The sequence below is a fragment of the Paenibacillus soyae genome (assembly GCF_024623455.1).
GTDB classification, from domain to species: domain Bacteria; phylum Bacillota; class Bacilli; order Paenibacillales; family Paenibacillaceae; genus Pristimantibacillus; species Pristimantibacillus soyae.
In genome coordinates this window covers 1-215,829 of the sequence record NZ_JANIPJ010000013.1, presented here as the reverse complement: position 1 = coordinate 215,829, position 215,829 = coordinate 1, and the positions used below count along the sequence as shown (strand labels likewise).

Annotated in this window: 206 protein-coding genes, 5 pseudogenes and 1 riboswitch; of the genes and pseudogenes, 56 read left to right on the top strand and 155 right to left on the bottom strand. The window is 54.4% G+C overall.

The genetic code is table 11. The features are described from left to right. Positions 1-374: 374 nt before the first annotated feature. Positions 375-1,541, top strand: a complete 1,167-nt coding sequence (locus tag NQZ67_RS18575; RefSeq protein WP_257448815.1) for an MFS transporter — start codon at positions 375-377, stop codon at positions 1,539-1,541. Between the two features lie 50 nt (positions 1,542-1,591). On the opposite strand, the gene NQZ67_RS18570 is transcribed toward NQZ67_RS18575, so the two are convergent. Both NQZ67_RS18570 and hisD read right to left on the bottom strand, forming a co-directional pair. Continuing rightward, positions 1,592-2,356 (bottom strand): SDR family oxidoreductase, encoded by a 765-nt coding sequence (locus NQZ67_RS18570; RefSeq protein WP_257448813.1) that lies wholly within the window; start codon positions 2,354-2,356, stop codon positions 1,592-1,594. Between the two features lie 89 nt (positions 2,357-2,445). Further along, positions 2,446-3,765 (bottom strand): histidinol dehydrogenase, encoded by a 1,320-nt coding sequence (gene hisD, locus NQZ67_RS18565; RefSeq protein WP_257448811.1) that lies wholly within the window; start codon positions 3,763-3,765, stop codon positions 2,446-2,448. A gap of 352 nt (positions 3,766-4,117) precedes the next feature. Here hisD and NQZ67_RS18560 point away from each other — a divergent pair, with 352 nt between their 5' ends. Next, entirely contained in the window at positions 4,118-5,230 is a 1,113-nt protein-coding gene (locus tag NQZ67_RS18560) for an ATP-binding protein (RefSeq protein ID WP_257448809.1), read from the top strand. 71 nt (positions 5,231-5,301) lie between these two features. Here NQZ67_RS18560 and NQZ67_RS18555 read toward each other — a convergent pair whose 3' ends face one another. The 7 genes and pseudogenes from NQZ67_RS18555 to NQZ67_RS18525 all read right to left on the bottom strand — a co-directional run bounded on the left by NQZ67_RS18555 (position 5,302) and on the right by NQZ67_RS18525 (position 9,244). After that, positions 5,302-5,850, bottom strand: a complete 549-nt coding sequence (locus NQZ67_RS18555) for an HAD-IIIA family hydrolase (protein ID WP_257448807.1) — start codon at positions 5,848-5,850, stop codon at positions 5,302-5,304. Positions 5,851-5,892: 42 nt separating this feature from the next. Continuing rightward, positions 5,893-6,300 (bottom strand): NUDIX hydrolase, encoded by a 408-nt coding sequence (locus tag NQZ67_RS18550; RefSeq protein WP_257448838.1) that lies wholly within the window; start codon positions 6,298-6,300, stop codon positions 5,893-5,895. Beyond that, a pseudogene (locus NQZ67_RS18545) lies at positions 6,300-6,623 on the bottom strand (MFS transporter); the annotation flags it as partial. The gene NQZ67_RS18550 and the pseudogene NQZ67_RS18545, both read right to left, overlap by 1 nt. 18 nt (positions 6,624-6,641) lie before the next feature. Further along, the gene (locus tag NQZ67_RS18540) at positions 6,642-7,076 is read right to left on the bottom strand and encodes a DoxX family protein (protein ID WP_257448804.1); all 435 of its coding nucleotides are present in this window, start codon (positions 7,074-7,076) and stop codon (positions 6,642-6,644) included. Between the two features lie 60 nt (positions 7,077-7,136). Beyond that, a complete protein-coding gene (locus tag NQZ67_RS18535) occupies positions 7,137-8,027 on the bottom strand; it encodes a Vgb family protein (RefSeq protein WP_257448803.1) in 891 nt (296 codons plus the stop codon). A gap of 34 nt (positions 8,028-8,061) precedes the next feature. Further along, positions 8,062-8,697 carry a streptogramin A O-acetyltransferase Vat(I) gene (gene vat(I), locus NQZ67_RS18530; protein ID WP_257448801.1) on the bottom strand — a complete coding sequence of 212 codons (636 nt, stop codon included), beginning with the start codon at positions 8,695-8,697 and terminating at the stop codon, positions 8,062-8,064. A gap of 43 nt (positions 8,698-8,740) precedes the next feature. After that, positions 8,741-9,244, bottom strand: coding sequence for a DUF6022 family protein (locus NQZ67_RS18525; protein WP_257448799.1), 504 nt, complete (start codon positions 9,242-9,244; stop codon positions 8,741-8,743). Positions 9,245-9,403: 159 nt separating this feature from the next. Between NQZ67_RS18525 and NQZ67_RS18520 the strand changes: the two genes are divergently transcribed. After that, the gene (locus NQZ67_RS18520; protein WP_257448836.1) at positions 9,404-10,105 is read left to right on the top strand and encodes a MerR family DNA-binding transcriptional regulator; all 702 of its coding nucleotides are present in this window, start codon (positions 9,404-9,406) and stop codon (positions 10,103-10,105) included. Between the two features lie 67 nt (positions 10,106-10,172). Here the strand turns inward: NQZ67_RS18520 and NQZ67_RS18515 are convergent, their stop codons facing one another. After that, positions 10,173-11,402: an MFS transporter gene (locus NQZ67_RS18515; protein ID WP_257448797.1), complete on the bottom strand. Its 1,230-nt coding sequence runs from the start codon at positions 11,400-11,402 to the stop codon at positions 10,173-10,175. Positions 11,403-11,735: 333 nt separating this feature from the next. Between NQZ67_RS18515 and NQZ67_RS18510 the strand changes: the two genes are divergently transcribed. Then, positions 11,736-12,599: a helix-turn-helix transcriptional regulator gene (locus NQZ67_RS18510; protein ID WP_257448795.1), complete on the top strand. Its 864-nt coding sequence runs from the start codon at positions 11,736-11,738 to the stop codon at positions 12,597-12,599. Positions 12,600-12,765: 166 nt separating this feature from the next. Here NQZ67_RS18510 and NQZ67_RS18505 read toward each other — a convergent pair whose 3' ends face one another. From NQZ67_RS18505 to NQZ67_RS18470, 8 genes are all read right to left on the bottom strand, one after another. Continuing rightward, positions 12,766-13,833 (bottom strand): sensor histidine kinase, encoded by a 1,068-nt coding sequence (locus tag NQZ67_RS18505; RefSeq protein ID WP_257448793.1) that lies wholly within the window; start codon positions 13,831-13,833, stop codon positions 12,766-12,768. After that, positions 13,830-14,525, bottom strand: a complete 696-nt coding sequence (locus NQZ67_RS18500; RefSeq protein WP_306812941.1) for a response regulator — start codon at positions 14,523-14,525, stop codon at positions 13,830-13,832. Before NQZ67_RS18500 ends, NQZ67_RS18505 begins: the two co-directional genes overlap by 4 nt. A gap of 56 nt (positions 14,526-14,581) precedes the next feature. Next, positions 14,582-15,355: an ABC transporter permease gene (locus tag NQZ67_RS18495; RefSeq protein WP_257448791.1), complete on the bottom strand. Its 774-nt coding sequence runs from the start codon at positions 15,353-15,355 to the stop codon at positions 14,582-14,584. Next, positions 15,348-16,142 carry an ABC transporter ATP-binding protein gene (locus NQZ67_RS18490; RefSeq protein WP_257448789.1) on the bottom strand — a complete coding sequence of 265 codons (795 nt, stop codon included), beginning with the start codon at positions 16,140-16,142 and terminating at the stop codon, positions 15,348-15,350. The genes NQZ67_RS18495 and NQZ67_RS18490 overlap by 8 nt, the downstream gene beginning before the upstream one ends. Before the next feature lie 312 nt (positions 16,143-16,454). Continuing rightward, a complete protein-coding gene (locus tag NQZ67_RS18485; protein ID WP_371825324.1) occupies positions 16,455-17,240 on the bottom strand; it encodes a lipid II flippase Amj family protein in 786 nt (261 codons plus the stop codon). A 102-nt stretch (positions 17,241-17,342) separates the two neighbouring features. After that, positions 17,343-18,110: a class I SAM-dependent methyltransferase gene (locus NQZ67_RS18480; RefSeq protein WP_257448787.1), complete on the bottom strand. Its 768-nt coding sequence runs from the start codon at positions 18,108-18,110 to the stop codon at positions 17,343-17,345. A gap of 19 nt (positions 18,111-18,129) precedes the next feature. Continuing rightward, on the bottom strand, positions 18,130-18,600 hold the full coding sequence (locus NQZ67_RS18475) for a DinB family protein (RefSeq protein ID WP_257448786.1): 471 nt from the start codon (positions 18,598-18,600) through the stop codon (positions 18,130-18,132). A gap of 34 nt (positions 18,601-18,634) precedes the next feature. Then, positions 18,635-19,102 carry an NUDIX hydrolase gene (locus tag NQZ67_RS18470; RefSeq protein WP_257448784.1) on the bottom strand — a complete coding sequence of 156 codons (468 nt, stop codon included), beginning with the start codon at positions 19,100-19,102 and terminating at the stop codon, positions 18,635-18,637. A 242-nt stretch (positions 19,103-19,344) separates the two neighbouring features. On the opposite strand from NQZ67_RS18470, the gene NQZ67_RS18465 reads away from it, so the two are divergent. The 4 genes from NQZ67_RS18465 (at position 19,345) to NQZ67_RS18450 (ending at position 21,980) form a co-directional block, all read left to right on the top strand. Further along, a complete protein-coding gene (locus tag NQZ67_RS18465; RefSeq protein ID WP_257448782.1) occupies positions 19,345-19,902 on the top strand; it encodes a GNAT family N-acetyltransferase in 558 nt (185 codons plus the stop codon). Positions 19,903-19,936: 34 nt separating this feature from the next. Further along, positions 19,937-20,623 (top strand): MBL fold metallo-hydrolase, encoded by a 687-nt coding sequence (locus tag NQZ67_RS18460; protein WP_257448780.1) that lies wholly within the window; start codon positions 19,937-19,939, stop codon positions 20,621-20,623. 250 nt (positions 20,624-20,873) lie between these two features. Then, positions 20,874-21,470, top strand: a complete 597-nt coding sequence (locus tag NQZ67_RS18455; RefSeq protein ID WP_257448777.1) for a TetR/AcrR family transcriptional regulator — start codon at positions 20,874-20,876, stop codon at positions 21,468-21,470. Positions 21,471-21,512: 42 nt separating this feature from the next. Then, positions 21,513-21,980 carry a DUF2269 family protein gene (locus NQZ67_RS18450; RefSeq protein WP_257448775.1) on the top strand — a complete coding sequence of 156 codons (468 nt, stop codon included), beginning with the start codon at positions 21,513-21,515 and terminating at the stop codon, positions 21,978-21,980. On the opposite strand, the gene NQZ67_RS18445 is transcribed toward NQZ67_RS18450, so the two are convergent. The 15 genes from NQZ67_RS18445 to NQZ67_RS18380 all read right to left on the bottom strand — a co-directional run bounded on the left by NQZ67_RS18445 (position 21,975) and on the right by NQZ67_RS18380 (position 32,033). Next, positions 21,975-22,553, bottom strand: a complete 579-nt coding sequence (locus NQZ67_RS18445; protein ID WP_257448773.1) for a histidine phosphatase family protein — start codon at positions 22,551-22,553, stop codon at positions 21,975-21,977. The genes NQZ67_RS18450 and NQZ67_RS18445 overlap by 6 nt on opposite strands. 273 nt (positions 22,554-22,826) lie before the next feature. Then, on the bottom strand, positions 22,827-23,186 hold the full coding sequence (locus NQZ67_RS18440) for a hypothetical protein (protein WP_257448771.1): 360 nt from the start codon (positions 23,184-23,186) through the stop codon (positions 22,827-22,829). Next, positions 23,174-23,713 (bottom strand): P-loop nucleotide/nucleoside kinase family protein, encoded by a 540-nt coding sequence (locus tag NQZ67_RS18435; protein ID WP_257448769.1) that lies wholly within the window; start codon positions 23,711-23,713, stop codon positions 23,174-23,176. The genes NQZ67_RS18440 and NQZ67_RS18435 overlap by 13 nt, the downstream gene beginning before the upstream one ends. Positions 23,714-23,732: 19 nt before the next feature. Beyond that, on the bottom strand, positions 23,733-24,035 hold the full coding sequence (locus NQZ67_RS18430) for a hypothetical protein (protein WP_257448767.1): 303 nt from the start codon (positions 24,033-24,035) through the stop codon (positions 23,733-23,735). A 222-nt stretch (positions 24,036-24,257) separates the two neighbouring features. Beyond that, positions 24,258-24,776: a hypothetical protein gene (locus NQZ67_RS18425; protein ID WP_257448765.1), complete on the bottom strand. Its 519-nt coding sequence runs from the start codon at positions 24,774-24,776 to the stop codon at positions 24,258-24,260. A gap of 175 nt (positions 24,777-24,951) precedes the next feature. Then, complete coding sequence (locus NQZ67_RS18420; RefSeq protein WP_257448764.1) at positions 24,952-25,806, bottom strand: chemotaxis protein; 855 nt, start codon at positions 25,804-25,806, stop codon at positions 24,952-24,954. Positions 25,807-25,952: 146 nt separating this feature from the next. Then, on the bottom strand, positions 25,953-26,642 hold the full coding sequence (locus NQZ67_RS18415; protein ID WP_257448762.1) for a nuclease-related domain-containing protein: 690 nt from the start codon (positions 26,640-26,642) through the stop codon (positions 25,953-25,955). A 121-nt stretch (positions 26,643-26,763) separates the two neighbouring features. Beyond that, positions 26,764-27,369 carry a hypothetical protein gene (locus tag NQZ67_RS18410; RefSeq protein ID WP_257448760.1) on the bottom strand — a complete coding sequence of 202 codons (606 nt, stop codon included), beginning with the start codon at positions 27,367-27,369 and terminating at the stop codon, positions 26,764-26,766. A gap of 37 nt (positions 27,370-27,406) precedes the next feature. Further along, positions 27,407-27,562 (bottom strand): DUF6756 family protein, encoded by a 156-nt coding sequence (locus NQZ67_RS30685; protein ID WP_371825323.1) that lies wholly within the window; start codon positions 27,560-27,562, stop codon positions 27,407-27,409. A 441-nt stretch (positions 27,563-28,003) separates the two neighbouring features. Further along, positions 28,004-28,456, bottom strand: coding sequence for a hypothetical protein (locus tag NQZ67_RS18405; protein WP_257448758.1), 453 nt, complete (start codon positions 28,454-28,456; stop codon positions 28,004-28,006). A 132-nt stretch (positions 28,457-28,588) separates the two neighbouring features. Next, positions 28,589-29,719, bottom strand: a complete 1,131-nt coding sequence (locus NQZ67_RS18400; protein ID WP_306812940.1) for a phosphotransferase enzyme family protein — start codon at positions 29,717-29,719, stop codon at positions 28,589-28,591. Between the two features lie 57 nt (positions 29,720-29,776). Next, a complete protein-coding gene (locus tag NQZ67_RS18395) occupies positions 29,777-30,256 on the bottom strand; it encodes a DMT family transporter (protein ID WP_257448754.1) in 480 nt (159 codons plus the stop codon). Position 30,257: 1 nt separating this feature from the next. Beyond that, positions 30,258-30,977, bottom strand: a complete 720-nt coding sequence (locus NQZ67_RS18390) for a Crp/Fnr family transcriptional regulator (protein ID WP_257448751.1) — start codon at positions 30,975-30,977, stop codon at positions 30,258-30,260. A gap of 21 nt (positions 30,978-30,998) precedes the next feature. Continuing rightward, positions 30,999-31,424: a DMT family transporter gene (locus tag NQZ67_RS18385; protein ID WP_257448750.1), complete on the bottom strand. Its 426-nt coding sequence runs from the start codon at positions 31,422-31,424 to the stop codon at positions 30,999-31,001. 141 nt (positions 31,425-31,565) lie between these two features. Next, positions 31,566-32,033: a hypothetical protein gene (locus tag NQZ67_RS18380; RefSeq protein ID WP_257448748.1), complete on the bottom strand. Its 468-nt coding sequence runs from the start codon at positions 32,031-32,033 to the stop codon at positions 31,566-31,568. A 292-nt stretch (positions 32,034-32,325) separates the two neighbouring features. Here NQZ67_RS18380 and NQZ67_RS18375 point away from each other — a divergent pair, with 292 nt between their 5' ends. Next, a complete protein-coding gene (locus tag NQZ67_RS18375) occupies positions 32,326-32,796 on the top strand; it encodes a DinB family protein (protein ID WP_257448745.1) in 471 nt (156 codons plus the stop codon). Positions 32,797-32,927: 131 nt separating this feature from the next. Here NQZ67_RS18375 and NQZ67_RS18370 read toward each other — a convergent pair whose 3' ends face one another. Both NQZ67_RS18370 and NQZ67_RS18365 read right to left on the bottom strand, forming a co-directional pair. Then, entirely contained in the window at positions 32,928-33,584 is a 657-nt protein-coding gene (locus tag NQZ67_RS18370) for a DUF2306 domain-containing protein (RefSeq protein ID WP_257448743.1), read from the bottom strand. A gap of 4 nt (positions 33,585-33,588) precedes the next feature. Then, positions 33,589-34,629, bottom strand: a complete 1,041-nt coding sequence (locus NQZ67_RS18365) for a DJ-1/PfpI family protein (protein ID WP_257448740.1) — start codon at positions 34,627-34,629, stop codon at positions 33,589-33,591. Positions 34,630-34,820: 191 nt separating this feature from the next. On the opposite strand from NQZ67_RS18365, the gene NQZ67_RS18360 reads away from it, so the two are divergent. Together NQZ67_RS18360 and NQZ67_RS18355 are read left to right on the top strand one after the other, a co-directional pair. Beyond that, positions 34,821-35,525, top strand: a complete 705-nt coding sequence (locus tag NQZ67_RS18360) for a response regulator transcription factor (protein ID WP_257448738.1) — start codon at positions 34,821-34,823, stop codon at positions 35,523-35,525. A 1-nt stretch (position 35,526) separates the two neighbouring features. Then, positions 35,527-36,600 (top strand): sensor histidine kinase, encoded by a 1,074-nt coding sequence (locus NQZ67_RS18355; protein WP_257448736.1) that lies wholly within the window; start codon positions 35,527-35,529, stop codon positions 36,598-36,600. Positions 36,601-36,663: 63 nt separating this feature from the next. On the opposite strand, the gene NQZ67_RS18350 is transcribed toward NQZ67_RS18355, so the two are convergent. Continuing rightward, the gene (locus NQZ67_RS18350) at positions 36,664-37,017 is read right to left on the bottom strand and encodes a VOC family protein (protein ID WP_257448735.1); all 354 of its coding nucleotides are present in this window, start codon (positions 37,015-37,017) and stop codon (positions 36,664-36,666) included. Then, the gene (locus NQZ67_RS18345; RefSeq protein WP_257448734.1) at positions 37,014-37,517 is read right to left on the bottom strand and encodes a GyrI-like domain-containing protein; all 504 of its coding nucleotides are present in this window, start codon (positions 37,515-37,517) and stop codon (positions 37,014-37,016) included. The genes NQZ67_RS18350 and NQZ67_RS18345 overlap by 4 nt, the downstream gene beginning before the upstream one ends. Positions 37,518-37,689: 172 nt before the next feature. On the opposite strand from NQZ67_RS18345, the gene NQZ67_RS18340 reads away from it, so the two are divergent. After that, entirely contained in the window at positions 37,690-38,457 is a 768-nt protein-coding gene (locus NQZ67_RS18340) for a GTP cyclohydrolase II (protein WP_257448733.1), read from the top strand. Positions 38,458-39,014: 557 nt separating this feature from the next. Here NQZ67_RS18340 and NQZ67_RS18335 read toward each other — a convergent pair. Both NQZ67_RS18335 and NQZ67_RS18330 read right to left on the bottom strand, forming a co-directional pair. Then, positions 39,015-39,206, bottom strand: a complete 192-nt coding sequence (locus NQZ67_RS18335; RefSeq protein ID WP_257448732.1) for a hypothetical protein — start codon at positions 39,204-39,206, stop codon at positions 39,015-39,017. Positions 39,207-39,329: 123 nt separating this feature from the next. Next, a riboswitch (cyclic di-GMP riboswitch) is annotated at positions 39,330-39,413 on the bottom strand. 81 nt (positions 39,414-39,494) lie between these two features. Then, positions 39,495-40,373: an AraC family transcriptional regulator gene (locus tag NQZ67_RS18330; protein ID WP_257448731.1), complete on the bottom strand. Its 879-nt coding sequence runs from the start codon at positions 40,371-40,373 to the stop codon at positions 39,495-39,497. Positions 40,374-40,501: 128 nt separating this feature from the next. Here NQZ67_RS18330 and NQZ67_RS18325 point away from each other — a divergent pair, with 128 nt between their 5' ends. Then, positions 40,502-41,638 (top strand): glycoside hydrolase family 88 protein, encoded by a 1,137-nt coding sequence (locus NQZ67_RS18325; RefSeq protein ID WP_257448730.1) that lies wholly within the window; start codon positions 40,502-40,504, stop codon positions 41,636-41,638. A gap of 78 nt (positions 41,639-41,716) precedes the next feature. On the opposite strand, the gene NQZ67_RS18320 is transcribed toward NQZ67_RS18325, so the two are convergent. Both NQZ67_RS18320 and NQZ67_RS30385 read right to left on the bottom strand, forming a co-directional pair. Continuing rightward, positions 41,717-43,207, bottom strand: a complete 1,491-nt coding sequence (locus tag NQZ67_RS18320) for a glycosyl hydrolase family 18 protein (protein ID WP_257448729.1) — start codon at positions 43,205-43,207, stop codon at positions 41,717-41,719. 189 nt (positions 43,208-43,396) lie between these two features. Then, positions 43,397-43,765, bottom strand: coding sequence for a CBO0543 family protein (locus NQZ67_RS30385; protein WP_306812939.1), 369 nt, complete (start codon positions 43,763-43,765; stop codon positions 43,397-43,399). 542 nt (positions 43,766-44,307) lie between these two features. On the opposite strand from NQZ67_RS30385, the gene NQZ67_RS18310 reads away from it, so the two are divergent. Next, positions 44,308-44,955, top strand: coding sequence for a GGDEF domain-containing protein (locus tag NQZ67_RS18310; protein ID WP_257448726.1), 648 nt, complete (start codon positions 44,308-44,310; stop codon positions 44,953-44,955). Positions 44,956-45,020: 65 nt separating this feature from the next. On the opposite strand, the gene NQZ67_RS18305 is transcribed toward NQZ67_RS18310, so the two are convergent. Beyond that, positions 45,021-46,229 (bottom strand): MFS transporter, encoded by a 1,209-nt coding sequence (locus NQZ67_RS18305; protein ID WP_257448830.1) that lies wholly within the window; start codon positions 46,227-46,229, stop codon positions 45,021-45,023. Between the two features lie 37 nt (positions 46,230-46,266). Further along, positions 46,267-47,310: an ROK family transcriptional regulator gene (locus tag NQZ67_RS18300; RefSeq protein ID WP_257448723.1), complete on the bottom strand. Its 1,044-nt coding sequence runs from the start codon at positions 47,308-47,310 to the stop codon at positions 46,267-46,269. Between the two features lie 156 nt (positions 47,311-47,466). On the opposite strand from NQZ67_RS18300, the gene NQZ67_RS18295 reads away from it, so the two are divergent. Beyond that, entirely contained in the window at positions 47,467-47,799 is a 333-nt protein-coding gene (locus tag NQZ67_RS18295; RefSeq protein ID WP_257448722.1) for an antibiotic biosynthesis monooxygenase family protein, read from the top strand. A 213-nt stretch (positions 47,800-48,012) separates the two neighbouring features. Here NQZ67_RS18295 and NQZ67_RS18290 read toward each other — a convergent pair whose 3' ends face one another. Then, entirely contained in the window at positions 48,013-48,381 is a 369-nt protein-coding gene (locus tag NQZ67_RS18290; protein ID WP_257448720.1) for a hypothetical protein, read from the bottom strand. A gap of 51 nt (positions 48,382-48,432) precedes the next feature. Further along, complete coding sequence (locus NQZ67_RS18285; RefSeq protein ID WP_257448718.1) at positions 48,433-48,639, bottom strand: hypothetical protein; 207 nt, start codon at positions 48,637-48,639, stop codon at positions 48,433-48,435. A 310-nt stretch (positions 48,640-48,949) separates the two neighbouring features. Here NQZ67_RS18285 and NQZ67_RS18280 point away from each other — a divergent pair, with 310 nt between their 5' ends. Further along, positions 48,950-50,269 (top strand): WG repeat-containing protein, encoded by a 1,320-nt coding sequence (locus NQZ67_RS18280; protein ID WP_257448716.1) that lies wholly within the window; start codon positions 48,950-48,952, stop codon positions 50,267-50,269. A gap of 1 nt (position 50,270) precedes the next feature. Beyond that, positions 50,271-50,753 (top strand): NUDIX hydrolase, encoded by a 483-nt coding sequence (locus NQZ67_RS18275; protein WP_257448714.1) that lies wholly within the window; start codon positions 50,271-50,273, stop codon positions 50,751-50,753. 9 nt (positions 50,754-50,762) lie between these two features. On the opposite strand, the gene NQZ67_RS18270 is transcribed toward NQZ67_RS18275, so the two are convergent. Beyond that, a complete protein-coding gene (locus NQZ67_RS18270; RefSeq protein WP_257448712.1) occupies positions 50,763-51,251 on the bottom strand; it encodes a DUF4830 domain-containing protein in 489 nt (162 codons plus the stop codon). Between the two features lie 111 nt (positions 51,252-51,362). On the opposite strand from NQZ67_RS18270, the gene NQZ67_RS18265 reads away from it, so the two are divergent. Next, positions 51,363-52,208 carry a hypothetical protein gene (locus NQZ67_RS18265; RefSeq protein ID WP_257448710.1) on the top strand — a complete coding sequence of 282 codons (846 nt, stop codon included), beginning with the start codon at positions 51,363-51,365 and terminating at the stop codon, positions 52,206-52,208. A 14-nt stretch (positions 52,209-52,222) separates the two neighbouring features. Here the strand turns inward: NQZ67_RS18265 and NQZ67_RS18260 are convergent, their stop codons facing one another. From NQZ67_RS18260 to NQZ67_RS18195, 14 genes and pseudogenes are all read right to left on the bottom strand, one after another. Beyond that, complete coding sequence (locus NQZ67_RS18260; protein ID WP_257448708.1) at positions 52,223-53,020, bottom strand: Cof-type HAD-IIB family hydrolase; 798 nt, start codon at positions 53,018-53,020, stop codon at positions 52,223-52,225. 272 nt (positions 53,021-53,292) lie between these two features. Further along, positions 53,293-53,916 carry a hypothetical protein gene (locus NQZ67_RS18255; RefSeq protein WP_257448706.1) on the bottom strand — a complete coding sequence of 208 codons (624 nt, stop codon included), beginning with the start codon at positions 53,914-53,916 and terminating at the stop codon, positions 53,293-53,295. Between the two features lie 14 nt (positions 53,917-53,930). Further along, on the bottom strand, positions 53,931-54,455 hold the full coding sequence (locus NQZ67_RS18250; protein WP_257448704.1) for a P-loop nucleotide/nucleoside kinase family protein: 525 nt from the start codon (positions 54,453-54,455) through the stop codon (positions 53,931-53,933). A 204-nt stretch (positions 54,456-54,659) separates the two neighbouring features. Next, complete coding sequence (locus tag NQZ67_RS18245; protein WP_257448702.1) at positions 54,660-55,547, bottom strand: putative RNA methyltransferase; 888 nt, start codon at positions 55,545-55,547, stop codon at positions 54,660-54,662. Between the two features lie 209 nt (positions 55,548-55,756). Next, on the bottom strand, positions 55,757-56,281 hold the full coding sequence (locus NQZ67_RS18240; protein ID WP_257448701.1) for a hypothetical protein: 525 nt from the start codon (positions 56,279-56,281) through the stop codon (positions 55,757-55,759). Between the two features lie 309 nt (positions 56,282-56,590). Next, positions 56,591-56,806, bottom strand: a pseudogene (locus tag NQZ67_RS18235) (zinc ribbon domain-containing protein). Positions 56,807-57,069: 263 nt separating this feature from the next. After that, positions 57,070-57,306 carry an SDR family NAD(P)-dependent oxidoreductase gene (locus tag NQZ67_RS18230; protein ID WP_257448699.1) on the bottom strand — a complete coding sequence of 79 codons (237 nt, stop codon included), beginning with the start codon at positions 57,304-57,306 and terminating at the stop codon, positions 57,070-57,072. 520 nt (positions 57,307-57,826) lie between these two features. Further along, positions 57,827-59,587 carry an ABC transporter ATP-binding protein gene (locus NQZ67_RS18225; protein WP_257448696.1) on the bottom strand — a complete coding sequence of 587 codons (1,761 nt, stop codon included), beginning with the start codon at positions 59,585-59,587 and terminating at the stop codon, positions 57,827-57,829. 169 nt (positions 59,588-59,756) lie between these two features. After that, positions 59,757-60,404 (bottom strand): response regulator transcription factor, encoded by a 648-nt coding sequence (locus NQZ67_RS18220; RefSeq protein ID WP_257448694.1) that lies wholly within the window; start codon positions 60,402-60,404, stop codon positions 59,757-59,759. 5 nt (positions 60,405-60,409) lie between these two features. Beyond that, positions 60,410-62,599, bottom strand: coding sequence for a sensor histidine kinase (locus tag NQZ67_RS18215; protein WP_257448692.1), 2,190 nt, complete (start codon positions 62,597-62,599; stop codon positions 60,410-60,412). A 155-nt stretch (positions 62,600-62,754) separates the two neighbouring features. Beyond that, the gene (locus tag NQZ67_RS18210) at positions 62,755-63,990 is read right to left on the bottom strand and encodes an MFS transporter (protein ID WP_257448691.1); all 1,236 of its coding nucleotides are present in this window, start codon (positions 63,988-63,990) and stop codon (positions 62,755-62,757) included. A gap of 46 nt (positions 63,991-64,036) precedes the next feature. After that, on the bottom strand, positions 64,037-64,864 hold the full coding sequence (locus NQZ67_RS18205) for a DUF8832 domain-containing protein (RefSeq protein ID WP_257448688.1): 828 nt from the start codon (positions 64,862-64,864) through the stop codon (positions 64,037-64,039). Then, positions 64,857-67,352 carry an ABC transporter permease gene (locus tag NQZ67_RS18200; protein WP_257448686.1) on the bottom strand — a complete coding sequence of 832 codons (2,496 nt, stop codon included), beginning with the start codon at positions 67,350-67,352 and terminating at the stop codon, positions 64,857-64,859. The genes NQZ67_RS18205 and NQZ67_RS18200 overlap by 8 nt, the downstream gene beginning before the upstream one ends. After that, the gene (locus tag NQZ67_RS18195; RefSeq protein WP_257448684.1) at positions 67,349-68,035 is read right to left on the bottom strand and encodes an ABC transporter ATP-binding protein; all 687 of its coding nucleotides are present in this window, start codon (positions 68,033-68,035) and stop codon (positions 67,349-67,351) included. Before NQZ67_RS18195 ends, NQZ67_RS18200 begins: the two co-directional genes overlap by 4 nt. A gap of 316 nt (positions 68,036-68,351) precedes the next feature. Between NQZ67_RS18195 and NQZ67_RS18190 the strand changes: the two are divergent. Both NQZ67_RS18190 and NQZ67_RS18185 read left to right on the top strand, forming a co-directional pair. Next, positions 68,352-68,453, top strand: a pseudogene (locus NQZ67_RS18190) (stalk domain-containing protein); the annotation flags it as partial. A gap of 17 nt (positions 68,454-68,470) precedes the next feature. Continuing rightward, positions 68,471-69,172 carry a P-loop NTPase family protein gene (locus NQZ67_RS18185; RefSeq protein ID WP_257448680.1) on the top strand — a complete coding sequence of 234 codons (702 nt, stop codon included), beginning with the start codon at positions 68,471-68,473 and terminating at the stop codon, positions 69,170-69,172. Positions 69,173-69,315: 143 nt separating this feature from the next. Here the strand turns inward: NQZ67_RS18185 and NQZ67_RS18180 are convergent, their stop codons facing one another. The 9 genes from NQZ67_RS18180 to NQZ67_RS18140 form a co-directional block, all read right to left on the bottom strand. Next, complete coding sequence (locus NQZ67_RS18180) at positions 69,316-70,131, bottom strand: alpha/beta fold hydrolase (RefSeq protein ID WP_257448679.1); 816 nt, start codon at positions 70,129-70,131, stop codon at positions 69,316-69,318. Positions 70,132-70,368: 237 nt separating this feature from the next. After that, positions 70,369-70,743: a VOC family protein gene (locus tag NQZ67_RS18175; RefSeq protein ID WP_257448677.1), complete on the bottom strand. Its 375-nt coding sequence runs from the start codon at positions 70,741-70,743 to the stop codon at positions 70,369-70,371. Positions 70,744-70,915: 172 nt separating this feature from the next. Further along, positions 70,916-71,422 (bottom strand): hypothetical protein, encoded by a 507-nt coding sequence (locus NQZ67_RS18170; RefSeq protein WP_257448675.1) that lies wholly within the window; start codon positions 71,420-71,422, stop codon positions 70,916-70,918. 545 nt (positions 71,423-71,967) lie between these two features. Continuing rightward, positions 71,968-72,294 (bottom strand): thioredoxin family protein, encoded by a 327-nt coding sequence (locus NQZ67_RS18165; protein ID WP_257448673.1) that lies wholly within the window; start codon positions 72,292-72,294, stop codon positions 71,968-71,970. Then, a complete protein-coding gene (locus NQZ67_RS18160) occupies positions 72,272-72,655 on the bottom strand; it encodes a MerR family transcriptional regulator (protein WP_257448671.1) in 384 nt (127 codons plus the stop codon). Before NQZ67_RS18160 ends, NQZ67_RS18165 begins: the two co-directional genes overlap by 23 nt. A gap of 102 nt (positions 72,656-72,757) precedes the next feature. After that, the gene (locus NQZ67_RS18155) at positions 72,758-73,912 is read right to left on the bottom strand and encodes a copper amine oxidase N-terminal domain-containing protein (RefSeq protein WP_257448669.1); all 1,155 of its coding nucleotides are present in this window, start codon (positions 73,910-73,912) and stop codon (positions 72,758-72,760) included. 80 nt (positions 73,913-73,992) lie between these two features. Further along, positions 73,993-74,796 (bottom strand): undecaprenyl-diphosphate phosphatase, encoded by an 804-nt coding sequence (locus NQZ67_RS18150; protein ID WP_257448667.1) that lies wholly within the window; start codon positions 74,794-74,796, stop codon positions 73,993-73,995. A 217-nt stretch (positions 74,797-75,013) separates the two neighbouring features. Beyond that, positions 75,014-77,143: an S-layer homology domain-containing protein gene (locus NQZ67_RS18145; RefSeq protein ID WP_257448665.1), complete on the bottom strand. Its 2,130-nt coding sequence runs from the start codon at positions 77,141-77,143 to the stop codon at positions 75,014-75,016. 200 nt (positions 77,144-77,343) lie between these two features. Beyond that, positions 77,344-78,108 (bottom strand): MerR family transcriptional regulator, encoded by a 765-nt coding sequence (locus NQZ67_RS18140; protein WP_257448663.1) that lies wholly within the window; start codon positions 78,106-78,108, stop codon positions 77,344-77,346. Positions 78,109-78,161: 53 nt separating this feature from the next. On the opposite strand from NQZ67_RS18140, the gene NQZ67_RS18135 reads away from it, so the two are divergent. After that, a complete protein-coding gene (locus NQZ67_RS18135) occupies positions 78,162-78,572 on the top strand; it encodes a VOC family protein (RefSeq protein ID WP_257448661.1) in 411 nt (136 codons plus the stop codon). 74 nt (positions 78,573-78,646) lie between these two features. Here the strand turns inward: NQZ67_RS18135 and NQZ67_RS18130 are convergent, their stop codons facing one another. After that, positions 78,647-79,225, bottom strand: coding sequence for a hypothetical protein (locus NQZ67_RS18130; protein WP_257448660.1), 579 nt, complete (start codon positions 79,223-79,225; stop codon positions 78,647-78,649). A gap of 201 nt (positions 79,226-79,426) precedes the next feature. On the opposite strand from NQZ67_RS18130, the gene NQZ67_RS18125 reads away from it, so the two are divergent. Next, complete coding sequence (locus NQZ67_RS18125) at positions 79,427-81,589, top strand: S8 family peptidase (protein WP_257448658.1); 2,163 nt, start codon at positions 79,427-79,429, stop codon at positions 81,587-81,589. 60 nt (positions 81,590-81,649) lie between these two features. On the opposite strand, the gene NQZ67_RS18120 is transcribed toward NQZ67_RS18125, so the two are convergent. After that, the gene (locus NQZ67_RS18120) at positions 81,650-82,420 is read right to left on the bottom strand and encodes a hypothetical protein (RefSeq protein WP_257448656.1); all 771 of its coding nucleotides are present in this window, start codon (positions 82,418-82,420) and stop codon (positions 81,650-81,652) included. A 124-nt stretch (positions 82,421-82,544) separates the two neighbouring features. Here NQZ67_RS18120 and NQZ67_RS18115 point away from each other — a divergent pair, with 124 nt between their 5' ends. Continuing rightward, a complete protein-coding gene (locus tag NQZ67_RS18115; protein WP_257448654.1) occupies positions 82,545-85,655 on the top strand; it encodes an ATP-binding protein in 3,111 nt (1,036 codons plus the stop codon). A 59-nt stretch (positions 85,656-85,714) separates the two neighbouring features. On the opposite strand, the gene NQZ67_RS18110 is transcribed toward NQZ67_RS18115, so the two are convergent. The 7 genes from NQZ67_RS18110 to NQZ67_RS18080 all read right to left on the bottom strand — a co-directional run bounded on the left by NQZ67_RS18110 (position 85,715) and on the right by NQZ67_RS18080 (position 92,647). Continuing rightward, positions 85,715-85,912: a cold-inducible protein YdjO-related protein gene (locus NQZ67_RS18110; protein ID WP_257448652.1), complete on the bottom strand. Its 198-nt coding sequence runs from the start codon at positions 85,910-85,912 to the stop codon at positions 85,715-85,717. Positions 85,913-86,008: 96 nt separating this feature from the next. Next, positions 86,009-86,437: a GreA/GreB family elongation factor gene (locus NQZ67_RS18105; RefSeq protein ID WP_257448650.1), complete on the bottom strand. Its 429-nt coding sequence runs from the start codon at positions 86,435-86,437 to the stop codon at positions 86,009-86,011. A 1-nt stretch (position 86,438) separates the two neighbouring features. Continuing rightward, entirely contained in the window at positions 86,439-86,627 is a 189-nt protein-coding gene (locus NQZ67_RS18100; RefSeq protein WP_257448648.1) for a sporulation protein Cse60, read from the bottom strand. Positions 86,628-86,916: 289 nt separating this feature from the next. Then, positions 86,917-88,974 carry an alpha-galactosidase gene (locus NQZ67_RS18095; RefSeq protein WP_257448647.1) on the bottom strand — a complete coding sequence of 686 codons (2,058 nt, stop codon included), beginning with the start codon at positions 88,972-88,974 and terminating at the stop codon, positions 86,917-86,919. A gap of 87 nt (positions 88,975-89,061) precedes the next feature. Further along, on the bottom strand, positions 89,062-90,693 hold the full coding sequence (locus tag NQZ67_RS18090) for an ABC transporter substrate-binding protein (protein WP_257448645.1): 1,632 nt from the start codon (positions 90,691-90,693) through the stop codon (positions 89,062-89,064). A 59-nt stretch (positions 90,694-90,752) separates the two neighbouring features. Further along, the gene (locus NQZ67_RS18085; RefSeq protein ID WP_257448643.1) at positions 90,753-91,640 is read right to left on the bottom strand and encodes a carbohydrate ABC transporter permease; all 888 of its coding nucleotides are present in this window, start codon (positions 91,638-91,640) and stop codon (positions 90,753-90,755) included. 23 nt (positions 91,641-91,663) lie between these two features. Then, on the bottom strand, positions 91,664-92,647 hold the full coding sequence (locus tag NQZ67_RS18080) for an ABC transporter permease (RefSeq protein ID WP_257448641.1): 984 nt from the start codon (positions 92,645-92,647) through the stop codon (positions 91,664-91,666). 396 nt (positions 92,648-93,043) lie between these two features. On the opposite strand from NQZ67_RS18080, the gene NQZ67_RS18075 reads away from it, so the two are divergent. From NQZ67_RS18075 to NQZ67_RS18050, 6 genes are all read left to right on the top strand, one after another. Next, positions 93,044-94,615, top strand: a complete 1,572-nt coding sequence (locus NQZ67_RS18075) for a response regulator (RefSeq protein WP_257448639.1) — start codon at positions 93,044-93,046, stop codon at positions 94,613-94,615. An 18-nt stretch (positions 94,616-94,633) separates the two neighbouring features. Beyond that, the gene (locus NQZ67_RS18070; protein ID WP_257448637.1) at positions 94,634-96,379 is read left to right on the top strand and encodes a sensor histidine kinase; all 1,746 of its coding nucleotides are present in this window, start codon (positions 94,634-94,636) and stop codon (positions 96,377-96,379) included. A gap of 479 nt (positions 96,380-96,858) precedes the next feature. Further along, a complete protein-coding gene (locus tag NQZ67_RS18065; protein WP_257448635.1) occupies positions 96,859-97,644 on the top strand; it encodes a class I SAM-dependent methyltransferase in 786 nt (261 codons plus the stop codon). A gap of 17 nt (positions 97,645-97,661) precedes the next feature. Then, the gene (locus NQZ67_RS18060) at positions 97,662-98,336 is read left to right on the top strand and encodes a Crp/Fnr family transcriptional regulator (RefSeq protein ID WP_257448633.1); all 675 of its coding nucleotides are present in this window, start codon (positions 97,662-97,664) and stop codon (positions 98,334-98,336) included. Between the two features lie 74 nt (positions 98,337-98,410). Beyond that, positions 98,411-98,620 (top strand): YgaP family membrane protein, encoded by a 210-nt coding sequence (locus tag NQZ67_RS18055; protein WP_257448631.1) that lies wholly within the window; start codon positions 98,411-98,413, stop codon positions 98,618-98,620. Beyond that, a complete protein-coding gene (locus tag NQZ67_RS18050) occupies positions 98,617-99,006 on the top strand; it encodes a carboxymuconolactone decarboxylase family protein (protein ID WP_257448629.1) in 390 nt (129 codons plus the stop codon). Before NQZ67_RS18055 ends, NQZ67_RS18050 begins: the two co-directional genes overlap by 4 nt. A gap of 61 nt (positions 99,007-99,067) precedes the next feature. Here NQZ67_RS18050 and NQZ67_RS18045 read toward each other — a convergent pair whose 3' ends face one another. From NQZ67_RS18045 to NQZ67_RS18030, 4 genes are all read right to left on the bottom strand, one after another. Beyond that, the gene (locus tag NQZ67_RS18045) at positions 99,068-99,886 is read right to left on the bottom strand and encodes an SDR family oxidoreductase (protein WP_257448627.1); all 819 of its coding nucleotides are present in this window, start codon (positions 99,884-99,886) and stop codon (positions 99,068-99,070) included. 35 nt (positions 99,887-99,921) lie between these two features. After that, positions 99,922-100,458: a PadR family transcriptional regulator gene (locus tag NQZ67_RS18040; RefSeq protein ID WP_257448625.1), complete on the bottom strand. Its 537-nt coding sequence runs from the start codon at positions 100,456-100,458 to the stop codon at positions 99,922-99,924. A 194-nt stretch (positions 100,459-100,652) separates the two neighbouring features. Further along, the gene (locus NQZ67_RS18035) at positions 100,653-103,694 is read right to left on the bottom strand and encodes a carbohydrate-binding protein (RefSeq protein WP_257448624.1); all 3,042 of its coding nucleotides are present in this window, start codon (positions 103,692-103,694) and stop codon (positions 100,653-100,655) included. A 243-nt stretch (positions 103,695-103,937) separates the two neighbouring features. Beyond that, positions 103,938-104,717, bottom strand: a complete 780-nt coding sequence (locus NQZ67_RS18030; protein WP_257448622.1) for a DUF695 domain-containing protein — start codon at positions 104,715-104,717, stop codon at positions 103,938-103,940. A gap of 171 nt (positions 104,718-104,888) precedes the next feature. On the opposite strand from NQZ67_RS18030, the gene flgB reads away from it, so the two are divergent. Next, positions 104,889-105,296: a flagellar basal body rod protein FlgB gene (gene flgB / locus NQZ67_RS18025; protein ID WP_257448620.1), complete on the top strand. Its 408-nt coding sequence runs from the start codon at positions 104,889-104,891 to the stop codon at positions 105,294-105,296. Positions 105,297-105,341: 45 nt separating this feature from the next. Here the strand turns inward: flgB and NQZ67_RS18020 are convergent, their stop codons facing one another. After that, positions 105,342-105,872: a CBO0543 family protein gene (locus tag NQZ67_RS18020; protein ID WP_257448618.1), complete on the bottom strand. Its 531-nt coding sequence runs from the start codon at positions 105,870-105,872 to the stop codon at positions 105,342-105,344. A 472-nt stretch (positions 105,873-106,344) separates the two neighbouring features. Between NQZ67_RS18020 and NQZ67_RS18015 the strand changes: the two genes are divergently transcribed. After that, a complete protein-coding gene (locus NQZ67_RS18015; protein WP_257448615.1) occupies positions 106,345-106,941 on the top strand; it encodes a DUF2238 domain-containing protein in 597 nt (198 codons plus the stop codon). A gap of 86 nt (positions 106,942-107,027) precedes the next feature. On the opposite strand, the gene NQZ67_RS18010 is transcribed toward NQZ67_RS18015, so the two are convergent. The 3 genes from NQZ67_RS18010 to NQZ67_RS18000 all read right to left on the bottom strand — a co-directional run bounded on the left by NQZ67_RS18010 (position 107,028) and on the right by NQZ67_RS18000 (position 114,739). Further along, positions 107,028-107,510, bottom strand: a complete 483-nt coding sequence (locus NQZ67_RS18010; RefSeq protein ID WP_257448613.1) for a DinB family protein — start codon at positions 107,508-107,510, stop codon at positions 107,028-107,030. A 40-nt stretch (positions 107,511-107,550) separates the two neighbouring features. Then, positions 107,551-113,499 carry an S-layer homology domain-containing protein gene (locus NQZ67_RS18005; RefSeq protein ID WP_257448611.1) on the bottom strand — a complete coding sequence of 1,983 codons (5,949 nt, stop codon included), beginning with the start codon at positions 113,497-113,499 and terminating at the stop codon, positions 107,551-107,553. Positions 113,500-113,725: 226 nt separating this feature from the next. Further along, on the bottom strand, positions 113,726-114,739 hold the full coding sequence (locus NQZ67_RS18000; protein ID WP_257448610.1) for a LacI family DNA-binding transcriptional regulator: 1,014 nt from the start codon (positions 114,737-114,739) through the stop codon (positions 113,726-113,728). Positions 114,740-114,991: 252 nt separating this feature from the next. On the opposite strand from NQZ67_RS18000, the gene NQZ67_RS17995 reads away from it, so the two are divergent. After that, entirely contained in the window at positions 114,992-115,684 is a 693-nt protein-coding gene (locus NQZ67_RS17995) for a metal-dependent hydrolase (protein WP_257448609.1), read from the top strand. A 109-nt stretch (positions 115,685-115,793) separates the two neighbouring features. Continuing rightward, positions 115,794-116,300, top strand: coding sequence for a hypothetical protein (locus NQZ67_RS17990; RefSeq protein WP_257448608.1), 507 nt, complete (start codon positions 115,794-115,796; stop codon positions 116,298-116,300). A gap of 70 nt (positions 116,301-116,370) precedes the next feature. Here the strand turns inward: NQZ67_RS17990 and NQZ67_RS17985 are convergent, their stop codons facing one another. From NQZ67_RS17985 to NQZ67_RS17940, 10 genes and pseudogenes are all read right to left on the bottom strand, one after another. Then, a complete protein-coding gene (locus NQZ67_RS17985; RefSeq protein WP_257448607.1) occupies positions 116,371-116,817 on the bottom strand; it encodes a DUF4871 domain-containing protein in 447 nt (148 codons plus the stop codon). Between the two features lie 39 nt (positions 116,818-116,856). Next, complete coding sequence (locus tag NQZ67_RS17980; protein WP_257448606.1) at positions 116,857-117,762, bottom strand: RCC1 domain-containing protein; 906 nt, start codon at positions 117,760-117,762, stop codon at positions 116,857-116,859. Between the two features lie 140 nt (positions 117,763-117,902). Then, entirely contained in the window at positions 117,903-118,190 is a 288-nt protein-coding gene (locus tag NQZ67_RS17975) for a hypothetical protein (protein ID WP_257448605.1), read from the bottom strand. A 250-nt stretch (positions 118,191-118,440) separates the two neighbouring features. After that, entirely contained in the window at positions 118,441-119,436 is a 996-nt protein-coding gene (locus tag NQZ67_RS17970; RefSeq protein ID WP_257448604.1) for a hypothetical protein, read from the bottom strand. Further along, positions 119,405-119,989, bottom strand: a complete 585-nt coding sequence (locus tag NQZ67_RS17965) for an RNA polymerase sigma factor (RefSeq protein WP_257448603.1) — start codon at positions 119,987-119,989, stop codon at positions 119,405-119,407. The genes NQZ67_RS17970 and NQZ67_RS17965 overlap by 32 nt, the downstream gene beginning before the upstream one ends. Before the next feature lie 150 nt (positions 119,990-120,139). Continuing rightward, entirely contained in the window at positions 120,140-121,369 is a 1,230-nt protein-coding gene (locus NQZ67_RS17960; RefSeq protein WP_257448828.1) for a serine hydrolase domain-containing protein, read from the bottom strand. A gap of 62 nt (positions 121,370-121,431) precedes the next feature. Beyond that, positions 121,432-122,070: pseudogene (locus NQZ67_RS17955) on the bottom strand (pentapeptide repeat-containing protein); the annotation flags it as partial. Positions 122,071-122,204: 134 nt separating this feature from the next. Further along, positions 122,205-122,870, bottom strand: coding sequence for a TetR/AcrR family transcriptional regulator (locus tag NQZ67_RS17950; RefSeq protein ID WP_257448602.1), 666 nt, complete (start codon positions 122,868-122,870; stop codon positions 122,205-122,207). A 95-nt stretch (positions 122,871-122,965) separates the two neighbouring features. Then, a complete protein-coding gene (locus NQZ67_RS17945; protein WP_257448600.1) occupies positions 122,966-123,388 on the bottom strand; it encodes a YkvA family protein in 423 nt (140 codons plus the stop codon). Between the two features lie 7 nt (positions 123,389-123,395). Continuing rightward, a complete protein-coding gene (locus NQZ67_RS17940; protein ID WP_257448826.1) occupies positions 123,396-124,292 on the bottom strand; it encodes a LysR family transcriptional regulator in 897 nt (298 codons plus the stop codon). Between the two features lie 132 nt (positions 124,293-124,424). On the opposite strand from NQZ67_RS17940, the pseudogene NQZ67_RS17935 reads away from it, so the two are divergent. Further along, positions 124,425-125,438, top strand: a pseudogene (locus tag NQZ67_RS17935) (alpha/beta fold hydrolase). Positions 125,439-125,500: 62 nt separating this feature from the next. Here NQZ67_RS17935 and NQZ67_RS17930 read toward each other — a convergent pair. The 5 genes from NQZ67_RS17930 to NQZ67_RS17910 all read right to left on the bottom strand — a co-directional run bounded on the left by NQZ67_RS17930 (position 125,501) and on the right by NQZ67_RS17910 (position 131,202). After that, complete coding sequence (locus NQZ67_RS17930) at positions 125,501-126,568, bottom strand: hypothetical protein (protein WP_257448598.1); 1,068 nt, start codon at positions 126,566-126,568, stop codon at positions 125,501-125,503. Further along, complete coding sequence (locus NQZ67_RS17925; RefSeq protein WP_257448596.1) at positions 126,565-127,575, bottom strand: hypothetical protein; 1,011 nt, start codon at positions 127,573-127,575, stop codon at positions 126,565-126,567. The genes NQZ67_RS17930 and NQZ67_RS17925 overlap by 4 nt, the downstream gene beginning before the upstream one ends. Before the next feature lie 17 nt (positions 127,576-127,592). Further along, positions 127,593-129,239 (bottom strand): RNA polymerase sigma factor, encoded by a 1,647-nt coding sequence (locus NQZ67_RS17920; protein WP_257448594.1) that lies wholly within the window; start codon positions 129,237-129,239, stop codon positions 127,593-127,595. A gap of 123 nt (positions 129,240-129,362) precedes the next feature. Continuing rightward, on the bottom strand, positions 129,363-130,673 hold the full coding sequence (locus tag NQZ67_RS17915; RefSeq protein WP_257448592.1) for a DUF4179 domain-containing protein: 1,311 nt from the start codon (positions 130,671-130,673) through the stop codon (positions 129,363-129,365). After that, complete coding sequence (locus tag NQZ67_RS17910) at positions 130,606-131,202, bottom strand: RNA polymerase sigma factor (RefSeq protein WP_257448590.1); 597 nt, start codon at positions 131,200-131,202, stop codon at positions 130,606-130,608. Before NQZ67_RS17910 ends, NQZ67_RS17915 begins: the two co-directional genes overlap by 68 nt. Before the next feature lie 204 nt (positions 131,203-131,406). Here NQZ67_RS17910 and NQZ67_RS17905 point away from each other — a divergent pair, with 204 nt between their 5' ends. Continuing rightward, positions 131,407-131,925, top strand: coding sequence for a ferritin-like domain-containing protein (locus NQZ67_RS17905; RefSeq protein WP_257448588.1), 519 nt, complete (start codon positions 131,407-131,409; stop codon positions 131,923-131,925). Positions 131,926-132,157: 232 nt separating this feature from the next. On the opposite strand, the gene NQZ67_RS17900 is transcribed toward NQZ67_RS17905, so the two are convergent. From NQZ67_RS17900 to NQZ67_RS17885, 4 genes are all read right to left on the bottom strand, one after another. Beyond that, a complete protein-coding gene (locus NQZ67_RS17900) occupies positions 132,158-132,436 on the bottom strand; it encodes a DUF1048 domain-containing protein (RefSeq protein ID WP_257448586.1) in 279 nt (92 codons plus the stop codon). 9 nt (positions 132,437-132,445) lie between these two features. After that, positions 132,446-132,793, bottom strand: coding sequence for a DUF1048 domain-containing protein (locus NQZ67_RS17895; RefSeq protein ID WP_257448584.1), 348 nt, complete (start codon positions 132,791-132,793; stop codon positions 132,446-132,448). Further along, a complete protein-coding gene (locus NQZ67_RS17890; protein WP_306812946.1) occupies positions 132,793-133,098 on the bottom strand; it encodes a PadR family transcriptional regulator in 306 nt (101 codons plus the stop codon). Before NQZ67_RS17890 ends, NQZ67_RS17895 begins: the two co-directional genes overlap by 1 nt. A 507-nt stretch (positions 133,099-133,605) precedes the next feature. Continuing rightward, on the bottom strand, positions 133,606-135,489 hold the full coding sequence (locus NQZ67_RS17885) for an OmpL47-type beta-barrel domain-containing protein (RefSeq protein WP_257448583.1): 1,884 nt from the start codon (positions 135,487-135,489) through the stop codon (positions 133,606-133,608). A 216-nt stretch (positions 135,490-135,705) separates the two neighbouring features. Here NQZ67_RS17885 and NQZ67_RS17880 point away from each other — a divergent pair, with 216 nt between their 5' ends. After that, complete coding sequence (locus tag NQZ67_RS17880) at positions 135,706-136,338, top strand: thioredoxin family protein (protein ID WP_257448580.1); 633 nt, start codon at positions 135,706-135,708, stop codon at positions 136,336-136,338. A 75-nt stretch (positions 136,339-136,413) separates the two neighbouring features. Beyond that, the gene (locus NQZ67_RS17875; protein WP_257448578.1) at positions 136,414-137,178 is read left to right on the top strand and encodes a hypothetical protein; all 765 of its coding nucleotides are present in this window, start codon (positions 136,414-136,416) and stop codon (positions 137,176-137,178) included. A 111-nt stretch (positions 137,179-137,289) separates the two neighbouring features. Here NQZ67_RS17875 and NQZ67_RS17870 read toward each other — a convergent pair whose 3' ends face one another. The 11 genes from NQZ67_RS17870 to NQZ67_RS17820 all read right to left on the bottom strand — a co-directional run bounded on the left by NQZ67_RS17870 (position 137,290) and on the right by NQZ67_RS17820 (position 150,937). Continuing rightward, positions 137,290-140,103, bottom strand: a complete 2,814-nt coding sequence (locus NQZ67_RS17870; protein WP_257448576.1) for a DUF8487 domain-containing protein — start codon at positions 140,101-140,103, stop codon at positions 137,290-137,292. A gap of 192 nt (positions 140,104-140,295) precedes the next feature. Further along, positions 140,296-140,895, bottom strand: a complete 600-nt coding sequence (locus tag NQZ67_RS17865; protein WP_257448574.1) for a short chain dehydrogenase — start codon at positions 140,893-140,895, stop codon at positions 140,296-140,298. An 18-nt stretch (positions 140,896-140,913) separates the two neighbouring features. Then, a complete protein-coding gene (locus tag NQZ67_RS17860) occupies positions 140,914-142,257 on the bottom strand; it encodes an MFS transporter (protein WP_257448572.1) in 1,344 nt (447 codons plus the stop codon). 135 nt (positions 142,258-142,392) lie between these two features. Then, complete coding sequence (locus tag NQZ67_RS17855) at positions 142,393-143,028, bottom strand: TetR/AcrR family transcriptional regulator (protein WP_257448570.1); 636 nt, start codon at positions 143,026-143,028, stop codon at positions 142,393-142,395. A gap of 83 nt (positions 143,029-143,111) precedes the next feature. Next, positions 143,112-143,348 carry a hypothetical protein gene (locus tag NQZ67_RS17850; protein ID WP_257448568.1) on the bottom strand — a complete coding sequence of 79 codons (237 nt, stop codon included), beginning with the start codon at positions 143,346-143,348 and terminating at the stop codon, positions 143,112-143,114. Positions 143,349-143,368: 20 nt separating this feature from the next. Beyond that, positions 143,369-144,139, bottom strand: coding sequence for a CPBP family glutamic-type intramembrane protease (locus tag NQZ67_RS17845; RefSeq protein WP_257448566.1), 771 nt, complete (start codon positions 144,137-144,139; stop codon positions 143,369-143,371). Between the two features lie 195 nt (positions 144,140-144,334). Continuing rightward, the gene (locus NQZ67_RS17840) at positions 144,335-144,694 is read right to left on the bottom strand and encodes an IDEAL domain-containing protein (RefSeq protein ID WP_257448564.1); all 360 of its coding nucleotides are present in this window, start codon (positions 144,692-144,694) and stop codon (positions 144,335-144,337) included. 223 nt (positions 144,695-144,917) lie between these two features. Further along, positions 144,918-146,762 (bottom strand): sensor domain-containing diguanylate cyclase, encoded by a 1,845-nt coding sequence (locus NQZ67_RS17835; protein ID WP_257448562.1) that lies wholly within the window; start codon positions 146,760-146,762, stop codon positions 144,918-144,920. Between the two features lie 801 nt (positions 146,763-147,563). Then, entirely contained in the window at positions 147,564-148,685 is a 1,122-nt protein-coding gene (locus NQZ67_RS17830) for a beta-propeller domain-containing protein (RefSeq protein ID WP_257448560.1), read from the bottom strand. A gap of 100 nt (positions 148,686-148,785) precedes the next feature. Further along, positions 148,786-150,252, bottom strand: coding sequence for a sensor histidine kinase (locus NQZ67_RS17825; RefSeq protein ID WP_257448559.1), 1,467 nt, complete (start codon positions 150,250-150,252; stop codon positions 148,786-148,788). After that, positions 150,242-150,937 (bottom strand): response regulator transcription factor, encoded by a 696-nt coding sequence (locus NQZ67_RS17820; RefSeq protein ID WP_257448557.1) that lies wholly within the window; start codon positions 150,935-150,937, stop codon positions 150,242-150,244. Before NQZ67_RS17820 ends, NQZ67_RS17825 begins: the two co-directional genes overlap by 11 nt. A 253-nt stretch (positions 150,938-151,190) precedes the next feature. Between NQZ67_RS17820 and NQZ67_RS17815 the strand changes: the two genes are divergently transcribed. After that, positions 151,191-151,655: a DinB family protein gene (locus NQZ67_RS17815; protein WP_257448555.1), complete on the top strand. Its 465-nt coding sequence runs from the start codon at positions 151,191-151,193 to the stop codon at positions 151,653-151,655. A 14-nt stretch (positions 151,656-151,669) separates the two neighbouring features. Here NQZ67_RS17815 and NQZ67_RS17810 read toward each other — a convergent pair whose 3' ends face one another. The 10 genes from NQZ67_RS17810 to NQZ67_RS17765 all read right to left on the bottom strand — a co-directional run bounded on the left by NQZ67_RS17810 (position 151,670) and on the right by NQZ67_RS17765 (position 164,825). Further along, positions 151,670-152,227: a CBO0543 family protein gene (locus tag NQZ67_RS17810; RefSeq protein WP_257448553.1), complete on the bottom strand. Its 558-nt coding sequence runs from the start codon at positions 152,225-152,227 to the stop codon at positions 151,670-151,672. A gap of 36 nt (positions 152,228-152,263) precedes the next feature. After that, positions 152,264-152,830 (bottom strand): CBO0543 family protein, encoded by a 567-nt coding sequence (locus NQZ67_RS17805; RefSeq protein WP_257448551.1) that lies wholly within the window; start codon positions 152,828-152,830, stop codon positions 152,264-152,266. Positions 152,831-152,993: 163 nt separating this feature from the next. After that, positions 152,994-156,257 (bottom strand): glycosyl hydrolase, encoded by a 3,264-nt coding sequence (locus tag NQZ67_RS17800; RefSeq protein WP_257448549.1) that lies wholly within the window; start codon positions 156,255-156,257, stop codon positions 152,994-152,996. Continuing rightward, complete coding sequence (locus NQZ67_RS17795) at positions 156,254-157,267, bottom strand: glycoside hydrolase family 130 protein (protein ID WP_257448822.1); 1,014 nt, start codon at positions 157,265-157,267, stop codon at positions 156,254-156,256. The genes NQZ67_RS17800 and NQZ67_RS17795 overlap by 4 nt, the downstream gene beginning before the upstream one ends. Before the next feature lie 20 nt (positions 157,268-157,287). Further along, positions 157,288-158,118, bottom strand: coding sequence for a carbohydrate ABC transporter permease (locus NQZ67_RS17790; RefSeq protein ID WP_257448547.1), 831 nt, complete (start codon positions 158,116-158,118; stop codon positions 157,288-157,290). 15 nt (positions 158,119-158,133) lie between these two features. After that, positions 158,134-159,030, bottom strand: a complete 897-nt coding sequence (locus NQZ67_RS17785; protein WP_257448545.1) for a carbohydrate ABC transporter permease — start codon at positions 159,028-159,030, stop codon at positions 158,134-158,136. A gap of 75 nt (positions 159,031-159,105) precedes the next feature. Further along, positions 159,106-160,521, bottom strand: coding sequence for an ABC transporter substrate-binding protein (locus NQZ67_RS17780; RefSeq protein ID WP_257448543.1), 1,416 nt, complete (start codon positions 160,519-160,521; stop codon positions 159,106-159,108). A gap of 155 nt (positions 160,522-160,676) precedes the next feature. Then, positions 160,677-162,296 carry a response regulator gene (locus tag NQZ67_RS17775; protein WP_257448541.1) on the bottom strand — a complete coding sequence of 540 codons (1,620 nt, stop codon included), beginning with the start codon at positions 162,294-162,296 and terminating at the stop codon, positions 160,677-160,679. After that, entirely contained in the window at positions 162,262-164,127 is a 1,866-nt protein-coding gene (locus NQZ67_RS17770; RefSeq protein WP_257448539.1) for a sensor histidine kinase, read from the bottom strand. The genes NQZ67_RS17775 and NQZ67_RS17770 overlap by 35 nt, the downstream gene beginning before the upstream one ends. Positions 164,128-164,237: 110 nt before the next feature. Next, complete coding sequence (locus tag NQZ67_RS17765; protein WP_257448536.1) at positions 164,238-164,825, bottom strand: TetR/AcrR family transcriptional regulator; 588 nt, start codon at positions 164,823-164,825, stop codon at positions 164,238-164,240. Between the two features lie 224 nt (positions 164,826-165,049). Between NQZ67_RS17765 and NQZ67_RS17760 the strand changes: the two genes are divergently transcribed. The 3 genes from NQZ67_RS17760 to NQZ67_RS17750 all read left to right on the top strand — a co-directional run bounded on the left by NQZ67_RS17760 (position 165,050) and on the right by NQZ67_RS17750 (position 169,851). After that, complete coding sequence (locus NQZ67_RS17760) at positions 165,050-166,549, top strand: DHA2 family efflux MFS transporter permease subunit (protein ID WP_257448534.1); 1,500 nt, start codon at positions 165,050-165,052, stop codon at positions 166,547-166,549. Positions 166,550-166,766: 217 nt separating this feature from the next. Further along, complete coding sequence (locus NQZ67_RS17755; RefSeq protein ID WP_257448532.1) at positions 166,767-167,384, top strand: TetR/AcrR family transcriptional regulator; 618 nt, start codon at positions 166,767-166,769, stop codon at positions 167,382-167,384. Positions 167,385-167,433: 49 nt separating this feature from the next. Beyond that, entirely contained in the window at positions 167,434-169,851 is a 2,418-nt protein-coding gene (locus NQZ67_RS17750) for an MMPL family transporter (protein WP_257448530.1), read from the top strand. A 156-nt stretch (positions 169,852-170,007) separates the two neighbouring features. Here NQZ67_RS17750 and NQZ67_RS17745 read toward each other — a convergent pair whose 3' ends face one another. Continuing rightward, on the bottom strand, positions 170,008-170,862 hold the full coding sequence (locus tag NQZ67_RS17745; protein WP_257448507.1) for a manganese catalase family protein: 855 nt from the start codon (positions 170,860-170,862) through the stop codon (positions 170,008-170,010). Positions 170,863-170,978: 116 nt separating this feature from the next. Between NQZ67_RS17745 and NQZ67_RS17740 the strand changes: the two genes are divergently transcribed. Continuing rightward, positions 170,979-171,413 (top strand): DUF2243 domain-containing protein, encoded by a 435-nt coding sequence (locus NQZ67_RS17740; protein ID WP_257448505.1) that lies wholly within the window; start codon positions 170,979-170,981, stop codon positions 171,411-171,413. Then, complete coding sequence (locus NQZ67_RS17735; protein ID WP_257448503.1) at positions 171,410-172,183, top strand: cytochrome c oxidase assembly protein; 774 nt, start codon at positions 171,410-171,412, stop codon at positions 172,181-172,183. Before NQZ67_RS17740 ends, NQZ67_RS17735 begins: the two co-directional genes overlap by 4 nt. Here NQZ67_RS17735 and NQZ67_RS17730 read toward each other — a convergent pair. Both NQZ67_RS17730 and NQZ67_RS17725 read right to left on the bottom strand, forming a co-directional pair. Further along, on the bottom strand, positions 172,128-172,733 hold the full coding sequence (locus NQZ67_RS17730; RefSeq protein WP_257448501.1) for a TetR/AcrR family transcriptional regulator: 606 nt from the start codon (positions 172,731-172,733) through the stop codon (positions 172,128-172,130). The genes NQZ67_RS17735 and NQZ67_RS17730 overlap by 56 nt on opposite strands. Before the next feature lie 19 nt (positions 172,734-172,752). Further along, positions 172,753-173,169 (bottom strand): VOC family protein, encoded by a 417-nt coding sequence (locus NQZ67_RS17725; protein ID WP_257448499.1) that lies wholly within the window; start codon positions 173,167-173,169, stop codon positions 172,753-172,755. Positions 173,170-173,351: 182 nt separating this feature from the next. Between NQZ67_RS17725 and NQZ67_RS17720 the strand changes: the two genes are divergently transcribed. Continuing rightward, a complete protein-coding gene (locus NQZ67_RS17720) occupies positions 173,352-175,178 on the top strand; it encodes a UbiD family decarboxylase (protein WP_257448497.1) in 1,827 nt (608 codons plus the stop codon). A gap of 75 nt (positions 175,179-175,253) precedes the next feature. Here the strand turns inward: NQZ67_RS17720 and NQZ67_RS17715 are convergent, their stop codons facing one another. The 3 genes from NQZ67_RS17715 to NQZ67_RS17705 form a co-directional block, all read right to left on the bottom strand. Further along, on the bottom strand, positions 175,254-176,144 hold the full coding sequence (locus NQZ67_RS17715; protein WP_257448496.1) for a class I SAM-dependent methyltransferase: 891 nt from the start codon (positions 176,142-176,144) through the stop codon (positions 175,254-175,256). Between the two features lie 51 nt (positions 176,145-176,195). After that, entirely contained in the window at positions 176,196-176,669 is a 474-nt protein-coding gene (locus NQZ67_RS17710; RefSeq protein ID WP_257448495.1) for an RrF2 family transcriptional regulator, read from the bottom strand. 169 nt (positions 176,670-176,838) lie between these two features. Further along, on the bottom strand, positions 176,839-178,464 hold the full coding sequence (locus NQZ67_RS17705) for a glycoside hydrolase family 9 protein (RefSeq protein ID WP_257448494.1): 1,626 nt from the start codon (positions 178,462-178,464) through the stop codon (positions 176,839-176,841). A 173-nt stretch (positions 178,465-178,637) separates the two neighbouring features. On the opposite strand from NQZ67_RS17705, the gene NQZ67_RS17700 reads away from it, so the two are divergent. Further along, positions 178,638-180,638, top strand: coding sequence for a methyl-accepting chemotaxis protein (locus NQZ67_RS17700; RefSeq protein ID WP_257448493.1), 2,001 nt, complete (start codon positions 178,638-178,640; stop codon positions 180,636-180,638). A 366-nt stretch (positions 180,639-181,004) separates the two neighbouring features. Here NQZ67_RS17700 and NQZ67_RS17695 read toward each other — a convergent pair whose 3' ends face one another. Together NQZ67_RS17695 and NQZ67_RS17690 are read right to left on the bottom strand one after the other, a co-directional pair. Next, entirely contained in the window at positions 181,005-181,697 is a 693-nt protein-coding gene (locus NQZ67_RS17695; protein WP_257448492.1) for a response regulator transcription factor, read from the bottom strand. A 13-nt stretch (positions 181,698-181,710) separates the two neighbouring features. Then, the gene (locus tag NQZ67_RS17690; protein WP_257448491.1) at positions 181,711-183,804 is read right to left on the bottom strand and encodes a sensor histidine kinase; all 2,094 of its coding nucleotides are present in this window, start codon (positions 183,802-183,804) and stop codon (positions 181,711-181,713) included. A 164-nt stretch (positions 183,805-183,968) separates the two neighbouring features. Between NQZ67_RS17690 and NQZ67_RS17685 the strand changes: the two genes are divergently transcribed. From NQZ67_RS17685 to NQZ67_RS17665, 5 genes are all read left to right on the top strand, one after another. Next, positions 183,969-185,807: a FecR family protein gene (locus NQZ67_RS17685; RefSeq protein ID WP_257448490.1), complete on the top strand. Its 1,839-nt coding sequence runs from the start codon at positions 183,969-183,971 to the stop codon at positions 185,805-185,807. Continuing rightward, on the top strand, positions 185,804-187,369 hold the full coding sequence (locus tag NQZ67_RS17680; RefSeq protein WP_442951243.1) for a stalk domain-containing protein: 1,566 nt from the start codon (positions 185,804-185,806) through the stop codon (positions 187,367-187,369). The genes NQZ67_RS17685 and NQZ67_RS17680 overlap by 4 nt, the downstream gene beginning before the upstream one ends. Before the next feature lie 22 nt (positions 187,370-187,391). Next, positions 187,392-189,377 (top strand): hypothetical protein, encoded by a 1,986-nt coding sequence (locus NQZ67_RS17675; protein WP_257448487.1) that lies wholly within the window; start codon positions 187,392-187,394, stop codon positions 189,375-189,377. 275 nt (positions 189,378-189,652) lie between these two features. After that, the gene (locus tag NQZ67_RS17670; protein ID WP_257448820.1) at positions 189,653-189,979 is read left to right on the top strand and encodes an ArsR/SmtB family transcription factor; all 327 of its coding nucleotides are present in this window, start codon (positions 189,653-189,655) and stop codon (positions 189,977-189,979) included. A 25-nt stretch (positions 189,980-190,004) separates the two neighbouring features. Beyond that, a complete protein-coding gene (locus NQZ67_RS17665; protein ID WP_257448485.1) occupies positions 190,005-190,514 on the top strand; it encodes an SRPBCC domain-containing protein in 510 nt (169 codons plus the stop codon). 107 nt (positions 190,515-190,621) lie between these two features. Here NQZ67_RS17665 and NQZ67_RS17660 read toward each other — a convergent pair whose 3' ends face one another. The 4 genes from NQZ67_RS17660 to NQZ67_RS17645 form a co-directional block, all read right to left on the bottom strand. After that, positions 190,622-191,083 carry a heme-degrading domain-containing protein gene (locus tag NQZ67_RS17660; protein WP_257448483.1) on the bottom strand — a complete coding sequence of 154 codons (462 nt, stop codon included), beginning with the start codon at positions 191,081-191,083 and terminating at the stop codon, positions 190,622-190,624. 157 nt (positions 191,084-191,240) lie between these two features. Beyond that, positions 191,241-191,747 carry a GNAT family N-acetyltransferase gene (locus tag NQZ67_RS17655; RefSeq protein WP_257448481.1) on the bottom strand — a complete coding sequence of 169 codons (507 nt, stop codon included), beginning with the start codon at positions 191,745-191,747 and terminating at the stop codon, positions 191,241-191,243. A 99-nt stretch (positions 191,748-191,846) separates the two neighbouring features. Beyond that, positions 191,847-192,098, bottom strand: a complete 252-nt coding sequence (locus NQZ67_RS30915) for a hypothetical protein (RefSeq protein ID WP_257448479.1) — start codon at positions 192,096-192,098, stop codon at positions 191,847-191,849. A 180-nt stretch (positions 192,099-192,278) separates the two neighbouring features. Continuing rightward, positions 192,279-192,482: a hypothetical protein gene (locus NQZ67_RS17645; RefSeq protein WP_257448477.1), complete on the bottom strand. Its 204-nt coding sequence runs from the start codon at positions 192,480-192,482 to the stop codon at positions 192,279-192,281. A 108-nt stretch (positions 192,483-192,590) separates the two neighbouring features. On the opposite strand from NQZ67_RS17645, the gene NQZ67_RS17640 reads away from it, so the two are divergent. Beyond that, entirely contained in the window at positions 192,591-192,983 is a 393-nt protein-coding gene (locus tag NQZ67_RS17640) for a MoaF-related domain-containing protein (RefSeq protein WP_257448475.1), read from the top strand. Positions 192,984-193,075: 92 nt separating this feature from the next. Here the strand turns inward: NQZ67_RS17640 and NQZ67_RS17635 are convergent, their stop codons facing one another. Then, positions 193,076-194,143, bottom strand: coding sequence for an LLM class flavin-dependent oxidoreductase (locus NQZ67_RS17635; RefSeq protein ID WP_257448473.1), 1,068 nt, complete (start codon positions 194,141-194,143; stop codon positions 193,076-193,078). An 82-nt stretch (positions 194,144-194,225) separates the two neighbouring features. Further along, positions 194,226-194,630, bottom strand: coding sequence for a DoxX family protein (locus NQZ67_RS17630; protein WP_257448471.1), 405 nt, complete (start codon positions 194,628-194,630; stop codon positions 194,226-194,228). Between the two features lie 301 nt (positions 194,631-194,931). Between NQZ67_RS17630 and NQZ67_RS17625 the strand changes: the two genes are divergently transcribed. Both NQZ67_RS17625 and NQZ67_RS30380 read left to right on the top strand, forming a co-directional pair. Continuing rightward, complete coding sequence (locus NQZ67_RS17625; protein WP_257448469.1) at positions 194,932-195,447, top strand: MerR family transcriptional regulator; 516 nt, start codon at positions 194,932-194,934, stop codon at positions 195,445-195,447. 4 nt (positions 195,448-195,451) lie between these two features. Continuing rightward, complete coding sequence (locus NQZ67_RS30380) at positions 195,452-196,366, top strand: SRPBCC domain-containing protein (RefSeq protein ID WP_306812938.1); 915 nt, start codon at positions 195,452-195,454, stop codon at positions 196,364-196,366. Between the two features lie 243 nt (positions 196,367-196,609). Here the strand turns inward: NQZ67_RS30380 and NQZ67_RS17610 are convergent, their stop codons facing one another. The 10 genes from NQZ67_RS17610 to NQZ67_RS17565 all read right to left on the bottom strand — a co-directional run bounded on the left by NQZ67_RS17610 (position 196,610) and on the right by NQZ67_RS17565 (position 206,182). Further along, positions 196,610-197,338: a nucleoside phosphorylase gene (locus tag NQZ67_RS17610; protein ID WP_257448467.1), complete on the bottom strand. Its 729-nt coding sequence runs from the start codon at positions 197,336-197,338 to the stop codon at positions 196,610-196,612. 1 nt (position 197,339) lies between these two features. Continuing rightward, positions 197,340-198,011, bottom strand: a complete 672-nt coding sequence (locus tag NQZ67_RS17605; protein WP_257448465.1) for a sulfite oxidase-like oxidoreductase — start codon at positions 198,009-198,011, stop codon at positions 197,340-197,342. A 51-nt stretch (positions 198,012-198,062) separates the two neighbouring features. Beyond that, complete coding sequence (locus NQZ67_RS17600) at positions 198,063-198,986, bottom strand: ABC transporter permease (RefSeq protein WP_257448464.1); 924 nt, start codon at positions 198,984-198,986, stop codon at positions 198,063-198,065. Beyond that, entirely contained in the window at positions 198,970-200,028 is a 1,059-nt protein-coding gene (locus NQZ67_RS17595; RefSeq protein WP_371825325.1) for an ABC transporter permease, read from the bottom strand. Before NQZ67_RS17595 ends, NQZ67_RS17600 begins: the two co-directional genes overlap by 17 nt. Before the next feature lies 1 nt (position 200,029). Further along, positions 200,030-201,529: an ABC transporter ATP-binding protein gene (locus NQZ67_RS17590; RefSeq protein WP_257448462.1), complete on the bottom strand. Its 1,500-nt coding sequence runs from the start codon at positions 201,527-201,529 to the stop codon at positions 200,030-200,032. Positions 201,530-201,585: 56 nt separating this feature from the next. Further along, on the bottom strand, positions 201,586-202,626 hold the full coding sequence (locus NQZ67_RS17585) for a BMP family lipoprotein (RefSeq protein ID WP_257448460.1): 1,041 nt from the start codon (positions 202,624-202,626) through the stop codon (positions 201,586-201,588). A 242-nt stretch (positions 202,627-202,868) separates the two neighbouring features. Next, positions 202,869-203,504 (bottom strand): cysteine hydrolase family protein, encoded by a 636-nt coding sequence (locus tag NQZ67_RS17580; protein WP_257448459.1) that lies wholly within the window; start codon positions 203,502-203,504, stop codon positions 202,869-202,871. Between the two features lie 5 nt (positions 203,505-203,509). Next, positions 203,510-204,307, bottom strand: coding sequence for an ABC transporter ATP-binding protein (locus NQZ67_RS17575; RefSeq protein WP_257448457.1), 798 nt, complete (start codon positions 204,305-204,307; stop codon positions 203,510-203,512). Position 204,308: 1 nt separating this feature from the next. Further along, positions 204,309-205,082, bottom strand: coding sequence for an ABC transporter permease (locus NQZ67_RS17570; RefSeq protein WP_257448455.1), 774 nt, complete (start codon positions 205,080-205,082; stop codon positions 204,309-204,311). A 26-nt stretch (positions 205,083-205,108) separates the two neighbouring features. Further along, complete coding sequence (locus tag NQZ67_RS17565) at positions 205,109-206,182, bottom strand: ABC transporter substrate-binding protein (RefSeq protein WP_257448453.1); 1,074 nt, start codon at positions 206,180-206,182, stop codon at positions 205,109-205,111. 271 nt (positions 206,183-206,453) lie between these two features. Between NQZ67_RS17565 and NQZ67_RS17560 the strand changes: the two genes are divergently transcribed. Beyond that, positions 206,454-208,145, top strand: a complete 1,692-nt coding sequence (locus NQZ67_RS17560; RefSeq protein WP_257448451.1) for a PucR family transcriptional regulator — start codon at positions 206,454-206,456, stop codon at positions 208,143-208,145. Here NQZ67_RS17560 and NQZ67_RS17555 read toward each other — a convergent pair. The 5 genes from NQZ67_RS17555 to NQZ67_RS17535 form a co-directional block, all read right to left on the bottom strand. After that, positions 208,132-209,160 (bottom strand): amidohydrolase family protein, encoded by a 1,029-nt coding sequence (locus tag NQZ67_RS17555; protein ID WP_257448449.1) that lies wholly within the window; start codon positions 209,158-209,160, stop codon positions 208,132-208,134. The genes NQZ67_RS17560 and NQZ67_RS17555 overlap by 14 nt on opposite strands. Further along, positions 209,157-210,215 (bottom strand): ring-opening amidohydrolase, encoded by a 1,059-nt coding sequence (locus tag NQZ67_RS17550; protein WP_257448447.1) that lies wholly within the window; start codon positions 210,213-210,215, stop codon positions 209,157-209,159. The genes NQZ67_RS17555 and NQZ67_RS17550 overlap by 4 nt, the downstream gene beginning before the upstream one ends. A gap of 115 nt (positions 210,216-210,330) precedes the next feature. After that, positions 210,331-211,221, bottom strand: a complete 891-nt coding sequence (locus NQZ67_RS17545; protein WP_257448445.1) for a fumarylacetoacetate hydrolase family protein — start codon at positions 211,219-211,221, stop codon at positions 210,331-210,333. Then, positions 211,218-212,486: an amidase gene (locus NQZ67_RS17540; protein WP_257448443.1), complete on the bottom strand. Its 1,269-nt coding sequence runs from the start codon at positions 212,484-212,486 to the stop codon at positions 211,218-211,220. The genes NQZ67_RS17545 and NQZ67_RS17540 overlap by 4 nt, the downstream gene beginning before the upstream one ends. A gap of 827 nt (positions 212,487-213,313) precedes the next feature. Next, positions 213,314-213,517 (bottom strand): hypothetical protein, encoded by a 204-nt coding sequence (locus NQZ67_RS17535; RefSeq protein WP_257448441.1) that lies wholly within the window; start codon positions 213,515-213,517, stop codon positions 213,314-213,316. A gap of 726 nt (positions 213,518-214,243) precedes the next feature. On the opposite strand from NQZ67_RS17535, the gene NQZ67_RS17530 reads away from it, so the two are divergent. Both NQZ67_RS17530 and NQZ67_RS17525 read left to right on the top strand, forming a co-directional pair. Beyond that, complete coding sequence (locus NQZ67_RS17530) at positions 214,244-214,924, top strand: sigma-70 family RNA polymerase sigma factor (protein ID WP_257448439.1); 681 nt, start codon at positions 214,244-214,246, stop codon at positions 214,922-214,924. Between the two features lie 75 nt (positions 214,925-214,999). Further along, positions 215,000-215,479, top strand: a complete 480-nt coding sequence (locus NQZ67_RS17525) for a hypothetical protein (protein ID WP_257448437.1) — start codon at positions 215,000-215,002, stop codon at positions 215,477-215,479. The last annotated feature ends 350 nt before the right edge of the window (positions 215,480-215,829 follow it).

The window sequence follows — 215,829 nt, the reverse complement described above, 5'->3', positions numbered from 1 at the left end:
AGAAATCTAACAAAAAAAGGTGGCAGGTGGCCAGGCGGGGGAGGAGGCCTCCTCCCCCGCCTGGCACCTCATTGATCCATCCCAGATGGATATTCTACAAGCTTACACAAACTTCTTGACGCTACCCGTAATGCTGAAGTTAATGAAAAATAACAGTAGAATCGCCGTTATTCCAAAACAACCGCATCATGAAGGGACGAACGATGCTCGTTTGATCTCGCAGCAAGTTTCGGCACGCACCCCCACCTTACTCACTTTTTGTTAGTTAGTCAAACGAAACGGATTAGGGCAAAGCATTTTGCGTTCTTACTTTTTGAAAGTAGCCCCTTTATAATTCGGTTAAACACATCCGAATGGAAGGGATTGAACGTATCATGAAACGATTTACCGTCTACTTGTTAATGGTCGCCGTCTTCTTAACCGCCACCTCCGAGCTGGTCGTAGCCGGCATATTGAGCGTTCTGGCCGAGGAGCTGCACGTATCCGTCGCGCTTGCCGGGCAGCTGATTACCGCTTATTCGCTCGCCTTCGCGACCGGGACCCCTGTCATCATCTCCTTGACGTCAAGAATGGGTCGCAAAAAGCTGCTGCTATTCGCTATGGCCGCCTTCCTGGTCGGCAACCTCGTCTCCTTCGTTAGCGACGCCTTCGCCTTGCTCATCGCGGCGCGAGTCATTCTCGGCATAAGCTCGGGCGTCCTCATGGTCGCCGCCTTCAGCACCGCATCCAAGCTGGTCTCGCCGGAGCGCATCGGAAGCGCGGTCGGCACCATCATTCTCGGCTTCAGCCTTGCGATGATTCTAGGCGTCCCGATCGGCATTAAGCTGACGGACTGGTTCGGCTGGCAAACGATCTTCCTCCTCCTCGCCATCGCCGGCCTTATCATTATCCTTCTGATGGCGCTTCTGCTGCCGGAGTCCGAAGGCGACGCGCCCGCGCCGTTCTCCAGACAATTGTCGGTCCTGGCCAACCCGGTCATTCTGTTCGCTCTCATCTATGTGTTATTCCGTGAAATCGGCAACTCCGTCATGTTCACTTACGTTACCGCCTTTATGGAAGAAATCCTTCAGCGCAGCGCTTCGGATATCGCGTTCATCATGCTCGCCTTCGGCATTGCCGGCGCGGTCGGCTCCCGATTGGGAGGCAGCGCGGCGGACCGATTCGGCAGCGAGAAGGTCATGCTGATCAGCATCATCGGCCATATCGTCGCGCTCGCCCTTCTTCCGCTCGCCATCCAGTCGCTGCCGCTTGCCATCGGCTTGTTATCGCTGTGGGTTATCTCCATGTTCATGAGCGGACCCGCTTCCCAAACCTTTTTTCTCAAAAAGTCGCCCGAGTCGGCCAACCTCATCATCAGCTTGAACACATCCATTACGCAGGTCGGCCTCGCGGCTGGAGCCGGGCTCGGAGGCATGGCGGTCACGATGAACGCGACGGTGCTGTACAATCCGTGGGTCGCAAGCGCGGCGCTGCTGCTCGCGGCGGCTGCCGCCCTCGTCTCGGTGCGCAGAAGCACGCATAAGCTCGCGGCCGCCGCTTAATGGGATTCGCACGCCTGGCACCGGCAACAAACTGCAGACTCCGACGTCTCCTACAAATGCGAGCCGCCGCTCGCGTCGATCAGCTGGCCGGTCACCCACCCGCTGTCCGGCGAAACGAGGAAGGCTGCCACATCCGCCACATCCTCCGGCCGGCCCCATCGGCCGAAAATCGAGTAGCCTGCGCCGAATTGATAGGAAGCCGGGTCCTGAAGCATGCCGGCATTCATGTCCGTGGCGACGAAGCCCGGCTGAATCGCGTTAATCGTAATGCCGCGCGCCCCCAACTGGCTCGCAAGCGACAACGTCAGCGCGTTGACGGCTCCTTTGCTCATGCTGTACGCCGGAATCGACGGCAGCGAAATTCGGGTAACGGCTGAGGATAAGTTAATAATGCGGCCTTCGTCCTTGAGTCGCGGGAGGGCTTGTTGGATGACGAAGAACGACGCTTTCGCATTGACGGACATGACGCGATCGAAGTCCTCCTCCGTTGTCTCCTCGATTGAAGCGACGTGCCCTATTCCCGCGTTGTTCACGAGAATATCGAAGCGCGCGTCGCCCGTGCGCAGCTTCAGCTCCTCGTCCAGCGTCTCGAAGAGCGCTTGCGCGTCATACGCGGACACGAGCTCCCCGCCGATCGCGAACGCGCTCCCGCCGCCGAGCTCGATCTCCGCAACGACCTCCTTTGCGAGGTCTTTATTTTGCCCATAATGGACGACGACCAGCGCGCCCTCCCGCGCCAGCCGCAGCGCGATCCCGCGGCCAATGCCTCGGCTTGCCCCGGTCACCAGCGCCGTTTTCCCCTTTAGCTTACTCATCGTTAATCCTCTCCTCCCACGTCATAACAGGTTCCTTTTTCCTGTTCGAAACTGTTATATCATGGGAGGCGTTTCGAGATGTTGCGCTCTCATTGCTCCCGTAGCTTCTTATCGGCCGCGCGCACATGGCACGGCAGCTGCTCGTAAGTCCCCAGCTCCCGGATGATCGGATAGAGCTCCGCCAGCGCTTCCCGCTCCAACCGCCCGATCGTCGATTGCTTCACCATGTCCCGCGAGGTCACCCCCGAGAATGCCTTGGCAAAATGGTTCGTAGGCAGCACCGCCGTAATGCCGATGCCATAATTGGCCGCCGAGAATGGGGTATATTCGCCGATCAATAGTTCACCCGCGTGGCGGATCCGCGACAGCGCCAGCTCTTCCTTCATCTTCGCGCACTTGATGAGGAGATGCTCCGGCGCAAACGCGTTGATCCAGTCGCAAGAGGCATTCCAATCCGGCGCAATAATAATGGCTCCCTTACCGTCAGGTCCGAATACCTGCCGCAGCACCGTTCTTCTCGGCTCCTCCGTCTCCTCAATACAGTCCCGCAGCATCGCTTCCACCTTCTCGGCCAACGCGGAAGACGGGGTCACCAGAATGGCCGAGGAATCCGGGCCGTGCTCCGCTTCGTTCAGCAAATCATACGCGGTTAGACGCGAATCGGCCGTTTCGTCCGCAAGAATGATGCTTTCCGTCGGCCCGATGCCGAGAACGCTCTTCTTGCCATAGGTCATGGCCATGCTCAGGGCAGCCGCGATCCCTCCAGGCCCGGGGCCGAAGATGCCGTCCACCTCGGGAACGGTTGACGTTCCTTGGGCAAAGGCCGCAATAATGGACACGCCATTGCCGACGACGAACTGGTCGGCACCCGCAAGCGTGGCCGCGGCCACCGTCCCTGGATCGCCTAAGCCATTCGCAAGCGGCGGCATGCCGACGATGATCCGCTTCACGCCGGCCGTCTTGGCTGCCGTGACGAGCATGATCGCCGTCGAGACAAGCGGCCCCTTCCTGGCCGGGACCCATATGCCGACCGCGTCCAGCGGGCTTACCTTCTCGCCAATGATCGTGCCCGGCCGTATTTCCTTCTCCCATGACGCCGGGAGCATCTCCCGGTTCACCTCCGCCACATGGCGAATGGCGCGCTCCACAGCGTCGCGCATGGCGGGTTTTAGCGAAGCCACACATTCCTTCGCGTAAGCTTCCGACAGCGCCAGCTCCTTCAGCTCGACTTGATCATGCTGAAGAGTCCGGCGCTTGATCGCCTCGTCTCCATCCGCCCCGACCTCGTCGAAAATCGCCAGAACGCCGCTTAGAACGGTCCGATCAAACAGCGTTTTGTGCGACTTGTACCTCTCCGCGAGCTCGCGCGCCTGTTCGGGAATACGGTAAATCAGCTGTCGGTTTTGCATGTGTACAACCTCCTCGGATATTTGTCGAGCAAACAAAAAGAGCCATGCCGGGATAAAAAAATACCCGCATGACTCTCGTGAAGCAAGTCCGCAGGTATAACGCCAATAAGCGCTTGTACCTACGGACATATCAATCCGTCGTACAAACGCTTAACTATGATGATGGCTATATAATCTTGTGTTATTGGCTGGGAAACGGTTCATATCCTTTACCCCCTGAACGGCTTGGACTTATTATAGGGGGCGTTGGCGTTAATGTAAAGAGTTTCCTTTTCTACACCTTTACTGCAAGTAGCTTCTATGTTATTATTTAATTACGTAATTACGTTATTTAATAAAAAGAGGTGTTTCTATGACGCGCAACTTGGAACATGAGCTGGACGAACTGAAGGTACAATTGGCGGAGTTGAGAGAGATGGTGGCATCGCTGGCCGGCGATACCAACGCCCGCGCCAAGCAAGGAAACCGGATAGTCGAGGCCGCAGGTGAGAGGCCGACCAGTCAGGGCGACTCGGGCGCCTTGTTTTTCTCCGGGCATTTGCAAGGCATGGACCGGCATTACAGATGGGAGCCTCAGGAGAGGTCGATCCCGCAATTGCTGAACCTGGACAGCGATAAAGTAGCCAAGATCTTATCCGCCCTCGGTCATAAACAGCGTATTGATATGCTGAAAACGATTCTGCAGGAGCCTATGGCGGGCACCGATCTGGTCTCGCGCCTGAACATGGGAACGACGGGCCAGCTGTACCATCATATCAAGGCGCTGCAAGGCGCCGATCTGCTAAGCCAAGAGGAGCGCGGGGGCAGCTATGCGCTGCCGGCTCATCGAACCTTGCCGTTCCTGCTCCTGTTAGCCGCGGCCTCCGAGCTGCTGGACACGAGCGATTTTCTAGAGCTGACGGAGGTTCGGAACGAGGCCGGCCATTACCTGGGGAGCGCCTCAGAATCCTATGATCCCCATCTGCTGCTTGCTTCCGTACTCGAGAATGCAATCGCAGAGCACAAAGCCGGCTTTTGCTCCAGCGTAATCGTCAGCTGCCACCAAGATGGCAGCGTCACGGTTGCCGACAATGGCAGAGGAATTCCGGTTCAGGCCATTGCCGGGTCCGATAAGCCTCGCGTCCAAGCCATTCTGACCGAGATGAGCCTAGGCGCCAGCGCATCCATTACGGCGCCGAGCGGCGATAAGGGAATTAGCATTCCGGTCGTCAATGCTTTGTCTCAGCAGCTCTCCGTCGAGGTGCGCCGGGATGGCAAGAGATTCCGTCAGGACTACAGGCATGGCATTCCTCAGACACCGCTCCAAACCGTCGGCATCACGAACGAAACGGGAACGAGCCTCACCTTCCTTCCCGATAAAGACATCTTCCGCGCGGCGCTTGATCCAAGCCGAATCGCCGAGCTCCTCGCGGGCATTTCGGAGCAATATCCACAGCTTTCGGCACAGCTTCTCAAGGATTCCTAACACGAAATAACCCTCGTATTCTTAAGGATACGAGGGTTGCTTTAATGACGCTGCTATGTACGGTCATATCGTCAAGGGGAAGCCGAAGCATCGAGCTTAACAAGCCATTGTGCCGCATCCAGCAAATCTTTGGCCACATAATCCGGCACCGCTTGATCATACCATTTGTCGCGATACGTCTCGAGAGAGGGCTTTCCCCAGCCGATCTCTACCAGTATTCGCTTGGCTCCTACCGCGGCCGCCGCCAGCATATCCGTCGAACCGACGTCGCCGATAACGACGCAGCGGCTTAAATCCAGCCCATGCTCTTCCGCGGCCCGGAGGAGCATGCCCGGACGGGGCTTATGGCACTCGCAGCCCTCCTCCGGCTCATGAGGACAAATATAAGCGGCGTCGAAGCCATAGCCTTCGAACTGCCGCGCGAACTCCTCCTCCGCCGCCCGGCCTTTCGCAATGTTATGCTGATTGGTTAACGCAATTAGCTTGATCCCATGGTCCTTGATCATTCGCAGCGCCTCCGAAGACCAAGGAAACAGCTCGAAATCGCGGGGATGTATGAACCGGCCGGTTCCCCCTATCGTACCGTCACGATCAATGAAAGCCGCTTGTATAGCTGGCATCGGCACTCCTCCATTGGCTAAAATTTTCCCGACCTATGTGATCTATCTGCAGACGCCTCTCGCTCCGCTTCGCCAATCCGCGAATACGTCCTCGTGCTGCTCCACGAACAGCGGCGGCATTCTGTCCGGCGGGAAGTACGCGAGCTCCAGCGTCTCGTTCCCGTCCCCCTGCAGCTCTCCCCCTACAACCTTGCATTCGAAGAAGAAGGACACCGTCTGCGCTTTATCGCCGTTCGGGTATTCGTCGAAATACTTCGTGTAGGCACCAATCAGGTCTTTCGTCTCCACGATCAGCCCCGTCTCCTCGAGCACCTCGCGAATGGCGGCTTCCGCAGCCGATTCCCCAAGCTCCATGGCCCCACCGGGCAAGCCCCATGCCTCCCGGTCCGCTCTCTTCTGCAGCAACACTTCCTTGTTTTCGTTGCAAATGACGGCCCCCGCAAAGTTCAGACCTGCGTGACGAACAGGATGACGAGCAGATCCGTCGCTTCGATGCCGAGATCGGCTCCATAGGCGGTGGACATCGTGATGATCGTCCCGACGCCGTCGATGTAGAAGAAATAAGCGAGTAAGAACAGGAATATAGCGCGGTGGTGTTTGATTTGTTTCAAAGTCTCGATGAGGCGTTTGAAGCTGTTCGCGACGATGCGAGGCTCGCGGTTCCTATAATGCTTCTGGCGCACGTTGCGCAGCATGGGCAGGGTGAAGACGCCCCACCAGAGGGCTGTCAGGAAAAACGCGATCTGGCTCGCCGCCGTAACGGAGATCGGCAAAAGGCTAAGAACAAAAACTTAACCCGCCAATAGGATTGCCCCAACAAAGATAACCTGCAGTGCGGTTCGGTGTAGTAATTTAGGTACGGGCCGCCCCCCGATCGTTAATCCTTCCCTAGCCGCTATCACATTAGCAGGGAACATGAATGCCAGAAGTAGAGCCAAGCCAATAGAAGCGGCTTTGGAGAGGGAGGGTATTAGGATGCAAACAGCCCCGGCAACTTCCAGACATCCAGTGACGGTTACGATGAAATCTGGTCTGGAAAATACCGGAGGAACCATACGGATCAAGTCAGGGCGTCTTGTTCCCCAATGTGCAGAAGCGGTAAGCAGCAGCATGACAGCTACCGCTCCCTGGAGCGAAGTTTGCCAGCCTTCGAAATAAGTCAAGCCGAGCTGGCCGAGACCCTTGAACAGCAAAAAAGATGCGACTAACGTATAAAAAGGCAACATTGGAATCCCTCCTTAACGGTTTCGTTCCAACACGGACAGCATTAGGCAGCTATTGAACGGCTATGGTGAGATGACGAGACGTCCAATTTGATTGCACTCATCCGCGAACCAAATATCGCCGCTTTCGCCAATCGCTATACCGTGGGGCTCTGCATGAGCGGTGGGGATCGGATATTCTGTAATCGTTCCTTGAACCGTAATTTGTCCGATCTTGTTCCCCTTCCACTCCGTGAACCAAAGGCTCCCATCATTGCCGGTAACGATAGCATGCGGCCTTGCGTTCGGTGTCGGTATTATAAATTCCTTAAATTCGCCGGAGGTTGTCATTCTACCGATTCTATTTCCCATAATTTGCACAAACCATAATGCCCCGTCAGGCCCACTCGCGATGCCAACAGGTCCTGCGTTCGGAGTTGGAATCGGAAACTCCGTTATTTCGCCTTCGGCGCTTATTCTGCCGATCGCGTTCCCCATGTTCTCCGTGAACCATAATGCTCCGTCAGGGCCAAGTACAATATGGGAAGGAAATGAATCCCGGCCAGGCAGCCCAAACTCGATCATCTCCCCCGACGCGGTTATCTTTCCGATTCTTCCGCCGTTCGTCTCTGTAAACCAAATCGCGCCTTCCCCATCTTCCGTTATGCCGTAAGGGGCTGAATTGGCGACAGGAAGCTCGTATTCCGTAAAGCAGCCGTCCGCCGACATTCTCCCGATCTTATTGGCATGATACTCTGTAAACCATAAGTCGCCGGTCCTGCTCGAGATGATCGACATCACTCCAGCCTTCTCTGTCGGTAACGAGAAAGAATGGATCTCGCCTACGTCATTAATTCGACCGATCCGATTGCCCCGGTGTTCCGTAAACCACATGGCGCCGTCTTTCCCCCTCGTTACTCCGTATGGCCCCGAATCATGCGTTTTGACGACATATTCATATACCATAACCCTCATGCAACATGCCTCCTTAACAAATGAAATGAAACCATTAAGAACGTTGTTTCATTCTTCTAAGAGTAACCATATCTCCGCTTACGATTGCGCCGATATACGGGCTGATGAGATCGATATCGAAATCCCACCATCTAATCTCCAATAACTCTTGAATGACTTCTTTCGGGTAACGTTGTTTGATCTCCCTGGCGGGATTTCCACCGACAACGGTATAAGGATCAACGTCCTTTACGACCACGGCCTCTGCGCTGATAATCGCACCGTCGCCGATCCGCACCCCCGGCATTATCGTGGCGCGTCTGCCGATCCAGACATCATTGCCGACAACCGTATCCCCTTTGATCGGCAACTGATCTAGGGAGGGGGTATGTCTCTCCCAACCGTTTCCGAAGATGTTAAAGGGATAAGTTGAGCCATCCATTCTATGGTTGCCGCCGTCCATCATGAATCTGACTTCCGGAGCAATGGAACAAAATTTGCCGATCACTAACTTTGTCCCGATCACTTCATAATGATATAACACTTGATCTTCAAACGATTCCCCGTTCAACGCGTCGTAATAAGTATAATCTCCAACTATGATATTTGATTTCGTGATCGTGTTTCGAATAAATTGCACATTTACGTTCCCAGGAATTGGATACTTCGAATTAGGGTTTGGACCTAGCATACGGGATCTTCCTTTCGTGAATTGGTTTCGTTGCATGTGTTTTCTAACTGTTCAGCCCATGCTCTTTAATTCTCCTGATTCCTTGAATAATCTCTTCCTTCGAAACTCCCCGAAGCGATAAAATTACGGGCGCCGAAGGAATGTCAAATTTCAGATGGGAGTGGGGAATCTCCGTCAGCAGCGTACCTAACGCATGACCTCGCTTGTCACGTACTACGTTCCAAAATACTCTGGATCGGTTATCCTCCGTTCCCCACTTTTCAATGGAATTTCGGAAAATCAAATGTTTGGCAATGACGAAATCGGTCTCCTCGAGTTCATTCTTTAAGTTAAACCCTGCATTTTCCAATTGCTCAAATATGGGCGGCATAAGCTGTTCCAAATACAGACCGTAGGCCGCATCTTCAATTTCCCAAAATGCTGCCGTCAAGTCCTTATGCATGAAATCGTATAAGGACTTCCACTCACACTCGATATAACGGTTGGCGGCATTACTCATTTCTTCAATCGTCATGTCCTTGCTGAAAATCGGAAACGGTTTACTCATAAACTTACTCCTCCTTATCAATACTCTATTTCGATTGTATAACATATAAGCCAATTGGAAGGTTTCAGGTAAACAAAGAAGGAAATTCGTGTTCTATCCAGAAAAAGCTTATAAGATACTTTAATTTTGGTCGTCTTAGGGGAGGGTCTTGAATTGACGATGCGTCCTACAAGAATGGCAAAAACAGTCATGATTAGTCCCAGCACCTTGCGAAATTACGAAGCGAAAGGCCTGATCCCTCCAGCGGAAAGATCGGCGAACGGTTATCGAATGTATACGGACCTGCATGCAGCTTACCTGGAATGTATTCAAGCCATGGCGCCGTCTTTCGGGATGGCGGTGACAACCGAAGTCCTTCATGATCTGCGGCATGACAAGCCTTACGACGCACTGTGGACCGTTAGGAAAATGGAAGTGGCATTATATGAGGAGAAAGTGAAATTAGAGCAAATAGTCGAGGATATTCGGCAACTCACGAACGAGAATAATTCGCCTAGTACCATGCAGCGTTTCGCCATCCACGAAGTTTCCGAGATGACGAAGATACCTAAATCGACGATCCGCTACTGGGAGCAAGCCGGATATGTTAAGGCGGACAGAGACCCTGAAAACCGTTATCGTTATTACAGCAGAGCTCATCTTGTAAAAATCAGGTTGATCCATGTGCTGCAAAACTCCGTTTATTCCGAGGACACCGTAAAAATTAAGCAATCATTCGCCGCTACCGAAGATACGGATCTACAAGGCATCATGAATCTGACGGAACATATTCGGTCTTACCTAGAGGAGTGTATCCAAACCCAAATGTGCGGGATCTCCTCTTTGTGGAAGTTAATTCAATTGTTAAAAACCCCGAATTAACTTCCACTCCGTGAGCTTCGCCCGCTCCCTTTACTGTCACAGACAATTATTGAAGTAAATTCAGTTGCTATTCCTCACTGATGTTTGCGCCTTGATGTTCTTTCTTCTTTGTTCCTGGCATCCAGCTAACTTTTGGTCCGGCCAGGCTGATGATGTAAACCGCCAAAAGCGCTATCAGCGTTACGGCCGAGCATAGAAACACAAAACCGTAACCGGACACTTGCGCAATAACGCCAAATGAGATGGAACCGAGCGCAATTCCGCTATCCATGCCGACTAGAAACGTGCTGTTCGCCGCTCCCCGCCGGTCCGGCGCAGCACGTTGAATCGTCAATGCCAGGATTGACGGTTGCACTGCTCCGAAGGATAAGCCATACAAGCAAGCCGCAATGATAAACATTGTTCCGCCGGAAGACAGCGACAAGACGATCAACGCAACAATGCCGATCGTTAAGCCGGGGAGAAGCACGGCAGCATGCCCTCTTGAATCAAACATTTTTCCAGCTGCGGGGCGCACCAGCATCGCCGCCGCATTGGAAAGTAAAAAAAAGATGCCGCCGTTCTCAATTCCGAGCTCCACACCGAACAAGCTTGCGAAAGAAAGGATACCCCCGTAACTAATCGTATAGAGCAGGATTAGCAGGGCCGGGAATAGCGACGTCCGCTCGAAGAGGACGTTAAGCGCACGATACTGCTCACTCGCTGAAAGCGACGTTCCCGACGCGGGCTTGCTTATACCGCCCGGCAGGAACAGGAACAAAGACAGGAGTGCAAGGAAGCACGCTGTTCCAAATAACACCGGCGCCCCATACTCATCGATCAACCACCCGCCGATGAACGGTGCGACAGCCATCCCCCCCATCCCGAATAGCATGAACGTACCAATCCCGGTTCCCTGGCGGTTAACAGGGACGAGATCGGACACAATCGTTGAGTAGGCAGCCGTCATCATCCCCCAACCGATGCCCAGCATCAGACTGACGCCCGCCATCCACCCCGTAGAGGCCGATACCGTGTACGCAGCGGCGGCCAACGCTAGAGCGGTCGAACCGGCAAACACGATCCGATTTCGGCGGAAGCGGTCGAGCGCATATCCGGTGAAAGGCCGGATGAGCACGGCTGCGATGGTGATAAGGCCAGTGATCCATCCGACGGCGGATTCGCTGCCGCCGTTGTCTATCATATAAACCGGCAATATCGGCAACAGCATTTGGAAGGCACAAAAGAGAAAAAGATTGCATACACAGATACGAAGATAGGCCCCAGACCAGTAGCTCTGTTTATGATAATTCTGCATACGACGGCACCGTCCGTTCACATTTAATGAAAAATACGAATGCGCTCTTCAAGAGGTTGAAACTGCTTGTATTCCGGAGAAGCCTGAAGACCGGGAATTGATCCGCCATGCTCATAAAAAAGTCCCTCCGTTTCTTTTACCTGCCTATATTCAGTATAATATTGGCAGCGGCGCATGAATGTCGATTGCCTGATCGCAATCGGTGTTTGGTTACAGCATCATCTTACCTTCTTTCGGAAGCGATAAGAAGAACTTCGTTTCTATCCATATACATGATACAAGTATTAGTAATTCTATAAGTAGGAGTATCAGCTTGGTGAGGAGTGGATGACCATGAACGACGATCAACGACGTATAGAACTCAGCCGGTTTCTGCGGACACGTCGGCAGAAGTTGACTCCGCAGAACGCTGGGCTGCAGCACGTCGAATATACCCGGCGGAGAACAAAAGGGCTGCGGCGGGAGGAAGTAGCGGCGCTAGCCGGCATTTCGTTGCCCTGGTATACTTCGCTCGAACAAGGCCGGGACATCAACGTCTCCGCTCAGGTGCTTGACAGTCTGGCGCGCGCGCTGAACCTGAGTTCCGATGAACGGGAGCATCTGTTTTTTCTCGCCTCCCCTCCGCGGCAAACGCCGAAGCCAAGTGTTAATTGTCCGGTTGTATCTTCATCGCTTCAGTTTTTACTGGATCAGATGCCGCAAGTTCCCGCCTATATCTCGGATGAGAAGATGCACGTATTGGCTTGGAATCGTCTTGCATCCGCAGTGTTCGGCTCGTTCGAGTCCACGGATTGGCGCGATCGCAACATGATCTGGCGCATGTTCATGCTGCCTTCGTACCGAACGCTTTTCATTGAATGGGAAAGTCTGGCAGGCTCGCTGCTGGGACATTTCCGCTCGCTCTACACGCGGCATATCGAAGACCCTTGGTACACGAGTTTCATTGCAGCACTAATGGAAGGCAGTCCCGAGTTCAAGGCTTGGTGGGACAGCTACGAAGTGCAGTGCACGAGCCAGCATCCGCGGGTCCTCTCACATCCCCTGGCTGGACTGCTCAATTTGGAAACACAACTGTTGCGTATAGAGGACAGTCACGACCAGTTTTTAAACGTCTTCATTCCCGATTCAAAAGACGGCTCGGTGCATCGCCTTGCCAAGCTCGCGGAGGAGATCAGGATCTTACCAAACATCACGTGAGAACAGGGATTAGCTGCCGCCTGCTTCACTTCAATCGGCCGGTATCTCGATGTGATGCATGAACCGCATGAATACGTTCCGAAAATGAAAACATCCACCCCCGATTGCCGGGGATGGATGTTTTTATACGATTGGGCTTTTCGCCGAGCTCTGCAGCCTCAGTGTCTCATTCCGTTCCGCGAACCGGCAGCGTCACATAAAACGCCGCTCCCTCCCCTGGTCGGCTCCGCAAGCCGATCTGTCCGCCGTGAGCCTCTACGATTTGCTTGCAAATGGCAAGCCCCAATCCGGCCCCCCCGAACGCACGCGAGCGCGATTTTTCCCCGCGGTAAAACCGATCGAATACAAATGGAATGTCGGCCTCGGGGACTCCCTTCCCATTGTCGCTGATCACTATGCGAATCCAGTTCCCTTCGTCTCGCGCTGTAATGGTCAGCATGGCGGGATGGCCGGCATACTTTTGGGCATTCTCGATGAAGTTCGCCAACACTTGCGCAAGGCGGTCGCGATCGACGCGAATGGTCTTCGCGGGGAAAGGCCGTTCGACGGTCAGCGTGATAGCGCCCTCTAGCAGTTCTGTCTCGAGTGGCGCGATGATCGCTTCGAGGCATTCCCGGCTGTCCGATTCCCGCATATCCATTGCAAGTTGTCCGGATTCTAATTGCGAGAATTGAAACAAATCTTCGATTAAGCGGTTAAGCTGGTCGGTTTTGTTGCGAATAACGGCAAGATACCGCGTGAATTTCTGCTCGTCTCTGGCTTTGCCGTCCTGCAAGCCCTCGACATAGCCTCGAATTGATGTAATCGGCGTTCGAAGGTCGTGCGATATATTCGCAATCAACTCATTGCGGGACTGCTCGTAGGCAGCTTGCCGCTCCAGTGATTCCTTTAATCGGATTCGCATAACGTCGAACGCCGAGCAGAAACGGCCCATCTCGTCATTCGAGCGTTTCCGGATGGGCACATCCAGATTGCCGTTCATAATTTGTTCCGCCGCGGCATTCAATTCCTTCAGTGGCAGCAGGATGCTCTTTGTCACGATTCTCGTTAACAGGTAGGCGCACAGAATGAATGCCGCCGCCAGGAAACCGATCACGAACAAGAAGTTTACGCCGGGAGCTCTCCCAAGAACCGCATGCCCCGCTTGAACGCCGGTTATGTTCAGCAAAATAGCGGGAACAAGGATGATCCCGCTTAGCGAAGCGACAAGCTTAGAGCGAATACCGAGCCTCATCGCGTACCACCGGCCAGCTTATAGCCGACTCCCCACACCGTTCTGATGATCATCGGATTCGCCGGATCGGCTTCGATCTTCTCCCGGATTTTCTTAATATGAACGGTTACGGTATTTAAATCCCCGCGCTCGTTGTACCCCCATACTTGCTGAAAAATTTGTTCGCGAGTCAGCACTTGATTCGGATGAAGAGCGAGACAGCGAAGCACCTCGAACTCCTTAGCCGAGAACGGGATCGGTTGATTCCGAACCGTCACTTCATAAGCATGGAGATGCAGCTCCAGATCTTGATGCCGAATGATTGCCGGCGTTTCCGGAGGAGACGAAAGCTGATGGACCCTCCTGAGCTGCGCTTTTACTCTTGCGATCATCTCGCCGGGACTAAAAGGCTTCACGACATAATCGTCCGCGCCGATCCCCAGCCCGATTATTTTATCGACATCGCTTTTCTTGGCGCTAAGCATAATGATCGGTATCGACGATTCCGCCCGGATCATGCGGCACACTTCCATGCCGTCAAGCTTGGGCAGCATGATATCCAAGATCACCAACTGCGGCCGGCATTCCCTGAATAGCGTTAAGGCTTCCCGTCCGTCAATGGCAAGAATGACCTCATAATGTTCTTCTTCCAGGTAGTCTTGCAGCAATTCCGCGATTTCCGGTTCATCTTCTACGATCATGATTTTATTCAACTACACAGCTCCCCCTCGCCTGCGTCGTCATAACTTCCATTCGTATCATCATAACACTAGGAGGTGAAGTTTTTCTTCTTCATGATCATTGCGCTGACGGAATAGCATGCCGCGACATAACCGGTTAGTACCGTAACGCTCTGGAACAAAGTATCTGTATTGGCCTGATAGACTTGTTCGTGAAAAAAATAGACGAGCTTCGCAAGCGAATAAGACTCAAGCGACCCGACTTCGCTCAAATATTGCGAAGCGGTCAGGATGGCTATCGATAACCCGATCGTTGCACTCACGTTCGTTGAGGATAGGGCAATGAAGACGACGAACATTCCGCAAGCCATATACGGCAGCAGCATGGAGACAGCCAGGCGAATCGTCAGCCAAATACCCTCCGTCTCCGAATACAGCTTCCCGGCATAGTGCGTCTGTTCCCCCCACCCGAATGCAAGCGTGCCGATCGCATATTCCGCAGCGATCGAGAAGCCAAGGAGTACCGTAATGAACACGAACATCGATACGATCTTGGCGTTTAGCCATTCGATCCGCAGCACCGGACGCAATAACGCGATTTTCACGGTGCCGGATTTCACTTCGCTCGTGATGAGGTCGGCCGCGAAGACAGGAATGAACACAATCATGAATTGACCCATGCTGTTAAGGAGCGCTAGCGGAAGCGACTGGCCGTTTGCCATTGTAATGACCGACTTCCACTCGCCGCCTGCGCTATAGATACGGACGGTAAGCCAGGCGTGGACGGCTAAGATCGCCATGAACAGATATACCATCTTGAATCGAAACGTCTTGTAAAGCTCGTTCCGGATCAGCCTAATCATTGCCCGCGCCTCCTTCCGTCATGTCGAAGTAAAATTGCTCGAGCGTCGTTGCCTTGCTGCGGATGGCATGCATCGGTTCCGAGGCTGCGATGGCTATAGGTTCCTCTCTCGAAGCGCGCAGCTGTCTGACGTCGCACTCCGCGATCAGCTTTCCGTTCCGGATAATGCCTGCCATCGTGCAGATTTGTTCGATATCACGTAGAAGGTGGCTTGAGATCAGGAATGAGATGCCATGCTCCGACGCAAGCTGTACGATCAGTTCCTTAATCTCCTTCATGCCCTGCGGATCCAGCCCGTTGGTCGGCTCGTCCAAAATAATGAGCTTCGGCCGATTCAGAAGCGCGCAGGCAATGCCAAGCCGTTGCTTCATGCCAAGCGAATAGGATCCAACCTTATCTCTTGTCCGCTCGGACAATCCGGCGATAGTCAGCACTTCCTCCACCCGATGACGCGTAACTCCCGGCAACAGGTTCGCCGTCAACTTGAGATTGTCATAGGCGGTAAGCTGTGCATAAAATGCCGGCGTCTCGACGATAGCTCCGACGAGCGAAATCGCGGCCTTGAACTGCGATTTCAAATCGTATCCGCATATACGGACCTCACCTGCATCCGGATGGACGAGGCCTGTAATCATGCGGATCGTCGTCGTCTTACCCGAACCGTTCTTGCCGAGGAATCCGTAAATCTCCCCTTCCTCGATTCGAAGATTCAGACGATCCACGACAGTTCTTGAACCAAGTTTTTTCGTCAATTCCCTTACTTCCAGTATGAATCGTTTGTTCTCCAACAGCCTTCCCTCCCCATTTGCGATTACCATGTCAATCAGAATAACCGCGGAAAATGAAAAGCCGTCTGTATAAAAATTAAAAAAGGATATGCAAACGATAAAAATCCGATTAACTATCGCGTTGTTGCAGGTACCGGCACTTACCGTTGGACCCGCGGGTCGGCATGACGCCGATATAGGCACCCATTATATCCGTGTTCGTCAATAACTGACGCTCGAGCGTTAAAAAAACCAGTCGGCTTATTCATTGTTTTTTCAACGATTGTCGGCAGCATAGCTCTCCCCATCCTTCCATTCTTGATCTTATGCCTCTCAAAGCGTCTCCACAAACCACTTAATCACATGCGCGGCGGGCACCAGCAACAGCTGGGCGAGCACGGTTCCGAGCAGCCGGGACACCATGAGCAGGCCGAACACTTTGTTCAGCACGCGGACGTCCTTCTCCCCCCGCAGCACCTTGTCCGTCAACAGCCCGATTTGGGGGTCGATTAACACGGTTAACAAAATCGTCGCCACGCCGTTAATAAGGCCGGACGCCTGCGAGGCCGCCGTCGAATGCCCCAGCGATAACGCCGACGCCAGAAGCGCGGCCAGGACGCCGATCGTGTAGATCGCGGTGACAACGCAGTTCAGAATGACAAGCCGCTTCGGAATGCCTCCGATTCGCAGCTTCGACAGCATCTCCAGTCTTGGAAAACGCAGGTGGGTCCGGGCATTCTTTAGCTTGCGAATGGACACCGAGTCGCGCACCATCTGCGGAAGCGAACCGGCAAGCTCCAAGTGCGCAATAATTCGGCTGAACAGAAACACGGCGGACGGCAATAACAAGATGGCGGTCAACGTCCCCATCGTCGACGCGCCGATAATGACCCGGAGTTGCTCCACGAGCGGATACCCGGAATGCTCTCTGGCATAGTCGATGATATTGCCCAGGAACAGAGCCTGTATCATGTTCGACGTCCGCGACACCAGCAGGATAATGCCTGACAGCGACAGCGCGACCGCCAGCTTCCCGAGCCTCACGCCTGCAAGACGGATGGCATACGTCAACGTCTCCGAGAGATGGATGACGAACGTCAACCACGCGATCAACAACACTTGCTGCGCCAGACCAATCCCTCCCCCTCATGAAAAAAAAGACCGCCGGCACAAGCTGCCGGCCGTCTCTAAAGCTGTTTATTTTTCTTCTGAAGCCATTGTTCAAGGAAACAACGGGGCCAGTCCCGCGTCCACCCAATCCGCGACCAGCGTATAGAACTCCGGCAGCCGGGGATTCGACTTGCACGGCAGCTCCTCGAACGTCCGGACGTACAGCCCTGCCTCGGCGACCGCGCCGATGATATCGCCGACCATCCAGCCTCGCACCCGTACCTTGTTCAACTCACCGCGCTCCTCCTCCGGAAGCAGCTTCGCGAAGGCGACTTCGCCTTCTTTCACACCCGCGTCGAAGTAATCGCCTTCCGGCTGCGACGCCCGGAAGAAAGGATGGAAGTCCGTCAGCAGCAGCCTGCCTCCCGCCTTCAAGCGGCGCCGCACAACGGCGAACACGTCGCGCAGATCGGCGAAGTAATGCAGCACGCCGAACTCCATCAGCACGAAGTCGAACTCGCCGAGCTCTTCCTCGTTCGGGATGCTCAGCACATCGGAGCAGATATACCGAATGTCGACGCCGGCAGCCTCGGCCGTCTGCAGAGCGTATCTCCGGTTCTCCTCTGAGATATCGACGACCGTCACATTCGCGCCTAGAAGCGCAAGCGATATCGCCTTGCGTCCGTGCGAGCCGAGCATATTCAGCACCCTTCGGCCGGTCGGATTCCCGGTATATTTGAGCCAGTAACGGAGGTGATGCGCGCCTGTTTCCTTCAACTGAACGGCCAGCTCCTCCGGATGACCGTAATAACTAACCCAAGCGTCGTATGCTTTCGTTTCCCATGCTGCCTTGTTTGCCCGCGACAATGGTTCCTGCAAGTCCGCTCCCTCCGTTCTATTAGCTTAGAAACGTATCGATCTGCTTCCGATGATGAGCATCATGCGGCACGAAATCCTCCAGGTACCTGCGAATCGTAAACGGGTGGCCGTCTCCGTCCGTGTGCACCTTCGAATACTCCTCTTCCGACAATCCGGATATCGCATCAATGATGGCGGCGCGAATTTGTATCAGATCCTCCGTCACCTCGCGCTTAGAGCGCGAAGAGGCGTAGACAGGTGCCCCTGCATTAAATTCGTCAAAGTCCAAATGCTTGAGGGTGAGGGGCTCGCCCTTCTTAATCTTCGCTATGCCCTCTTCGTAGAAATAACGGTCCCACAGCAGAATATGACTCAGAATGTGTTTGACCGTCCATTTTCCTTCGGCGATCGGCTCGTTCCATCGCTGCTCATCCAGCTCCTCGTTCAATCGTCGAGCGTAGGAAATCAGCGCTTCGAATTCCTCGATCAGCTGCGTAATCGTTTTGCTCATGCAGACCATGCTCCTTTACCCTAATTTGGCGAAATTACCGCGCTTCCAGCAAAGCCGCGATATGCCTGGCGTTCTCTCTAACCTTCCTCTGGATGAAAGGATCCGTCTTCTCGGGCAGCTCGCCCGGCTTGAAGAAGCGCGCATCTATTACTTCTACGCCATCCGGCCGTACCGTTCCTTCATAATCCGTGCAGGTATAGCCGATGACGACATTATAATATTCGTGTCCGTTCCTAAGCTTCGTGTGCAGCTCCTTGCCGGAGAACACCCCGTACAAATTCAGCTTGCGGATGCGAATGCCAAGCTCCTCTTCGACCTCGCGAATAGCGCATTCCTCCACCGACTCGCCGAGCTCCATCAGCCCCCCTGGCACGCCCCATGTCCCGTTGTTATGCTGCACCAGCAGGATTTCGCCTTGCGGATTCAGGATCAAAATGCTCGGTCTGACTAATATAATCGGCGAGTTGCCGATCATCTCGCGAATAGATTCGATATAACCCATATTGGCCTCCTAGTTGATTCATCCCATGTCATGCGAACTACTATCGACTAAACGGCTGCTACAGGGGCTTGGTTGCACCCTTTAAACCCAATTCGTGGAATATTTTTTTGTGCATTTGTACCTTAGCGCCTTATGACGCTATTATATAGGTGTAAAATCGTTCCAAAAACTGAAAGTTGCGATCAGCGTTTTTCATGTTTTGCATGAGGTTACCTAATCTGCTGAAGAAAGGGCGTTTCGTCATGCGCGACCATCCGATATATATTCGACCCATCGAAGAAGGCGACGCCCCGGCCTTGCTTGACTTGAAGCAGCGCAATCGCTCCTCCTTCCAGCCCTTCGAGCCGATTCGGGACGAGGCGCATTTCACGCTCGAAGGGCAGCAGAAAGAGATTGCCGGCTGTCTATCCGCCATGCGGCAGGATCAGTCCTATATCTATGCCATCTGTCTGGCAGCCGGGCATAAGCTGATCGGACGTATTGCATTAACCGGGATCTCGCGCGGTCCTTTCCAGAATGCCTACATGGGCTATTATATCGACCAGGCTTATCAAGGCCGGGGCTATGCAACGGCTGCGGCTGCTCTCTGCGCGAGACATGCGTTCTCGGAGCTTGGCTTGCATCGCGTGCAGGCGGCAGTCATGCCTTCAAACCCCGCGTCCGTTCGCGTGCTGGAGAAAGCGGGATTCCGGCGCGAAGGACTGGCCGAACGTTATTTGCGAATGAACGGCGTTTGGGAGGATCATGCACTCTACGCTATGACAAGCGAGGAACGGGTACTCGGAATGGACGGGCTATGATACACTTTGGAGAAATACGGCGAGGAGGATGAAGATGGCAGGAAACGGTGATGGCATTCAAGCTTTTCGATTGGACATGGACGCGAACGGGAATCCGTTCGTCGTGCATGCGGCCCTCTTATGGGACGAGCAAGAAGCGATCCTGGTCGATACAGGCATACCGGGGCAGCTCGACCTGATTCGCAAGAGATTGGCGGAGGAATCAATTCCTTTGGAACGACTGACGAAGATCATCATCACTCACCAAGACCGGGACCATATCGGCAGCCTGCCCGAGCTGCTCGGCGTATTGGGAGACCGCGTACAGGTGCTGGCTCACGAAACCGCGATTCCGTACATAACGGGTGAGGTTCCGCTGATCAAAAGCAAGGCGTTAGCCCCTTCGCTGCCCGTACCCGTTACTCCGCTGCAGGATGGAGACGTCCTTCCGTATGCAGGCGGGATCCGGGTCATCCATACGCCGGGCCATACGCCGGATCACATCTCGTTGTATCACGAGCCCAGCAAGACGCTGATCACGGGCGACGCGCTGACGTCGGGCGACGGCGTGCTGCAGTCGTTCGACCCGAAATTCACGGCGGACGCTTCGATGGCGATACAATCGGTCCGGAAGCTCCTCGAGCTCGATATCGAGCGCGTCATCGCTTACCACGGCGGCGTGTGCGTCGATCGAATCGCCGAACGGCTGCGGGAAATCGTAGACGCGGGCTCGGAGGGCTAACGCCTCCTTTCCGTCTGCCCCCGCGCATATTCGAAAAAAGAAGAAGCAATCGTCGGCCCGCTAGCCGTCCGATTGCTTCTTGCGGTTTATCGCCGCAGGCCGGGAGGTCCGGTTAAGATGATGCATTCCAATAGGAATGTGATGTCATTCCTCAAGCGAAAAAGTTAAAAATGTATACTTGAGCTATTTACAAACCGATGGTCGGTTTTTTTAATTGAGTTAAATACAGATCTGCCGCGGAGGAACAAACATGAAACAAGAAGAGCGCAGAGAGCATACGATTCGCCTGCTGCTGGAGACGACGGAGGGGCTTGTACGGGAAAAAGGCTGTCACGCCATCACCATGAAGGACATTATGGAGAGGTCCGGCTTGTCCAAAGGCGCGATCTTCCATTACGTGAAGAGCAAAGACGAGCTGTACGTGTGGCTGCTGCAAAAGCGGCTGGAGGAAACGAATCGACAGTTTCATCTGGAGGTGGCGAGCGGTCCGCCGACATTCGAAGGCCCCATGGGCAAAATCGAGGAAAGCATCCAATCCTTTGGCAATCCGCAGGACGTGACGAACAAGGTGCTTATGTACCTGCTGGGCAAGGAGGATGAGCCGATCATCGCGGAGGCTTTGCGGCAGTATGACGAACGATCGGTGTCTCTTTCCCGACAATGGATCGAGGTCGGCCAGCAGCATGGAGTTATTCCGCCATCGGTCGACGCGGCCAAAACGGCCGAGCTGTTCGTCATGCTGACCTTCGGTCTGCGGGTGCGCAGCAGTATCCCTCAAGGGGGAGGCGCAGTTTTCGGCGCGGAGGAACTGTCGTCGTTCATGGCGCGGATGCTGCAAAGTCGCTGAGAGGCTGCTTCTCCAAACAACAATTTAGAGAGGATGTTAAAAATGAACGGGTGGTTATGGCTTCATTTGTTAGGGGTTTTGCTTGCCGTAGGCAATATCGTAACGGCCGCTTTCTGGAAAGTGCAGGCGGATAGGTCCGGCCAGCCCGCCGTCGCCCATGCCGCGGCCAGGAACGTGATGCTCGCCGATTACGCGTTCACGATCCCCGGTCTTATCCTGATCGTCGTCTCGGGCAGCATGATGGCCGAGCGTGCGGGCATGTCGCTGACGGGACTTAACTGGCTGACGCTGTCGCTCGTGCTGTTCGCGATCAGCGGCATCATCTGGGGCATCTTTCTTATCCCGCTTCAGCGGCGGATGATCCGGCTAAGCGCGGAGTGCGTAGCCGAGGGTCGACTCTCGCAGGCTTACCGCGCCGCCTCGCGCTCCTGGGCGATCTACGGTACGATCGCAACGCTTCTGCCAATCGTTATTTTGTATCTGATGGTGATGCAGCCACATTTGCTATAGATGCTTCGTGCAATTGTATAATTCGCAAGTCCACTCGTTGTTAGAGTGCGAAAGGATGGTTAAAGCGGTATTTTCAATAGATGTCTTCTTGAACTGATGCGGCAAAAGATGTTGTAAAGATAAACCGATCAACGCCCCGTGGCTCACCATTAAAATGTTTTGATTCGCATGCTCGACAGTCAGTTTTTCCAGAAAACGTAGTCCGCGAACGGCGACGCTTTTGAAATCTTCCATGCCAAGATTTTGTTCGCGCCAATGCTCTCCCCAACGTGTGATGCGTTCTGTCTCGGTAGTCCCTTCGATGAGTCCGCAATCCATCTCTCTTATTCGTTCATCCGTGATTACGGCGGCTTCCAGCCTCAATGTCTCTCCTATTATTTCGGCTGTTTGCCGGGCCCTTGTCAGATTGCTGCAGTAAATGATGTCCCACTGCTCTTCCATCAGCCGTTTAGCCAGTGCAGCGGCTTGCTTCATTCCTTCCTCATTAAGAGGTATATCCGAAATGCCCTGCGCCTTACCCAGATTGTTCCACTCGGTTACGCCGTGCCTAATTAGCCCTACTTTGGTCGCCACATTTCTCCTCCTTCTAACAACTAAAGACCGCCGATCTTGCCGTGCCCACTAGCTTAACGGAAATGAGAGGCGCTATTTTGCGAAAAAACGGGGTTTTTGGAGGGCTAGCGGAACTGTGCGCCTTTATTCCATCGATTTTGTATAGAATCACGTTTAAAACGGGCAAATAACGTCGCTCAGTTCCATTAACATCGCAAGAACACTCGTTTTATTCGAAATAAGGCTCCTCATTTCCGTTAGGTCATCCGCCGTATAGACGCCAAGGTTCCTGCACTACAACTTGTAGTATCTCTTAATCGCTTCCATTCTCTCAGCCGGAGTTCTGTTATCCTGGATATGGGAGAGCTTATACTCCTGAAAAACGATCTTTTGCTCATCGGTCAGCTCTTCATACTTCTGCCCATTCCATGTCAACGTCCCGTTAAAAAATCCATGAATCGCCGTGTATCGTTCATAGCTCTCTATATTATCAATGGTATAATCGTCATTCCATACGAGACCGCCGACATGGAGTCCCTTCCATATTTCTTCAATCAGCAGGTGTTGGCTCTCGATATTCCCTGTCGGAGCATTCAAATTCGGAGATATTTGAATGGGCAGCTCTAACAGCTCCCTTATCGTTATGTATCCCATACCCACGTAATCTCCCCTTCATCCTTTGGCTCTTCGAATCCATTGAGGAACGTTGCTAACATCTCTTCGGTTATCGTAAAAGCGGCGTTCGCATCAAAACGTTGGCTGCGAATCTTGAGGCGCTTTCGCAACTCATCGGGATGCACTTTCAAGTAAATAAGCCGCCATTTCCCTCCGGCGTCTTCAATAAGCCGTTTATATTTGTCCCTCTCTGCCCGGCTCCAGAAGCTGGAGTCGACCACAACCTGCTTTTTATCTTTAATCAATTCTATAAGCTTTTCAAGTAATCTTTTATGAGCTTCATCCAGGTACTCCCGATACTTTTCAACCGGATAATCGATTCCGTATCGACCATAAGCAGACCATACTTCCTCATCAATGGAAAGACGTTCATAACCGTCCTTTTCCAGCTCTTGAGAGAAGGTGGTTTTTCCCGAACCCGCTATTCCGCACATTAATACGACCAGGGCAAAACCACGATCGCGCTCTCGGTCCATTACATCCTTCATACTCCTCTTCTCCGCCATTATCTATCCTCCAATCCGTTTAGTGGACAGTCCCCAAAAAAGATACAAAAAGCGTTTTTCTCTGGTGGTATTCAGGAGAATCGGAGGGAATCAAGCCGCACGCATACTCTATTTGAACATTTCGGCCAAACAAAACCTTTTCTGTGTACTGAACGCCGCAATCTTTGCAGTCGAGGCCGCAACCGTCCTGCACGTTCCTGTTCTCTTTTTCGAATGCAGCCGTTACTTTATCCCCTGCGAAGCTAACGGTGACCCAAGGAGAAATGGCAACAACAAAAACTATAACAATGAGCGCTATCACGCTGGCTACTATGTTTTTCACAATATCCCCTCCTACTTTGAGGATGACAACTCATTTTTTCCGCTTCAACCGCGAAAGCTCAATTTGTTGTGCCGCGCTTGTACCCACAACAAGGAACAATGCGATTACATAACCCACTTAACGATCAGAAGGCTCTCGCTATCTAAGCTATAAGGCGGGCCTGAAAGAAATACATAGGTAACCGTACTGCAAGTTATAGCACTTATATCTAGGCATACTTCATCAACTTTTCGAAAACGGTTTTGAACCTCCAGGATTCTCCATCATGAATTTTGCATTAACCTTATAATTTTCAAGGATATCGTATATCTCTTTCGATCTATTTGATTTAATGGTAACCAGTACCTTTTGGTAGGTGTTTAACATTACAAAAATTTCATGGGCATTATCAGCTGGCTCGAATTCAGTTATCGACACTCCATCTACTACTTTTGTATTTGCGGTAAACACTCCTCTATTTTCATCATCCAAATAAAGGTCCTCTACAGCATCAGGATAAATGGCATCCAATATGTCATTACTCAATGTTAATGGGTTATTCTTAATTTTTGGAGGTAATGCTAATGCACAACCATATATAAAAGACAAACCTACACAATAAACTAAAAACGTAGTTAGAAGACTGACTAACTCAATTCCGTAAAAAAGATAGCTTAAAATCGCTTCAATAGCAGTGGCTACAAAGGCCATTTTTATAAATAATAAGGAAAGCGAATTTATATCGATCTTTACCTTCTTCATTGTATCCCACCCGCCCATACAACCTTACTGATATACTTCGCAAATAAATTTTCCATCTTCCTAACTCCCCCTGATGTCAGTTATCTAATTTTATATCGTTTATTAGGAAGAAAATCATAATACGTAATGATAAAGCAGCTGTTAATCCCTTTGCCATTCGCGCGCCAAGGGTCGGTCACTGCGGGTTTAAGCTGCGGTACATCCGGGCCAGCGAATGACAGATTCGCTTTTGAATCGCCGACGATCGGAAGTATCCGCCATGCGAGCCGAGAGGCGTCCAGGCCATCAAACCGGGGTTGCGGACCTCGACATCCTCGGTGACGGCGTTGTTATAAGACTCGCTTAACCGTTTGAGCGGAAACGCGATGATATCGTCTTTGTCGTAGAAGTTGACCCACTCTCCGACGCGCTGTTGCCGGTATTTCGGGGCGGGTACGTCTACAGGCTTACCGAAATCGTCGAACCGGAGCGTCCATAACGCAATCGGGCTCCCCATCGTGAACAAATGAGAGAGCGTTTCTCCCTTCTCGAGCGGAGTGTTACCGCGCGCGATGATGGCCTGAATGCGGGGAGGGAGCTTCCGTTTCTGAAGATCATACAGATAGTTGCATGCAATGACCGATCCGAGACTATGGCCGATTAAGCATAACGGGGCGGTTGCTCCGGCGCGTCTTGCCAGACATTGGAGCTTTCTCGCCATGCGCTCGTGAATATCCGTATATATGAATTCTTGGGGACGCGGGTTATCCACGCGTGGAATAGGCTGGTAGGCAATCGCATCTCCGGCGAAGCTGACCATGAAACCGCGGGCGTCGAACCAATTGTCCCAACGGAGCTTATAGGGAGCCAGCTTACCTAGCAGCTTCTCTTCGATTCGCTCCGTAATATCCCCCCAATAGATTCCTTCCGTCACCAGCTCGATCTCGGGGCAAATCAAGGACAACCGCCTGGCCAGCGCCGCAGCCAGCTCTTCATGAAAGTCCGGCTTCTGTCTGCCGATTCCGTGGATAATTCCAACCGCAATCTTCATCGCGCTCCCCCCTCGACAGCATGCAATACGGTTTCCTTATAGCCTATGCCGGGATCGGGCGAACTCTTCTATTCGGGTTGACAAAAAAAACGAAAGAAAGAGCCATGTCGCAAGTAAGCAGGCTTACTCGCGATATGGCTCCTTCTTTAATCCTTATTTATTATAGCTATATGTTCCGATCTAAGAGCAGGATCCGTAATATTAGAGCTATGAATGATTTCGTATATATTTAGAACTTCAGCCTCGGTTAGCGCTGCCTTATCTGTAGTAGCCTTAATCCTATTTAGCTTACGATTAATGAACTCTGAAAGCTCTGAATCATAGATAACTAACTCATTGGATTCAATTTTCCTTAGCTCAGGATCTATACTAAAGCGGCATCGCATAGTAAATGAGATCATTGAGATATATAGGAGGTCAGGCATTTCAGATAGCAGAAGCTCAAGTGCTTTAATATGTCCAAAGTTTTGTTTTAAGGGATTAAACATATTGAATCTATTGTTTACTCTCCAATACTTGTCTGACCGGCCCCCTTTGATTTCGCCGTTGTAGTTCTTGGTTTCAATGACGAACAATCCGTACGGTGATACAACAATATGATCAATTTGAGAGTAACCAGTTCGTGATTTGGGGTTTTTGATCATTATGTCATTTAGGTATTTTGAATCCTTAGGAAGTTGATCTAATTGTATGTTTATTTTATACTCACCGAGTTCTCCAATCCTTGAAGAAGTGACTGTTCTCTTATTAGGCGCTTTCGGAGATAAGGATTTATTAGAAGTTTTTTTGGAGTCCTTTGAATTGGACTTGAACCACGATAATAGTTTCTTAAACATTATGTACAATTCACCTCTGCCTGCGTTTCTCTTTTTGCCAACATCTAATTACTATTTCGGAAAATGTGAGCACTTCTATTAGTTAGATATTCCCAACAAACTACGTTGGATATAGTGGATTTTACGCCCGGGTCGAAGGGATAAAGATATTCATTAACTTGTTTAAGGATAGGAACTGGTCCCGATTAATAAGTACGACTAATACTTCATTGCCTGTATCCACGAAAAAAAATCTTTTACTGCTGCCGCTCGCAGCAAGCAATTCAGAAAAGATCGTCAAGATTTCGAGGCTCATCCAATCGTCCTGCACGGGAAGAGGATAGCGATAGCTTGCATCGTTAGCCTTAAAAGCGATCCACGCCTCACCGGCACCAATGTCCACGTAATCCTGAATATCGCTAACGCTTATTGTCGGCTCAATCATAGCCGCAATCCGATTTAAAGCTTCTATGTAATCCCCATGACCCTCGATACATTCGCGATCGAAGCACCACACGTCGTTAGACGGATATAAATCATCGGTACATTCTAAGCTCTCTCTTTCCCTTCCCATACTCATTAGAAGATGAATGTAAGGGCGTTCTTCATAGTCCCTGATATCAAAATCCAATAACTCCTTGATTTCTAGATTCCCTTTGAGCGTAATGCCTACAGTCTCCAAATTTGCTAGCTGCTCTTCAATGGGAATACGAGCTCGTTTTTTCCGAGTCAAGAAACTGAATCTCATCTGACTATCAACTCCATATTTTCATCTACAAATCGCTTCATTTTATCGATGATTTCTTTTTCAAAAACCTTTCTTCAATATTGCCGAGTATGCTTCTCCATTGATCTTTCCTAACTTCGGAAAACTTATCATTGGTAATATGAAAGTCTCGACATAATTCATCAATTTCCAATCGAACTGATTTTAGATTCATCTTGAAAACCCTTTCAGTTATGTGCTGATTGAACAGCCATCTAATCAGGAAGCAAGGCTCGAAGTACGACTTTATCGTTTCTTTTTTCTTAAGTACAGCCAAATGCAAAATATGAAAAAAGAAAACGTGAATAGGAAGAGACTGATACTAAAATACTGATCTGCCATTGCCGCAGCTTTATTTTGTTCTAAAACCATTTCCGGGGTTGGATTCTGGTAAGGTATTAAAGGGGATTTAGTCACCCCAATAGTGAAAATGACTACTGAACTTATAGTTAAAATAATCCACAAGATTTTTTTTCATCAGCTACTCCCTTTTTCGCTATCGAAACCTCATTTCATTCTCACCCTAATAAATAAAATAACGACCAAACATAATGTTGATACCGAGGATCGTCATCGACCGACATGGATTCCTTTCAATAAAATTCCAAAGTAGACGTTAGTCCACTTTTATTTTCAATGCAAAGCTTGCGCTTCCGATCGGCTTCCACCAAGCGTTCACGACGTACACGTAGACACCCTTTTCGGATGGAACGAGAACACCTTTAAATTGCTTCAGATTTTCCTCTGAAACCACGTTTCCTTCAGCGTCGAGCCTTTGAAGCACCAAAGTTCCAGGCGCGAAGTCAAAAGTGACCGATAATTCCGCACCTGGCACGACCACGGTCGGCTCTTGGTTCTTCACGAGTTCAAGGGCCCCCGCCGCGTCGTAAATCGCGTCGGTCACGCGCGTCCCGAGTACCGTTGGGATTTCTTTTCCGCCGACTGTTACTTTCGGCTTTGGAATTTCGGGTTCCGCAGCGATCCTGTTCTCGCTTATATTTTTAAAGAAGGCAAACGCACCGGCGCTGACGACTATAACCGACAAAACTATAAAAAACCACTTTTTCATTGCTTTATCCTCCTGCTCATTCACACTTATTTAAACAGACGTGTTGCGAGAGGAAAAGTTATATATAATATCGAGATGTGATTGAAAAAGGCAGCCGGTCGGCTGCCTTCATGTCGTGTTTTGACTTTCCATCTATATATGGCGCGTCTCATACTCAAATGGTTCTTCACTCGAGTAAATTTCATCAAAGAACCCCACGTACGGAATATCGTCCTCCAGACATTTGATCAGGTAAGACAACTCCTCATCGCACTCCGGTTCTTCGCTGCTGTTCCGCATGCCTTCGAATTCAGACACGATATTTTCCATAAGTACTGCTTGTATGAATAAAGGCAATTGCTCTAGCAGCGCATCATCGACCCGCGTCTCGGATCTGTACCCCTCGAGGGCCGTTCTAAAATAATCCTCCATAAACGCCTTGCGTTTGCCCGCATCCGGCTCAGCCGCCACCCAGCCCGTACCGCTTCTCCAGAGATCGGCCAGGTCATACATATACCAACCGAAGCATGAATTGTCGAAATCATAGACCGTGATTTGCCCGGTGTCAAAATCGATTTTATAATTGCCGTCGTTGTAATCGAAATGAATCATGCCGAACGACTCGCGGCTCCTGTCCAAGCCCTCCAAGGTGTGAAGAAGCTCCGCCAGCCTCTCCTTAAGCAGGGACAAGGAGTCGGGTAATAGCTTTCCAATGTACTCGACGTTGAATCTATCCGTAAATTCGTACCGAGGATGAACAGGCTTGTAGTCCTTAGCCAACTGGTGGAGCTTGCCCAGAACTTTACCGCAGTTAAAATAATATTCGGTAAGGGGAGCCCCTTCTCGGTACTGATAGTGATTTTCCGCAAGCCCTTTTCCTTTTGCCTGAGTGAACAAGCAGATAAAATAGTTATGACTCTGATAAGAAATCTCTTCGATCAGATTTCCATTACGGGAGCTGATGACATTCGCGACGCTTCCGCCATGCTCGAACAAATATCGGACATACTCGAGCTCGCCCAAATAATCTTCCCGGCTTCTGTCATTCAAGAAGGCGATTCGAAGTATTTTGGCATCGGCTCCCTCTTTCTCGCAGGTATACACGACATGACGCCCTCCGTCATGCGCCTGAACCAGCCTGAACTCGCAGCCTTCCAAACCGTACAGCTCTGCTGCTGTTGCAAGCAGATGCGCATCAGCGACTTTTACGACCTCGTTATAAGTTATAGGATCCCCTCCAAATGCTTTAATTGTCCTGCCTACCCAAAATTTTACACCTAACATTTTGGAGCCGACAATGGAAACTTCAACTATAACAAAACGATACCGCTGAAAGGCGGCTTACCCCGCATCCTTCAAAGGCTTCCTCGCGCTCCTGAGCTTCACGGCTCCGCCCAGCTTGAACACAAGGATTCCGCCTACGATGATCAGCACGCCCGCCGCTTGATTGAACGTAAACGGAACCTTCTCGAGTCCCATCCACCCTTGCGTATCCCACCACAAAGCAAAGCCGATCTGAGAAATTAGGGCGATTGAGGTCGCGTAAGTAGGCCCCAGCAGCTTGGTGGCTTGGGTGATGCAGACGACGACGCCTACGCCGATCACGCCGCTGAACCAGAACCAGAGCTTCATATTCCCCAAGTTGAACAACTGCTCGCCTTCCATTAGCAGTCCCATTAGGAGCGAGGCGGCGAAGCCCATGCCAAGCACCAGGGTCGTTGTCGTCCAAGGGCTGGCTTTCTCATGCACCCGTTTGTTGAATATGTTCTGCAGCCCGACAAGAGCTCCGCCGAATGCCGCGAGCAATAATCCTTGCCACATGTTAATCCATCCTCTCCGGCTTCTGTTCGTAAATATTCTGATTCGCCCGTTCTCTTAATCCGTCCCTATCCAGCACGAGGATGTAGTCCCTTCTTCTCTCGATTAAACCATCGTCCGCGAACTTCCGAAGCACCCGGTTCAAGTGGCGGTAGCTGGTGCCGATCAGGTTGGCGGCATCCGTCAAGCCCTTGGTCGAGAGACGCCCCCGAAATCCCGCATCGTTCTCGTCGAAGGAGACCGACAGCAGGTAGCTCGCCAGACGCACCTCCACGGGATAGATGAGATTGAAGCTCATGAACTGCGATTTCAGGCTGAACTTCCGCGTGATGATGTCCAGCAGAAAACGAAGCAGCGGCGCATGGTCGCTGCCGTGCTCTTGGAGCGCCCGATATGGAACGCGGATCATCACGACCGGCGATACCGCCTCCACGGTGTTAATGATCTCGATGTCTTGGAAAAACTCCACGTCCCCGATTAATTCGAGAGGCGTCTTGAAGGAGACGACAAGCGTTCGGCCTTCCGCCGATGTATTGAATATTTTGATCTTCCCCTTGACCAAAATGTACAGATAACGAGCCTTCTCCCCCTGCATGCAGATCGGCTCTCCCTGCTCGAAATCGCATAACGCGAGATGCGGATGAAGCGAGGCAGGAAGGATGGACTCAAGCCGATGCAGCCGGATATAATGGCGGAGCTGCTCCGATACATACGTTTCGCTCATAGCGCGCTATCGCTTCCTTATCTAAGATTTGAGCACGATGACGCCCGCGATCATCATCGCGATGCCTATAAATTGCGGCAGCCCCATCTTCTGCTTGGCGATGCCGAACCATCCGCGGCTTTCGATGACGAACGTCATGGCCAGCTGCGCGATCAAGACGGCGGCTACCGTCAAGGTCAAGCCGACGCTTTGGATGGCGGTCACGTTGCTGTAAATAACCGCGGCCGCGAACGCGCCTCCGAATAAGTACAGCGGCTTCACCCGCTTCAGCTCTTTGAAGCTTCCGCCTCCTACGGCTAACGCGATAAGCAGCGCCGTTACAAACCCGGTAAACTGCGTAATCGTCGCCGCCTGCCAAGTGCCGATATCCGCGCTGATCCGGGCATTCGCCGCTCCTTGAAGCGCAATGAACCCGCCGCCCAGCACGGCGTAAATCCAGCCTTTCATAAGTTGTCTCTCCTTCGCTTTTCTGTCTCCTTTCATTTAATGCTATCCTTGCCCAATAGAAAAGGACATATGTCCTGAATGAACAAAAACAGGGAAACCCCGACTAATGGCTTTCCCTGGCTATTCGACGATATGTGATGGTTAATCCCGATTATTATCGATTTTTGATATCGGCTTGCTCCAGATGGTGTGCAGCTTACGCGATATCCAGCCGGCTTTGAAAATGAGAAACAAACTGATCGCTACATTTAATACATGCACGACCATATCCATCATAATACCGAATCCTCTTTCTTCATGAAACAGCCCCAGCTGCACCGCAAAGAAGTCTCGAATCGACCAAAGTATGCCCGAAAAATCCAATACAATCGAATAGATGCCTACCAACCCAATGCCAACTTGCAAGATCGCAACGGTGTTCACCTCGTATTGAAGCTCTTCGTTCGGAACCAGTATTCGGGTAAGCTTCCCTGTAAACATCCATAGCAGCACGCCAATCATCATATAAATGACGGAAGGACCGAAATCAGAAATGAGCCTCCTCGGGATGGAATCATAGAGATAAGGCTCCCCGATCCAGTTAAACACGTATTCAAGCACAATCCCCATCGATTTTAATGAACCAATGAAACATATAATGGCCAAAACCCTTATGCCTAAAAACGTGAGTCGAGATAAATTCAATTCTTTTCAGTCCCTTCCTCAGATAGGTCACTACGCTCATAGCCCTCATTTTACTACTATCCCCCATTAGATAAAACACAAAAAAGAAGAGCCCCTTAAGAGACTCCTCTATCGACTGCCTATTCCCGTCGAATGCAGAACGATTTGTTCCATGCCTTGATTAAGAACATACGTTCCTGTATGCTGTTGGTATATGGATTAGGAAAGGAAGCTTGCCATGAACGCCATTGAACTCGCGGTATTGAATTTTGAAGAAATCCGAAGAAGAAGTATTCTCGTGTGGGAGAGCATTCCGGCAGAGGGATTGGAGTGGAAGCCGGACGGCGAAGCGTTGAGCGTGAAAGAGATGATCCGGCATGTGCTGGACAGCGAGCATTACTACCATCTCGCCCTTCTCCAGAGAGGCAGCTTGAAAACGTACGAATCTCCGTTTGAAGAGCGTCCATTTACGACCGTGCGGGAGGAGCTGGCGTTCGCCAAGCCTTATCGCGAGCAATTCATGAATACTGTACGGTCTTTCACGGAATCGGAGCTGTCTACGATTCAAATCGACCGAAGCGATGTGGGCTACATACGCTCGCTTGGCGATATGCTCATGCGAATCGCCTACCACGAGTCCATCCATACGGGCCAGCTGCTGGATTATTTGCGAACTGCAGGAATAGGCAGACCGAAAGTGTGGGATTAATTGCGAAGCGAAGAGCCCAAAAAGACCAGTCCATAACCTTCGACTGGTCTTTTGGCGTTGAATTTTTGTATCATTCATTTCCCTCCTTTGCCATCTATGTTATCGCCAAAAGGAACGATCCGCTCGATATTTTATATACGAAATTTATTGGATTCAGCTCTATCTTGAGCGTTTCCCGCCCTGAATATCAATTCCGGAATGACCAATAACAGCGCGATCGCACCGTACACTCCAATCGTGTAGCCGCCGACATAGGTGAAGCCCAGCCATTCGTGAGTCACGTAGCTGATGAGATGAATCAGCATATTGGTGAAGCAGAACGCGTAGCTTCTGACCATCCAGCGGCGGTGCTTCTCCACGCGCTTCTTCAAGATGTGAATAAGCGCGGTCGACGTGGCGATCAGCCAGTATATATTGAGCAGATTGAAGCCCATACTGCTGACCTTCCCTCCGGTGGCGTAAGGCGCCATGTAGCCGGACGTCAGCACGACGATCAGAACGGACAACATGTAGACGTAGCCGTTCACGCGATGGAGCCTGCGGCGCTTCGCATAGGTGCACGAAGAGAAATTCACAAGCCCCGCCGCCATCGCAACGCAGGCGAATGCGACATGGATATACATGACCGTCAGCCAAATGCGGGGCTTCAGCTCTAGTTCAAGATCTGTTTTGTAGCTGAGGAAGGTCTCGGCGCCCGGGTCCAATATGTAATTATTGATTAACGCATACAAGATATAGAGGAATACGACGACTGCGCTCAGCGCGTAAAATGGAATTTTGCGAGTCATCCGGTCATACCTCCACTCGCCGCTTTCCGTCCAATGCCGATGCCGGCAGCACGCCTGCTTTGGCGGTCCCGGTCATCTGGTTGCCCGTTGCCGCGACATCGAATTTCAGGTTGAGCCGAATCGGCTTCGTAATCCGCTGCGACCAGCGCAGACGGCTGCCTGATGCGACCGGATCGATGAACATGCTCACTTCGTCTTCCATCGTGGCCTTGCCTTGAATGCGCCCGTTCACCGTGGCGATATCCAGCTTCACCGCAAGCTTCCCGATGGGGGTCGAAATAATCGTATCCCATATCCCATCGAATGGTGACTTGCCGCGTTCCATATCGCCATTCGCCGGCAGCTTTCGGATCGGCTCTGCATCAGCCTCCGCGCTCGTATCGCCTGCCTCCGTCGGACTCTTCGGCGTGAGACCGCTATTCCGCCAGACCGTCCCCCTTCGCTCATACTCGAACAATTGCTCGATGGCATGGGCGATCCGGGGTCCCAGCTCGCGCTCCACCAGATAAAGCGCGACATCAAGCCCCGACGTGACGCCGCCGCCCATGACGAGCCTGCCGTCTTCGACGACGCGCGCCGCAACGGGAACGGCGCCCATCGCGCCGAGGAAATCCATGCCGAGGCGATTCGTAACCGCAGGCCTGCCCTCCAGCCAGCCGCCCATGCCGAGCAGCACGGAGCCGCCGCAGACGGTGGCGATCACGACATCCGGCTCCTGCATCGCCGTTCCCAGCATGTCCGACAGCTCCGTGCCCATCGCGCACGCCAATATCGCTGGAATTGCATTAGGCCCGTCGCCCTCCAGCTCTCCGGCTGCCCCTGGCAGCAATATAATGCCCTTCCGTGAGGGAACCAGCCGGCCTCCCGCCGCTTCAATTTTCAACCCATTTATACCGCTCGGGACCGCTCTCGCCCCCTCCGCCGTCACGAGCTCCACCCGTACCTCTCCGCCCGTCATCATAGCAGCCGCGCAGAACACCTCGTATGGCGCAATCGCGTCCAGCAGATCGAACCCGTCGAACAGTACGATTTGTACGTTCAGCATGTTAATTTCCTCCTCGCATTCATTCGTCGATGCGTAGGTTACCAAGAGAAACTCACGAACGAAGCGCCATAAAAGTCACAAAATCATAAACAAACCATCACAACATGCGAGCGGACGGTTTGTTTCGGCGGAAGAGATGCTACACTTAGAGGAGATAATCGGCGATAGTTTCATGTAAAGGCGGGGTTTGTGTGAACGAAAAACCAACGATATTGGTCGTGGACGATGATCAGAGCATCGTGGAGTTATTAAAGGATTTCCTGGAGAACGACCAGTTCCAAGTGCTGACCGCCTACGACGCGGAGGAAGCGTGGGCGGCCTTCCGGCAGCACGCGGTGCACTGCCTCATCCTGGACATCATGATGCCGGGACAAAGCGGCTTCGACTTATGCCGCCGCATCCGGACGGAGAGCGACGTGCCGATTCTGTTCCTCAGCGCCCGCAGCGATGATGTGGACAAGATTCGCGGGCTGACGCTGGGCGGGGACGACTATATTGTCAAAACCGCCTCGCCCGGCGAAATTATTGCCCGGGTAAAAGCCGTTCTTCGGCGTACAGGCACGGGCTCAGGCTCAGGCTCGCAGCATGCGCGATCGAACCCCGTGCTGGACTTCGGCCGCCTCAAGCTCGATATCGCGACAAGAGAAGTATTCGTGGAAGGGCAGTGCATCTCGCTCACGCCGAAGGAGTACGACCTGCTGCGATTGTTCGCGGAGCATCCGAGACAGGTGTTCACGTACGACCAGCTGCTCGAGAAGTTCTGGGACGGTATCGGCGACCGGCATACGATTCGCGTCCATCTCAGCCGTCTGCGCGAGAAGATTGAACGGGATCCGGAGCAGCCCCACTATTTGACCAACGTATGGGGCGTTGGGTACCGGTTCGGAGGCGTTTAACATGAGGAAGCTTCGCGTACGTTCGTACTTTTTGCTAAGCTTGGCGCTTCTTCTGCTGCTTCCTTGGACCTTGTTTGTCCTAGCCTACTTCATCACAATGGGATCGCTTGATATCGGTAACGGCGAGCCCCGCTCGTATGTAGCCGCTCACATCGCCGCGATTGCGGGTCTCCTGCTCGCGTTCTTCATTATCGGCATGCGCATGCGGAAGCAGCTGCTCACGCCGCTCGAGAGGATGAGTCGGGCGACCCGGCAGATCGGTCAAGGCGACTGGGACGGCTTGCAGCTCCCTCCATCCGCGATCCGGGAGATCGGCGAAGTTCGCGACGGATTCGAAATGATGGTGAACGGACTGCAGGACGCCCACCGGAAGCAAGCGACGCTGGAGGAAGAGCGGCGATTCGTTATCGCGGCCGTCGCGCATGACCTGCGCACGCCGTTGTTCGCTCTGCGCGGTTATTTGGACGGGCTGGAGCAAGGGATTGCGCGGTCGCCGGAGCAAGTCGCCAAATATGTGGCCGTATGCAAGGAGAAGTCGGCCCAATTGGACCGGCTGGTAGAGGACCTCTTCACGTTTACGAGGATGGAATATGTAGAGACGGAGCTTTGTAAGGAGACAGCCGACTTTCTCGACATTGTGCAGCAGTCGGTCGACAGCCTGGAGCCTCAAGCCCGGCAGAAGCAAGTGTCCATCGTCGCCGACTTCCAGGCGGAGGAATGTGCGGTAATGGCCGATGCTCACCTAATGGAACGAGCGATCAGTAATTTGCTCGATAATGCGGTGCGGCACACGCCGGCCCATGGCCGAATCGTCGTGCATGTTCGCCGGGAGGCGGAGCGCGCTTCGTTCACGATCCAGGATTCCGGTCCAGGCTTCTCGCCGGAGGAGCTGGAGCGAATTTTCGAACCGCTGTATCGGGGCGAACAATCGAGGAATCGCGCGACGGGCGGTGCCGGTCTCGGACTGACCATCTCGCAGCGCATCATCCGCAAGCACGGGGGCAAGCTGTCCGCGGACAATGGCCCGAGCGGAGGCGCCGTCCTCTCGGGCTGGGTGCCAGCCGCGGGCCGATAAGCGGGGCGTTGACCGGCTTCACCGACCAATTGCCCCAGCCCGCCGCCCCACAGCGGGAGCTCCTTAAAACCAATGAACAAGCGACATCACATCCCCGTCCGGGTCCGTGACCAAGAACTCAGCATGGTCGGAATAGACAACCCGCTCCGAGACGGTGACCCCTTCCTCCTTCAAAGCTTGGTGCAGGTCCTTGCTGTCTTGAATATATAACGCGAAATTGGGCTTCGTCATCGGAGAAGGCTCGTTGGAGCGAAGGAGATGCAGGACATTGCGGCCATTCAGGTGAAGCTCCGCAAAGTCGTTGAAATCATGCGGCCCGAGCGTAAATCCCAGCTTCGAGCAGAACCACGCGCTGGACCGCTCCACGTCCCCGACATAGAGCATGATGCCATATGAACCCGTCAATCGCTGCGTCATTCCGGATCAACCTCCTTTTCCACTCTCTTCACCGGACAAAAAATCTGAATCTCGCTCCGCGCATCATCCGCTTCGAAGATCGTCTTCTCGTCGTAGCGTTCTATGTAATAGGCAACATCGTCATATGCGAATCCGTTCTCCTTGATCCACCTCGACGTATAATCGTACGCCTCCTCCGTCAAGTTGGAAGGCCCCGCGTAATGAGTCACCGTATACATGCGAGGCAATAGATGAAGATGAACCATGCCATGTGGCACGTTCCCGATCGGCTCCACTTCGAAGCAGCAGTAGAAGTCTACGCTGCCAGCGTTTCCTTTGTAGTTCGGCGGCGTAATGCCGTAGGTAACCTGAGGGTTTTTAATATTCATAATCTCATCCCGCCTGCTCAGCAGCTCGTCGAACGCGCGAGCGACGCTCTCTCCGAGATCGGACATCGCCGAGCTCGCCCTTACGCCGATATACGCGGTGATCGTGCCGGTTTGAACGATTTTCACTTCCACAGGTTACGCCTCCGCTTCCTGGATATCCAAATTGAGGAAATTATATTAATCATCTTATCGAATATATGTTCTGGTGTTAAGATGTAACTATTTACATAGAACCGGCAACTTGGTGTAAAATAAGGAATGAACTATGCCAACTATTTCTTATCCATATGAAGGAGATTTCGCCATGTCCGCAGTTAAAACTTTCGATCCTAAAGTCATATCGCTTCTGCATGAGAAAATAAAAATGATCCAAACGGAGAACGGCGCGATCTATCTGGTTGGTCCCATTAGGCTCCCGGTTAATTTGCACGGAGAGACCGTCACGTTCAACTGGTACTGCTGGCTGAACTGCAAGGAAGTGACGGAGGATTACGAACGAATCATCGCCAAGCTGTCCGCGTCTAATTTGGCGGAATTCCAGCAGTCCAGCGTTCTCGTCTACGGAGATTTCCAGGATGCCGATCAAGCCCTCATCCGATTCCACTCCATCTGCCATACCGGGGATATCTTCGGCAGCAAGCGGTGCGACTGCGGCTACCAGCTGAAGGAGTCCATGAAACAAATCGTGGACCATGGCCACGGGGCTCTGTTCTACTTGGCTAACCACGAAGGAAGGGGCATCGGGCTCTTCAGCAAAGCGATGGCTTACATCCTTCAGGAGAACGGATACGATACGGTGGACGCCAATCTGCAGCTCGGCTTCGTCGACGATTCGCGCGACTACAGCGACGCCATCAAGGTGCTTAAGGCGCTGCGGGACAAGCCTGTCAAGCTGATGACCAACAATCCGAGGAAAGTCGACGCCCTCGTGAAAGCCGGCCTGGATCTGGATGATCGCATCCAGCTTTGGGGAGACGTATCGGAATACAACGAAAAATATTTGAAAACGAAAATCGAGCGGTCCGGACATCTGGGCGAGAACAAAGGCGAGGGCTGCTGCAATAACGATTAACGACATCCATTAAAGCGAATAGTCCAAAAAGAAAGGTACAGCCTTCAAAATAAGGGCTGTACCTTCTTTCGTAATACCTTCTTGAGGGATGCGCAGCGCGGCTTTATCAGCCCAAAAGGAGGCCAGTCTGATACATTAGGGATCACACGTGTCGTTATTGATTCAAAATGCGACTAGTCTGATGCATTAGCGATCACGCGTATCGTTATTGATTCAGAATGCGACTAGTCTGATGTATTAGCGGTCACATGTGTCGTTATTGATTCAAAATGCGCCTAGTCTGATGCATTAGCGATCACATGTGTCGTTATTGCTTCAATATGCGACTAGTCTGTTGCATTAGCGATCACATGTGTCGTTATTGATTCAATATGCGACTAGTCTGTTGCATTAGCGATCACATGTGTCGTTATTGATTCAGAAGCGCCTAGTCTGATGCATTAGCGATCACGCGTATCGTTATTGATTCTAAAGCGCCCTCCAAAAGCCCCTTTTCCCAAGGAATAAAGCCTCTCCGTTCCGCAAATCCACCCTCCCCCCGCCAAGCCCCCGATCGTCTAGCTCCCTCTGTTGATGATGCCCTCCTTGATGAACTGCTGAATGGTCTGAACCGGAATGCCCGTCATGTAGTGGACGTCCATAATCGTCGGGCGTTTATGCGTGCGCAGATACTCCCTGACCTTCTCCACGTCCTCCTTCATCTCTTCCATGCATGCCGCGCAAAAAAACGACTTCCGTCCAACCATCATTCCCCCGCACCTCGTACAATTCGAAAGCTCCAATTCTATCTTCCTCCCCCGGTAGACCCGAAAGGCGCAACGCAAATAGAGCTTGTCCGCTCAATCGGCAAGCTCCAGCCATAGCTAGCATCTAACGGCAGCTGGCTGGCATAGTATGATACTTTAGCCCCTATAGCTTTGCGTCATTACCTTTCGGTAACTTTGCCTTTTCTATTGTGATGTGACCTTGGTACTAATTAACTTTCATTATACATGATCTTAAGACTAGGTACAGCATAACTTTCTGAAACCTCGCCGCTACCTTTCATAAGCCCTTCGAACCATGGAGCGGTAAGTCTGCGGCGTCACGCCCTTATGCTTCTTGAACAGCTGGCAGAAATAAGGCGTGCCGAGGCTCCCTACCTCGCGGGCAATGTCCCCGACCTGCTTATCCGTGCCCGCCAGCAGGGCGCAGGCCTCGCGAATGCGCAGCACCGCGATGTAATCGGTGATGGTCGTGCCCGCATACCGTTTGAACAAGTGGGAGACATGGTACGGGGACAAGTGGCAATCCTCGGCCATTCGCGCCAGGGAGAACGGTTCCTTGTAATGCGTTTCGATCCAATCCGCCATTTGCTCGATATGCCCCGACGCCTTCTCCGTCATGCCGGGCTCCGCGTCCTCCTCCAAGAACACGCCCCTCTGCAAATGACGCAGGATCGCAATCAGGCCCAGCGCCGCCTCCTCGTCCTGAGGGCGATTATCCCAGTGCGGGCGGGACTGCTCCATTTCATGAAACAGCTCGGGAAGTCTCCGGTCGGCCGAGAGGTCGAACACCTGACGGGTCAGAAGACCCTTCCATATCCTGCGAAGGAAGGCCTGCAGCTTCGGGAACGGCGCCATATACGCTTCCAGGTGGCGAGGATCGAAGGTCAGATTGGTCCGAATGTAAGTCCCGTCGGCCCGGGCCGGCACCTCCACCTGATGGAGCTGATACGGCTGGAAGAAGAACAGCATCCCCGGCTTCAGGGGATGCTTCCGGTTCTCCACCGTGACGGTTCCGGCGCCTTCGTACACGTACAGCAGCTCGCAGCCCTGGTGCGCGTGATACATCCTCCAGTCCGCGTCCCGATTCTCGGTCCGGTACGAGAGGAAGAACGGCCTCTCCCCCATATAGAGCGGCTCGATCCGGTTCATCGGGTCCTCTCTCCCTTCTTGGGCATAATCGCAATATAGCTATATATTATCACAAAAAAACGGAACCGCATCGGCGTTATAATGAATCCAAGCAAACAAAACGCCGATAAGTACAGGGAGGCTTTCTTATGACGATGTGGAAGCAAGCAATCGAGGACGCGCTGCGCGTTGTTCGGGCGGACATCGCCCGCTTCGGGGACCAATTCCCCCATGTCAGTAACGGTGACCGGGTCTATCAACTGAACAACAATACCGACTGGACCGAAGGCTTCTGGTCAGGCATGCTCTGGCTCAGCTACGAATATTCGGGAGACGAAGCGTTCCGCGAAGCGGCCGCCAAGACGGTCGGCAACTTCCGCCGCCGGCTCGAGAACCGGACCAACCTCGACCATCACGATATCGGCTTCCTCTATTCCCTCTCCGCCAAAGCGCAATGGATCATCGAGAAGGACGAGGCCGCGAAGAAGCTGACGCTCGAGGCTGCCGACGTGCTGCTGGAGAGATGGCGGGAGAAGACGCAAATCCTGCAAGCATGGGGACGGAAGGACGATCCCGAGAACGGCGGCCGCATTATTATCGACTGCATGATGAACCTGCCGCTGCTTCATTGGGCATACAAGCATACCGGCGACGAGAAATACCGCCAAATCGCCGCTACCCATTCCGATAAGAGCCGCCGCTTCCTTGTACGCGGAGACGACTCGTCCTACCACACCTTCTACTTCGATCAAGAAACGGGAGATTCGCTGCGCGGCGGCACGGCGCAAGGCTATCGCGACGGCTCGACTTGGACGCGCGGCCAGGCATGGGGCATTTACGGCTTCGCGCTCGCCTACCGCTACCTTGGTCAGCCGGAGTATCTGGAGACGGCCAAGCGGCTTGCGCGCTACTTCATCGAACGATTCCCGGAGGACGATGTCGTATATTGGGACTTCGACGCGCCTGTCACGCCGGAGACGAAACGAGACAGCTCGGCGTCGGCCATTGCCGCCGCAGGCATGCTCGAAATTCTTGGCTTCCTGAGCGCCGACGATCCGGACCGCGCCATGCTGCAAGATGCCGTGGAGCGCTCCATGACCTCGCTCGTTAAGAACTACTCGACGATCGGCGAAGAGGACGCGCAGGGCTTGCTGAAACGCGGCTCCTATTCGGTAAGAGGCGGAGCCGCGCCGGACGACTATGTAATCTGGGGCGATTATTTCTATCTGGAGACGCTTCTTCGGCTGGAGAAAGGCTTGACGGGCTACTGGTACGAGCGAGACTAGAGCGGAATACGGATATAAGCGCAAGCCAAAAAGCCGGCCCGCATCAGCACAAACGCTGATGCAGGCCGGCTTTATTTTTTAATCCTGCAATCCTTCGTACAACGCCTTCAGCAGCGCTCCGTCACTGGAATCATGCGTCAGCGACCAGACCATCGCGCCCGCGAGATTGTTCTCCTTCACGTAAGCGGCCTTATGGCCGATCGATTCCGGATCGTCGTAGCTGATGAAGCTCGAGCCGTTGTACAAGTATGGCACCTTGGATACGGGATGGAAGTACCGCGTATAACCTTTGCCCAAATATTTGGTAACGACATGCCCGTAAGTTACGGACGTGCCTCCTTTAAAGCTTTGATACAAGCCTTTGTTAGTATTTGCCGCTGCGTCGTATTTATACCCGTAGAACGGGACGCCCATCACGAGCTTCTCCGCGGGCACACCCGCTTTCAGGTAGCCTTGCATGGAATCGTCCACGCTGGTCTCATAGGCGAAGACGCTGTTCGGATCGCGGTACAACGGCGCGTTGAAGCCCGTCTTGCTATCCCATGTGCCATGAAGATCGTAGCTCATGACATTGATGAAATCGGCGTACTGCTGCAGCTTGGACAGCTCCACGTTGCTGCGGTAGAAGCCGCCGCTGGCACCGGCCAGGCTTAGCAGATAGCTCTTGCCGTCTTTCGCGCCCTGCTCGTCCAGCTTCTCGCGCAGCTTCTGCATGAGCAGCGTGAAGTTTTGTTTGTCTGCAGCCCGTTTGACATTCCCATACATGCCGCCGGATACCGGGTACTCCCAGTCGATGTCGATGCCGTCGAAGCCATATTTTGTGAGGAATGAAACCGCGCTATCCGCAAATGCCGATCTCGAGGCGTCCGTTAACGCCGCGTCGGAAAATTTGCCGGACCAGGACCAGCCGCCGACGGAAATAAACGTCTTGAGATGCGGATAACGCTGCTTCAGCTTCCTCAGCTGATTGAAATTGCCGTGATAAGGATCAGCGGACGAATCGCCGGGAAACCATTTCTCCACGTCCGCATGCACATCGCCGATTTCAATCTTCAGATCCTGGCCAATGTTGGCGAAAGCATAGTTAATATGCGTCAATTTCGAGCCGTCTATTTCGGAAATTTGATGACCGCTGTACGTCGACCAGCCGGTATAATAGCCGATGACCGCTTTGACCTGCGCTTTCTCCTCCGTTACCACATCGACGGCGCCGCCGAATGGCGACAAATTTCCCGCCGCGTCCGCCGCTCTTACTTTGAAGCTGTATTCCGTTTCCGGCTTCAAGCCGGTTACCTTATAGGAAGTCCCGACGGAGGTGCCTACCTTCGTCGATTCGTTATAGATGTCGTAACGACTTACACCTCGATCATCCTTAGCCGCCTTCCACGACAGGGATACGTACGTGTCCGCTGTGTCCGATACGACCGTCTTCGACGGCGCGATCGGCGCTCTCCAGTCCCGCGGCGCGGCGCTCGCATGGCCTATGCCCGCCGACAGCACGACTGTCCATATGAAGGCGAAGCTAGCTACGTATACGAAGTAGGGCGATATTTTCGCAGAGAAATTCATGATTCACTCCTCTTGTTTCGAATTCTATCATCCCTATGATTCTAACGAGTTTACGTAGCTGTTGTCTATGAATCTAGCTGTAAAGTTAATGGGAAATACCCCTTAATATCCCTATGCATATGCAATAACGCGCAAAAAAAGGCGGACAGAAGTTGCCTTCTGCTCCGCCTTTCGATTGCGGGTTCCTATCTAACGAATCGGCACTTGAAAAACAAGCATCAAAAATGCAATAAAGCCGGCACTGATCAGGTAAGCCCACAGCGGTTTCTTATGGTGAAGCAAGATCATCCCAAACATCATGACATAGAATAACATGGACCACGCGAGCGTCCAGCCTAGATCATGTGTCATATGATCCGTCCTTAAGTAGATCCACTCTCCCGCCGTAAAGATAACAAACCACTTGGCCATATAGATCCCTTTTGCCCGGAACGTCTTCTCGAACGGGAACCTCGACAAATAAAGGAGCGTCATCGCGGGCAAAAATAGAAACGAATACATTGAATTTGTAAATAGCTGGCTGGAGACCGGCCAGACCGGCTCATACGTCCAAAGCATGTAATTGTAGCAAATGCACTAGTACAGGAGATCGCATAACGTTACATAGAGCAGTGTCGCATGAAACTCCTGCCAGCGGCGGAACGTTCCGAATCGCCAGTTCAGCCCTAAAATCAATAGGGTTACGCCTATATGCATGATTACCGCCCGCTCCTTCCAACAGGATTGTCTCCATGGCATTATTCCCAAATATAGCCATTTAAATCCCTGATGCAAGCGCAACGAAAAAAGCCCACGCCGTCCCGCTCGGAACGATGGGGCATAGTTAACACCCTTAATATCGGAAGCCCTCGGCTTTGGCGGTCTCCACCCAGTCAACGAGCTCCTCCCCTTTGTTCCGCTACAATGCCCGGAGCATCACGAGAAACCGCTGCCTTGTCTGCAAATCCACGCTCTAGTCATCTCACTTGTATGACCAAATGTTATTTACATCCTTGCCAGCAGCTGGAGAAAATATTCATTTCTTACGGATAAGCTTTCGTGGTACAATAGTCCCAATTACAGCGCAGCACCTTTAGAACCAGCATGAGGATGTGACAAGCATGAAATATAAAGGCAGGCTTCTCGTAGTAAGCATAACGCTGTCCCTTCATACGGTATACATTCTTTATTATTACTTGCGCGACGGGATGGTCGACATGATGGACATACTGGGTTACCCGCTCTTCTTCGCCCTCGCTTATTGGGCCGGGCACCAGTATGACAAAGCATTGTACTATTCCGAGAAGGACGTTCTCACCAACCTCTACAACCGCCGGTTCGTCATCCAATCCTTCGACAAGATCGCGGCGATCGCCAGCCGGACAAGCAGCAATCTGTTCGTCCTTCTCTTGGATTGCGATAACTTCAAAGAAATTAACGATGTATACAATCATCAAATAGGAGACACCGTCCTCCAGCGAATCAGCCAAATTCTTCAGCTTAACACCCGCAAGATCGATATCGTGTCCCGTTGGGGAGGCGATGAATTTCTTGTGCTCGGCCAATACAAAGAGCAGTCGGGGGTCGAGGTGCTTATGGGGCGAATTCAGAAAGAGATTGCCGCCCTGTCCGATGAAATGGGCTTCCGCGTATCGATTTCGATCGGTTCCGCCGTCTATAACGAAAAGGAGCATAAGGACTTGTCCAGCCTGATCAAGACGGCCGACGAGAATATGTATCGCACCAAAGCTACCAAGAAGCATTCCTAAGAAGCGTCCGCACGGATGCATGAACAAGCCCCGTTCTTCTTATGACAAGAAGAACGGGGCTTTCTTTAGGCGGTCCTTTCTCGCCTGCCGGCCAATAGACGGCCCAGCAGCTCCGAGAATAACAGCATCGCGGCTGCGAATATCGCAATGTAGAATGGAAATATGCCAATCGTCGTGCGCGAAGCCAGAAAACCGAGCAGCGGAGGCAGAAGCGTGCTGCCCGTATAGGCCACGGCCATCTGATAGCCCATAATGCGCTGCGAGTGCCGCTTGCCGTAGCGCGCGGGCGTCTCGTGCAGCATGCACGGGAAGATCGGGGCAAGGCCCAGTCCGAGGATAATCAAGCCCGCCAGCGAGAATGCGGGCGGCAGCGGCAGAACGAGCAGCAGCGCGCCGGCAAGCGCCATGAGCTGGCCTCCCCTAATGAGAAGCTGATTGCCGACTTTGAACGTAATGAACCCCGTCACGAACCGGCCAACCGTAATGCCCCCGTAATACAAGGACACCCATTCGGCGGCTTGCGCGGCCTGCAAGCCCTTCATCTCTACCAGGAAGCTGCTGCCCCACAGTCCGACCGAGGCTTCGATGCCGCAATAAAAGAGGAAAGACATGAGACCGACCTTCACGCCGCGTATCCGAAGCGGCTTGACGGAGCTTCCCGCGTCCGCCGACTGCTCATCCCCTGTCTCCGAAGCGGCCGCTTGTTCGTCCGCGTTGTTCGAGCTGAGACGTGCTACTTTGCCCCATAATGGGAGCGTGAGGAATAAGATGACGACAAGCGCGAACTGAATGCCTGCCACCGTCAGGAAGCCGTCACGCCAGTCCTTCATGACGAATCCCGCCATAATAATGGGTCCCGTCGTCGCGCCGACGCCCCAGAAGCAGTGCAGCCAGCTCATATGATGCGCCTTGTAATGCTCCGCGACATAGTTATTCAGCCCGGAATCAACCGCACCCGCGCCTAACCCGAGCGGAACGGTCAGGAGCAGCAGCCAAGGCAGCGAAGGAGCAAACGCGAAGCCGAGCAATGCTCCCGCCGTCATGATGCAGCTGACAAGCGTCACCTTCCCCGTGCCGAATCGCTCGATTACCGCCCCGCTCGCAAGACTGGACACAATCGTTCCCGCGGCCGTCAGCATATAGAGCAGCCCCGCCGTATCCAGCGGCGCGCCCATCTCCGCCTGCATGACGGGCCAGGCCGTCCCGAGCAAGGAATCCGGCAACCCTAAGCTAATAAAAGCCAAATAAATAATAAGCAAAAAGAATGTAGCGATGATGTTCACCTGCTTCCGTGTAGTACGTCCGCATTCATTAGTTATGGGCCCCGGACACGATAAGCCCAAGCCCCAACGTCTGCAGCCCGAGCAAATAATCTTGTCTCCAATCGCTGGCGACCAGCTCCGGCAGATGCTCCCGCGGCACATAGTCCGTGCTTCTCCGCGCGATTCGAGACAGCAAATCCTCGTTCGCCTCGTCCCGATCGAATACGATCGTGCGAGGATTGATCATGGCCGTGAACGCGGCGACCAATCGGCTGACCGCGTCGATGCCTTCGGGCGTCATATCCCCCGGTACGATCGCCTGATCGAGAGCCTTCAGGAAATTGCGGTCGTCGTACTGCGGGATGAAGCTGATCTCCCCGGAGAACGACGTGTTCCCCCGCACGAGGGCTCCGCCTACCATGATGCCGGCGCCCGCGCCGTTCTTGCCGAACAACACGTAGACGCGAGAAGGCAAGTCCGCATCGGGCCTGCGGGCATGATATCCAAGGATGGCCGCGTTCATATCGTTCTCGACGACGACGGGGATGCCGAGCCGTTCCTCGAAGTAGCTCTTCATATCAAATTGATGGAACGCCTCATAGCTCGGAATATAAATGATCCTGCCGTTATTGACCGCGCCCGGCACGCCAATCGCGAGCGAGCAAAGCTTGGGAAAGCGAGCGAGCAATCCTTCGATCAGGTCAGACAAGCCGCGAACGCCATCCGCAAGGACGCCGGGGCCTGAGCCCTGCTCTTTCGCTTCGCCCATGCAGTTGAAGATCGTATAGTTGGTTTCCGCCTTCTCCAGGAATACGGCTAGACCAAGGCTGAACTCCGGGTTATACGCGTACCGGTTCGCTCTTCGCCCTCCGCTCGAATCGTCGAGACCGGCCAGCCGCACCTCCCCTTCCTTCTCCATTCGCGACAGAAACTTGCCGACCGTCGGAAAGCTGATGCCGAGCTGCTGGCTGAGCTCCGCCTTCGTGGCGCTGCTCGCGGCTAGGAGCGCCTCGCGGATACGGCGAAAAATTTCGTTTTTCACATCGTTCGGATGAGTCGGGCGCTCGTTGATATCGTTCGCCCCCTTAGCCAAGACACTTTTTAAACGCGTTTAATAAGTCTTCTCGATCATAACTTAGCGGCGCCATTGGCGCAACAAAAAAAATCAATTTCCTTCGGTTCATTTTCTTATCCATTGCAGCAAGCTATAATCGATTTAATCAAACTACCTCGAAGGAGATGGACGGGAATGGAAACTGGCAGCCAAGTAAGGAAAACCCCCTACTACGCGGTGATCTTCTATAGCAAGCGCACGGACGGGGATAATGGATATGGAAGTATGGCGGATCGGATGGAGGAGCTGGCGCGGCGGCAGCCGGGGTTCCTTGGCGTCGAAAGCGTAAGAGACGCCTCGGGCGAGGGGATCACGGTTTCGTATTGGGAGAGCCTGGACGCGATCAGCAGCTGGAAGCGCGACGAAGCCCATCAGGCGGCTCAACACAAAGGCAAGCAGGAATGGTATAAGCAGTACAAGGTTCGCATCTGCCGAGTGGAACGAGAGTACGGGTTCGACGGGCTGTAATCGGGCAACTCCCTTGAAGATAGAACAGCAGCGGCCAAGCTCGGCTTGACTGCTGCTGTTATGGAACGTCCCCGTTCGTTTACACACTGCTAGCTAATTCCCCCACCAGGTCATATGAGAATTGGGTCCGCCTTCCTCATCAATAATTACACCCTAATAATAAGCCCAGGCAAATGACAACAATTCCAAGCAGTTTGATAATGCCCCGTTTCACTAAAGATCCATCTCGGAGTTGTCAATCGCCTGAATAGCTAATTCCAACGCTCTCATTCTTCTTTCTAAAAGCGTTTTTTGGGGACTTCCCGCCTTTGACTTCGCATAACTGTTTTCAATCGAGGGAAATAGGCGGGTAATAGTATCACGAGCTTCCGCTAATTCTTCCTTAGTGAATTGGTGTGGTTTTTTATTCCAAACATGTTCTAACATGGATAGCCCTATGGAAACAGCTTTAAGTCTTTTCTTTACAAGGGTTGTACTTGAGCCATTTTGAGTCATCTGTGACAAGGCATTTTCGAGCTTGCGGACTGTCGATTGTAAAGAATTAATTGATTCCGATCTATCTTCAATCGATACATTTTCCATGTTAGTACTGTCCCTTCATTTTGAAATAGTGATTTCACTAACGCTTCAGCGCTAGCGTTCCTCGTTTAAATCTATGACCACGATTTCCTTCACTTTGAAATCCTCGGGGTCCCAGTCATCTTGGCTGGTTGTATCAATTAACGTAACCTTTACTTTTTGACCTATCTCATATTTAGAAATGTTGTCCGCGTATATGGACTGGCCGTTAATATCCATTTGATTTTTTTCGGCATCTATGAATGTTATTTCACCTTCCATAATGAAGGTTTCCCGATAATTGTTGCAGCTTGTTAACAATAACACCACGATTAAGCAAGTTACCAAAACCCGCAATTCAATGCCACCTCTTTCCGGGTTGGTTTTCGTTATTCTTTAGACAAAAACCGCTGCAATACAGACATAGAAAATGATACGAGTGATGAGTATCACCTCATTCTTGGATATGTGAAAAATAACCATTAACCTCAATACTTGATACCTTCATTCTCCTATTCTAAAATATGGTAATATACAATTTGGAATATTACTAGACCCGAAAGAATCTATCTGGACAGAAGGGGAACAAGAGATGCGACATTCATTTAATCAATATGGAATGCCGAAGGATACCCAGTATGGTTATGTGAATATGCAAGAGGAGTATGTCATCGAGCCGCAATTCGAAATCGCGTTTCCATTCCAGGAAGGAAGGGCGCGCGTGAGCGAGCGCGGAAGATGGTACTTCATTGATGCTAGCGGACAAAGAACCAGCGATCGTTACGATTGGATCGGCGATTATTGGCAGGGCTTGGCCATTGTGAGCCGTGACGATGGAAAAAGAGCCTTTATCGATCGTGATGGAAAGCCAATCACAGGCTTTGAGTTTGATAACAGCCTTCGGTTTACGGAAGATCGAGCAGCCGTCGCAGTTCAAAATAAATACGGCTTCATCGATCTCGAAGGGCGCCTTGTGATTCCATACGCCTACGACGAAGCTATGCCCTTTTTTGGCGGTACAGCCTGTGTCGGAATGAACGGAAAGTATGGGCAGATCAATAAAGAAGGGACCCTTACCATCGCGTTAGAATGGGACCGATTCTTCACCTATCACGAATCCTTGGCTGCCGTGCGCAGTGGGAATAAGGATGGTTATATCGACGCGCAAGGAAATCTAGTGATTCCCTTTCAATTCGATTTCGCGTACCATTTCTCCGAAGGCTTAGCGCGAGTAGATGTCGGCGGCAGACAAGGCTTCATCAACAAAGCAGGTTTGTGGGTCGTCCAGCCTCTACTAACGGAAGCGCAGGACTTCCAAGAGGGTCTCGCAGCAGCTAAAGCCGATCATCTGTGGGGCTACTTGGATTCTACAGGTAATTGGGCTATCCCGCCGCGGTTTCTTGAGGCACGCTCGTTTCATGAAGGATTAGCCTTTGTTCGAACCGAGGATCGTACGGGATTTGTTGATAAACAAGGCAACTGGAAGCTCGTGCCGGCAAATGAGACGATTACCTTCTTTTCCGAGGGCCTTGCCTCCGTAGCGGTTAAAATCACACATCCCCGGTCCGGTGAGCATGTACGACATGCCCTCCTGGCTCTAAACAAGCATTGGTTGCAGATGAAAGAAGCGTTCGAGACCGCCGGTATAAGCGATAAAGCAAGGGTCGAATCGATAGTCAAACAGTACGGCGATCATCTCCAGGCATTTAGCGAAGAGCTGTCTCTTTGGATCGATGTCCCGCCCCGGACTCTATCTTACGAACAGGTTATTACAGAACTTGCCATTGAAGAGGTACTCCAGTCCTTGGATGAGGAAATGCTCGCTACAGTAAGAAGCGAAATCGAGAACGGAATCCGCGGGTTTAGAGGCGGCCAAACGGTTCATGCCGTTTATTGGAGGCAGGACGAGTGATATGAACGACAATTTTTATCGGCATATAGGGGTTTATGGAATATGTGTGGTTAATAACTGTATGTTAGTTATCCAAAAAATCTTAGGTCCTTACACAGGTAAATATGACTTGCCTGGCGGTCGGTTAGAAAAGACGGAAACCTTAGAGCAGGGAATCATAAGGGAACTCCGCGAAGAAACGGGACATACCGTTCGAAAGCTTAAAAATATTGGGGTTTGTGACTTCTCAGTGATGTGGACATTACGAGACAATACAGCAGAACGTGTACATCATATTGCCATTTTATATGAAGTTGATGTTGATTCAGAGGAGACAACGAAAGCCATTGAATCGTTTGAAGGGCAAGATTCCAACGGGGCTGTTTGGCTGTCTCTTGATGAAGTAACTTCCCGCAATTCATCGCCCCTCGTGCTGCAGGCTGTGGAATGGATACGTACAGGCTCTATTCCTGCCGCATGTGGTCATTTTGATTATAGAATCTAATAATGAATGCTAGTTACCGTATTTCTTGTCCCAGCCTTCCGTCCATTCTTGATACGAAACTCCTTTAACCTCCTCCAATGTCCTGCCGTCAAGCGAATAAGGCGCCCCAAGTAAAAGCAATTCTTCTTGAACCGGGAAGGAGGTCCCTCCAATGACTTTGCCTTCGCAAACCATGACAGAGACGTTGGTTTCCCTGTTATATATTTTTCCTAGCGGATGGTTGTTCACTGTAAAACCGTATAGGGTTATTTCTTTCCCGAGATACTTCTCGGGTTCTTCTTTTTGAACGGCCCATATCTGTCTATCATGCGTTGTTAATAGCATGCCTTTGTCTAATACGTACTGGTGAATCTCGCCCTTTCGCGAAGTCATTATATAACCTTGATTCTCAACGTACTGTTCCGCTATTTTTTCGTCGTTCGCATCCTCTTTAGCACATCCACAAATAATAATAAGCACTAACCCGATGATGATTGAGATATGGATAGCTCTCCTCATTTGTACCACCTCTAGTTTAGAGACGTTCCATTTCGATCAAACGTTGCACGGGCGGCTACTACGCGTCCAGCATGGTTAAAATAGGAATAACTACTTTTGGAAAAGGGACCTATGCCGAACTTCTTACCTTATCTGCTATTAGTCGCGATTAGCATGATCGCCTTTGTCATATTGCTGTTTCGACAACGTACGGTGAGGCCGTTGATCCTGCTGCTTGCCTTCTCCGGTTTCATTTACTTGTTTGAATTTTTTATTTTCGTCTGGAGCGATAGCTACAGCTATTCCCCTGGCCTTGTCAAAATCCCCTACTATGACAGCGTTTTGGGGGCCGTTGTCTCCAATCTGTTGTCAGTGCCCATAGCCGCCACTTTCATAGCCGTATATAGGTTGAACTGGCGGTGGATGGCGTGTCTTGCATTTGCCTATGGGGGAGTCGAATGGACGTTCCTTCAACTGGGCGTTTATGAGCACCATTGGTGGAGAACGGCGTACACGATCATCGCAATGCTCGTATTCTTCCTGTTCGCCCGACAATGGCCGATTTGGCTGTCGGGCCGCAGCCGTACGATCCCGTTTGTGACGCTTGTGATGCTTGCGTGGAGTGTCGTGGGGACGCTCGTCTTCTTTATGGCTTTGGCTGGCATGCGGATGTTCCATATTGGCGTTTTCGAAGATCCGTATCATGACGATATTTTTTTCTCCTCGATATACGGCGTCTTCAAAGCGATAGTCTTTGCCGCGGGCGTAACCGCGACGCGTCGTCCTTGGAAGAGAGCGGCAACGCTGCTTGTCATCTTCGCGGCGCATATTTCCCTTTTGCAGATCGGCATTTTGAAGATCTTGGTGCCGCAATGGCAATACTGGCTTCTCTATGGGCCATGCTGCTGCACCGTTCTGTGGCTGGTATCTGCGAGCAGTCGCAAGCTGGAGCGATTCAGGGCCGAAACCCGAATATGAACGATTTGCGTTGATTACAACACAAATCGCTCAAGAGCAGCAGCTACACCATCATTGTCATTGGAGTCGGTTATGTGGGCCGCGTAACTTTTAAGTTCCATGATTGCATTCTCCATGGCAACCGGAAAGCCGGATATTTGGAATAGACCCAAATCGTTAAAGTCATCCCCGAACACCATGACATGCTCTGGTTTCACTCCGATTTCGTTCAGCACGCCTTGCACGGCGTTTTCCTTGGAGGCCGATTTTTGCATGATTTGAACCAACAATCCCTCATCGGTTGCGATGACGTTCACATAGTCGCCGAACCGCTCGACTATCTCCCCCCAGGTCGTGCTGCAGCCTAGTACCAATATTTTCGTCGGAGAAAGAGTATGAATAAATTCTTGATCCACAACCTGGGGCTTCGGGTCCGTCGGGCGGATTCCGAGTGAAGCGCACTGGGAGTCGGGAACGGGGCTGCACGTATACCATAAATCATTAACCTCGTAAGAGATTATCGAGTGAGGCGCACGACCCCCGATGAATGGAGTAATCTGTTGGCTAATCTCCATAGGGATGCTGAAGTGCCGCTCATATTGCTTGGACTGGCATGTCACTAAAGCGCCGTTGTAATAGATCATGTAGTCTGCGAAAGGAAACTTCTTCAGAAAATGATTAGCCGCTCTAGGCGGCCGCGCCGTTGCAATAAGGATAGGAATGCCGGAATCATGACACCTCTTCACAGCCTCATAATTTCTAGGAGATACGGATTTATCGCTTCCGAGCAGGGTTCCGTCCAAGTCCAGTACAATGGCCTGAATATTAACCATCGATATCCTCCCTTCAACAAGTTAAATTGGTAAAATAATACTCCCTTATCGTGGTGGGGTCAACCGACAAATGGCATTCTCTTGTGATCCATCATTCGGAATACGAAAAAGACCCAAGCCCGCGCACGAGCTTGGATCTGCATCCATTACCGCTTTGTTTGCCGTTATTAAAGCATTTAACGTCATCGTTGGCAACATCAGGTGCCAGAACCATTGATACGACGGCAGCTGGCGGCTGCCGTCATGTCGTCGATCGTCTGCCGCTGTGCTGCCTAGAAGCGCTCGATAAAATACCCTTCCGTTTCCCAGCTGTCCCCGATCTCTCTATACATGTCAGCTATATTTTGCTTGGATTCTCCGAATCTTCTCATCAATTCTTCCCTATACTGCCCCATTGTTCTTCCTTCATATATCGAGTCGCTTGCGCAAAACTCATCCGACATATATATACAGTAACGGGTATCCATATAGGAACAAAGCTCTTTGCAGATCTTCCTAAGATCATTATCCAGTAGAAAGGCTCGCCATCTTATATAAGATGAGAGTTCTAATATATGGGGGTTAAATTCCATTTCGAGAATGGAACCGGGAGCTTTTAAGCTAATGGTTTTCTCCACGGTAAGCTCTTCCCAAATCGTCGAGTACTTGTAGCTCTGGTGCAATTTAGCTTCATCTACTTTTCTTTTCATATCCGCAATCCAATTCGTTGTTCGCGTTCCAAAGGTTAGGGGCAAGTCAAGTCGCCTTGACCACTCCCACTCGGCATTTGCACTATTTGTTAACTCATGGATAGTCGGAAAGAGGTCTGTCCTCGTATTCAATTCCTCAAGAAATTTATCGAGGCTATCCCTGTTTCGAAAATTATGTTCTATAACCGCTGAAAAATTCGCTCCCATCTATTAGGACCTCCCTAGCCCTGCATTCGGAATCTGGGACTTCTTATGATTTCTTCAACAAGCTCGACCGGCGTCTTATCATCGGTGTCCAATAAGTATGGCTCATTGGTCGGCGACGCTGTCAGCTTATTCCGAAGGAATAGCGAGCGTTGGATGTACTGCGCATCCCCTCGCTGATGGAGTCGAGCGGAAAGGGTGTCCGGTTCGGCATGTAACACAACATAGTGGAGAGTCGCCCCGAGATCTGATAGTTGATCGGAAAACCATTGAAGTTCGTCTTCGACGACGAAATCAATAACCACGTCCAGCCCGCTCAGCACAAAATTTCGTGTTACCGCAGCGATATTAAGCCATGCCAATCGAAGTCGCTCCTCCCAAGGAGGCTCGCTCTCCCCCTGGTAGACATGGAGAAGAAGGTCACCTTCAATCAAGACACATTGTTTCATTGAACTAGCTAGAATCTTGGAAAGCGTTGACTTCCCGACACCAAGCGGACCAGAGACGAGATAGACGGTTACTGATTTTTTTATGGAGTGCACGTTTTCTCCTCCCACCCTAAGTCACCTCGCAACTAATTAATAACAAGATTGTACCAAGAAGACTCTCGCTATGTTTGGTAGAGTTTTTTTAAAATCATGCTGCTGATAAATTTAATTAAAAAAAGCAGCCGATCGAATGACCAGCTGCGAAAGGTTTTATTCAGCTATCGTACCTACATCAGCTTAACGATTTCATCATGCGGTTTAATTTCTTACCGATCCGATCAGAATCTTAAAGTCCATCGTGACTTGTTTTAGATTCAACTGATGAACTTTTTCTATGCGTTCCCCGGAAGTCCCCCATGATAATGGCGTCATTCCAAGCAATGGTTCGATTAGACGTTCACTCAAGTTCGCTTGATAGCCGATACTTTCAACATCCGACAAATGGAAATGTTTGTTGAAGTGGCTAATTGTGCGAGCATTTGAATAAGTCTGCTTATCGGATCCCTTATAGAAGATATCTCTTAATTCTTTTAGATAATCCTGGCCAGGGACGACTTTAATGACCAAACCATTGTCACTTATTAATCTCTGGAATTCGGAATAATTGGCTGGTGAAAGAATGTTCAGAATGAATTTGAACGATTGATTGGAAAACGGGCCGTTTGCAAGGTCCGCGACACACCAGATCGTATCTGAATTTTCTGATGCGGCAAAACTTATTCCCTCTTTTGAAATATCGATCCCTACAGCCAACAACGCACTCGGTTTTTCTCGTTTTAACTCGGCTTGTATGCTATTTAAGTGCGACCCTTCTCCACACCCTGCATCTAGTATGCTTATGGGCTCATTGCTTGATTGTTGATTCCATATAATTTGACTTACCGCGGCATATAACGGATTGAACAAACCGCTTTTGCTGATTAATCTCCTGTTCTCAAAGATTCTTTTATCATATTTCGTTCGAATACTCCTGGACAATAAGTTGACATATCCATGCTTTGCTATATCAAAACAATGCTGATTGCTGCATACTAAACGCTGTAAATCGATGACTTGCATCGGTTTTTCACACAATGGGCATCGGAATATCTCCTGATGCTTCGCCATCATCTCGGCACAAATTAACTTTTTACTTTTTTGGAACACAAAAAAAGCACCCTCTCATTCGTAATAGGTGAATGAAAAAAGGCACAGTCAAATAAACCCTGGCCATTTTGTCAAAAATGCCGGGTTATGTGATCTGCACCTTCCATTACCTATAGCGAATGAATTGGATGATCATCGTCGTCAAACTCTCCTTTATGGGTTACATTCAAGCCTTTTAAGTTTAACATGTTTCACTAGTATGAAAAAAGCTAGTTCAACACGAGTCCGAACCCCGCACTCATAAGAAACACGGAGACCAAACCCAAGACAATCCCCAGTGCCAACGATTTAAGCGTAAACCAGCGGAATTGACCTGGCTCTGTATTGTCGATTTTGTGAATGCGATATAGGATGCCCGCGTTGACCATTAAGGTTAAGATTAGAACGACGATAGCCATAATCCCCCAAAAAGCCGTCACATCCCGAAATTGCATGGGATCATTATCCCTTATGCGATTAAAGGCCACCAATTGATTACCCAGCAAGAATGCAAAGGCAATGAGTCTCACAATCCGCCCTTCTCGATCTTGCTTCTTGCCTAGCTTTTCCCGTTCATATTCCGCGATTTCTCGCATAAACCGAGGGCCGTGCATAAAGAGCATATGCTTTGGAAAAAAGAAACCCCAGCACTCAAAAAGCAACAAGGCGCCATACAACAAAGCGCCTGTTAGATAAGTATCCTTAGGCGATGGCTCTACAAGAAGCAAGAGACAACCGGTTAATGGGATGACCATGCAAATACATGCATTTAAGAAGATGATTTGTTTAACGCGCAAGGATTTAAGTTTATTCGCGTCCAGGTGGGCCCCTCCTCCCTATAGCTGACTTACAATCCTGTAACGCAAAAAAATACCTTCAAGTTGCCCCTAAACATTGCAACATTTCCCAGTAACTCAGGTCTATATGTTGAACACTCCCGCCACCTTAGAGGTGGGGGATTCTTGGGTAGTTGCTCCTAACGGAGCAAAGCTGTAGCGATATTTTCTTTCGAAACATCGTACACCAAGCGATCCCTGTGGTTCCCACAGTTCCTGTTTCCTTCGTTACAACGTCATGGCTTTTATGTTTTGTGCCGCATACCTGTCCCGGTCATGTACCGCTTGGCAGAAGGAACATTTCCATACCCGAATGCTCAAGTCTTTCACCTCTGCATGCTTGTTCCCTCAGACGTGACAGGTTTGACTCGTTGGCGCAAAAGCCGCTGTCTCCTTGATAATTCGGCCATACCATCTGGCTTTGTAATGCAGTTGTCGACTCATCTCGCCCCAGGAAGCATCTGCTATGTGTTTTGCTTATTTGAATGCTTTATGCTGAGCATCGTCTGATTCATCACCTCACTACAAAAGAGATGGATGTTCACTCACTCCAATTATAGCACATACGTTCGTATTCATTTACCAGCAAAATTCCCGATTCATCCCCTTCCTACACTCTCACTTCGTGAGCAAGGTAACTTAGAGACAGGAGTCCCCTAACCTTGTCAAAATCCCCTATTATGACAGCGTTTTGGGAGCCTTCGTCTCTAATTTGTTGTCAGTGCCGAGTAAACCGCCATAAGCGGCCCCGGCTGGAATGCTTGCCGTCTAGCAAAGCAGCTTGCTCGCATCGAATGCGAAGCTTCAATGTCCTGCTTAACGATTTGAAGTTCCTCTTCGGATCGGGCCGCAAGAACCACATGATAACCGTCCGCCGCGAATAGCTTTGCGAACTCACGGCCAATCCCGCTTGTTGCCCCGGTGATGAGAACCGTTCGTTCCATGCTCAAGCCCCCCTGCTTGCCGTTTTTTTCCGGTATCGACAAATGATCAGCGCACCGGTTAGGACGAAGATAGATAAGAATAGAAGAGGACCTGCCGGCAAGATCCTGCCTGCTATCATGAACCAAGCAAACAGTAGGGAAGCCGGACTTGTTGCTTTCAAGAACCGATAGAACGCAGCTGCCCGCCCAACCCGGAAGAGGGCTGTGGCCTCAAGAAGAAGAATCAGGGGATTGCCGATCGTCCCATATAGGAGGGGAAGAACCATCCACATTGGCAAAGCGGACCCCGAGGCATATTCTAGTAGATAGACCAGCGCAGCGGCGAAGGCCTGCATAAAGAAGTCGAGATGCGCCGATTTCAATTTGCGGGGATTCGTGAAAATCTTCGCCCATGGAGGGGACTAATCGTAATACACAGCCGCTAGCGGCAAGGAGAGGAAAATTCCGATCATAAAAGAGACAAGCCCCCATTGTAACAACATCATATTCATTGCCGTTGCAGCTCCCATCCATATAAATATTATTCAGCACCACGCTGCTCGCTTTGTTTCTGCTTCTCGTACAGATCACGATAATAACCATTCATTTGAAGTAATGCCTTGTGGTCCCCGCTTTCAATAATTCGGCCTTTCCTCAGAACGAAAATCCTGTCCGCGTGCACGACGGTCGACAGCCTATGGGCGATCATGACAATCGTCTTGGTGTGGGCCATTCGTTCGATGGATGCCTGCACCAGCTTCTCGCTTTCATTGTCCAGCGCGCTCGTGGCTTCATCAAGGAGCACGATGGCGGGGTCCTTCAGAAAAACGCGGGCAAGCGCAATCCGCTGCTTCTGACCGCCAGACAGTTTGACCCCTCTTTCACCTACTGCCGTTTCGTAGCCATTCGGTAAAAACGTAATAAAATCATGTGCGAACGCCTTTCGAGCCGCTTCCACTACCTCTGCATCCGTTGCGTCCGGCTTCGCCATTCGGATATTCTCGATGATCGACGTGCTGTAAAGGAAGTTATCCTGCGTTACCACTCCGAGTTGCGTCCGGAGACTTTCGAGCGAATAGGCTTTTATATTAGTGCCATCGATTAACACTTCTCCGTGATCGACATCGTACATTCGGGTAATAAGTTGTAGAATGGTGCTCTTGCCTCCGCCGCTTTCGCCGACGAATGCATAGGTTTTTCCTCGCTCGATGCGAATTGAAACATCGTCGATAACCCTATTCCTTCCGTTATAAGCAAATGAAACACGGTCGAACACAATGGCATCCTCGAACCGCATCAACGTTTTTGCATCATCCTTCTCGCGAACAGTTACCGGCACAGCCATAAAATCGAATATCCGCTGCAGGGCGACACTTCCCTCCGCGATGGCGGGAATGGCTTGAACAAGCGCCGCGACCGGTCCTCGCATCCGGTCTACGTAAGCAAAGAATGCGATGAGGCATCCCAGCGTCAGACGTCCATCGATGACGAACAGGCTGCCGATTGCCACCACCAAGAAAGGCGTAAAATCGCTAAGCACGTTAACGGAAGATAGGGAAAGAGCTTGCAGTCCGACCTGCCGGTCCGTCATTCGGCTGTACTGATCCAGATGACCGTCTAGCAGCTCGCGGTCGCGCTTCTCCGACTGGAACAGCTTCGACCACAACGCGCCTTGGATCCGCTCGAGAACAAAACCGCTTAACACCGAACGATAATTCATCACAGTTCGTGTTGTCGACTTCACCTTCCGGGACAGAACATGGGCCAGCACAAACTGAAACCCGACCAACAGGACGGCGATCAGGGTTAACTCCGGGTTCAGAGTGAGCATAAGGCCGACCACGCAGACCAACACGACGAGCTCGATCCATACGTTTGAGAACAGGGCGGTCATGTAGCCCCGTATTTTCTCGATATCATCGAAAAACCGAGTACCGATCTCCCCGCTTCGGTTGTCTGCGAAATACTTGCTATCCAGCGAATGCACCTTCGCAAACGCATCCTTGCGCAGTGCCGTGATGATCCGGTTATTGGCTCTATTCAAGAAATATTGCCTGACATATTCCATTGGCGCGCGTATAAGGAAGAACGCGCCAAGCATGATCGCAGCGATTAGGAGAAGCTGGCCTATTTTATCCGACCGAGAGAGAACCTCGTTCCGCAGCAAATCGTCGAAGAGGTACTTAACGACGAGCGGTACCGAGAGCGGAATGAGAAAACGGAATAGGCTTCCGATAAAGCCTAGCAAGTATAGTTTCTTTTGCGTACGGACATAGGGAAGAAATTGTCTCAGCTCATTCATGGAAATACCTCCTGGATCTGAATCTATCCCAATCTTAACGCTAAGCCGGATTCTACTACGCGCAATAATTAAGCCCTCCATCCGCAAAAAATTGCGTCAATCGCGCAATAGCAAGCGGACGGCACGCATGGATATGGACAAAAAAAGAGACGGTATAGACCGCCTCTCGTTAATATAAATCCTCCGTTGGGAGAATACCCAGACTCTTCGCCTTCTTAATGACCTCCACGCGTGAATTGACGTGCAGCTTCTGGAACAGTTCCGTCAGGTTGTATTCCAGCGATCGCTGGCTGATCATCAACGTCCGGGATATGTCTTTGTTGCTCTTGCCTTTGGCCAATTCGCGAAGGAGACGATCTTCCTCCTGGGTGATCGTGGTCGGTTCGTGATCGGTATCTCCTTGCACCATTATTTCTTGGCGCCGAAGCTGCCGCAGCAATTGCATGGGAATAATTGCCTGTTTCCTCGCGGCGCAGCGGATTGCCTGGATCAGCTCTTCGCGAGTCGATGTCTTCGAGACGAAGCCGGATACGCCCGACTCCATCAGCAGGTTGAAATGCGGAGCAATCTCGAACCCTGAATAGATAAGGATAATCGCATCCGGGACGTATTCCAGCAGCTTGCGCGTGAGGTCCGCTCCATTCATATTAGGCATATACAGATCCAGAAGGATAACATCGAACTTCTTGAGCCGAATCAGATCAGGCACGCAGTAGACATCCGTCTCGATCGTAACCTGAATATCCGGCTCCGATTCGATTAGCATCTTGGTTCCCTCGACGACCGAGCGGTGGTCATCGACCAACAATACGTTCATAGCGCTCACCTTTCTATCGTTTGCTTGGGAAAAGTCACGGTCACATGAAAGCCTTGATTGGGCGCGGACCTGACGTCCACTTCCCCTTCCAAACTTAGTACGCGCTTCTCGATTCCCGCTATCCCCATATGCTCATACGAGCTTTCCAGCTCTGCCAGATCGATGCCGACCCCGTCGTCGGCATAGCGAAAATGCATATGCGCTCCGACGTCCTCCAACGACATGACCACGCGGCTGGCACGTGAATGCTTGGAGGCATTGTTCAACAATTCCTGTACGATCCGATACACGCCGAGAATTTGATCCTCGTGGAGCGGAACGTCAATCGGCCCGGCGTGGAACTCGATTGCGTAATTCGCGAACATGCGGGAATAAGTGAACAGACTCTTGAGCGATTCGACCAGTCCCATTTTCAACAAAAACGGAGGGCGTAGTTCATTACACGTAATCCGAATCTGATGAATGGCATCCAGCAGACCGTTCTCAATCTGAACCAATTCCTCCTGCGACTCCTTCCCGAACTTCCCGACGGATCGGAGCGACTCCAGCTTCCGATACCAAATGATGAGATCCTGCAGCACCGAATCGTGAAGATCACTGGACAGGGCGGCACGTTCCTTCTCAGACAGCCTGAACAGAAGCCGCAGCATCCACTTTGGCGTCTCCTTCGTCCCAACAAGATCCTCGAGCCGCTTCATCAAATCTTCTGTCCGATGAAGATTGTCATACAGAATCTTTACGTAATGAACCGCGGTATCGAGCCATTCTTGTTCAATCGCCGTCAAGGGCTCGCTGATCGCAATGCACAGGAAGACGGGCTGCGGATTTTCGCCGATGCGGATTCGAATCTGCTTAGACACGCTTTCGGCCATGTGATCCTCCCGTTTGTCCTCATCTTCTATTGCGACGAGGGATGCCGGGAGGACGCTTTGCACCTCGACGACCAGCCGCTCCTCGAGCTCCGATACCTTCATGACATTCGCCAGATCGCCCGACAGCCGGTGCAGGCTCATGCGAAGGAAATGGGAGCGCTCCTCGCGCTGAACCAATTCCCGCTCCTCCTGCTTCCGCTTGGTAATATCCTTCAGAATGCCATGAATGCCATTCAAGCTGCCGGACAGAAAAATCGGAACGAAGGTAATACTGACGATCCTCTCGCCCCTGTCCATTCTGGAGAGACGACATTCAATATCGCGCGGCTCTTCATGCTTGATGACTTCCATTAGCCTCTGGAAGACGGATAGATGATCTTCGTCGTGAATGAGGCCGAGCAAGCACTTGTCCGTCAGCTTGTCTAGCTCGATCCCGGTCGTTCGCTCGAACGCTTCGTTCGCATTCACAAAGTGCATATCTTTCAGCTCGATCGAGAAGACGCCGTCTAAATTATGCTCGAACAGCGATTTATACCGTTGCTCGCTCTCCTCGAGCGCCAGTTCTGCTCGTTTCTTCTCGGTAATGTCCAGAATAATGCCGTCAAGCCTCTCCACGTTTCCGTTCCCATCCAGAAACGGATGCACCATCAGTTGGCCCCAGCGCGTCTCCTCCGGCACATGCGTCCAGCGAAACGCGAGTCGTGCCGGCTCGCCATTATCCAGGAGACCCTTAACCTCGCCCATCAACAAGGCGTTGTCCTCCGGATGAATATGGTCATGGAGCCTGATCGGCCGGACAATCGCTTCCGATTTCGGGATGGCGCATACTTTATCGGAGTTGCCCGCGAAATAGTTGTACCGCGAAAAATCTTTGTCCGTGGACCACACGATCGCATTGACGTTATCCAGAATGTTCTCCAGCAATTGCTCCGTTTGCTTGCGCCTTGTCACGTCTCGGACTACCGCGACAACGTATTTCACGTCCCCGGCTTCCATGACCGGCTTGACTCGCGTCTCCACATAGACCAGAGAGCCGCCCGCATCGACGACCCGATAATCGACATCGACGGGCTGCAGCGTCTGAACAGACTCGTTCAGCGACATGTGGACGCGCCCCCTGTCCTCCTCCAGAATAACCTCGAAGGCATTCATGCCTTCATATTCCTCTACGGTGTATCCGGTCAAGGTCTCGATAGAGGGCGATACGTAGCAGACCGTTGCTTCACTGTCGACCACAACAATCGTATCCATCGTATTCTCTGCAACGATCCGAAACATCTCTTGCCTGTTGAACACCCGATCGTCCTTCCGTTTCTCCGTCATGCGCCTCTCCTCCTCTTCCCATCATCATCCTGTCTCTCGCCTCAATTATAACGAAAACCCTCATTTTCAGCGCGCAAAAAAAACGAGAAACCCCGCAAATATCAAAAGATGCCGGGGTTCCTGATATTAAACATCCCAATGGTCGCCAGCCCTAATCAATGATGGAACCCTGCGGCATGGGTTGCCACAGAGTGCGTAGGTTGCTTGTGACGCAGCAGCGGCAGCACGCCAATCGCGCCGGCAATGAATAGTGCCGCTGCAATCGCGTACAGAACCGTCAGCGGAAGACTCGCTTTAAGAACGCCGACGATACTCATGGTCAGAACCATCCCTCCTGTAAAGAGGGGACTCAAAATCCCGGTGACCCGCCCAACATAGCCTTCCTCCGCATGGCTCATCATCATCGTTTGGCAGGCGATGTGGATAAAGGGAACTAGGAGACCCGCGGCGAATTGCGCCGCAAAGGCAATTCCCGTCACGCTCGTCGTGCCGACTACGGCCACCGCCGCGCTGCTGCAGACAAAACCGATCATCAGCATAACGCGAGGCGGCATTCGCTTAGACAATCCCATCACGAGCATCCCGCCGAGAATCATGCCAGCTCCATTCATAGCCGTGAACCACTGCAGCTGTTCCGCTTTGAGACCAAGATGCTCCGTTACCACGTATATGCCGAGCGGATTGATCAAACCGAGAGCCAATCCCGCAGCTAGAAAGAAGCTTGCCATGTAAAGGAAGATCTTGTTGCCCATAACGTAATGCAAGCCGGACTTGAGGTCCTGTGTTATGCCGGTTGGCTGCGCCGGATGCGCTTCTCCATCCTTCGGAAGCCCGGTCAGCACGACAGCCGACAAGAGGAAGCAAATGCCCACAATGATGATTGCGGTCTGAATGCCGAAGCGGAAGAACACGAGCGTACCTAGCATTGGACCTAGAATCATGAAGACTGCCTGGATCGTCTGGTACATGGACATTCCCATCTGGATCTGAGAGGCCGGCACGTGAAGCTTGAACAGCTTCATGCCTGCTGGCTGTGAGAACTGGGAGAGAATCGAAGATACCAAAGTGGCGAAGAAGATGGCCTGCCACCCCCCGTAGATTAAGGCAAGCAGGACGACGAAAACGGATGCCGCGCTCAGTAGATCACAGACGACCATTGTGCGCTTTGGTCTCCACCGGTCGGCGAATGCTCCTCCAATGAAGGAGAAGACAAAGATAGGCGCATATTCGGCAACGGAAATCATTGAAATGGAAACCGGATCCTTATCCGTCAGCTCCGTGACGAAGAGCAGGATCGCGAAGTTCCGAATCCAAATACCAAGCTGCAGGAACACGCCAGACAAGAGAATGGATTGGATAAAGCGATTGAAAAAAAACGATTTTGAAACCATGAACTTCTACACCTCTCTCTATCTTTATTGGCGGGCCTAACGGCGATTACTCACCGGACGCCTCCAACGGAACATCGACTACGTAGGATACGGTGAACACGCGATTCAGCCTCTGGAATTGCGCCCAAATTTTATAAATGCCCGTGCCCGGGAACGTTGTTTCGAAGACTGCCTCAGGACCCGAACCCTGTTCGCCGTTCGCATGGACGTGCACATATTGCTCCCCGTTCTCTGACAGAACGACGACGTGGCCGATTGCGCCCAAATAGGGCTGAAGGTCGACGACCGACTGACCGGTAGAGCGATCCGTCAGCGTAAAGGTCAGCGTTGTGCTGGCGTCGGAAGCCAAGTTCGCGATCTTCAAGTCGACAGCTACTCCGTCTGCTTCTTTCGTCAAACTTTTATCAGGAATAATTGGCTCGGCTGGCGTAGGCGCCCCCGCAAGGGTAACCCACTCCATCTTGGTCATGCTGTCTCCCCCAGTCGGCTTAAAGTCAGCGATTAATCGGTATTTCCCGCCGGCAGGAAAGCGGTTCTCGATTTCAAATCGGCCGTTCCCCTTATTGAGTGGGTGGATGTGATTAAAATAGGATAAATCATCACTTATGACCATCAGGTGAAGCATTTTCTCGTGATGGATATCAAACTCCTGAAGGGGCGACCCATCCGTCTTCTTGAGGTCAAGACGAATCGTAGCATCCTCATCGGAAGGGCCGGACGGCGAATCAAGATTTACCGTCCAGAAAGCCTCGACGTCGCCGTCCAGCAATCGGTTGCTGGTCTCTTCCAGCTGCTCCTCCTCCCATGACGGATTCGAGGCGCAGCCTGCTAGAAGAAAACAGATGAGCAGCAATAACCAAACTCGTTTATTCATAACGCAACGCCTCGCTTAATGGAGTTTTGGCTGCCCGGGCCGCCGGCCCCAGACTGGAGATCAGGCTGACCAACAAGCCGAACAAGAAAATAACCAGAAGAATAACCCAGGAAATACCGAAAGCAAAGGTGAGCGAGCGGATCTCCATGAATGAGGATGTCATGTAAATAAGCATGGTCCCCAGCACGCACCCGGAGATGGTGGCTGTGAGACCCATCCCGATGCCTTCGAGCTGGATCATGCGAACCACTTGGCGCCGCGTTACGCCGACGGCTCGCATCATACCGAGCTCCCGTATTCGTTCCATAATGTTCATTAGCAGCGTATTTGCAATACCGATACCCGAGATCAAGATAGATAGCCCCACCAGGAAATTGATTATGGAGAAGGAGCCTGTATAGGAGGCGCCAATGACGCTAACCCAGTCCTCCGGACCGAACATTTCTTCAATTCGCGAGCCGAACCGCTCGAATATCCGCTCGCGCAGCTGGAGCGGCGTCACCGATTCATCCTTGAGGATAAGCGCATTCTTTTCGTATTTGATGCCGAATACCTTTTGGAATTGCGACTTGCGCATAAACGCGCCATATCCGTTGTTCTTCATCGTCTCGACAACTGCAACGACTTGGAATTCACGAACTCCCTCCGGCGTGTCGAGCACAACGCGATCGCCGACGCGTCCGCCCCATGCTCCGAACGCGATCTGATCGAGGACGACTTCATCATCGCGCAGCTTGCCAAGCAGATCGCCCGGACTTCCTTCTTGAACCGTGAACAATGGGAAGCTGTCGATCCATGCCTCCCCTGCGCCATAGACGGACAGCTGACGTTTCTCTCCGTTTAAAGTCCATATCGCGGTATGCAGCGGATAGGTTTCCGCACCCGCTACCCCTTTGATTTCCCTCAGCTGCTGTAGGTCCGTGTCCTCGATGTGATGCAGATGGACATCCAGGTTTCCCCCGTAGGTAGCATGAATAACCTTCTCGAAAGACTGAATCAGCGCGCTATTAAGCGAACTCATCAGCAAGATCATCGCAATACCCAAGCAGAGGACAACGGAGGTCATCGTAGTCCGGCCGCGGCTGCGGCTCAAATTGCGCGAGGCCATCGCGCCGCTGAACCCGAGGCCAGAACGATAGAGGGGCCGGATGAGACGATTGATCAGATCGAACAGGAAGGGGAAAACCAAAACTGCGCCGAGCAGAAAGGGCACAAATAGAAGCAAGCTTTTGATGAAGAACGCGGACAGCATGAGCACCCCGCCGGCCAACGCGGGCCATTTGCGCGGCGACTTGCTGCCGTTGCTTGCCGCATCATGGCTTTTAAGAGAGGCGACGACGCTAACCTTGCCCGCCTGGCGAACCGGATAGAGGGCGGCGATTAACGGAACGATCGTGCCTGCCGGAATAGCTACGAGTAGTCCCTTCGCCAGATCGAGCGTCCCCTGGTCATGAATTCCGAAGACCATGAAGATGACCATTTGGAGCAATTGTGCAAGGCCCCAGCCGAGCACGAGACCGATCAACGTTCCAATGACGGCTAGCAGGCACACCTCATACAAGACAAAAGCACGGAGCTGGCGCGGCGTATATCCAATCGTCTTCAGAGCGGCGAATTCCTGCTTGCGCTCCTGAACGCTAACGATCAGGGTATTAAAGATAATAAAGGCACCGAGCGCTACTCCAAGAAACCCCGCCAAATACAAGAGAAGGAAATAGGTATTCAACTCTTTGAATTGGGTCTTGTAATCCACGACGACCGGCTGGGCGTAGATGTCGCCATGGCTGCGGGTCAGCTCGTCAAGCTGCCGGCCAATAGCCGCCATGTCGCCTGATTGCTCGGCTTTTACTTGAATGTTTTGAATCTTGCCGCTGAGTCCGAACCACTCCTGCATGATGGGGAGGGGAATCGCGACCGACCACGGATGGTACTTCGCCATTGTCCAGCTAGAAGGGCCCATCAGCTCGACCGTATAGCCTACGATAGCCGATATGCGAATGGTACGGCTTCCTTCGTCGGTATCGAATGTAATCGTATCTCCGACCTTGGCATTCCAAGCCTTCGCCGTTCGGTCCGTAATGACAGCGCCGCCATCGGTTAATTTACCCTCCTTCACTTTGAAATTCGTAAGATCGGTATCGAGTCGGCTGAAACCGGTGAGATCGACCCGCTTCTGGATCGCAGACAAACCCTTCTTTTCACTGTGAAGCTTCGTGTTCTCCTTGAGCAACGCGATGGCGGTGCTTCCACCCACACCCTGTACGTCCTGCAGAAGTTCTTGCTCGAAGTAGGCATCGGTTCCATTGATTGTAAAGTCGGCTTTGCCGAAGGCAGCCTTCAGGTAGAGGGGAAAGGCACGTTTCGCCGAGTCTACGGACGTCATGACGGCGAGCGCGGAGGCGACGCCGATTACGATCGAGAAGATCGTAAGGAATGTGCGAAGCTTGCGACGCTTGAGATTGCGCCAAGCGATCAGCCACAGATTCATGCCAGTACCCCCTCTGTCGACTGCACAACCTCGCCGTCGCGGATCTGGATGATCCGACTCGCTGCCTTGGCCGCATCCTCGTCATGCGTGACCATGACGATCGTTATCTGTTCTTCCCGGTTAAGCCTCGTAAGCAGCTGCAGGACGCCTTCTCCGGTTTTGCGGTCCAGGTTGCCTGTTGGCTCGTCTGCCAGAATCAGTCTAGGCTTCATGGCCAGTGCCCTCGCAATGGCTACGCGTTGCTGCTGGCCGCCGCTTAGTTGAGAAGGAAAACGCGATGCTTTATCCTCCAGGCCCACTTCCCTAAGCAACCGGTTGACTGTATCTTTAATTTCCTCCTTGGGAGCCCTGTTGGCCGCGAGCGGAAGCGCGACGTTTTCCGCGACCGTCATCATCGGGAGCAGCTGATAATTCTGGAAGACGAAGCCTACCTTCGTCCTGCGGAACAACGTGCGCTCTTTCTCGTTCAGTTTGTTCAGCGCCACGCCGTCGACCGACACTTGGCCTGCCGAAGGAAGGTCAAGCCCGCCTAGCAGCTGGAGCATCGTGCTTTTACCGGAACCGCTGGGTCCCATTATGGCGATAAACTCTCCTCTTCCGATATGGAGATCGGTATCTTTCAGGGCGGTGAATGCTCCCGCTTCCAAGGCGAAAACCTTGGACACCTTTGATAATTGAATCATGTTTTTTGGGCCTCCCGTATTGTTAGGTTCATCCGTTATGCTAAGTTGTTATGTCTTCATCTTAACGAATTTCGAGAGGCCCGAACGCGCAAACAATAACCGGCAAGCCGCAAAGATTTGCGTGCGAAACGCAAGAAAAACACATTCCTTGATCCGGCATGCCACTGCTCACGATGACTGGCTTTATATAGAAAAGCGGGTCCTATCCGACTTTTTCAGCCGAATAAGCCCCGCCTTTTGATTTGTTTAAGAAATCCCCAAATACAATTGCAACATTTCCCAGTAACTCAGGTCTATATGATTTGAGGATGAATACACCATGGTTCCTATCCGATTCATTGTGGAGACGTTCGGGTTCGAGCTGGATTGGGACAGTATGCGCAGGTGGGTCATGCTGACGACAAAATCGATAGACTAATCTTAGGAGGCTTTATAATGAACGATAATCGAAGTCTTTCAACCGTCAAATCTTCAAAACGATTACTTATTATCGACGGCATCCCTGGCTCCGGCAAAACGACGGCAGCAATCCGCATTCATAACCAGCTGACAACGCAAGGCGTGCGCGTAAAATGCTTGCTCGAGCTGGAAGAGAATCACCCCCTGCTACCGCCCATGGAGCAGTACTATGCGTTGGATACCGTCGAAGGCGCCGACGCCTTCATCCGGCAGATCCTTGACCGATACGACCGATTCGTCGAGGAGCAACTCGGCAGTCCCGAGGACGTTGTCATTATGGAAAGCGTCCTATTTCAGGACGTCGTCAGCGTCTCGCATCTGCAAGGTATGAATATCACCCAACTCCAAAACTTTACCGAATCGCTGCAGCGGGCTTTGATGCCGCTGAATCCACACCTCGTCTATTATCATCACGCCGATGTCGAAGGACAGTGGCGGTTCATATGCGGAGTGCGCGGTAACGAATGGGGACCGGTATCCTTTCAATCCGACGAAGATTTCGTTCAGGCTGGCGAGGTGTGGAGTGCAAGTCAAGCTTTCGTCCGCGCTGCCGTCGATGCATGGCCGATCCCTAAGCTAATCATCGAGAACTTGGTTTATGCATGGGCTGAGTATGATGCGCAGATCGACGGATTTGTATCGGAAACATTGCTGAGCGCAAACACCGGTAAGCCGTAGAATTCCATTTTTTCGCCTGACTCAATCCGCTAACGGAACTCACAGACCTTATCTGCCCTTAAAACCCGTATTCGGTGATTCTGACGGAAGCACCCGAAATCTAGGGAATAACGTCTGTGAGTCCCGTTAGGCGTTACGACTCTTCAGACTTCCCCGCCAAAAAACGACCGCAGCTCGTTTGCGATCAGCTTCGCATTCAACTGCTTCGTATGGCCAAGTCCCCGCTTGCTCAGCAGCCTCGCATTCGGGAGCGCCTGTGCCAAAGCCTTGGCCCCGTTCCGCAGAGATATCGGGCTCTCCGTTCCCTCGAGCACGAGCGTCGGTACCGCCATATGACTCCATTGCCCGGCCAGAAGCGGCCTCCCCTCGTTGTAGCCATGCAGCAGAGCGGCGTCGTAAGGCAGCGTATGGGCTACGGCCATAAGCTTCGACCAGACACCTGGCATGACGCGCATCATGCTCACGACGAAGGACGGAGCCCCCATGCCTTGTGTCATAAAATATTTGATCGCCCCTGCCCGATTGCCGTCAGCGATCAGCTCCGCCACGCGCTGCGTGAAGTCCGCCGGCGGCAGATGCCCCTCCGCATCGACCACGAACGGCGGCTCGTGCAACGCCAGCTTCGTCATCCTTACCCCGCTTGCCGCCGCCTGCAAGGCGAGCACCGCACCCGATGAGAGCCCCCACACGCAGGCGGAGCCGCCGGCCTCGTCGATGATCGCCTGCAAGTCTTCGATCTCTCGCGTTATCTCGTAGCTGCCTGCGTCTCCACTGTCGCCGCGTCCGCGACGATCGTAGCTGTATACCGTAAATTGCTCCGAGAGCAGCTTCGCCAGCTGCACTTGCTGCGGGAACTTCCGATAGCTGAACGCTCCCGCCACGAGAACAAGCGCGGGTCCCTTCCCCGTTTTGTCATAAGCGATTCGCGTTCCGTCCTTCGAGATTACCGTCTGCATCATATGAGTCTCCTTTGTTAAGGGCATTAGTTCTTTATATGGCTAATTTCCTGCCTTCTATAGAAACGACGAATGGCACTGGATTGGATCGACATCGTGACAAAATCTTCAATAGCGTATTCACTTAATGATTTTCGTTATCTTGCCGTTACTTCAACAAACAAAGGCAGCCCATCGTAGCCGGCTGCCATCATGTCATGGTGCTATCGTTCTCCGGTGCATTAACAAACCAGCGTCCCTTTACGATTGGCCGCCAGTGTATCCGTGTTCATGAGAGAGGATGTTGATAAGCTTACCAAACGGGTCGCGGACATAAAATCGTCGAACGCCCCAAGGCTCATCGATTGGTCCATATTCTATCGGGAATCCAGATCTCTTCATGCTTTCTAAAGTAGCATCGAGATCATCGACCTCAATCGATAGATCAGGCGTAGGCGTTTCTGAGCCTCCCTGTGAGGCGAAACTTATTTGAATGCTCATCTCCTCGTCTAAACCATAAGTTCTAATCCAACCATGGTCCATCATTAAATCAAGGCCGAGCACATCCTGGTAGAAGCATTTAGCGGCTGCGATATCCTTCGTATTGATATTGGCGACGATACGTTTGACCTTCATTTCTAACCTCCCAGACTTAAACTGATTGTCCTTCAATTATAGAATACATTGGACTAACGGTTAATTTCTATTGAATGCTGCCCTTTAGCTTAACGACAAAAGGAGCAGCTGTCACGGTGGCAGTCTGCTCCTAGATTGATAAACTAACGTATTTACGTTACTTAATTTATTATTATTTGTCCGGATTCAAATATGATAACCATCCATACACATTCACTATTCGCCCAGTGAGCTCTCCATCTGTTCCTATTTCAGAAATTGCAAATGAAGGATATTCCGAATCATTTAAATCATCCATATATGTATGTTCAAAGCGGTAGAACGTGTCCATAATTCCTTCATAATGGAAAACTTTGAGTAATGTCATCAGCTCTTGACCAGTAATTCCAGCGTCGTTAATCTTTTGAACTGTATCTTTTATGATAGGATAACCATTCTTAGCCATCGATATTGCGCGATTTTCGGGGTCACTATCGTATTCACTTAGGCTCTTTTTTAAATAATGAACAAACCTATATTCTGACAGTGCAGGCGAATCTTCCTCAAGCTCTGCATAAGCAACTGCTAATGCATCATTTTCATCTGCGTTAGCATTCATTTTTTTGACCTTATTAATAAATACATCTGCCAAAGACCTTTTTTCATAATCGAGTTTGTCATACCATTCTTGAAAGAACATAATATCTCCCCATTACATGAATTTATAATAATAGCTTGTAACATTCGAGACATCGATACCAATTACCTTTTTTGTATAAAAAACGTTGTGAGCTGGCGTCCTGCTATTCTGCCCGTTTGTTCAATGGCCAGAGTTAAACGAACAAAAAGCAATGGATCGTGGTCCACCGCTACGCTCTTGTTCTCCGTTAGCGGAGTGGCCATCTCGCCGAAGACTCACGTTGCTAACGGAACTGACGGACGCTATTTGAGCTAAAAACCGCATTTTTGGATTCTTACGGAACTGTACGCTCTTATTCATCCGATTGGCCCTTCTCCACCATTAAAAAGGTGCAAATAACGTCGTTCAGTTCCGTAAGGAGCCACAAACCACCTGAAATCTAGCGAATAACGTCTGTCAGTTCCGTTAGGCAAATCCTGCAGTGTAGTGGTTTGATGAAACTGCCCATTAATGAAGCGGAAGCAGTCTATTACTTTATTTTCTTTGGACGCTAACGGGAGAGAAGCCCTGGCGCGGACGCCAGGGCTTCTCTTCTACTCGCGGGACTAAACAACCGCCATATTTCGTTCGATGATCTGCTCGTACAGGCTTCTTGGCCGGAGACCGACAAGCCTCTCGACGGGCTCTCCGTCGCGGAACACGATGACCGTCGGCATCGACATGACGCCGAATTCGCCGGCAAGGTCGGGCGACTCGTCGCAATCCACTTGCAGTACAGATACCGACTCCCCATAGCTGTCGGCAAGATCGTGCAGAATCGGCAGCAGCGTCTTGCACGGCGGGCACCAGACCGCGCCGAACTCCGCCAGGGTTACGCCCTTCTCGCGGATTGCCGGCTTGAAGGTGGCGCTATTCACAGGTTTTACACTCATCCTCGCTCTTCCTCCGTTCTTCCAGGATCGACCGGACCCGGTCCTCCAGGTTGGACTTGATGCTCGCGAGCAGCCGGATCTGATCGTCAATCTCGGCCAGCTTCCTCTCGTACACCGGCAGCACATTTTCGCAGAAGGCTTCTTTGCTCTGCAGCACGCAGTTCAAGAAACCTGCGATCTGCTCGGTCGTCAAACCCAATTGCAAATAAAGCTGTATCGTGCGAACCTGCTCCTCGGCAAGCGAAGTGTACTCGCGGTATCCGTTGGCCAGACGGACGGACGCCAGCAGGCCCTGCTGCTCGTAATACCGGATCGAGCGAATGCTCGCCCCGGTTCGTTCGGCAAGCTCTCCGATTCGCATCGGCATGCCTCCTTCGAAGGGGTACCCTCAGTATAAACCATGACATTAATGTGAGGGTCAAGCGAGTATCGAGGATTGGCCGCCCTGAGAGAATAGAGCCTGTCAGCGCTTCGCTAAATCGTAGGAGAACTCTGTCGTCAGCCCCCCTACAAAATAATAATGTTCAAGCTTCAGCGCATCGCCTTCGCGCCCCAGCACCTTGAGTCCGTCCCAATCGCGGAACTCCGTATTCAGTTTGTCCAGCGATTCATAAATCCCGACCTGCTCGGCGGTAAGCAACTCCTCCATCAGCTTTGTCGTTGCGCCAGTCTCCCTGTCGATCAACGTAAGCCAGCCGGTAGTCGAAGGCCGGACGACCATATACTCCGCATCATACCATTCGACTTGGAACGAAGCGTCTTCGTACCCCGTCATCTCCTGCAGATCATGCTCCGCCTCGATCACTCCGTCGGGGTTGACTTCGTACAAAATCGCGCCGTCCATTAACAGAGCGTTCCCCTCTGCTGATCGATCCAGGGTGCGAATCGATTGAAAGCCGTAATAGACCTTCGTTTCCAGCTTGAGCTGATCTTGGACCAGCACCATTTTGTAAATATTATCGTGGATATGCGGCTCTCCGTAGTTGTCGTGAAGCTTCAGGACGTGAACGTCCTCCGATAGTGGATCAACGGTGAACTCGCCGATATCGAGCACTTCGCCATTCGTATCCGCTACTTGCTTCACCGGCTCCTCCTGCTCCGCGAGATACAGCTCGCCGGACTGTCTGTTCAGCCAATATACCGTCGGCCCTTCAGCTGCCGTGATGTACTTGGCTTCGAAGCCCAGATTGACGCGGCGCTGCTTCCCGTCCCACTTCACTGTCGCCCCGAAGGCCTCGCCAACGAAACGCACCGGAACGTATACCGTGCCGTTCTTGTTGTATGGAACCACTCGCAGCTCGTGCGTTTTGCCGTTGATCTTCGCCTGCTTGCTCCCGAGAGCCAGCTCGATTCTCATCTCGGGATTCTGGATTACGATGCGTCTCCCGTCCGAGATCCATGTCGTGGCGCTGCCGAGCAGCGCTCCGGTTTCCCGCAACGGCAGATAAGCCGATCCATTCAGTAGAAATGGAGCATTCCGGAATTCTACGGCCGATCCCTCGTTCACAGCAACGGTAACGTCATTCGAGGCCGCGCTTGCCCCCGTCGGCACCAGAACCGTTGTCAGCGACAACAAGAAGGCGCCCAACAGCACCCGCCAGGACTTGCTTTTCCACATAAAAAACTCCCCCTCGCATTTGCTCAACGTCTACTACACATAGACGTTCGTAAGCGAGAGGGAGTTGCCCTAACTATTTTTTAGCGAATAACAAAGAAATAAAAGACCGCAGCCAGAGCGAACCGGTAATACGCAAACCATTCCAGCTTGATGCGTTTGATCAGCTTCAGGAACGTCACGACTGCGATCATAGCCACGATAAACGCCGCTACGAAGCCGATGAGGAACAGCAGCAAGTTATCCGACGTCAGAAGATGACGGCTGTCGTACATATCCAGCACCGTCGCGCCCATCATGACGGGAACGGAGATAATGAACGTAAAGTCCGCCGCAGCCTTCTGGCTCGTGCCGAGCAGCATGCCCCCGGAGATGGTCGCGCCTGAACGCGAGAAGCCCGGCCACAGCGCCAAGCATTGGAACAAGCCGATGCCGAACGCTTGCTTGTAGGAGATGTTGTCCGTCTCCTCCGCCGTCACCTTGCGCTTCGCTCTAGACGCGACGATCATGAGGATACCGCCGAGAATCAAGCTGATCAGGACGGGAGCAGATCCGAACAAGACGCTTTTTATGTAGTCGTTGAAGAGCAGATACACAATGAGGGCCGGAATCATCGCCAGCACCATGTGAACAACGTTTAATTTGTTCGGCACCTTAAATTTTAAGCTGGCTAAATCCTTCAGAATGTCCATGTACCTCTTCCAATAGAGGATCAGGACGGCCATGACCGCGCCGAGCTGAATGACGATCTTGAATGTCGTCGCCGCGTCTCCCTCGAAATTTAGCAGATCGCCGGCCAAGATCAGATGCCCCGTCGACGATACGGGCAGAAATTCCGTCAAACCTTCCAGAATGCCTAATATGATAGCGCTGATAAAATCCTGCATGTTTACTTATCCGCCTTTCTGCAGCCGCCTTGGGCAGCCTACTCGGGAAACATTTCCCTATGCTAGTGTAGTACAAGTATGCGGATTGAATCAATCGAAATGAGTGACATGAACAAATTCTAAAGATTACAAGTTTGTAAGATGTAAAAAAAAGGAACCCCATACGCGTCATCGATGAAGTGGATCATCGATGAAACGTATGGAGTTCGAGTCGATTTTAGAGCTCTAGTTGACCAAGAGGAGGATCGGAAGCTCGATAAACGATGATCTCATTACTCAGATGTCCCCATGCATTGTTAACTTCAGATTGCGTTGCATCCGGATCATTATTCACTCCGGCTGCGGCATTGCGTGCATTCGTCAATCGACTTATATATTCCGAACCGAATCCGGCAACGGCCAGCCACCTGTCTGCCTCTGCAATCACTATAGCCAATTCTGTTTTTTCCGCAGGTTTGACCACCGATTCTCGGAAGGTCGTCACCGCTCGATTCAAAGCATCGAGCGCGGCGTCCAATGTCGCTACGGTCGCCGCCGGGTCGTTCTTAGCCCCATTTGCCGCGGCGAGTGCCGTTTCCAGCGCTCCGAAAGCAGAAAGCGGGTAATTGCCTGGGGCCTCCCCGGTATTCTCGCTAGCTGTACGTGCAAGCGCAATCGCTGAATCAATGGCTGCGCCCAGCCCTTCTTTCATAAAAAAAACGTTGAACGTATCAGTTGCCGATTGGAGCGCATCAACCGCCGCATCCACGCCCGCCTGATCGAGGCTCTCGTTGTCTTTCGCCACCTCAGCTGCCGCGATCGCTTGATCGAGCTCATTGAAAGCTGCACCTTGAGGGAGTGTCACAACCACATATTGACTAGCCGTTACATTACGCGCAATATTTGCAGTCAATAACGCAAAGTTCAGCTCCGTACGATTCACGGCAGCCTGAGGCGTCGGTGCCGGAGGCGGGTTATACGCAGGCTGCTGTACCGGAGCGCCGTTTATATTCGAAATCTTATTCTTGATCTGATCGAAGTTTTCAATGATGTCGTTAGCGGAGATCGAGTCAGGCAGCATGACTTTGTCGATTTGCGCGTTCTGTCCGAGCTTCAATTTCGCGTTCGAGTTCAGCACGTCGAGCGTGCCGACCGGCGCGTTGATTTCCACTTGCTTGGCTCCTTCGCCAAGCGTAAGCTTTGGAATTTTGACGCCCGAATCCGCCTCGATTGTGGCATTGGCATTCACGACAATCTCGCCGACTTTCGTATTCCCTATGGCTTGAATCCGCACTTCGGGCTTATTGACGCCGACATTCCCAAGACTGACGTTGTTGAACACGACCGTATGCTCGTCGCCGCCGTTCACGATCGTGTCGCCTTCGACAACAACATTTTCACTATAGAAGTCGTGCGCCGCACCCGCCGCAACCTCGAAGTCGCCTTGCACGGTCAGATTGCGGACCGTCAAGAAATCCGCATCGGCTCTTACGCTGCCGGCGATGACGGCGCCTTTCCCATCGAGCACGAGATTGCCAGCAAACTCTGCTTCTCCTTCCTCAGGCGCATGCCCTGGAACCAGAAGACGAAGCTCGTTAATGCTTTTAATATGCCCGTCGCGTATAACCCCCGTCAGCTTAGAACCGATCAGCACGGCGCTGTTGCTCTCGTCGAAGAGACCCGACAAATCCTCAGCCGTCTCGAAAGTAAGACCCGACAACGTTACGCGGCCGTCCTCGAACCCTTCAATCGTCAGAGGAAGCAAGTTCGATGCGAACACGGCCAGATTAGCCGTTTCCTCTCTTGTCATCGTCTGATGCGGACGGATGCCGTCCTCTTCTATGTTCAGCAGTCCCGCTTCGACCGCTTTCCGCAGGCTTAGCTTCGCCCAGTCGCTCGCTGTTTCCAGATCGCTTGGCTCGGATGCGCCGCTTCCCATCGAAGGCTCGACCAATCCAAGAGCCCGTGCCAATACATGCGCGGCTTGCTCCCTTGTAATCGGGGACTCCGGCAGAAACGCGCTGCCCGTTCCGATCATCCAGCCTTGGCTTTTCAACAATTCGATCGCAGGCACAGCCCAGTGGCTTGCGGGAACGTCCGGGAAGGAGCTTGTCGTAACCTCGGGGACATCCAGCTCAAATATTCGCGCCACCATCACGGCAAATTCCGCGCGGCTCATTACATCTCCTAGGCGCAGGCCCTCCGCGTCTCCGTGAAGAAGCTGCCTCTGGACGGCGTCCGTCGTTTGTTCATTTAAATAAGGGACCGCTGTGTACGAAGTATTCCCCGCATAAGCGGACATGGGACTGACGGCCGTGGCTAGCAGAGCTGTCATAAGGATCAGTTTTTTTCCTGGTGATAAGTTCATGGTTGAGCTCCTTATTCCGATTATTGGTACGAATATGATATCGGAACAATTCACGCAACCCATTAGCTCTTTATAAGAAAAAAGTCCCACATTCATAATTCCCAAGCACCACCGCCCTATTGCTGGAAGCCCGATAAATAAAAGGGACCGCGGCAGCGGTCCAGCCTAAGCCGAACCCGCCGCCGCGGTCCTCGCAAACCTTATTCTTGCATCCCCGTGTAGATGAGGATCGCGTCTCTCAGAAACTCCGCCGTTCCCGGCTGCTTCTCGTCGTAGTACGCCCTGAAGCGTTCGTCTTCGACGTACATCCGCCCAAGTCCCGCATGTGCTTCCTTGCTGTAATCCTTCCAATAAAACATGAGCCACTGGCGGTGAAGGTCGGCCGCTTTCTGAGCCAGCTCCGAGCCGGGGTCTCCGCCTTGGAACGCCTGCGCAAGCGTAGCCGTCAGCTCTTCGTTCAGCTTCGTGACCGCGTCGTGCTGCTCCTTCGTCATGCTTTGGAGCTTGGCGTTCGATTGGTCGACCGTCTCGTCCCCGTATTTCTCGCGAATTTCTTTCCCGTATTTCTTCTCGTTATCTTCGATTATCTGCTTCTTGAAGCCTTCGAATTTCTGCTCATCCGACATGGCGATTCTCCCTTCGTGTAAAGCAATCGTGTTCTCCACATTGTGGATTAGGAGCTCGAGCTGCTTTTTTCTGTCGAGGAGTTGTTCGCGATGGGTCCTAAGCGCCAGCACGCCGTCGAACGCGGGATCCGTCATAATGGACTTGATCTGCTCGAGGCCGACCCCAAGCTCCCGGTAGAACAGGATCTGCTGCAGCCTGTCGACCTCCGCCTGACCGTAGATGCGGTACCCCGACGAGTTGATTCTTGCCGGCTTAAGAATCCCGATCTCGTCGTAGAACCGCAGCGTTCTCGTGCTGATTCCCGCTAACTTCCCCAGTTTTTGCACCGTATACTCCATACGCTTCCCTCCCGACATCTCAAAGGTACACCTTTACGTAACGTGAAGGTCAAGTGGTTTTTTTAACAAATAGACGCAGCTCTAACCGGACGTTGTCCGCAACTGCGCAAGCGAAGTTTTACGTTGAGGCCCTCGGAGGCGAGGTTGTGTCCTCCCTTACCCATGGCGAAGGGATGGGCGCAGAGAACGAATATAAGGACAAGATCATGCATATGTGCCTAGCCGTTCCCGGCGGCAACCTATTTATGGCCGACGCGATGGAGCCGTTCCAATACGGGACGGGCATGTACCTCTCCCTTGAATTCCAGTCCGAAGCCGAGGCGCAGAAAGCATTCGCGAACCTGGCGGAGGGCGGCCAAGTCAAATATCCGTTCGAGCTCCAGCCGTTCGGCATATTCCTCGGCGAGCTGACGGATAAGTTCGGCGTGCTGTGGATGATTATCGCGGAGCAGAAGAACGATTAGATTTCTAGAGCAGAACCTCCCATCCGGTCGCGGATGGGAGTTCTTTTTTTTTTTTGCAGAGTGTCACGAGTCCGCTACTCCGTCACCGTAACGGTCGTATACACTTCGCCCCTGTAATCGCTGTCCACCACTTCCTCCGTCAGGGAGAAGTTGCATACCGCGCTGATCAAATAGGTGCCCGCCGGGAGCCGAAGCTCTTTCTCCGCGTAGAACTTCTTCCAGAAGGCCGCATCCGGATCATCCGCCCCGAAGCCGCCGCTTTTCTCGAACGGATATTCGAACGTCTCTCCGCGCGCCAATTCGTGCGAAGCCAGCTCCAGCGTGGTTGCTCCATCCATATCGAAGTCCTTGCCGTCGGTTATAGCAAAAACGACTCTAGTCCCCGGTCCCCACACCGTAATGGATTCCTCTTCGCCGATATAAGTAAGCGAAGCCGATAGCTCGATAGGCTCTCCAGTCTTAAACTCCGTTCTGCCGATGTTCAGCTTCATCTCGAATAGATCATCCTTGTGCACCAGCTTCGGCTCCGCCATCTTCTCCGCGAGCGCCGGAGGCATCGTGCCCATCGGTTCTTCCGTCTTGTCTGATCCGCATGCGCTCAGCAGGATAATCAGCATCGCGGCCGCTAGTAATCGCGGTAATCGCCGGCTCATCGCCATCACCTCTTTCGAGCATTTCCCTTATAGACGAAAGAATCGGGAGAAGGTTCCAGTCTCAGACTCTCAACCTGGCCCTCTCATGAGCCGATATACAATAGGAAGTCTATTAACGTTGTAAATCTATCAAGTCGTAAATGATAGATTCTTTTTCTCTTACAAGCCACGAACCACATCCAGAAGAGAAGGAGACTCCGCATGACACTCTCATCCATATATATTAAATCCATCTTATCAGTTGTCCTGCTGTCGCTGGCGCTTCCGACGCAATGGGCATCTGCCGGCGCGTCTCCCGGAGCGACTCAGCATGAGGTGATTGTCGTTTACAAAAACGAAGAAGGCAAGGCCGCGATCCTCGAGGACAGCTCGGATGTATCGCACGAGTTCGACATCATACCGGCTGTGGCCGCATCGGCAACAGGCCAGGAGCTCGCCGAGCTCGCGAACGACCCAAACATCGCTTACATCGAGCCTAACCGGCTGTTCCGCGCGGTCGAAACCGGGCTTCATCCGGCCGCGGAGCAGGCCGAGCAGTCCCAGTGGGGCTTCCAGGCGATTCAGCCTGCGCCTATGTGGAGCGCCGGGTTTACCGGCGCTGGCGTGAAGATCGCCGTAATCGATACCGGCATCCACCCTCACCGCGAATTAACGATCGCGGGCGGCGTCTCGACCGTCGACTATACCGGCGATTTCGCCGATGACAACGGCCACGGCACGCATGTAGCGGGCATCATCGCGGCGAGGCGCAACGGCGAAGCCATGGTGGGCATCGCCCCGGACGCGGAGCTGTACGCCGTCAAGTCCATGGATGCAAGCGGGAACGGCACGCTTCAGGATCTGCTCGAAGCGCTCGAATGGAGCATCGAGCATGGCATGGATATCATTAACCTGTCGCTGGGCTCGCCCGAGGACTCCCCTCTTATAAGGGAGATGGTCGACCGCGCCTACGCCGAGGGTATCGTCGTAATCGCCGCGTCCGGCAACAATCAGGTAGACGTGCCGCTCAGCACGTATACCGTCTATTACCCGGCCAAATACGACAGCGTCATCGCGGTAGGCGCCATCAGCCGCTGGAATTCGCGCGGCGACTTCTCTTCCGTCGGCGCTGAGGTCGAAGCAGCTGCGCCCGGCGTCGATATCATCTCGACTTACGTGAACGAGAACGGCACGGACGGCTACGCCCAGGCTTCCGGCACATCGCAGGCAGCGCCTCATGTTACGGGTATGGTTGCCCTCTTGATGCAGAAATATCCATCGATGACGAACGCGCAGCTTCGCAGGGAGCTTCGGAAATTCGCGATCGATCTCGGCACTCCCGGCCGGGATATCGAATTCGGGTACGGCGCGTTGACTTTCGCCGCGCCTTCGGGCTCTTCTTCGGCATATGAGCCGCAAAGCTTAAGCGAAGCTGTATTAGAGGGCAGCGAAGGCGGTCGATTCCAAGAAAGGCTGGAAGCTTGGAAGTCGGAATGGAGCTTGCGCGAGCTGCCGGCGCGGACCTTGCTTCGGGGCAACGCCCCGCTGGGAGTTAGTCTGCAGCTCGCCGCGGGAAGCAGTAATTTCGCTTACATCGACGAGTCCTCGGTTCGTTATGGCGAGAATGTGTTCGTCCTGAACGGCTCGGGAGAGCGTATGAACGATTTCATCGTGCAGGTCTTATTCAACCGGATCGTTATCACGCCTTCCGTAGATGCTCTTCTTCATCCGAACGAGACGTATAGGCTGATCATTGATTCGTCGGTAAGAGGCAAAACCTCTTTATCCGCAAGTACGGCCTACGAGCTAACCAGCCCTCTGCTGATCCCGTTCTCCGTCGCTCAGCCTACCGCGTACGCCTTGACGAAGCAAGGCGCCTGGTACGATGAAACGGTTCAGTGGGGACTCGAGAACCGCATCGTGACCGGCTATGAGGACGGCTCCTTCAAGCCGAACAAGCCGGTCAGCGAAGCCGAGTTCCTCGCCATGCTGCTGCGCGCGTTCGAACCGGACCTCTCTCTCGTCCAAGGCGAGCGATGGGCGGATTCCTATTACGCCCGCGCCAAGGCGCTGCGTTACCCGGTCAAGAGCTATACCAGCCTCACTCCCCGGGGAACAATCATAGCTCGCCGGCAAGTCGCAGAGCTGATCTCCTCGACGGACGGCGTCCGCTTCTCGGGCGACGACGCCATCCATTATCTGCTCGCCTTCGGCCTTGCGGAGGGCAAGCAAGCGGCGCCAAGCATCGAGGGCTTCAATGGCGCCAAAGGCCTCACCCGCGCCGAAGCGCTCCAATTCGTACGCAACGTCATCCGATACGGCAGCGGCGCGCTGCTGGAGCGGCCGCTCCGCGCATCCGACCGCGGTGACCTGCCCGAGCTATAACAAACAGAGAGGCAGACCAGGACACGAGAGAATCGCGCCTTGGTCTGCCTCTTTCCTATCCTATTTTGTAATGAGGCTCTGCAATTGTTTAAAAGCTTCTTCGCTTATCGTCTCGTCAGGGCTTCCATAGTTTAACGTAAACATTTCCCCGTCTTTCACTTGATACTGCATGATATATCTTCCCGACCCTATATCTTCGCTTTCCCCTAGTACAATAATGGCTTCCGCATAGGTCATTTGGGGCGTTATTTTTTTGAGTTGTTCTTGCGTGACGGTTTTTGTTTGATTTTCGGATGCAAGGACAGTTCCGACTTTCGTTATTTCCCCCATTTTCCCCAGCTTGTTCAAGCTTCCGTAAATTCTCTCGTCCGCTCTCGAATCCGGCTGTTTCTTGTACTGAATGGAATAACTGCTCTTCTCGCTGCCTGCTTGCCATATGGACGTTATTGTCGGGATATCCGGATTATATTGAGAAGACAGATATGTCCAGAAGCTCCCTGCATAGATCCGTACCCCATCCGCCATCACGACGAAAGGCTTGCCGCTCATCGGCACCTTCCCCTCCAGCTTTTCCTCCAGGCTGATGCCGGCCTTCAACGAGAATTCATGCTTCTGCCAATCGTATCTCTCGATGTCCTTGTGCGTAAGAATCGGCATTTCTTCCAAAGGGAGGTCGCTAAGCTTTGCTCTCATTGCTTCTGTCGCAGATAAGTCCTTAACCAAATACAAGGAGACCTCCGTATCCGTCGTCTTATTGTCATTCTGGCAGCCCGCCATGATGAATAGGAGCAAGCTCAGAATGAAGCATCGTTTCAATATGGTTGCTAGCATAGCATAGGAACCCCTTTCTGGCGAATCGCACGCCCCTTTCCTCTGAAGACGTAAGTCAGGCTTCTATAGTTGCGTCGATTTGGTATGATGAGAGAGCGAATCTATGTGCATCGGGGTTGAAAACTTGGTTTCCAAAAGAAAGACGCTCATCATCCTTATTCTCTTTGTTATCGCTATCACCGGGCTGCGGCTAACCTTTCTCCACTACCAGAATCCGCCCGCCCAACCCAGAGCGGCCGAAGGCGTGCTGGATCTGAGGGGATGGACGATTCCCGACAACCGAACCCTTACGCTGAACGGGGAATGGGAGTTCACTCCCTCCCGCTTCATCCAGCCGGAATCTCTGTCTGCCGGTTCTCCTGCGGCTAGCGCTTCATTTATTCAGGTGCCCGGCGCATGGGAGCAAGCCTTCAAGGAGTCTACCGACTCTCCCTACCGATACGGCACGTACAGGCTGCGCATCTTGATGGACGATAACAGCGACGAAACGTACAAGCTCCGGGTCAACCGGATCAATCATGCGTCCGCCTTCTATGTGAACGGGCAATTAGCCTTCCAGAACGGCTTGCCTTCCGAGAATCAAGATCCGTCCAAAACGAGAGTGAATCCCTATTCCGTCACGCTCCCCTCCGGCGGCGGAACCGTCGAGATTATCATTCATGTTTCCGGTCATGCCGGAAACGGCGGCCTAACGGAATCCATTCGATTCGGAACGGAGAAGGCCGTGAATCAGTTGAATCTGCTTTCGGTTGGATTGCAGGTTGGACTTTGCGTCGTCTTTCTGATTCACGGCATTTATGCGGCGATGCTGTTTCTGTTCAGAGTCGCGAGCAGAGGGCTGCTTTATTTTTCGCTGATTATGCTGATGGGCATGATGACGGTATTGGTTGCGGACGAAAAACTGCTATTTGTTTGGTTCCCCATGCCTTACGAGTATCACTACAAAATTGCGATCCTGTCCTATATCGCCGTCGTGGCCTTTATTCCGCCTCTATTCCGGCACATGTTCGACGCGCCCGGCAAGATCAAGAAGCTGCGTTGGTTCACGGTCTACAGCGCCTGCTACGCCCTTTTCTTGCTGATCTCGCCTGCCCGATACATCGAGACCTCTCTCATCCTGCTGGGACTCGGCTTCTTGTTCTCTGTCATCGACTCGGGCAAAATCCTGATTCGCGCCTTCCGCAAGAATGAAGACGTCATCTACGTGCTCATCGGACTGACGGCGCTCGGCGTCAACATTTTATGGACGATTGCCGAAGGGAGATTCGATCTCGAATGGATCCATTATCCGTTCGATCTCGCTTTTGCCGTATTCGCTTTTGCGGCGTTCTGGTTCAAACGCTTCTTCCGGGCGAACGCCCAAACGAAGCGGCTAGCCGATGAGCTTCGGCGGGCGAACCGGCAGAAGGATGACTTTCTCGTGAGCACGTCCCATGAGCTTCGAAACCCTCTGCATGGCATTTTGAATATTACGCACAGCGTGCTGGAGGATCCCTCCTCCCCCTTGCCCGACGAGCATCGGAATCGGCTGGAGATTCAAATTGCCGTGGCCAGACGCATGTCCTTCATGCTGGACGATCTCATCGATATCACGAGGCTGAAGGAGAGCACCATCCGTCTGCAGCCCGGGAACGTTCATCTTCTTCCCGTGGTTAACGGGGTAGCCGATGTCCTTCGGTTCATGCTGGACGGCAAACCGATCGCTCTTCATATCGACGTCGACGGCCAATTCCCGAAGGTACGTGCCGACGAGAACAGGCTTGCCCAAATTTTATTTAATCTGATGCATAATGCCATTAAGTTTACGGATGCCGGAACGATTGCCGTCCTTGCCGAGCTGAAGCACGGCCTCGCCCATATTCATATCAAGGATACGGGAATCGGAATGGACGAGGAGACGCGCAATCGGATATTCGCCCCTTACGAACAAGGAGATTCGGAGCGAATCAAAGCCGTCGGCGGGTTCGGGCTCGGGCTTAGCATCGCCAAGCAGCTGGTCGACCTGCACGGCGGAACGCTGGACGTTGTCTCCTCGCCCGGCCAAGGCTCCGTCTTCACCTTCACGCTGCCTTTGGCCGTAGAAACCGATGACGAAGCTTCCATTATCTCGTCTCTGCCATTCATTCCCGACGCTCATTCGGAAATCGCGGCGGCGTCCGTTCCATCGGATGAGCCTGAACGCAGCTCCAAGACGGCTGCGGAAGTTCCATGGAGAAGCGCGCCTAGATTATTAATCGTGGATGACGACCCTGTGAATCTGAGGATCCTGGAGGATATGCTGTGTACGTGGCACTACGACGTGACGACCGCGGCCGGCGCGTCCGAAGCGCTGGCTGAGCTGGAGACGGCGCAATTCGACCTCGTCATATCCGACGTGATGATGCCGCATATATCCGGCTATGAATTCACTCGTCTCGCGCGGCAGCGGTTCTCCGTATCGGAGCTGCCCATCCTGCTGCTAACGGCGCGAAGCCGTCCGGAGGATCTCTACGCGGGCTTTCGGGCGGGAGCCAACGATTATGCGGCCAAGCCTGTCGACGCGTGGGAGCTCAAGTCCCGCATACGCTCGTTGATCGATCTGAAGCTTTCGTTCGAGGAACGTCTGCGCATGGAGGCGGCATGGCTGCAAGCTCAAATTCGGCCGCATTTCCTCTTCAATACGATGAATTCGATCGCGGCGCTCGGGGCGATGGATGTGGGCAGGATGCAGCGGCTACTCGAGACGTTCAGCCATTACTTGCGAACCTGTTTCGATTATCGGAATGCCGACAAGACCGTTGCCATAGACCGGGAGCTCAGTCTCGTCCGCTCCTATCTGTACATCGAGCGGGAACGGTTCGGAGAGCGCCTGAACGTCCAGTGGGAGCTTGATGAGAGTCTGCATTTCCTTGTACCGCCTTTGTCGATTCAAACGTTGGTGGAGAATGCGGTCAACCATGGCCTGCTGCCCCAGGCCCGCGGGGGAACGATACACATTCGGATTGCAAGCTCGGAGCAGCATATAGAAGTGTCCGTAAGGGACGATGGAGCGGGCATGAGCGAGTCGGCCCTGCAGCAAGTGCTCGAGGCGCCGCCGTCTGCAAGCATGGGAATCGGAATTCGGAACACGGACCGCCGACTCAGACAGCTATATGGCGCTGGGCTTCAGCTGCACAGCACTCTGGGGGAAGGCACTACTGCGAGCTTCAAGCTGCCTAAGCATCAATGGGCGGCAGAGAAGAAGAACACGAACTAAAAACGCATCTTCAACAGGCCTATGCGCTTTGCGCATAGGCCTGCTCGATTTTTGCGATGCTAATACGATTTCGTTACGGCCTTGGGCAGAAGCCTGGTGCTTCCGACCATTCCCGAACGGCACAGCGGACAAGTCGGCTCCGTGACGAAGGACATGTCCTTCCTCATCCAGCACCCGCAATGGCTGTCGCTGCACTCCCAAACGTCCGTTTCGAATAAGGGGCTTTCGATTGAGCGATAAGGTTTACTACGGTTCATCGTAAATTTTCCCCCATGTCGCAAGCTGGCTTACACTAGTATGGAATAGACTCATGTTATAACCTCCGGAATCCTATAACCGTTTATGATGTGATGCTAAGGGTACGAAATTTGTTCAACCACGTACTCGTATTCCCCATCGGGCAGCTCTACCTTCACATCCGTATACAGGGGAGCGAGCAGCAGCTGCCTGCCGAGAGGAGAAAGAAACGAAATGCAGCCCGTATCGATATCGGAGTTATCGGGATAACAAATCCGGTACGTCTCCGAAGCGTTCCACTGCTTGCTGCGGATGCTGACGGTGCTGCCGATAATGACGCAGGTTAACCTGAAATCGGGCTCTTGGTTCAAAGAGATGACCAGTTTTTCTAATCGATGCACATACCGCTGCAGCAGTATTTCGATCTCCTTGCGCTCGCGGACGCGGCTCGGCAACGGAAAATGTGCATTCAGCATGTCTGTCTTGGACTCTTCAAGCCGAATCATCTGGTGAAGAATCTGATCCTTCAATTCAAGTGTATGCATGCTATCCTCCTTGTTTGGTCCTGTAAATGATGGCGATATGACGCTGTTTCATAAGAAATGGATGCTTGCATTCAATGACCGAGAACTTAAGATCGACGAACTGGTCGGGGTCTAATGCGGATAGAAAAGCGTTGGCCTCGTCGATTGCCCTGCGGGACAGCGTATCCGCGAACGTCTTGACTTGAATCATGCGTGTCGTATTCCTCTCTTCAAAAAATATCTTGGCTGCCGGCCTTACCTTGTTCGCGTAGATGAAACACCTCCTAAGCCATCCAATCAGCCATACATTAAATGTAAAAAACGTCCATACATGCACAAAGGCACTCCGATGGACGAACCGATCGGAATGCCTTTGTAGCTCTATGTTATGGATACATTCAATGTAATGCCTATACCGCCGATTATGCCACCGCGCATGTTAAATGTCAACAGAAATGGATTCGGTTTACTTTTAATGGGTAATATTCAGACAAATGACATCACCTGACGAATAAGAGCTTCGACTCCGCCGGCTCCAGAACAACCTCGAAGCTCTCGGTGCCGGCATCAAGTACCGTCTCTTCCCCCGTCCACAAATCGCGGACGGACATTCCGGCGCCTCCGGCAAGACCAAGCCGGGAAAAGGCGACCGTCTTCGTCTTCGCCGACGACGCGTCGAAGTTGAAGACGGCGACATACATGCCCCCGTCGCCTTCCAGCGCGAACAGCTCCTCCCCGCCCGTGCCGCTGCCGCCTTCGACGGGACGGAACGATTCCCCTCGGCGCGCGAGCGTCATGACGGCCTCGTTCGTCATCCAGGCCTTCGCCCTGCGGGCTGCCTCCTCCATCCGGTAGTCGTCGCCGAGCAGCAGCGACGTGCCCGCGATGACGCCCGCGTTCAGGCGGCTGCGCCCTTCATGCTCGGTCGTCTCCCGCTGATTGGCGCTCTTGTAGAGCACGACGTGGTCCGGGTCGTTGAACCGGTACAAGCGGTCGCTGATCCACCAGCCGTACGTCAGCGCGTTCAGCATATACTCCGTGTCGTCGATCAGCCCGAACGCGTCGCAGGAGACGCGGCGGCTGTGCGCGTAGCCATGCGGGAACAGCGGCGCGATCGACAGGTTGATCAGGAACGGGCGCCCCAGCCGCTCGGGACGGAGCGCATCCGCGATGGCCGCCATCCCTCGGTTATACGCCTGGATGCCCGTGCGCACCGCAGGATCGAAGTGCCGTCCCTCCATGGCGCCGTGCGCCAGAAAGTCCATTTTCAAATACTTGAAGCCCGCGGCAACCACCTCGTCCAGCTTGCGCATGATGCGCGCGATCGACTCCGGATGGGACGGATCGATCGGGAACGCGCCGTCCAGCTTCGGCAGCGGACGGCCCGCCGCATCCTTGAGCAGAATGTCGCGGTAAAGCACCTTCCCGCCCGTCCCCTCGACCGGCGTGTCCGGATTGCTTCCCCAGAATGCGAACGGCGTGTAATATGTGCCCGGCTTTTGCCCGTTGGCCTTCACCCGCGCGACCGCGTCCTTCAGCTGCTCCTGCGTCAAATTGTCCGAGAACGCGTCGAAGTTGACGTACAGGCTGCCATCCATGTCGGCGAAGCCGTTCTCCTGCAATTCGGCCGCAAAGAAGTCCGACGTATGCGTAAAGACGTCGTAATCCAGCTTCGCCATGACGGCCGACCAGCTGTTCCAGCCCATTGGCACGCCGCCGGCCCAAGGGAGTGCGGGCTGGAGCATCGCGTTCGCCTGCCCGTACGCCTCCATGCCGTCCCGATAATCCTCGAATGCCCCGACGAAAATAACGGGCGACGTGATCGACCGGCCGCTTAGCGAGCCGTGCGGCACCGTGTCGCGGGTCTGCAGATCGGACGCGCCCGCCGCGACGCGCAGCCGGCCGACCGCTTCGCGGAACGTCCCTTCGACCTCGACGGCCGTCTTCCATGTGTCGTGCGTCACCGAGCCGATGACGAAGCCGCGGCGCGATTCCGTGCGGTACACGGCCGTCGCCTCATAGCTGCGGACGCTGCCCGGATTCGGATGCGAGGCGAAGCGCACCCACTTGTCGTTGTCGTACGGGATGAACAGCGACCGAATCTCTTCCTTCGACCCGTCGCCGAACTCGAGCACGGCGCCGTCGTTCAGATAGGCGGCGAGCGGCGTCAGCTCGTTCGTCTCCCATTTCGTGTCGTGCGACGCCTCCAGGTCGACGAGCGCGTAAGGCCGTCCTTCGTACAGCCGAATCCGCTGCTTAAGCACCGGCTTCCCGTCCAGTCCCCCGTGCTCGAACGTAAAACCGATCCCCGCGCCGAACGGATCCCTTATGGCCTCCACGGACGCCTCGGATACGCCGTGCGCGGGATAGTGGCTGCTTCTTAAGATATCGCCGCCGAACCGCGCTTCCGCGTACAGCCCGTTCATCGCCTGGCCGTCCTTCCATATGAAGTCCAGCGTTCCCTCCGCGAGGCTCGCGGTCACCCTCACGAAGCCGTTATCCGCCGCAAACGCGCCTTCCCCGTTCTCCAGCTTGATTGCTCCCATCATCGTCGCCATCCCCATCTCTCCTTCTCCCTATGTATTAAACGCCGCGCCGAGAAGAGGAAGAGGCCAGCAGTGCTGGCCCCCCCTTCCGTTACCTTCTTATTGCCACAGCTCTTTGCGGGCATTGTAGTTTTCGGTGTAAATCTTCTCGACCTTCTCGTCGCCCGCGGCCTTCATGTCCGCCAGCATCTGGTCGAAGATCGCGCTTGCTTCGTCAGCCGACGAAGCCATAATCGCCTTGGTAATCGCCTGCTTCGTAATGTCGCTGATCTTCTGCTCGCTAAGCGCCTCCGGCGTGCCGCCCGCCGGGCCCAAGCCGTCGAAGATCGCGGTGTCGAACACGGAGTCGGACAAGTTTTTGATCGCCATCTGGTCGATCGGCGAGCGCTCGTAGCGGCCCGGCAGGTCGTACGGCGTGCCGTCCGCGCCCGGTCCGTTCTTGATGAACCACGTCCACTTGCGGATGCCCGTTTGCTTCGTGTAAGCGGCCCAGTCATCCTTGAAGCCTTGCAGCACTTCCGGACGCGGCGTATGCTTGCCGTCCTTCATATCCCAATGCGTGCCTTCGATGCCCCACATGAGCAGGTATTGGCCTTCTTCGCTCGCGAGGAAGTTGATGAACTGCATCGTGCGCTCCGGATTTTTGTTCTTCTTCGTAATCGCGATCGCGTCCCAGCCGAGCGAGCTGCGGCCGCCGTACGTCGTCTTCGCCGGATCGACGCCGTCGGCGACGACCTTGTAAGCGAATAGCTGCGACTCTTCGCTGCGGTCCTTTTTCAGAATCGTGTTGGAATTGCCAAGGTCCCAATAAGCGCCCGTCGAAGCGAAGATGGTGCCCGTCGCGATCTTCTGCTCCCAAATCTGACGTTTGTTGATCGCCCACTCCTTATCCATGAGGCCGGAGCGGAACAGGTCGTTCATGTACAGAATCATGTCCTTGTATTTCGGATTCTTCACGTCGTACTGCAGGACGCCGTCATGCTCGTAGTAGCCCGTCAGGCCGAACATGCCCTTGAACGTGCCCATCGTGCCGCCGAAGTTCTCGCCGTCCATCGTCAGGGCGATCGTATCTTTGCCGTCGATTTGCGGGTACTTGGCTTTGAAATCGGTCAGCAGCTGCTTGAATTCGGCTTGCGTGAACGGCACGCCGCCCTCCGCTTTGTCCGGTGCCAGCTCCTTCAATATATCCTTTCGCATGTTGAAGCCGAACACCGGCTCGTGCTCGAGGCCGTACCAGTTGGACAGGTAGTAGTTTTTGCCGTCCCGGTGACGGGTCTTGTTCAGCACGTCGCCGTACTGGGACGCCACGTCGGGGCCGTACTCGGCGATCAGGTCATCCAGCGGAATGATGGAGCCCGCTTCGATATACTTCGTCACCAGGTCGCTCGAGCGGTCGAACATGATCATGTCGGGCAGGTCGTCGCTCGCCAGCATCAGGTTCAGCTTCTCCGTCGGATTGCCCGTCGGCTGCTGGATCTCGATCGTCACGCCGGTGCGCTTCGTAATTTCCTTCGCGACCTCGTTATCGAATTTGTCTCCCGTGTTCTTGTCAAAGAACGTAATCGTAATTGGCTCCGTGCCCGGATCCGCCCCTTCTCCCTCCGCGCCGCCGTTCGTCTGCCCGCCTCCGTTCGCCGGCTCGCCGCCGTTATTGCCCGAAGAACAAGCGGATAACAAGGACAGCAGCATGACGGCCGACAGCAGAAGCGTAAACCATTTTTTCGCTTGCATACGTAATCCCCCTCTAATCGTTATGTTCATGCTAATATGGGAGCCCCGCGCGATCAACCTTAACTTTTGACCGCGCCGAGCGTCATCCCTTTGACGAAATACTTCTGAAGGAACGGATACACCATGATGATCGGCAAGGTCGCCACCATCGTCGCCGCCATACGGATCGTGTCCGGGGAAACGGCCAGCCGCTTCGAGGAATTCGCCATTTGCTGCGCTTCGCTAACCATGGAGCCCGTCTGGTATTGGTTCAGAATCTTGACCAGCACCGCCTGCAGCGTCTTCAGCTCCGGCTTATACGTGAACACGTACGAATCGAACCAGGAATTCCAGTGGCCGATCGCCGTGAACAGCCCGATCGTGGCGAGCACCGGCGTCGTCAGCGGCAGAATGATGCGGAAGAAGATGTGCATGTAATTCGCGCCGTCCATCTTGGCCGATTCGTCCAGCTCCTGCGGCAGTCCTTGGATGAACGTCCGGACGATGATCATGTAGAACACGTTCATGAGGCCCGGCACGACGAACACCATGAAATTGTCGATCAGATTGTAGCTCTTCAGCACCATGTAGTACGGAATGAGCCCCCCGCCAAAATACATCGTGAACACGAAATACAGCGTCCAGAAACGTCCCGCCACCAGCTCCCGCTTGCTGAGCGAATACGCCAGCATGCTGATCGTCAGCACCGCGAGCGGCGTGCCGATGATCGTCCGGAGCACCGTCACCCGAATCGCGGTCCAGATCTCGCTGTCGCTCAAGATTTGAGCGTAGCTCGCCAGGCTGAACTCCCGCGGCCACAAGTACAGGTTGCCTCGCAGCGTGTCTTCCGCGCTGTTCAGAGAGATGATGAACACGTTCCAGAACGGATAGAACGTAATGATGAATACGGCGACGATGAAGGCGTACACGAAGGTCATAAAGAGAAAGTCTTTCCTATCGCGAATCATTCGGCTGCTCCTCCTTCCCTTCCCTAGAATAGCGATTGCTCTTCCATCCGCTTGGCCATCTGGTTCACCGTGATGACGAGGATGAACGCGACCACCGATTTGAACAGGCCGACGGCGGCGCCGTACGAGAACATGCCGTTCTGCAGGCCGTATTTGTACGTGTACGTGTCGATGACCTCCGCGTAATTCATGACCGTGGCGTTCTGCAGCAAATATTGCTGGTCGAAGCCCGCGTTCAGAATGCCGCCGACCGCGAGAATCGCGAGAATGACGATCGTCGGCTTGATCGAAGGCAGCGTAATGTGCAGCATCTGCTTCAGCCGGCTCGCCCCGTCCACCTTGGCCACCTCGTACAGCTCGGGGTTGATCGCGGATATCGCGGCCAAATACATGATGGCGTTGAAGCCCATATCCTTCCACGCGTTCCCGAGCGCGATGATCCACCAGAACAGCGGCCCCTTCTGCATGAACGCGATCGGCTCGTCGACGATGCCGAGCCCCGTCAGGATGTTGTTGATGACGCCGCCCGACGACAGCATCGTGATGATGATGTTCGCCGCGATGACCCACGAGATGAAGTGCGGCATATAGGATACCGTCTGGAACGTCCGCTTGAACCAGCCGTTCCTCATCTCGTTGATCATGAGCGCCAGAATGATCGGCAGCGGGAAGCCGAACAGCAGAGACAGGAAGCTCTGCGCCAGCGTGTTGCGCATGATGCGGACGAAATCGCCGTTCGTGAAGAAGTATTCGAACCACTGCAGGCCCACGAACTCCGTCGTGAAAAATTGCCGGAAGAACGCTCCGCCCCCCGGCGAATAATTGATGAACGCCATGTACAGGCCGAACATCGGCACGTAGGAGAACAGCAGCGTGGCGGCTATGGCGGGGAGCATAAGCACGTACAGCAGCCGCTGCTCCTTCAGCCTCGCCATCAGGCCGGCTTTGGCGGCGCGGACGGCCGGTTGCCCGTTAATCCCGGGCCGCGCCTTCGGTCGTATGATCATCGTGTGGCCCCCTATCGTTGAACTCTGGCTTGCCTTGCTTCGTGATCCCATTATAGGACCGGCAAGCGCCCTCCGAGATAACCGAATCTACCGATTCGTAATCGAAACGAACGCACTTCCAATCGCTGCATTGTTGAATACTGGCATTGCCGTTACACTAGGGGAAAGCGCTTTATTGGTATTGTTGATCGTTAAAGTGCATGTTCTAAAAGTCCAGTTTTCAGCACCGAGAAGATTGGATGAAGCTAGGAAATGAGGAGCGGAGCGTAGTGAAGGCTACGTGAGCACCGGAAGTTCCGGCTGAATTCAATATTCGATGTCGAATAAGCTTCCCGATATGCTTCGTGATCAAAAGTGGACTTTTTGAACAACCTCTAAATGAAAGCGGGTGCGGGCATGTACAGCGTGCTGCTGGTGGACGACGAATTAATCGAGCTGGAGACGATGGAGCAATACGTGCCGTGGGAGCAGGCCGGAATTCGAGTTGCCGGCACGGCCCGCAACGGGAAGGAAGCGCTCGGCAAGCTGAAGGAGCTGAAGCCCGACATTATCGTGACGGACGTGCGCATGCCGATCATGGACGGCCTGGAGTTCGGACGCCGGGCGAAGCAGATCGACAAGAGCGTCAAAATCATTTATTTGAGCGGCCATAACGAATTTCAATATATTAAGTCCGCCCTGCAGATCGAAGCGGCGGGCTACGTCCTGAAGCCGATCGACATGGAAGAGCTGATGGCGCTGCTGGACAAGGTGAAGAACAAGTGCGAGGAAGAGCAGCTCGCGTCCGCGGACGGCGGCTGGCTGCTCGAGAAGCTGCTGCTTCGCATCGTTAGGGAGCCCGCCCCGGATCGCCGGGCGGAGTGGATCCGGCAATGGGAGAACCGCGCGGAGGGCTTCGCCTCCGTCCAGCCATACGGCGCGGCTTATTGGACGTTCGAGCCGCCGGCATTCGGAGGCGGCACCGAGGGCGCGGCGGCCGGCGATATGGCGGCCCGGGCGGCCGAAGCGCTGCGCCGTCTGCTCGAGAAGAGGCTGGACGCCTCGATCGTGCTCGAGACGGGGATGAATACGTTGTTCGTCATATTCCAAGGGAAGGAGCAGACGTTCGAGGCTGTCTATTGGGAGCTGCTTCGAGGGGAGCTGCTGTCATTGCTTGGGATGCCGGCGGATGCGACCGTTGGATTAAGCGGGCCGTACCGCGGCTTCCCTCTTCTGAAGGAAGCGTTCGAGGAGTCCCAGCGCTGCAACGAGGAGAAATGGTACCGGCAGGCGGGAGCGGTCATCGTCCCCGGCATGCTCGGGGACGCGGCCGCCGCCGATCCGGGCGCCGAGCAGGCGGCGGTCCAGCTAGTCTCCGCCATACAATCGCATGATGAGGAGCAAGCCGAGCAATTGCTCGCCGACTGGTTCTCCGGTCTCCGGAGCAAGCGGATCGAGCGCCGCTCCGCCCTTCGCGGCGTGATCCAGCTGCTCACCGCGCTTGAGCAGCATTTTGCTTCCCTGCTGGCGGGACCGGAGCGCGGACATCTGCTCGCCGACCATTGGCGGGAGCTCTCCTCCCTGCCGACGATCGCCCACTATCATGCCTACGCGCTCCGCTTCTGCAAGGAGCTGCTGAAGGCGTCCGGCGAGCGGGAGCAGGACCGGAACCAGACGGTGGCCAGCCAAATCGCGAGGCTGCTCGACGAGAGATACCATCTGCCCGTGACGGTGGAGGATATCGCGAAGGAAGTGTATCTCTCTCCGAACTACGCGCGAACGATCTTCAAGGAGAAGACGGGCGAGACGATTCTCGATTATTTGACCCGCATCCGGATGATCCGCGCCGCCGAGCTGCTGAAGGACAGAGGGCTGAAGGTCCGGGAGATCGCCCATCGCGTCGGCTACGAGAACGTATCGTATTTCTGCTCCGTCTTCCAGAAGCATAAGGGCAGCACGCCGAACGAATACCGCAAGCTGCATCTCTAACCGGGAGTGATGACATCGATGGGAACCGCATTCGGCTGGCTTGTGAGGCCCTTATACAATTGGCGGCTGCGGGAGAAGCTGTTCGTCATGTTCCTGCTCGGCGGCATTCTCCCCCTGCTCTTCTTCGTGCTCTACTCCTACACGACCGTTCGGGGCGAGCTGTCCTCCCAGATGGTCGCAAGCACGAAATCCAGCGTCGCGCAGATCAATACGAACCTCGAGAACAAGCTCGAGACGTACACGAAGCTGTCCGCGACGTTATATTTGGACAGCACGCTGCGCGCCTATCTGACGAACGATTATTCCAAGGACCCGAGTCTCTTCGTCGACGCGTACAAATACATTAACAATTCGTTCTCGAACATGCTGACGACGAATCCGGACATCGATTCGATGACGATCTACCGCGCGAACGAGACGCTGCCGGTGGACGATTTGTATATCAAAAGGCTGAACCGCGACTTCCGCGAATCGCTCGCCTACCAGTCGCTGAGCGGCAGCTACGGCAACGTCCGGTTCGTCACCTCGCCTTCGGAGCCGGATCAGCCCGCGGTCTTCACGCTGACAAGGATGTTAAACATTAACAGCATGAACAATCCGTACGGCGTGCTGACGATCAATATTTTGGAATCGGACATCTTCCGGCTCATGGAGAAGGAGTCGCAGGACAAGACGGTGCTCATCGTGAACGAGCAGGGTACGGTCATGTCCGCCAGGGACAAGCAGCTGCTGAACGAGCCCCTCCCCCTGCCGGATCCGCCTCCGGCTCAAAGCGAGGGACAATTCGACAGCGTCTATAACGGGGAGCGCGTGCTGGTCGTCTACAATACGACCAAGTTCGGCTGGAAGAGCGTGTCGCTGATCCCGTACGGCAGCTTCCTGTCCAAAGCGAACCTCGCCGCGAAGCGGATTCTGGCCTACGCGCTCGCCAGCATGGCTATCATGGCCGCGCTCATCTACATCGCGGCGCGTCTGTTCACGAAGCGCATCGAGTCGCTGGTCGGCATGATGCGGCGCATCGAGAAGGAGGAGTTCGAGCTTGGGGACATCCGGCCGCTCGGACGCGACGAGATCGGACAGGTCGGCAACGCGCTGCGGCGGCTGTCCCAGCGGCTCAGCTCGCTCATCTCGGATGTGTACAAGAAGGAGATCGACAAGCGCGAGGCGGAGATGAACGTTCTGCAGGCGCAGATCAATCCCCACTTCCTCTACAATTCACTCGCCTCCATCTCGTCGCTGGCCATTCGCAACGCGGATCCGCGCATGAACAAGATGGTGACCGATCTGGCCAAGTTCTACCGGATCTCGCTCAACAAAGGCAAAAACACGCTGTCGATCCACGAGGAGCTCCAGCTGACGCGCTACTACGTGTCCATCCAGCAGGTACGGTTCGCCAATCTGCTGCGCGTCCATTACGACATCGACGAGTCCGTGCTCCCCTGCCCGATCGTCAAGCTGACGCTGCAGCCGTTCGTGGAGAATTGCATCAACCACGCGATCTGGGATCAGGAGCTCGGCGTCAACATCATTATCCGAGGCCGCCGCGATGGGCAGGATATTCTGCTCAGCGTCGTCGACGACGGCATGGGCATGCGGATGTCGGACGGGCCGGAGCTGCCGCAGAGCGGCGACAAGCTGTCGGGCTACGGCATCCGCAATGTCGACAACCGGATCAAGCTGCTGTACGGCGACTCGTACGGCGTCTCGATCTACAGCCGCCTCGGCATCGGCACGAGCGTCACGATTCGAGTGCCGGGGAAGTAGCGGCGGCGGGTTTGGTTCGTGGTGCCGGGGAAGGCGTGGCGGGCCTGGTTCGGGGTACAGAGAAAGTAACGGCGGATTTGTTCGAGTACAGAGGAGTTAACGGCGGATTGGCTCGGTGCAGAGGAGGTAACGTTGGGCTGGTTCGAGGTGCAGAGGAGAGGTGTCGGAGCGCCTGCCTAATGCTAACGGCTAACGGAACCCACAGACGTTATTCCCTCTATTTCCGGTGGTATGTAGCTTTTAGCGGAACTGACAGCCGCTATTCGCACCATTTTGGCGGTGGACAAGCCTCTTTCGGCCGAATAAGGTCCTGTGGTTCCGTTAGAAGTCCATATTTGCGATTTTAAGCGCAGATAAGGTCTGTGAGTTCCGTTAGCTGCTTAAAGCTTCGGCAAATCGTCATCCCGTTTTATGGAATTAACAGGAAGGTATTGATCAAGCGCCGTCGAATTACCATTGAAAACAAAGAGTAGCGGGCGGTGAGTATACTGGAAGAGTCTGTTGTAGGTTTTTATGATGGTCTGGCTGATGATTACCATCTTATTTTCGCGGATTGGCATCATACCGTTTCATGGCAGGGCGAGGTTTTAAGCTCATTTATTCATTCCAAATTAGCGAGTCTTGGCAAAGAAGGCGCCTCTCTTCTAGATTGCTCCTGTGGTATTGGCACGCAAGCCATAGGGTTGGCTGCTCACGGGTTTCAAGTAACGGGGACGGATTTAAGCCCGGCTGCCATTGAAAGAGCGGCAAAAGAGGCACAAGCCTTCGGGGTCGAGATAAGCTTCGGGGTAGCTGATTTTCGTACATTAGCGAAGGATGTTTCCGGCGTTTATGATGTTGTACTTTCCGCGGATAATGCCATCCCGCACCTTTTGACGGATGAAGATTTATATCTGGCCGTAAACAACCTGTATGCAAAAGTGAAGCCTGGCGGCCTTCTTCTCCTTACGATAAGGGACTACAATGAGCTGGCGGAAGAAAAGCCTAAAGCTACAGAGCCGCGCATCTTCGACAATGGCAAGCGAATTGTCTTTCAGGTTTGGGACTGGGCCGATGATGCGAAAACCTATCAGACCAACCATTTCGTCATTCAAGAAACGAACGGGCAATGGATAACCAAGCATAACCAAACGAGATACAGAGCTCTCTTGAGAGAAGAGCTTACTCCTATTCTGAGTAGAGCCGGATTTACGGATATCGAATGGTCTATGCCGTCGGAATCAGGCTATTACCAGCCCATTGTGACCGCCCGAAAAAAGGCGTAAGACCGGAGGCTTCTATTATGCATCCTACCATGAAAGAAAAAGCCTCTACTCTGTTCCCCTGCTTGTCCTCGATTCCCGACTCGTATTGGATGCCGTGCGAGGTTCGAACTGTCTCGCCAAGCACGCCCCATTCTATCCGAGAGGGCCATATGCTTCAGCATGCCGTGTTTGTTCTGAGCGGCTCGGTTCGCATCTTCAAGGTCAATGATCAAGGCAGGGAAATTACCCTTTATCGCGTGCAGGGCGGCCAGAACTGCGTCCTCATGATGGCTAGCATTTTAGGGGATACCCCCTATGAAGCATCCGCGGAGATTGAGGCGGAAACGGAAGTGCTGCTCGTACCGATCCCGCTGTTCAAGCAGTGGATCGAAGTCGGCCAACCGCTGAAGCAATTTATTTTCGGCCAAATGGTTGAGCGAATCACGTCCGTCATGACCCTGCTCGACCATATTGCGTTCCGGCCGATCACGTATCGAGTCGCTGACTACCTGCTATCACACACCGACGAGAACCGCGCGACCCTCAGCATTACGCACGAACAAGCTGCCATTGAGCTCGGTACCGCCAGAGAAGTCGTTAGCCGCGCTCTGAAGGCGTTGGCCGAGAAGCGTCTGATTGCCCAGGGCAGAGGATACATCCAAGTTTTGGACCGGGACCGGTTACTCCAGGTTCTTCGAGACGAGGCATTGTGACTTAGTCACGGAACGCGCCGCGGGATGCTGCTAAGATAAGCTCGAATCCAAACTTCTACCCGAGGTGATACGAGTTGAAAAATCTTAGCGGTCTCGACCGATCCGTGCGTCTCTTACTCGGTATCGGCATGCTGGTTGTATTCTTCCAAGCGGATTCCGGTTGGCGGTACGTCGGTTTGCTGGGAGTGATCCCCTTGGCGACAACTGCCCTTGGGACTTGCTTTGTCTACAGGTTGCTTGGCATCAGCACTTACCGGAATGACGGGGGGCCGCATCGCCGATGAACTACTATGACAGCAATAACTTGAGACGGATTCCCGACCTTATTCGACTTGCGCCGGAAGCCGCCCAATCGTATTTGACCTTCGAGCATCAGGTGTATGAGGAGCTGAAGGGAATACCCTTGCGAACGAAAGAACTCATTGCGATCGCCGTCTCCCATGTAACGGGCTGTCCTTACTGCATTGACGCGCATGTCAAAAAGTTTCAGTCTCTTGGCGGAACGCGCGAGGAAATATTCGAAGCGGTTCTCGTCGCCGCTTGTACGCGCGCGGGCGCCGTGCTGAGCCATGCGACCCATTCGTTGGTTGCCTATGAAGAAGGCGGGCCTCAAGAACAGCAACAGTCAACCGAGGCGCAGCCGAAGCACAAACCGGATTGCTTCTGCTAAGGAGAACAGGGCATCCCCGAAAGGATGCCCTGCGTTTTCGTTTTAGCCGATAACGTAAATTTCAAGAAAAATGCCGGCCTATATTCGTCAGATACTCCACTTCATCCGTATTTTCTTTCATATGAATGAGCATCTTGGCATCCTCCCCTACTACATACCGGAATCGATTCGTACCGTCCGTGGCCGCTTCGAAGATGGTTTCGGCAACGATTTCCGGAGGCGAAGCATAGGTTGGCTGTTTCTCCATCTCGCCCAATTTACTCCGAAACGCAGTAGTGAATGGCTTATAGTCCGTTAATGCCTCGTCAAAGAAGAACTCCATCGATCTTCCGCCAAAGTCCGTTTTGATCGCGCCCGGTTCAATCAATTTGACTTTGATGTTTTGCGATGCCAATTCATAGGATACCGACTCGGAGAAGCCCTCCACCGCAAATTTGGAGGCATGATACAGGGACATCGTAGGGAAGGTCACTCTCCCGCCCATGGAAGAGATATTGATCAGCATTCCTTCTTGATTGGATCTAAAATGCGGCAGCATGGCTTTTGTCATTCGGATCAGACCAAAAACGTTCACTTCAAACTGTCTTCTCATCTGCTCTTCCGTAGCCGCTTCGATAAGCCCCATGGTTCCATACCCGGCGTTATTAAGAAGAACATCGACTTGGCCAAACCGCCCGATCGCCTCCGCTAACGCAGATTGAATCGTCTCCTCTTTCTCCACGTCGAGCCTCAGCACCAGCACATTATGTAAGGAAAGGAATTCCGTCTCCCGTTCGGGCGAGCGCATCGTGGCTGCCACGTTCCAGCCTCTTTCGGCAAAATGTTTGACTGCGGCCCTGCCTATTCCCGTTGAAGCACCGGTGATAAAAATCGTTTTCATAACATTCCTCCTATAATCGATTGAATTCCCCGCGTTCAGACCTGCTCTTGCACGAGCTTCTCCAGCCTCACCACCCCCTCGGCAATCGTTGCAAGCTTAGCCTTATACTCTTCAATCCCGATTTGGATGCAGATGACCTGGGCGGGATGCATTTCATCTTTATAAAGCGAATATTGCCCCAGCAATTGGTCTAACTTCTTTTGCGACTCCTCTTGAGCTTGCTTGAGCCAACTAATGACCTTGTCATACCCCACGAATTCGCCAAAATAAAGCCGCATCATAAAATCGGATTTCCTGATGCTGTCCGCCTCCAGCGGGGCTAGCAGGTAAGCGTTAAAATGCTCTCTTCCCTTAGGCGTTATATTTAATAGATTCTTGTTAGGCTTACCGTCCTGGAGCACGTTCTCCTTCGTGATCAACCCCTCCTTCTCCATTCGTGCAAGGGTGGGATAAATCGTTCCGTAGCTAGAGGTGAAAAAATTGGAGAACACATCCTCCAGTAACTGCTTGATTTGGTAGCCGGTCAACGCTTCTTTCATAAGCATGCCTAAAATAACATCCTGACTGTTCAAGTTAGTTGGTCCTCCCTGTCATAAAACTAGAAATAATTGTATATGTTGTTGATCAGACTATATCAGACCAATATATATCATGTCAATATATAAACCAATAGAATATCTGCAATCTGCGGGAAACGCGCGCAAAAAAAGCTCCGGCTGCTCGAACCATCGGTTCCGCAAGCCGGAGTTTTATTAAAATTGTTACGCTATTTCTTCACCTTCACCTTCACCTTATACAGCTTCGACTGGCCCGCTTCCAAATCAACGGCGAGCGTGCCTTGCGCCCCCGTCCTCTCGCCCGTCCATACGTCTGTCAGCTCCGCCATGGCGGTAGCCGGAATGCCGAGCGCTCGCGCCAGATCGATCGTCTTGGCGGCGGGTTCGTTCGCGTAGTTAAATACCGCCAAATAGTAGTCCTTCTTGTCCTTCAGGACGAATACGTCCGCCGCCGCGGTTCCCGTATTGCCCTCGACCGGACGGAACGCCTCGCCGAGCAGCGCGACTTGGTTTACGTCCTTGTTCGTCAGCAGCGCCTTCATCAGCTCCTGCGCCTCGGGATTGCTTACATCGTCCGAGCTCATGAACACGGTGCCGGAGATGGCCGCGGCGTTGACGCGCGACTGGGCGGCGTTATACGATCCGCCTTTGACCAGCGTCATGTAGTCCGGGTCGGTATAGCGGTAGATCGTTCCGTTCTGCCACCAGCCGTATGTCAGATTGTTCAGCTGGTACTCCGTTCGGAAGAGCGAGCCGTCGATATCGCACGAGATGCGTCTCGCGTGCGCGTACTGGCTCGGGAACAGCGGCGCGATCGACGCGCTGATGAACATCCGGCCCTTCAGCGTTTCGTTGATGTGCGCCATGCCCTCATTGTACGCCTGAATGCCCGTCGTCACCTTCGGATCGTAGTGTACGCCCTCGAAGGAGCCGTGGCTCAGGAAGTCGATCTTGATATATTCGAAGCCGTAATCCAGGAACCGCCCGAAAATATGCTCTACCCGCTGCTTCGCCCCCGGATGCGTCGGGTCGATCGCGTACGCGCCGTCCACCTTCGGCAGCGGCTGGCCCGCTTCGTCGCGCAGGATAATGTCGCCGTACGTGTACTTCCCGTCCGTGCCTTCGACCGGCTGCTCCATATTGTCGCCCCAATAGACGAACGGCCCGTAATAGATGCCGGCCTTCTGCCCGTTGCCGCGAATGATCTTCACCGCGTCCCGCAGCTGCTGGTCCGTCAAGTTATCCCAATACGAGTCCATGTTGATGTACACGGTGCCTTTGTTGTTGAACGTCTTCTGAATATGCTCTTCGAAAAAGTCCGATACCGCCACGACCTTGTCGTAGCTGAGGGAGCTCTCGTACGCGCCCCAGCTGTTCCAGCCGACAGGCACGCCGGATGGCACGCCCTTGCCGAATGCGAGCGGCGGAGCGACGGCGGCATTGGCCTCGCCGTAGCCTTCGAGCCCGTCGCGGTAATCGTCGTAATAGCCGATCATAACCTGCGGCGATTTCAGCGTCGTTCCTTCTACGTAGCCATGCTCCAGCGTATCGTGCGTGGACGTTACGGACGTAAATCCGCCGTACACCTTCAGCTTGTTCAGCCTATCGTCCGAGCCGCTCCAGTAGATGCCCGTCTTCCATACGTCATGCGTGACGGAGCCGATGACGAACCCGTTCCGGCTGACGTTGTCGTACACAGCCGTCATCTCGGAGCTGACGTAGTTGTCGTTGTTGAGCGACGTATTAATCGTGCGCGCCTGATAGCGCGACCACATGTCGTTATCGAACGGCGTGATGAGCACGCGGTTGTCGCCGTAGCTGCCGATATCGACGCCGCCTGCCGCGTGCACCGCGAATGGCGCCATGTCGTTGGAGCGGATCGGCGTCTCGCTGACGAGCTCCTGCGACACGAGGAAATAAGGCAAATCCTCGTACAGCTGGTACGTCTGCTTCATCGTCGGCAGCCCTTCGGCGCGATTTTCGACCGTCAGGCGAATGCCCTTGCCGTGACCGTCCTTGATGCGCTCGACGCCGCGGAGCTGGAACAGATGCTCGTCATACTTGCGGCTGTCGAGCAGCTGATCGCCAACTTGAGCGCTGGCATACGCGCCCTTAATGAGCGTCTTGCCGTCCCACGCGATAGCGGACAAGCCGGACTCCGTGTTGAACGTGATCGCGTAATTCCGCGTCGCGAACACGGCGCCCTTCTCATGCTCGGTCACGCGGATCGAACCGAATTTGTCCGAGCGGACGGCATCGCCGATCAGGCCGATATCGTCGACGGGACCCGGATCCTCGCCGGAGCCGCCGCTCGCGGCCACCTCGATCTTGTCGATGTCCGGCGACCAGCCGCCGTCATCGTCGAACGTAATTGTGTTCGCCCCTTGTCTCAGCTCGATTTCGACGCGGAAGACGCCGAGCGAATCCCAGTCGGCCGTTTTCGGGAATGCGTAATTTTCGGCCGCTCCGTCATTAACCGAGACCGATACCGGCCGCGGATCGCCCGATATATAGAAGACGCTCAGCGTATACACGCCCCCTTCCTCGGCCATGACATCGTTGAACTGCAGCGTGGAGCCGCCCCACAGATTGCCGACCTTAAGGCCGCCCGAGCAGCCGGTCGCCGTCTGGCAGGCGGACACCGACGCGTTGCCCGTCCATTCGTTCACTGAGGCTTCCGCCTCATAGACCGCCCCCTCGCCAGGTTCGCCCGAACCGCCGCCATTTCCGGACAGGCGCAGCTCGATCCGGTCGATGTCCGGCGAATAGCCGCCGCCGTCGGCGAACGTCAGCACGTTGTCGCCCGCCTGCAGCTCCAGCTGCAGCTCGTAGGCGCCGAGCGTCTCCCAGCTCGCCGTAGCCGGCGGGTTATACGAGTCGGTTCCGCCCCCGTTCACGGTGAGCTGAAACGGCCGCGGATCGCCCGATATGTAGTGGACGGTCATCGTATAGACGCCCGCTTCCGCTACGTTAACGCCGTTAAACGTCAAGGACGATCCGCCCCACAGCCCGCCGACCAGCTGCCCGCCCGAGCAATCGGTCGCCGTCTGGCAGTCTTTGATCTCGGCTTTGCCGGACAACGCGTTGCCCGCGGCCTCCGCCTCGAACGAATAGCTCTCCGCCGCTTCCGCCGCTGTCACGCCGGCCGTATTCGCCGATGACTCCGGCGTCACCGCCGCCGTCATGATGAACAGCATGACCGCCATCAGGATAAGCAGGCTTTTGTTCATTCGCAACCTTTTACCTGTCATTCCTTCCTTACCTCCCTTTCGTCGCTTCCGTTTTTTCGAAACGCTTCCATTTCACCTTCACTGTAAGGCAGGATTAGGGGGCGAACAATCCCAATATCCGCCGAACATACGGCAAAACGACGAAGATGGAGGAGCGGCGGCCCAGGCCCCGCAAATAAAAAAGGAGCAGCCGCTCTGCTCCTTCTACTAAACCTATTTCCCGCTCTGAACGATCGGAATCCAATAGCGCCAAGCCTTTCCGCTTTACTTTATCTTGAACATTTTTTTCAACCCGCCGAGGAAGCCGGCCTTCTCCTTGACGACTTGCGTCTCCCAGCCATCGTAATCCCCATCGTATCGCTCAGCAGCATGGACCAGCTCATCGGTCACCTCGCTAATGGCGTCGAACTCCGCCGCGTCTTCTCTGGAGACGATTAAAGAGTACTTATTGTCCCGAAAATCCTGATCTTCGATGCGGAAGCCCGCTTCCTGCACGTGATCCTTGAATCGGCTGCGCGACTCCGCGGAGTCGAAGTAGATCCAGTGACGCACGATCCTCGGAATCGTCAGCGAGTCGCCAAGCTCGTTAAGCTTCTGAACCAGCTGCCTGTTGGCCATGCGATTCCAATTGATTTTGTCCGGATAAAGACTTTCATAGTAAAAGGATCTCGGCTCCTTCTCCTCCACTCGCGCCACGCTGTACAGATGATCTCCGATACAAGACTCGGCAAGGCTGGCCAGCTGACTTCCATCAGCGGATTCCGTATAGTAGAAGAAGTCCCTCCTGCCATCGGTGGTGATTCGGCCGACGAACAGATAGTCAGGGCCAAGAGCATCGTTAATGGAGTCCTCCAAGGCATACAATACCGAGGCCTCCTCATTGCTAGTAAGACCTTCCTCGGTCGGCTCGTTCAACATCACCCTTAGCCGAAACAGATGGATGAACGTTTCCTTATCGCCATCCTTCCAAGGCTCCATATCGAGCAGGAACGACGCCGGTTTCTTATCGATAGATGTAAGATATGTATTCCAGTGGTCTGACATTTCGCACCGCCTCTACATTTCGTATAGCTTTGTCATTAATTTGACAGGGATCTACAAATTACCTTCCCGTCGTGCACGAAAAAAACGAAACCTTCGCAGCCCTCTATGCGTATAGGTCTATGTTGTCGGGATTTGATGAAAAGAGATGAAGCATCATGGAGGTGACGAAATATGTTCGCGACCAAAAACTCCATTCGAAACGAATCTTTGCTGCAAATTTTGGAGCTACGGCAAAAGATGATTTCGGAGAACCTTGCGAATGCCGAGACGCCGGGCTATAAAGTGAAAAGCGTTGTCTTCGAAGAAGAATTGGAGAAGATGATCAACAAGGGAAACGGAGACAATCTGCAGCTCAGCCGAACGCATGAGAAGCATCTGCCCCTAAGCTCCGGTTCGGCGACAATCCCTTACAAAGTGGTCGAGCATAGCCATACGACCATGAACAACAATCGCAATAATGTCGATGTCGACAAGGAAATGGCCAACTTGGCCAATAATCAGCTTGCGTACAATTACATGATCGATCGCGTCAGCGGTCACTACAATAAGTACAAGAAGCTGTTTGCCGATTTAAGATAGCCAAACAAGTAAGAGGCCTATGCGCATGCGCATGGGCCTCTCTTTTTATTGATTTTTTGGCGCCCAATAATGCACGAACGCTTTGGCCGAAACGCCAGTGATCATATAGAAAAGAAAGGAATAGGCGTATGTCCAACCATAATAGGTAATAAGCTCGCTCTTGACCGAAAGCGGCTCCCCGATAAACGCAAAAACAAGGGCTTGCGCGGTTAAGGCCATGAGGAAGCTCCTCCACGCTCCGAAGTACTGAAACATCAGCATCTGCGCAACCGGAACGATCGAAAAATCAAAGGGAAAACCAATAAGAGAATAAGGCGCCAGCTTGATCGGGTATACCCAAATGCCGATTTCGGCGCCAAGATCATCCGTAAAGGAAGTCGCGATGAGCACCGTTAGTCCATAGAACCAGATCGAATACGCCCTTCGGCGGTCGATGAGCCGGAATAATAAAAACCATGGCACGAACAGTAAAGCAAGCAGTACCCACCACTGCCAGGTAAACAAGCTGCCCGTTAACCATCGATCGAGCTCATACTGCGCCATTTTTTGTTGGATGTCATGTAATTGACCACTCATGGGTCCCGCCTCGGCTGTCATGTATTTTAATCTTGTTCATTCTTCCCTTACCCCTGCCGCGCTAAACGAAGGAATGGACTCCTTCTAATAAGGATCGCGGTTTGGAGAGATACTTTGGTGGAATCGGACAGGAGGTGAACGACAGCCATGAGCACGAAAGTGAATCCGGATAAAAACAACCCGAAGCACGCCGCATCAAGGTCCAATAACCCGAACAAGCAAGGCAGAGGCAACTTGCAAAAAACCAACTCGTAATAAAAGTCAACGAACCCGGTTTCCTTTAACCGGGTTTTTTACTGCGCGCCGCATCATGCTTTCGCTTCGATTGGGAATGCTATCCTTGAGAGGTGCACGGCTTCAATCCATTCGGAGGAAGGAAATTGTCTTGGCTCTTACATCAGCAAAGCAACCGCGAAATACGGACTGGTCCCGGCTTCTCAAAAGTCACCAGATCCGTTTTAAAGAAAACCGCTTGCTTCAAGCTACGATTGCCGTCTTTACGGTTTTTTGGATTTGCATGGCGATTCGGCCGCTCGATTGGAAAATATGGCTGGTGGAAAACGCGCTTCTGGTCACCGCCGTCATCCTCTTGATCTGGTTCTACCGCGTACTTCCGCTTACCAATCTAAGCTATATTCTGATCGCCGTCTTCCTTGCCATGCATGCTTATGGAGGTCATTTTTCTTATCAGCTGACACCCGTCGATGCCTGGCTCAAGCAGGCTTTCCATTTGGAACGGGGAGTTTACGACCGGATCGTTCATTTGGCGTTCGGGCTGTTCCTTGCTTTTCCGGTACGGGAGGGCGTTCTCTTCTTGTTGAAGCTGCGCCATGCCGGTCAATACGTCGTCACGTTCGCATTCATCGTCGCGGCAAGCGGGCTGTTCGAGCTGCTCGAGATGTGGGCGGCGGTGTTGTTCGATCCGAAGATGGCCGCCAAATATATCGGCATGCAGGGGGATATATTCGACGCCCACAAGGACATGACGATGTCGCTCGTTGGCGTTCTTCTGGCGCTGGCGATATTCGGGATTCAGAAACGGATCGCCCGTAAGCGAGGTCCGGATTAGGGCAGACTTTCGCGCGTAAAAAAATACGGCCGGCAATCGAGTCTCGTACCCGATTACCGGCCTGCTTACTGTTTATTCAGGATGTTCTAGGATCTCGCCGCCAGCATTTCCTTCGTCGGCCCCAGTACGCCTGGTACCGGCAAGCCCGCTTGGCGAAGCAGAACCGTCATCTGTCCGCGATGGTGCGTCTGGTGGTCGATCAACAGCCGAAGGAATTTTCCTCGGGCCGTCCTGCCCATGAACCCGTCGATCTCTTCCGCAAGCTGCTCATCCGTCAGCTTCCCGGCTTCGTTCTTGAACGTCTCGACGGCCGCTTCATACTTCTCCACGATTTGCGACATCGAAGCCGGTACCGGAGTGCCCCGTTCGATGAACGGGACTTGCAAGCCCGCAGCGCCGGCGATTGTTCCAATCGAGCCGGTTAAATGCCAGGCCAGCCAGCCGAGCGTGCTATGCCCTTCCACGATCGCCGTGTTCATCTTATCATCGGTGATTGCCTTCATGACGGACAAGGTGCCTGCCGCCGATACTGCCCAATCCTCCAATAAGTCCTCTGCTTTGCGGTACATGTGATCAACCTCCATCGATAATATGGGTGACGGTTATATTTTAGCTTCTGGAGGGAGAGGAATTCAACTTGCTGTCCAGCAGATTCGCGATGGCTTGAATCGCTTCCGCCCGGGTCAGCTCTTCTTGCGGAGCGAACCGTTGCCGCTCGTCGCCTTGCACGAGACCTAGCTGCTCGGCAGCGAGAGCTTGCTCCAGCGCCCACGCGCTGATGTCCTCGAGATCCGCGAACCGGGAGGATGCACCGTCCGCCGCTGCGACTTCTCCCGTCAGATACTCATAGCTCCGCATGAGCATGATCGCCATCTCTTCTCTCGAGATTGCTTGGTCCGGCAGGAACAGCTCATCCGTCTTGCCTTGAATGATTCCCGCTTCGTACGCCGCGCTTACATCCGCCGCATACCACGCCTCGCCATCGACGTCCTGGAACGGCGCCTTCGCTTCGGCCGTCAAGCCGAGCGAGCGGCTCAGCAGCGCGGCGAGCTCCGCGCGCGTTACTTCGCGCTCCGGCGCGAACCGGTCCTCGCCGACGCCTTGCGCGATATGCTTCGCCGCCATTCGCTTAATGGCGCCGTAAGCCCAATGCTCGGCGGTTACATCGGCGAAGCTGCGGTCGTATTCGAGCACCGCGTACCGGCTGAAGTGGCTCACGTATGCCTGCATGTAGCCATCCGCATAACTGCCGCCGACATATTCAAGACTGCCGTCTTCCGCCAAATAATAGATGCCGAGAAGCTCTTCGTTTGCAGACGGATCGGCTTGCAGACGGATCGTGATCGGCGAATCGAATGCCGTCAGCGCGAAGCCTTCTCCGTCCCGGTCCACAATGGCCAGCTCGCAGTCGTAGACATCACCGGCCGGCCGCAAGCTGCTTCCGTTCGGATGTTGGTAGTCTGCGAGCAGCCCGTCGGTCTCCTTCTTCGTTACCGGACGGGCCGTCAGTCGGATCTCCGCGCCGGATAAGCCTTCATCCTCGGCGATCTGCAGCAGGGCTTTCACCACGGCGGCGGGAATGTCGACCCCGAGCGAGCCTTGCTCGACTCGAAGCGTCTCCAGCTTGCTCATATCCAGCTTGGCGGCCGGGATGCGCACTTCCTCCGCGCCCGCTTCGGCTTTCACGACGGCTGCCCCGTTCTCGTCGATCTTGATTTTATCGTTCCCGCCCGAGGATACCGGCGGAACCGGAGGCACGATGACCGGATCGGTCGGCTCATCCGGAATCGGATCCACCTTCACGATCCGCAGATCGTCGAAGTTCGCCCACTCGGATGCGGTCATCTTCGCGTTGATGCCGATTTCCAGCTTCCCGCTTGTGACCGGGATCGGCTCGGAGACGAACAGCCGGTAGCCCGAGTAATGGGCGGCCATCATATTCACGATGGTCGACGCGTTTTCGTTCTCCGCGTCGTACTTTTTGACCTCGAGCTGCAGCTTCTCCTTGTTGTCTCCCGCCTGCGTCCAGATGGATACGCGGTAGGTTCCGTTCGGCACTTCGATCGTGCGGTAGGTCGTCGCCTCATAAGGCTCGCCATGCCAGTAATTCAGCTTGTATGCACCCCCGTGGGCGCCGCCTTCGTTCACGGCAATCGTGCCCCCCGTGTTCCACACGCCCCAAGGCTCCGTCTGCCCCGACTCGAAGCCTTCTACGAATGCCGGCTCCCTCGTCGTCGCCGTAAATTCGGCCGACGCCTCCGACTCCAGCTCCTCCGCGTTGACGGCCGTGACCGTGTAGCGGTACGTCTGGTCCGCATCCACATTCTCCGCCACATAGGCAGGCTCGGTCGGCTCGGCAATGAGCTCGCCGTCTTGATAGACTCGATAGCCCGCTATGTCGCTTTCTCCGTTGCGTTCCCAGACGAGGCGCACGTGATCCGGATGAATTTCACCCTTAAGTCCGACCGGCGCCGCGGGCGGCGCGGCCTCTGCCGGCACACCGATCAAATCGGTCACCTGTACGTCGTCGATCGCCGTCCAGTTGCCGGCCTTGGCATTCGAATAAAACGATATCTCCAGCTGCCCGTTCGTCACCGCGATCGGCGGACTCGCGAACAAAGTCCATGTGCCCGATGAAGCCGAGCGCATGTCGACATTGATCTGCTCGCCGCCGTAATTTTTGACTTCCATGCGCAGCGCATTCTGACCGCCTCCCGTACGAACCCATGCCGATACCTGGTAGGTGCTGTTCGGCACGGTGATCGTCCGGTAGGTCGATTGCTCGTAATCGGTGCCGAGCCAGTGCGTCAGCTTATGCGCGCCCGTTCGGGGACCGTCCGTGTCGACCTTATTCGCGTCCGCCTGATCGCTCGGATGCCAGCCCTGCCAAGGAGACAATGCTCCCGCCTCGAACCCGAGGTTCGTCAAGCTGAGCGACGGCTTCGGCACGACGGTCAGAACGCTTGCCGGCGATTCATTGTTCGCCGTATCGACCGCGCTTACCTGGAACTGGTACGCGGTGCCGGTCGCAAGGCCCGTCACCTGCAGGAAGTTTTCGCCTTGCGTGGCGATCAGCTGCCCGTCCTTGTACACCTTATAGGTTTTAAAATCCTTTTCGCCGCTTCGGTTCCACCACAAATAAGCTTTGTCGGTGCCGATCTCGGCTCTTAACGTCCCCGGCGCTTTCGGCGCGTAGCTCATGATCTCGATATCATCAACGTGCGCCCAGCCGCCGTTCTCGCCCGCTTCGGAATAAAATCCGAGCTCCAGCTTGCCGTCCTTCACAAGGACGTGATCAATGCGGTACGGCGTCCATTCGCTGCCGTCCGCGCCGCTCATGTCGGCCGTCAGACTCGAGGTGCCGTCGAACTTCTTCAGCTCCATGCGGAACGCATCCGCGCCGCCGGCCTTCGCCCAGACGGTTACCCGATACTCCCCGTTCGGAACGACAATTTCGCGGTATGTCGTCTGCTTGTATGCACCTGTTGCCCCATGCTTCAGACTGGCTTCCCCGCTTCTCGCCTGCGTCTCGTCCGCCAGCTGAGCTGACTCTTGGCCATCCGGATGCCATTCGTTCCATCCGCTCAGCCCATCCTCGAAGCCGAGGTTCGGAGCCTCGATGGTCACGGATGGTGCCGTCGGCACGACCGTTGCCATGTCGCTGCGCGCCGACTCGTTGCCGCTGCGGTCCACCGCGCTGACCTCGAACGTATAGGTCATGCCGGCGTACAGGGAGCCCGCCGTAAACGTCGTCTCCGTCGCAAGTCCGATCGACGCGATCCGCGCGCCGTTCTGATAAACGTTGTACGCCTTGAAGTCGGCGTCCAGACTTGGGCTCCAATGAAGCGTCGCCTGCTCGGGACCCTCTACGGCCGTCAATCCGGCCGGCTTCGCCGGCGCATCCGTATCGGTCGTGCTCGGCATAGCCGCCGCTTCCTCCGATGCGGCCGATTCTCCCGTCGCATGGAAGGCCGTCACCCGGTAAGCATACGCCTGGCCGGCCTGGAGCCCCGTATCGACGAACGAGGTAGTGCCTGCGGGAACAAGCATGAACTCCGCAAATGAACCGTAGACCGCATTCGTCACGCTGTCATCGCCGCTTAACGAACGATACAGTGCATAGCCGCTCGCACCCTCCACGCCGCTCCAGCTGATCTCCACGGCGCCCGGCAGATCCTCGCGGACCACGGCCGCGACGGACGCCGGTGTATCCGGCGCATCCGTTCCAAGCTCTGCCGCCGGGGCAAGCTTCGTTACGCCGCTCACGACAAAGTCATCGATAGCAGCCCATTGGCCGGCAGGACTAACCGAACGGACGCCGATTTCCAATTGTCCTGACGTAATCTTAATGGATGGAATGACGAGCTGCGTCCATCCGCTCGATACCGCGCCCGTCGCAGCGATCAGCGGGGCATCCGAGCCGTTCCTCGCTTCCAGCGTTACGGTGTTGCCCTCTCCTTTGCGCACCCATACCGAAGCGCTGTAGGTTCCATTCGGCACGTGAATCGTGCGATACGTATATTGCTCGTAGGCGCTGCCCGCGAAATGCGTCAATTTATAATCGCCCGTGTGCGCTCCGTCGCCGTCCACTTGCTGCGCGCTCGCCTGGCCTTCCGGCTTGCTCTCGAGCCAGCCGCCGGCATTCCCCGACTCGAAGCCGCCGAAGCTCGCGGCATAATTGAGCTGCGACTTCAGGTCCTCCTTGGAGAACGTCAGCCAGTTAAGCTTCGCCTTGCCGTTCACCAGCACGACGATGTCCAGCACGCTATTGTCTACGTTCACCTCGATCATCTGCGTTTTCCATTGCGCATAGCCGCCGGTGTTCACCTCGACCTCGCCCAGGAGCGTGCCCGCAGAACTGCCTTCCCTCAGCTCGATCGTCGCATTGCCCTCCGTCGCGACGCGAAGAAGCGCCGAGCGAACGCCCGCGTTCATGCCTACGCTTCGGAAGGTCGCATGCTGATCCGCGCCGTCCAGCTTCACATGCTTGCCGCTGCCGTCATCCGTATTCTCGATGACGCCACTATGCGCGTCGGCCGTCTCCGCCTCGATGCGGGAGAACGGACTGATGACGGAATCGCCGGTCTGCTCCCCGCTCCACTTGAACGTGGCGACCGCTCCCGCCGGCAGCGTATAGCTGAAGGACTGGCTGCCCCAGCGCAGCTTGAACGTTTCGGCATCGGCGCCGGAGTTCAGCGCGACGACAACCTTCGAGCCGTCCGGATTTTTGAACGCGACGTTTTCGATGCTGCCGGCGCCCAACGTATTGGAGTCGATACGCACCGCGCCCGGCACGACGAACTTGCTCGCATGACCGAACGCGTAATATTCTTCGTTGAAGGTAACCTCTGTATTTTCTGGAGCGATATCGTCGACGTTGATCGTCACGAAACCGCGGCAGTCGTGGCACCCGCCGTTCTGAGGCCCATGATTCTGATCCAGAGCCAGATTCCACTTCAGGGAGGTTTTCGCCCAATAACGGGTCGCCCCGATGATCAGATTCTGCACGTCCCATTTGAGGTTGTCGCCGAAATTCGGAGCGAACTCCCCGCCGGAGCTCTCCGTAAAATAAATCTCTTTGTCCGGATGGGCATCATGCACCTGCTGCTGGGCATCGACCGATCCGGCATAGCCATGGAACGCGGAGCCGGCTATGTACGTCCTTGCTTCCTCGTCGTTCAGCACTTGAATCGGGTACTGCGGCTCGTCCCAGTTATGGTCCCACACCACGATTTTGGTGTTCAGCTCCTCCTCGGCAAGCAGCGGTCCCAGCTCCTTCGCGAGAGCGATTTGCTCCGAAGGCTCCATGCGCATGCCCGGATAGCCGCTCGGCTCGAAATGAGGCTCGTTCTGCAGCGTGATCGCGTGGATCGGGAGACCCTCCGCCTCATACGCTTCGATGAACTTGCGGAAGTACTCCGCATACACGCCGTAATATTCCGGCTTCAGCTTGCCTTGCATCAGGCTGCCGTTCGTCTTCATCCAAGCCGGCGCGCTCCAAGGCGTGCCCATTAGCTTCAGGTCCGGATTCAGGAGCTTCGCCTGCTGAAGGAGAGGGATGATGTAGTCTTTGTCATGAGCGATAGAGAAGCTATTCAAGCTCGGGTCCGTCTCTCCTTGCGGCATATCGTTGTACGTATAATTGCCCAGCGCAAAATCGCTCGATCCCATCGGCACGCGGATATAGCTGATTCCGATGCCATCCTCCCGACTAAACAACCGGCTCATCAATTCGTTCCGCTGCGGGGCCGTAAGCTTGTTGTCGATCAGCCAGGCCGACGAATCGGTCATGGATGCGCCGAAGCCCTCGATCGTCTGGAACGTCTCGCGCTCGTCGACGCTGATCGCCATCTCCGGCAGCGTGCTTATATCGTCCGCGCCGAACATTATGTTCTCTTGTTTGGATAATAAGTACTGTTTGTCCCCGGTCGTCAGCCAAACCTCAACCGCTTCTCCCGCCGCGAACGCGGACGGCGTCGCGAGCTGCGAATACGACGATAACACTAGCGAAGCGGAGATGACGCCAACAGCGAATTTTCTCCAAAATCCTCTTCTCACGGTACAACCCCTCCTAATGTAATCGATTCCATTTTTCGACGTTAATTTTCCGCCAAGAACCAACAATTTCTCCCGTAGAACCCGTACCTCCACCTGGAAACCTTCCACTGCATCCCCTGTAATCGATTACAACTTAAGGTGACCAAGGAAGAAACGGCTCACAGCTCCTAGCTTAAACCATTTTGTAATCGATTACAATAGTCGCTTGATTAAAATTTCTCCTCCTCTAACCGTTAATCGCCAGGTCCGACGAGCCTCTGACAATCAGCTCCGAATCGACCTTGAACACGCGCTGGCTCTCGAACTTGTTCTCGTTCATCTGATCGATCAGCTTCTCGGCGAGCAGCGCCCCCATCGTATACTTGGGCTGATCCACCGTGCTCATCTTCGGGGTTATGTACTTCGTAATCCGGTTATTGTCCGCTCCGACGACGGCCATATCGTTCGGGATCACGATGCCGAGCTCCGCGCATGCGGCGTAGACGCCAAGCGCCATCTCGTCATTCGCGGAGTAGACCGCGGTGAACGGAATTTCCTTGCCCGCCAGCCTTTTGAAAGCCGCATATCCGCCCTCTTCGTTGAAGTTGCCGCTCTCGATCAGCTCCGGCCGAAACGGAATTTGATGCTCGCGCAGCGCCTTGATATACCCCTCGAGCCGCTCGTAGCTGTCGAGCGCGTCCGGATAACCGCTTAAGAACGCGATGCTTCGGTGGCCCATGTCGATCAGATGCTTCACCACTTCCTTCGAGAACTTCACGTTGTCCGTCAGGCTGCACGGCACTCCCGGGTGTTCGATGTAACGTCCGATCACTCCGACGTTGAAGTCCTTGTCGACGAGATCCGTTATGACCTCGTCCGCGACGAGGGGCGTGATCAGAATCATCGCGTCTACCGTACGGTTAAGCAGCAGCTCCAGGTATCCGAGCTCCTTGTCCATCTGATTTTGCGCATCGCAAATAATGACCTTGTACTTCCTGGAGTAGGCCATGTTCTCGATGCCTTTGACGATCTCCGCGTAATACGACACGTTAATGTCGGAGACGATAACGCCGATCGTCATGGTCCTTCTGGAGCGTAAATATTTGGCCGTCGCGTTCGGGTAGTAGTTCATCGCATCGATCGCTTCCTGTACCTTCCGCCGGGTCTTCTCGGAGACAAGCTCGCTTTCGTTGAGCACCCTCGATACCGTGGCGACGGACACGCCCGCCAGCTTGGCGACGTCCTTGATTTTCGTATCCATGCTTTCTCCCGCTTTCCTCTTCCTACTTGGGCAACGCTTCCAACATTATAGCATAATTCGCGGTTCGAGCTACGGGCGGGGCTCCTCAGCGGCACTTTGGCGCTGTTAGTGCGGTCTTATCGGGTACTTAGGGTTTGATGCCCGAAAGAAAGGGCAAGGCTTGGTTTAGACCGCCATATACTTAAAGGGTACATACCACGACCGCCAAAAAAGACAAAAAGGCTCTCATCCATAGAATGGAGGAATCGACTCATGATCGTTACTTATCACGGCCACTCTTGCGTCCAGCTGACGGACGGCACGCATTCCGTTATCATCGACCCGTTCCTGACGGGCAACCCGTCCGCCAAAGCGAAGCCCGACGACATTCAGGTGCAATACGTGCTGCTAACCCATGCGCACGGCGACCATATCGCCGACGCGGAAGCGATAGCGCGCGCGAATGACGCCACCATCATCGCGACCTTCGAGCTCGCCACCTATTACTCCTGGAAGGGGCTGAAGACGGTCGGGATGAACCTCGGAGGCTGCTTGAAGCTTGATTTTGCCCGAGTGAAAATGGTTCCCGCCTTCCACAGCTCCGGCATGATCGTCGAGGAAGGCACCATCCTCTACATGGGCATGCCCGGCGGCTTCGTGGTGACATGGGACGATACGACTCTGTACCATGCCGGCGACACCGGCTTATTCGGCGACATGAAGCTGATCGGCGAGCAGCATGACATCGATCTCGCTTTTCTCCCCATCGGCGATCTGCTCACCATGGGGCCTTCCGATGCGCTCACGGCGGCGGAATGGGTGAAGACGAATAGCGTCATTCCGATCCATTACGATACGTTCCCGATCATCGAACAGGACGCCGACAAATTCGTCAAAAGCTTAAAGAAACGCGGCATTAAAGGGATTGCGCTCGCTCCCGGCGGAACGTTTGAAATGAAGAAATAGCAGAGTCATTCCTACTTCCTTTACTCCGGGGGGTGGTCCGCGTTCAGCAACCATTCTGCCCGTGATTGCGTCTGTATCGATATCACGACGAAAGGAAGAACCACAACCTATGAAAAGATGGACTACAGGAGTAGTTGCCGCCGTTGCCTTGTCCCTTTCTCTTGCCGCTTGCGCGGCGGAGAACGATGCGAATACGAATCTAAATTCGAACACGAATGCGAGCTCGAATGCCAACACCCCTTCTAATTCGCCTGATGCCGGGCAGACTGAGGAACAAGCAGCCGACTGGAAAGGCGAGTGGCAGCTGGAAGGCGCGGACGACTCGCATAACTCGGTCATTACCATCACGGAGCAAAGCGGAGACAAGCTGACCTTCTCGCTGGATGCCTTCTACTTGAGCAACCCGGATGCGGAGGAGCCTGCGCCGAATATCGGCAACATTCAGGACGGCACCGCGGTCATCGAAGGAAACACCGCCACGTTTACCGATGCCGATCTGAATTTCACTCTGACGATGAAGCTGGAGGGCGACAAGCTGACCGTCACCTCAACGAAGGATACCGGCTACTTCGGACACGGCGTAAATGTGGATGGGACATATAGCCAGGCGAATTGACCTCGAGCATAAAAACAGCGGCAAGCTTTGGACGCTCAAAAAACGTCCTAGCTTGCCGCTGTTTTTTAAACTAAACATTCTCGTGCACTTCAACAACAATATGGCCATAAAGCTTTTCCCCGACATAGGCATCAAGCCTCCAAAGTCCTGCTGAAGGTAAGCTCATCATGGATGGAGCATGACCGTCGGCTCCGTTATTCGGCCCGCCTATCGAAATGGCATTGATGACCGTGACCTTTTCGCCTGTCTCTTGGCTTGTAGCAAGCACGGTTAGTGCGTCTTGGATTTCTTCTGATTGCCCCCACACATGCCACATATATTTCTGTTCCTTGTTCGGGTAGAATCGTACGGCTTCTCCATCATCATAGATAAAGCCGATTCTCCCCTCTTCCCCGATCATGGTGTACGAGCCGGATTCGAACAAAGGACTGACTTTCCAATCTTTGTCGAGAACAACTTCCTCTGAAGCACATCCAGCCAATAACAGTACCAATAGGATAACCGTTAATAATCGCATATTCAGGCCCCTCTCCTGTTAAAGATCCGGCAGCGACGTTTAGGCTCCACGCCCTACAGGCAGTTGAATGCCGCGCCAGCCGCTTACGTCGCATTGGCCATGTTCATTATTACCCACAGCAACAACCGTGCCGTCCGATTTAAGACCTACGGTATGGGTACAACCCGCAGCTATCGCCACTATATCGCGCCATTCGCTAACCTGACAATGGCCATACTCATTCCAGCCTACAGCCATCACCGTACCGTCCGATTTAAGACCTACGGTATGATTGCTCCCCGCCGCTATCGCTACAATACTTCGCCAGTCACTTATATCGCATTGACCATGTTTATTCTGGCCTACGGCGGTCACCGTACCGTCCGATTGAAGACCGACCGTATGAAGATAACCCGCCGCGACCTCGACTATATCGCGCCAGCCGCTTACCTCGCATTGGCGATACCGATTATTACCGACAGCCGCTACCGTGCCGTCCAATCTAAGACCGATGGTATGCCAGTCGCCCGCCGCGACCCCTACTATATCAAGCCAGCCGCCTACGCTGCATTCGCCATCCTTATTCCGACCCACCGCTGCCACCGTACCGTCCGATGTTAGCCCAATGGTACGCCGCCAGCCCGTCACAATCGCGACCATATCGTTCCAGTCGCTTACCTCACACTGGCCATACGTATTCCAACCAACAGCAGCCACCGTGCCGTCCGCTTTAAGAGCGACAGTATGGGCATTGCCCGTGTTCGTCGCCATATGTACATTGCCAGCCGCGACCGACACCATATCGCGCCAGCCGCTTACCTCACATTGGCCATATTTATTATCCCCCACTGCCACCACTGTACCGTCCGACTTAAGCCCAACGGTATGACGGCGCCCCGCCGCAATGGTAGGTTTAGGCCTTCGTTTCATCTCCAACATCGCTTCTTTCGCTTTAGTGAAATCCATGCTGAGCCTCCTTGGGGAGTTAACCTTTTCCCTTTACATTAGCTAAATAAGGCCACCGATCTTGCCGGCAGCCTAGTCGTGGTTGTTTGTTAATGCTAATAACATTTTTGCTTAAATCGTTACTGTATATATTCTTCCTCTTACTTATCATTCTGACTATCGGAAGCATTCCAGTTTTCCTTTATCTCTTTAACATTCTTTACAAGGAACGTTTCAAATTCCGCAAAAAATAAATAACCAATTCCAGCAATTAGGGCGATCCAACTCATAATTAATGGTCCATCGCCTACGTATTCTAACATTGCATTAAATAGCTGACTGTCCCATGAAGAAACACCTGATCCAAATATGGCTGCCGATAAGTATCGTACACCATAAAGAAAGGCAGATATACATAACAAAATGACGCCAACCGTTCTTCTTTGCATGGTTCCCTCCTAGGGGATTATCATGTTATACGTTCCGTTATTCACCAATTAAACAGAATGCTATGAGCTTCAATTTTGTTGACAAAAAACCAACTCCACTACAGCTTAGTGAATTCCACTAATAAGACGTTTTTATATTTTGAGTAGTTGCGTTTGACTGCCCGCAAATTCAATAAAGCTAGCATCAAACAAAAAAAGAGCACTAGCGATCAACACGCCATGCTCTGAAAGATCCTGCGGACACCATTTTTTACTCGCTATCCGTAGCCGTCTCTTCAATAAAGGCTTTTACGAATTCCAACTGTTTTCCTGCTTCCGCCTCACCTAAGAGGGTGTATACTAGGCTCCCGTCTTTAAAGGGTTGTAACCAGATAAAAAACGGCTCATCATCACTCGCCCTGTGATAGATCGGTATACCGTGGAACTCGTATACCCGCTCAGCCGATGGGTGTTCGTCGTAAACTGTAAGTTGTTCATACGGAGGAATCATTGTATAGTGAACCATTAGCGTATAGGCTGCTTCCTCATCTTGATAATTCAATCGAACCGCATCATAATTTAAATTCACATCTTCGCCAGTCTTGAACTTGTAATAAGCGTAAGGGAAACCTGTTTCCGTATCGACGGCCTCCACCCACTTCTCGGGATCAAAGTCAGATGGGGTACCCGTGTCAGGCAGCATCTCCACGCTCATGAACTTCGCATCGGCAACGTCTTCCGGAAGCTTCACCTCGCTCAGAGGGCCAACCAACCGCGAGACTAATTCTGATATGGACGTATAGATGACGCCTCGATGCACAACGCTAAAAGACTCCGGCATTACATAGCTTTTTATCGCGCCAATGGCCGCTTGATCATGTACGACAAACGCCGATTCGCCCAGTTGCAGCTGATCTTTCACCTTTTGACGAACCCGTTCTAAGAATTGTATTCTATCCGGATCTCTAACAAACTCCGAGCTGACTTGCATGACCCCGCGTCCCGAATCATCCTTAATACTAAGCCAGCCCGCCGACGCGGCGTATGTAAATCCGCTTAGCAGCGTTACAGCTAAGGCGATTAAACCGAAATTGAGCACTGTCCGCTTGCGGCTGCGCGCTCCATTGTACAGGGATTCCGCACCCTCTTGTTGGATGCGATACATAATCCGCTCGGAAAAGTCCACCGGCGAAGGTTCGTTTAGCTCAGCATTCCATTTGAAGTTTTCTATCGGTTCAGAGCTCGGAGTATACCTTTTTTCCGTCACCTATTATCACCTCTCTGTTCGGTTTCTGATTTAACTTCTTTCGGATACGTTCGAATTTTTTCCGCAAGGTTGCAGCACCAACTCCGGTGATTTCCTCTATTTCAAGAAAGCTGTACTCCTCTATCACTCTGAGAATAACCAATTGCCGCTCTTCCGCAGACAGCCCGTTCAATAAACGATTGGCCGATTCGACCATACGAGGCGGAGGCGGAGATGGCCACTGCAGCTTAAGCAGGGATACGAGCCGCTGCTGCCCGGAGTTCTGCCGAAGCACGTTCAGACAATGGCGTTGGGCGATCTTATAAAGCCAGGCGGTGAACGAGACAGTAGGCCGGTACTTCCCGATCCCGCGGTAAGCTTTCAAGAACACTTCCTGTACGGCATCCTCGGACTCAGCCTGATTGCCGAGCATGTAATAGCAGTAGATGTGCAGCCTTCTTTGGTAATGCTGAACAATTGCGCGATACGGCTCGACATGTCCAGCTTGCACGTCTTTGACGAACTCCTCAATTTGTTCCCGGCTTAGCGGATCTAATGGTCCGTTGACGTCCACTATAAAACTCCTTTCCTTTCGGGGCCCCGATGCCTATATAACCATCATAAACCCAAAAATGTGACCAATCATCCAAAAAAAAGGGCCGTAACAGGTCGATGGCTTCCAACCTGCTACAGCCCTACTCTCTAACTTGCGTAATTACTCGTATTAGTCTTCAATCGCCTGATAAACCATGGTCCAGAAGTCGTGGATAAGATGCGCCGAGTCCGGGGTGGACATCCCGACCTGGGTGAGCAGAATTCCCGTGAGTTGTTGTTCCGGGTCTGCGTACGCCGAGGTGCCGCTTCCTCCATCCCAGCCGAACTGGCCGATGGAGGCGTAATCGCCTTGGTAGGTGCGTACCGCCATCCCGTAGCCCCAGCCGCCGTGCTGCCCTTGGCCATGCGACAAATGCACGTTGTTTTTGGCCAGGTCGTCTCGGAAGGCTTGTTGCTCGGGCGTAAGACGGTTGGTGGTCATCAGCTGAACGGCAGGCCGGGACAGAATCCGTTCGGTTCCATGCATTCCTTGATTCAACAGCATCTGCAGGAAAGCGTTGTAGTCGTCTACGGTCGAGAGCAGCCCGCCGCCGCCTGCTTGGAACTTCGGAGGCTTGCTGTAGCGTCCGCCCGCAGCTTCATCCCACACGATGAACTCTCCGGTCTGCGTATCCGGTACGTATGCGGGCGGCAGACGGTCAATCTTGCCGGCGGGAACGTAGAAGCCAGTGTCCTTCATCCCCAGCGGATCCAATAGGCGCTCGCGCAGGAACGTCTCGAATGTCTGACCCGATACTCTGGCAACGAGTACGCCAAGCACTTCGTTGCTGATGTGGTACTGCCACCGCTCTCCAGGCTGGTAGCACAGCGGAAGCGTGCCTAAGCGGCGCATCCACTCATCGGGCTCGGGCATCTCCAGTCCTGGCGTGTCGAATAACCCATTCTCGAAAATCGCATTCTGGATCGGAGAGCCCATCAACGTCATATCCACTCCGAGCCCGAACGTAGAGGTCAGCAGATCCCGTACGGTGATCGGCCGCCGCGCCGGCACGGTTTCGTCCAGCGGACCGTCGGGGCGTTTCAGCACCTGCCGGCCCGCGAGCTCGGGCAGCCATTGGTCTACGGGATCGTCCAGATGCACCTTGCATTCGTCGAGCAGGACCATCACCGCAGCGGCCCCGACCATTTTGGAAGTGGACGCCATCCGGAAGATCGTATCCCTCTGCATCGGCGCGCCCCCATCATGGCGCATCGTGCCGATCGCCTCGACATGCGTCTCGCCGTTCCGGCTGATCAGAGCGACAAACCCTGGAATTTTCCCGGAATCGACGTGCCTTGCCAACACGTCGCGCATTTTGCGCAGCCCTGTTTCGGAGAAGCCTCCGCTCTTTTGTTCCATCATCTTTTTCATTTCGTTTCCCTCGCTTTTCTTTTTTATGGTCCTTTTGTTTGCAAGCTATCTTAAATGACCGTAACCTTTGACAAATTGGCATCCATGCCTTTGAGCTGGGCAAAAGTCAGTTTATCCATCGTTGCTCCGTCGAAGCAGATCGTTTTGATCATGCGATAGTACTTCTTAGTCAAAGTAAATCCCGGATGAAAAGAAACATTCATCAATTTGGCGCCTTTGAACGAAACGTCGGCTAATGCCGCCTTCTCAAACTTGACGCCGATAAACGTCTGTCCGTCGAAACGCTGCCCGCTCAGATCGGAGCTTGTAAAGTCGACTCCATTCAATAAACAGTCTTTAAAAACCGTTTTTCTAAGATCGGTCATCGCGAGCGTTACGCCGGTCAGTCTGACTCCCGTGAATGCGGCTCCTTCAAGCCTAGCGTTGCTGAAGTTGGTTCCTTCAAGGATCGTCTGATTGAAGCTCGCATTAGTCAGGTCTAGCGCGGCTAGGCTGCAGTCCGTCAAATTCGCGCCGTCGAAATTAGCTTCGCGCACATCGCTGAATTTGAACGTACTCCCGGTTAAATCCGCGCCCGAAAAGTCGGAACCGGATAGCGCGCTGCTTTTAAACTGTCCTTTATGGGCCGTAACGCCTGCAAAATCGCTTTTCGCCAGGTTGCTTGCGCTAAAGTTTGTTACGACTTGCCGAATTGTCATCTTTTGATTCATTACCATCACATCTCCCAATTTTTAGTTTTTAACATGCTTTTTGAACTCGGATCACTTATTCATACCGACCGATGGTATGTATAAGTGTAAAAATAAGCTGCCATTTCGGCAGTTTACTTCTCTATGCTGATTTCTCTAGCGGACAAACGAAACAGCTCCTCGTAGCGTTGAAGCATTTGGTCATCGAACAGGTCAAGACCCAGGCCTTTCAATATTTCATCGAATAACCTTACCTTGCGCAACATAGTCTCGGGCGAAGCCGGGATAACCGCCTGGTTCAGCCACACATTGGTAAGAACCAGCAGCACTTCGCTAAGCTCCCTAGGATATTCGGTTCGGATCGAGCCGTCCCTCATGCCTTGTTCGATGATGGGCTGGATATAGACGGGTATGGCTTTCTCGATCATGTGCTCAATCTGGGCTGCCAGCAGCTTCGGATTGCGCAAAAGGTTCGGTGTCGCGGCTGCCAATTCGTCTTGAGCGGGATTACTCAGTGAGACGCGGGAAATCTTTCGGAGCTTCTCCAAACCGTTCAGCTCCTTATCGTCCCGGACGCCGGACAGCATCTCGTCAACATCCTTGAACAGATGGTCGATAACACCCTGCATGATCTCTTCCTTCGACTTGAAGTGATGATAGATAGCCCCTTTTGTCAGGCCGCCCAGCTCGTTGATGATGTCCTGAATAGAGGTCTGCTCATACCCTTTCTGGATAAACAGATTTAGCGCCACGGTTAAGATTTGATTAATCGTTTCTTCGGGATATTTATTTCTTGCCATTCGCTGCCTCCTTTCATACATTCGGTTGGTATGTAACAAATATAAACGATCTGCCTTTTCCTGTCAACACCCTCGGATCAAATAATTTCCAGCTTTCAGCTTTGGGTTATTAATCCATAGATATACCAACCGCACCATACTGCCAATGCAACCCAAACGGCTATGATGAGCATGCCTGTAATCCAGTTCTTAGGCTTGCCTAATTTCCTTTGTTCCTCTGCCTTTGTTCTGTATTCTTCAAGCACCTCTTTGGGGAACAGCCGTAAAGTCATGTACACGCCTAGCGGTACAAGAATGACATCGTCCAGGTATCCAAGGACCGGTATAAAATCCGGGATCAAGTCCACGGGGCTGAAAGCATACGCTACAACGCAAATGGCGAATATTTTCGTAAACAATGGCACTCGCGGGTCACGATAGGCCAAATACATCACCATCAAGTTTGCTTTAAGCTTCTTTGCCATCGTTCTCAATCTATTTAATAACGACGGCTTGGTTTTATTCGTTGTATCGTCCATTGTCCATTCACCCTTCTGAATTGGAGAGAATCTCTCTTACGGCTTCTATGAAAGATAACAGGATTGGCGAGAGCCACTTGTCTTTATGCCATAACATCTGCGTATACACGCGCAAGTCCGGAATGTGCCAGGGAAGCGCAACAAGCTCGCCTCTCTCGACCTCCGCTTTCGTGACGATTTCCGGAAGAAAAGCAATACCGATTCCCGAAATGGCGCATTGTTTAATGGCTTCGGCGCTTTGAAACTCTAAATAAGTAATGCTGTCTATGCCCTCTTTCTCAAAGGACCGGTCAAACATGGTTCGGTAGGGACAACCCTTCTCATTCGTGAGGAAAACCTCCCCATGGAAATCCTCCAGCCGCAGCGCCGTTTTTTCCGCTAGCGGATGGTCTGGCGTGGCGAAGAAACGAAATGTTTCCTCCAGCAATGGTTCCACTGCTAATCCCGTTGAGCGAATCGGTTCGTCCAGCATAAAGACGACATCCGCGGTTCCATCGAAGAGCGTTTGCTTGAGCATCTGGTTGGGAACGGAGCGGAAGATGAGACGAACTCCCGGATGGCGAGAACGCATTAGACGGAAGACCATCGGAAGCCGATAGGCGCAGAGAACCTCATTGGCGCTTATCGTCAGGGTACCGCTTAGCTTTTCATTATCGTGTACGGCGCTGCGGGCCTCGTCCAATTTGTCTAGTACGCTTTGGATATGAGTCAAGAAGCGTTTACCCTCGGGCGTAAGAACGAGCTGCTTGCCCAATCGGTCGAAGAGTCGAACCCCGAGCTCATCCTCCAAGGCTTTTATTTGCATCGTGACGTTGGAGGGGACGTAGCTCAGCGCTTCCGCAGCCCGGCTGAAATTTAAAGTGGATGCAACCGTGCGGAATATATGCAGTTGGCGCAATTCCATCATACTCCCCCTCTCATTTTCAATATAACTGAAAGCTAGCTTGAGTTTTAATCACTTTCATTGAAAGTACCACAGTCCTATACTAAGCACAAGAAACACATATGTTTTCATCTTGAAGGGAGAGACACTACGATGGATTATGAAATTTTCGAATTAGGCGACGTAGCCCTGCAATCAGGAGTGACGTTACCGGGCGCTTTTCTTGCTTATAAGACTTACGGAAGATTGAATGAAATGAAAAACAATGTCATTGTGTATCCCACCGCTTTTGGCGATCATCATGTTCAGAATGAATGGTTGATCGGGAACGGCATGGCCTTAGATCCGCAGAAATATTTTATTATCGTTCCCAATCTGCTGGGCAACGGGTTATCATCGTCCCCCAGTAACACGGCTCCCCCATTCGACCGGACGAATTTCCCCCAGGTTAGCATCTATGACAACGTTACATTCCAGCATCGACTGGTGACCGAAAGGTTCGGCATTCGAAAAATCGCCCTCGTGCTGGGATGGTCGATGGGAGGCATTCAAGCCTTCCAATGGGGAGCCAGTTATCCGGACATGGTGGAACGTATCGCCCCATTCGCCGGAGCCGCAAAAACTTGGCCCCACACTCATACGGTCCTGGAGGGATTAAAAGCTCCTCTCATGGCTGCGGCAGGCTATGACGCTAGCAAGCTGAACGAGCTGACTTCTTCGGATATGCGCGCCGTTGGCCGCGTCTATGCGGGATGGGGCTGATCGCAGGCGTTTTATAGAGAGGAGCTTTACCGTGAGCTGGGCTTCGACTCTTTGGATGGGTTTATGGCCGGGGTTTGGGAAAACAGCTTTATGAGCATGGATCCGCACAACGTCTTGGCCATGCTATGGACGGGCCAGCATGCGGATATTAGCAGAAACCCTGCCTATGACGGGGATTTCGAAAAGGCGCTCGGCAGCATTAAAGCGCTGGCCTGCATCATGCCTGGGAGCACGGATCTCTTCTGCACGGCGGACGATAACGAATACGAGGCTAAGCGTATCCCTAACGCCGTTTACAGCCCTATAGAGTCGATCTGGGGCCATTTCGCCGGCCGCGGATTAAATCGTACCGATAATGCGTTTATTGATAACAGCCTGAAACGGTTATTGGCCCAGAGAGTCTAGTAAGGGTAAAAAGCTTAACGCGCCAGCGCCGGCATCCGACTAATGACCGGGTGCCGGCGTTTTTACCAGAACATGCTTATCTCCTCCAGCATCGCCCAGCCTTCCTCGTCGAGCGGCTTGATCCGCTCAAGCCGTTCAATCGCTTGTTGACGCCGCTCCGCATCGGCGATCGGCTCATGCGGCTGCATCCACGGGAACATTTGCTCAAGCGTACGATACAAGCCGCTCACCTGCTTGTAATGCTCGGCCGCAGCCGTCAATCGCCTCGCGAGAGCGGCGTCTTCGGCCAGCCGCTCGGCGGCTTCCGTTAGAAATTGCGCAGCATACCGCCGGCTCTCGTGCATAATGTCGATGAAATACCCCATATAGAATGCTTCGATCGAACCGTCCCGAACCGCAGTCAGCCAACGGTCATAGGCCGCGCTTCCGCTATAGAACGTACGCCCGCCCCACGTGTAGACTCCCTTCCGCGACCATTCCGCCGCGAATCGCAGCGCCGCCGCCATAGCAGTCCGGTCGTCCGGCCTTTCTCGCTGCTCCGCGACGTGCAGCGATACAAACCCGCCGTCCTCAGGCAGTCCGCGGTACACGTGCTTACGCTTCTCCCCGTTCTCCGCCCTAGCCCGGCACGCGGCGCATGGACAATAGCTTCGCCCCAGCATGGTCCACGGAACGACGCCGTCAGCCCCTTCGTGCAAGCCAGGCCCGCTGTGCCAGGAATGTGTATAATAACCTGTCTCGTCATAGCCATAAATCAATGACGTTTCGTTCCCGAGATCAAGCTCCTTCGCGAACGCCGGAACGCCTCGGTCGAGCGCTGTCCGCGCCAATTCCCACGCCTCGAGCTGAAGCGCTTCGAGCGCAGGTCCACTGTCCGCAGCCTCATTGGTCCCCCGAATGTTCAAGCCGAGATGCTGCGACAGCGCAAACATAGATTCCTCCGGGTCCCCGACTAGCGGTGCCGACAGCTCCTCATCCACGATCATCAGGAACGCGCCTCCCGTTATGCCATACACCCACGCGGACGAGTCATCCGTTCCGTAATATTGGAGGCATGACTTCACCGCTCCCACGCAAGACCGATGCATCCCTGCAAAACGATAACCCTCCAAAGCCGTCTTTGTCATCATGCCGGCATCCCCCTATTTCCATCCGCGCTCTCGCCAAGCTCGTCGACCACGCTTCGGAATGCCTCGATGGCGGCAGCATCGTGCGGCGCCGCCTCTTCCAGCAGCCGGGCCGCCTCCAGGCGCCTCTCCGTATCCGTGATCAGCCCGCGCGGCTGGCTCCATGGAAACAGCTCATACACCTGATGAATGCGGGCCTGAACCGCCTTGAATTCCCGAATGGCCTGGTCCAGCGCCGCCGGCGCCTGAGTGCCAAGCCGCACCTTCGCTTCCTCCAAAAACTTATAACCGTGCGTCTTCAAGGTATCCCATTCGTGCGCGGCGTAAGCAAAAAACCATCCGTCGACTGCGCCCTTGCGCAGCTGCTCGACCCAATGGCCATAAGCCGCGACGCCCACGTAAGTATCCTCCGACGTAAGCCGTCCTTCCGCATATTCCACTGCGAGGGCGAGCGCGTCCCGAACGGTACGGCGGTCATCCTCCGTTTGCCCATCGGATGTCATCCAATACAAATCCACTAAGCCGTCCCGCTCGCCGAGCGTATGCCGAGGCACAGATTGGATGTCATGCCAGCAGCTGATGATATAAGTCCCTTCTGCCGCGTTATAGCCCTGCACGACGCTCGTCTCGCCGTAACTAAAGTAAAACCCGCGGCCGAAGCAAGGAATGCCTCGGTCGACTTTATCCCTCACCGTATTCCATGCTTCCTCGCGAAGCGCTGCCAGGCGTTCCCCCGAAGCGACCTCGCTCATCCCCTCCACGCGAACCCCCAAATTGTTCAGCAGCCCGACAATCCGTTCATGCGGCAGCTCGTGCAGCACGGGCTCCGTATTGACGTCCTCTACTGTACGGAATAAGAAGGGAGCCCCCATTGCGCCATACAGCCACGGCGTATACCCGTAACCGCTCCCCGCCTGCTTCAGCGCGGCGCTGAATGCGTTCACGTTCGCCAGGTTGCTTCTCCCATAGTAGCGATATCCTTCAATGATTTTCTCTGTTTGTGCATGCATTGAATACGAGCTCCTCCCTATTGCAAATATGTTCCGTTCTCCCGCAGACGGCCCGCCAGCCTCCGCAGCGCCCGCACGCCCGACTCCTCCGCGGCGCTCGCCCGCTTCAGCAGGTGGATCGCCTCCTCCGCGACGGCCGGATCGTCCGGCTGGCCGCCCGCAGGGAACGGGAATCGTTCCGTCATGCGCTCCAAATTTTCGGCAGCCGTCTCATAATGGCCCGCCGCCTCCAGCGCCAAAGCCGCCGCATCCTCGAACTTAGCCCCTACATCGCGCAGAAAACGTGCCGCATAGCCCCGCGCATCGGCGGCGATTTGAGCCGTATAGGCATTGCCGATTCTGTCGACCCTACGCTTGCGGAATGCCTCCATCCAGCAATCGTACGCCGGAAGCCCGCATACGTAGCCGACGAACGTCAGCTCTCCATAAGCATGACGGACGGCCATATCAAGCGCGTTGGCTATCGCTTCCCGCTCGCCGATCGGCTTAGGCTCCGTCACGGCCAACACGAACACGCCGCCCGATTCCCCGCGTCCGAAGCGATCATAGGGCAGCACATGCTTTCCCTTCGCGTCCTCCGCGTACAGAACCTGTTCCTCGTCATCGTAGCCGTACACGATACCGAATTCCGGCGCGCCGACGTCCCACGCAATGGCCGGAACGCCTCGCGCGATGGAACGGCGCGCATGGGCGATTGCCTCGTTCAACAGGAACGGCGTCGGCGGCGCGCCTCCGTCTCCCGCATGAGCGCTCTCAAATCCGAGATTCAGCAATCCGTCTCGGAATTTATTTTCCCAGAAATACATGGCCGGCCCCGATGCGTCGACCCGCTCCTCCTCTATCGTTAGCCGGAACGCTTGCGCGGTAAGTCCCATCACGTCGATAAGGGATCGCTTCACCTCCCCCGCATACGGTATGACCGCGCACACCGCCCCCGCGAACGACGTCTTGCAGCGCCTCCACTCCGCCGAGCCCGGGCCTTTCCTTAACGCTACGACCGCTTTGGCCGGCATCGCCTCATCCCTCTGCTCCCGGACATAATCTTGGAGGCGGAGGCGGATTCGTTCCTCCTTCACCTTAAGGCGAGCGCGGCTTAAGCTTTGGTACACATTGTCGGTCGTCGTGCCGAATAAGCAGGCAATCTCGGACGGGGACAGCTGTTCGAAGAAATGCGCTTCGAACACGGCCCGCTCCTTCGCCGTTAAACAGCGGAGCAGATGGCGCAGCGTCACAAGAAATTCCTTCTGCGCAAGCCGCCGCTCCGGCTCGTTGCCTTCATCCCGCCGGCTCGCCATATAGTGCAGAATGCTGTCCACATCATGCCATGCCACTTGTCCGGCATCCCTGACCGTGGCTAGCGCCGTGAACGTGCGTTCCTTCCCCGCATGCTCCGCCTTGCGCAGCTTCATAAGCGCCTCGTTGCGGACAATGCGATGGAGCCACGGCAGGAACCGTTCCATATCCGCAAGCGTTCCGAGGTGAAGGAATGCCCGCAGCAACGCCTCCTGCAGGATGTCCTCCGCCATATGCGGGTCGCGCGCGATCCTTTTGGCCCATTCGAACGCCTTCGCCCGATGCTTGCGCACCAGCTCCCCGAACGCGGCTTGATCGCCCGACCGCGCCCGCTCAATCAGCGCCAGTTCTTCCGTCACCGCTTCCGCCATCCGTTGTCCTCCTTCCTAATCAGATAGATGCATCAGCCGGCCGTTATCTGAGCCCATTTTCCACAATTAAGAAATAAATTCGTCAAAACAGACGGCTAACCTCTAAAAAGCACATCCGACGCTCTATTTTACAGGGATGGATAGGGTCTTGTTGTAGGTTTTTATATAAAGAAATCCATCTAGCAGCAGGTGTTCCGGCTCCTCCGCCGTGTCAAAAGAATAGGTCTGCTCCCACAACCTGTTGCCGTTGTTCAAATCCCATGGCCGCGATGTCGAAACGGAGGATACGGGAACCGCCTCACCGCCGGCTTGGACGAACATTTGACCTGGATCCAGGTAAACAAACTGCTTCCTGGCGATGACGACATCATAGCCCGTATCGGTCTTGGTTACGCTTCGGATCCACAGCTTCTCGCCGCCGATTCGGATGGCATGATCTGACGGCGTGGCGAGGGAGATCGGCTCTTCCACCTTCTGATATCCGGTGAAATTGTCGAGAACAAGCTCCACGCTCTCTATTTGGTCTGTGGGAAGCACGTCGAACTCCAGTTCGAATCCCCGAATCCCCTCTTCATTCGAACGACTTGACTGCATGCCCCATGATTCCACTTCCGCTCCATTCACATAAAGCTTGGTTCTGCCGGGGAATCTCGGATATTCGCCATCCTCCATGTCGTAATGACCCTTTATAAGGGTTGAGGTTGGAGAGGCCGTAATGGAGTCATAGGTAATCGTGCCCCGATCGACCGTAACGGATTGTTTAATGTCCTGTTTCAGCAGACTGTTCATCGCTTTATTCGCTTCGAAGCTGAAGGAGATCGGATAGGATTTCCGCTCGCCCGTATCCAGCCGTTCGCTGAACGTTACGGTTAACTTTCTCGAAAAAGCACTCACCGGTTCGAATTTATAGAAGCCCTCATACCGGGTCTCGTCTTTGCTGTAATGGCCGCTGCCGCCTGTTGAATCAGAATCGGTTAAGAATCCTTGCATGTTGCCTACGTCATAACGCAGTGAACGATTGTCCATAAATATGGAGCCTGTAAGGCGGTCAATGGTGTAGTACATGAGCAAGCCGTTGTCGTCCGCGATAACCCCGTTAATGGTAATGACTGTGCCATCATCAAGTGTTATGCTCTTGTCGACCGTTTGACCGTAGCCTTGCTCCGCCAGCTCCACGAAGCTGCTCGATGCCAGCTCGATTTTTTGAAGGAATTGACCTCCGTAATAAGCGAATGCAGGATACTGGTAAGTGCCGGCAACGAGTAGAAGTGCCGCAGCCGCTGCTGTAACCCAAGATAGCGCCCCATTCCTCGATTTTTTCCTCGCGGGAACAGAATCAAGGGCATGTCGAAGTCTGCTCTCCAGGTCAGGCGGAGCCTTTATGGTATTCAGGCTCTTTTTGTGCTCCTGCATTCTCGCCTCGATTGTGTTCATAATAGCCTCCTCCAATCATGGACTTCAGTTTTTGTATGCCTTGCGAAATTCTTGATTTGATCGTGCCGACCGGCGCACCCGTCATGTCCGCAATCGTCTGATACGGAAGATCGTGGACGTAGCGAAGCTCGACCGCTTCCCGCTGCCGCGTATTCAGATAGGAGAGCAGCACCTGCATGTCCATTTCGGACTCCGTGTTGCGATAGGGATTGTCATCGGTCCGTTCTGCCAATGCGGATTCCTGCTCATCCTCCAGCGGAAGATACCGGTCATTTTTGCGGAGTATGGTTTTGCAGCGATTGACGAGTATGGTTTTGCTCCAGCTGTAGAAGGCTTCTCGTTTTTGCAATTGCTCCAGCTTCTCATACAGCGTTACAATCATGTCTTCCATGGCGTCCATCGCGTCATGGTCATTCTTCATGTAGCTGTAGGCTAGACGGTAATAGGCGTCCTGCTCCGCCATAATTAATTGTAATAACGCTTCCTTGTTGCCTTTCTGGGCTTGTTTGACAAGACGGCTTACATTCATGTTCTCACCCCGTTTCATAGATAAGAGCATTCGGAGGTTCATAAAGTTCATTCTGCTGCAAAAATAAAAAATCCGCACTATGCATAGCAGCCGCCTCTTGCGGGGTATTCGTTATACGCAAGCATATGGTCATCAGTTGACATTAACTCATAGGCAAAACTGGCATATGCTATTGAAGAGTAATTATAGTTAAGGAGGCTTATTATGTATTATAGAGCCTATGACGCGGCCATTGCGGCTCAATCTGCCTCTTCCCATTGGATGTGGCGGAGTTACCGTCCAAATGGGATACCGACGCCATATCAAGCCTTGCAGGAAGCGCTGCATTCGATTCGAGAAGCTGTAGCTGGCGAAAGCCATGCGGAAAGGTTCTACCAAAAGCTGCTTGAGCTTGCGCCGACTGAGGAAGACCGCGTCGTGATTACTTCCATTCGCGATGATGAACGAGGACAATTGCAAACCCTAAGGGAGATTTACCTGGCATTTACAGGAGGTCAGGTTCCCATATCTGCCCCTGCTACGGTATATATGGACCCAGCCTCCTATAAAGATGGTTTGAAGTCATTGATATTTAAAAAGTGGAGAACAAACCAGATCGCCGGTCATATGCTGGCTGCAATGCCTACGGGCTACTATCAGAACCTGCTGGCAAAAATTGCGGTTGATAACGTGACCATTGTTTCGAAATTGAATTACTTGCTCGCAAACCTGCCTGAATCCTAAGTACAAATATGACCAATCCGACCAGCCCCGCCTCACGACGGTCACCTTTGTACTCCCTTAGGCGCCCGCCAGCCCCTGTTCAGGGCCTCTTCCGCAAGAATTGCCGCCAATTGGTGGGCCTGCACGAAAAAAACGCCGACGGCGTACGTCGGCGCTTACCTAACTAGGCGTTCATATTCAAATCCAACATCCGCAGCAAACGGACGACGGTCTAATAGATATACTTCCCGCTTCAGTTGTTACTTGAAACTCGGATGAGATCGTCGCAGAAAACCGCTACGTTTTGGCCCGTCACTTCGAGCACGCCTTTCCCCGAAGCCGCGCCCTCTTCGAATAAATCGACAATCCCCGAAATCAAATCCGTCCCGTCGGATAGTTCAACAGGAGCGACTTTAAACAAATATTTTTGAATCTCTCTATAAACGATTTGATAATCTTTCGGGAGCGCTTTGACTCGCGCCATGTGCGCACGCCACTCTTTTTTGCCTTCGATCAAATCCCTTATTGTCATTTTACCCTCCTATTTGCCTAATTTTTTGGCGATATTACGGTTGAGCTGCTCCCGCCACTTGTCCCGGTAAGACTTTGCCCCTTCTTCGCCGGCCAGCGCCAAACAGAAGCCCTGGATATCGTCGCCCAAAACCTCTTGGACACTCTGTCCCTCCGCCGCCGTCTCCTCGAGCAGGCCAAGCACGCCGTCAAGTATGGGGATGAGGTTGCGACCGGAGAAATTGGAATGCGGCCATAGGCTGGCATTTATTTTTTCCCATGCCGCTTGATAATCGGCCGGCAGCTTTTGGGCTCGCGACTCAAAAGCTTTCATTTCTTTCGTCATGTCGCTGCCGGTGATTTTTTCCCAAAAGTTCATCATTCCCTCTCCTTTAACTCATTCATTTTGGATGAGACGAACTCCCATTTCTCCCAGAACCTCCGCAGCTCCTCGCGCCCTGCATCATTGATCGCAAAAAACTTTCGCGGCGGTCCCATGTCGGAGGGCTTCTTGGTGATCTCCACCAGCTTGTTCTTCTCCAGCCGGATCAGGATGGTGTACACCGTTCCCTCCACAACATCCGTGAAGCCGAGGGCGTTCAGCCGCCGCGTGATTTCGTAGCCGTAGGTTTCATCGCGGCTTATAATCTCAAGGACGCAGCCCTCGAGCACCCCTTTGAGCATTTCCGTTAGGTTTTCCAGATCAATCACCCTTCGCTATTCTGTATGACCGGTATTCTGTATTACTTACTACAGCTACATAGTAACACGTAGTAGTCGGTTTGTAAACCGCTCCCGGTGAGGTCCGATGCATGCGTGAGGCCGCTGATAAACACTGCTTGAACGCAAGAAAGGTACAGTCCTCAAGTCATGATGGGGAGGCTGTACCTTAATTCGTATATACGGCGGATGTGCAACGGAACTCATGGACCCTATTTCGGATAAAACGAGTTTTTTTTGAGGCTAAGGGAACTGAGCGACGCTATTTGCCTGTTTCGAAGATGAATTGATCCAAATCGAATGCAATAAGGGCGCACAGTTCCGCTAGGTCCCTCAAAAGCCTCATTTACCGACTAATAAGGCCCCTCAGTTCCGTTAGGCTTCAACCCTGATCACCAGAAAACGAAACGTTGAATAAGCGCCCATCCATCCGTTGCCCTGCATACCGCCGCGGACTGTTTTTGCCGAATCTCACCCTTTATCTTTGCCTTTATCTTTGCCCTTATCTTTATCTTTATCTTTGTCTTTATCTTTATCTTTGTCTTTATCTTTGTCTTTACCTTTGTCCTTGCCCCCGTCGTCGTCCTTGCCGCCTTTCTTAGACTGCTCGACGGTCACGACCGCCGTTGCGGTCGACGTATTGCCCGCCATATCCGTAGCCGTATACGTGATCGTATATTCGCGCTTGTCGTTATGACGGGAGAGCTCGGCGCGAAGCTTGAACGACGTATCCCATGCGCCGATCTGCGCTCCCTGGATATCATCTCCGTCCCGCTTTCCTCTTGCCGCATCATTCGTCTCGTTAATCGTTATGGACGTTAAACGAATGGACGCGAGCCCCGCTTCTTCATCCGTCCCATGTACATAAGCTTGAATGGGAATCAGCTTATTGTTCGCAGGCGACAAGGTGTAGCGGTTTAGAGCGAGCTGCAGCGATGGAGCCGTTTTGTCGATTTTCACCTTGAGCTGCTTCGGCTGCTCCCCATTACCGGCCTTGTCCTTGCTCCGGTACAGAAGCGCATGCTTCCCTTCCTCGGCGAGGGTGATAGCCCCATTGTATGCGGTCCAGCTGTCCCCGTTGTCCAGGCTGTATTCCGTTTTTTCAATACCCGATAAGACATCCGTCGCCGATAAAACAACCTGAACATCGGAGGTATGCCAACCCCGGCTGCCGTCAGCGCCTGTGACCGACGCTTCCGTCACCGGCTGCGTTTTATCCAGGTTAATCGTGATGGCCGCCGACCCTTGCAGTCCGCCCGAATCCGTGGCCGTCCCCGTAATGAGCTGACCCCTGCCTTCTGTCGACACCAGCACCGGAGGATCGATCGTCAGCTGCGAATCCTCGTCGCTGGCCTCGAAAGTCACGAGCACATCCTGGTTATACCACTCGTTATAATCGGGCTCACGATCGGCGCTCGCTGTTACGACGGGTGGCTGGTTGCCTGGGATCAGCTTAACGGATAGCGGATATACGCCGCCAAACCATTCAATCGTCTCCTCATAAGGTGCAAAGCCCGGTGCCGTAACGCGAACCGTGTAGACTCCGCTGCGAACAATCTCGCTAATGAAATAAGGACCCGTCGCGCGATACAGAACGTTCGGCCCTTCGAGCTCAACCACAGCATCCATGATCGGCTCCTCTAACTCATCGGTGACGATCACATCCACGCGGCCATTCCTATAGGGCCCCGGATCCCCGTCGTAGGCTTGGTAGTCCATAACTCGTTGATCGCCTTGATGAAGCTCGACCGTAGTTTGCTGATTGTTGTTATAAGTGACTAGGAAGGCGTTATAGCCCCAAATAGAATTAAACTCGCCTGTAATTATGGACATTGTATAGTTGCCATCGGCATCTGAGACGGTCTGCGCAATCGGAATTCTTCCATGGCCACGCCCGAGGTAGACGCTGAGGCCGACCGGATAATCGGCAATCGGTGTAGCAAACTCATCCACATACGTAATTTTCCCCGTGATTACCGTTCTCTGCTCCGGCATCTGGAAGTTAATCGTGTCCGACTGCACCTCGTTAACAACGATATAACCATTAACCGTTATTAGCGCGGAAACCGCATCGCCCAGCGTCTTCGTATAAGCTATATCATAATGCCCCTCACCGTCGGTCGAGGCCGAGGCCAGCCACCGGAAGCCGACATTAGAATTATAAGCCCCGATCTGAACGGTCGCCCCTTCAATAGGCTGCCCGGCCTCATCCGTTATCGTTCCTTGCAGCGAACGCTCCGCCTGATCGCCGACTTCATTCGCATAACCGACGTTCGCGTTCACCGTCAGGAACGCCACAAGCACCAACCAAATAACCGCAAGCTTCCCCCTTCGTTTGCCACGTACCGAACTCATCTTCTTTTCCCGCCTCCCAAAGAAATAATTTAGAACGAATTGTTCTTTATAAAGAATATCATGGGAGGCTTGGCCTTGGAACACTTTAGAATATTTAGGTGACAGAAGGATTTACGCTCCATTCGCTGTCCCTCTCAAAAACAAATAAACTGACCATTCCTTCGTGGTCAGGCATGCGCTATAGTCACATTAACGGAACATGCGGAGGTGGCCAACATGCCAAGCTTAAACATCAAATCCCTCATTAACGGGGGCATTACGCCGGAGAGCTTCATGGAAACGATGGAGGTCAGGGAAATGCGGCTAAACGGCATCCCGGATACAAAACGGAAGTTCCGGGAGATCTATCAGGAGTTTACGTGGGAGCATGACGAGGACGAGCGGTTCTTCGGGGCGTTCGGCGAACAAGCCGGCGTATCCTGCCACATTCTATGCACGGACTGGTGCCCGGACGTCATCTGGAACGTTCCGATTCTCTTCCGCGTCATGGAGAAGGCGCAAGTGCCGGTCGAGGTGCTCATCATGGAGGAGAATCCCGAACTCATGGACCTTTTCTTGACGAACGGCGGCCGTGCTCAGCCCATTGCCGTGTTCGCGGACCGCGACGGCAACGTCCTCGGCCGTTGGGGTGGCCGTCCCGCCTATATCCAAGCGGTGATGGAGGAGTTCAAACGAACGCACACGGATCCTCAGCGGGAGCATATGAATCAAATTTATGAGACGATCGGCAACCTCTATCGGGCCGGCAGCTCCTACCAGACGGTTGTCGTTTGGGAGCTCAAGACGCTGTTCGCAGAGTTTCGGGACCATGCTCTAGTCAGCGGACTTCTCCTTCCGCAAGCCCAATAGATTAACTTCGCATTCCAGTCTTGCCGCCGACTTATGGTAAAATAATCTTATTCAAATCGGAAAGGCGGACAAGTCATGGAATTGGCGTTTACCATTCAACCGGACGCTTATACGGCGTTCGAGAGCGATAGCGAGCAGCTCGACAAGTACAAGGAATGGGGCCTCGTAAGCGAGAAGGCCGTTAAGACGAAAGCCCTCTTCTACAAAAGAGACGGCAACAGCCTGCCCTGCGACATCGTCGGCTACGCCGACAAAGCGACGGCGGTCATCCGCTTCGAGGGCGGACAGCTTCACTGTATTCATCCCTCTTACCTGAAGGAAATGCAGGCTTCCGGCTTCGGAGTGAAAACCGTTCCGACGAGCGCGGCGGATGAACCGGCCGCGACTCCGTACGATTCGGCTCCAGCCGCAGACGAATCGGCAAGCGCGCCTCAGTCCGCGCCGCCGGAAGACCAGCCGCCTTGGGATCAAGACGATTCGCCATCCCCGCCTCCGGCCCCCGCAGCCGAGGAGCCGCCGAAGAAAACCAAAGGCAAGAAGGAGAAGCTGGAGCTGCCCGAGGGCAAAGTGAGCATGACCGCCACGGTGCAGGAATTCACGACCGTGCCGAACAACTTCTCGGACAACGACGACGAGGTCGTCATCTACGAGGCGGTATCCATCGCGGACCCGGCTCTCGAGCTCGGCACCGCGTGGTCCAGCCACAGCGCCACGCTCAAGAAGCTGGAGCTCGCCGTAGGCGACACGATTACGTTCGAAGCCAAGGTGATCGCCAAGAAGCTGACGAAGCATCCGGTTCCGTACAAGATCAACAATCCGTCCAAAATTCAGAAGGCGTAGCCCTTCCCGAGGAACAGCCAACGTAGGCCTGTTCCGCCATCGGGAGAAGTCCGCTTCACGACAAAAAAGCCGCCCCTGACGGTCCATCCGTCGAGGGCGGTTTTTTTCGCTTTAGCCGAGCAGCTGCCTCAGCTCATCCAACGTCAGCGATGCATCCGGCGCGAACTCGCCGCTCTTCGCGTAGCCGATCATGCTGCGAAGAAGCTGGCGGCCTTCCAGCGTCGACATCAAGCTGTCCGCGTCCAGCGCGCCGAACAGCACGCGGCCGTTGCCTACGCGGCACTCGGACAGCAGGCCGAGCTTATGGTTGCGCTCGAAGTTGTCGATCGTCTGGACGATCGGATTCAAGGACGGCGCGACGTCATCCAGAATGACGGACCGCGAATTCATGACAATGCTCCACCAAGGATACGTGGAATGCTCCTCGCTTAGGAAGTCCTTGAATACGGGATGCGTATTCTCGATCAGAAGCCCCATCGTGCCGACCGGCACCGGTCTGTTCATGCTTTCGGAGATGGAGCGGAACATCGGGTAGCACCAGAAGTCGGTGGCATAGGTGCCCTCAATAGACTTCGAGATCGTATCAGGCTTCGGCAGCAAAATAATGCCCGCTCCCTGCTCCAGCAGCCGAACCGCTTCATCCGTCAGCTCGGTGAACAGCGGAGCGCCCGTCAGGTCAAGCTTTTCCTGAGCCGACGGATAAACCCAAAGCGAATACGACTTCCGAATGTCCGTGCCGGGAATCGACAGGAGCAGCTCCAATCGGGTCATCGCCGTCACGGAAGGCAGGGTCAGGCCGATTCGGCCTATGTCGATGTTCGTTTCCCCCGAAGCTGCTGCGATTTCCGTTTCTCCTTCGGCTATCCTTGACTGCCCGTCGTTCAGCTCCCACTGCAGCCGAAGCCCGTCAACCGGCGTCTGCCGGTAATAGACCAGCTCGACTCCCGCCTCGAACGTCTCGCCAGCCTCGTAGTTGAACTTCTCGAATCTCGCCAGCAGGACGGCGTCCGAGCAGAAGGTGCGCCACTCCTCCGGCGAGATCAGCCCCTTCGAGTCCATGAAGGCGTCCAGCATGCCGACAAGCGCCGTGCCTTGCCCGCTGAAATCTTGAAGATCCAGCAGCTGGAAGCCCGCTAGATGCTTAGTGCGGAATGCCGCCTCCAGCTCTTCCTTGTAGCAATCGGCCGCCAGCTTGCCGGAGCATTCGAAATAACGCTCCGCGAGATGCCCGAGCCCTTTGGCCTCCAGACGCTCCCGGAATATCTCGAAGTTCCTCGCCTTCAGAGGCCCCGTATATTTCTCGATCTCCCTGAAATCCGGGAACGTCGCATACTGTCCGATCTCATGGGAGACGACTGGAACGCTCGGGATCAGCTGGTCATCCGCCGCTTCCGCTTGTACGGTACGCGCTTCGGTGCCGTATTGGATCTGAATTTCTCCAGCCTCTCCGGACGCCCCTGGGCCGGCTCCGGCGGAGGATGGGAATAACGCTTCGTCGTAATCCTTCATCGTGCTTGGCGGATCCACCTGCACATGACCCTGCGGCGCGTCGCACATCGCGTACGAGCCCCGGAACAGCCGCTCTCTCGACATTCGAACGCCGCAGAAGAAATCCTCCTCCTCCAGAATGACGGGAACCCACTGGAAGTTATTCGAGCCCTGCGTATAAAGAGGTCTCGCGTCGAACGCTTTGTATGCCTGCAGAATCTCGCTAATTCTCGTCTTGCTGCCCCACAGCTCATTGCCGAGCGACATCATGACGAACGACGGATGGTTGCCGAACGCCTCCAGCATGGCAAACCCTTCGCTGACGAGATAGTCCTGCTCCGCCTGGTTGTGGCGCTCGTCGCTTTCGTCGGTAATCGTTCCCCAGAACGGAAGCTCCGGCTCCATGTAGATGCCGACCCGGTCCGCCGCCTCGAACGCCGCTTCGGGCGGACAGCAGGTATGGAAGCGATAATGATTCATGCCGTACGACTTCGCTATGCGCAGAATCCGTTCCCATTCCTCCACGTCGGTCGGCGCAAATCCGGTCAGAGGGAAAATAAGGCCGTCATGCTTGCCGCGCAAGAACGTCTTGGCGCCGTTAATCGTGAACTTGTCGCCAGCCGCCTTGAACTCCCGCAGCCCGACCGTCAGCTCCTCCGCGCCGAGCTTCTCGCCGTCCGCTCCCTGCAGGCTCACTCTAAGCCGATACAGATTCGGCTCCGCGTCGCTCCACAGCAGCGCTTCTTCTCCCAGCGGATAGTCGATGGTCAGCTCTTGCGACTCCAGCGCGTATGTACGCTCCTCCGCCTCATGCCGCGAATCGCCGCCGTTAAAGCTTGCCGCCGACACAACGGCATGCACGCCCGCAGCGTCGCCGACGAGCTCCGATACGATGCGCACCGACCGATCGCTTACGTTCGGGTATACCCTCAGCTTGCGAAGATAGACGCGGTCATGGAACTGCAGCTCTATTTTCCCGGTAATGCCGTTCCAGTTCGTCTGCGTGTCAGGGGAGGTCATGTGGCCGCCCTTCGTCGGATAATCCGTGTTGTCCACGCGAATCGTGATCGTATGGCGTCCGCTCGCGAGGAACGCCGTCACGTCGTACAGATGCGGCGTGTTCAAGCTGTTGCGTGTGCCTACCTCCCGCCCGTCGATCCATACGGTCGTCACGCGCGTGCGCTCGAGGTGCAGGAAGCATGTTTTGCCCCCGAGCCGTTCCGGAATATCGATCTCCCTCTCGAACCAGGCATAACCTTCGAACTTGTATTCGTCCGTCAGCGATCCGATCAGCGCTTCTTCGTTTCTCTTTCCCTTGCGGGCGAAGGAGGTGGTGCCGGGCAGCGCCATTGTATCGCCTAGCGGCCGCCTCAGCCCTTGCTTGCCCTCATCCAACTGCAGCCTCCAGCTGCCTTCCAATCCGATAACATCTATCATGAGTTCACTCTCCTACATAGCCGGTGTCATCGCGGAAGCCATTCCGCGTAGTTTTTTCCACCTCTATCATAATGTGCATAGCCGCCGGCAAACCATGCAGGAACCATTCGATTTCGATCGTTTTCATTAGAAAATCAGACATTTCCGCAAAAAAAGAAGCCGACCAAATGATCAGCTCCTTCCGTAATAGGCTCAATAAACGGTATACGTTTGCCCGGTCTGGCCGCCTTCGACGCTTTTCCTGAAAGCCTGGGCGACCCTGCTCGCGGGGACGGGCACGAAGCCGGGGAAGTACGGACCGTATGTCTCCATGGATTCCTGCACGATAGTGGGGCTGACATTGTTAATGCGAATGCCGCGAGGCATCTCGATCGCTGCCGACTTCACGAACGATCGGATCGCTCCCCCGGTCATGGCGGCCGATGTCCCGCTGACGATCGGATCGTCCATGATGATGCCGGTAATGAGGGTGAAGCTGCCTCCATCGTTGACATGATTCAATCCTAGCAAGACGAGATTCATCTGTCCCACTAATTTGCTGCGGATCGATATTTCATTGTTCTCCGGGGTGAGCTCTTGGAGCGCTCCGAAGAAGGTTTTGCCGGCCGTGCTTACGACCGCGTCGACCTTGCCGACCGTCTGGTACATGCTCCTAATACTGTCCGGAGAGGTTAGATCGACCGCGACCTCGCCGCTATGGCGTCCGGCCGATAGCACTTCATGCCTTAACGCCAGCTCGTCGCGCACCGCTCTGCCGATTGTGCCGCTTGCGCCTACTAATAATATTTTCATGGAACATTCCCCGTTTCATTATGAATTTAGGGCCGTGACAGTCTGAACTCTTCTGCGAGAAAGGGCCAGCAATACGATGCTGATGCCGGACACCGCTGCGCTGGCGATAAATAGCGGCTGATATCCATTGGCGGAAGTGGAGAGGAACAATCCCGCGACGGTTGGTCCCATCGTCGAGCCTATCGACCGGAACAGGCTGATGTAGCCCACGGCCAGCCCCGTCTCTTGGGGATTAACCGCCTGCAGGATAAGCACGTTAAGCGGTGCGCCGATTATAATCCCGATTCCGAACCCCAGAACCGCCATCATGGAATAAAACAATCCAATCGTGTCAACGCCCGATGCCATGACCGCTCCAACCGCCAGCGTCAACGCGAAGCCGGCCATCAGAACATTTTTGGCGCCTGCTTTGTCGGCCAAGTAGCCTCCCGCAAGAGAAGCTAGCACGGAAGCGATCGCCAGCGGCGTCACGCTCATCCCGGCTGCTCCTTTGTCCATGCCAAGCACCGTCTCCGAGAAATAAGGAATAAGATGGGTGGCCGACGCCATCACGAACCCGGATACCATCGAAGCCAGCAGCAGCGTTAACGTACTGGACCTGGTGAAATACGCAAGCTTCACAACCGGATCAGCCGACTTGCGCTCGATCATGACCAGCAAAGGAATCAGCAGCGCGCCGAGTCCCAAAAATCCTAAATTCTTAAGGGTGATTCCGAGCATAAGCGACAGGATGATGATCGTCAGTGTGACGATGCCCGGCACATCAATCGTTTTCTTAACGATCGGCTGCTCCTGCCGGATTCTCGTAACGAGGATCAAAATAATCGCGGAGATCGGGACGTTAACCAAGAATATCCACTGCCACTCCAGGCCTTCTATAATAACGCCGCCCAGTACCGGGCCAAGGATCGTTCCCAAGCCGAACACCATTCCGATTAGTCCAAGCATTCTCCCTCTCTGCTCAGGCGGATAAGACATCGCGATTTGCGCGGTTGTAATCGGGAATATGCCGCCGGTCCCAATCGCTTGGACAGCCCGGCCGATCAGGAATACGGTAAAGCTTGGCGCTATAGCGGAAATAATGGAGCCCAGCGCGAACATGGTAATGCCGAATGCGAAGGTTTGTTTTCGTCCGAAACGGTCCGACAGCTTGCCAAGCACGGGGATGCTCACAGCGAACAACAATGTATAGACCGTAAAGCTCCATACCCCCCACCCGGTATCCAGATCAAACTCTTGCATAATGGAGCTTAATGCCGGTCCTACAATTCCGTGATCCAGCGCCCCCATAAAGATTCCAAGCAATAAAGTGAGGACCGTGGCTCTTCTCGATAGTCCTTTCGATTTGAACGGCTGCGACATATGAATCTCTCCTTGTATCTTCGTTAGTGAAAATATACTATACCCCCCTACCCTATGTCAACGACAAAATGGATTCTTTTTCAAAATAAAAAACTGCCGTAGAGACGGCAGCCTTGCAGGACGGACTATGGCGGATTATGGCCTAACGTAATCGTTGAAATACTGAATATGCGCTTCCACTCTTTGCTGCAGCTCGTCCGTTTCTTTGTTGTCGAACCTTAGCAGCAAGTATTCCGTCATCATGGCGAAGATCGGATACTGGTACTCGACGGCGAGCATCCTCGGACTATAGGTGTCCTTGATCTTCTTATTCTGCTGCAGCAGCAGAAAGGCCGATTCCAGAAAATCGATGGTGCCTTTGTAGATGCGCGTCAAAATAATTTCCCTCGCGCGCGCGTCGCGATACTGCTCGATGTTCAGAATCCTCCATATTTGCGTCAGCAAGGGGTTCTCGATCGTGCGCTTAAATTGTTCAAAGCCCTGCTTCAAGAAGGTCTGCAAATCCACATGCTGCAGCATCGCTTCCAGCTGCTCCGGCGACGGGAGCGTGTTCCCCTCGCTGGCATCCGTAAATAACTGATAGATGGACTGGAGGATTTCGTCCTTCGTCTTGTAATGGTTATACAGGGCGCTCTCCTTAATGCCGACATGCTTCGTAATCTCGCGAACCGATACGGCGGAGTAACCGTTCTGCGAGAACAGCTCGATCGCCACCTCAAGAATACGCCGCTTTGTCTGACCCGGCTCCCGGCTAGGCAACATCGTCTCCATGTTATTCCCCCCCTCTCTTTCATGGATCGTATTCCATCCATTATATGAAATTCGCACCGCTCTTTTCAATAGTTAACGTTCGTTCATTTCATGGCGCAGCATGTACTTCTCTCTTTTATCAGCCCTTGAACCATACATCCATGCGCCTCGATTAGCTCGAGTCCTTCAACAAAATAGGAATGCTCCGGGTCGTAGGAAAGCCTCATCCGGCCTTCTTGCACATTTGCAGTCATCGCAATGCCGATGTTCGCGAGAGCATCCCGGATCGCCGCTGTCTTGCAGCTGCATAAATGGTCGACAGACAAAATCACGTTTCTCATGATGTTCACATCTCCTCGTTCTATTCCATGGAGTAAACAAACAACGTTATCGCAAGCTGTAAATCCATTACATAGTGAGCCATCGCGATCGGCAGCAGCCTCTTCGTGCGGCTAAAAATAAATCCAATCGCAAGTCCGAGCGGAATGAAGGCTGCAAAGCGCCACAGCATATAGGGAACGTCAAGCACAAGCGGGAGAGCGACGTGTTGGAAGGCCAACGCCAGCCCGGCGAACAGAATCGCCAGCCGTCCGCTCCCCGTAGCCCTCTTTAATCGCGGCAGCGCATAACCTACGTAGGTCGGCGTTTCGACGAGACCATTCGTTAGCGGGAAAAGGACAAGTGCAAGGATCGCTGCCCAGACAGGCAAGGGCTGGAACATCAGGTTCGGCGGAACGAAGGAGCCCAGTATCGCATACGAGAACAGGTACAGCGGGATCCCCCCAACCGCGAACCCTACAACCAGCAGCCAAGCAAACTGCTTCATATCCAATCCGGTAATGCTCCTCCGGAATCCGAATAGGCTCCCATAGGACTGGCCCTCCTTGCGAAGGAAATAGCGAAGAACGGCATACGTCGCAATGTTTGCGAGGATCGCTTGGAAGGGCCACCATCTCTCTGCCGCCTTCATAGGATGCTCGTATCCGGCCAAGAACGAAATGCCGACGAATACCAATCCGAAACCGATAAAAAATAAAGTACGCATCATCAGGGAGAACCATAGGGATGACTTTGAAGCCGTCCCAACGGCGCCATGGTTCTCTTGAAGCTTTGGAAACGCTAAAGTGCTCATTTGTTTTTCTCCTCTCGTTATTTACGGCTGTAAACATTACCCAACACATTCTATATGAACGAACGTTAACTCGTCAATAGTTAACGTTCGTTCATATAGAAAAAATTTGTCGAGCTCAACTAAACAAGTCGCTATCTCTCGCTAAGCGCGCACAAAAAAAGAAGCAGACCTCATTGTCTGCTCCCACCCTATCCATTATCTCAGAAATCGGCTTACCCGGTTCGCCGGGGGAACCTTCGTTGCGGTTCCGCCCTCGGAATAAGCGGTTGACCGGCCGCCTTCCCCCGTTAACTCTCTAAACCAGGCTTCATCCCAGGTAGCCAAAGCCAAGTCGATGAGCTCGGGAACGCGGAAATCGCCAGTCTTGGCATCCGGCACTTTCCTCACCGTGCTGGACCGGACGTCCACCTCGCGTCCGACTCGATCTTCCTGATCCGATTTGACGACGTATATCGTGACGATGCCTTGCACGGAATCCACCGCCTCGACAAAACCGTATACCATCTCGCCTTCGACCGTCTTCCCATGAACCCAATCGCTAACATTGAATCTCATCTCCATGCACCGCCCATCGTTAACGTATTTCATCATCCGACTAACTGTAACTTATTCGAGTACACATCGGTTAAAAAAAGAAAGTTACTTGTTATTCGTTACTGTAATTATATATGTTACAGTTTGGAATGTCAACAGGCGGGAGTCGAGGTTGATCGACAAACGAAAGAGGCGATCGACAAGTAGCTGCCGACCGCCCTAACTTTTTTTAGCGATGCAAGTCTTATTGTTCAAGAGGAGCCGGTTCATACACATAGCCGTTCCGACCCTGCTGTTTGGCTCTGTACAGCGCCTGATCCGCCAGCTCGTATAGAGCGGCGAGGGACGCCGGCGCTTCGCGCCGCGACGTATACGACACGACGCCGCAGCTAAGCGTCACGAAGGGAGCCGCCCCCGAAGCGGCATGAGGAATGCCGAGAGCCCGGATGGAGGATACGACCTCCTCCGCCAATTCGGCCGCCTCCTCGGGTCCCGCTTCCGCGATCATGATGAACTCCTCCCCTCCGTACCGGGCTGCCAGACCGTGACTCCGTTCGGCTACGTTATGAATGGCCCCGGCAACCTGCTTCAGGCACTCGTCGCCAGCCAGATGGCCGTACGTGTCGTTATAGCATTTGAAGTGGTCGATATCCATCACGAGTAGAGAAATACTCCGTTCCTGTCCTGCATCCATCATCCGCTTGAAGACAGCATTGAAGTGGGTCCGATTCGCGATGCCGGTCAGCCCGTCGATCAGCGTCTGCTTCTCCAGCCATCGGTTCGCCTCTTCGAGCTCCAGCGTCCGCTCCTTCACTTTCTCCTCCAAGGAGCTGTTCAGCTGGCGGAGCTTGGCGGCCAGATCCTCGCTGGAAGCAAAAGATTTCGAATAGCTCATCCCGAGGATGAAGGACTGGGAAATGATGAAGATCAGGAGACCGATCGGCACCATGTATCCCGTATGGATGAGCCCTTGATTGTAAAGCACGTCGTTAAATACGCTTAACGTCAGCAAGAAAGCTCCGCCTACCGATATGGCCGCCCCCTCTCTTCTGCGGATCGTGGCCAGCACGAACACGAAGAGGGCATAGCTAATCGCCACAACGATGACGATCTGGAAGTAAGGCAGAAGGAACATGAAATGGCGCAGCTTGGATACCGCGATGACGCCGCCGTACACGACGCTGAACGCGATAAACACCGAGATAATCCGGTCCGACATTTCCTTCGGATAGACGCGGCGCAAAAACAAAGTAAACGAGATCACGCTAATAACAAGGCATAGATACTCCGCCCTTACCCAAGCCTCCCAAGGGACGCCAGGCAGAAAGCGATAGACGACCGTCTCCCCGGTAAGAAAGCTTCGAAGCGAGATGACTAGGCAGTATACGGCAAAAAATAGCGGAGCCGCATCGCTCCTTCTCATGAGGAACAAGCCCAGATGGTACAGCCCGATCAGGCATAACCCTCCTGTCAGGAACATATCGTAGGCAGCCTGCTTCAGCTGCTCCTCCGACAAGGTGCCGACGGGCCCCAGCTCCATGCTCTCGGTTATTCCGCTGCGAGGATGCATATAGTTGGATACCTGCACCACCAAGCGAAGCTCATGAGCGGGAGAGGAAACGGTCAGTACACGCTTCTCTTTGTGGGGGTCCATACTCTTCTCGTTCGTGCCGGCCTGCCCGTTATCCCAAACTCGCTCGCCGTTCACCCATATCGTGTACGCGGTTGAGATCGAAGGAATATAAAGCTCCATGTCCGAGGCTTGTCCGTCGTGCTTAACGATAAGCGAATACGTGGCGTAACCGTAGCGCTCGAAGTCCGCGCTCGCGTTCCATGCGGACGGGACTTTCGCGTAAGCGTCCGGCAGTTCTCGCGCCAGCTGCTCCGGGTCGTACAGCTTATGCCAATAAAAAGCCCATTCGCCGTCCAAGGCAATGGGCCGATCGATGGTCCAGTCCGTTAGGTCCAGAACGCCCATCACAGCCTGGGGAGCCTGCCGCTCCGCTCCCGGGCTTTGGGACGTGCAGGAGACCAACAATAATAGAACAGGAAGCAAAAATATAAAGAGGCGTTTCGCCGTTACCGTCATGAAAGCGGGCTCCTGATGAATGACATGTCATTTATTTTTCGACAAATACATCCAGATTCCTTCCTTTCTCCCGGCGATCCGAAATCTTCCAGCTAACGGTTCCGACCATATGCAATATTCTTTCTTGGTCATGAACATGATTGTAAGCGTTGAAGACGCATGGTCAAGCTCCATCCCCTATCTCCTTCATATCTTGTTGGCTCCGGCCATTGGTCTATTTTTGCTTAAGATGCGAACATCTCGAACAACTCCATTGCAATAGTTGAGAGCCTTATTTCAACCCATTCAACCAATCACGGAGCAGTTACCTGGGTGCAGCAGCTACTCATTCCCATTAAGCTAAAGCACAGTTTTATAAAACCACTAAGCTGCAGAAACCTAACGGAACTCACAGACGTTATTTCCTATTTTTATGGTGGTATATGGATCTTAACGGAACTGTCCGCCGCTATTTGCACCATTATGGTGGTGGACAAGGGTCATTCGGATGAATAAGGGCTTATAGTTCCGTAAGCATTCATAAATACTATTTTAAGCGCAGATAAGGTTTGTGAGTTCCGTTAGCTGCTTCAGTTTTCGGCAGATTGTCATTCTGCTATCGAGTCTTATGATCGCTGTACTATTATTGGGTTCTGCCGCACTTCCATTATTTAATGATAACCACGTTCATGCAGCTAAACCAACCGGAGGATCAAATGATCCGCCGGTTGGCACATGACATCGAAGGGCACCTATTCAGGGTTGGAGGGCACCCGGCAACCAATGGTACGCACGTACAGAATCGTCGTGACGAGCCGGCGGTTACCGAAGCGAATACTTCAAGCTTACAATATGGCTGCTCGTTTGCTCGCCGTCCCACTCCGTATAAGCCAGCTTCTCTCCAGAGGCGTTCCAGTGGGTAGACACGCTCTCGATTTCGACATCGACGGCGATCGGAGTCGTCTCGCCGGTTAACAGATCATAGAGCTGAAGACCCTGAATGGCAGTGCCGTTCGCGTCCCCCTTCATGCTGTAGGCGATCATTCGCTGATCCGGCGACCAGGATATCCCGCCCAGCTCCGTCCCTTCCGCTATCGTCTTGCGGCTGCCGCCGTCCGCGTCGCAGAGAGTCAACGTTTTGCGGGAGCCGTTCTGCTGAAGCACCAGCAGATGAGTGCCGTCAGGCGATGGCACGATGTCGTACGCTTGATCGAACCCCAAGCTCGCCGTCTCCTTGGTTGCGCGGTTGAACGCCATTAAGGCGCTGTCGGAGTTCGTATTGTAATAGATCATATCCTTCGTCGGCTCGACAAGGAACAGCGCGCCATCATCCTCCAGACCGGCGATCGTATCGATCTCTCCCGTGACGCTGGCCGCGTAAGCCCCGCCCGCATACGACGCGCCGATCACCGTTCCGTCATCCGCCCACTTCGCGCTGATCGCCCCTCCGATCGGTTCGCCGTGAAGCCCGAACGTCGCGCGTGTCTCCAAGTTCATGACATGGAAGACCGGATCGCCGAGCGTGTACTCCTGGTAGATCAGGTGCTTCTTGTCGGGAGACAAGGCGGCGCCGCCGAGGAACGCGTTGTCCTGCTCCTTGAGCGGCTCGTAGTCGTCCGTGAGCAAATCGTACACATACAAGCTCCTCGGATGGGAGTCCGCGAGCTCCTCCAGCTTCATCTTCGCAAGACTTTCATTCTCCCGGGACACGATAACCCTCTCCTCATCCAGCCAGCCGTACAGCTCCAACTGGACTAGGCTTTCGATCCTCTCCACCTCTACGACGGGCTCGCTTGTCTCCTTGCCCGCATCGTCGATGACCGTTATCGTTTTTCCCGGCTCCTTGATGACCGTCCGGTCTCCCGTATTATCCGAGCTGCAAGCGGCAAGCCCGATCAGCAGGACCGGGACGCATGCGATTAGTTTCATTTTCGATCTGTTCATCTTTAATCGCCTCCTCGATCCTTACTGTACCAACAAGTTGTTCCGAAATAACAAACGGATGTTTCCAAAATGTAAACAATCGTATCCAGCGAAGAGATCATTATCGCTGCGACGAACCGTGAGCGGGGAGCGAGATTCTGAACGCGGTGCCCTCCTGCCCCGTCTTCACGAGCGAGATCGAGCCCCCTTGCGATTCCGCGTATTGCCTCGCGAGCGATAGTCCCAGGCCGGCGCCGCCATGCTCCCGCGATCGGTTTCGGTCCACGGTATAGAACGGCTCGAAGATGTGATGCGCGACTTCCTCCGGTATGCCGATTCCCGTGTCTGCGATATCAATCGTAATCCGGCCGTCCGACGCGGCGTTCTTCACGACGATGCGGCCTTGCGGTTTGTTGTATTTGATGGCGTTGTCCAGCAGATTCGCGAGCACGATCGTCACGGCGTCCCGGTCCGCTTCGGCGTGAGCCTCGTGCAGCTCCGTCTCCAGCCGGATGCCGAACTTCTCCATTTTCCCCCGCAACCCGCTTAATACCGATTCGATAACCCGCTTCACTTCGAGCCGCTCCTTGTTGTATTCGAATTCGTACTTATCAAGGGCAGAGAGCTGGAGCACCTTCTCGACCATCTCGTACAACCGCTGCGTCTCGCTCTGAATGCTCGCTTTCGCGGTATCCAGCAGCTGCGCGTCGTCCGGATACATGTCGAGCAGATCGAGGTAGGCTTTGATGGAGGTCAGCGGCGTCTTGAACTCGTGGGTGACGTTGCCGATGAACTGCTTCTGCTGTCGGTCGAGCTCGGACAGCTTGCGCACCGCGAGCTCCAGCTTGCCCCGCTCCTCATCCTTGTCCCATATCGTGCTCCGGATCTGCTCGCTCATCGCGCGGATGCCTTCGCCGAGCTCTCCGATCTCGTCCTTCCGCTTGAGCGCGGCGACCTCGAACTGCCCCTCCCGAATGCGCCCCACCGTCTCTTTCAGCCGAATGATGCCGCGGGCGAACGAATGGAAATACGCGTAAGCGAGCGCGAAGCTGAGCAGGAAGACACCCGCGCCGATAGAGAGGAACAGCTGCTTGATCCGATTATAGAAGGCCATATTGTCCGCCAAGGAATAATCGAACCGCACAACCCCCACCTGCTCGCCGCGAACCCTTAACGGGGTCAAATAATACAGAGTGTCCTTCTCGACCAGATACGCCGTCTTATTAGCCAGCGCGAACAGCAGCGTCTGCTCGAGCCCGCCGGTATCCGCTTGGTGCGCCGTTCGTTCGACGTTCTCCCCGTTCTCGTCGTACACCATTACCAATTGTCCGCTTATCTCCTCCAGCTGATCCGCGAACTCGGTTCCCTTCTCCGCCAAGTACGATTGCGGCATCTTGTTCGGCTCCTCCAACAGCGTCTGGATGAAATACGCGTTCGCGGTCGCCGCCTGCTGGGCGAAATACGACTCGACCTGCTCCCGCTGATTGCTCTTAATACCTTCCAGCACAAGCACGCTTAACAGAACCACGGTCAGGAGCAGCAATACGGCCAGGAACAGGCTGAATTTGAACTTAATGCTAATTCTCACCTTGTCCCCCCGCCGCCTTGTACCCGATTCCGTGAACGGTCTGGATGAGGTCGGCATAATCGGGACCCAGCTTCTTCCTCACCCGCTGCACGTGAATATCCACGGTGCGCGTGCCTCCTACATAATCGAAGCCCCACACCAAATCTAGAAGCTGCTCTCTCGTATACACTCTGCCCGCATTCGATGCCAGCAGCGACAGCAGATCGAATTCCTTGGGCGTCAGCTCCAGCTTCCGGCCGCCCGCGGCAGCCGATCTTTTGTCCACCTGCAGCGAAATGCCGCCCAAACCGATGTCAACCGGCGCCTCTTTGTTCCCTGCCGCCTGCAATCTTCGCAGCAAGGACTTCAGGCGGGCGAGCAGCTCCCGCATGTCGAACGGCTTCGTCATATAATCGTCGGCGCCGAGCTCCAGCCCGAGCACCTTATGGACGATATCTTCTTTGGCCGTCAGCATGATGACCCCGATCCGCTCCTTATCCCGCAGCTTCTTCAGAATATCGTAGCCATCCAAGCCGGGGAGCATCACATCCAATATAATGGCATCCGGGCGAAATTCTCTCAGCCTCGCAAGTCCCCGCTCGCCGTGATCGGCAACCTCGACCACATAGCCTTCTCTACGCAAGGCATAAGCGATTGCGTCCGCGATTTTCCGTTCGTCCTCGATGACCATGACCTTCTCGTTCATCGGTCCCGCCCCTCCGTTCTAACAATGTCGTCCCCATTATCATATAGTGGGCGACGTGCTCGAACAAGACGAGAAGAGGTTCAGGCTCACATACAAAAAAGGATTTTACTGGATACTAGCGAAATCTACTAGTCGGAGGAATCGTTGATGATGACGAATTCATCGATTTTAAACGAGGTTGATGTGCGCAGGGCGAACCTGATGATTTAATCGACGGAGAACAATATCTATCTTTCCATTGGAGGGTTTTACATTGAACAATTACCTGTTTAAACAATTACGATTTGTCCGGGACCAAACGATCAAACATGTCAAAGAGCTGAGCGAGGAAAAAGCGCGCACTGTACCGTCAGGCTTTAACAACAATATTCTGTGGAACCTTGGACACATTCTTTTTGTCCATGAAAGGTTCGCTTTTGCGTTAACGAATGAAAATATGGAGCTGTCTAAGCTTTTTGCGGAACGATTTGCACCTGGCACTAAGCCCGAAAACGGGGGAACGCAAGTGCCAGGCATGGAGGAAATTGTGCTGTTGCTATCCAAGCAAATCGAACGGATCGAGCAAACCTTGGAGCTCCGTCTGGAAGACGAGCTCGAGAAACCGTTTGTGACTTCGTCCGGGCTTGAAGTAACGACAGTTAAGGAATGCCTCAGTTTTTGTTTGTATCACGAAGGCATGCATTTTGCAGCGATTAAGGCCATTAAACAGCAGCTATAAAGATGCTAAACAGCTTACCGGATTTGTTCAAATTCATTCCTGCTCTTCAGCATATAATTGGCAGCTAAAAAGAGAAGAAATTGGATCATAACGGAATATGTGTATCTCCAGTTTTTAGGGTTATACACCCCCAGCCAATGGAAAATCGGCTCAGCGATATAAGATGAAATCAATGCAAATAGCAAGGCTTTGAGATAAACATTTGAGTTTGGTTTTATTTGCAAAATTAGCATTATGGTAACAGGCATTAGTGTTAAGTCCCAAGGTATGTATGTCGGAAGTATGGGAATTACATTAAACCTATAATGCCACAAAGCAAATTGATCCCCTAGTACATCTGCAGTCATTGAAAAAACCATAACCATTAACCCAACATAAAGTAATCGGTCTGTACTGTATTTGGGCCTAAATATGAACCAAATAACCCATGGAACCACTGTTAGCGCAACACCCAACCACCAATAAGCCGAAAACAATTCGTATTCGGCCCAAATCTTTATCTTCTCGCTTATTACGGATTCCGCCTTTACGGCATTGGAATCTATAAGCTCGATTATTTTTTGTTTATCCACCCTGCTCCACCCTTATCTTAGAGGTTCTTCATTGTGTCATTTCTGCTTGTTGAGGTAGACGAATGCATTCAGGAATAGCTTCGCCATAACCGCCCCGGCAAAGTAATTCACGAACATGATCCAGTAGTTGAAGCCGCGATACATCTGGAACATATCCAGCCACTTAAAGATCGGATGGACAATAAAGACGAATACGGCGGCCACGCCGGCGGCGCATAGATAATAATTGATCCGTTTTCGGGACTGCCATTGATACATGAGCATGAAGGCTACGGGGATCATCGAGCTGGTCAGCGTAAAGCTGGTGGGCAACACGGGAATCATCTTGTACGGATAGGACCAGAAACCATAGTTCGTGCCTACGGTGTCCACGTAGACGCCAAGCATATGAATGGCGAACCCGTAAAAGCCAATCTGGTAAACACGGCTGCGGTCCAGCTTAAAATAAAGAACAACGAGAGGAACGAGCAGCAGAATAACCGTCAGCCAGAAGCGCCATGTATCAAAGGCCGAGTATTCCCACCAATAGTTGATCGAGTCCAAGTTCGTATCGCGGTAGCTCTGGATAATGTGTTCGAGTTCCTTTTTCTGTTCGGCGTCCACCAAGATCAGCTCCTTCTGCCATTATGCTTCCCAACGCTCCGCTTCCATATTACATAAAATTAACCATAAATGTTAATCAGAGTGGCAGTCCAATTGCAGGCGGCAAAATGAACGCAAAGAAACGGCAGACCTCAAGTCTGCCGTTTCTTCATGCACATGATTGTCAGCTTCTATATGTCGCGAAAACCTCGAAATCATCCCATAGCCCCAATTCCAGCAGGTCGTATTCGGCCGCGGGCGGGGGTCCCTGCACGGGTGCCGTCTTCCAGAACGACGGCCATGCCGTCTTGCGGGTGCGGTTCGGATCGTGGAACGGCCCTAGCAGGTTTTTGAAGCTGCCGCATACCCGAACGCGAATCCGGTTCACGCCCTCAGCAACGCAATTCGTTACGTCGATTTCCTCACCTTTGCCGACGCCGAACAGTCCTGCGGCTTGCCCGTTCACCTCGAGCGACGCGACCGTGCCGGACCAGCTCGGCAGCTTGACTGCGTACCGCCTGCCCTTTGTATCCCCCAGCAGAACCTCGTTCTCGTACACGGCGGCATAGGGATAGAACGGACGCCCTTGCTCCTTCCAAGAGCCTAGCGTCATCGGCACGGGACGATCGATGATCCAGCCGCCCTCCTGTTCAACCACGGCGAACTCGCCGGATAAATAGACTGCCTCCAGTTCCATCCGAATGTCGAACGGCCGCGCTTCGAGCTCGATCCGGTTGTCGCCCTCGACAACGAATTCGGCAATGGAGGCCGCGCGCAGATGCTGCTCCAAATCCGGGTTTTCTGCCGTCCATTCGACCGCTTGCCCATTCACCCTGAGCTGATACATGTCACCCCGTTCCGCCCATAGCTCGAGCTTGGCGGGCGCGCAGCCGGGAGCGACACGGAACCGGTATGCAACCTCGAAGCCGCTCTTACAGGAGAAGCCATTGCGGTCAATAAGCCGCCGCTTGAACTGCACCGCGTTGTCCCATGGATTCGCTTCGAAGCCATGATGCTCGTACACGAGCTTCTGGGCGTGAAGAACGCCGATTCCCGCGTACTCCTTGCCCCCGAGCTTCAGGTCGCAATAGTCCAGGACGAGCAGATTGTCCCTCTCCGGCGTGACTCGCGTCGAACCCGTGAGCGGAACGACGACGGCCGAAGCATCCGGACGGATTGCCGGCATGCTTCCGGCATCGACGTCTTCCGGTGAGTCGCCCGCTTCTCCGTCCTGATACACCCGAACAAGCAGCGACCCCTCTGGCGGCAGCTCGGCCGTCGCCATCAAGCGACTCTCCTCTCGGCGGTACGCCATCTCCTCCGTCCTGCCCGTCCACGGATCAAGCCGCTCTATACGTTTGCCTTCCACGACGAATTCGCCACGAACGATGTGCGTGCTGCCATTCGCCACAAAATAGACGACGCTGCCGTCCGGCATGACGCGGCGCAGATGGTGGATGCCTGGAGGCAGTCGCTCCGGCTCCGCCCACTCCAGGCGGGGAGGCGCAAGCCGCCTTAGCTCCTGCAGCAGCCCGTCGATCCCGCCTACCCGCACCCAGCCTGGGTGCGAGGTCAGCCTCTCCCACGCCACGGCATTCCATGAGCCGTTAATGCGGCTTCCCGCTTCGCCAAGCGCCAGCACGACGCCGCCGCCTTCCAGATAGGCCTCAAGTAGCGCATACGTCGATGCCCGCACTGTAACCATGCTGTCCGGGACGACAACGACATCGTAACGGCGTTGCCCGACGATGAACGACGTCCCTTCCGTCCCCCCATGGCTGCCCAAAATATATTCGTCGCCCAGATCGTAGTTGAAGCCCCGGTCGCACAGCCGCTGCACGGCGGTCAGGAACAGGCTCATGTCGGGATGCCGCGGCGAATCGTTCACCCTCAGCTCGCCCTGCTGCGAGCCCGGCGTCTCCAGGTACGCGGAGAGGCACGGATTCAGAAGCAAGATCCGGTTATGCGTCTCGCCCTGGGAGAGCAAGTAAGACAGCCGGCCGAAGTAATCGTTCAGCTCTCCGTATTCCTCCCACCACGACTGCCGCCAATCGAACGATTGCGGATGGTCCCGCTTCCGGGCGCCGGAGATGGACGAGAGGATCATGTGCGGCGCGAGAAAATTAATGCCGTGCGCGTACAGCCAGTCGCCGATTCGCTTGTAATCCTTGAAGTCGGAATCCCAGCCTCCCGCCCCGTACGCTTCGCACAAGACGCGCTCGCGGCCCAGCTGGTTGGCGGCGCTGCTCGCCTCGCGAAGCACGAGCGCCAGCATCTCCTCCCCCTCGTGCCCGGGCTGGCGAAGGCTGTTCGCCCGCAGAATGTCCACGGCCGGCCACTGCATATAGGCGTAGAGCGACATGACCGCAGGCGACGAACGCCCCCATGGATACGGCCAGTTATGCTCGACGAAATGCCCCGTCCAAGCGATCCCGTGCTCCATGCACCAAGCCGAGATCGGGCGGAAAAAGTTGTCGACCCACAGCTCGTGAATCGTGTCGTAATAATCGTAACGCACCTTTTTGGCGTCCCGGTCGAACGAATCCGTCGTCACGTCGCGGAACAGGCATGGCAAATAGTCTTTAATATCATAGCCGTTGCGCTCGGCGAATTGCCCGCCGAACCAGTAGCTGAACGGCAGGAAGTCGGAGCCGGCCTGTCGGAACAGATTGCCCGGCGAAATCTCCGGCTCGTCCGTGAAGATCGCGGGCACGACGGTGCCGAACTTGTCCCCGTACCGCTGCCGGTACGCATCGTAAGTGCTGCTCAGGAACAGCTCGGCCACCTCAGGACGCAGCAGGTCCGTATAGGCAAAGCCGCCCAGCCACGCGTTCGTCTCCGGCGCCCCGATCTCGAACAGCAGGAAGCGGTCGCCGAACGACCGCCACTTCCCGAACGGCTCGAGCGTCACGTCGCGGGACACCGCGAGCTCGCCGGACGCCGAACGACCGCCGAGAGCGAATACCCGGATCGGATGTCCCGGCTTGTTCAGCGTGCCCGAAGCGATCGGCAGGAAATCCGCCAGCTCCTCGTAGGCGAGCTCGCGCATGATAACGGCAGTCGCCAGGCAGTCCGGCAGCTCCGCCGGCACATGGCCGCCCGCGAAGCCCGACGGGTACGAGTTCTCGTCGTAGACGTACAGCTTCATGTCCAGCCGCTCGGCTTCCTCCAGCGCGGCACCCCAGAGCGAGAACCACTCCTCCGACAGGTACGGATTGACGAGACCCGGACGCGGATTGACGAAGGCTCCGCCTAAGCCGCGGGCTTTCATCTCGCGCAGCTGCTCCCGCACGAGCTCCTCCGTCATCTCGTCGTTCCATGCCCAGAGCGGCGAGGGGCGGTACCGCGCGTCCGGCTCGGCGAACGACCCGGCCAGCGCGTCGGGAGACGATGTGGAAGCTCTCCCTCCCATCACCGCGTCCGTCTGCTTTGCTCCCCCGCCCGTCATCGCACCGCTCCATCCAGGCACAAACGTACCAGATCGTCGACATGGGCGGTCGCCAGACACTCGACCGCATCCGCCGCCCCGTAATACATTTTCACTTCGCCGCTATCCTCCAGAATCATGCCGCCGGGGAAGATGACATGGTCGCGGAATCCGCCCGACACCTCGTAGCTGGCCTCCGGCGCGAGCAGCGGCTCGCGGCTCATCCCGATGATGCGGTCCGGACGTTCGAGATCGAGCAGCATGATGCCCGCGGTATACCGCTTCTTCCAGCTGTCCTCCCAGCCGTTCTTGCCTCGGGAGGCGTCGATGTCGACGGCATGGAACAGCGTCAGCCAGCCGTGCTCCGTGCGCACCGGCGGAGCGGCCGGGCCGATCTTGTCATTGGCGAAAGGCACCTGCTCGACCGCCAGCAGCAGCTTCGAGTTCCCCCAGTAGCGGAGGTCCGGCGAGTCCGAGATCCATGTGTCGAAGCGGTCCTTGCCGCCGCGGCTGTAGACCGTGAACGGACGCTCGAGACGAACGAACTTACCGCCGACGCGCTCCGGGAACAGCACCATGTTCCGGTTGTCCGGGCCGGACATGCTTAGGATTTCGAAATCGACGAAGTCGTCCGTGACGGCTATCCCGCCGCGGATGCCGTGCAGCGTATCGACGGCGAAGCACATGTAGCAGCGGCCGTCGAGCACCGTCAGCCGCGGATCGTACACGCGCACGATCTCTTCGTCATGGAGCTTCAGGCACGGCTCGGGACGGACATCCCAATAGATGCCGTCGTCGCTGAACGCGACGCCGAGATCGGTCGTATGATGGGGCTCGAGCACATGCGTGTCCGCGTTGCCGTAATCGTTGCGGAACACCATCACGTATTTGCCGTTAAACTTGCAGACGCCGGCGTTGAACACGAGCGCCGGTCCGTATGGCACCTGCGCGGGCGTCAGGATCGGATTAAGCGGGCTGCGGAAGACGACCGGGCTCGAGGCCAGGTCTCCGATGCGCGAAGGCAATTGCATATTCATAAAGTCGTCAGCTCCTAACCTTTGATGGATCCGGCCGTCACCTGCATGAACGATTTGTTGGCGATCAAGTACGCCGCGAGCAGCGGCAGGATCGACAAGCAGGCGCCGGCCATCATGATATGCGTCTGCGCCGCCGCGGACGATCCGTACCGGAGCGCCGCGAGGCCGACGGTAAGCGTCTGCAGATGCGGACTGTTCATCGTGAACACTTGCGGAAGGATGAATTCATTCCAGGCGTACCGGAAGGTGAACAAGCCGGCCACGCCGAGACCCGGCGCCAGCAGCGGCAGGATGACCGAGCGGTACGTGCGCAGGAAGCTCGCCCCGTCGATCATCGCCGCTTCGTCCAGATCGCGCGGCACCGACTTCATGTAGCTAAGCAGAATGAAGAACACCGAGGCATGCGCGCTGATCAGGATGAGAATGACGCCCCACAGCGACGTGTGCAGCTTCAAGTCGATCATCAGCTCGAACTGCGGCCGGAGCACGACCGCCCCGATCGTGACGAACATGGTGGCGGCTTGAATGCCCACGAACAGCTTCTTGCCGGGGAAGCTCAGCCGGTCGACGGCGTACGCCGCCATCGAGACGATGACAAGCGTCGCGGCCGTCGTCACGGCGGACACGAACAGGCTGTTCCAGGAATACCGGGCGAAGTTCGCTTCCTTCCAGGCGTACAGATAGTTCGAGAACTGCCACTCCGCCGGGAAGATCGTGCCGCCCGCCGTCACCTCCGCGTTCGTCTTGAAGGAGCCGAGGAACGCCATGACGACGGGGAACAGGATGAGGAAAGCGACGGCGAGCAGGAACGCCCACAGGATGATTCGCGATAGGTTGATTTTCATGGCGATGGCGTCCTCCTAATGAATGTCGTTCAGCTTGCGGGACAGGTAGAAATACAAGACGGTGATCGCCCCGACGATGACCGCGCTGGCGAAGCCCACAGCGCTGCCGTAGCCGATCTGCTGCTCGATGACCGAGCCGGTCGACACCGGGAACAGCAGGCGGTACACGTAGAGGAACATGACGTTCGTCTTGCCGAACGGCCCGCCCTCCGTCAGCACCATGATGCTCTCGTAGCCCTTCAGCGAGTTGATGATGGCCAGCATGACGATCATCTGCAGCACCGGGCCGAGCATCGGCACCGTGATATATCTGAACTGCTGGATCGGATTCGCCCCGTCCAGCGACGCGCTTTCGTAAATATCGTCCGGGATGCTCTGCAAGCCGGCGAGGAACAGCAGCATGTAGTTGCCGATGGCGCCCCACGCCGCGATCAGCACGATCGTCAGCATCGCGTAGTCCGGACCGAGCCATTCGATCGCTTGGCCGATGAGGCCGTATTTGAGAAGCAGCTGGTTCAGAATGCCGTTGTACGAGTTGAAAACAATGAAAAAAACGACGGCCATGACAGCCGAGCTGATGATCGTCGGCATGAAGATGATGGCCCGCAGCGCGTGCCGGCCGCGAATTCGGCGATTCAGAATAACCGCCAGCAGCAGCGCGAGCGGAATGGTGATGACCAGCTTGCCGCCGGCATAGACGAAGGTGTTCACCACGGATTCCCAGAACAGCCCGTCGCGCATCAGCCGCTCGAAGTTGTCCAGCCCGACGTAGACCGGCGTTCCGTACCCCTTGTAGTCGTAGAACATGTACCTCAGCGCCCACAGGATGGGATAGACGCCAAGCACCAACGTAAAGACGAGGCTCGGAAGGATAAAACCATAGCCGTTAAGCAGTCTTTGAACGCGATTCATTCCGGATCCTCCTTGCTTCTGGTTTAGAAGAAAGGGAAACCTTCCGAGGGTTCCCCTTTGCGCTTATCATGTTTCCTACTCGCTCGCGAACGCGCCCTGCATGGAGGCCGGATCGAAGCTCGGATCAGGCTGCGCCGTTACCTCGCCGCTGGCGATCGCTTTGTCCAGCGCGGCATTGTAACGATTGTTCAGATCCTCCGCCAGCTTGTCGAAGTCTCCGCCTTCGTTCACGTAGCGCCAGAATTCATCCCAGTTGGTCGCGCCTTCCGGCGTAACGGTCGGCGTAAGCGGCCATACCCCGTCGTACTTGGTCGGGAAGAAGCCGTCGATGCCTTCGATTTGCGGCTTGGCCGCCGTCTCCGCGATATGCGGCACCATCGGAATACCGAAGCCGCCTTCCGCGTAGCCCTTCAGCACCTCGTCGCTGTACATGAATGCCATGAACTTCCACGCGGCTTCTTTGTTTTTGGACTGGTTGCTCATGACCATCCATTGCCCGCCCAGGAAGCCGGCCACGCCCTTCACGTTGCCGTCGATCGTCGGAGGAAGCGCTCCCGCCCATCTGATCTTGGCAGGGAATTGATTCTTGTAGACGCCCGGCTCGGAGGAGAAGCTAAGGTACATGCCGATCTTGCCTTCCGCGAATTGCGCGCGGAGCGGATCGATGTCGAGCGACTCGCTGCCCGGAAGCATGCTGCCGTCGTCCTTCATCTGCTTGAACGCGCCGATGATGTCCTTGAAGCCGTTAAAGTCGAACCGTCCCGTCTTGAAGTCGTAGCCGAAGCCGCCGTAGCCGCTCATCTCCGCGATGACGCGGGCGGAGCGTCCGAACGCGCTGCCCGGGCTCTTGAAGTTCAGCGCGAAGCCGTAAGCGCCGTCGGCTTTGCCGACTTCCGTGATTTTGCGGGCGGCCTCGACCATCTCGGCCAGCGTCTTCGGCGGCTCCGCGATGCCCGCCTTCTCGAACAGGTCGATGTTGTAGACGAGGCGCATCGTCGAGCCGTAGTTCGGAAGGCTGTACGTCTTGCCTTCGAAGCTGCTGAAGTTGTCGATGCGCGGGAATTTCGTTGTCATATCCTCGGTCAGGTAAGCGTCGATCGGCTCCAAGTAGCCCTTTTTGTAATACGTCTGGATCGTGTTTTCTTTCACCCGGAACACGTCCGGCGCCTGCGCGCCTACGAAAGCGATGTCGAGCGCCTGGTCGTACTCCTCGGTTTTCACCACCATCTCGACCTCGATGTTGTCCTCGTTCGTCTCGTTGAACGCGGCAATCTTCTCCTTAATATAGTCCGCGTCGTGACGGTCGCCGGTCCAATACGTGATTTTCGTCTTCTCGGCGGGCTTGTCATCCTTCGGTGTTTCCGTCGCTTCCCCGCCCGGAGCGTTGCCCCCGTTCGTTCCGTTGCTTCCCGAATTGCCGCCCGAGCTGCAAGCCGTGAGCGAGCCCGCTAGCGCTATGCCGAGCATGAGTAAGCCTAGCTTTTTCTTCATACCGGAAATCCTCCCCTTGTAGCACTTCTTGTTCTAGCACCTTCAGTATAAGAGGAACGCTCCTCCCGCATAATGAGCCAAGAACAACAACAAGGGCAGAAAATCCACGGTCTTCTCCGGACTTTCGTCCGCGCCGCGGCTTCCCGCCCCTGTAGTCAGCCTCCTTGCTGGTAATAGTCTTTGAACTCGCTTGGCGTCATGCCGGTATGCTTCTTGAACACGTCGCTGAAATAACGCCTGTGCTCGTAGCCGAGCTCGGCGGCGATATCCTGCACGGGCACGTTCCGGATAAGCTGCTTCTTGGCCCGCTCCAGCCGCTCCTGCGTCACGAACTGGTTGAAGGTGGAGCCGGTCTCCCGCTTGAACAGGTTGGCGAAATAGCCCCCGCTTAGGTTGACATGCTTCGCGCAGCGGTTCACCGTCAGCTCCTCCCCGATATGGGCGCGGATGTAGTCGACCGCCTTGGCCACGATCTTCTGCGACTCGTTCTGTCTCTCGCCAAGCATAAGCTCGCTGCCCTCGTCCGCCAGCCGCTTCAGCTGCTCCGCCAACTTGCCGAGCGAGCCGTCCGTGCTCATGCGGATCTTCCGCACCTGCTCCTCGAGCGGCGCCAGCTTCTCCGCGGGCAGGCTGCCGAGCAGCGTCCGATAGATGACCGACGCCCACACGACGAACGTGCCGACCGCCTGCTCCGGCTCGGGGGGCGGCCGCTGCTCCGTCAGTCCCTGCACGAGCAGCTCCGCCGTCTCGCGCACCATGTCGCGGTTGCCGGACTGGAGGGCGAAGACAAGCGTTTCCTCCAGCTTGAAGGAGTAGACGGGCTGCGACGGCCCCGTGCGCGGCACCTCGTCATAGTGCAGAACAGCATTGCCTCCCGAGTAGAAATGGTACGACAGCGCCTCCCGCGACTGGCGATACGATTCGGACAGGTCCGACAGGGAGACGGCCTGGCCTCCGACGCCGATGGACACGGTAAATTTGGTGAATCTCGCGATATTCGCGCAGCACGCCTCCGCGATGACCATCGCAAGGTCCCGGCTGCCCGCCCGGACGACGGCGGCGAAGCGCCGCGACGTCTCGCGAAGCAGCGTGCCTTGCGCATGCGCGGCAATCGTCTCTTCCAATATATTTTGCAGCGAGAACCGCACCAGCTCGATCTCTTGCACCGACTGCCCGGAATATTTGCTCTCGTAGTCGTCGATCTCCACCGCAAGCACGGTCAGATTGTCCGGCGGCATGTCGAGGCTGAGGAATGACCACAGCTCCTCCGCTTTGGCCGGGCTGGACGGATATTGGAGCAGCATGTTCAGATGCTCCTGGCGGAGAGCGGGAAGGCTGGCCTCAATCTGCTTCCGCAGCTCGGCCATCGACGATTTCCGCCGCTCGCTCTCCTCCCACTGCTCTTTCGCTCGGAGCGCGACGCCTACGATCTCTTGGATCGTGAACGGCTTCTTGACGAAGTCGACCGCTCCCAGGCTCACCGCTTTGCGCGCGTATTCGAAGTCGGTGTAGCCGCTTAGAATAATGATTTTGCAATCCGGCAGCGACTGTAGAATGCGCTCGGTCATGGACAAGCCGTCCAGCTTCGGCATACGGATGTCCGTCAGAACGATATCCGGCCTGCAGGCCTCGATCATGGCGATCCCCTCTTCCCCGTCCCTCGCCTTGCCGACTACCTCGATGCCATGGTCCTCCCACGGGATCTTCGTCGCGATCATCTCCACTACGCTGCGGATATCGTCAATGACCGCCAGTCTGGCCATTCTCGTCTGCATGCCGTTCGCCCTCCCTCTCCATCGGAATCCTAATTGTGACGGTCGTGCCTTGCCCTGGGGCGCTGTATACCGTCATCTCGGCCTTCTGATCATAATAAAGCGCGAGTCGATCTCGAATGTTGCGAAGCGCATAGCCTTGCCTGGCAGGCTGCGAGGCGGGCAGGATTACGGTGTGCTCCTCCTCCGGCGCGGCCTCCCGGTCTTCCGGCCCTCTCGCCTGTTCCATGTCGAAGCCGTCTCCGTTGTCCGTCACTTCAAGCAGCAGCCATTCTTCCTCGGCCCGGACCTCAATTCGGATCGCTCCGCCCGAATGACGCTCGCGGAAGCCGTGCAGGATACTGTTCTCGACGATCGGCTGGAGAATCAGCTTCAGCACGGGGTGCGTGTCCGCGATGTCCGGCGTCCGCCCGATGCTGTACTCGAACAGCTCCTCGTAGCAGTTTTGCTGGATGAGCAGGTATCGCTGCACATGGTCCAGCTCCGCCTGCAGCGTCGTGACGTCCTCGCCGTTGTTCAGCCCGAGCCGGAACATATCCGAGAGCGCGATGATCATCTCGTTCACCTGCTCGTTCTCGCCAAGGACGGATTTGCAATAGACCGTGTGCAGCGCGTTATAGAAAAAATGCGGGTCGATCTGCGCGGTCAGCGCCTTCATCTCGGCTTTGCGCTTAAGCTGCTCGGAGCCGTGTATCTCCTGCACGAGCAGCTGAATGCGGTCGAGCATATGGTTGAAGGCATGGCCTGCTTGGCTCACCTCGTCCTTGTACTTGCTTCGGTATCTCGTGCTCAGGTCGTCCTTCGTCTCGACGCGGGACATGAGCCGGACCAGCTTCGTGACGGGCTGCGTCAGGAAGCGCGTGAGGAAGATCGAGAGGACGAGCGCGGCGACGACGCAGACGCCCATGATCAGGACGGCGGCCCACTTGATCGCGTCCGCCTGCCCCAGCAGCTCGTCCTTGGACTCCAGCCGGTAGACGATCCAGTCCGGCACCAGCTCGGAACGGTAATAATTGACGAGGTAATCGGAGCCGCCCGCATGGTATTCGAACCGGCCGCCGCTCGCGGCTTCGCCCCGGTCCGCTTCCTTCATCGTCCGCCGCAGGTCGGCCGGATCGACGTCCGCCGCGATTCCGCCCGGCTGCAGAACGGGATGGCCGTCGGCGTTCAGCACCATGATCTGGCCGGCCGACGCGGATAAGTTTTGACTTAAGAGAGCCATCAGATCGTTTTCTTTTATATTAACGAGAATGTAGACGTTCCGGATCGGCCTGTCGGCTTTGCCGACTCCCTCGATGACGAGCGAGACGACGCGGTCCTTGCCGGTGAAGAAGGCATCCTCGTGCCCCTCGACCCAAACCGCCTTGCGGCTTTGTTTGATTTGTTCGTACAGCTCCGTATCGTAGAAAGAATAGGACGTATCCCGGTTGATGTTGGTCGGGTAGAAATCGCCGATCGGCGTAACGAGCAGAACGCTCTGGAGAATTCTCTCGTTGAACAGCAGCTGAGAGAACACGGGCTGCATCTCGGAGAGATGGGTGTAATAGCGGCTTGTAATGCCGAGCGAGCTGTCGCTCGTCACTTTGTGGAAGGAATCGCTCATCATGAGGGACATCATGGACATGACGATCTTCTGCAGCTTCTCGTCGAACACCTGGCCCGCCTTGTTGACGGTATCCTGGCTCATCCGCGTCGCGTTCTCTTGCAGCCGGTTTGCTGCGATCTGATAGGAGGCCCAGCCCGTCGCCAGAATGGACACGATGATGAGCAGGACGAAGGAGAGCCACATGCGCGTCGCAAAAGATAGGTTGTACAGCCGGTTCATCGTCGCCATTCCTTCCCGCCTTCCGTTATATCCTCATTCTAATAGAAGGCGGGAGCGCTTGGGAACACGGCGCTGACAATGTATGCGATATTCTGCCCTGGGCAGTCGTTATACCGCACCTACCCCCGCGAAACCAGCTTATAGAACTGCTTGGCCATATATTGAGGCGTATAAGGCATGCCGTTGCGGAGCCAAGAGACGATCAGGCCCGTCAACGAAGAGGTGCCGTACCAGATCGCGATATCTTTGTTAATGTTCAGCCTGACGAATTTCGATTGGCTTCCGCTGTTGTCGTATTTCTCCTCGATCCATTTCGCCAGCAAATCATGCAGCCTCTCCATGAAGATAGGCGTTTTCCGGAAGGTGAGGACGGCTCTATAAAACTTCCCGTTAGCCGCGATATGCTCCAGCAGCTCGAGCAGCAGCATATCCTCCCCTTCTATCAGCCCCCGGGATCTCGCTTCGTATTCATGAAGAATCCGATAGATTTCGTTATACATCTCTTCCGCCAGCTTCTCCATCATGTCCGGGATGTCCCGGTAATGCTGATAGAAGGTGACGCGGTTAATCGTGGCGCGCTCCGTGAGGCGGTTAACCGTTATTTTGTCTACGTCTTCTTCCTGTATCAAATCAATGAAAGCGTCCTTCAGCAATTGCCGCGTGCGGACAATGCGGGGATCGACGCGTTCCGTTCTGCCGTACTCCATCCTTGCTCCATCCTTTCCTATCTAAACAACAGATTGTTGGTTTCTGTCTGTTTTCGCATCCCAAAACGACTGAAAACGAAACCAACGGCAACTAAACTACACTTTGATGATTTGTGTCGGTTGCAACTTAGCTCTATCGTTATATAATCTTATTTATGCTATGTTAACTATACAACACAGTGTAAATTAAGTCCACGCATGAACAAGAAAGGAAGCGATAGATAATGAGTGCCAGCAGCTTTGATTTAAGCCATATCAAGAAAGGCCCGATTATGTTCGTCATGATCCTCGGAGCCTTTCTCGCCACATTGAACCAGACGGTCATGACCGTCGCGATTCCGGAATTAATCGAGCAGTTCGGCATCACCCCGGCAACGGCCCAATGGCTGACGACCGGCTACTTGCTGGTTAACGGCGTGCTTGTTCCGATTACGGCCTACCTCATGCAGCGCTTCAGCACGAGGCAGCTGTTCCAGACGTCGATGTTCATCTTCTTGATCGGTACGGTCGTGTCGGCGCTCGCGACGGGCTTCCCCGTTCTTCTGACCGGACGCCTGATCCAAGCGGCCGGAGCCGGCATCATCATGCCGCTGCTGATGAATGTTATCCTGACGATCTTCCCTCCCGCCAAACGCGGCGCCGCGATGGGCATGGTCGGTCTCGCCATTATTTTCGCGCCGGCCATCGGTCCCGTTCTTGCCGGTTATATTCTCGAAAGCTATGCCTGGGAAACGATGTTCTACGGCATGATACCTTTCACGCTTATCGTTATTGTGTGCGGCTTCATCTACCTGAAAAATATTTCGGAAACCATTGCGGCCAAAGTCGACGTTCTGAGCGTCATCCTGTCCACGGTCGGCTTCGGAGCGCTGCTCTACGGCTTCAGCCGCGCGGGCAGCGAAGGCTGGTCGAGCGCCGAGGTTATCGCCACGATCTCGACCGGCGCCGTCTCGCTGATCCTGTTCGTATGGAGACAGCTGACTTCCGCCGCGCCGCTGCTCGATCTGCGCGCGTTCAAATACGGCATGTTCTCGCTTACAACTCTCATTAATATTGCCATCACGATGGTGATGTACGCGGATATGATGCTCCTTCCGCTGTACCTGCAGAACGCCCGCGGCTATACCGCCCTGGAGTCCGGATTGCTTATGCTGCCAGGCGCGATCGTCATGGGCATTCTGATGCCGGTAGCCGGCAAGCTGTTCGACCGGTTCGGCGCCAAGTGGCTGGCCGTCGCCGGCATGCTGATTACCATCGGCACAACGTTCGGCTTCGTCAATCTGACGGATTCGACCAGCTACACGTACTTGCTGCTCATGTCTACAGGACGCCGCATCGGCATGGCGCTGCTTATGATGCCTGTACAGACCGCGGGTCTCAACCAGCTGCCGAAGAGCCTGAACGCGCACGGCACGGCGATCAGTAACACGGTTCGCCAAGTCGCGGGCGCCGTCGGAACATCCTTGCTCGTCACGATTATGTCGGACCGCATTCAGGCCCATATGACGGACATGGCAAGCACCGGAGCAGCCTCAAGCATGACCCAGCAGCAGATGATGCTGGAGGCATCCATTCAAGGCATCAACGACTCGTATGTCGTCATTATCGGTTTTGCCGCGGTCGCCTTGCTGCTCTCCTTCTTCATCAAGCGCACGACGCAGGCCTCCGAAGAGTCGCTCAATCAGTCAAAACCATCTAAAGCCAAGCTTGCGGCGGAAGCTTAATACGGAATAAGGGAAAGCCGGGGATCCGCGAAGGGTCCGCCGGCTTTTTTTTGATGTTTATATTTTATGTCCTTAATGTGTTCACAAATCGTTCAAAAAACTGCGCAATGAGCAACATTTCCTTTTGCGCATCATTGCCCAATGGGCAACAAACATGATAAAGTAGGTGCAGACCAAATGAAGAATGGCTACAGGGAACGGAGGTGACCCTACCCTCATGATGAATAAACCAAGCCTGCGGGAAATGAAAAAAGAAGCGACCGCCCACGCCTTGGCCGAAGCGGCCTTCGAGCTTACGCTCGAGCGCGGCCTGGACAACTTTGTCGTCGAGGATGTCGTGCAGCGCGCCGGCTATTCCCGCCGGACGTTCGCCAATCACTTTTCCTGCAAGGAAGCGGCGGTCGCGATGGCGGCCCATCCTTATCAGGGCATCGAGGAGTTTTTTGATCTGATTCACCAGATGCCCGAGACGACGCCGCCAATCGACGCGCTATATCAATTCGTGAAGATGCAGCTGGCGGAGCAATCGCTAAGAAGGATGCGGCAGCTGTTCACGCTGTGCAAGGAGTATCCGACGCTTGAACCCTACACACTTGCCGTCATTAACAGCCTGCAGAAAGAAACGCAGAAGCTGATGACGGATTTGTATCGGGAAACGCATGCTCTTCCCTATATCTATCTGCTGGTGGGAGCGATATTCGCCGCCATCATCCCTATGCTCGATGGGACTCTCCATGTTCTTCTCCCCGGCCAATCCGCCGAAGAAGCGCCTGGCGCCGAATCGTTCGAGCACTTATTGGAAACCGCCTTCGGTTACTTGCGTCAAGGCTTTTAGCGTTAGAATGCGCATGTTATAGAAAGATATAAGGAGAGGAATCATCAATATGTCCAAATTATTGTACCGAATTGGCAAGACCGCATACGACAAGCCTTGGGCCTTCATCGTTAGCTGGGTTCTTATCATGGGCATCGTCATCGCGATGCTCGGCATTAATGGCATGAGCGTCAGCTCCGAGATGAAGATCGACGGCACCGAGTCGCAGAAGGTGCTCGACAAGCTCGAGCAGGAGCTGCCGGAAGCTTCCGGCGGCCAAGCAAGCGTGTTGTTCACCGCGCCCGAAGGAGAACGATTGGATACGCCGGAGCGTATCGCGCTTATTACCGAAGCGGTTAATAAGGTGTATGAACAGGAATACGTCATTAATCCTGCCGAGCTGGCCGCCGCTGCCGGCGCGACATTGTCCGGCCAGGACGGACAAGGCGCCGCACAAGGCGATGCAGCCGCTGGCGCAGGGGCCGCTCAGGGCACGGATGCGGCTGCTGGCGCAGGCGCAGCTCAGGGCGCGGACGCGGCTGCAGGAGCAGCTGCCTCGGCACCCGCCGAGCTGCCTCCTTACATGCCGCTTATGGTGAACGGCATGCCCGTTCCCGGCGTCTTGATCGCTACCGACGGCAGCATCGCGTTGTTCCAATTCCAGTTCACGGTTCAGCAGAACTCGCTGCCAGCCGGCGTAACGGACTCCGTCGTGGAAGCCGTAACGGAGCCTCTCGAGGGCACCGGCATTACGCCGCTTCCGAGCGATTCGCTCAAAGCGGTTGAAGTGCCGATCGGCGTCAACGAGGTGTACGGCCTGATTCTCGCGGCCATCGTTCTTGTCATGACGCTGGGCTCGCTTGTGGCGGCAGGCTTGCCGATCATCACCGCATTGTTCGGCGTCGGCATCGGCGTAGGCGGCGCGTTCGCCTTCTCCAACTTCGTAACCATGACATCGTTCACGCCTGTCCTGGCCCTCATGATCGGTCTGGCCGTGGGCATCGACTACGCGCTCTTTATCGTAAACCGCCAGCGCCGGCTTATTTTCGACCAGGGGCTGACGGCTCGCGAAGCCGCGGCTCGCGCGGTCGGCACGGCGGGCAGCGCCGTATTTTTCGCCGGATTGACGGTCATCATCGCGCTGTGCGGCTTGCTCGTCATCGGCATTTCCTTCTTGAGCATGATGGCGATCGTGGCTTCCATTACCGTATTCCTTAGCGTTCTGATCGCCTTGACGCTGCTCCCCGCCCTGCTGGGTCTGGTCGGAGAGCGCATCTGCTCGAAGAAATCCCACGAGAAGAACCGCTCCAAGACGAATTCGCACGGCTTCTCGAACGGCTGGATCAAAGGCATCGTCAAATTCCGCTGGCTGGTCATCATCGCGGTTATCGCCATTCTGGGCGCCGCTGCGATTCCGGCGGCGAAGATGGAGCTTGGCATCCCGTCGGGAGCGAGCGCCAATCTGGATACGTCCGCCCGTCAAAGCTATGACGCAATCTCCGCGGGCTTCGGCGAAGGCTTCAACGGCCCGCTGCTCATCGTCGCCGAGGCCAATTCCGGCACGATCGCTCCGGAAGCGCTGGGCGGCATCGCGCAGGAAATCGGCAAGAACGAGAATGTCTCCGTCGTGTCGCCCGTCGGCATGAACAAGGACGGCAATATCGCGATTCTCAGCCTGATTCCGAAGACCGGTCCTACGGATACGGAAACCAAAGATCTGGTAACCGAGCTCCGGGCCGCCGATTCGGCAATCGCTCAGAACTATGACGTTACGCTCGGGGTGACGGGCTTCACCGCGATCAACATCGACATGTCTTCAAGGCTGGCGGAAGTGTTCCCGACGTACATCGGCGTCATCGTCGTCCTGTCGCTGATCATTCTGCTGCTCGTGTTCCGCTCGATTCTGGTGCCGATCAAGGCGACCGTCGGCTTCCTGCTCAGCGTGCTTGCCACCTTCGGCATCACGACGGCCATCTTCCAATGGGGCTGGTCCAGCGAGCTGTTCGGCGTCGATACCGGTGGTCCGCTCATGAGCTTCATTCCGATTCTCGTAACGGGCATTCTGTATGGACTTGCGATGGACTATCAAGTGTTCCTCGTCTCCTCCATGCGCGAATCGTACGTGCATGGCCATCACGGCCGCGAAAGCGTCATTCACGGCTACAACCACGCCAGCCGCGTCGTCGTCGCGGCAGCCGTTATCATGGTCGCCGTCTTCGCCGGCTTCGTCATGACGCATGACATCATGATCAAGCAAATCGGCTTCGCGCTGGCGCTCGGCATCCTGATCGACGCGTTCTTCGTCCGCATGGCGCTCGTGCCGGCCGTCATGGCGCTGTTCGGCGACAAAGCCTGGTGGCTGCCGAAGTGGCTCGACCGCCTGCTGCCGAACCTCGACGTCGAAGGCGACAAGCTCATTGCCGAGCTTCACGCCAAGGAAGAAGAGCATCCCGGGAAAGTCGTGAAGGTAGCTTCGAAGTCGCATTAATTGGGTAAACGAAAAATAAGGTGTTGTCTCCAACAGATCCGATCTGTTTGGAGGCGACACCTTTTTTTCATATAACTCCTTGGGTTTGCTCCTAGCCATTCCACCGCAGAGAAGGCGCTCTGAGAACAGAGCGCCTTCTCTGCGCCAAGCGTATGCTTAACGCAGCATATCGGCCAATCCCGGACTGTGCTCGTTCGGCATATCGGGCATCTGAGGCACTGGGAAACCGGCGGGAGGCGGCGTTACGGCTAACTCGCCATTGTTGCGGCTCGGCGTGCTGCCTTGGAAAATTTCCGCGATCCGGGTTTGATCGAGCCGGAAATTGAATTGGGCGTTATGAAAGCCCATGTCCACATATTTTCGGCATTCCGGATATTTGTTAATATCGTAGTTCGGCACGGGGAACAGCTTGCCCCAGTCCACTCCGAGAACCTCCAGCGCCTTGGCGAAGGCATTCTGATGCGCATTGTCCCTTACGATAAGGAATCCAAGCGTCTCACGGAACGTTTTGTTCGAGCTCATCTCGTAAATCCTCGTTTTCTGCAGGACGCCCGTCGACTCCAGCACGAGGTTGTTCAGCATGTCGGCAATCAAATTGCCATGGCTGTACACCCACGAGCCATTCCATGGGTTCCCTCCCGCATCTACGGGAAGAGAGCTCTTCGCTCCCATAATGAAATGATGGGGGTTCGCATGCTTGATCGCCTCGTCGATCGGCGCCCCGTCCACGCCGGCATTGCCCGGGATGGATTCGCCCGCGCCGTTCAACAGCTGGTTGATCGTATTCTGCACAAGCTCCACATGAGCGATCTCCTCTAACATAACGCCCTTAAGCAAGTCGCGGAACTGCGTATCCTTTCCTCTGAAGTTGGAGCTTTGGAAAAAATACTGCATCATCGTTCTCATTTCGCCGAATTGCCCGCCCAGCGTCTCTTGCAGCACTTTGGCCGCCGCCGGATCAGGCTGATCCGGTTCAATGACGTTAATTAATTCTTCTTTGTAGTAATACAAGCGATCCACTCCTTGGCTTCATTTCGAATTTAAGCTACCCTTGGCGTATTTTAATTATTCTGGGGGCAAATTGAAGGAAGAAGCTTAAGGTTATGAACGTAACAAAGGAGAATAATATGGCTGCAAATCGCAATGTAGGATCGGGTTTTCTATTCGGCTTGGGTCTTGTCGCTTTCGTCGATGAGACGGTATTCCATCAGCTGCTTCACTGGCATCACTTTTACGACAAATCCACCACGGCGGCAGGGCTGGTCTCCGACGGCTTCTTTCATGCGTTCAGCTGGTTCGCGACGATCGGAGGCCTGTTTATGCTTGCGGGTCTGCGAAGACGGCAGGCTTGGCTTCCAAGAAGATGGCTGGGCGGCCTATGGCTCGGGGGCGGCTTATTCCAGCTGTACGACGGCACGATCCAGCACAAGCTGATGCGGCTGCACCAAATCCGCTACGTGGATGCCGTCATCGTGTACGATTGGGTCTGGTACGCGATAGCTGCCGCTATGGTCGTTGCCGGCATTATTCTCATAAGAAAGACCGGGGCGAAGCAAGCATGAGCGCCTTTTACGCTTCCCATGGCTCAGGAGCTCCTGCTCCCATCATCACGGTTATCCTGATTATGCTTGCAGGCTATATCGCCGCAGCCGTTCAGACCAGCCGCCGCTACAAGCCATGGCCGTTGCGCCGTTACTTGTATTGGATAATCGGCGTTCTGTGCGCGTCCTCCGCCGTGGTTGGCCCTGTTGCGGTACAAGCTCACTCGGACTTCACGGCCCACATGGCCGGCCACCTGCTTCTAGGGATGCTCTCCCCCCTCTTCCTGACGCTGGCGGCTCCGATCACTTTACTTTTAAGATCGTTAACGATCAGAGCGGCGCGAAAGCTAACCCGAGCGCTGAACAGCAGGCCGCTTCGCGTGATCAGCCACCCGGTTACGGCGTCTCTTCTTAATGCGGGGGGATTGTGGATCCTCTACACAACGGATCTGTACATGGTTATGCAGCATCAGCCTCTCTTGCACTTGCTGGTGCATCTGCATATTTGGCTGGCCGGCTGCCTCTTTACGATGACGATCATCTACATGGATCCCGTACCCCATCGATACGGGTTCTTGTACCGTGCCGGAATACTCGTAGCGGCGTTCGCCGCTCATGTCGCATTGTCCAAATATATCTATGCCCATCCTCCTGCCGGAGTGCCGGATGGGCAGGCGGCAGCGGGCGGCATGCTGATGTACTACGGCGGAGATTTCGTCGAGATCGCGCTTGTCTCTATCTTCTGCTATCAGTGGTATAAGAGGTCTTTAGCTTCAGAAGGTGCAAGATGACCTCCATCGTATCCTCCAATGCCCGGGAATCTCCGGGCTGCTGCGCGATCCACAACGCCGATTCGTTCAGCGCCCCAGACAGAAAGTGAGTCAAGGCAGGTACGGACACCCCGGGAAAATAGCCCTTCTCCTGCAGCAGCCCGAGCTGCTCCTCCAAATGGCGCATCGCGTTCTCTTCATCCATTCGGCGCCAGACCTCCCAGCCCAGCACGGCTGGTCCGTCCACGAGCAGGATGCGCCGGGCTGCAGGCGCGACCGCCGCTTCCAAGAACGCGCGGCAGCCGAGAATCAATTGCTCCATCGGATCTTCGGCGCGTGAAGCCTCACGCTCCACATTCTCTCCGATCTCCGCCTGCACGGCCGCGACAACCGTCTCGAACAGCCCCTGTTTGTTGCCGTAATGATGGTATAACGCTCCTCTCGTCACCCCCGCTTCCGCGACGATCACTTCCATCGAGGCCTTGGCATATCCGTGTTCGGTGAAATGCTCCCTTGCGACGTCCAGCAGCCTAGCCGCCGTCTCGAGCGAATCCTCTTTCTTTCTTCTCATGATGCGTCCCCTTCTCCGGCTAGGATATGTAGTTCTCGCTGAATGCCTCGTCGGGAGCGATATTCGTGATGACGTCGATCAGAACGCCGTTCGGATCCCGCGTGATGAAATGGCGCTGACCGAACGCCTCGTCCCGAATATCGAGCTCGAGGGGCAGCCCCTTCTGCCGTATTAGTCTTTCATACTCTTGATCGACGTCTCCCACCTCGAAATTCAGAATGAGGCCTTGCGTCCCCCGGCGATACCCTTCCGGAATCGATTCATGCCGGGGATCGAGGATCGCCAGCTCGAATCCCGGTCCTGTGCCCGCCAGCCGCATGCTGACATACCAGTCCGCTTCAAAGGCCGATTCGAAGCCGAAGTATTCCCGGTAGAACCGGGCCGTCTCCATCACTTGCTCGGTTAATAAAACAGGATAAAAGCTCGCCGTGTTCATATTTCTTTTCCTCCCTGATCGTGAATTGATTACACATTAACATACATACACCATGTATGTAAATGGTGTATGTATAAGTGAAACCACATCCATACGCTCGCTCCCCCTGAGCTGTAAAGACAAAGTTCTATTATGGTACAATAATAATTAATATTGTTAACCGAGAATAGGAGCATCCGATTATGTACCCAACCTTGGAAGCATGCGTCAACGATCTGGAACGGCACGGCCATCTCGTCCGGATTCGGGAGGAAGTGGATCCCGAGCTGGAGATGGCGGCGATTCACCTTCGGGTATTCGAGGCGGGGGGCCCGGCCCTCTTGTTCGAGAACGTGAAGGGCTCGCGCTACCGCGCGGTCTCCAACCTTTTCGGGACGCTGGAGCGGAGCAAGTTTATTTTCCGGCAGACGTGGGAATCGACTCAGAACGTCATCGCGCTGCGCAACGATCCGATGAAGGCGCTCAAGCAGCCGCTCAAGAACGCGCGCGCGGCAACGGCGGCGACGAAGGCGCTGCCGCTTCGGCAGAGCGGCGGCGCGGCAGGATTTGAAGAGATCGCGGTGAGCGACCTGCCGTTAATCAAGCATTGGCCTATGGACGGCGGGGCTTTCGTCACGCTGCCGCAGGTGTACACCGAGGACCCGGACAAGCCCGGCATCATGAACGCGAACCTCGGGATGTACCGGGTGCAGCTGACGGGCAATGATTACATAACGGACAAGGAAATCGGCCTGCATTACCAGATCCACCGAGGCATCGGCATCCACCAGCACAAGGCGGACCGGAAGGGCGAGCCGCTTAAGGTCAGCATCTTCGCCGGCGGACCGCCGGCCCACACGCTGTCGGCCGTCATGCCTCTGCCGGAGGGCCTAAGCGAGCTGACCTTCGCCGGCCTGCTGTCGGGCCGCCGGTTCAGGTACGGCTATGAGGACGGCTTCTGCATCAGCCGCGAAGCGGATTTCGTCATTACGGGAGAGATCCATTCTGGCGAGACGAAGCCCGAAGGTCCGTTCGGCGACCATCTGGGCTACTACAGCCTGATTCATCCGTTCCCTCTTATGCGCGTGCGCAAGGTATACGCGAAGCCGAACGCGATCTGGCCGTTTACGGTCGTCGGCCGTCCCCCGCAGGAGGACACGGCGTTTGGGGCGCTCATTCACGAGCTGACCGGCGATGCCGTCAAGCAAGAGATTCCGGGCGTCAAGGAAGTCCATGCCGTCGACGCGGCTGGCGTTCACCCGCTGCTGTTCGCGATCGGCAGCGAGCGCTATACGCCTTACGCGCCGGCGAAGCAGCCGGCGGAGCTGCTGACGATCGCCAATCGGATTCTCGGCACGGGCCAGCTCAGCCTTGCCAAATATTTGTTCATCGCCGCCGAAGAACGGGAGCCGCTGAGCACGCATCACGAAGCGGAGTTTCTCTCTTATATCCTAGAGAGGATCGACCTGCAGAGGGATATTCATTTCCAGACGAACACGACGATCGATACGCTGGACTACTCCGGAACCGGCCTCAATCAAGGCAGCAAGGTCATCCTGGCCGCCTGCGGTGAGAAGAAGCGCGAGCTCTGCGCCAGCGTGCCGCCTCAACTTGAAGGACTGCGGAGCTTCGTCAATCCAAGGCTTGTTCTGCCCGGCGTCGTCGCGCTGGAAGGACCGGCGTTCGGCAGCTATACGGAAGCCGAGGGCCAGCTGCGGGAGCTGACGGAAGCGATCCGCGAGCGCGGCGATATGCCGGAATGCCCGCTGATCGTGCTTTGCGATGACAGCTCGTTCCTGTCCGAAGCGTTATCCAATTTCTTGTGGACGACCTTCACCCGAAGCAATCCGTCCCATGATATGTACGGCGTGAACAGCGGCTATACGTTCAAGCATTGGGGCTGCGACAACCTCGTCATCGACGCCCGGGCCAAGCCGCATCACGCCCCGCCGCTTATCCCCGACCCGGCGGTCGTGAAGCGGATCGACCGGCTGTTCGCCTCCGGCGGCAGCCTGAGCGGGATTCGATAAGCGTCAACGGAAAGCTCGGCTCTGTACGCGCAGCAAGAAGAACCGCCCTTTCGGCCGAAAGGGCGGTTCTTTTTTTTACCCGAAATGAGGCATGCTCTCGTCCTGCAAGCGGATCAGCACTTTGCCGAAGCGGCCGCTCTGCCGATTAATCACTTTGCCGGACGGATACGCTCGCGCCAGATAGTCGGCTACCTGTTGCCGCACGGTTTCGTCTACCGGCTGACCGTGGACGTGAAGCCAGGACATCGCTTGCTCCAGCGCCGCTTCCGCCGAAAGCTCCATCGTTTTGGTTTCTCGCGTGACCAGCGATTCATAGGCGTACCCTTTGAGATACAACAGATGGAGCAAGTAGGCCATTTCCGTAGGCTTCGATTGGAACGGCTTCCCCGTCACGATCGGCCAAATTTCCTTCATCAGACTAAGCTCTGTCGTATCCGCTGGCATGCTGATGTAGGCATACTGCCGTGCGCACCGCAGTACCTTCTCCACGCTCTCCCAATCGTGAATAACCGGGCACATCGACACAAAGACGAGATCGAAGCCTTGGCTCCAACCTCTGGCCTGCACGTCAATTTCTTCAAACGGCTCGTGTATGATCTCCACCTGATCCTCGGGGAATCTTGCCAAGTTTTCATGCAGCAGCTCGACGAGTGGCGGGGACGTCTCCACGGAGGTGACCCGGGCTCCCCGCTCCGCGAACGGCACGGAGAAAACTCCCGAAGCGGCGCCTATGTCCAGGACGGATGCTTGCTCGAACCGCACGCCGTGGCTCTCCAGCCAGCTTATGATTCGCGTGGTCCGCGCCTTTCCTTCTTCGCTGAACGATTGCTCGTTGAACGATTTGGCCTTCGGATCGAAGGATCGTGTCGGATCGATACCGGCCTTTTTCATTTTGTCCGCCGCGTTGTCCCCGCTTTCTTTCCATGCCTTCTCCCAAGCATCCGCATTATAAAAATCATTCATCATTCTCATCCTCCATGGATCTGAAATATCTATAATTAAAGCGCAAGAAGTGCGTCACTTCTTGTTTCCTCCCAGGCAGCCGCGTCTCTGAGCCTCGTCCAGCACCGACTGGATCGTGTGCTCCCGCAAGTATTCGTGCAACTGCTGCTCCGCGCCGGCCATCACCTTCTCGACCAGGCAATCGCTGCTTCTCGGACGCTCCTGACCGCGTTCGTCCGCTAATAGCTGATGCTGGCTCGAGTTCGAATTCGAGCAGGCGAACATCTGCTGTCTGCCTTCGACGACTTGAATCACGTCAAGGAACGATATGTGCTCCGCCGGCCGCGCCAGCTCGTAGCCTCCGTTCACGCCCGGCACCGCGCGCACGATTCCGTCCTGTCTCAGCTTGGACATGATCTTGGACAAATAGCTTTCCGAAACCCCCAGCGACGCGGACAGCTCCTTGATGCCGACGTTGCTGCGGCGCTCCGAATGCCCCAAGTGGATTAAGGCGTGCAGGGCATAATCCGTGCTTTTGGAGAATTGCATGCGTCTCTCCTCCTTGCATACGCATCATTGTAATCATGGATTTATAATGTCCATAATATACGTTCCGCATTCAAATTACAATGGTATCCTTACCCAGTTCTTCATTCCGCGAAGTAAGCAAACCGCCCCTCCGACAAAAGGCCGAAGGGGCGTCTCCCATCTCTATCTCTTATACAAATCGGGAAAGAGCAAAAACCGCAGGTGAGTTCCAATAAATCGCGACCTCGTTGGTCGAGTAGCTCTCCATCACGTCGGCGAAGGACGCGGCCGGCGCTTTGCCCGCCAGATGCTCGCGGGCGTAATCGTCCTGCAGCCCGCGGTTCGGGCCGCCGGAGACGAGTCCCGGGATAGGCGCTTCGACGCCGTCGCCTTCCGATGGACGGTGGTGGGGGAATAGAATCGGAGCCGCGCCGTATCCCGTCACATAGCTCATGCCGACCGTATTCGTTCCGAACAAATAATGGACATGCCGAAGCGCATGCTGTTCATAATGCGTGCCGCCCGATATCCGGTCCGCAAGCAGCAGAAGCATCGCATGGTTCATGACGAGCATGTTGCTGCCCCAGATGTATTGCTCCGGCTGCAGCGAGATGCCGTACCCGTCCTTCGCGCAGACGGCCGCCAGCTCATCCGCTTTCCGGAGCAGGCCTTCCTTCAGCCGCGCCTCGAGCTCCGGAGCTTTCTCCCGCTCCGCGAAGAGATAGGCGATCGTACCGTACCCGCTCATGTTCGCCCAGCCAAGCTCGTATAAGCCGGAGGTTTCCGCCGCGTTAGCTAGCGGTTCGATGGCGGCGTGATAACGGGCTTCCCCCGTCGTCCGATACAGCTCGGCAGCCGCCCAGTAACGCTCGTCGGCATCCTGCGCGTCTCCGTATTCGCCGGTCGCTATAGTCGGCGGATTCTTGAAGCCCGGGTAATCCGGATGGGCCTCGAGCCACGCCCAGGCCCTCTCCGCCGCGCTCAAGCAGCTTGCCGCAAAGACCTCGTCATACGGTCGATAGCGTCTCGCCGCCATAGCCATTACCGCGGCGAAGCAGCCCGTCGCCGTAGCCGACACCGGCGATACGTACAAGTCCGCCGTGTCGTCCTCCGGCATCGTATCGCCGGGCGGGAAGCGCAGCGTCGTCAGCTTATGGTACGCGCCGCCCGTCTCTCCGTCCTGCATCCGAAGCATCCATTCCAACTCGTAACGGCATTCCTGGAGCACGTCCGGCATCGCTCCGCCGCTCTCCGGAATGCCTAGCGGCCTCGCGAACGCCTGCGGGTACAACTCCTCCGCTAACAGCAGATCGGCTACCGCTTTGGCGCCGGGGCCCACATATTTGCCGTAGTCGCCGGCATCATGCCAGCCCCCATAAGCATCAACGCGCTTCTCCTCGTCCCCATAGACGATGGCCGGCGTCAGATGACATGGGCCATGCGTCCACGGCCCCGCGCAGCGCTCCTCCAGCTCCATTCCGCAGCGGAAGAAATAGAACGCTTTCAACATGGCGCGATGAGCTTCTTCATAGACGCTATCCGCGATGACGAACGGGTACGAGCTCTCCCCGCTTCCGCTTTCGATCCGGTACGTGCCGGACTGCCGAAAGCTTGTAAAGTCGCCACGACTGACCGTCTCCCCGCTCGCTTCATCCCACTCGAGAGGACCCGCCTCCCCTTCCCATACCTTGCTGCCGCTGCTTGCATCCACGATCCGAAAATTCCCGCCTTCGCCTCTTATAACGGCGATTTTGGCGTCCATGCCGCGGTAACCCAGCTGGTTGACCGCGATCCCCTGCCGTTTAATCGTTTCCATGAGTGAACGTCGCATCCTTTCGAGAGTAGGATCTCTTTCCACTCTATCACATTCGCGTGGAATACTTAACCCGCCGCCTTCCGAAGTATGGCTTCATTTCCCACAAAACTTCTGGCCGATGGATGTCGATGACTTTCTATAACGTTGGTCTCGAAATTAAGGGAGTGAAGAAGATGAAGAAAAAATTGCGGAGCATGCGCTTCCGGTTAACGCTTATGATTCTGGTTCTAACGCTAGTTCCCCTTGTCTCACTCGCCGCCATTCAACTGACTCAATTCAAGAGCCAGCTTACGGACAGCATCAATGATCAAGAGATGGGCGTCGCCAAAAAACAATCGGATGCAACAGCCGTCTGGCTAGATTCGAAGGTCGGCGCCATGCGCAAGCTGCTGGAGAGCAACCCCAGCTTCAGCGAGCTTGACGCGCAAGGCAAACAAGTGGCCGTGCAAGCGATCGTCCAGACCGATCCCGAGGTGCAAATGACGATCGTAGCGGACGCGAACGGGCATATTCCGGCCGAAGACGGCACCTTCACCGATATTTCCGACCGCCAATATTTCCAGGAAGCCAAGTCAACCAAGCAGCCAGCATTCAGCGATCTGCTCCAAATTCGCGGCTCGGAAACACTGGGCATTACTATTGCGGTACCATTCTTCGATGCGCAGAATCAATTCCAGGGCACAATTATCGACGTCGTTTCCGCCGAAGCGCTTCAAAGCTCGTTCAGCGATTTGATAGTCGGCGAGACCGGCTTCGGCGTCCTGCTGTCCGAGGCCGGCATGGTCATGTACCATCCTGCCAAGGATAAGGTTAACAAGCCCTACAAGGAAGCCTTCGGGAGCGAGAGCCACCATGCAGCCGTCGAGGCGATAATCGCCGGACAGATGGGCTTCACGACTTACACCGACGATGAGGGCGTCGACAAAATCGCGGCATACTCCACGGTCAGCCAGACCGGCTGGAAAATCTATGTTACGGTGCCGGACACGGAAGTGTACGGCAGTCTTCAAGACAGCCTTAACAAAACGAGCGTTCTGGTCCTTATAACCATGGTGGTCGTGATCCTGATTGCCGTCTACATGGCCGGCTTCATCGCCAAGCCGGTCAAGCAGCTCTCCCAGTTCGTGAACGTAATGGCGGATGCAGATTTTACGCACTCGCTGCCCGGCAAGATGCTCAGACGGACCGACGAGATCGGCCATCTCGCGCAATCGGTCGAGAGGATGTCTTCTTCCATCCGCGGCGTTCTCGGCCAAGTAGCCGACCAGACCTCGAACGTGAAGACGAACATCGGCCAATCCTCGGCCAGCATGAGCTCCCTCGCCGCGCAGGTCGAGGATGTATCCGCGACCACCCAGCAGATGTCCGCGGGCATGGAGGAGACGGCCGCCATGGCGGAAGAGATGAACACGGTGTCCGCCGAGATCAAGGAGGCCGTCAACTCGATCGCGATCAAAGCGCAGGACGGATCCGCCATGGCGGACGAAATCGCGGTTCGCGCCCAGCAATTGAAGGACTCCGCCGTCTCCTCCCGGAATTCGGCGCAGGACATTCACGGCGCCATCGACAGCGAATCGAGAGCCGCCATGGAGCAAGCGAAGGCGGTGGAGCGGATCCATGTGTTAACGGATTCCATTCTTCAAATTACGACGCAGACCAATTTGCTTGCCCTTAATGCCGCGATCGAGGCCGCGCGCGCGGGCGAAGCTGGTAAAGGCTTTGCCGTCGTCGCCGGCGAGATCCGCAAGCTCGCCGAGACCTCGGCCAAGACGGCGGGCGAAATCCAGAGCGTCGCGGGACTCGTCATGGATTCCGTGACGGCTCTCACCAAGAGCTCGGAGAAAGCGCTGGCGTTCATCGACGAGACGGTTATTAAGGACTATAACGCGATGGTTGACAACGGCGAGCAATATTATCGGGATGCAGGGTCGGTCCAGGCTCTCGTCACGGACTTCAGCGCAACGGCCGAGCAGCTGCTCGCTTCGATCCAGAACGTGGCGCAGTCCATTCACGAGGTTACCCTGTCCAACAACGAGAACGCCTCGGGCACGCAAAACATTGTCGAGAAGACGTCGGATATGCGCGAGCATTCCGATCGGCTCGCCGCGTTGATGCTGCAGACGGAGGAGACGACCGCCCAGCTTCTAATCGCGGTATCGAAGTTCAAAATTTAAGAGTAACGCACAGCGGCGGGCCAAGACGGTTGGATACAGTCTTGGTCCGCCGTTTCTCTATTTCAAGACTCTCTTGCGGTCGTAACCGCCGAAAACTTACAGGCTTACGGAAATGAGAGGCGTTATTTTACCGGGAAACGGGGTTTGAGGTGGGCTTGCGGAACTGAGAGCTTTTATTCCTCACGATTTCAATTAAAATACCATTAAAATCGGCGAATAACGGCTCTCCGTTCCATTACCAACGAAAAAACGCTTATTTAGCCGAAATAAGGCTTCTCACTTCCGTTACATTCGCGGCTAAAGCCTTGCTGACTTACCCATGACCATGGCGGCGGCCTACCCGGCAGTTCCACCCGGCCAGGCTCTTCACCTCGCTTTGAACTTATACCCGAAGCCCCTCACGGTCGCGATATACGTCGGCGCCGCGGGGTCTTCCTCGATCTTCTTCCGGAGATTACGGATGTGAACCATGACGGTACCGGTGTCGCTTTGCTTGTCCCAGCCCCAAACCTGCTCGTACAATTGATCGACATGGAACACCTGGTCCGGGTGCGAAGCAAGCAAGAGGAGAAGCTGCATCTCCTTCGCGTAGAGATGCACGACTTGACCGTTCACGCGCGCCTCGCAAGCGGCCTGATCGATCTCCAGCCGCTCATCCTTCCACAGCAGCGCGCCCGGCTGGGGCGGTCCCGTTCTGTTCCGCCTCCGGAGCACCGACTTGATGCGGGCCACGACGACGCTCGGCTCGAACGGTTTCGTAATGTAATCATCCGCTCCTAGCTCCAGCCCGTTCACGATATCCTCCGCTTCCCTCTTGCAGCTCATCATAATGATCGGCATGTCGGACTGCTTGCGGATTCGCTCCGCCAGCTCGGTCCCCTCCGTATCCGGAAGCACGATATCCGTCAGCATCAGATCGATTCCCCCTTGCCCGTACAGCCGCATAGCTTCTTTCCCGTTTACGGCGGACAGAACTGAAAAGCCGTGCTTGCGCAAATAAGCGGACAAGATGTCCATAATGTCTTCGTCGTCCTCCACGACCAGTACGGTTTCCGCCATATCCGCAGCCCCCTTATAGTTTCCTTAAATGTGCCGGTATTCGAAAATAGAAGGCGTTCCGGGCATCCTCTTCCCTTGCATAACCGATGCTGCCATGATGGTAAGCCATAATTTCTTTGCATATGGCAAGACCTAAGCCGCTGCCCGCGGTTTTTTTCCCCGCCCCGCCATGCCTGCCCCGATAGAACCGGTCGAAAATTCGCGGGACCTCCTCATCGGGAATGCCCGGTCCGGAATCGACGATTTTCACGCAAAGCTCATACGGCTGCCCGTCTCCGGCCTTCGTCTCCAAGCCTACGCTCACGATAATATCGCCTCCCGCATACTTGCGGGCGTTGCCGAGCACATTCGAGAACACTTGCTCCAGGCGGAAGCTGTCCGCGGTGACCATGACGCGCCCGTCTTCCGGGCGGTTCGGCAGCTCATCCTTCCAGAACAACCGTAGCCCCTCCTCATCGGCCCATTCCGTTGCATATTGATCGAATATACGATGGAACAGCCGCAAGGGGTCAAGCTCCTCGAAGCGGAAGGGCAGCTGCCTCGTTTCCAGCTTCGTCAGCTCGATAAGATCATCGATAACTCTCTCCAGCAGCAGCGTCCGCTCATGGATTCTCCGCGCGTATTTCGGATCTCCGGCATCTACGACGCCGTCCATCATGGCGCTGGCATAGCCCTTAATGGAGGTGAGCGGCGTACCCAGCTCATGCGAAATGTTCGCCAGCAGCTGCGCGCGGAACCGTTCCATTCGCAGCAGCTCCTTGTTGGCTTCCTCCAGCCTGTCGTTCGTCTCGGACAATGCCGCGGTGCGCTCCGCCACCTTCCCCTCCAGCGTCACGTTCGCTTCCTTCAGCTGGTCGCCGAGCGCCTCCGCCGTATAGAACGCCTTCGAGAACTTCGCCGACACTTGGATGGCTTGCATGAACAACAGAGCGAGCAGCCCGAACGGCATCCAGGTTCCCGTCGCGATCACTTGATTATAGAACAGAATGTCGTTGACGATCGTAGCCGCCATGAAGACGAACCCGATGATATCCGCCATGGAGCCTTCGCGTCGCTTCCATGCCGCCCAGCCATAGATCGTTATGACGTACACGATCGTCGGCACCGCTACTAGAAGCTGATAAGGCAGCATGATCAGGGTGTAAATGCGGGCAGGCGTCAGCAGCACGAGAGCAAGCACGGCGATCTGCGCCGCCGCAGATATTCCGTTCGCCAATCGGCTTGCTTTCACCGGATACCGGCCGTTCGCGTACAGCATGAACATCAGAAACGCGACGCACGCGGAGCCGTATTCCAGCTTCACGCCGATCTCCCATGGGATGGACGAGAACAACGACATGCCCGCCGTCTCGCCCAGCACCAGCGTGCGAATGCCGATTGCCAGACAGAGAATGCCGAAATAAAGCGGAATGCGGTCCTTCCGGCGGAACGCGAACAAACAAACGTGATACAGTCCCATCAGAAACAGGCTGCCTACGATAAACAGATCGGACATCAGATGCCGTTCGCGCTCGCGGGCGATATCCTGCGAGTCGCCAAGCCGTATGCTTTCCCAAATCCCGCCTTTGCGTTGCACGAAGTTGGCAACCTGCATCACAAGCTCGTTGTCTCCCTCTTTCGGCTGGAAATAAACCGTCTGCGGAACATTGCGAGGCGTCATCGAAGCCCGGTCCGTCCCAACTCTCCCGCTCGCCGCCAGCTCCTCCCCGTTCATCCAAAGCCGGTAAGAGGTAGCCACGCTCCTTATGTATAAGCCCATCGTCCGTTCTCCGGCGCTCTCCGGCATGACGAACGTTAATCGATAGGTGGCGTACCCGTGGTTAGACAGCTCCTCGCCGCCCCACCGCTGTCCCCCCCATTGTCCGGGCACCTTAATTCCTTCGGCGCGGATCTCCCCGGACAGCTCGCCCTGAACGATTTCGTCCGGCGTAAGCAGCCGATTCCACACCAGCTCCCACTCCCCGTCCAGATTCACGATGCCGTCCTTTTGAAAGCTCCAATCGGTATAGTCCGCCTTCCCCTCCGACCACCCTGCTTCGCTAACGGTGGCAGGCAGCCAAGCAAGCAGCGCGATGAGAATCGTCAAGCACTTCGCCAGTCGTTTCATGAAAGCCTCCAATTGCCGTTTCTATCTCCCTACTATTCGACAAAATCCACCTCCCCCCTTCCTGAATCTTTCGTAAATTCGACAAATCCGCATGCTTTTTTAAACGGATTTTAAACTTCGCCGTGTATCGTAGCAGCAGGAGAAACAACGAAAGGAGTTTTCAAGTGAAAAACACAACCAATAGAAGCCGGCTCGGGCTTGTCATGCTCGCCTTCTTTATCGTCATGACGCTTATTCCGGCCTCGGCGTTCGCGCTCGCGTCCGAGCGTTCCGCCACGATTCTGGAGGCCGGGGGCGGCGTGACCGTGCGCATAGCAGGCGGCTACGCTTCTTATCCCGCCTATGCGGGCATGCGTCTCCATGAAGGAGATACGATCGAGACCGGCGAAGGCGCTCACGCGATTATTCAGGTAGACGACCGCAAGGATCGGATCACGTTAGGCGAACACGGCGAGCTGTTCTTGTCCGATCTGAAGTCGCAAGGAAAAGCCGCGATCACGCGATTCGCGCTATTATCCGGCTCCGCATGGTCCCATGTGGAGCCGCGGACGGGCCATACGGCCGGCGAGCGCTTTGAGATCCGGACAGGAACTGCCGTGCTGACCGCCAAGGGAACCTACTTCATGACGATCATCAACAAAAAAACAGGCGAGACGACTATGGTCGTCGCTGCCGGGATCGTATCTGCCGCATCCCCAACCGAGAATGAAAGCGCAAATCGATCGCAGGAGGAGAACAAGACAGTGTTCGTCTATCCGGCCCAGCAGATCAATCTGGATTCGCGCGAAGTGCGGGAACTCAGGGCCAAGGTCGAATTCATCGACATAAAAAAACTTATCGATGAGATTCCTCCGAAAGTGATCGAAAGCATCGTCAAAGACCATGAAGAGATCGTGAAGGAGAACGAGCAGTGGGCAGAGCAGCTGAGGGAGCAGTTGGAGGCAGGCGTCATGCGTCCGTCGGAGCTGGCAAACTTCCAAATCCGGGATTTGACGGATTTAAACAAGGTGACGGCGAACTTGGACAATCTTGTGGGCAACATCGCCAAGCAGGCAATCGATGCCCACAAAATCGAACAGAAAACCATTGACGAAGCCAACAAAAAAGTCGACGACCCCCTTAAAAAAATCGATCTTTCCAAGGTGGAACAGCTGGACAGAACGGCGGGACTGGACCCGGAAGTAGAAGCGCTGAAGCAAGCGGCGCAGGATGGGACTCAGCGCTTGTTGGAAGAACAGCGCCAGCTTCTCGAGAATCAGCAGCGGCTGGCGTCCTTGCTGCAGAAGATCGAGGCGGACAAGAAGAAGCTCGACGAGACGAACCGCAAAGCGGCCGAGGACGAATCAAGCAAGGCCGAAGAGCGGCTTAAGGAGCAGCTCGACGAAGCGGCGCGCAAAGCGTACGAGGAGAACAAGCGAAAGAATGAGCAGTCCTCTTCCGGCCAATCCGGTACTACGCCGCCGGCCACAAGCTCGCCTTCGCCCGGCTCTCCTCCTTCCAATATCGACAAGGAAGAGACTCTTGTCCTGCGGGATGCCATCTCCGACGGGAAGACGGTTACGGCCAGCTTGTATCTCGGCGGCTTCGACCAGCCGGACGAAAGCATCTACGCCGTCGAGGTCCAATTGCTCTATGACGACAGCAGGCTCAGCTACCATGGCAAAAATATCGTCAGCCCATCATCGGGCACCGTGTTTGGCGCGCTTCCGAACAGCCTGGAGCTGCTAAGACAGCCGCCGACCTGGGGCGAGAACGCCACGCTGTATTACGCGGCCGCCGTCAGCGGCGTCGCCGGCTCGAACGCCGCTCCCTTGTTCGTCGCGGACGAGAAGCTGCTCGTCAGCATCCCGCTTCAGCTTATGAACACGAACGATGAAGGCCTTGTCATCCAGCTCGCCTACTTTAAGGTATTAGACAAAGACGGCAACGTATTGCTGGACGGCAGCCATCTAGCGGATGATCCAATCAAGGTTGCCGTTCGGCCGGCAACGGAAAGCAGGTGAAGCTTTTGAAACGAACAATATCCTTCCTCATCGCGTCGGCGCTATCCGCAAGCTTGCTTGCCGGCACGGCTGCCGCCGCATTCCTCTCGAACGCTCTCGTCGGCGACAAGGGGCAGATCATGATGGACGTTAAGTCATATGCCGGATCGGGTGACTACGGCAGCGCCAATGATATGCGGCTTCAAGCGGAGTTTCGTCATCCTTCCGGGCTCCTCGTTCGCGGGGACGGCGCCTTAATCGTCGCGGATGGCGACAACCATCTGCTGCGCGCCGTTACGGCTGACGGCACGGAGAGCCTCGCCGGCGTTCTTCTGAAGAAGGACGCGCAAGGCAAGCTGGTCGGCGGCCTGCTCGACGGTCCTTCGAACGCCTCGTTATTCCAGAATCCATCCGGCATTGCCGCGGATGCACAAGGCCGGCTTTATGTAGCCGACACGGAGAACCATGCCATTCGGAAGATCGGCTTGGACGGCAGCGTAACGACGATCGCGGGCACCGGCCTGCTTGGACGGCTTGACGGTCCCGGCTCTCGCGCGACGTTCCATTCGCCGAAGGATGTCGCCGTTGCCGCGGATGGCACGGTTTACGTCGCCGACACGTTAAATCACGTCATTCGCAAGATCACGCCTGCAGGAGAAGTGGTAACGCTCACCGCTCCGTCCAATCGGGTCGTCGAAGCGTTCCCGGGCGTGGCGGTTCCCGCCGGCGACTTCGCGGACGGCGATATGGCGATAGCGAAGTTCAACGAGCCGTCCGGGCTCGCCCTGGACGCCCGGGGCAACCTGTACGTCAGCGACTCCGGCAACCACAGCATTCGCTACATTAATTTTCAATCGGGTAAAGTAACGACCGTCGCCGGCTCTGCCATGCGAATCGGCAAAGGCAAATCCCTCTACGCTGACCTGACCAGGCTTTACGCGGAGGACGGCTTCGCCGACGGCAAAGCCAGTGACGCAGCATTCCGTTACCCGGCAGGCATCGCCGTCACGGAGGAAGGCGGTCTCGTCATCGCGGACAGCCTTAACCATTCGATCCGCTACTTGCAGGATGGAGAGGTCGCGACGCTTGCGGGTCATTCGTCGCAGCTCAGCGGCGAGCATGACGGCGCGGATCGTCTGGCGACTTTCCACCGTCCGACGGACGTGGCCATCGCTCCCGACGGAAGCATCTATGTCGCGGATTCCTATAACAACAAGATACGCCTTCTGACGCCTTACCGGCTTCCCGACTTGCCGGAAGCCCCTGCGCTGAAGGTGGTTATCGGCTCCGGGCTCGTCGCCTTCGACGCTCAGCCGGAGATGATCAGCAGCCGGGTCATGGTGCCGGTACGAGCGGTAGCCGAGCGGCTAGGCTACGAGGTGGAGTACGAAGACGGCGAGAAGCTTGTCACGTTTACGGGAGCGGACGGCTCTGTATTGGAGCTGCGCATTGACGCGAATTCTCCGTATGCGCCTTACCTGAAGCAGGGACGCACCTATGTGCCCGTACGATTTATGGCCGAGCAGCTTGGTCTGGACGTGCAGTGGCAGCAGGAGAGTCGGACCGTCATATTGAGACCTTAAGGATTGGAGGAACATAGAAGCGATGAAAAACATACAGCGGCGAGCCCGAATGCTTCTAGCGGCGTTGCTCGCGGCAGCTCTGCTCCCCTGGAGCGGAGCTATGCAGGCAAGCGCCAGCGCGGGAGGAAGCATCGAAGCCAGGCCCTTCCCGAATGACCAGAACGTCGCGTACGCCATCGAGTTTAAGGCAAGCGAAGCCATTCCCTCCTGGAGCGACGGCGGTTCACTGACGATCGAATTCCCTTCGGCCTACCAGCTGCCGGATGGGGCTGCCTTTCATGAAAATACGAGCGTTAGCTCCAGTCTGGAAATTCCGGACGGAACCCCCGTATACGGCTATCCTAATATCGTTAACGTAAGCGTGAATGCTGCTACCGATTCGAAAGCCGTTCGCCTAGGCCTCGACGAAGAAATTCCCGCGGATAGTATCGTCATGGTTAGGATCTGGGAAGAAGTCGGGATCGGTAACCCTGACTCCGGCAGCTATACGTTCCGCATCGGCAAGACAGGCGGAACGTTAACGGAAATTCCGTTCACCATTATAAGCGGGACGACGGTAGAACAATTTACGGTCGAATCCGACGGCAATGGCCGGTATCTCAGTGGTTACAACGGCCTGACCGAGTCGCTGGCGAACTACACCTTCCGGTTTACGCCCGCTTCGGACCTAAATAGCGGTGGTCATATTCAAATTAGACTGCCGTTTGGCTATTTGTACGAGAATCAATTTATGTATTGGGAACCGGTCACCATTCCATCGAATAAAGTAGCCGTAGCTATGAACGACGTGACTGCCGCCGGTATGCTAAGCGACGCGAAAACTATTCAGGACGAATATGGCTATCCCGCGCTCTCGTTTACTGTAGCCCAGGCTATACCCGCCGATGCGGATATTTCCATTCAGCTTTCAGACTTCTTGAGAACGCCGGATTATCATTACGCAGCCCCCGGCCGCGTGTCGTTCGAAATCACGACAAGCCAAGACCCGCTGCCGAAGGCGGCAGATTACCTGTTGTTCAGCCGAAGCGTGACCGACTTCTATCCAGAAGCCTCCACATATGCCGTTTCGGCCGCGGCGGAATACCGGTTCTCCTTCACGGCTATGGAGACGATTACGACGGATAAACAGATTGCGATCACGTTCCCTGCAGGGATGATTCCGGAGACGCTGGAGACTCTGGAAGCGGATAAAGTTACCATTAATGACGATCCTGCCGCAACCGTTGTCGTCGACGGCAATAAGCTGTTCGTGACGGCATCCAGCCCTCTTGCGAGCTTCACTACCGTCGACATCACGATTGCCGAAGATTCGGGTATCCGTAATCCGGCTTCCCCCGGCTTCTATACGTTAGAGATCAAACCGGAAGGATCTGCGCTGCCGGCCGTACGCCGAATCGGCTTTATCCCGGCCGAAGGCAGCTCCTTGAACGATGCCGGTCACGGAAGTTTGGAGCCGGGCGGCGAACAGCTTCGCTTCTTCTTCCCTGCCCATACGATTCTAAAAGGCGGAGATACGATCACGATCGCCAGTCCGGAGGGCACCTTGTTGACGGAAGAGGATATTACGATCCAAGACATCTATATCGAATCGCCGCCTATGGATAACGATGGCTCCGACGAGATATTCCATCCTGCTTCACTTGAGCGAACCGCCGGCAATGAGCTGACCTTCACGCTGCCGGAAGGCTATTACTTGGAGCCGGATTACTCCTTCGGCATTCGCATCCCGAACGTCATTGCCGATCAACCGGGCAAATACGTTTTCACGATTGCCACCTCGCAGGAAACGATTCCGTTGGCGTTTAGCATCATGAATGATTCTTTGGCCATGCGGCTCTCGGATTCGAAGAAATCGCAAATCGACGGCAATAACGACGGCTTGCACATGGACGATATCCTTCGCTTCATCGGGGAAGGCGAAGATCTGGACATGAACGGGGACGGCGAATTCAACGAGGAGGATATGCGGATCTTGCTGGCCTCCATCGATCCCCTCTCCGAGCGGTAGAATACGAAATAGGACGAACCGCCCCTTCGGGTCTGCCGAAGGGGCGGTTTCATTCTGTAGCACGAACGAGTCCTTCTTTCGACTTCGATTAGCTCTCCCTTCAACTCAGCTTAGCCAAACATCCATCCACACTCTTTTTGTCCTGCTTGATCGTACGGCCTCTTTCCCCCGCATCAAAAAAACTTTTGTATATTCCTTGACAGGAATATTCCTTATCAGGTATATTGAGTATGTAAGCAAGAGGCACCGCTAAAACGAGGTGATCGCACCGAATGATGGACAGCACAACGTTTAGCGCTCTGGCAGAACCGAACCGATTGCGCATCGTGGATTTATTGGCGGGCGGCCCCCTATCCGTGGGCGAAATCGCGGAGCGGCTGCAGCTAAGGCAGCCCCAAGCATCGAAGCATCTGCGCGTCCTCTTGGAGGCCGGCTTGGTGGAAGTCGAAGCGGAAGCGAATCGGCGGAACTACAAGCTTCGAATCGAGCCTTTAAAAGAAATGGATGAATGGTTGGAGCGTTACCGGCGGATCTGGAACGAGCGTTACGACAACTTAGAACGATATTTGCAGCAGCTTCAGGCGAAACCCAAAGAAGAGTAAACCCAAAATTCGAGGAGGAATTACAATGACAAACCAAATGCTGAGCAAAGTAGAAGGAAACGTATTGACTCTGGAGCGCGTATTTAACGCCCCTCGCGAGCTTGTATTCCAAGCATTCTCCGAAGCGGAGCATCTGAAGCAATGGTGGGGGCCTCGCGGCTGGTCCATTCCGGTATGCAACGTCGACTTCCGCCCGGGCGGCATCTGGCATTACATGATGAAGTGCGAAGACAAGGCGCAAGGCGATTTCTACGGCATGGAGTCCTGGGGCAAAGCCATCTACAAGGCGATCGCAACGAACGAGCAAATCGACTATACCGACTACTTCTCCGATAGCGAAGGCAATGTGTCGGCGGATATGCCGTCAACGGATGTCGTCCTTCAGTTCGTGGAATTCGAGGGCAAAACAAAGCTGATCAACCAAGCGACTTACGCGTCCTCCGAAGCGCTGCAACAGGTGCTGGACATGGGCATGGAGCAAGGCATCACGGAAACTTGGGATCGTCTCGAAGAGCACCTTCAGAACGTACAATAATACCTTTACTAGCTACAAAATACAACAAACCGCCCTTTCGGCTATGCCGGAGGGCGGTTTCTTTTCTATCGCGGAAGTGGAGTCATGCGGCAGTTACTGCCTTCCTTTTACACCTTCAAATACCGCCTTAGAGAGGAGACTAACAAATCGTGGTCCTCTTGATCCGGCAGGCCGGATACGGTAATCGTGCCGATCTGCCCTTCGCCTGCCACAATAAGCGGGAAGCCTCCGCCAGCACCCACGTAATCTGTAAGAGGCAAGCCGTAGCGCTCTTCCAACGTCGTTCCTTCCTGACGAACAAGCAAGGCGACATGCCACGAGCTTTGGCCGAAATGGTTGACGACATTGTTTTTGCGGCGAATCCAGTCCTCGTTTTCCGCCGAGGTCCCCTCCATGGCATGGGCAAATAACCGTTGGCCGCGGCGATAGATTTCGACCGTAATGTTTTTCCCAAGGCTCTTCGCTTCCTCAACGATGGTTAGGCCAACCTGCAGCGCCATTTCGTTTGTGAATTGTTTGAACTGCAGCTCTTGCTCCTCTTGCTCCATTTGAGCGATTTGACTATTCATGCTCTCCCCCCTGAAAAATGTTGCGTTCGCAACTACTGCGTCCTTGCGTTACTCCCCATCGTATCACGACTTTCCGTTGGCAGGAAGCTTCTCGTTATTCGTTCGCCTGTCGCCTTGCTCAAGCGTTATCGTTTTTAACCGCTCCGTCCCCCATACTCTAACGCCATTCCCAACCCATCGCTACCTCAACCAATTCATCTGTCCCAATTTTGATATTCTTCTGACCAACCTGTTGGCCGCCTTGCGAACGATAGAATCCGAGTGACGGGTTGTCCTTTAACACCCATAGCATCATCGATGCGCAGCCATTACTTTTTAATGCCACAATAACGGACTGAAATAGTGATCGACCGATACCAACACCCTGGTACTCCTTTAAGAGGTAGATCGCATACAGCTCACCATCGTGTTTATATTCTTTATTCCGATTTTGACCGCCACAGGAAAATCCAACGATCTTATCCTCCTTGTTAACCGCGACAAATATGTTTTCATGTTCCGCTTGATGTTCAAATGTCCAAATCCAGCTCTTCTTCCTGTCCTCAAGAGAGAGTCCAGCCAGATATGACTCCGATAGAATACCCGCATAAGTCGTTTTCCAGCTATTCACGTGTACGAATGCAATGCCTTCCGCATCAGCGATGGATGCTTCTCTTACCTTCATTAGGCTGGCCTCCCATTCCTGTTACTTCGTCCTCTTCCGCGAGTTTCATGAACGAACAACGGCAGCCGATCAGTGACCGGTTGCCGTCGTAATGACTCGCTATTGATTTGTCTTTCGTTGATTCAGCTCTCTCCGAAGCCTTCCTCGAAACCCTAAATTCACGGTCGAAACCGCTTGATCCGCGATTTTCGCGTCTGCTGAGCTGCATTTCTTGCAGACTTTCAATTGTTTGCCTTCCGAGTTAGCCGCGGAATAAAGCAGCTTTATTCGGGTCGAAAGACAAATTGGACAAGTACCTCTGCCCCTAGAAGGCGTATTCCACAAACCCTTCCCGCGTTTCGTTTTAGCCATTTGAAACCCCTTTCGATATGAACCATTTATTAATGCCAATTGCTGCATAACCTTACTTAAATGATACTAATTCGCCAAATAAGTATAAAGGTAAAGAACAGTTATGGTAAAAGTATCCTGCGAGTAAAAATCAAGGAGCAGCCGCTTCAGCTTTTGCTCCTTGTTTTTGCGATTGAAACCTCACCTTCCCATAAAGGCTCTCGCAACACGCACTATTACTGTAATACCGCATGCCATGAATAAAATAAAACCCAAGTAACGAAACACTGCTTCGACATGCTCCATAATGCCGCTCCAAAAAAAGAAATGCGGTATAGGCATTAGCAGCAGAACGCATCCAACTACAAAGCCGTAGAAAAAGATTTGCGTGTTATCCTTTCTCATCCTCTAACCTCCGTTAATACTACGGGAATCATGAGCGTAATCACATTCCATGCGCTAACCCAATCATGCAAATATTGCATATAATGCTCGTGAAAGGAGGAGTACGGTATGCACGATTCCAATATTCATTTTGATCAATATCGTTATCAAATCCCTGCTTACGCTGGAAAGACCTATAGATACGATTATGTGGATGGCAATGTCTTTATCATTCATTTCTTCGACGCCACTCATCGACATGACGAAGGGATTGCCGGACAGCATAAAGGCTTTAAAGGCTATTATCGATTTAATTACGTGGAGATCGCCCCTTGTATTTACTTCATGTATTGGTTGGAGGAGGTCTACTCCGTAAGCCAAATTATGGATCTAAATAGGATGCTTGTCTATACTCACTATACCCATGATAAAGACGGCGATCGAAAAAGCTTTTTCCATTCTGGTACCATAACCGAACTATGTACAGCTTCACATCATCATTCCCACGCATCACTTTATTGAACGATCATCCCCCTTAACGAGCAAAGGAGCAGCTGCCGCGGCGGCAAACTGCTCCTTGATGAATAATCTCGTTAACTGTTTCGATGGGCCCTTTATTTACTTGTTTCTCTTCGAACTATAGGGGCGATTTCTGTGGCTAATAACTCGATGCCATCGGCAATTTTTTGAAACGGCAATCCGCCAATGTCAATTTGCGCAAGGAAACGCTTATGCCCAAACAGCTCATATTGACGCAGGATTTTCTCCACGATCTGTTGCGGACTGCCCACGAACAATGCCGTATCCGGGCTTGCCATTTGTTCAAAATCAGTTCGGTCCATCCGAAATGCCATTCCGCGCTGACGATTAACATAAGACCAATAATTCAGATAATAAGGGAAATATTCGTCCTTAGCCTGCTGTGTGGTTTTAGCGATGTACCCATGTCCCGTTATTCCTATATTGAGCTTCTCCGTATCATGACCGGCTTGTATGCCGGCCTCGCGGTAAGCTTCAACCAACGGCATAAATCTCGTCGGGTCGCCGCCAAGCATCGCAATGGCCATTCCGACGCCTAGTCTGCCGGCTCGGGCTGCGCTTTGCACGGTGCCCCCAACGCCAACCCAGATTGGCAGCTGTTTTTGGACAGGTCTAGGCGCAATCTCCGCATTCATTAGCGGAGAGCGAAAGCGACCTTCCCACGTTACTTTTTCCGACTCGTTAAGCTTTAGGAATAGCTCTAGATTTTCAGCAAAAAGAGCATCGTAATCCTTTGTGTCGTAGCCGAAAAGGGGAAAAGATTCCACAAATGCCCCACGACCTGCGATGATTTCCGCACGTCCATCCGAAATGAGATCCAATGTTGAAATATCCTCGAAAAGTCGAACGGGATCTACGGTACTTAATACGGTTGTGGCGCTTGTTAATTTGATTTTCTCCGTAATCTGGGCGATGGCTGCAAGAACTACAGGCGGAGCTGATGTCGCGTAGTCCAACCGGTGGTGTTCCCCAACGCCAAATATGTCTAATCCCGCTTCATCGGCAAGCTTGGCCGCTGCGATGATTTCCTTCGTTCTTTGCTGAGCACCTATTATTTTCCCGGTGTGTGGATCGGGAACGATATCCGCAAGCGTATAGAGACCAATCTCTATGCCTTTCGTTGTATGATGCACCTCTTCCATAGAAACCTATCCTCCGTTACATAATGACTTGATTCAGCTGCGATACTTGGATAGATTCGATCCTTTGCCATGGTCATTATCCCTATTCTGCTTTGCGCTTGTTCCTAATAAGACAATCGATCGAGAGCCTCGACTCAGCAATAACCAGATGCAATAAAATCAAGATATAGGCGAGATCCAATTCATAACCGGCCATTTGGCCATTTCCGAGAAGCCCAACGGATAGCTTCGCCTTCACAATTGCGCCAATAAGGATAACAATAAGCAAACCTGCTGCATAGCGAGTAAATAATCCCAAAATCAACATGATGCCACCGAGAAGCTCTACATACGCAACGACATAAGCCAAGAAACCAGGTATACCTATTGAGCTAAACCATGCTTCTACATTGTTTAGTCCCATTTGAAATTTATCTATGCCATGAAACACAAATAGGATACCCAGCACCACTCGCATAATGATGGAAACAACAGCTGTCTTTGTCATCGTCTCTCCCCTTTAAAATATTAGTTATAGAAATAAAAATTCTGTATATGCAATTTAACTCAATTCACATGGATCTGTCAACACAAAAATTCATAATATGAAATTAAGTTTTGTATTACTTATATTTTGAGTTGTGATCAGTCCAAAAGCCCACGATCAAGTCAGCCAGACCGATTGTGGGCTTTTTCCTATATTCTTTTATTTTTAAAAAAATGTAATCAAATAGCTTGCACCTTACGTAACGTAAGGTTTTATAATGAGGCTACAGACATTCGAGCTAGCGATAGAACGGAGATGATCAATGAAACGATATTGGAAAGTTGGGGATCTGGCCAAGCTGACGGGGCTGACGGTTCGCACGTTACGCTTCTACGACCAGATTGGGCTGCTCACGCCGACGGCGGCCACGGAATCGGGACACCGGCTCTACGGCGATGAGGATTTATCGCGACTCTATCGAATTGTATCGCTGAAGGAGTTGGGCCTGTCGCTCGACGAAGTGAAGGCGGCGCTGACGGGCCGCGGAATTGACCCGCTCGAGGTCGTCGGCATGCAAATCGAGCGAGTGCAAGAGCAATTACGGCGGCAACAGAAGCTGCTGGATCAACTGAGGCACGTGTCTAAGCTGATGAAAGGAAAGAAGCAGGTGTCGGTAGACGATTTCACAACGCTGTTGCAAGCGATGAAGAACGACTATGAAAAGCCGATCCTGAATCGTCAACAAAGCTGGGAGCAACGTTTTGGCCTGCTGGGAATGTTCTTAGCGGGCGCGGATGAAAAAACAAACCACAAAAAAGAAGAAAACGAGGAGGATTAATATCATGAAAGCAAAATTTGTAAACCATGGAACATTCGTCATTGAAAAAACATATCCGGCATCCAGGGAGCAGGTGTACGAAGCAATGGCTGACGCCGAAGCCAAAGCACGTTGGTTCACGAAACCGGAAGTGTTCGAATTTCGGGTAGGCGGACGGGAATTCAGCAGCGGCGAAACACCGGACGGCGGCTTGTTCACGTTCGACGCCACTTATCAAGAGATCGTTCCGCTCGAGCGGATTGTTTACACCTACGTGATGGACTTTAACGGCGTGCGATTCTCGGTGTCCATTACGACGATTGAGCTTACAGACGCGGATGGCGGCACGAAGCTGACCTTCACGGAGCAAGGAACCTTCTTCGATGGGCTCGATGCGGTGGAGAATCGGGAGCACGGATCGAGGGAGCTGCTAGAGCTGCTGGGCAATTCGCTTGCTCCGAGCAGTGAAGCGGCTGTGGCAGATGAAAAAGATGAAGATTTGACACCTGGCGAGTTAGAATTTGTCCATATGCAATTGTATGATTTTCCAAGGGAAGAGGTTTACCGGGCGTGGGCGCAGCCGGAGCTTCTGACGCAGTGGTGGGGGCCGAACGGCTTCACGAGCACGTTCCGCGAATTCGATTTCCGCGAAGGCGGCTTCTGGCGCTTCACCTTCCACGGACCGAACGGCGCGGAATATCCGAACGAAAACAGGTTTATCGAGATCGAGCCGGGGAAGCGTATCGTACTTGAACATCAAGGCGCTCCCGAGTTCCGGTTGACGGCGACATTTACCGATATCGCTGGTCGGACTCGTGTGATCCGTCAACAGTTCAATGACGAGAAAATATTCGAGCAAGTCAAATCATTTTGCCCTGACGCCAACGAGCAGAACCTGGATCGTCTTCAGGCTGTGCTGGATGGACAGCGTGTAAAGTAACGCTGTGAAAGAATGCCGCTTAAACAGCATCGGCCTAAGAACGTTGGAGCGTTCTTAGGCCGATTTTATAAATGTACAAAGAAAATAAAGTATTAAGTTCCCCATAAAAGCTCTCACAACACGAACGATTAGGGTAAACCCGTATGCCACAAAATCTATTCCAATATGTAAATCTAAATAACTCAACTTTCGCAGCAGCAAACGCGAAGTATGCAAACGCTGTCCGCTCAAAGAAGTCTGCTATTAAGATGGATCTGCCAGCTTCGCGATAGCTTCTAGCGCCGCGTTTATCTCGCGCTCGACGGCACCCGCCACCACGTTCGTATGCGGGTCGTACTCCGCCGCCAGATCGGCATCCGCGTATCCGTCGAGGGCAACAATCGCGCCGGCCCGCGCGCCGCGGAGCGCGGCCACGACATACAATGCGGCGATTTCCATCTCGACCGCCAGCACGCCAGCTTGCTTGTATTGCTTGTGCGGCACCTCGACGACGCCGGAGAAGAAGACGTCAAGCGTAACCGTAATCCCCTTCTTGACGATGCCTTCGGTCGCGCGCGCCGATTCGTACAACGCTTCCACGATTTCGCTGTCCGCCACGGCGGGGAACCCGTCAGGCACAAGCTGCTTCGTCAGCCCGTCGGCCCGGACGGCCGCCGTGCTTACGATCAGGCTTCCTGCCGGATGATCGGCCGAGTAGGAGCCGGCGGTGCCGACGCGGATCAGCGTCTTCACGCCGCCTTTGATCAGCTCCTCGAAGCATACCGCCGCCCCCGGCGAGCCGACTCCGTGGCTGACCACGGCGAGCTTCACGCCCTTGTATTCGCCGACGAACGTCCGATACTCCCTAGCGTAGGCCAACTCCTTCGCGCCGTCCAGCTTCCTTGCGATAACTTCCGCTCTTCTCGGATCGCCGCATACGATCGCGAACGCCGGCAATTCCTCCGAGTGAACCTCCAGAATCGGGAGATACATGTTAATCAAACTCCTTCTTCAGCCATTCGTCCTCCGGCATAATGAACTCCTCGCTGGAGAAGCGTTCTTCCTTGAACGGGTCGGCATAATTGTGGAAGCCGTTCCGCTCCCAGAACCCCGGCCGGTCTTCCTTCATGAACTCGATGCCGCGAATCCACTTGGCGCTTTTCCAGAAATAGAGATGGGGAACGATCAGGCGCAGCGGCCAGCCGTGTTTGTCCGTCAGCGGCTCTCCGTCATACGAATGCGCCAGAATAACGTCTTCCCGGAGCAGATCCTCCAGGGGAAGATTCGTCTCGTAATCTTCGTCCGCATGAATCATGACGTAGCGGGCTTCCGGCTTCGCTCCGAGCAGCGGCAGCAGGTCGGCGAACTTAACGCCTTCCCACTCCGTATCGAGCTTCGTCCAACGCGTCACGCAGTGGATGTCCCGCAGGATCTTGGTCTGCGGCAGCTTCGAGAGCTCCTCGAACGTGAACGACCGTTCCCGTTCCACTTCCCCGAACACACGCAGCGACCAGGTAGAGAGTTCGTACTCCGGCACGTCGCCTTCGTGCAGGATGGGGAACCGTTCCGTCACCGTCTGGCCCGGCGGCACGCGATGGGCGATTTCCGCCGGCACCGCGGGCAGCTTGGGGGATACCTTCTTCAGTCTTTCCGCTTTGTTATGCATCTTCTGTCTCTCACTCCTCGGGATCGTCTGGTTCGAAGTCATGGTCTTCCGTTAGCGCGAGCTTCCGCTCGATTTGCGCGCTTCTTGCATATAGCCTTTGTCCTTAAAGAATAGCATAGCCAGAATCGTCACGACATACGGCACCATGAGCGTAAAATGGGTCGGCATCGCGAAGCCTTGCAGCCGGATGCTCAGCGATTCCATGAAGCCGAAGAGCAGGCTCGCGCCGGCGACGCCAAGCGGGTTCGATTGCCCCAGCATCGTGGCGACAAGCGCGATGAATCCGCGCCCCGCCGTCATGCCTTCCGTGAACATCGTCACGTTGCCAAGCGACAGCTGCGCGCCGGCCAGCCCGCAGAGCACGCCGCAGAGCAGCACGGCGCCGTACTGGATCCGCGTCACCTTGATGCCCAGACTTCGCGCGGCTGTCGGGTTCTCTCCTGCCGCTAGCAAGCGGAAGCCGGACACCGTCCGGAACAAATAATAATGAAGCGCGGCAACGATCAGGATCGAAGCGTATACGAGCACCGAATGCCCGGACAACACGCCGCCTAGCCAAGGGATGTCCTCGATGACGGGGATGTTCAGCTTCGGCAGGCCTACCATGTTTTTGTCGTAATAAGCGCCCTTCACGTCGAAGATCGCCCGCAGGGAGAACGTGGTCAGACCGAGCGCCAGGAAATTAAGCGCGATGCCGACGACGATCACGTTCGCTTGCAGTTGGATACTCATAAAGGCGAACAATAGCGAGAACGCGAGCGTGCAGCCGATCGCGAACAGCAAGGACAAGGCAATGCTGCCCGTCAAATAATTGCCGACGATCGCCGAGAAAGCCCCGATCAGCATGAGGCCCTCCAGACCGACGTTAAACAGGCCGACTCGCGCGCAGATCGCGCCGCCGAGCGCGGCGAGCAGAATCGGCGTCAGCATGCGAAGCGCCGAAGCGAACAACGAAACGTCAAACAGCTGGTCCATTTTTCGCCCCCGCTTTCTTCCGCTTAATGAATGAATAAGTCAGCTTCGCCGACACGAACAGAATAAGCACCGACTGGATGATGCTGGATACTTCGAGCGGCACGTCGGTGTTTCGTTCCATGCCCATTCCGCCCGTCTGCAGCGCAGCGATCAGAATCGCGGCGACCGCGGTGCCGATCGGATTGGAGCCCGCGAGCAGCGTCGCCATGATGCCCGACCACGCGTAGCCCGGCGAAGTCAGCGCGCCGTCCAGGTAACGGTATTGCGTGCCAAGCACTTCGACGGAGCCGGCAAGGCCCGCAAGCCCGCCGCTGACGAACATGCTGAGGAACATCAGCTTGCCGCGCTGCACGCCGCCGTAGCTCGCGAACAGCGGGTTGCCGCCGAGCATGCGGATTTCGTAGCCTTTGACCGTGTGCTTCATGAATAGATAGAGTAGAATCGTCCCTAGCATGGCAAGCAAGAAGCCCGCATGCAGGCTGTACCCCTGGAACAGCTTCGGCAGCCAAGCCGACTTGTCGAGCATGACCGTCTGCGCCATGGCGGCAGAGCCCGTCGTATCCTTAAGCGGATAAGTGACGATATATCCGGCGAAATAAGTCGCGATGTAATTGAGCAGCAGCGTCGTGATCAGCAGATTCATCCGGTACTTGGCATCCAGCCAGCCGGCGAAAGCCGACCATATGCCCCCCGCGAGCATGCCTGCCACAATCGCTCCGATCAGCTTCAGCCAGCCCGGGCCCGGCAGGTGGATCGCGGTGATGGCCGCACTTAACGCCCCGAGAACCATCTGGCCCTCCGAGCCCATATTGAAGAACCCGGCGCGGAACGCGAGCGCCACGCCCAGACCGATCAAGATGATCGGCGTCGCGCGGGCGAGCGTATTGGTGATGAAATAAAAATTGCCGAATGCGCCCTTCCACATCTCCGCGTACGTCTCCGTCACGGAGCCGCCCACGATCAAGATCGCGACCGCGCCGACCGCGAGACCCGCCGCCAGCGCGAGAAGCGGCTGCAGAAGCGGCTTGATCCAATTACCCAGCTTATCCAACTGCCTTACCTCCCGCCATCAGCAGACTGATCTTCTCTTCCGTGGCCTCCTCCGCCGTCAGCTCTCCTGCGATCCGGCCCTCGAACATGACCAGAATGCGGTCGGAAAGCTTGAGCACCTCAGTTAGCTCGGAGGACACTAGCAAAATAGCGCCTTGCCGGTCCCGCTTGCTCAGCAGCTCGGCATGAATAATCTCCATCGCGCCGACATCGACGCCCCGCGTAGGCTCCGCCGCGATCAGGAACGGCGACTGCTGCGCGAGCTCGCGTGCGACGATCAGCTTCTGCAGATTGCCTCCGGACAGATGCTGCGCTTTCGTATCCAGCGATCCCGTCTTGACCCCGAACCGCTCCACCCATTCCGCGACCATCGATCGCGCTTTGCCTCTTCGCAGGATGCCGTTCTTCGACAGCCTGCCGGTATGGCCCATTATGCCGTTCTCCGTTACGTCCGCTTCCTTGGAGACGCCCCACAAGTAACGGTCCTCCGGTATATGCGCGAGCCCGGCGCCCCGTATTCGCTGCACGGAAGCGCCCGTGACATCTTGCCCCGACAGCTCAACCGTGCCTTCGTCCGGCTGCAGCAATCCAGCCAGCACCTGCAGAAGCTCCGATTGACCGTTGCCCGAGATGCCTGCAATGCCTACGATCTCGCCTGCTTTCACGTTGAGGCTGACGCCGTCCAGCAGCGGCTTCGTCTTCGAGCCTCGCACGGTCAACCCTTTTGCTTCCAGCACCTTTTCACCCAATGCCGCAGCCGATCGGCCCAATTGCACAAGCTCGCGACCCACCATCATCCGCGACAGCTGCTCTTCGCCCGTATCCGACGCGTTCACCGTGCCCGTGACTTCGCCGTCGCGCAGCACCGTGATCCGGTCGGCGACCTCCATGATCTCACCGAGCTTGTGGCTAATCAGAATGAAGCTTTTCCCTTGGCGCGCGAGCTCCTTGATCGCCGCGAGCAGCTCCTTCACTTCAATCGGAGTCAAGACGCCCGTCGGTTCGTCCAAAATGATGATTTCCGCTCCTTGATAAAGCACCTTCAATATTTCCACGCGTTGTTGAACGCCAAGCGAGCATTCCCCTACCCGCTTCCATGGATCGACCGGCATGCCGAACCGCTTGGCAAGGCGCGTCGTTTCCTCGGCAGCCGCTTTGCGGTCGAAGCCGATCGCACGGGATGGCTCCCGGCCGATCACGATGTTCTCGGCTACCGTGAAGGAGGGGAACAGCATGAAATGCTGATGCACCATGCCGATTCCGTGCCGGATCGCGTCCGTCGGACTGCCGAAGCTAACCGGCTTGCCGCCTAGCTTGATCTCGCCCGACGTCTGACTCTCCATGCCGTACAGAATACGCATAAGCGTCGTTTTGCCAGCGCCGTTCTCGCCGACGAGCGCATGAATTTCGCCTTTTCGAAGATTAAACGAGACGTTCCGGTTCGCGGTTACGTTCCCGTAGCTTTTCGTAATGCCTTCCATTTGCAGCAGCATAGCAGTCGCTCCTTTCAACAAGCAAACCGGCTGCTAATAGCAGCCGGCATCGTAAACTATTGAGCTAGCGGATTCACGACTTCGATTTTGCCGGACTTGATGTCTTCGGCGATCTCTTTCACCTTGTCGACCGTTTCTTGGCCGATGAACGGGCTCAGCGGGGACTTGCTCTCTCTCGTTACGAACGTCAGGCCTACGCCGTCTTCCTTCAGGCCGTAATCGGCAGCGCCGAATTCGAACGTCCCGCCCATGAAAGCTTTAACCGTCTCGTACGCTACCGCGTCCGTTCCTTTCAGCTGGGACAAGACGATATGCTCCGGATCCAGCTCCGTGCGGTCGACGTCTTGGCCGGAAGCGTAGAACCCAAGCTCCTTCGCCGCTTCGAACACGCCGAGATCGCCTACCGCAGCCATGCCCGCGATGAAGTCCGCGCCTTTGGAGTGCTGCAGCACGGCAAGCTCCTTGCCTTTCGCCGAATCCTCGAAGTTGCCGACGTAGTTCACGAAAAACTCCGCGTTCTCATTCGTGTATTTCAGGCCTTGCTCGAAGCCTTTCGTGTACTTGCTCAGCAGCGGAGCATCGATCGCGACGACCGCGCCTACTTTGTTTGTCTTGGTCGATAAGCCGGCAGCCGCCCCCAGCAGGAACGCCGCTTCATGCTCGCGGAATACGACGCTGCGCACGTTCGGCTGGTCTACGACCGTGTCGATGATCGCGAAGGACTTGTCCGGATTTTCGGGAGCTACTTTGTTCAGCGCGTCTTCCGCCTGGAACGTAGCCGTAATGATCAGATCATAGTTCTCGGCAACCGTAGAACGCAGGTTTTGCTCGAAGGCGGCCGGGTCGGTCGACTCGATCGTTTTCACTTCCGCGCCAAACTCCTCGCCTGCGCGCTTGAAGCCCTCATCCATCAGAGCGAAGAAAGGGTTAACGCCAATTTGTTCGGGCAGCACGAGCGCGATTCTCTTCTTAACCGCGTCGTCCCCGCCGCCGTTCGCGGCGCCTTCGTTGCCTGCATTGTTACTGTTGCTGCCGCAAGCGGCGATGACGCTGATCGCCAGTACGAGCGTCAGCAGTAGAGCAAAATGTTTTTTCATAATCGTTTCTCCTCCTGTTTTCACTTATTGGCAGCAAAAATGCGAATCCCGTACGAATCACGTGTCCGTTGTCGGAATCCGCATTTATTTCGTAGTTATTCGACATCATTCAACTCTTTCTACATCATAGCATATCCGGCGCAATGTCGGGGCACGAATCGTCAAAAAATTGTTACAATGCGTTATCGTCGCGGAACGCAGCCAAGACCGGCGCGCGGGCCGGTCTCCTGTAATTGCCCCTGTCAGTGGCGGGGCGTATTCCATAGCTCCATGATAGCTTCCGTATCGCTGACGATACCGAAGTGCCTGGCGATGTTGCGCAAGCTCGGCTCGTACGCGTCCTGGAAGGCGCACGCGGTCGCGTCCTTGGCCAGCACGACATGATACCCGATAAGATGGGCGTCGCGAAGCGTCGATTCCACGCAGGTATTCGTATTGATCCCCGCTGCCACCAGAGTCTTGATCCCTCGCTCCTCCAGCAGCTGCTGCAGCCTCGTCTGAACGAAGGCGCTGTACCGGTGCTTCCAGATCATCATCTCGTCAATGCCGGCCTCCAGCTCGCGATACAAATCGGCGCCCCAGCTACCCGTCCGGCAGCTGGGCGGGTGCTGGCTCCCCAGTCTGCGCGCCATCCACGCATCCTTCCCGTCGTTCAGCTCGTTATGGGACATGCCGATCCATAATACGGGAATGCCAGCATGCCGCGCTTGATCGATCAGCCGTCTCATGGCCGGAATTATGGCTTGATATCTCTTAACGTCATAACCTGCCTGCGCGAAAACGCCTTTATCGTGCACGAAATCATTTTGCATATCGATGATCAGCAGAGCCGCCGGCTCTCCCATGACCGTCCCTAACGTATAACCGTTGCCGCCCAATGCCGCTACACCTCCGCGAGTACGCCCTGCGATTGGAACACGCCGCGAATTTCCTTGACGCAGTCTAGAAAACGGGCATCCATCCGGGTGCTCAGGTTACGCGGACGCTCCAATTGAATCTTGATATCCCGTACTACCGAGCCCGGTCTTTCGCTCATGACAAGCACCCGGTCCGAGAGGAACACCGCCTCCTCGATGCTGTGCGTAATAAAGACGACGGTACACTTGTATTGGTCGTACAACCGCAGCAAATCGTACATCATCTGCTCCCGGGTAAGCGCGTCCAACGCGCCGAACGGTTCGTCCATCATCAGCAGCGTAGGCCGCTGGATCAGCGCCCGGCAGATCGATACCCGCTGCCGCATCCCGCCGGACAGCTCGAACGGATATTTGTCCCCGAAGCCCTCCAGCCCGACCATCCTCAGCAGATCCTCGGCCAGCTGACGGTTCGTCGTGCGGTCTTTGCGATCCAGCCAAGTGACTCCATGGAGCTCGAAGGGCAGCAAAATGTTGGCGATGACCGTCCGCCACTCCAGCAGCAGGTCGCGCTGGAATACGACGGCATTGCCTTCCTGCGCGCCGCTTACGCGTTCTCCGCCGATCTCGATAACGCCGCCCGTCGGCGTATCGAGACCTGCCAGCAGGTTCATAAGCGTGCTCTTGCCGCAGCCGCTCGGCCCCACCACGGATACGAACGATAGCGGCTCGATGTTCAGGTTAACCTTGGACAGCGCCTGAACGGCGCCGCCACGCGTCTGAAATGTTTTCTCTACATCCCGAATGACGATTTCTTTGCTCCGCATGTTATTCTCCTCCTCTGGAAGCCCGGTACCAAGGCAGCGCGATTCTCTCGATCAACCCGACCAGATTGTACAGAACCAAGCCAATGACGGCCAGCATGACGATGACGCAGAACTGCATCGTAATATCCAGCTTCGCATTCGCTACAAGCTGCAAATACCCGAGCCCGCGATCCGACGAGACAAACTCGGCGACCACGGCTCCGACGACAGACAGCGTGATGCCAACCTTGAAGCCGCCGAATATGCTGGGCAGCGCCCGGGGGAGCCTGAAGTACAGGAATATTTGAAGCTTGCTTGCCCTCAGCGACATCGCGAGCATGTTCATCTCCTTCTCCATGGACTTCAGACCGACTACCGCGCTGACGATAATCGGGAAGAAGGCGATCAGAAACGCGATGACCACTTGGGTGATCATGCCGAATCCAAGCCACGTAATGAGCAAGGGCGCGATAGAAATCATGGGCACGCATTGCAGCCCGATGAGCAGCGGGAAGACCGCTTGCGAGAAGTAACGGGAGTACACGATGATGACGGCGGCGGGAATTCCGAACAAGACGGACAATCCAAAGCCGGCGACGATTTCAAACAGGGTAATTCCGGTATGGCGCAGCAGCACGTCGCCGTCGCTGATAAGCCGGCTCCCGATGTCAAGCGGCGTCGGCAGCAGATAGGCTGGGACCGCAAACAGCACGCATATAAGCTGCCATACCGCCAGCATTCCGATCAAAGTCACGCTTACGGACAAACCTTGTCTCCAATTCATTCGTTGAATCATTCTTACAGCCCCCTCCGGTCGTCTTGTCAGTTCTCGAAGTAGTCATTGGTGAAGTATTGCTCGACCGACTTCCGCCCCTCAATCAATTCGCTCTCCAGCATGAGGTCCACCATTCCATTCATCTTGTCTCCGTCGGTCCAGCCGAACGGCTTGCCTTCCGGCCGCAGAGCCAGCTCGCCCGTCCGCTTGATCTGCTCGATCACGATCTCTTCGTCGACCACTTCCGGGAACAGCTCCTTCGCAATGGATGCCGCTTCCTCGGGATGCTCCATCGAGTAGGCCATCCCTTCGTTGACGGCGGCCAGGAACCGCTTGACGGTATTCGGATTATCCTGCAAAAACTTATCGTTCGCGATTAAAGACAAGCCTGTCAGATCGAATCCGTAATCCGCCAGGTATAGCGGCACGAGCTCCTCGCCGAGCGTCTTCTCGAAGAGCGGATATTCATTCGTGGAGAAGACGGCAACCGCGTCGGCATCCTTATTGAGGAACAGGGTGTTTCTCGCGCTCGTTTCCACCATCATATGCTCTACCTTGTTGTAGTCCGTGCCGTTGTGCTCGAGGAACCGTTCGTAGATGCTCGAGAAGGTGGAACCCGAAGACGAAACCAGTTTCTTCCCTTCGAGATCCTTCGGCGAACGAACCGGCGTGTCGGCGTGAGACAAAATCATAATCGGCGATTTGGACATATACGAGGCGATAATTTTGACCGGCATGCCCAGCTCGACGCCTTGAATCGGCTCCACGGCGGACGTTACGCCGATCTCCTCCCGATTTTCCGCGACAACCTGCAGAACCGCCACGGATCCCGAGCCTTCCAGCACATCGACGTCCAGCCCGTATTTTTCGAAAATGCCTTTCTCCTTCGTCACAAAGAACGGCGCGAATTCGCCTTTGAACTTCCAATTGAGCCGTAGCGTAATGCTTTTCTTCTCCGCCGGCGGCAAGTCAATGCCGTCGTTCGCGTTCGCCGCCCCGGAAGGGACCGTCCCCGTTGCTGCCTGCCCATTATTTGTTGCTCCGCCGCCCCCTGCGCACCCGGCCACCGTCATAGCAACGATAAGCAATATTGCCAACATGGACCATTTTGTTTTTTCCATCCGCCATCCTCCTCTTTGTATGTACGTCATGATTAATGACATATTCCCTTTAGAACCTTGCCCGTTTCTAAGTTAATGTTATATTATATAACACAAACATCCCATGTCTCTGGTGCACAATTGTCACCGCCTATAAAGCAGCAATATGAACAAAAAAGCCTTGCGGAGCTTAGCCGGCGCATTTGTTCGTCGTGCACAACTTCTCCGGCCGCCCGCGCGACACGGAATTATCTCCCGATCAAATCCATTACGCGAAGCAGGAGGGGAACCTATGAGCATCACGATTCAACGCATCTTGGAGCTGCCGCTGTTCACCGGCGCTTCCGTTGCTTCCGGACAGCTTGGACTCCACTCGCCTATCGACTCCGTCAACGTCATGGTGAAGCTGCCGCATGAGCAAGAAGAGGACGGCAGCGCGCCGGCCATTCCCGACATATCCACCTGGCTCGGCAAAAATCAGATGTTGTTCACGACGGAGCATGTCATTGCCGGAAACGGCAGCCTCTCCCTCCGGTTTCTCCAGCAGATGAGCTGCGCCGAATGCGCGGGGCTCGTCGTCAAAGCCAATCATCGGGAAGCTAATCTGCCCGGCGATTTGCTGGAAGCCTCGAACCGCCTTGGCTTGCCGGTCATCGCCCTGCCCAACGACGCTTCGTTGGGCGAGATGATGAGCCAGGTGCTCAGCATCATATTGAACGAGAAGCAGGTCGAGCTGGAGAGGACCTTCGAGATTCACCGGAAATTCTCGCGACTGTTCCTGAACGGGGCCAGCATGTCCGACGTCGCCCAGACGCTGACGGGCGTCATTCATCACCCGATCCTCATCCAGAATAACCGCAGGCAGATCGTCGGGTGGTCGGCCACGGCGCGCCAGCGGGCCTTGTCGCCCGCCTTCCAGTCCGAGCTGCTGCAGCTTTCCGTCCATCACGCCGCCGCGGAAGGCCGGCTCATCTATTGCGTTACGGAAAGCGGAGAGAAGCTTGGCATCTACCCCATTCACAGCTCGGGCATGTTCAAAGGCTCCATTATCGTCATGCATGCCGACGACACCATCGATACGTCCGTCATGCCGCTCGAGCAGGCCGCTCAGATCATCGCATATGAAAGCATTAAGCAAGACGCTTTAATGGAAGGCTCCAATCGTCTGAGGGAAGAGTTTTTCGGCGAATTGCTGGAGAACGAGCTGAGCTCGGTCGAGGAGATTTTGAAACGCGGGGAGAAGTACGGACTTACGAATAAAGGGCAGCATTGGGTCGTTGTCTCCAAGCCGCTGGCGCATACGTTCGAAGGTCATTCCACCTTCCAGATGGAGCACGCTCAGCTCGAGCACTTAATGAATGAAGTGCATGCCTATATGGAAGCCCGTAACATCCAAATGATCGGCACGACCAAGGGCGAACATGTCGTCCTTATTCTGACGTCGCTGCAAGAGACGCCCCCGGCCGGTCAGGAGGGGGAGTGGATTCGTCTGCTCGAGCAGCTGCAGGAGCATATGGAGAACGGCAAAGACAGATGGATGATCGCCAGCGGCATCAGCAATCCAGCCGATCAGCTCGACCGGCTGCCGCGAGCTTATCAGGAAGCTTCCCAGGCGCTGAGACATGGGCTGGAGCGGAACCGGGGACCCTTCGTCTCCTCTTACCGCGTACAACAGGTGCCGGATCTGATCCGGCTGCTTCCTTATCATAAGCTCAGCGAGTTTTATGTCAGCGTCCTTAAGCATTTGGCTTATGCCAAGAACGAAGAGAGCCTGGAGCTGCTGCACACGCTCGATATTTACTTACAGAACAACTGCAACGTCAAAGAGACGGCTACCGCGATGTATTTGCACCGCAATACCGTCTTCTATCGACTGAACAAATGCGAGACCATGCTGGGTCTGTCCTTCAAGGATCCGATCGACCTGCTCAAGCTCCGCATGGCCGTCATGATCCATCAAATTTTGACCGCTACGGAGAAGTGAGAGCGGCTCCCCTTGCCATGGAAACCGGGCGCGGCGCATGGGCCAGCAAGAGGTCCGCCCGTCCGGTCTCGTATACGACGCAGGCACCCAGCTCTTCCACGCGCCGCGCGGCTTCCGCATCCGCAGGCTCCGACATGAGCATATCCAGCAGGGCCTGCTGCTCCTCCGGCTCGTAGAATCGCTGGATATAGGCAAGCAGCTGGGCATAGTGCAGCATATTGCCGCTTCCGAGCGGATTGAACAGATCGCCCATATTATCGCTGCCCAAGCTGACCCGCAGCCCCGCCTTCATCAACTGCTTCGTCCGCGTGACGGCGCGCGTGGCGACGGCCGTCGGACACACGATAATCGATAGCCCCGCTTCGGCTGCAAGTTCGATCGCCTCCTCCGCCTGCCGATCCGTTACGTTCGCGAGAGAGTTGCAATGGATGGCGTATACCTTCCCCGCCCACCCCCTCTTCTTGCTTTCCCGCGCGATGACCGGCATCAGGAAATGCTCCGGCTTGCCGCTCTCGTCCGTATGGAACTCGAGCCATGGAACGTCTCTTCGCTCGCAGAGCTCGAACAGCCGGCGGATATGCCCCTCTCCGTCCGCGTCGGTCAGCGTATGGCCGCCCAGCCCAATCCGTCCCATGCCCAGCGCTTCCTCCAGCAGCTCCGCCGTTTCGGGGAACCGGTCAAAGCCCTCCTGGTTAAAGGCCGTAATATCGATTATGACCTGCTTCTCATAGTTTCGCTGCAGCTCGAGCAGCGCCTCCACGCATTTCAGCCCGACTAACGGATCTACGTCTACATGCGTGCGAATGTAGGTTGTCCCGTATTGAAGCATGGACTGCAAGGCGGCTTCCGCACGATCGTAAATATCTTGTCTCGTGAACTTGGCCTTGTGCTCCCTGGTCCATCCGCCCCGGACGGCCGGGGGAGCATCGGCATAGGCAACGCCGGGAACGAGCATGCCTTTATCCAGATGGGCATGTTCGTTCGAGAAGCCCCGAATGCTCCATGGCTGCGTCATCCCGTCACGCCCCCCTCCGCAGCCGCTTCGACGACCGCCGCGATCAGATTCGCTCCCTGCGGCCCTTGATGCTCGGACCCCGCGGAGCATAGAATGGCGGCATCGCCGACCAAAGCTCCCACGACGGCATGCGCGACCGCCTTCGCCACGATTCCGCTATGCATGCTCAGCGCATCCGAGTGGATGGTATGCCGCTGTCCCCGGATATGATTGAGCGCGTCGGCACCGGCATTAACGAATACTTGCCGCACTCTGCTCCGGTCGCTCTCCGCCAAGGCGGGAGATGCCGGCATGCCCAGCTCGTCGAACACGCGATACAGCCCCGGCAGGTCGAAGCTGTCTCTCATCACGCCCGAAGCGACCACCAGCGGACTGTCGGAGCCTCTCCTGTTGCCCATGACGATAATCCGGACGGCAGTCTGCTCTCCGCCCGCGGATACCGACGTGCGCAGCGAATACAGCTCATGATCGCCGTTAATGGCCGTTTCGCCGATCCGTTCCCTGTCGATTTCCCCCAGCGCGACGCCGGATCCAAGCGCGGAAGCCGCTTTGGAGCGCGTACCCCCCACTCCCCAAGGGCATTTGATCTCTACGCAGTGGACATCCTCAAGGCTTTCAATGCCGGCATCCGCAATGGCATCCCGAACCGCTTCCGCCGTCAAGTCGACCTGAGCCGTCGTCCCGATCTCCTCCGGTTTGAGCTGGCGGCTCGACGCCACCCCGAACACGAATCGCTTGCCCGTCGCGGGCGCCGCCTCCGCGGATGACTCCTTTCGAAATAACAGCGTATAATGCGGACTCATCAGACCGCCCGTCTTGCCTATCATCATCATTGGAATGCGATCGAAAATTTGCTGATGCGACCATCCCAAGTAAGGCGCCAGCAGCACCTGGAAGGCAAGCGTGCTGTATCCTCTGGCGTAGCCGTCCCCTTCGGTCTGGGCAATAATTCCTTTAATATCCCCCGCCTTAATGCTCCCGGACTGCAGGAGCTTCTCCAGCTCGCTTACATCGCCCGGGTGCGACATGCCTAATCGGATTAATTCGTGACGCATGTTCATCCATCCCTTCATTATTCGTTATGTTTGTCCTAAGGCCGGTCTGCTTCCATCATAGGACGATCCCCGATCGCCAACTATGGACCCACTGCACAAATCTTGCTTCCCCTGCTTATTCACCTTGCATGGCGGGGAGCTCCGATCCTCCGCGCACCGGATTCCTCAACGGTCGGAAACCGTCGATCCGGCATTCCACCTGATCGCCGGGACGTACGACCGCCGCGCCAGGCGTACCCGTCATCAGAATGTCCCCTGGCACTAGCGTCATGCATTTGGAATGAAAGGAGACAATCCATTCGGGCCGATACCGCATGAGCGCAACTTGCTTGGCGGATACCCTCTCCCCGTTAAGGACCGTTGAGACAACAAGCTTCGATACATCCACGACTTCGTCCGGCGTAAGCAGCTCCGGTCCGAAGCTGAAGAAGGTATCGAAGCTTTTGGACCGGGTCAGAAATCTAGGATTGCGGCCATGAATATCGTCCGCTCCTATATCCAGCACGGTCGCATACCCCGCGATATAGGAAGCGACGTCCGATTCCTCCACGTCCCGGCAGACCCGCCCGATGACGATGGCCAGCTCCGCCTCCGCGATCACCCGCCCGGATTGCGGCGGGATGACGATGGACTCCCCATAGCCGATCAAGCTCGTATCCGGCTTCATGAAGCCGACGGGCTCCTCGGACCGGTCCGCCGCAGCAAGCGCTTCTTCGTCGGCGGCATAATTAAAGCCGACGCCCCAAATCTTCCTTGGGTGCCGATACAACGGCGCGAGCTTCAGCGCCTCTTCCGCTTGCGCCTCCAGCTCAACAATGGACGATGCCGCCGTCTGATGGAACCAATTCCGGAATGTTTCCCACTCGCCGTCCTGAAGCAATTGGAACAGCTCGGTGCTCCAGCGCGTACCGAAAACCCGATTGATCGTCTCCACCAGCACGATGCCATGCGGCGCGATGACACCCAGCGTCTCCCTGCCATCGATAGCCACGGTTACGAATTTCATGTCGGCCATTCCCCTCTCTTGTCCAAGGATTGCCCGCTCTCGAGCGGCTCTCCGATCGTCCGGGCGATAAGCTCCACCGAATGAAGCAAGCTGAGGTCCAGCCCCGGTCCCGCGATAAACGACAAGCCTGCGGGCATACCCTCATGCTCCAACCAGGGCACTGTGATCTGCGGCAAGCCGGCCAAGCCCGCGGGACAGCACAGCTGCAAGGCCCTGTTTCGGCGTTGTTCCGCCTCTTCTCCCTGCTGGCCAATCGGCGGCGCAACGCCAGGTGTCGTCGGAATAACGACTAGCGTATCGGTCCCCAGCCACTCTCCCATTCTGGCTTCCACCGCCTTCTTGAGCTTAAGCGCTTCGCGTGCGTCTTCCTCGCGGATCGTGCTGCTCCACCGGAACCTCGCCTCCACATCCGGCGCGAAAGCCGGCCGATCCCGTTCAATCCACTTCCCGTGAGTCCGCCAAATATCGTAGCCCTGAATGGAGCGGAAGGCCTGCAGCCAAACGTCCAGCCCTTCTTCGGCCAACACCGCTTCCTCATGAACGAAAGAAGCCATTCCGCGCAGCTTATCCAGCACCGCCCCGGCTGAGCTCTTGACCTCGCGATCCAGCAGCGCCCACATGTCGGACGGCCAGATGAGCCGTTTTACCGTTTGTATAGGCGCCGCCTTCGCATGCTCCTGTCCCCCATCCGGCATGAGCGCATTTGCGGTCTTTGCAAGCGTCGACAGGCTGTCAGCCATCCAGCCCGCCGTATCTACCGCAGGAGCCAGAGGAACAATCCCTTGCATCGTTATCCGCCCATATGTCGGCCTCATGCCGTATACGCCGCAATAGCTCGCCGGCACCCTGACGGAGCCCGCCGTATCGGTGCCCAAGGCAACGTCTGCCATTCCGGATGCTACGGCCACTGCCGATCCGCTGGAAGAGCCTCCGGGAATGCGCCCCGGAGCTTTGGGATTGACCGGTGTGCCATAATGTCCGTTCTCGCCGTTCAGCCCGAACATCAGCTCGTCGGTATGCGTCGCGCCGACCAGCTCCGCCCCTTGCTCGAGCAGAGCGGTTATGGTCGGCGCGTGACTGGAGGCTGCCCCATGCGTCCGCCTCCAATCCGGATTTCCGGCCCCTGTCACATAGCCCTTCATATCGTAAACATCTTTAACCGCTAATCGCAGGCCCCGCAGGAGACCGTCCCGCTTCCTGTACAAATCGGCCGTATCCGGAATCTCCGCCGAGACGAATGCGTTCCATCTGTCCTTAACGCGCATAAGCCTCACCCTCCTGTCTTCGCCTCATTTCCTCTTCATTATAGGGAACAGAACTGAGGCATACATTGGCGTCCATGACCAAAACGGAGGCAAAAAAATATAGCCGCTGCCCAAATGCGCGGGATAAGAGCGAGAAAAAAGCCGAGCGAATTTCAGAGGGGGAATCCCTGAAATCCGTCGGCTCAAAGAGCATAAATATTAAAAAATATAACCAGCCAGACTATTTCCTCCCGCTCCATTCAGAATCAATTCCGTCCTAGAGATTCCCGGATGTGCGCCCATGCTGCTGATCCCCCAACCCGCTTCATCACTTCGCCGCTGGAGTTCTAGTGAAAACATCAGGCACGCAAGCTTTGACTGAGTATATGACACCATAGGCTTATAATGATGTTCTGACTGCAAATCATCAAATTTAATCATTCCCGAACGATGAGCTATGCTACTCAACGTGACTACCCTCGCATTTTTTGCATTTTAGCAAGATAGGGAAGAGATGCGCAGTTAATGCAAAATGACCATGGTAATTGGTTCCGAGCTACAGTTCAAAACCATCCTTTGTTACCCTTCGCTGAGGCGGATTCATTACCGCTCATTTGATAACAGCTTACATGCTAAAGCGTCTCGAACGTACTTGTATGGTGCTTTTACTGATGTTAGCACTTAGAGTTCTCTCTAAGTCAAGCGCACTTCCCACTATCTCAAGCAGATTGTTGATTTCCATAAGAACCTAATTCTTACACACCAAAAAACAAAATAAACAGGCAAACACTTAGAGTCGCGTCTAAGTATGTGCCTGCTTATTTTTAGTTTATTATACCGTCAGACTATCACTTTCCCATATAGGCTCTTCCAACACCAACGACTATGGTAAGCCCGCATGCCGCAAATAAAACAAAACCTAGGTAACGGAACACAGCTTCGATATGCTCCATAATGCCGCTCCAAAAAGCGAAATGCGGTATAGGCATCAGCAGCAGAACGCATCCAACTATAAAGCCGTAGAAAAAGATTTGCGTGTTTTCCTGTTTCATCTTTAACCTCCGTTAAGTGCTACGGGAATCAAGTATTCGAATGATAGGGATAACATCCATCTCTTGCTTGCTGTGTCGTTTTTTGAAATATAGCCATGACCTGTTACGCCTATTTTCAAATTTTTCAGGATTGTGACCCGTTATTATGCCTGATTTTCTGTATGCTTCAACCAAAGTCATAAATCGCAACGGATCACCGCCAAGCATCGCAATTGCCTTGCCGACACCCGAACTTCCAGTACGAACCGCACTTTCTATTGTTCCCCCGACACCTCCCCACATAGATAACTCTTTTTGCATAGGCCAAGGCGCAATTTCAGCGTTTCTTAGATTTCCCTCCGCTTTACACTTGCATTACTCAAAGACACAACAAAGCCCTCAAATGAGGGTTTTGTCGAGAGCCTGATCTACTCGGAATACCGGATACCTTTTGAAAAATAGGCTTCGGCGCAAACGAGCTGAATTTTACCCATTTAATGCCTCTCGTTCGCCCTGATCAGCCTGACTGAAACGAGCTGGGGAATTAATATAAATCAAAAAAATATTTTTAAAGACATGTCCATTTATGCCCTTTCCGTCCCTTATACTAATAGAGGGGAATTTTCATACCATTCTCCCGACAAATAATGGATGCTTCGAGACAATACAAGAAATCGCATTAATAGTCGAAGCCAAAGGAGGAGCTTTATATGTACCAAAAATTTCACTTAACCGGAGGTAAATCCAATGTCAAAACTCACCGACGTAGAATTTGCTCATCTACTGCATCACCTTCAAACTAGCAGCGATGTGACCCTAATTGGCAACCGGACCTTTAAAGAGGCAATCGAGCAAGTGTATGCTTTTGCACGATGGTATGCCATAGGGAAAAAGTATACAGACGACTTTAGTAAGGATGATTTTGACGAATTGGTACACGAAGCGATAACCCTAACGCTCGAGAACATCGCTACCATTACAGACTTAAAATCAGCCATCAAAGTTAATGTACGCGGCGCGATGGGCAAGTACAGAACTGCATTCCTGGAACCGTATCGTCCCCTGCTTCCAGACGGAGGTCGACCTCGGCGTTACATTAAATCCGTCACAATCGATCCCCGTCCGGAAGAAGATGAAAGCCGACCTGATGGTAACAAAGGAGTACAGAAGGGGATTTCCAGCGGCTATATGGAACCTCATACTGAACTTATGTTTAATGAGGACATGAATGATATTAATACTGCTCTTGCAAGCCTTAAAGAGGTAGATCGCAATATTTTTATACGAGACATTATCCTGGATCAGTCCCAAGGTGAAATCGGCACTGCACTGGGACATGGAAGCGGAAATATTTCCAAGCGCAAGAACCGAGCAATAGATAAAATTCATAACCAGTTAAAAGGCACTTTACAGTATTATAAATTTTGAAAATTAACCCAGAGGTAGCCCCCCCATTGTGGGGGCTCTGCCCCTAGGGGCCACAAGGGAGAATATATATATCAAATGAATAGGAAACCAAGTATTGAATCGTTCACTTGGCCCTCTGTCGCATCTTATAATAAAACAAATGATTATGATGATTTTGTTCATAGGTGGGAAGAAATAAGAAAGAGACCAGTGACAAAACCTACATTAGTCGATTATCAAATGCAACTATTAAATGAACTACTTGTTTATTTAGAAGACGAAATTATTGATGGTAAAACTCATGAAGAGATTATAAAAGACCTTACTTTTATCAATTTATATTCAAGATCTATAGAACTAAACATTCCATTAAAGAAGTTAGTTGATACTATTAAAGAGGCTCAAATAAATGCACAAGTGGAACTTGGATCTAATATTGAGTTTAAAAAAAATGAACTAAACAGAGTAAATCATTTTAATTTAATTCATGAGATTGTTCAGCAAGAACAAGAAAAGGATAAAGATTTCAATATACTATCGCTCCGGCTACATGCTATTTACAGTAAACAATTTTGACTGCAAGATTTTATTGAATTCCTCAGAAACAATTGTAATAACGTAAAGATCTTTCTAATAAGCGAATTAGATAATCGTAGGCTAAACACTTATATACCTGCCTCCATTCGTGATGGGTAGTTTATTCTGGAATTCAGTAATAGTTTAAAAGAGTTTTTAATGACACCTATTTGTCGACAAACTATGTGATTCAAAAAATAAAAAGAAGCCACTTGCATTTAAGGAGGCCACTGAAGAACTTACGCATTTTCAAGTGAACAATAAAGTTCAAACAAAAAGAAGATGTCCACACCCATATATTGGGATGGGCATCTTCTTTTTGTAGGTTATTTTGCTTGTATTCTCGGGTA

Excerpts from the sequence above, each read along its gene's own strand:
- NQZ67_RS18575 (WP_257448815.1), top strand. The coding sequence starts at position 375 with ATGAAACGATTTACCGTCTACTTGTTAATGGTCGCCGTCTTCTTAACC.
- NQZ67_RS18570 (WP_257448813.1), bottom strand. The coding sequence starts at position 2,356 with ATGAGTAAGCTAAAGGGGAAAACGGCGCTGGTGACCGGGGCAAGCCGA.
- hisD (WP_257448811.1), bottom strand. The coding sequence starts at position 3,765 with ATGCAAAACCGACAGCTGATTTACCGTATTCCCGAACAGGCGCGCGAG.
- NQZ67_RS18560 (WP_257448809.1), top strand. The coding sequence starts at position 4,118 with ATGACGCGCAACTTGGAACATGAGCTGGACGAACTGAAGGTACAATTG.
- NQZ67_RS18555 (WP_257448807.1), bottom strand. The coding sequence starts at position 5,850 with ATGCCAGCTATACAAGCGGCTTTCATTGATCGTGACGGTACGATAGGG.
- NQZ67_RS18540 (WP_257448804.1), bottom strand. The coding sequence starts at position 7,076 with ATGTTGCCTTTTTATACGTTAGTCGCATCTTTTTTGCTGTTCAAGGGT.
- NQZ67_RS18535 (WP_257448803.1), bottom strand. The coding sequence starts at position 8,027 with ATGAGGGTTATGGTATATGAATATGTCGTCAAAACGCATGATTCGGGG.
- NQZ67_RS18525 (WP_257448799.1), bottom strand. The coding sequence starts at position 9,244 with ATGAGTAAACCGTTTCCGATTTTCAGCAAGGACATGACGATTGAAGAA.
- NQZ67_RS18520 (WP_257448836.1), top strand. The coding sequence starts at position 9,404 with ATGCGTCCTACAAGAATGGCAAAAACAGTCATGATTAGTCCCAGCACC.
- NQZ67_RS18515 (WP_257448797.1), bottom strand. The coding sequence starts at position 11,402 with ATGCAGAATTATCATAAACAGAGCTACTGGTCTGGGGCCTATCTTCGT.
- NQZ67_RS18510 (WP_257448795.1), top strand. The coding sequence starts at position 11,736 with ATGAACGACGATCAACGACGTATAGAACTCAGCCGGTTTCTGCGGACA.
- NQZ67_RS18505 (WP_257448793.1), bottom strand. The coding sequence starts at position 13,833 with ATGAGGCTCGGTATTCGCTCTAAGCTTGTCGCTTCGCTAAGCGGGATC.
- NQZ67_RS18495 (WP_257448791.1), bottom strand. The coding sequence starts at position 15,355 with ATGATTAGGCTGATCCGGAACGAGCTTTACAAGACGTTTCGATTCAAG.
- NQZ67_RS18475 (WP_257448786.1), bottom strand. The coding sequence starts at position 18,600 with ATGAGCAAAACGATTACGCAGCTGATCGAGGAATTCGAAGCGCTGATT.
- NQZ67_RS18470 (WP_257448784.1), bottom strand. The coding sequence starts at position 19,102 with ATGGGTTATATCGAATCTATTCGCGAGATGATCGGCAACTCGCCGATT.
- NQZ67_RS18465 (WP_257448782.1), top strand. The coding sequence starts at position 19,345 with ATGCGCGACCATCCGATATATATTCGACCCATCGAAGAAGGCGACGCC.
- NQZ67_RS18460 (WP_257448780.1), top strand. The coding sequence starts at position 19,937 with ATGGCAGGAAACGGTGATGGCATTCAAGCTTTTCGATTGGACATGGAC.
- NQZ67_RS18455 (WP_257448777.1), top strand. The coding sequence starts at position 20,874 with ATGAAACAAGAAGAGCGCAGAGAGCATACGATTCGCCTGCTGCTGGAG.
- NQZ67_RS18450 (WP_257448775.1), top strand. The coding sequence starts at position 21,513 with ATGAACGGGTGGTTATGGCTTCATTTGTTAGGGGTTTTGCTTGCCGTA.
- NQZ67_RS18440 (WP_257448771.1), bottom strand. The coding sequence starts at position 23,186 with ATGGGATACATAACGATAAGGGAGCTGTTAGAGCTGCCCATTCAAATA.
- NQZ67_RS18435 (WP_257448769.1), bottom strand. The coding sequence starts at position 23,713 with ATGGCGGAGAAGAGGAGTATGAAGGATGTAATGGACCGAGAGCGCGAT.
- NQZ67_RS18425 (WP_257448765.1), bottom strand. The coding sequence starts at position 24,776 with ATGAAGAAGGTAAAGATCGATATAAATTCGCTTTCCTTATTATTTATA.
- NQZ67_RS18420 (WP_257448764.1), bottom strand. The coding sequence starts at position 25,806 with ATGAAGATTGCGGTTGGAATTATCCACGGAATCGGCAGACAGAAGCCG.
- NQZ67_RS18415 (WP_257448762.1), bottom strand. The coding sequence starts at position 26,642 with ATGTTTAAGAAACTATTATCGTGGTTCAAGTCCAATTCAAAGGACTCC.
- NQZ67_RS18410 (WP_257448760.1), bottom strand. The coding sequence starts at position 27,369 with ATGAGATTCAGTTTCTTGACTCGGAAAAAACGAGCTCGTATTCCCATT.
- NQZ67_RS30685 (WP_371825323.1), bottom strand. The coding sequence starts at position 27,562 with ATGAATCTAAAATCAGTTCGATTGGAAATTGATGAATTATGTCGAGAC.
- NQZ67_RS18405 (WP_257448758.1), bottom strand. The coding sequence starts at position 28,456 with ATGAAAAAGTGGTTTTTTATAGTTTTGTCGGTTATAGTCGTCAGCGCC.
- NQZ67_RS18400 (WP_306812940.1), bottom strand. The coding sequence starts at position 29,719 with ATGTTAGGTGTAAAATTTTGGGTAGGCAGGACAATTAAAGCATTTGGA.
- NQZ67_RS18395 (WP_257448754.1), bottom strand. The coding sequence starts at position 30,256 with ATGTGGCAAGGATTATTGCTCGCGGCATTCGGCGGAGCTCTTGTCGGG.
- NQZ67_RS18390 (WP_257448751.1), bottom strand. The coding sequence starts at position 30,977 with ATGAGCGAAACGTATGTATCGGAGCAGCTCCGCCATTATATCCGGCTG.
- NQZ67_RS18385 (WP_257448750.1), bottom strand. The coding sequence starts at position 31,424 with ATGAAAGGCTGGATTTACGCCGTGCTGGGCGGCGGGTTCATTGCGCTT.
- NQZ67_RS18380 (WP_257448748.1), bottom strand. The coding sequence starts at position 32,033 with ATGGGGATTGTGCTTGAATACGTGTTTAACTGGATCGGGGAGCCTTAT.
- NQZ67_RS18375 (WP_257448745.1), top strand. The coding sequence starts at position 32,326 with ATGAACGCCATTGAACTCGCGGTATTGAATTTTGAAGAAATCCGAAGA.
- NQZ67_RS18370 (WP_257448743.1), bottom strand. The coding sequence starts at position 33,584 with ATGACTCGCAAAATTCCATTTTACGCGCTGAGCGCAGTCGTCGTATTC.
- NQZ67_RS18365 (WP_257448740.1), bottom strand. The coding sequence starts at position 34,629 with ATGCTGAACGTACAAATCGTACTGTTCGACGGGTTCGATCTGCTGGAC.
- NQZ67_RS18355 (WP_257448736.1), top strand. The coding sequence starts at position 35,527 with ATGAGGAAGCTTCGCGTACGTTCGTACTTTTTGCTAAGCTTGGCGCTT.
- NQZ67_RS18350 (WP_257448735.1), bottom strand. The coding sequence starts at position 37,017 with ATGACGCAGCGATTGACGGGTTCATATGGCATCATGCTCTATGTCGGG.
- NQZ67_RS18340 (WP_257448733.1), top strand. The coding sequence starts at position 37,690 with ATGTCCGCAGTTAAAACTTTCGATCCTAAAGTCATATCGCTTCTGCAT.
- NQZ67_RS18335 (WP_257448732.1), bottom strand. The coding sequence starts at position 39,206 with ATGATGGTTGGACGGAAGTCGTTTTTTTGCGCGGCATGCATGGAAGAG.
- NQZ67_RS18330 (WP_257448731.1), bottom strand. The coding sequence starts at position 40,373 with ATGAACCGGATCGAGCCGCTCTATATGGGGGAGAGGCCGTTCTTCCTC.
- NQZ67_RS18325 (WP_257448730.1), top strand. The coding sequence starts at position 40,502 with ATGACGATGTGGAAGCAAGCAATCGAGGACGCGCTGCGCGTTGTTCGG.
- NQZ67_RS18320 (WP_257448729.1), bottom strand. The coding sequence starts at position 43,207 with ATGAATTTCTCTGCGAAAATATCGCCCTACTTCGTATACGTAGCTAGC.
- NQZ67_RS30385 (WP_306812939.1), bottom strand. The coding sequence starts at position 43,765 with ATGCTTTGGACGTATGAGCCGGTCTGGCCGGTCTCCAGCCAGCTATTT.
- NQZ67_RS18310 (WP_257448726.1), top strand. The coding sequence starts at position 44,308 with ATGAAATATAAAGGCAGGCTTCTCGTAGTAAGCATAACGCTGTCCCTT.
- NQZ67_RS18295 (WP_257448722.1), top strand. The coding sequence starts at position 47,467 with ATGGAAACTGGCAGCCAAGTAAGGAAAACCCCCTACTACGCGGTGATC.
- NQZ67_RS18290 (WP_257448720.1), bottom strand. The coding sequence starts at position 48,381 with ATGGAAAATGTATCGATTGAAGATAGATCGGAATCAATTAATTCTTTA.
- NQZ67_RS18285 (WP_257448718.1), bottom strand. The coding sequence starts at position 48,639 with ATGGAAGGTGAAATAACATTCATAGATGCCGAAAAAAATCAAATGGAT.
- NQZ67_RS18280 (WP_257448716.1), top strand. The coding sequence starts at position 48,950 with ATGCGACATTCATTTAATCAATATGGAATGCCGAAGGATACCCAGTAT.
- NQZ67_RS18275 (WP_257448714.1), top strand. The coding sequence starts at position 50,271 with ATGAACGACAATTTTTATCGGCATATAGGGGTTTATGGAATATGTGTG.
- NQZ67_RS18270 (WP_257448712.1), bottom strand. The coding sequence starts at position 51,251 with ATGAGGAGAGCTATCCATATCTCAATCATCATCGGGTTAGTGCTTATT.
- NQZ67_RS18265 (WP_257448710.1), top strand. The coding sequence starts at position 51,363 with ATGCCGAACTTCTTACCTTATCTGCTATTAGTCGCGATTAGCATGATC.
- NQZ67_RS18260 (WP_257448708.1), bottom strand. The coding sequence starts at position 53,020 with ATGGTTAATATTCAGGCCATTGTACTGGACTTGGACGGAACCCTGCTC.
- NQZ67_RS18255 (WP_257448706.1), bottom strand. The coding sequence starts at position 53,916 with ATGGGAGCGAATTTTTCAGCGGTTATAGAACATAATTTTCGAAACAGG.
- NQZ67_RS18240 (WP_257448701.1), bottom strand. The coding sequence starts at position 56,281 with ATGGTCATCCCATTAACCGGTTGTCTCTTGCTTCTTGTAGAGCCATCG.
- NQZ67_RS18230 (WP_257448699.1), bottom strand. The coding sequence starts at position 57,306 with ATGGAACGAACGGTTCTCATCACCGGGGCAACAAGCGGGATTGGCCGT.
- NQZ67_RS18225 (WP_257448696.1), bottom strand. The coding sequence starts at position 59,587 with ATGAATGAGCTGAGACAATTTCTTCCCTATGTCCGTACGCAAAAGAAA.
- NQZ67_RS18220 (WP_257448694.1), bottom strand. The coding sequence starts at position 60,404 with ATGAACGTATTGTTGGTCGATGACCACCGCTCGGTCGTCGAGGGAACC.
- NQZ67_RS18215 (WP_257448692.1), bottom strand. The coding sequence starts at position 62,599 with ATGACGGAGAAACGGAAGGACGATCGGGTGTTCAACAGGCAAGAGATG.
- NQZ67_RS18210 (WP_257448691.1), bottom strand. The coding sequence starts at position 63,990 with ATGGTTTCAAAATCGTTTTTTTTCAATCGCTTTATCCAATCCATTCTC.
- NQZ67_RS18205 (WP_257448688.1), bottom strand. The coding sequence starts at position 64,864 with ATGAATAAACGAGTTTGGTTATTGCTGCTCATCTGTTTTCTTCTAGCA.
- NQZ67_RS18200 (WP_257448686.1), bottom strand. The coding sequence starts at position 67,352 with ATGAATCTGTGGCTGATCGCTTGGCGCAATCTCAAGCGTCGCAAGCTT.
- NQZ67_RS18195 (WP_257448684.1), bottom strand. The coding sequence starts at position 68,035 with ATGATTCAATTATCAAAGGTGTCCAAGGTTTTCGCCTTGGAAGCGGGA.
- NQZ67_RS18185 (WP_257448680.1), top strand. The coding sequence starts at position 68,471 with ATGAACGATAATCGAAGTCTTTCAACCGTCAAATCTTCAAAACGATTA.
- NQZ67_RS18180 (WP_257448679.1), bottom strand. The coding sequence starts at position 70,131 with ATGATGCAGACGGTAATCTCGAAGGACGGAACGCGAATCGCTTATGAC.
- NQZ67_RS18175 (WP_257448677.1), bottom strand. The coding sequence starts at position 70,743 with ATGAAGGTCAAACGTATCGTCGCCAATATCAATACGAAGGATATCGCA.
- NQZ67_RS18170 (WP_257448675.1), bottom strand. The coding sequence starts at position 71,422 with ATGTTCTTTCAAGAATGGTATGACAAACTCGATTATGAAAAAAGGTCT.
- NQZ67_RS18165 (WP_257448673.1), bottom strand. The coding sequence starts at position 72,294 with ATGAGTGTAAAACCTGTGAATAGCGCCACCTTCAAGCCGGCAATCCGC.
- NQZ67_RS18160 (WP_257448671.1), bottom strand. The coding sequence starts at position 72,655 with ATGCGAATCGGAGAGCTTGCCGAACGAACCGGGGCGAGCATTCGCTCG.
- NQZ67_RS18155 (WP_257448669.1), bottom strand. The coding sequence starts at position 73,912 with ATGTGGAAAAGCAAGTCCTGGCGGGTGCTGTTGGGCGCCTTCTTGTTG.
- NQZ67_RS18150 (WP_257448667.1), bottom strand. The coding sequence starts at position 74,796 with ATGCAGGATTTTATCAGCGCTATCATATTAGGCATTCTGGAAGGTTTG.
- NQZ67_RS18145 (WP_257448665.1), bottom strand. The coding sequence starts at position 77,143 with ATGAACTTATCACCAGGAAAAAAACTGATCCTTATGACAGCTCTGCTA.
- NQZ67_RS18140 (WP_257448663.1), bottom strand. The coding sequence starts at position 78,108 with ATGGAGTATACGGTGCAAAAACTGGGGAAGTTAGCGGGAATCAGCACG.
- NQZ67_RS18130 (WP_257448660.1), bottom strand. The coding sequence starts at position 79,225 with ATGAGCCGGCGATTACCGCGATTACTAGCGGCCGCGATGCTGATTATC.
- NQZ67_RS18125 (WP_257448658.1), top strand. The coding sequence starts at position 79,427 with ATGACACTCTCATCCATATATATTAAATCCATCTTATCAGTTGTCCTG.
- NQZ67_RS18120 (WP_257448656.1), bottom strand. The coding sequence starts at position 82,420 with ATGCTAGCAACCATATTGAAACGATGCTTCATTCTGAGCTTGCTCCTA.
- NQZ67_RS18110 (WP_257448652.1), bottom strand. The coding sequence starts at position 85,912 with ATGAACCGTAGTAAACCTTATCGCTCAATCGAAAGCCCCTTATTCGAA.
- NQZ67_RS18105 (WP_257448650.1), bottom strand. The coding sequence starts at position 86,437 with ATGCATACACTTGAATTGAAGGATCAGATTCTTCACCAGATGATTCGG.
- NQZ67_RS18100 (WP_257448648.1), bottom strand. The coding sequence starts at position 86,627 with ATGATTCAAGTCAAGACGTTCGCGGATACGCTGTCCCGCAGGGCAATC.
- NQZ67_RS18095 (WP_257448647.1), bottom strand. The coding sequence starts at position 88,974 with ATGGCGACGATGATGGGAGCAATCAAGCTGGAGAACGGGGAAGGCGCG.
- NQZ67_RS18090 (WP_257448645.1), bottom strand. The coding sequence starts at position 90,693 with ATGCAAGCGAAAAAATGGTTTACGCTTCTGCTGTCGGCCGTCATGCTG.
- NQZ67_RS18085 (WP_257448643.1), bottom strand. The coding sequence starts at position 91,640 with ATGATTCGCGATAGGAAAGACTTTCTCTTTATGACCTTCGTGTACGCC.
- NQZ67_RS18080 (WP_257448641.1), bottom strand. The coding sequence starts at position 92,647 with ATGATCATACGACCGAAGGCGCGGCCCGGGATTAACGGGCAACCGGCC.
- NQZ67_RS18075 (WP_257448639.1), top strand. The coding sequence starts at position 93,044 with ATGTACAGCGTGCTGCTGGTGGACGACGAATTAATCGAGCTGGAGACG.
- NQZ67_RS18070 (WP_257448637.1), top strand. The coding sequence starts at position 94,634 with ATGGGAACCGCATTCGGCTGGCTTGTGAGGCCCTTATACAATTGGCGG.
- NQZ67_RS18060 (WP_257448633.1), top strand. The coding sequence starts at position 97,662 with ATGCATCCTACCATGAAAGAAAAAGCCTCTACTCTGTTCCCCTGCTTG.
- NQZ67_RS18050 (WP_257448629.1), top strand. The coding sequence starts at position 98,617 with ATGAACTACTATGACAGCAATAACTTGAGACGGATTCCCGACCTTATT.
- NQZ67_RS18045 (WP_257448627.1), bottom strand. The coding sequence starts at position 99,886 with ATGAAAACGATTTTTATCACCGGTGCTTCAACGGGAATAGGCAGGGCC.
- NQZ67_RS18035 (WP_257448624.1), bottom strand. The coding sequence starts at position 103,694 with ATGACAGGTAAAAGGTTGCGAATGAACAAAAGCCTGCTTATCCTGATG.
- NQZ67_RS18030 (WP_257448622.1), bottom strand. The coding sequence starts at position 104,717 with ATGTCAGACCACTGGAATACATATCTTACATCTATCGATAAGAAACCG.
- flgB (WP_257448620.1), top strand. The coding sequence starts at position 104,889 with ATGTTCGCGACCAAAAACTCCATTCGAAACGAATCTTTGCTGCAAATT.
- NQZ67_RS18020 (WP_257448618.1), bottom strand. The coding sequence starts at position 105,872 with ATGAGTGGTCAATTACATGACATCCAACAAAAAATGGCGCAGTATGAG.
- NQZ67_RS18010 (WP_257448613.1), bottom strand. The coding sequence starts at position 107,510 with ATGTACCGCAAAGCAGAGGACTTATTGGAGGATTGGGCAGTATCGGCG.
- NQZ67_RS18000 (WP_257448610.1), bottom strand. The coding sequence starts at position 114,739 with ATGGATACGAAAATCAAGGACGTCGCCAAGCTGGCGGGCGTGTCCGTC.
- NQZ67_RS17995 (WP_257448609.1), top strand. The coding sequence starts at position 114,992 with ATGATCGTTACTTATCACGGCCACTCTTGCGTCCAGCTGACGGACGGC.
- NQZ67_RS17990 (WP_257448608.1), top strand. The coding sequence starts at position 115,794 with ATGAAAAGATGGACTACAGGAGTAGTTGCCGCCGTTGCCTTGTCCCTT.
- NQZ67_RS17985 (WP_257448607.1), bottom strand. The coding sequence starts at position 116,817 with ATGCGATTATTAACGGTTATCCTATTGGTACTGTTATTGGCTGGATGT.
- NQZ67_RS17980 (WP_257448606.1), bottom strand. The coding sequence starts at position 117,762 with ATGGATTTCACTAAAGCGAAAGAAGCGATGTTGGAGATGAAACGAAGG.
- NQZ67_RS17975 (WP_257448605.1), bottom strand. The coding sequence starts at position 118,190 with ATGCAAAGAAGAACGGTTGGCGTCATTTTGTTATGTATATCTGCCTTT.
- NQZ67_RS17960 (WP_257448828.1), bottom strand. The coding sequence starts at position 121,369 with ATGGAACAAAAGAGCGGAGGCTTCTCCGAAACAGGGCTGCGCAAAATG.
- NQZ67_RS17950 (WP_257448602.1), bottom strand. The coding sequence starts at position 122,870 with ATGGCAAGAAATAAATATCCCGAAGAAACGATTAATCAAATCTTAACC.
- NQZ67_RS17945 (WP_257448600.1), bottom strand. The coding sequence starts at position 123,388 with ATGGACGATACAACGAATAAAACCAAGCCGTCGTTATTAAATAGATTG.
- NQZ67_RS17940 (WP_257448826.1), bottom strand. The coding sequence starts at position 124,292 with ATGGAATTGCGCCAACTGCATATATTCCGCACGGTTGCATCCACTTTA.
- NQZ67_RS17930 (WP_257448598.1), bottom strand. The coding sequence starts at position 126,568 with ATGATGACAAAGACGGCTTTGGAGGGTTATCGTTTTGCAGGGATGCAT.
- NQZ67_RS17925 (WP_257448596.1), bottom strand. The coding sequence starts at position 127,575 with ATGCATGCACAAACAGAGAAAATCATTGAAGGATATCGCTACTATGGG.
- NQZ67_RS17920 (WP_257448594.1), bottom strand. The coding sequence starts at position 129,239 with ATGGCGGAAGCGGTGACGGAAGAACTGGCGCTGATTGAGCGGGCGCGG.
- NQZ67_RS17915 (WP_257448592.1), bottom strand. The coding sequence starts at position 130,673 with ATGAACACAATCGAGGCGAGAATGCAGGAGCACAAAAAGAGCCTGAAT.
- NQZ67_RS17910 (WP_257448590.1), bottom strand. The coding sequence starts at position 131,202 with ATGAATGTAAGCCGTCTTGTCAAACAAGCCCAGAAAGGCAACAAGGAA.
- NQZ67_RS17905 (WP_257448588.1), top strand. The coding sequence starts at position 131,407 with ATGTATTATAGAGCCTATGACGCGGCCATTGCGGCTCAATCTGCCTCT.
- NQZ67_RS17900 (WP_257448586.1), bottom strand. The coding sequence starts at position 132,436 with ATGACAATAAGGGATTTGATCGAAGGCAAAAAAGAGTGGCGTGCGCAC.
- NQZ67_RS17895 (WP_257448584.1), bottom strand. The coding sequence starts at position 132,793 with ATGAACTTTTGGGAAAAAATCACCGGCAGCGACATGACGAAAGAAATG.
- NQZ67_RS17890 (WP_306812946.1), bottom strand. The coding sequence starts at position 133,098 with ATGCTCAAAGGGGTGCTCGAGGGCTGCGTCCTTGAGATTATAAGCCGC.
- NQZ67_RS17885 (WP_257448583.1), bottom strand. The coding sequence starts at position 135,489 with ATGAGTTCGGTACGTGGCAAACGAAGGGGGAAGCTTGCGGTTATTTGG.
- NQZ67_RS17880 (WP_257448580.1), top strand. The coding sequence starts at position 135,706 with ATGCCAAGCTTAAACATCAAATCCCTCATTAACGGGGGCATTACGCCG.
- NQZ67_RS17875 (WP_257448578.1), top strand. The coding sequence starts at position 136,414 with ATGGAATTGGCGTTTACCATTCAACCGGACGCTTATACGGCGTTCGAG.
- NQZ67_RS17870 (WP_257448576.1), bottom strand. The coding sequence starts at position 140,103 with ATGATAGATGTTATCGGATTGGAAGGCAGCTGGAGGCTGCAGTTGGAT.
- NQZ67_RS17865 (WP_257448574.1), bottom strand. The coding sequence starts at position 140,895 with ATGAAAATATTATTAGTAGGCGCAAGCGGCACAATCGGCAGAGCGGTG.
- NQZ67_RS17860 (WP_257448572.1), bottom strand. The coding sequence starts at position 142,257 with ATGTCGCAGCCGTTCAAATCGAAAGGACTATCGAGAAGAGCCACGGTC.
- NQZ67_RS17855 (WP_257448570.1), bottom strand. The coding sequence starts at position 143,028 with ATGGAGACGATGTTGCCTAGCCGGGAGCCGGGTCAGACAAAGCGGCGT.
- NQZ67_RS17850 (WP_257448568.1), bottom strand. The coding sequence starts at position 143,348 with ATGAGAAACGTGATTTTGTCTGTCGACCATTTATGCAGCTGCAAGACA.
- NQZ67_RS17845 (WP_257448566.1), bottom strand. The coding sequence starts at position 144,139 with ATGAGCACTTTAGCGTTTCCAAAGCTTCAAGAGAACCATGGCGCCGTT.
- NQZ67_RS17840 (WP_257448564.1), bottom strand. The coding sequence starts at position 144,694 with ATGAGATTCAATGTTAGCGATTGGGTTCATGGGAAGACGGTCGAAGGC.
- NQZ67_RS17835 (WP_257448562.1), bottom strand. The coding sequence starts at position 146,762 with ATGACGGTAACGGCGAAACGCCTCTTTATATTTTTGCTTCCTGTTCTA.
- NQZ67_RS17830 (WP_257448560.1), bottom strand. The coding sequence starts at position 148,685 with ATGAACAGATCGAAAATGAAACTAATCGCATGCGTCCCGGTCCTGCTG.
- NQZ67_RS17820 (WP_257448557.1), bottom strand. The coding sequence starts at position 150,937 with ATGAACGAGAAGGTCATGGTCATCGAGGACGAACGGAAAATCGCGGAC.
- NQZ67_RS17800 (WP_257448549.1), bottom strand. The coding sequence starts at position 156,257 with ATGACGGGCGGGGGAGCAAAGCAGACGGACGCGGTGATGGGAGGGAGA.
- NQZ67_RS17795 (WP_257448822.1), bottom strand. The coding sequence starts at position 157,267 with ATGCAATTGCCTTCGCGCATCGGAGACCTGGCCTCGAGCCCGGTCGTC.
- NQZ67_RS17790 (WP_257448547.1), bottom strand. The coding sequence starts at position 158,118 with ATGAAAATCAACCTATCGCGAATCATCCTGTGGGCGTTCCTGCTCGCC.
- NQZ67_RS17785 (WP_257448545.1), bottom strand. The coding sequence starts at position 159,030 with ATGAATCGCGTTCAAAGACTGCTTAACGGCTATGGTTTTATCCTTCCG.
- NQZ67_RS17780 (WP_257448543.1), bottom strand. The coding sequence starts at position 160,521 with ATGAAGAAAAAGCTAGGCTTACTCATGCTCGGCATAGCGCTAGCGGGC.
- NQZ67_RS17775 (WP_257448541.1), bottom strand. The coding sequence starts at position 162,296 with ATGCAGACGAGAATGGCCAGACTGGCGGTCATTGACGATATCCGCAGC.
- NQZ67_RS17770 (WP_257448539.1), bottom strand. The coding sequence starts at position 164,127 with ATGGCGACGATGAACCGGCTGTACAACCTATCTTTTGCGACGCGCATG.
- NQZ67_RS17765 (WP_257448536.1), bottom strand. The coding sequence starts at position 164,825 with ATGGAGTACGGCAGAACGGAACGCGTCGATCCCCGCATTGTCCGCACG.
- NQZ67_RS17760 (WP_257448534.1), top strand. The coding sequence starts at position 165,050 with ATGAGTGCCAGCAGCTTTGATTTAAGCCATATCAAGAAAGGCCCGATT.
- NQZ67_RS17755 (WP_257448532.1), top strand. The coding sequence starts at position 166,767 with ATGATGAATAAACCAAGCCTGCGGGAAATGAAAAAAGAAGCGACCGCC.
- NQZ67_RS17750 (WP_257448530.1), top strand. The coding sequence starts at position 167,434 with ATGTCCAAATTATTGTACCGAATTGGCAAGACCGCATACGACAAGCCT.
- NQZ67_RS17740 (WP_257448505.1), top strand. The coding sequence starts at position 170,979 with ATGGCTGCAAATCGCAATGTAGGATCGGGTTTTCTATTCGGCTTGGGT.
- NQZ67_RS17735 (WP_257448503.1), top strand. The coding sequence starts at position 171,410 with ATGAGCGCCTTTTACGCTTCCCATGGCTCAGGAGCTCCTGCTCCCATC.
- NQZ67_RS17730 (WP_257448501.1), bottom strand. The coding sequence starts at position 172,733 with ATGAGAAGAAAGAAAGAGGATTCGCTCGAGACGGCGGCTAGGCTGCTG.
- NQZ67_RS17725 (WP_257448499.1), bottom strand. The coding sequence starts at position 173,169 with ATGAACACGGCGAGCTTTTATCCTGTTTTATTAACCGAGCAAGTGATG.
- NQZ67_RS17720 (WP_257448497.1), top strand. The coding sequence starts at position 173,352 with ATGTACCCAACCTTGGAAGCATGCGTCAACGATCTGGAACGGCACGGC.
- NQZ67_RS17715 (WP_257448496.1), bottom strand. The coding sequence starts at position 176,144 with ATGATGAATGATTTTTATAATGCGGATGCTTGGGAGAAGGCATGGAAA.
- NQZ67_RS17710 (WP_257448495.1), bottom strand. The coding sequence starts at position 176,669 with ATGCAATTCTCCAAAAGCACGGATTATGCCCTGCACGCCTTAATCCAC.
- NQZ67_RS17705 (WP_257448494.1), bottom strand. The coding sequence starts at position 178,464 with ATGGAAACGATTAAACGGCAGGGGATCGCGGTCAACCAGCTGGGTTAC.
- NQZ67_RS17700 (WP_257448493.1), top strand. The coding sequence starts at position 178,638 with ATGAAGAAAAAATTGCGGAGCATGCGCTTCCGGTTAACGCTTATGATT.
- NQZ67_RS17695 (WP_257448492.1), bottom strand. The coding sequence starts at position 181,697 with ATGGCGGAAACCGTACTGGTCGTGGAGGACGACGAAGACATTATGGAC.
- NQZ67_RS17690 (WP_257448491.1), bottom strand. The coding sequence starts at position 183,804 with ATGAAACGACTGGCGAAGTGCTTGACGATTCTCATCGCGCTGCTTGCT.
- NQZ67_RS17675 (WP_257448487.1), top strand. The coding sequence starts at position 187,392 with ATGAAAAACATACAGCGGCGAGCCCGAATGCTTCTAGCGGCGTTGCTC.
- NQZ67_RS17670 (WP_257448820.1), top strand. The coding sequence starts at position 189,653 with ATGGACAGCACAACGTTTAGCGCTCTGGCAGAACCGAACCGATTGCGC.
- NQZ67_RS17665 (WP_257448485.1), top strand. The coding sequence starts at position 190,005 with ATGACAAACCAAATGCTGAGCAAAGTAGAAGGAAACGTATTGACTCTG.
- NQZ67_RS17660 (WP_257448483.1), bottom strand. The coding sequence starts at position 191,083 with ATGAATAGTCAAATCGCTCAAATGGAGCAAGAGGAGCAAGAGCTGCAG.
- NQZ67_RS17655 (WP_257448481.1), bottom strand. The coding sequence starts at position 191,747 with ATGAAGGTAAGAGAAGCATCCATCGCTGATGCGGAAGGCATTGCATTC.
- NQZ67_RS30915 (WP_257448479.1), bottom strand. The coding sequence starts at position 192,098 with ATGGCTAAAACGAAACGCGGGAAGGGTTTGTGGAATACGCCTTCTAGG.
- NQZ67_RS17645 (WP_257448477.1), bottom strand. The coding sequence starts at position 192,482 with ATGAGAAAGGATAACACGCAAATCTTTTTCTACGGCTTTGTAGTTGGA.
- NQZ67_RS17640 (WP_257448475.1), top strand. The coding sequence starts at position 192,591 with ATGCACGATTCCAATATTCATTTTGATCAATATCGTTATCAAATCCCT.
- NQZ67_RS17635 (WP_257448473.1), bottom strand. The coding sequence starts at position 194,143 with ATGGAAGAGGTGCATCATACAACGAAAGGCATAGAGATTGGTCTCTAT.
- NQZ67_RS17630 (WP_257448471.1), bottom strand. The coding sequence starts at position 194,630 with ATGACAAAGACAGCTGTTGTTTCCATCATTATGCGAGTGGTGCTGGGT.
- NQZ67_RS17625 (WP_257448469.1), top strand. The coding sequence starts at position 194,932 with ATGAAACGATATTGGAAAGTTGGGGATCTGGCCAAGCTGACGGGGCTG.
- NQZ67_RS30380 (WP_306812938.1), top strand. The coding sequence starts at position 195,452 with ATGAAAGCAAAATTTGTAAACCATGGAACATTCGTCATTGAAAAAACA.
- NQZ67_RS17610 (WP_257448467.1), bottom strand. The coding sequence starts at position 197,338 with ATGTATCTCCCGATTCTGGAGGTTCACTCGGAGGAATTGCCGGCGTTC.
- NQZ67_RS17605 (WP_257448465.1), bottom strand. The coding sequence starts at position 198,011 with ATGCATAACAAAGCGGAAAGACTGAAGAAGGTATCCCCCAAGCTGCCC.
- NQZ67_RS17600 (WP_257448464.1), bottom strand. The coding sequence starts at position 198,986 with ATGGACCAGCTGTTTGACGTTTCGTTGTTCGCTTCGGCGCTTCGCATG.
- NQZ67_RS17590 (WP_257448462.1), bottom strand. The coding sequence starts at position 201,529 with ATGCTGCTGCAAATGGAAGGCATTACGAAAAGCTACGGGAACGTAACC.
- NQZ67_RS17585 (WP_257448460.1), bottom strand. The coding sequence starts at position 202,626 with ATGAAAAAACATTTTGCTCTACTGCTGACGCTCGTACTGGCGATCAGC.
- NQZ67_RS17575 (WP_257448457.1), bottom strand. The coding sequence starts at position 204,307 with ATGCGGAGCAAAGAAATCGTCATTCGGGATGTAGAGAAAACATTTCAG.
- NQZ67_RS17570 (WP_257448455.1), bottom strand. The coding sequence starts at position 205,082 with ATGATTCAACGAATGAATTGGAGACAAGGTTTGTCCGTAAGCGTGACT.
- NQZ67_RS17565 (WP_257448453.1), bottom strand. The coding sequence starts at position 206,182 with ATGGAAAAAACAAAATGGTCCATGTTGGCAATATTGCTTATCGTTGCT.
- NQZ67_RS17560 (WP_257448451.1), top strand. The coding sequence starts at position 206,454 with ATGAGCATCACGATTCAACGCATCTTGGAGCTGCCGCTGTTCACCGGC.
- NQZ67_RS17555 (WP_257448449.1), bottom strand. The coding sequence starts at position 209,160 with ATGACGCAGCCATGGAGCATTCGGGGCTTCTCGAACGAACATGCCCAT.
- NQZ67_RS17550 (WP_257448447.1), bottom strand. The coding sequence starts at position 210,215 with ATGCGTCACGAATTAATCCGATTAGGCATGTCGCACCCGGGCGATGTA.
- NQZ67_RS17545 (WP_257448445.1), bottom strand. The coding sequence starts at position 211,221 with ATGAAATTCGTAACCGTGGCTATCGATGGCAGGGAGACGCTGGGTGTC.
- NQZ67_RS17540 (WP_257448443.1), bottom strand. The coding sequence starts at position 212,486 with ATGCGCGTTAAGGACAGATGGAACGCATTCGTCTCGGCGGAGATTCCG.
- NQZ67_RS17535 (WP_257448441.1), bottom strand. The coding sequence starts at position 213,517 with ATGAAACAGGAAAACACGCAAATCTTTTTCTACGGCTTTATAGTTGGA.
- NQZ67_RS17530 (WP_257448439.1), top strand. The coding sequence starts at position 214,244 with ATGTCAAAACTCACCGACGTAGAATTTGCTCATCTACTGCATCACCTT.
- NQZ67_RS17525 (WP_257448437.1), top strand. The coding sequence starts at position 215,000 with ATGAATAGGAAACCAAGTATTGAATCGTTCACTTGGCCCTCTGTCGCA.